Raw genomic sequence first — 225433 nt, forward strand, 5'->3', positions numbered from 1 at the left:
GTTCATACCCCGCGGTCGCGTAGACGGCCGAGTCGATCTCCTCCGGGAGCGCCATCTGTGAGGTCTTCACGATCGGACCGGACGTGACGGCGCTGTCGACATCGTCGTAGACCTCGAAGTGGATGTGCGGCCACCGGCCGGAGTAGCACGCGGGATAGATGCTGGTGAAGGTCACCAGCCCGTTGGCGTCGGTCTGCTGCACCCCTCTCAGATAGTTCTCGTTCTCGACGCCCGAGCTGTACAGCGAGTAGTTGCCGTCGCGATCGCAATGCCACACGTAGACGCCTTTGCCGGCGAGCGCGGCACCGGTCGCGGCGTCGCGGACCGTCAGCGCGATGACGAGGGGAATGCCCGGCGCGACGGTCGTGGAAGAGCCGAAGCTCGCGCGGATGTCGCTGCGGACGATTCCCGAGTCGTCGAGCACGTTCACCCCGTTCGAGCCGTCACCCGGGTACGGACCGGCTGTCTCATCGGGGACCTCATCGAGCGGGTCGGATGCGTCGGCCGTCGCGGTGGCCGACGCGGTCGGCGTCGACGATGCGCGCGTGGCGCTCGCGGTCGCCGTGGCGGAGGCGTCCGCCGCTGCGGTGACACCGCACGCGGTGAGCAGGGAGGTCAGCGTGAGTCCCCCGAAGATCCCAAGCGCGCGGCGGCGGTTGACGAGCGTCTGCACGTCGTACACCAGACCACGGTGGTCTTCATCGATGGGGACGCCGTTCTCGTCCTCCCACACGCGGGTGCCGTGGGCGTCGGGGGCATCGTCGGACGGGCGGTCGTGGAAGCGCGATGTCATGTCTCCACGCAACCGCACGGCGATATGAGCGTCCTATGCGCTCCCTACGTCACCCGCATGACAACGCACGCCGGGTCACGTGATCGTGGGAACCGGCTCGGTGTCGGGAATCGGACTGGCATCACGGCCGCGCAGGTCGGGGAAGCCGCGCACGAACGCCGCCGAGACGAGTACGCCGACCAGTGCGAACGCCGTCGCCGCCGCGTATGCACCCCACGGGCCCACCCCGTCGATGAGGAAGCCGGCGACCGCAGAACCGGCGGCCGCACCGATGAGCTGTCCGGTGCCGACCCAGCCGAACGCCTCGGCGGTGTCGCTGAATTTCACGCTCGCGGAGGTGATCGCGAAGATGAGCGCCAGTGCCGGTGCGATGCCGACTCCGGCGAGGACGAGGGTGATGCCCAGCCACCACACGTTCGGCTGCGCCGCGGCGAACATCACCGGAAGGGTGAGGGCGAGGCCGATCGTGACGATGGTCAGTCGTCGCGCCATCGACCAGGAGCTCATCGGGATGCGTCCCGACAGGAGTCCGCCGGCGAGGCTGCCCACCGAGAAGACGGCGAGGACGAGCCCGGCCTCGAGGCCGCCGTGTCCGAAGGTGGCGACCACGCCCGCCTCGACGGCGCTGCACGCGCCGATCAGCAGGAAGCCGACGACCGTGGCCAGCAGCACGGGTGCTTTCGTGAGGACGACGCCCAGCTTCCGCCGGCTGCGGGGGATGCGCACGCGCCCGAGCTCGGGGGAGAGGATGAACCACGCCCCGCCGCCGATGAGGATGACGACGATGAGAAGGATGGCGGGCACGGTGCCGGCCTGAGTGGCGACGAGCGTGATGACGACGGGCGCGAGGATCCAGATGATCTCCTGCAGCGAGGCGTCGAGGGAGAACAGTGCGGTCAGCTGTCGGGAGTTCACCATCTTCGGATAGATGGTGCGGACCGCCGACTGCACGGGCGGGGTGGAGAGCCCGGCGAGCAGCCCCAAGGCCATGTAGGCCGGCAAGGGCATCTCGACCAGCCCGATGGTGGTCAGCGAGATGGCGCAGATCACGAGGGTGATGCTGAGCACCTTGCGCATGCCCCAGATGCCCATCCATCGACTGGTGACGGGGCCGGCGAGCGCCTGGCCGATCGACGTCGCCGCCAGGACGAGGCCGGCGGCGCCGTACGAGCCCGTCACGTGCTCGATGTGCAGAAGGATGGCCAGGCTGGTCATGCCGTTCGGGAAGCGAGCCGTGAGTTGCGCGGCGATGATGCGCCCCACTCCGCGCGTGCGCAGCAGCTCTCGATACCCGGCCATGGTCACCCACGCTACCGATCCGCGCCGCGGCCCGCGACACGCCGGAACCGCCCGACGGCATCGAATCCGCTGCGTCTAGCGGCCGACGCAGGAGCACCTGTGGATGGATAGCCGGGCGGGCAGCGAGATCGGCGGGATTCGGGGCTTTCCGAGCTTCGAAACCCGACCCGCGCCTGTGGATGAATCGGTGGACAACGTGTGTTGTACCTGGGGAGAGGTGTGGATAATCACACCGATGTAACTACTAGCCCTTGTGGTGCTTTCCAATGTCGGTACCCATATGTAGTATTGGTCATCCCGGTGGGGTCTACCGGGAGAAGCAGACGAACTGAGGGGAGAAACGGGTCAACATGGCAATCACGGTCTACACCAAGCCCTCGTGCGTTCAGTGCACGGCGACCTATCGCGCGCTGGATTCGAAGGGGATCGAATACGAGGTCCTCGATCTCTCCCAGGACGCCGGTGCGCTCGAGCAGGTCAAGGCGCTCGGCTACCTCCAGGCGCCGGTCGTCATCACCGATGAAGACCACTGGTCGGGATTCCGTCCCGACAAGATCGACGAACTCGCCAGCCGCCTGGCCTGACACCCCGGCGGCGCTCATGCAGACAGCGACAGAAGCGCCGCTGCTGGTCTACTTCTCCAGCGTGTCCGGCAACACGGCGCGATTCATCGAGAAGTTGGGCATGCCGGCGATGCGGATTCCGCTCACCGGCGGCGAGCCCCTGCTCCACGTCGACGAACCTTTCGTCCTGGTCACGCCCACGTACGGCGGGGGACAGGGTAGAGGAGAGGAACGCGGGGCCGTACCCAAACAGGTCATCCGGTTCCTCAACGACGAGGGCAATCGGAGCCTGATCCGCGGAGTCATCTCCGCGGGCAACACGAACTTCGGCGACGCGTTCTGCGCCGCCGGTGACATCATCAGCCGCAAGTGCCGAGTACCGCACTTGTATCGGCTGGAAGTCTTCGGCACGCCCGAAGACGTGGATCGCGTGAGCGACGGATTGGAACGATGGTGGAAACTGCGCTGACTGAGGCCGAATTCAAGGTGAACGCGCGCTTCGAGGGGCTCGATTATCACGCCCTGAACGCGATGCTCAACCTCTATGACGAGGACGGGAAGATCCAGTTCGACGCTGACAAGCGGGCGGCGCGCGAGTACTTCCTGCAGCACGTCAACCAGAACACGGTGTTCTTCCACTCCCTGCAGGAGCGCTTGGACTACCTGGTCGAGAAGGAGTATTACGAGCCGGCCGTGCTGGCGAAGTACACCCCCGAGTTCATCCAGGAGCTCAACGACCTGGCGTACGCGAAGAAGTTCCGTTTCGACACGTTCCTCGGAGCCTTCAAGTACTACACGAGCTACACGCTCAAGACGTTCGACGGCAAGCGGTACCTCGAGCGGTTCGAGGATCGCGTCGTGATGACGGCCCTCGGCCTCGCCGACGGCGATCAGAAGCTCGCCACCGATCTGGTCGAAGAGATCATCGCCGGTCGCTTCCAGCCCGCGACACCGACGTTCCTGAACACCGGCAAGGCGCAGCGCGGCGAACTGGTCTCGTGCTTCCTGCTTCGCATCGAAGACAACATGGAGTCGATCTCGCGGGGCATCAACTCCTCGCTGCAGTTGAGCAAGCGCGGTGGTGGTGTCGCCCTCCTGCTGTCCAACATCCGCGAGTCGGGCGCACCGATCAAGCAGATCGAGAACCAGTCCAGCGGCATCATCCCCGTGATGAAGCTGCTCGAAGACAGCTTCAGCTACGCGAACCAGCTCGGTGCGCGTCAGGGAGCCGGTGCGGTGTACCTCTCGGCCCACCACCCCGACATCCTGCGCTTCCTCGACACGAAGCGTGAGAACGCCGACGAGAAGATCCGCATCAAGACGCTCTCGCTCGGTGTCGTCATCCCCGACATCACGTTCGAGCTCGCCAAGAACGACGAAGACATGTACCTCTTCTCGCCGTACGACGTCGAGCGCGTCTACGGTGTGCCGTTCGGCGACATCTCCGTCACCGACAAGTACCGCGAGATGGTCGACGACGCGCGCATCAAGAAGACGAAGATCAACGCGCGCGAGTTCTTCCAGACCCTCGCCGAGATCCAGTTCGAGTCGGGCTATCCGTACATCATGTTCGAGGACACGGTGAACAAGGCCAACCCGATCAAGGGTCGGATCAACATGTCCAACCTGTGCTCGGAGATCCTCCAGGTCAACACGCCCACGACGTACAACGAAGACCTCTCCTACGCCGAGATCGGCAAGGACATCTCGTGCAACCTCGGGTCGATGAACATTGCCCTGGCGATGGACGGCGGAAACCTCGGTGCCACGGTTGAAACCGCCATCCGCGCGCTCTCCGCGGTCAGCGAGCAGTCGCACATCTCGTCTGTGCGCTCCATCGAGGACGGCAACGACCGCTCCCACGCGATCGGCCTGGGGCAGATGAACCTGCACGGCTACCTCGCCCGTGAGCACGTGCACTACGGGTCGGAGGAGGGGCTGGACTTCACCAACATCTACTTCTACACGGTGCTGTTCCACGCCCTGCGCGCCTCGAACAACCTCGCGATCGAGCGTGGTGTCGCCTTCGACGGCTTCGCCGACTCCACCTACGCCTCGGGAGAGTTCTTCGACAAGTACACGGATGCCGCATGGCAGCCCGAGACCGAGAAGGTCAAGGAGCTCTTCGCCGGCATCCCGATCCCGACGCAGGAGGACTGGGCGGCTCTGAAGGCCAGCATCCAGCAGCACGGCATCTACAACCAGAACCTGCAGGCGGTGCCGCCGACCGGCTCGATCTCGTACATCAACAACTCGACGAGCTCGATCCACCCGATCGCGTCGAAGATCGAGATCCGCAAGGAAGGCAAGCTCGGCCGCGTCTACTACCCGGCGCCGTTCATGACGAACGAGAACCTGGAGTACTACCAGGACGCCTACGAGATCGGCTACGAGAAGGTCATCGACACGTATGCGGTGGCCACGCAGCACGTCGACCAGGGCCTGTCGCTGACGCTGTTCTTCAAAGACACCGCGTCGACGCGCGACATCAACAAGGCGCAGATCTACGCATGGCGCAAGGGCATCAAGACGATCTACTACATCCGCCTCCGGCAGATGGCGCTCGAAGGCACCGACATGACCGAGTGCGTTTCGTGCATGCTGTGACGCTCAATTCATTCGATCACCGAGGACGTTCATGACCCCCGAAAAGCTCAAGCTGCTCACGCAGGTGCAGGCCATCAACTGGAACCGCATCCAGGACGATAAAGACGTCGAGGTGTGGAACCGTCTGGTCAACAACTTCTGGTTGCCGGAGAAGATCCCGCTGTCCAACGACATCCAGTCGTGGAACACGCTGACGCCCGACGAGCAGCTGCTCACGATGCGCGTCTTCACCGGGCTCACGCTGCTCGACACCGTGCAGGCGACGGTCGGCGCGGTCTCGCTCATCCCCGACGCGATCACGCCGCACGAAGAGGCGGTGTACACGAACATCGCCTTCATGGAGTCGGTACACGCGAAGAGCTATTCGTCGATCTTCTCGACGCTGTGCTCGACGAAGGAGATCGACGAGGCGTTCCGGTGGTCGGTCGAGAACCCGAACCTTCAGAAGAAGGCTCAGATCGTCATGGAGTACTACCAGGGTGACAGCCCGCTCAAGCGCAAGGTCGCGTCGACCCTGCTCGAGAGCTTCCTGTTCTACTCGGGCTTCTACCTGCCGATGCACTGGTCGTCGCGTGCGAAGCTCACCAACACGGCCGACCTCATCCGGCTGATCATCCGAGACGAAGCCGTGCACGGCTACTACATCGGCTACAAGTTCCAGAAGGGTCTCGAGAAGGTCACGCAGACCGAACGCGACGATCTGAAGGATTACACGTTCTCTTTGCTGTACGAGCTCTACGACAACGAGATCCAGTACACGCAGGACCTCTACGACGGCGTCGGCCTGACGGAGGACGTCAAGAAGTTCTTGCACTACAACGCCAACAAGGCGCTGATGAACCTCGGGTACGAGGCGATGTTCCCGTCGTCGGTCACGAATGTGAACCCGGCGATCCTCTCCGCTCTGTCGCCGAACGCCGACGAGAACCACGACTTCTTCAGCGGGTCGGGCTCGTCGTATGTGATCGGCAAGGCCGAGGCCACCGAGGACGCGGACTGGGACTTCTGACACCCTGAGCCGCCGCGGCGTGCTCACGACGAGAAGAACGGCCGGCGCCGGTCACCGAACGGTGATCAGCGGCGGCCGTTCTTCTCGGAAGTAATCGGCCGGGCGCGGCGTTTGTCAACCACCCCCACGGATGTGGTCGCTACCGCGCAGATTACGTAGCCTTGAAACAAGCAAGTACGCCTGGGGCTGCGCTTGCGTGGTTGATGCACTCGCCTGGGGCGATGTGCACGCGTGCCCCCTCGGATGCCGGTCGCTCGATCGTGTGTCCGAGGGGGCAGCGCTCTTCCTCCGCCGCGGCGCCTCGGGTGCCGCCGTCGTCGAGGTTCGGCTGCCGACGTCGTCAAGAAGAGGCGGCCGCCGAGTTCGCCGCGTCGCGCATCAGACCGCAACGACGAACGGCGCCTCCGGAGCAGAAATGCTCGGAAGACGCCGTTCGTGCTGTGCACTGTGAAGACCGACCCGACTCAGATGTCGGGACGACGACTTTTGCTGTGTCTGTGCCGCAGACGCGCGCGTCGGTTGGACAACGCGCATCGCCCAACTTAAGATCAACGTGGGTGCTCTGCTTCTCGATCTGATCGATCGGTCTCCCCCAGTGACCGAGCCAATCGACCCATCCCCAGTGGGTCTCGGTGTTGCAGTGTTCCTCGGTCCCCTTCACGCCTGGCCCGCACGGCATTGTGGCGTGGAGGGGATCGCTTCACGCAAGTCTCTCGATTTCCCCAGAAATCGGATGCCCCGTGATGCGCCCACTCGGAGAGCTCCCCAGCTTTTCCCCAGTTCCCCAGTACCCCGGGTGGACTGAGAAAACGATAACACCCTGTCGGCCGTTTGGGGGACAAGAAAGGGTGATTTCGGGTGTACTGAGCCAATCCTGAGGATAAGGTTTTTACCCCCCGCAGACGCCGGGAATCGGTGACTTTCTTACCCGCGCCGGCCTCCGCTGCCGATGACGGCGGTCGCCTTCTCCGTTGCCTGTCAGGTGCGCGGTGGAAGCTGCTGCAGGGTCCAGGTGTTTCCGTCGGGATCGTCGAAGGTCACGAACCGGCCCCATCCTTGATCGTCGACACCACTCGCCACCACGCCCGCCGCCCGCAGCTGCGCGAGGGCTCCGTCGGCATCGGGCACGACCACCTGGATCGTGTTCTGGCGACCGGGTTCGAGGTCTATCCCCAAGCCGACGCCGAAGGCGATCGAGCACGCCGAACCCGGGGGAGTCAGCTGCACGAACCGCAGGTCGTCGCCGACGGTCTGGTCGTGGTCGACGTGGAAGCCGATCTTCACGTAGAAGTCCTTCGCCCGGTCGACGTCCGTCACCGGCACGAATATCAACTCGATCTTCCAGTCCATGGCGTGCTGCTCCTCTGCGGATCGTCCGATGGTTCCTGCCTGCACTCTACGAGGCGCCTCCGACGTAGCATGGGGGATCGGATCGCGGGTACGCAGGGAGTAATCGATGGCGACGGCACGACCTCCTTTCAGTCCCGTGATCGCGCTCCTGACGGTGTCGGCCGTGTGGGACGCGCAGCTCAACGCCCACCTCCGCGAGGTCGGACTCACCACCCGCAAATACGGCCTGCTCGCCCACATCGAGGCGACGCCGGGGATCTCGTTCAGCGAGCTCGCTCGCCGCTCTCAGATCACGGTCCAGACCGCGCACACGGCGGTGAAGTCGCTCGCCGAGAACGAATTCGTGACGGATGCCACGGCCCATGCGGGCGCGGCATCCGATCTTCGTGTCACGGCACTCGGCGAACGCGCCCTGCGGAGCGCCGACCGCCTGCTGGCAGACCTGGACGGGGCCTTCGCCACCGGTGCGCCGACGCTGACGAGCGCGCTCGAAGGCCTGCACGAAGAACCTCCGCAGCCGACATCGATCTAACCTTCAGATATACTGAAGGCATGTTCCGGACGCCCCTCGCCCTCTTCCGCACCGCCGCCGTCGCCGAGGCGGTCTCGTGGACCCTCCTCATCACGGGGTTGATCCTGCGCGCCACGATCGACCTGCCCATCGCCGTCACGATCGGCGGCGGCATCCACGGGTTCGTGTTCCTCGCGTACGGAGCGACGGCCGTGCTCGTGGCGAAGAACCAGCGTTGGGGCGCGTGGCCGACGATCGTCGCGATCGCGAGCGCGGTGATCCCGTACGCCACCATTCCGACCGAATTATGGCTGCACCGCACCCGGCGGCTGAGCGGTGCCTGGCGTCGGGAGCAGACCGCGGATCCACGGGATGCCGCATGGCACGATCGCGCGATGCGCGCTCTTCTGCGCAGGCCCTGGTCGCTGGCCGTCATCCTGGTCGTCGCGATCATCGCCATCTTCGTCATCCTTCTTGTGGCGGGCCCGCCGGGCGGTCGCGACTGACCGTCGTGCCGGGCGGGCATGATGGGGGCGTGGCCACATCTTCCACCGCGACGCAGCGGACCTATCGCTACCTGCGCCTGTCGATCGTCGGAGCCGTGCTCGCGCTTTTCGTCTCCCTCATCGTCGTGGCCTCGCAGGTCGGGGCCTTGCCGCCGTCGATCAGCGCGATGCTCTACACGCCCGGGAGAACGGTCTTCGTCGGGGTTCTCTTCGCGGTCGCCGTCGCGTTCCTCGCGCTGTCCGGACACAGCGTCGCGCAGGCGCTGATCGACATCGCCGCCGTCTTCGCCGTGCTCATCGTCATCATCCCGACACCGGTCGCCTCGGGTGAGGTCCCGGACGTCGAGGTCGTCTGCCCGGAAGGGGCGATCCGGTGCGTCCCCGAGAGCGAGTGGGCGAACATCGCCAACGGCATGCTGACCTTCGCCGGCTTCGGGCTGATCGCGGTCGCCGGCGTGCTCGCCCTGGCGGCTCTCCAGCAGACCCTCAGCGCAGGGGTGTGGGTCACCGCCGCCGCCGCATCCCTCGTGATCCTCGGTGCGACAGGATGGTGGGCGCTCGCGCGGACGTCGTTCCTCGACGTCGGCCACTTCGTCGTCACGACGTGCTTCTTCGCTCTGATCGCCGTCGTCTCCGGGCTGGCCGCACGAGGCGCCGGCCGCGGCTACCGGTTCGGTTATGCAGCGATCGCGATCGGCATCGCGATCGACCTGACGGTGCTGCTGATCGCCGCCGTGACCCGCGCACCGGTCGTCCTCGCGGGGGAAGTCACCGGTCTGCTGCTCTTCGCCGCGTTCTGGATCCTGCAGACCGCGGAGAACTGGACGGACAGCGATCCCGCGATCACTCGGTGAGCGAGGCCGCCGTCGAGCCGACATCGCCTGCGACCAGCTCGCGTGCCAACAGGGTCGATCCGGCGACCGCCGCAGGCATGGTCACCACGGCTCCGAGTGGCACCAGGAAACAGAGCTGGGTGGCCACGCCGAAGCCGAGCGTCGCGCCCCGGTGACGGCGCAGGAGGCGCTTGCGGGCGGCGGGGGAGAGGCCGCGGGCCATCAGCGCGCGCGAAGCGAGCTCGTCGGCGAGCAGCCATCCTGTCAGGCTGACACCCAGCACCGCGCCGATCACGGACCCCACGATCGGTACGAGACCCGCGAGGCCGGCGACGATCGCGACGCCGAGGCCGCGCACGAAGAAGGCGAGGGCATCCACGGTCGATCGGAGGAACCCGTAATCGGCTTCGGGAACCTCGCCACCCTCTCGGCGTTCCACGGCGCGCCAAATGCGGTCGTAGAAGGGCTCCCCGACGATGAGCGTGAGCGTCGTGAATGTGACCGCCGCGAGCACGAGGGCCGATCCGAGAACAGCGGTACCCACCGCCGCGCGGATGAGGGTCGCCCAGATGCCCGGCCAGCCGTCGGCGAACGGCGTCAGCGCGTCCGCCAGGTCGGGGAGCACGAGGGCGAGGCCGACGAGCGCAGCGCTCAGTACCAGACCGACGATCGCGGCGGGGACGAGACCGAGTGCCATCACACCGGGGCGCTTGCGCCACCATCCGAAGCCCGCGATGAGCAACCGCACACCGTGGAAGAACGACCCGAAGAACCCCTGCACCTCACCAGCGTACGAGCACGACCTCGCCGAGCACGACCTCGCTCAGTGCGACGCCGGAATCTCGACGGCGGCGACACCCGGCATCCCGAACCATCGCCGTCCATCCTGCGATTCGACGACCGTCACCAGCACGGCATCGCACGTCGCGCACCGAGCCACGACGCCCATCGGCGAGACGTAGACAAGACATGTTGCGACCACGGCTGTGGTGCCGCAGTGGGCGCACCGCGCGGAGCGGTCGGTGAGGTCGGCTCCGAGCGCGTCGACGAGGGTCCCGGCGAGGGCATTGCCGTCGAGGTGGGTCATCACGTTCCTCCGAACCGCTCTGTGCGTACCCGACCCGGGTGGTGCCCCGCCGCGACGAGCCACTCGGCCACCGTCTCGACGAACGACGTGGGACCGCAGACGTAGACGAGCGGGTCGGATGCCGCGTCCCACGTGAGAGCCGTGAGCTGCTCACGGGTGACGCGGCCGGGGGCGGAGTGATACTCCTGCGGTGCGCGCCGGGTGTAGATGAAGTCGAGCTGGAGCGGATGCGCGGTGGTCGTGAACGACTGCAGTTCGCTCCGGAAGAAGACGTCTGCCGGCGTGCGGACCGAGTACAGCATTCGCAGGCGCGTCTGATCGCCTGAGGCGGCGTGAGCGGAGGCGATCGCGTACAGCGGGACGACCCCCGATCCTCCGGCGATGAGCTGCACGGGCGGCGCCGCCGGGGCGGCGGGGGGCGTCCAGATGAAGAAGGCGCCGAGCGGGCCGTGCACCTCGACGGGGTCGCCGACCTGCAGGTCGTGCACGAGGAAGGGCGACACCTCGCCGGTCGGCACTTCGTCGACGGCCAGGGTGATCCGCGTCCCCTCACCGGACGACGCCAGCGAGTACGAGCGCGTCGCCTGGTAGCCGTCCGGGGCGGTCAGGTGGACGTCGACGTGAGCGCCCGCGTCGTTCCCCGGCCACGTGGGGACGTCGAAGACGAGCCGTCGTGCGTGCGAGGTCTCCGCGGTTGCCGCGACCAGCGTCGCGACGTGCCACGCGGCAGGGCGGCGGATCACCAATAGCGCTCCTCGCGCCAGGGGTCGCCGTGCAGGTGGTAGCCGTTCTGCTCCCAGAAGCCGGGATCGTCGGTCGGCATCGTGACGAGCCCCTTGACCCACTTCGCGCTCTTCCAGAAGTACAGATGCGGCACGAGCAGGCGCGCGGGGCCGCCGTGCTCGGGGTCGAGCGGTTCGCCGTCCGCCTCGAACGCGATCCACGACTTCCCGTCCAGGAGGTCTTCGAGGGGCACGTTCGTCGTGTAGCCGCCGTAGGAGTGCGCCATGACGAACTCGTGGGCGGTCTCGACCTCCGCGAAGATGGCGTCCAGGGGCACTCCGCGCCATGGCATCTGCAGCTTCGTCCAGTGCGTCACGCAGTGGATGTCGGTGGTGATGTCCTCCAGGCCGAGAGCGCGCAGCTCGTCCCACGACCACGTGTTCGTGCCGTTCTCGGTCTGGACGGAGAAGGACCAGTCGGCGGGGGTGACGCGCGGCGTGGGCCCCGCGGAGAGCACCGGCCAGTCCTCGGTCAGCGTCTGTCCGGGAGGAAGGCGGGGGTCGCGATCGCGTGAGCGGCCGGAGAAGCCTCGGGTGATGAACGACATGGTGTCTCCTCGCGTGCGATGGTCACTCGTGTGGTTTCAGAGTAGCCACATCCGTCGTCCGCGAAGAGGGGGTTTCCGGGTCTTCTCGACGCATGTCGTGCCCCCCGGGAATACCGCAGACCGCATTCCGTTGAACTTGATACGTCTTAGCTCAAGTTCCGATTTTCGGCGGTGCTTGATTCATATCCACAGGAGAAAACATGCCTGACGACTTCACTTCCTCCGGCGCCGACGGTGACGCGACGCCCTTCGACGATTTCCTCGCCCGCTACCTCGACGGCGAGCGCGCCCGCGCCGCACGTTCCATCGACCTCAGCCGCTTCCTCAGTGCCCGCACGCAGGGCATCCTCCAGACCGCCGGGCAGTTCGCCTTGGAGCGCGGTCAGCACGAGCTCGACGCCCTGCACGTCCTGCGCGTGATCGTGAACGAGGACCCGGCCAATCTGGCGGTGCGACGCCTCGGCGTCGATCCTCAGGCGATCGCCCGTGCCGCCGAGCAGCGGCTTCCGGCCGCGTCGGGCGCGGCATCCGTCGACGGCGCCGTCATCGCGCCGTCCGTGCAGCGTGCGCTGTTCCACGCGTACCAGGTGGCCCGCGCCTCGGGCTCGACGTATGTCGACCCGGAGCACCTCTTCTTCGCGCTGGTCATCGGCCAGGATGCTCCCGCCGGTCAGGTGCTCGCGCAGGCCGGTGTGACCGCCGAAGCCCTCACGCAGGGAATGCGTGAGACCGTCTCGCCCGAGGGCATGCCCTCGGCGCCCCCGTCGAACGACACCGAGCCCTCGGAGACGCCGATGCTCGACACGTACGGCACCGACCTCACCGCCCAGGCGCGCGAAGGCGCTCTCGATCCGGTGATCGGTCGGAGCGATGAGATCGAGCAGACCATCGAGATCCTGAGTCGGCGTACGAAGAACAACCCTGTTCTCATCGGCGAGGCCGGCGTCGGCAAGACCGCCATCGTGGAGGGACTCGCCCGCGCGATCGTGGCAGGAGCCGTGCCGGAGCAGCTGCGCGACAAGCGGGTCATCAGCCTGGACCTTCCGGCCATGCTCGCCGGAACGCGCTACCGCGGCGATTTCGAGGAGCGTCTCACGCAGACGATGGATGAGATCGCAGCCCGCAAGGGCGAGGTGATCGTGTTCCTCGACGAGGTGCACACCGTCGTGGGTGCCGGCGGGGCCGGCGACGGCGGCATGGACGCCGGCAACATCCTCAAGCCTCGCCTGGCGCGCGGTGACCTCCACCTCGTCGGCGCCACGACACTCGCCGAGTACCGCCGCATCGAGAAGGACCCCGCGCTGGAGCGCCGGTTCCAGCCGGTGCGCGTCGGAGAGCCTTCCGTGAGCGATGCGGTGCTGATCCTTCAGGGTCTGCGCGGCGCGTACGAGGAGCACCACCGCGTGACGTACACGGATGACGCTCTGCGCGCCGCCGTCGAGCTGTCCGACCGCTACGTGAGTGACCGCGTGCTGCCCGACAAGGCGATCGACCTGATCGACCAGGCCGGCGCGCGGCTGCGGCTGCGGTTGGGCGTGCCCGTGGACATCTCGGGAATGATCGAGAAGCTCGCGGTGCTCGAGGCCGACAAGAACGCCGCGGTCTCGGCGGAGCACTACGAAGAGGCTTCGCGCATCCGCGACGACATCACGCAGCTGCAGGCTTCGATCGAGTCTGCGACGGCCAACGGCGCAGGTCATGACGGAGCGACCGTGGTCGACGAGACGCAGATCGCCGCCGTCATCAGCCGAGCCACCGGCATTCCGGTCTCGCGTCTGACCGAGACCGAGCGCGAGCGGCTCGCCCTCCTCGAGGAGGAGCTGCACGGACGGGTGATCGGGCAGGATGCCGCGGTCACCGCGGTCGCGAAGGCCGTGCGTCGCAACCGCACGGGCATGGGCGACGCGCGTCGACCGGTCGGGTCGTTCCTGTTCCTGGGTCCCACGGGCGTGGGCAAGACCGAGCTGGCCAAGTCGCTTTCGCACGCTCTGTTCGACAGCGCGGACGCCGTGATCCGGTTCGACATGAGCGAGTTCGGCGAGCGGCACACGGTCGCGCGCCTCGTCGGTGCCCCTCCGGGATACGTCGGCTACGACGAGGCGGGGCAGCTCACCGAGAAGGTGCGCCGGAACCCGTACGCCGTGATCTTGTTCGACGAGATCGAGAAGGCTCACCCCGACGTGTTCAACCTTCTGCTGCAGGTGCTCGACGACGGCCGTCTCACCGACGGTCAAGGACGTACGGTCGACTTCCGGAACACCGTCATCGTCATGACCTCGAACATCGGCAGCGAGTTCCTGGCGTCGCGTTCCGGAGCGATCGGCTTCATCGCCGATGGTGGCGGCGAGTCCGGATTCGGGTCGGACAAGGACTTGCGCGATCGGGTCATGGGCAAGCTGCGCGAGGCGATGCGACCGGAGTTCCTCAATCGCATCGACGAGATCGTGCTCTTCCGCAAGCTGGATCGCGCGCAGCTCGGCGAGATCGTGAGTCTCATGCTCGCCACCACTGCCGAGCGGCTGGCCGGCCGTGACGTCACGCTCGACGTGACGGACGACGCCGTCGCCTGGCTCGCCGAGCACGGGTACGAGCCCGAGTACGGCGCCCGTCCGCTCCGCCGGCTGATCCAGCGCGAGGTCGACGACCGCGTGGCCGACCTGTTCGTGACGGGCTCGCTCGTCGACGGGGGAGCGGTGACGGTGGATGCCGCGGCCGGCGCCCTCGTCGTCGACGCAGCGCGGATCGCCCTGGCCGCCTGACCGGACCGCTCCGCGGTCGACCGCACCTGATCGGCGAGACGCCCCGCATCGCGGGGTGTCTCGCCGATCGTCGTATCAGCGCCCTGCAGGTCGGACGAATGGGGCATGCTCGGGATATGACACGCGCACACCTCTCACTGGGAGTGGCCGGGTCGCTCGGCCCGGAGACGATCGCAGCGATCGCGGCGAAGGCCGAGGCATCCGGCTACCACGCCCTGTGGGTCAACGACACGCCGACCGGGGATTCGCTGGCCGCGCTCGGTGCAGCCGCGCAGGTGACCGACACGCTCGTCCTCGCGACGGGGGTGCTCCCGGTCGACCGGCGGTCCGCCGGGGAGATCGTCCGCGCCGTCCGAGCGCACGCACTTCCGCAGGAGAGGCTCGTACTCGGCATCGGTGCCGGGCAGCGCAGAGCCGGGGGCCTGGCGCTCGTCGGCGACGCCGTGCGCATGCTCCATGGCGAGACCTCCGCGCGGGTTCTCGTGGGGGCGCTGGGACCCAGGATGCGGCTGCTCGCCGCGGAACAGGCGGATGGCGCTCTGCTCAGCTGGCTCAGTCCGGACGAAGCTGCGGCGCAGGCCAAGACCCTGCGCGATGACGCGGGGATGGCGGGACGAGTCGACGGCGGGTACGCCGCGCTCTACGTGCGGACCGCCGTCGACGAGGCCGCCATGCGGCGTCGCGACGAGGAGGGCGCGCAGTACGCCGGCTATCCCGCCTACGCGGCCAACTTCGCCCGCCTGGGCCTGACACCCGCGGACACGATGCTTCCGCTTCCGGGCGGCGCGGGGATCGGCTCCGGTCTGGCCGCATTCGCGACGGCCGTCGACGAAGTCGTGTTGCGCGCGATCACCGCGGGAGACGACCTGGAGCACTACCTGTCCTTCGTCGACCGTGCGCGGGGCGCGCTGACGATCAGCGACGCCCGGGTGACAGACTGACACGGTGAACCGCCGACGTCGACGACCCTCTTCCGCCTCCGGCATCGCCCGGCTCGCCACGAGACTCGCGCTCGGTGCTCTGCTCATGATCGCGGGCGTCTCCCACCTGACCTGGGGCAGACGCGGGTACCGCATGGTCGTCCCCGACTGGGCGGTGACGCTTCTGCGACTCGACAAGGACGCGATCGTCGTCGGCTCGGGCGTGGTGGAGGTCATGCTCGGCGGTGCGCTGGTCGCCCTGCCGAGGGAGCGGCGCACGATCGGGGCGCTGGTGGCGGCATTCTTCGTCGCCGTGCTTCCGGGCAACGTCCACCAGTGGCGTACCGGGCGGGACGCCCCGATGCTCGACACGGACCGCAAGAGGTTCGCGCGTCTTTTTCTGCAGATCCCCCTGGTGGCCGGAGCGATATGGAGTACCTCTCGATGAGCGTGACCGTAGGAGCCATCTTCATCCCGGACTTCCCGCCCGAAGACCTGCGGGGCGCGGCGCTCGCGGCGGAGGAGGCGGGCGTCGCAGAGTTGTGGCTGTGGGAGGACTGCTTCCGCGAGTCGGCGTTCGCCGCAGCATCCGCCGTCCTGGCGTGGACGAGCACCCTGCGCGTCGGGATCGGCGTGGCGCCGATGCCGCTGCGCAACGTCGCGCTGACGGCGATGGAGATCGCGACGCTCGAGCGCATATTCCCCGGACGATTGATTCCCGGTGTCGGACACGGTGTGCTCCCGTGGATGGCGCAGGTCGGCGCACGTGTCGCGTCTCCGCTGACGCTCATGCGCGAATACGTGCCGGTGCTCCGGGAGCTCCTGGCCGGCGCCGCCGTCAGCACGACCGGCCGATACGTCACGCTCGACGAGGTGACGCTGGACTGGCCGCCCGCCTCGCCCCCCGTCGTGCTCGCCGCCGGTGAGGGTCCGAAGACCGTGCGCCTCACCGGCGAGGTCGCCGACGGCACCATCCTTCCGGCGGGCAGCACCCCCGAGCGCGTCTCCCGTACTCTCGCGCTCGCTCGCGAGGGGCGGGCGGCGGCGGGCCGCGACGGCGATCACGAACTCGTGGTGTTCGTGATCGCCGCATTCGGCCAGGACGACGCGCGGGCGCGGGTGCGCACGGACCTGCAGCGGTGGGAGACCGAGCCGGATCCGTCGCTCGACGTCGCCGGTTCACCCGCACGGGTCGCGGACGCGGTGCTGCGCTTCGCCCGCGCGGGCGCGACGTCGGTGATCCTGCAGCCGACCGGTGACGAGTCCGATCTCGGCGCCTTCTACAGCGGTGTCGGCGAGGTCAGCCGGCTCGTGGCGGCTGGCGAGGAGGCGTGACGGATCCTGCGGGAGTCGGCACGGTCTCGGCGCCGACCGTCGCGATCGCGGGAGCGAGCGGATTCGTCGGGCACGCGCTCGTTCGAGCCTTCCGCGAGGACGGCTACCGGGTGCGGATCATCGGTCGTCGCGGCCCCGACGCACGGTGGGACGATTCCGGCTCGGTGCACCGTGCCGTCGACGGCGCGCAGGTCGTCGTGAACCTCGCCGGCACGTCTGTCAACCGCCGGTACACCGACGACAACCGCGACGAGATCCTCCGTTCGCGGATCGAGACGACCCGGATGCTGCGCCAGGCGATCACCGACGCCGAGGCGCCTCCTGCGCTCTGGATGAACGCCAGTACGGCGACGATCTACCGCCATGCGATGGACCGTCCGCAGATCGAGAGTACGGGAGCGCTGGGCACCGGGTTCTCGGTCGATGTGGCGCGCAACTGGGAGGACGAGCTGTTCCGCGGCGAGCTGCCCGAGACGCGTCGCGTGGCGCTGCGGATGGCGATCGTGCTCGGACGCGGGCCGGCCACCGACATCCTGTTCCTGCTGGCCAGGTTCGGGCTCGGCGGCACCCAGCACGACGGGTGGTGGCCGCACCACCGCCGGTACCGCGGCATCGGCGCACACCCGACGGACTCCGAGTGTCTCTGGCACCGCTCGCGGGGCCGGCAGCGCTTCAGCTGGATCCACATCGACGATGCCGTCGGAGCCGTGCGCTTCATCCGCGACCATTCGCGGATCGAGGGGCCCGTCAACCTGTCCTCGCCCGCGCCCAGCGACAACCGCGAGCTGATGAAGACGCTCCGCGCTGTGGTGCGGATGCCGTTCGGTGTCCCGTCGTGGCGGTTCGTGCTGGAACCCGCGATGTGGGTGCTGCGGACCGAGCCGGAGCTCGTCCTGAAGAGCCGCTGGGTGCTTCCCGACGTCCTGGTCGGTGCGGGCTTCACGTTCTCGTATCCCTCGCTCGAGCCCGCGCTGCGCGCGATCTGGGCGGAGCGCGGGGCTCGCTGAGGAAGGGGATGTGCGCGATGCGCACGCACACGCCCCTGCGGCCGGGCCGTCAGGAGCGACTCCGCGAGGAGCGCATGGCTCGCACGTGCGCGATCTGACCGTCGGCCGCGAGACGCGCGTAGCCGTCGGATTCTCGCGCGTACAGGGCGATCCGCCCCTGCGCGTCGTGATGCACGCCCCACCCGTAGCGCTTGCCCAGGGGTGAAGACCGCAGGCAGGGCTGACCCTTGGCGAAGAATGCCTCGCGGGCGGCAGGCCGGTCGGACTCGGGCACCCCCGCGCGGCGCGCGTATGTCTCGAAGACGACGTCGTCGGAGGTGAGCGCGTAGGGCGCGGCGCTGACGAGCGCGTAGTGCAGCTTGGCGATCGTGGGATCCGCCCTGGCCGGTGGCTCGACGGCGTTGTCGACCGGGCAGTCGTCGGCGACCTCGATGAACGTGTCGACGTAATTCGTCGTGTGCATGGCGCCACGCTAGCGGCTGCACACGACATCTCGCGCCCGTGTCGGTGGTCGATGGAAGACTTCGACCATGCTGTTGGCAGAGTTGGTCTCCACCGCCCGCGCGGTCGCCGCGACCCCCTCGCGTACCGCGAAGATCGCCGCGCTCGCCGATCTGCTCAGCCGACTCGACGAGCACGAGGTCGCGCCTGCCGTCGGACTGCTCATCGCGCGTCCGCGGCAGGGGCGTGTGGGGGTCGGTTGGCGGGGCATGGGGGGCCTCGACGTCGGCCACGCCACCGAACCGGTTCTGACCGTCGATGACGTCGACCTCTTCCTCGACGAGCTCCTCGCCACCTCGGGCGCGGGCTCCGCCGCCGTCCGCTCCGGGACCCTCCGCGCATTCGCCGATCGAGCGACCGCTGAGGAGTGGGAGTTCACGACCAGGGTGATCCTCGGGGAGCTGCGCACGGGTGCGCTGGAGGGCGTTCTGCTCGACGCCATCGCTGCGGCGGCCGATCGTCCCTCCGCCGATGTGCGGCGGGCCGCGATGCTGTCGGGCGATCTCGGCGAGACCGCGCGGCTCGCGCTCGCCGGAACGGCGGCAGACCTCGACGCGGTGGGTCTCGTCGTCGGCCGACCCGTCATGCCCATGCTCGCCTCGACGGCCGCGACGCCGGCGGACGCGCTCGCCGTGACGGGCGCGGCATCCGTCGAGTACAAGCTCGACGGCGCACGCATCCAGGTGCACCGCGACGGGGCAGACGTGAGCGTCTTCACGCGCACTCTCGCCGAGATCACGTCCCGCGTGCCCGAGATCGTCGAGGCCGTGCGGCAGCTGCCGGTGGAACGCGTCATCCTCGACGGCGAGACGCTGTCGCTCGACGAGGACGGCGGCCCCCGACCGTTCCAGGACACGATGGCCCGCTTCGGCTCGGAGGCGTCGTCGTCGGTGGTCCTCCGGCCGTGGTTCTTCGACATCCTGCACGTGGACGGCCGCGACCTCCTTGACGAGCCGCTGTCTGCGCGCCTCGTCGAACTCGAGCGGGTGGTCGGCCTGCTGCGCATGCCGGGAGTCGTCACCGACGACCCGGAGACGGCGGAGCAGCTCTCGCGTGAGGCGCTGTCGGCGCGTCACGAGGGAGTGATGGTGAAGGCGCTCGACTCGACATACGCTGCAGGGCGTCGGGGAAAGAGCTGGGTCAAGGTCAAGCCCGTGCACACGTTCGACCTCGTCGTGCTCGCGGTGGAGTGGGGCTCGGGTCGTCGCACCGGATTGCTGTCGAACCTGCACCTCGGGGCATTCGATCCGACGGGCGAGTTCGGCGAGCCGGGCGGGCTCGTCATGGTCGGTAAGACCTTCAAGGGACTCACCGACCAGCTGCTGCAGTGGCAGACCGCGCACTTCGAGGCGCAGGCGATACGGCGGACCGCCTCGACCGTCTTCGTGGAACCGTCGACAGTCGTCGAGATCGCCATCGACGGCGTACAGCGTTCGACCCGCTATCCCGGGGGAGTGGCGCTGCGATTCGCCCGGGTCAAGCGGTATCGCGACGACAAGTCCGCGGCCGAGGCCGACACGATCGGAACGCTTCGACGGATGCTCGCTCCCTGACGCGAGCATGGGAGTCCCCGCACGATGGGAGTCCCCGCACGGAAGAGGCGTCAAGCCGCCGGAGCAACGGACGCTGTGTCGGGGCGCTCACGCCTGGTCGACACTGTCACGGTGAACTTGGGGGTGCGGGCCACCTGACGCGTCGGACCGACCAGGCGCTCGAGGGTGGGACGGTGGTTGAGCGCCGAATTCCACACGGTCCACAGCTCGCCTCGGGGCGCCAGCACCCGCGCAGCATCGGCGAACAGTCGCAGGGCGACCCCATCGTGCACGACGGCGCCGATGTGGAACGGTGGGTTCAAGGCGATGCAGTGCGAACTCGCGTCGGGCAGCAGAGCGAGACCGTCGTCCTGCACGACGGTGATGCGATCGGCGACCCCGTTCACCTCCGCGGTCGCCGCGGCGGAGGACACCGCCACGGCCGACTGGTCGCACGCGTACACCCGATGGAAGGGATGATGCAGCGCGAGCCAGGTCGCGACCACTCCCGTTCCGCACGCGAGGTCGACCAGCGAGTGCGGCGCGTCCGGATCCGCGCGGGAGGGAAGCGTTTCGGGAAGGTGCTCCAGGAGCAGCCGCGTCCCGATGTCGATCGACGTGCCGGCGAATGCGCCCCCGAACGCACACACGGTCGGCAAGCCGGGGTGGCGCTCCACGCGCGGCGCCGGGTCCGTGCCGTCGTGCGGGCCGCGTGCGATCAGCACCCGCGACTTCTGTCGAGCGTGCGTCACGTCGACCGTCGTGAAGAACTCCCGCAGCACATCATTCATCGCGACCGTCATGTGCTTGATGCGGCCACCGGCGAACACGATGACATCCGGATCGGCGTGCGCGGCGATCATCCCGGCGACATCGCGGAGCGCGTCGAGCGATCGGGGGAGTCGCAGAAGGACGAGCTTCGCGCCGGTCACGGCCGCGGGGACGTCGGCCTCCGAGGTGAACGAGTTCTCGAGACCCCGCTCGCGTGCGTTCGCCGCCAGAGCGCGCTCACCCGTCAGCGCGTCCTGGTGCACGCGGATGCCGCGCCGTCCGTCGAACGCCGCCGCGAGGGTGAGCGCGCCGTAGGCGTCGCCGATCACGCTCACCTCGCCGTCGCCCGCCGATTCACGCGCGGCGGCCGACTCATCGAGCACCAGGCGGTCCGCAGCATCCGACGCCTCCAGCCCGGGCGCTTCGAAGTCGGGACGGCGGCGCAGAGCGGGGAACGGAAAGGACACCCGTCGACGTTACCCGTTCCTTCGCCGGCGATCTCCGTCGGTCGTGTCGACGGTTCGCCGGATCGGTCGACACGCGGTTGACTGGGTACATGAGAGATATCGCTCGCTGGCTGCTGGCAGCCGCACTCGTCTTCGCCGGTGTCAGCCACCTGTTCTGGGCACGCAGAGAGTTCCAGGCACAGGTGCCCGACTGGACGACGGAAGTCTTCCCGATCGACAAGGACGGCGTGGTGGTGGCCTCGGGGGCTGTCGAGATCATGCTCGGCGCGGGCCTCGCGTTGCTGCCGAAGGAGAAGCGACGGATCGGAGCGATCCTCGCCGGATTCTTCGTCGCGGTGTTCCCCGGCAATGTCGAGCAGTACACCAAGAAGCGGGACGGCTTCGGCCTGGACACCGACGCGAAGCGTCTTGTTCGGCTGCCGTTCCAGGCGGTGCTGATCGCCGTGTCGCTGTGGTCCACCCGCGGGGGCGCGCGACGCTGACCCGCAGGAAATGCACGAAGCGCCGGGGACCGAACGGTCCCCGGCGCTTCGTCGGTGCAGGCGGCTAGGTTCGAGAGCCCCCACCCGACCGCAGCCGGGAGAGTGCGTCGACGGTCGCCGCGAGGATCAGAACGCCACCGGTGACCAAGAGGTTGATGCCGGCCGGAAGCCCGAGCAGGCCGAGGCCGTTCGAGATCACCGAGATGACCAGGGCGCCGATGGCCGCGTGGACGAGACGTCCGCGACCGCCGAAGAGGCTGACACCGCCGACGACCGCGGCGGCGACACCGCTCAGGACGATCTCACGTCCGACCGTCGCATCCACCGATCCGACGCGAGCCACGCTGAACAGCGCCGAGACGACGGCCAGTCCGGAGCAGATCACGAAGGCCGACCACTTCACGAGCCGCACCTTGACGCCCGAGCGACGGGCCGCCTCGGCGTTGCCGCCGATCGCATAGATGTAGCGCCCGAACTTCGTGCGGTCCAGCACGAAGGTGCCGATCCACAGGATCGTCAGCACGATCGGGACGATGATCGGCACGCCCTGAACAGCGTTCACGCCCTGCCCGCGGTCGGAGTTCAGTACGAACACCACCACACCGCCGATCACGAGGATTACGGCGAGCTTGATCCAGAGAAGCGAGATCGCACGGTTTGCGACGCCGGCACGAGCGCGGCGTGCGCGGTCCCAGAACGACGTGCCGCCCGAGATCACCAGCATCACCGCGAGCATGACCCATCCACCCCAGACCGGCATGTTGCCGTTCTGGATCGCGAGCAGCTCGGGAACCTCGATGCGGTACAGGCCGCCGGCTCCGATGATGAGCAGCGCCAGACCCTGATAGCCGAGGAACAGGCCCAGGGTCACGACGAACGAGGGGATGCCCACCCTGGCCACGAAGAATCCGATCAGCGCCCCGGTGGCGATGCCGACGAGGAAGCCGATGATCAGCGCGAGAGGCCACGGAAGCCCGAACTGCGAATTGAGGACCACGAACAGCGCCATCGCGACACCGCCGGTGACACCGGCCGAGAGGTCGATCTCACCGAGGAGGAGGACGAACACGAGGGCGATCCCCAGCATCACCAGTGTCGCGGCCTGGTTCAGGAGGTTGGCGAAGTTGCGCTCCGTGAGGAAGAACGGGCTCAGAGCGGAGAACAGCAGGGTGAGCACGACGAGGCCGCCGATGGCGGGGAGGGCGCCCATGTCGCCGCCGCGCACGCGCTGCCACCATGCCTTCATCTGGTCGACGAGTCCGCCTTCCATGCCGCTGCCGATGAGGTCGCTCGACACGGGATCGGGGCCCGCGTTGGTCGTGGTGGTGCTCATGCGGCGCCTCCGGTCGTGATCGTGGTGGTGCCGATGTGCTGGATGCCGTCCATGGTCTTCGTGCCCGTGATGTACCCGACGACGTCGTCGCGCGTGGTGTCCTTCACCTGGATCTGAGCGACCATCTGACCGAGGTAGAGCACGGCGATGTCGTCCGCGACGGCGAAGACGTCCGCGAGGTTGTGGCTGATCAGGACGACGGCGACGCCCTGCGAGGCGAGACGCTCGACCAGGTTCAGCACCTGTTCGGTCTGCGCGACGCCGAGTGCGGCCGTGGGTTCGTCCAGGATCACGACACGCGCCTTCTTGAGCACCGCGCGGGCGATCGCGACGGTCTGGCGCTGCCCGCCAGACAGCGACGACACCTTCTGGCGAACGGATTTCACCGTGCGGACGGAGAGCGACCGCAGCGTGTCGGAGGCGTCCTTCTCCATGCGGCCCTCGTCGAACGTGCCGGCGGACAGTTCCTCGCGGCCGAGGAACATGTTCTGCACGATGTCGAGGTTGTCGCACAGGGCGAGGTCCTGATAGACGACCTCGATGCCGAAGGCAGCGGCATCGCGGGGGGCGTTCAGGTCGCGGTGCGCGCCGTCGATGAGGACTTCACCCTCGTCGTAGGGCTGCACGCCCGCCAGACCTTTGATGAGGGTTGATTTTCCGGCGCCGTTGTCGCCCACCAGGGCGGTCACCTTGCCGGGGTAGACGTTGAGGTTGACGCCCTTGAGGACGTTCACCGGGCCGAAGGACTTCTTGACGCCGATCAACTGGATGATCGGCTCGAGGGCAGTTGCAGTTTCTGACATGCTCGCTTCCTTGCGTGGAGTCGCACTGGGCACAAAGCGAGGGACGCCGCGCCTGAGTGGCGCGGCGCCCCCCGCTGTTGCGGTGGTTACTTTACGCCGTACTCCGTGCACTTGGCGGCGACGTCGCCCGTGCAGATCTCCGCGGCTGACGCGTCGCCGTTGGCGACGACCGTCTTGACGTCATCGGGTCCGACCAGGACGGGCTCGACCGAGATGTAGGGCGTGCCGTCGTCCAGCTTCTGCGAGGCCGTCGGGGTCTCGCCGGCGAGGAGCTTGGTCGCTACGTCGACAGCGGCATCCGCCTCGAGCGAGACCTGCTTGTACACCGTGGCCGTCTGCCATCCGAGGAGGATGTTCTGCAGACCCGCGACGTTCGCGTCCTGACCCGACACGGCGACGCCGGTCAGGTTGTTGTCCTGCAGCACCTTGATGACGCCGGCGGCGTTGGTGTCGTTGGCCACCCACACGCCGTCGACCTTGCCGCCGAGCGAGGTCAGCGCCTGCTCGAAGTTGGTCTGCGACTTGCCCTGGTCCCACACACCGGCGGGCTCGGCCGCCGGCTTGATGCCGGCCTTCTCCATGACGTCGACAGCGCCGTCGTGGAACATCTTCGCGTTGCCGTCGGTCGGGTCGCCGCCCATGTAGACGACGGTCGCCGTCGCCGGGTCCTTGCCCGCCGTGGCGAGCCCGTCGAGCACGGTCTGGCCCTCGAGCTGGCCGACCTTGAAGTTGTCGAACGAGACGTAGTAGTCCGCGCCGGTGAAGGGGCGGTCGTACGCGACGACCGGGATGCCTTCGCCCTTGGCCTTGGTCGCGACGGCCTCGGCCGCACCCTGGTAGTCCACGAGGAGCATGACGCCGCAGCCCTTGGTGAGCTGCTGGTCGGCGATCGTGGAGTACTTCTGCACGTCGCCCTGTGCGTTCTGGATGTCGACTTCGTAGCCGGCAGCCTCGAGCGCCTTCTGCAGGTACGGACGGTCGAAGCCCTCCCAGCGGGGCGAGGAGGCCGCGTCGGGCAGGATCACGCAGGCACGGCCGCCGGTTGCTTCCGCACCGCCGGATGCGTCACCGCTGGCGGTACCGCCGCTCGAACCCGCACAGCCGGCGAGCAGCATGACAGCCGAGCCGGCGAGGGCAGCGGCTGCGAGGAGTGAAGACTTCTTCATCATTCACCTTTCATCGTTGAAGTGAGGCGACGCCCCAGGTCGTCCTGGCACATTTCGCGCTGTGGTCGATCATCATCCGATCTGCCCTTGGCGTCAAGTCTTGAACGTAACGCTTTGGCAACAGGCGATCGAGAAGCGCGATGCTGCACAATCTGCTCAACGCAGATAGCCTCAGCCGTGCAACATGTCTTCCGTTCCTGAACACAACGCGGGCGGGGTCACCGTCGACTTCTCAGCGTGAACTCAGGAACGCGTCATCCACGACCTGAGGCCGTCCGTGACCTCCGCGACACGGAGTCCACGATGACGGCGAGCACGAGGACGACTCCGGTGATCATGAAGCGCACGGACGAGTCGAGGCTGAGCAGGGTCAGACCAGACGATATCGACTGGATCACCACCACGCCGAGCAGTGCGGCGAACGCCGTTCCGCGCCCCCCGAAAAGACTCGCGCCGCCGATCACCGCAGCGGCGATCGCGTTCAGATTGGTGTCTCCCGCTCCTGAGCTCTGGTTCGCGGCGGCGAGACGGGCGGCCGCCAGAATTCCGCCGACGGCGGCGAGCGTCGTGCACATCGCGAACGCCGAGTAGTAGATCCGGTCCACGCGGATGCCGGCGCGTCGCGCGGCCTCGGCGGATCCGCCGACGGCGTAGACCGCGCGTCCCCACCGGGTGCGCGTGAGCGCGTGGTTGACCGCGACGACCAGCACGAGGAAGAACAGGAACATCACGCCCACACCGCGAGAGAGGTTGAGGTACCAGACGGCCAGGCCGAGAACGGTCAGCAACAGCGCGCTGCGGAGCAGGATCGCGCCCGTGCTCTGGCTCTCGAGATCCGCGGCTGCCCGCCGCCTGGCCCGCGTCGTGAGCGACCAGGCGTATCCGGCGACGCCCAGCACCACCACGGCGTACGACGCCCAGCCCGGCAGGTAGAGCTGCTGCGCGAAGAACACGAGCCACGAGTCGTACGGGAGGTTGATCGACCCCGTGTCGCCGAGCACCCAGAGCTGCAGGCCCTGGAACCCGAGCAGCCCTGCGAGGGTGATCACGAAGCTCGGAACCCCGAATCGCGTGAACAGATACCCGTACAGCAGACCGGCCAGGCATCCGACCGCGACGGCGGCCAGAATCGCGGCGACCGGATTCCACTGCCACTGCACGAAGGTCACCGCCAGCACCGCCGCGGCCAGACCTGAGATCGAGCCGACGGACAGGTCGATCTGCCCGACCAGCAGGACGATCACCACCCCGAGCGTGATGGTGCCGATCGCGGCGCACTGCATCGTCAGATCGACGAGGTTCCTGCTCGAGAGGAACGCCGGATTGAGGGTCTGGAACGCGACCCAGATGACGACGAGACCGGCGATGACGGGCAGTGAGCCGAGGTCGCCTCCCCGGATGCGCGTGAGGAACAGATCGAGAGAGCCCCGGATGCCGGTGGCGGGCATCGTCGCCACGCTGTCGGTGAATCCGGTCACGGGATTGCCGCGGGAGTCGAAGCCGGTGCTCATCGGGTATCACCACCGGGGGTGTCGCGTCGACGGCGGGAGCGATGGGAGGGGAGCGAGATGATCGGCGCATCGCCGCCGCCGGCGACGTCTGCGGGCTCAGCGGAGGATGATCCCGCCGCGTCGTCCGTTCGCGGGACGCGGTCGGTGCCGCGCGCCTCCTGCGCGGCACGTCGGGTCACCGCGTTCTCGCTCGCTCCCGTGATGGCGGAGATCAAGATCTCACTCGTGACGTCCGCGACGTTGTAGACGCCGTTGTTGCGTCCGAGGCGCAGCACGACGACGCGGTCGGCGACGGCCATGACATCCGCCATGTTGTGGCTGATCAGGACGACGCCGTGTCCGCGTTCACGCAGCCGTTCGATGAGGTTGAGCACTTCGGCGGTCTGCGCGACCCCGAGCGCGGCGGTGGGCTCGTCGAGGATCACGACGCGGGGTTCGCCGATGAGGGATCGCGCGATCGCGACGGTCTGCCGCTGCCCGCCCGAGAGGGCGGCGACGGGGATGCGCACGGAGGGGATCTTGGCGGAGAGTTCGCGCATGAGGGTCCACGTGCGCTGTTCCATGTCGACCTCGTCGAGCGTCGTCCCGGCGCGCAGCTCGCGGCCCAGCCACAGGTTGGCGACGACGTCGAGGTTGTCGCAGAGCGCCAGATCCTGGAAGACCGTCGCGATCCCGAGCTCCTTGGCATCCACGGGTCCGTTGATCTCGACGAACTCGCCGTCGTACTCGATCGTTCCGCTGTCGGGAGAGTGCACGCCGGACAGCACTTTGACCAGCGTCGATTTGCCGGCGCCGTTGTCGCCGACGAGCGCGACGACCTCGCCCTCGTTCACCCAGAAATCCACGTCGGTGAGGGCGCGCACAGCGCCGAACCGTTTGCCGATACCGGTCATCGTCAGAACACGCGCGCGCGCACGCCCGGTCTTGGGGTGGGTCATCGACATCTCCGTCGCCTACTCGATGCCGGCAGCCGTGCACGCGGCTGCATAATCCGGGGTGCAGATGTCGTCCGCGGTCCAGAAGCCGTCGGCAATGACTGTATCCGAGATGTTGTCGATGGTGACCGCGACCGGCTCGAGGAGAGTGGCGGGGATGCCGTCGACCTGCGTGGCCGCATCGATCTCGCCTCCGCCGAGCAGGGTGACCGCGGCTTCCGCGGCATTCTCGGCCTGCTGCCGGATCGCCTTGTAGACCGTCATGAACTGATCTCCGGTCAGAATGCGCTGGATCGCCGACAGCTCGGCGTCCTGGCCCGTCACGAGCGGCAGCGGGTCGACGTTCGCCGCCTTCAGTGCGGCGATCGCGCCGCCCGCCGTGCCGTCGTTGGCCGCGTAGACCGCGGAGATGCGGTCGCGGTACTGGGCGATCTGACCGGCCACCCATTCCTGCGCCTTGTCGGGACTCCAGTCGGGGGTGCTGAACTCTCCGAGCACCGTGAGTTCCGTGCCGTCGAGCACGGCGCGGGCACCCTCGCTGAAGAGCGCGGCGTTCGCATCGGTGGGCGAGCCGTTCACCATGAGGATCTCGCCGCGCTCCTCGCCGCGCGCCGCGAGGGCCGCGGAGAGCTCTTCCGCCTGCAGCATCCCCACCTTCTCGTTGTCGAACGAGATGTAGTAGGCGATGTCACCCCCGGCGACCAGCCGGTCATACGAGATCACCGGCACTCCGCGCGAGTTCGCCTCGGTCACGATGCTGACGGCGGCCTTGGCGTCGACGGGGTCGAGGACGATCACGCCGGCCCCGTTGGCGAGCGCCGACTCCGCCTGCTGCTGCTGCTTCGCGGCGTCCTGGTCGGCGTTGGAGTACAGGACGTCGTAGTCTCCGAGCTGCTCGACCTTCGCGGTGAAGATCGGCCGATCGAACGTCTCGTAGCGCGCCGTCTTGACGTCGGGCAGCAGCAGGGCGATCTTGCCGTCGGTCGTGCCGGCAGGACTGCACGCGAGGAGACCGGTGGTGAGCGCGCCGGCCATCACGGCGACGGCGACGGTGCGCCGGAGGAAGGAACGCGATCCCGTTCGCTGCGGGATCGTGGTGCGCGGCGTGATCACGCTGAGAACGGGAGCGCCTCGGCGTCCACCGTGACGTGGTCGAGGGCGATGGCGATCGCTCCGCGGGCCTCCGCCCACTCGCCGAACGAAGCGCCGACGATCTCGGGCCGACCGCTTTCGGACGCCAGCGCGCTGCGATCGAGCGAGTGCCGCATCGGAGCCATGAGTATCTCGCCCGCCTGGGCGAGCTCGCCCCCGACGATGATCAACTCGGGGTCGAAGAGGTTGCACAGGCTCGCGGCGGCGATGCCGATGTGCCGACCGGCGTCGGCGATCACGCGGCGTGAGCTGCCGTCGCCCTCGTCGGACGCCTGCAGCAGATCCTTCAGGCGATGCATCCCCTCGGAAGGCGGGAAGAGCGAGAGCAGCGCCGGGCCGGCGGCGAACGTCTCGAGGCAGCCGCGATTGCTGCACCGGCAGATCGGACCGTTCTCGTCGATCGTGACGTGGCCGATCTGACCGGCTTTGCCGTTGACTCCGCGGAACAGGTCTCCGCCGACGATCAGCCCGGCGCTGATGGTGTGGCCCACGCGGATGAAGACCGAGGACGAGACGTCCCGACTGCTGCCCTCGCGTGCTTCGGCGAGACCGCCCAGGTTGGCCTCGCTGTCGACGAACACCGGGCGCTCGATCCGCGCCATCAGGCGTTCCGCGATGTCGACACCTTCCCAGCCTCGGAGCAGGCCGGGGGTGGACACGGCACCCGTGCGGGGGTCGATCGACGCGGGGATCGCGAGTCCCACCGCCAGCAGATCGGCGAGAGAGCCGCCGAGGGATTCCATCATGTCGCTGAGAAGGATGCTGAGACGGTCGAGCTCCGCATCGTGCCGGTGATCCAGCGGCAGGGGGAGGGAGGTCTGACTGATGATCGTCCGCGTGACGTCCGCGATCGCGATGTGCAGCTGCCTCGAGCTGAAATGCACACCTGCGACGAGGCCGAGCTGACGCGCGAGTGAGACGAGCGTCGCACGTCGACCGCTCCGCAGGGTGAACGAGGTGTGCAGAAGCCCCGACGCGGTGAGCTCCTTGACGATGTTCGAGACGGTGGCCGGCGAAAGCCCGGTCGTTCCGGCCAGTTCCACCTGCGTCAAACGCCCATGCCTCTTGAGCGACTCCACGAGACGTGCTCGGTTCGCTTCGCGCAGTGAGGACTGCGATCCGGGTGGGGCGTTGAGGCGGGCCACGAGGGTCACTTTACCCTCCGGCCTCACTCGCGGTCGGAATCGCGCAATCTGACGAGGCGTTCGTGACCGGTCTCCTCGAGCTCGGCCACCGACTCGCGCGCCTTCACGAAGTCGGAGAACGTGCGGTATCCGAGGGCCTTCTCGCTGAAGGAGGGGTCCATCCGGCGCATGTGCGTCTTGACCGCCGAGCTGTGCAGCCACTCGGTGTCGTCCTTGTCGTGTCCGAGTCGCAGAGCCCGCACGAGCAGGGCGGTCGCCGTCTCGTGCCGGTCCTCGACGGGCTCGTCGCCCTGATCGTCCTGCTGCTCCGCGGGATCCTCCGCGGGAGCAGCCGTGGTCGCCGCGGCGACCGACGTCGAGGTCGCCCGGCGATTGGCGCGCTTGCGCGGCGGTGCGGCCTCGGCGCCCTCGGGAGCGTCGTCTGCGGCGATCACCGTGCCCGTCGGGCCGCCGGCCGAGGAGAACGCCGGCAGGTCCACGACAGGGGTCGCACTCGGCTCCTCCGTCGTGGCGGGCCCGTCGCTGACGGGCGCGGGAGGGTTCTTCACGCCCCGGCCCTGCTTCCGAGCGGGACCGGTCTTCGCCTCGGCGGTGTCGGTAGCCTCGGCGTGCACCACATCTGCGGTCGCGGAATCGGAGGGCGCGGCATCCGGAGCCACCGCTTTGGCAGTGGACTTGCCGCGGCGACTGCCCGAGGTGCGGGTCTTGGGAGCGGCCGACAGCTCGGCCTCGGCTGCCGACGCCGCGGGCGCGGTCATCGCCGGACCGCGCACGATGGCGGGGACTCCGGGCAGCGAGTCGTAGGCTTCGAACTCGTCGCAGGCGGCGGCGAGGGACTTCGCGGTCGAGCCCGCGACGCCGACACCGATCACGTAGCGGCCCAGGCGCTTGCAGCGCTGTGCGAGCGGAACATAGTCCGAGTCGCCGGCCACGATCACCACGTGGGTGAGGTCGGGGAGGCGGAACATGTCCTCCACCGTGTCGACCGCGAGGCGGATGTCGGCGCCGTTCTTCGCATAGGCGGCCGCCGGGAACAGCTGCACCAGGTCGACCGCCCGGGCGACGAGCTGCGAGCGGTAGATCGCGTTCACGGGCGAGGACCAGTCGGCGTAGGCCCGCGTCAGCACGAGGGTGCCGAACGAAGCGGCGTAGTCGATGATCGCGCCGACGTCGATCGTGGCGGCCGCCAGGCGCGCCGCGATCTCGGGGTCGTTCGAGTTCTCGATGATGCGCGACCGGTCGCGCGAATAGGAGTTGCGTCCGTGCACGCGGTCGTACCAGGACATCACGATGTTGTCGAAGTCGAGATAGACGGCGACGCGGCCGCCGTTGAGATCAGCCATGGGTGTTCTCCCCGGGATAGGTGACGCCGATCGCGGCGCGGATGTCGTCGAGGGTGCCCATGATCTGCACGCTCTGTGCCAGGGGGAGGATGTCGCTGTCGCGACGGCCCTCGGAGATGATGCGTTCGGCCTCCAGCGCCTGGTACTGCATGCCCCGGCCGTCGACGTGCGACGCGAATTCCTCGAGGACCTCGCCGTCGGGTGTCGTGACGCGGAAGGAGGTGGCGGAGTACCAGACCCGGTCGATGTCGATGCGGGCATCGGTGCCGACGATGTGTGCGGTGTTGGGTCCGGCGCCGCGGGAGGAGGAGATCGTGGTCGAGACCGCGCCCGAGGCGTGCGAAAAGATCGTCGCCACCTCGGTGTCGGCCCCGGTCTCGGCGAGCCGCGCGGTCGCGCCGACCGTCGTCGGAGCGCCGAGGATGTCCCACATGAACGAGACGGGGTAGATGCCGAGGTCGAGCAGGGCGCCCCCGCCCAGCTCGAGGGCGTTCAGGCGGTGCGTGGGATCGGAGGAGATCTTCTGCGTGTGATCGGCGAACACCGTGCGGATCTCACCCAGCGTGCCTGCGGCGATGATCTCCCGGATGCGGCGCATGTGCGGAAGGTAGCGGGTCCACATCGCCTCCATGACGAGCAGTCCCCGCTCCTCGGCCGCGGCACGGATCGACTCCGCCTCGGCGCGGTTGAGCGTGAAGGGCTTCTCGACGAGGACGTGCTTCCCGTGTTCGAGCAGCAGCAGGGCGTTCTCCGCGTGCGAGGGGTGCGGAGTGGCGACGTAGACGATGTCCACGTCGGGGTCGGCGGCGAGCTCCTCGTAGGAGCCGTGCGCGCGAGGGATGCCGAACTCGGCCGCGAAGCCCTCCGCGGCCTCCGCTCGACGCGAGCCCACGGCCACGACGTCGAGTCCCGCGGTCTTCAGGTCGCGTGTGAAGGCGTGGGCGATGCCGCCCGTGGCGAGGATTCCCCAGCGCAGTCCAGTCATCATTCCAGCGTACAGATGACGGGCGGCGGTGGTGGCGGCATCCGACCATCGGTATCCTGCAGATGTGACCGGTAACATTCCAGGCATCGACGCCGCGCGCGAGAACGTCGCCGCTTTGCACGCCGAACTCGTCCGATACGGGCTGATCGTCTGGACGGGGGGAAACGTCTCGGGCCGTGTGCCCGGGGAAGACCTCTTCGTGATCAAACCCTCGGGCGTGTCGTACGACGACCTCACGCCGGAGAACATGATCCTCTGCGACCTCGACGGCAACGTCGTTCCAGGGTCGTCCGGCAGCGAGCGGGCACCGTCGAGCGACACCGCCGCCCACGCGTACGTCTACCGGCACATGCCGGACGTCGGGGGGGTCGTGCACACGCACTCCACCTACGCCGTCGCCTGGGCCGCTCGCGGGGAGGAGATCCCGTGCGTCATCACGGCGATGGCCGATGAGTTCGGCGGACCGATTCCCGTGGGACCGTTCGCGATCATCGGTGACGACTCCATCGGCAAGGGCATCGTCGACACCCTCACCGGACATCGCTCCCGCGGCGTGTTGATGCAGAATCACGGACCGTTCACGATCGGCGCGACCGCGAAGGACGCGGTGAAGGCCGCCGTCATGCTCGAAGACGTCGCCCGCACCGTGCACATCGCCGCGCAGGCGGGCCCGTTGCTGCCCATCCCGCAGTCCGCGATCGACAGCCTCTACCACCGGTACCAGAACGTCTACGGACAGGCATCCGACGAGCGACGCTGACGCTCACGTGGCATCGGGCCGCCATGCGGCGCACCCGATGCGTCAGGTGCCGGTCTTCTCGGCGCGGGCGGCCGCCTTTCGCCGCTGTCGCTCCGCCTCCGCGGCCGCCGCGGCGGCGGGAGTGGGGGCGGCGCCGCCCAGATGCGCGGGTTGCCACCACTTCCCCGTGCCCGACGTCGGATACGCCGCCTGTGCGTCGTCGAGCAGCGCCTGCAGACGAGAGCGCAGTTCTGCCGTCTTCTCGGCGGGGTCATCGGACGAGTCCGCCGGGAGCGGGGCGCCCACAGAGACGTGGATCGGGGCGCGGAAGGCCTCAGCGAACGACGATTTGTGGTTCTTGGTCTTCAGGAGCTGTCCACCCCAGACCACGATCGGGATGACGGGTACGCCGGCGTCGGCGGCCATGCGCACCGCCCCGGTCTTGAGCTCGCGCACGACGAACGAGGCGCTGACACCTGCTTCCGGGAAGACCCCGACAAGCTCTCCCTCCTTCAGCGCCCGCACGGCATCGGCGTACGCGTCCCGCCCTGCCCCGATCTCCACCGGGATGTGCCGCATCTGCTTCAGGAGCCAGCCCACGACCGGTTTGTCGGCAGCCCGCCGGGTCACCATGAACCGGGTCCGGCGCCGGGTACGGAGCCACGTGATCCACTCGACCAGTGCGAAGTCCATGTAGCCGAAATGGGTGATCGCCAGAACCGCGGCGCCCGTGGCGGGAAGCGATTCGGCCCCGCAGACCGTCGGTCGTAACCGGAGGACGCCGCCGAAGAAGACGCGCCCCACACCGACGGCGAGCGAGTAGACCGGTTCGCGGTCGCGTTTCGGCCTGCCGGTGCGGTCCCTGTCCATGGTTCCTTTGTACCCCGAGAGAGAAAGGGCTTCGCGACCCTTCCCGTCCTCGTCGTCATCGGGTATGGGTCCGTGGCGCGCGGGTCGACGGCGGTGAGGGCGGTTGAGCTCCGGCTCCCACGGAGACGGGGACACGGTGGCTGCGGCTCAGCGCAGTTCGCTGTGACGAGGCGCGGCCGAAGCGCCGGGGTGCTCCGCGTAGGCGGCGTCGAGTGACTGCGTGAGGTCGGCGATCACGTCGGCGACATCTTCGAGGCCGATCGACAGACGAATGGTCGTCGGGCTGATGCCCGCTTCGCGCAACTGATCCGCGTCGAGGTGACTGTGGGTCATCGAGGCAGGGTGCGAGACCAGGCTGCGGGCATCGCCGATGTTGGCGACCAGCCGGATGACGCGAAGCCCATCGATCACGTGCTCGACGCGCGACTCGTCGAGCAGGGCGTCACCCGAGGGCGCGAGGTCGAAGGCGAACACCGAGGACGCCCCGCGGGGGAGCACGCGCGCGGCCGTGGCGTGCCAGGGACTCGACTCGAGTCCGGGGTGGTGCACGACAGAGACCGCCGGATGGTCGGCGAGAAAGCGGGCCACCGCGAGCGCGGAGTCGCTGTGGCGTCGCATCCTGAGATCGAGCGTCTCGAGACCCTGAAGGAACTGGAAGGAGTTGAAGGCGGAGAGCGTCGGGCCGAAGTCGTGGACGTACTTCGTCTTCATCCAGACCGCGAGCGCCTGCCCCTCCGCGCCGAACCGCTTCCAGAGCGATGAGCCCCCGATGCGGGCGAACGGCGCGGTGAATTGCGGCCACCGTTCCGGGTCGGCGCCGAAGTCGAAGGATCCGAGGTCGACCACGACCCCTCCCAGCGACGATCCGTGACCGCCGATGTACTTCGTTGCCGAGTGCACGACGATGTCGGCGCCGAACTCGCCGGGGCGGACCAGGTAGGGGGTGGCGACCGTGTTGTCGACGACGAGCGGCACGCCCGCGGCGTGCGCGATGTCGGCGACCGCCCGGATGTCGAGGACCGCGGCGAGCGGGTTGGTGATCGACTCGGCGAAGAAGAGCCTGGTCTCGGGCCGCACGGCCGCCGCCCACGCCGAGAAGTCGTCCTGATCGACGAAGGTGGTGGAGATGCCGAGGTCCGCGAGGGACTCTTGCAGCAGATCGATCGTGCCGCCGTACAGCTGCCGCGCCGCGACGACATGATCGCCTGCCCGGGCGAGCGCGAGGACCGCGCCCGCGGTCGCCGCCTGCCCCGAGGCCACCGCCACGGCGGATGTGCCGCCCTCGAGCTGCGCGATGCGTGCTTCGAAGACGAGCTGCGTCGGATTCGCGTTGCGGCTGTACACGTTGCCCACCGTGCGCACCGCGAAGAGGTCGCGCGCTTCGGCCAGCGACCCGAACTCGTAGGCGTTGGACTGGTAGATCGGCGTGATCGCCGGGTTCTGGGCGATGCCCGCGGAATACCCGGCCTGCACCTGCGTGGTCGCGAACGAGGGCGAGGGCGGGCGCGGGCCGGTCGGATCGGTCATCTCAGCATCGTGGCACGAGCCGTTCCGGGCGGGAAACGCTGTGACACTCTGTGTCGGTCGGTGTGGCGATGCGCCCGCGCCGAGGCGTCCCGCGAGGGGAGCTGCGGGACGCTACGGAACGAGGGTGATCTTGCCGTCCACGCCGTCATGCAGCGCCGTGTGGGCGGCGGATGCCTCGGCCAGAGGGAACGACGGTCCGATCTCGACCGAGAACGCGTCGGCGGCCATGAGTGCGAGTGTCGCGGGGATCGCCTCGGCGCGCCAGACGGCCTGCTGCGGGGTCAGCGGCGTGGGCGCCCCACCGGCGAACGCGCGGATGCCGAAGGATGCGGCATCCGCCCCCCGCACGATCGTGGCGATGCGCGTCTTGTCGGCGAGGAGATCGACGGACGATTGCAAGGCCTCGTCGGTGCCGGCGGCGTCGATCACGACGGTCACCCCCTGCGGTGCCGCCGACCGTACGCGGTCGGCGAGACCTTCGCCGTAGGCGACGGGAACGGCGCCGAGCGCACGGATACGGTCGAAGCGGCGCTCGGACGACGTCGCGAGGACCGTCGCTCCCCAGAGGACGGCGTACTGGATGAGCGCCTGGCCGACGGCGCCCGAGCCGCCGTGCACGAGGAGGGTGTCTCCCGCGCGCACATCGAGGGATCGGGCGGCCTGGTAGGCGGTGCCGACCGGGATGCCGATCGCGGCACCCTCCGCTGCCGACACCTGCGGCGGGCGGGGCCATGCCCGGGAGGCGGAAAGCGCGATGTCCGTCGCGTAGGTGCCCTGGACGCCCGTGAACACGACCGCATCACCGACACGGAACCCGTCGACGCCCGAGCCGACGGCCGTGACGACGCCCGAGCCGTCGCTGCCGACGCGCCGCGGCGTCGTGATCGGGTCGGTGGCCCGCAGGCCACTGCGCAGCTTCGCGTCTATCGGGTTGGCGCCGGCCGCCTCGACGCGGACGGCGATCTCACCGTCGCCGGGCCGGGGGTCGGCGACCTCCTGCAGCGTGAGGACCTCGGGTCCGCCGAACTCGGTGTGGACGATCGCGTGTGCCATGCCGTTCGAAACCGCGTCCCGTCGGGCGGTATTCCCGCGCCCGGGTCGGGTCAGCGATCGGCCAGGGCCTTGGATATGCGCTGCAGCGACACCGGCTCGGCCGTTCCCAGACGCTGGGCGAAGAGGCTGACGCGGTACTCCTCGAGCAGCCACCGGGCGTGCGCGAGCGACGCGGGCGCATCCGAGGGGAGGGGGATCGTGCCGCCGGCCTCGGCGTACAGCGCGCCCGCGCGTTCGAACTCGGTCATCCGCTGGCGGTCGCGCCCGGCGTTGTCGGACAGCGATGCGACGCGATCCAGCACACCCTGCAGATAGCGCGGCAGGTGGCCCAGGCGCTCCAGCCCGGTGCGCGCCACGAAACCCGGGAAGATCAACCCGCCGAGCTGCGCGCGGATGTCGCCCAGCGCGCCCAGGAGGATGAGCGAGTTCTGCGCACGGACGGCGCGATCGGCGTCGCGCGCGAGTGTGAGGATGCGGGCGCTCAGCGACACCGCGCCGAACAGATCGTCGACCATCGCCGCGGACAGCTCGGCGCGCACGTCCTCGAACTCCGCCTTCGTCCGCAGCACTCCGTCGCCGTGGCGCGACAGGACGGCGTCGGCGACCGCCGTGCGGGCATCTTCGATGAGCGCCTTCGCCGACGCATACGGGGAGGTCGCCAGAGCGAGCTTCTCGCTCGAGGTCAAGTGCTCCTGCACGTAGGAGGTGGGGGAGGGTACGGCCAGGAGGAGGAGACGCCGAACCCCCGCACGTGTCTGCCGCGCGGCATCCTGCGCCGTCGTCTCGATGCGGATGGCGACGCTCTGACCCTCGTCGGTGAGCGCGGGGTAGCCGCGGACGATGCCTCCCGCGACACGCGTGTCGACGACCTCGGGGAGGTCGTCGAACGACCATTGCACCAGTCCGGAGCGCTCGCGCAGCGAAGTGGACGGGACGGATGCAGCGGCCGCGGGCGACGAACCGGGAGCGGGGCGACCCGCGTCGGCGCGCTGCAGCGAGCGCGCCACCGTGGTGCGGGCCCTGCCCGCGAGCTGCTCCTGGAGTGCCCGGAGGTCGCGAGCGGAGCCGACGGGACGCCCACGATCGTCGACCGCGCGGAACGAGACCTGCAGGTGGCCGGGGACGCGTTCGCCGTCGAAATCGGCGGCGGTCACCGGCTGGCCGGCGGCCCGCCGGACAAGAAGGGCCAGGGCGTCGCGCAGCGTCGTTTCGGGTATGCCGTCGTGCGCCTCGGGCCCGAGTCCCGCGAGCTCCTCCGAGAACCGGGTCGCCCAGTCCGCCGCCGGTACGACGTGCCGCCGGATCGCCTTCGGCAGCGCGCGCAGCAGCGCCGTCACCAGCTCGTCGCGCATGCCCGGCACCTGCCAGTCGAAGCCGTCGGGGCGCAACTGAGCGAGAAGGGCCAGCGGCACGATGACGGTGACGCCGTCGTCGGGAGCGCCGGGTTCGAAGCGGTAGCTCAGGGTGAGCACCTGGTCGCCCTGACGCCAGCGTGCGGGGAAATCCCGTTCGTCGGTGCGGGCCGCTTCGTCGCGCAGGTCGGCCTCGGTGAGGTCGAGGAGACGCGGCGTCCGCGACGACGCGTCGGTCCACCAGGCCTCGAACGACCGCGCGTCGAAGATGTCGCGCGGGAGGCGGGCGTCGTAGAACGCGAAGACGGCTTCGTCGCCGACGAGGATGTCGCGACGGCGCTCGCGCTCTTCGATCTTCTCCAGACGCCGGCGCTGCTCCAGGTTGCGGCGCAGGAAGGCGGTCAGGCGCTTGTCGAGGTGCGACGGGTCCCAGTCCTCTTCGACGAGGGCGTTGCGGATGAACAGTTCGCGCGCGAGGGGCTGATCGAAGCGCGCCAACTGGACGCGGCGGCGCGGGATGATCTCGACTCCGAACAGCGTGACCTTCTCGGCGGCGACCGCAGCCCCGGCATCTTTCGACCAGTGCGGATCGCCGAGCTGCCGCTTGACGAGGTCGCCCGCGAGGGGCTCGGCCCACTCGGGGTCGATGGCGGCGACCGAGCGTCCGAAAAGCCGAGACGTCTCGACGAGCTCCGCCGCCATCACGGCGGCGGGGCGCTTCTTCTTGAGCCCCGAGCCGGGGAAGATCGCGAAGCGTGCGCCACGGGCCCCCAGGTATTCGCCGGGTGCCGTCCGTCCGCGGTTCTCCCCGCGTGCGGTCGTCGTGCGCGCCGCAGGCGCCGGGCGCTCGTCGAGGATTCCGATGTGCGACAGCAGGCCGGAGAGGATCGCCTTGTGGATCGCGTCGGCATCCGCGCCGCCGTCGGCCGCGCCGATCGACGCGCGCTCGCCTCCGCCGTGGACGAGCGAGCGCAGCTGCCTGTGCACGTCGACCCATTCCCGGACGCGCACGTAATTGAGGTGCTCCGCGCGGCACAGGCGTCGGAAAGCGCTGGAGCCGAGACTCGACTGCTGCTCCTGGAGGTGGTTCCAGAGATTGAGGAGGCTCAGGAAGTCGCTCGTCGGGTCGGTGAACCGCGCGTGCAGCCGGTCGGCCTCCTCCCGCCGATCCTCCGGACGCTCACGGACGTCCTGGATCGACATGCCCGCGACGATCGCCATCACGTCCGACAGGACGCCGGTGCGCCGGGCCTCCAGCAGCATGCGGGCGAACCGGGGGTCGATGGGCAGTCGGGCGATCTCCCGGCCGAGGGCCGTGAGCGTGGGCGTGCGCCCGTCGGCGCGACCCGCCGGCAGCGAGACCGCACCCAGCTCGACGAGCAGGTCGAACGCCGCCTTCACCCCTCGGGAGTCGGGCGGAGTGAGGAACGGGAACGCGGCGATGTCGCCGAAGCCGAGCGACAGCATCTGCAGAATGACCGACGCCAGGCTGGTGCGCAGGATCTCGGGCTCGGTGAACTCGGGGCGCTTGTCGAAGTCGTCCTCCCCGTACAGCCGGATCGCGATGCCCGGTGCGGTTCGACCTGCGCGGCCCGCACGCTGCTGCGCCGAGGCCTGCGAGATCGCCTCGATGGGCAGCTGCTGGATCTTCGTGCGGTTGCTGTACCGCGAGATGCGCGCCGTGCCGGTGTCGATCACGTAGCGGATGCCCGGCACCGTGAGGCTCGTTTCGGCCACGTTGGTGGCGAGGATCACGCGGCGCCGCACGCCGGGGAGGGTAGAACGCTCGAAGACGCGGTGCTGCTCCGCCGCGCTCAGGCGCCCGTACAGCGGCAGCACCTCGGTGGGCGCGGCATCCTTCGCGTACGCGCCCCGCACCGCCTCGGCGGCGTCGCGGATCTCCGCCTCGCCGGGGAGGAAGACCAGCACGTCGCCCGCGGCCTCACGGTCGAGCTCGCGCAGCGCCTCGACGATCGCGTCGACGTCATCGGGGGGATCCTCGCGCAGCGGCCGCCTCGTGGCCTTCGCCGCCGGACGACCGATGCGGGGAGCCCGCGCGGGAGCGGGCGCGTCGTCCGAGTCGTCGTCGTCCGAGTCGTCGTCACCGCCGTCGACACCGCGGTAGCGGACCTCGACCGGATAGGTCCGGCCCGACACCTCGATGATCGGCGCCGGAACACCGGCCCTGTCTGCGAAGTGGGCGGCGAAGCTCTCCGGGTCGATCGTGGCGGAGGTGATGATGACCCGCAGGTCGGGGCGGCGGGGGAGGATGCGGCGCAGGTAGCCGATCAGGAAGTCGACGTTGAGCGACCGCTCGTGAGCCTCGTCCACGATGATCGTGTCGTAGCGCCGGAGGAGCCGGTCGCGGTGGATCTCGTTGAGGAGGATGCCGTCGGTGAGCAGGGCGATCCGGGTGTCTTCCGAGACCTTGTCGGTGAACCGCACCTTGTAGCCGACGGTCGTCCCGAGAGGCACCTCCAGCTCCTCGGCGATGCGCTCGGCGATCGTGCGCGCGGCGATCCGCCGCGGCTGAGTGTGCGCGATGCGGGTGCGTCCGAGCTCGAGGCAGATCTTCGGCAGCTGCGTCGTCTTGCCCGAACCGGTCGCGCCGGCCACGATCACGACCTGGTTGTCGCGGATGGCGCGCGCGATCTCCTCGCGGGCCGCGCTGACAGGCAGCTCCGGCGGGTACGAGATCACAGGTTCCAGCGCAGACATAGCCTTCCATCTTACGTCGCCGGCGCGCCCGAACACGTGACGCCGACGTCGTGATCGGTGGAGAACCGGCAGGAGTGCGGATCGCGGATCTCGCTTTGCTATTTAGCTAGTTTGATTAGATACTTATCGAACTAGCCAAATCGAAAGGCACTCACGATGGGCACACTGCTGTACGGGAACGGTTCTGCGATCCCCGTGGATGACCGCACGCTGGAACACCTCCGCCTGGCGATGGCCGTGCGACTGCGCCGCGGGGAGTCGTTCATGGTGAGCCTGCCGATCGACGACGTCGGCATCGGATCGCGGAGGAACCTCTGGATCTCTCCCGCGGTCCCGCTGCAGTTCATCTCGGTCGGCAGCCGCGTCCCGGCGATGAACAGGCTCTGGGTGCAGGCCATGGGTGAGAGCGAGGACTCGACGGGGACGCTGACCGTCATGCCCGAGAACGACGCCGCCGCCTACCTCGAGCGCAAGCACATGCGGGTGATGAATCAGCTCGCGGGGTCGGAGATGCCGCGCGAAGAGGTCCGCGCCGCGAGCTGAACGTGACCGCCCCGAAGGAACGCGGCTGATGCCGTACGACCCGGATTTCCACGGCGGGTACTGGTTCGACGACACTGAGGACGCTCAGCACCGACGGGCGGTCGACGTCCTGGAGGCGTTCCGCCGGTATCGGTCGGCCGACACGGAGATGCGCCGACGTACCCGCGAAGAGATGTCGATGGGTGAGAATGATCTCCTCGTCGTGCGCTACCTGATGAGGTCGCAGCGTGAGGGCCGTCAAGTGCGGCCGAGCGAACTGTCGAAGTACCTCCGGGTGTCGACCGCGTCGACGACCGCGATCGTCGACCGGCTGGAGAAGCTCGGTCATGTCCAGCGGGTGCAGCACGAGACCGACCGACGCAGCATCTACGTCGAGCCGACCGTGAACGCCGATTCCGCGGTTCGTCAGACCCTGGGCGCCATGCATGAGCGGATGATGGCGGCCGTGCTCGACCTCAGCCCGCAGGAGGCCGACACCGTGATCCAGACGCTCACGCGTCTGCGCGAGGCCGTCGACCTCGTCGCATCGGATCAGAACGCGGACGGTGAGGACGACGATGAGCCCGTCGCTACACCCACGTCTGCATCCAGTTATGCAGACGCCAGAAGTCGTACGGCACCGGCGACGCCGTGAGGATCGGATACCAGAACGCCGAGATCAGCAGGACGAAGCCCAGGAACACCACGACCACCCACTGACCGGACCGGCGCCGGTGCGCGTCCTCTTCGGGGCTCTCCCTCCGTCGTCGGGGGCTGGCGATGTCGCGCAGCACGAACGTGAGTGCGATCACCATGAAGGGCAGCATGGCGATCGTGTAGAACTGGAAGATCGTGCGCTCGGGGTAGAGCAGCCACGGAACGTAGGTCGCCGCGAAGCCGGTCAGCACCAGCGCGTAGCGCCAGTCCCTCGTCCGCACGAAGCGGTAGAGAAGGTAGACGATCGCGGCCGACGCCGCCCACCAGATGAGCGGGTTGGGCATGCCGTACACGTTCTGCACGCAGCCGTTCACCGCTCCGCAGCCCGCCTCGCCGTTCGCGTCCTGGTGGTAGTACATCGAGGTGGGGCGCACCAGCAGCAGCCACTGCCAGGCCGGACTGGCATAGCTGTGCGGCGAGGTCAGCCCGACGTGGAATCCGTACATCGCCTGGTGATAAGCCCACAAGTACTGCAGTGGCAGGGGCAGCCACGACCAGAACCCCGTGGCCAGGGTCACACCCGTGCCGTCGCGGCCGTATCCTCCCGCAGTGACGAGCCAGCCGGTCCAAGACGAGAGGTAGACGACGCACGCGACCGGGACGAAGAGCAGGAACGAGACGGGACCCTGCCGGAACGCGGCATCGGTCGGCCAGTACCCGACCCCGGCCTTCCGCCGGGCGAGCGCGTCGCTGACGACCACGTAGATGCCGACGGCGGCCATGACGTACAGCCCCGACCACTTCACCGCGGTCGCGGCGCCCACGGCCAGCCCCGCTGCGATCAGCCACGGCCGGTTCCAGAGGACCGGACCCCACACCGGCGGTTCGCCCTCGACCGTGCGTGACGCGACGGCCGCTTCCAGGCGTCTTCGGTGCCGTCGATGATCGAGGATCACGAACCAGAAGGTGAGCAGGGTGAAGAAGGCCAGGAAGACATCCAGCAGGGCGACCCGACTCATGACGATGGCCAGGCCGTCGACGGCCATCAGCACGCCCGCGACCGACGCGAAGACGACCGACCGCGTCAGCGATCGCGCGACCAGGTAGACGAGCAGCACCAGTGCCGTGCCGAAGACGGCGGTCGCGAAGCGCCAGCCGAAGGAGGACTCGGCGCCGAACAGCGCCATCCCCGCCCCGATCAGGAGCTTGCCCAGTGGCGGATGCACCACGAAGCTGCCCTCGTCGTTGAAGATGCCGGTCTCGCCGGCCACGAACCGTTCGTTGGCGCCCTCGGTCGGCCATGTCGCCGGATACCCGAGGACCCATTGGCTCCAGGCGTCCTTGACGTAATAGGTCTCGTCGAAGACCAGGGCGTCGGGGTGCCCGAGGTTCCAGAAGCGCAGGATGCCGGCGACCAGGGTGATCACGAGGGGCGCCAGCCAGGCGATCCGCCGCTGCCGCTGCGGATCCGCGGCGAGTCGTGTCGACCAGCGGTCGTAGAAGGACGCGCGCACCTGCTCCGACGGCGCGGACGGCAGCAGAGGCTCGTCGGTCGTCGTCACAGCGAACAGCCTACGGCGGCAGGGCGGTACGGACTGTCAGACTGGGCGCATGCTGATCCTCGCCGCCACCCCGATCGGCAACCTCAAGGACGCGTCGCCGCGGCTGGTCGAGGCCCTCGAGACCGTTCAGGTCGTGGCATCCGAAGACACCCGCACGACGCACCGTCTGCTGCTCGCCCTGGGAATCGCCAACCGGCCCCGGTTGATCGCGCTGCACGATCACAACGAGAAGGAGAAAGCGGGCGAACTCGCCGCGCTCGCCGCCGCACAGGATCTGCTGGTGGTGAGCGACGCCGGCATGCCCACGGTGAGCGATCCCGGTTACGGACTCGTGGCTGCAGCCGCGGCAGCGGGGGTGACCGTCACGGCGATCCCCGGTCCCAGCGCCGTCGTGACCGCGCTGGCGGTCTCGGGCCTGCCGACCGACCGCTTCACCTTCGAGGGGTTCCTGCCGCGGAAGGCGGGGGAGCGGGCATCCACGCTGCGGGCGCTCGCCGCCGAGCAGCGCACGATGGTGTTCTTCGACTCACCGGCCCGCGTCGCCGCGACCCTGACGGCCATGGCGACGGCCTTCGGGGCGGATCGCCGCGCGGCCGTGTGCCGCGAGCTCACGAAGATGTACGAGGAAGTGGCTCGGGGCACCGTCACCGAGCTCGCGGAGTGGGCGGCAGCGGGGGTGCGCGGCGAACTCGTCATCGTCGTCGAGGGGGCCGCGGCCCGCAGCGTCGAATTCCCCGACGCGGTCACCCAGGTACTCGAGCTCGTGCGGTCGGGCATCCGATTGAAGGATGCCTCGTCCGAGGTGTCGGCGCAGACCGGGCACTCGTCCCGAGAGCTATATCAGGCCGCCCTCGCCGTCCGGAACTGACGGGGCGGCCCGACCGGCCTCAGCCCTTGACCGAACCGGCGGTCAGTCCGCCCACGATGTAGCGCTGCAGCGCGAAGAACAGCACCAGCACGGGAATCGACGCGATCACGGCACCGGCGGCGAACAGCCCCCAGTTCGAGGAGAGCTGGTTCGACACCCACTGGAACATGCCCACCGCAAGCGTCCAGTTGTCTTCGCTGACCAGGACGATCTTCGCGATGATGTAGTCGCCGAACGCCGCGATGAAGGCCAGGAGCGCGACGACCGCGAGGATCGGCGTCACCAGCGGCATGATGAGCCGCCAGAAGATCTGCGCGTGGGTGGCACCGTCGATCTTTGCCGACTCGTCGATCTCGATCGGGATCGTGTTGAAGAACCCGTACATGAGGAACGTGTTCACGCCCAGAGCGCCACCGAGATAGACGCAGATCAGGGCGATCTTCGAATTGAGGCCGAGAGCCGGCACCACTTCGCCGAGGCTCAGCAGCATGAGGAAGATCGCGACGAAGGCGAGCGCCTGCGGGAACATCTGGATGATGAGCAGGCCCGTGAGGCTGGCTCGGCGGCCCGAGAAGCGGAAACGTGAGAACGCGTAGGCCGCGCACGCGCCCATCAGGACGGCGCCGATCGACGAGGCCGCGCCGACGATCAGCGTGTTGCCCGCCCAGGTCCAGAAGCTCGTGCCGCTGAGCGCGGCGAAGTTCGAGAAGTCGATCGACGAGAACAGGGCGTTGCTGGCCGCGAGGGTGCCGCGGGGATTGAGGGCCGCGGACACGACGTACACGAGCGGGAACACGGCGTAGAAGATGATGATGAGCGCGAGGACGTACTTCCAGCCCACGTCCCGCAGCCAGCGGCTGCGGCGAGCGCGGGTGCGGTCGGGTGCCGCCGTGTCGGTGTCCGGGCGGCGGGTGCGGGTGGCGTGGGTCGTGGACATCACTGGTACTCCTCGAGCTTGCGGGTCTGTCGGAACGCCAGCGCGGCGATGACGCCGATGACGACGAACACGAGAATCGAGAGGGCACTCGCCAGCCCGTAGTCCGCGGCGCCCCCGGAGACGCCGGAGATGTCGTAGATCGCCGAGATCAGGATGTCGGTGGCACCGAGGGCGAACGGTGCACCGGGTATCGCGGGGCCGCCGTTGTTGAACATGTAGATGATCGTGAAGTTGTTGAAGCTGAACGCGAAGGAGGAGATCAGCAGCGGGGCGGTGGAGACGAGCACGAGCGGCAGGATGATCGAGCGGAGCTTGCGCCAGGCGCCGGCACCATCGATGGATGCTGCTTCCAGCGCATCGGCGGGGAGTGCCTGGATCGCGCCCGTGCACACGAGGAAGTAATACGGGTAGGAGAGCCAGACGTTGACCCAGAGCACCGCCATCCTGGCCAGCCACGGGTCACCGAGCCAGTCGATCTGCGCCCCGAAGAAGAACAGGTCGTTGATCACGCCGAACTCGGAGTTGAACATGCCGCGGAACAGCAGAGCCGACATGAAGGCCGGGAAGGCGTAGGGGAGGATGAACAGCGTCCGGATGATCTTGCGCCCGCGCAGGCGAGGGTCGTTGAAGATCAGGGCGAACAGCAGACCCAGCGCGAAGGGGAGGACCACCGAGAGGATCGCGAACGCGAACGTCCAGGCCGTCACGAGGAACAGCGGCTGTCCGAGTGAAGGATCGGTGAAGAGCTTGATGAAGTTGTCGAAACCGACGTTCACGACCCAGCCGGTGGGCAGCCTCGTGCCGTCCTCCGCGACGAAGTTGCCGCCTGCGGTGGCGGTGTAGACGGTGCCGGTGCTCGTATCGGTGATGGTCTGCGCCGCGGCATCCCACGTCAGCGTCGACAGATACACCGACCCGGTGCTGCCGTCGCGCGTCCGGATGGAGCCGTCGTTGGGGTCGTCCGAGACGGGTACGCGCAGTTCCGTGATCTGCTGCTGGAGTTCGGGATCGCTCAGAAGCTGGGCGCGCGGCACGACATCCCAGCCGGGAACCGCCGAGGGGGCGCCGGTCGAGCCGATGTCGGCGCCGCTGACGTCGCTCAGCGGCTCGTCTTCCGAGCCCGCCCGCACGTCGTCGCCGTCGACGATGGCGAATCCGAGCGCGCCGCCGCGCTGCACCACGGTCAGCGGATAGCTGTCGGATCCTTCGATCCGGCGCTCGCCCTGGCTGAGCGCGGCGTTCACGGCCTGCTCCTGGGTGCCGACGTGCCCCGTGCCGTAGTTGGTGAAGGCGATGTAGGCGGTGTAGCCGAAGATGAAGATCTGGAACACGAACAGGAAGACGAGTCCCGGATACAGGTACTTCAGAGCGATGGCCCGTTTGCTGAAGTACACGACGTCGGCGATGACGACGAGCACGACGGAAGCGCCGACGATGAGCCACGCCTGCTCGTTCCACGCGGCGAGGATCGTCATGACACCGAGGGCGTTGATGCCGGCCATCAGCACGAGTTTGACGAGGAACCCCCACCCCAGGCCGTGCCAGCGGCGCGCGTGCGACTCGCTCCGGGGCGCGAGCGGTGGGTCGTCCGCGGACGGGGGGACCGGCTGACCGGTCGCGATCTGTGGTGCCGACATTCTGTTCTCCTCGTGCCGCGGGCGTCGGGGCGGTGGTGTCCGGGGGCGGGCGGCGGGCCCGCCCCCGGGACGGGGATGCTGCTAGGAGGTCGCGTCCGTGACCTGCTGGACCATCGTGTTCCAGGTGCTGACCGGGTCGGCGCCGCCGATGATCTGCACCTGCGCGGCGTTCCAGAGGTCCCAGACCGAGCCCATCTCGGGGATGCTCGGCATGGGCACGCCGTTCTTGGACGATGCGACGAATCCGCCGATGATCGGGTCGGAGGAGACCTCGGTAGCCAGGTCGGTCCACGCCGGGATGCGGGGGTCGGCGTCGTACAGGGCGCGCTGGGCGTCTTCCGTCGCCATGTAGTTCACGAGGAACTCCTGCGCGAGAAGGGCGTTCTTGCTCTCCGAGCTGAGGTAGAAGCCCTGCACGCCGACGAACGGCGCGGCGGTCTGGCCGCCCGCGGACGGGATCGGGTTGACCTTGACATTGACGTCGGCGAACGAGGCGATCGCCCACGGTCCCTGGATCGTGTACGCCGCCTTGCCGGTGTTGAACAGCTCGTTGTTGGTGTCGTAGTCCACGGTCGTGGAGATGATCCCGGTCCCGGCTGCACCCTGCGAGCCGAGCCACGCCGCGAAGCCGTCTCCGGGCGCACCGCCCATGCCGACGTCGGTGGTGTACGAGCCGGTGTCGTCCTGGACGAAGACGGGAGCGCCGAACGACGTCTGCAGGCCGTACATCGTGTAGGCGTCGCCGGTCTGGCCGGCCGTGTTGATGACGAACGGGCGCTCGGCGCCCGAGGCGGTGCCCTTCGCGATCATGTCGTCCCAGCTGGTGGGCGCATCCTCGCCGACGAGGTCGGTGTTCTGCACCAGGGCGACGGTCTCGAGCGAGTACGGCAGCGCATAGAGCTGGCCGTCGTAGGTCATCGCCTGAAGCGCGACGGGCTCGATCGAGTCGGCCTTGTCGCCGAGGTCGATCGTCGAGACGACACCGGCGGCCACCAGGGCCCCGAGCCAGTCGTGGGCGCCGATCGTCAGGTCGGGGCCTTCGCCGGTCGGAACCTGGTTGATGAAGTCGGTGCGGATGTCGTCGAAGTTCTTCTGGACGATGGTGACGGTCGCGCCGGTCTCCTCCTCGAAGGACTTCGCCGCGGCCTCGATCGCGGGCTTGCGGTTCTCATCGGCCCAGATGGTCAGTTCGGTGCCGCTGGCGTCCCCGCCACCGCCGCCCGAGCTGTCGGGGGCCGAGCTTCCGCTGCAGCCCGCCAGGAGAATGGCAGACGCGATCGTGATCGCGCCGATGGCCAGATGCTTGCGCATGAGTGTTCCTTCCAGGGTGTGGCCGCACCGCGGACTCAGGAGAGTCGCGCCGTTACGACCGGTTTGGTGTGTGGGCCGTCAGGCCCGTTCAGGGATGGTGCAGAGCACGTGATGGTGCGGGGTGTGCGATGCCGGTGCGGGCCTCACACGCGGACGAGTGGATGGGTGGCCGCCTCCTTCCGCGCGCGAGCGGTGCGGATGATCACGACATCGCCGGCTGGCACCGTGATCTCGCCGTCGACCTCGGTGTCGGTGAGGAGCTCGGTTCCCGACGCGTGCAGGCGCTGCTCCCGCTCGCCGTGGTTGATCGCCACGATGTAGTCGGATTCCTCGCCATGGCGCGTCACGATCTCGAGGCCCGCCGGAGCAGCGAACGGCTCCACACCGGCATCGAGGTAGACGGCGCGCATCACGGTGCGCAGGCTCGCAGCATCCAGACGGGTGCTGATGTACCAGCCGATGCCCTCGCCGCTCTCGTTGCGGGTGATGGCCGGTCGACCGGCCGCAGGCCCGTCGACATACGTCGCGAGTACGGCAGCCTCGTGGACCCTGAGGTCTTCCTGCCACGTGTCGGCGGTGAGCGTACCCGAGCCGTCACCTCGGTCTCCGTGCCAGGCCACCGACGCGGTTGCGCTCTCGCGGAGGGGGAGGAACTCCTCCGCGACCACACCGAGCGCGGGCCGGAGCGGCGCGCCGAACCCGCCGGCATGCACGGCGTCGTTCTCGTCGACCACGGCCGAGAAGAACGACACCAGCAGTGTGCCGCCCCGCTCGACATAACGGTTGAGGTTCTCGGCGTCCTCGACGCGGAGGAGGTATTGGGCGGGGGCGATCACCAGGCGGTAGGCGGAGAGATCCTGACCCGGCAGGGCGAAGTCGACGGTGATGTTGTCGCGCCACAGCTGCTCGTAGAACGCGCGGACGCGCTCCTGGTGCGTCAGATCGATGGACGGACGCCACTCGAGGTCCTGCGCCCAGAACGACTCGAAGTCCCACAGGATCGCGACATCCGCCACGACGCGCGAACCCCGCACTTCGCCCAGTCGTCGCAGGTGCGATCCGAGCTCCACGACCTCGCGCCACACGCGGGAGTCCGTCCCCGCGTGCGGGATCATCGCGGAGTGGAACTTCTCGGCGCCCGAGCGGGAGGCGCGCCACTGGAAGAACAGCACCGCGTCTGCGCCGCGGGCGACGTGGCTGAGGGAGTTGCGCGACATCTCGCCGGGACGCTTGGCGATGTTGCGGGGCTGCCAGTTCACCGCGGAGGTCGAGTGCTCCATCAGCATCCACGGCCTGCCGCCCCCTACGGAGCGCGACAGATCGGCGGCGATGGCCAGTCCGATCTCGCCCTCTTCGTCGGCGGCCCAGAGGTAGTGGTCGTCCGAGACCACGTCGACCTCGCGGCCCCAGGCCCAGAGGTCGGTCGTCCAGCTCTGGTTCGCCATGAAGTTCGTGGTGATCGGCTGCGTCGCACGGGCGCGGATCGCATCGCGCTCGGCGATGAAGCACGCGCGCAGCTGGTGATCGGTGAAGCGGGCGAAGTCGAGGCGCTGCGCGGGGTTGACGACCGACGGCGCGGTGCGCGGGGCGTCGACGTGCTCCCATGCGGTGTAGCTCTGGCCCCAGAACGCGGTGCCCCAGGCGGTATTGAGTGTGTCGAGCGTCTCGTACTTCTCGATCAGCCAGTCGCGGAACGCGAGGACGGATGCCGGGGAGTAGTCCTCGCCGACGGGCACGCCGTACTCGTTGTGGACGTGCCAGAGGACGATGGCCGGATGCTGGGCGTAGCGTTCCGCGAGGGCGGAGGAGATGCGCACGATCGCATCGCGGTAGGCGGGTGAGGACGGGGATGCGCTGCCGCGGGAACCGCCGCCCATGACGACGCCGTCGCGCGACACCGGACGCGCGTCGGGGTGATCGGCGAAGAACCACGCCGGCGGAGCCGCCGTGGGGGTGCCCAGGTCGACGCTGATGCCGTTCGCGTGCAGGAGGTCGAGGAGCTCGTCGAGCCAGCCGAAGTCGAAGACGCCCTCGCTGGTCTCCAGGAGCGCCCACGAGAAGATGCCGACGCTGACGAGGTTGACACCCGCCTCCCGCATCAGCACGACGTCCTCGTCCCAGACCTCACGCGGCCACTGCTCCGGCGTGTAGTCACCGCCGTAGGCGAGTCCGCTGAGTGCGGGCCAAGGGGTGCTCTGATTCATGACGCTCCGTCGGGTCTCATCGATCTGTGCTGCGGCGGTGCAGTGTCGCGCCGAGATCGAGGTCGAGGTCGACGTCGACGGCACTGGGACCGGTCACAGTATGACCCGCACGGGCGGGTCGGCGCACGCAGCCCGCGGCATCCGTTATCGAACCGTGACCGGTCACACCGGCCTGTCCGACCGAGCGTTCGCGTGTCGGTCGGGCCGGTAGAGTCACTCTCCGTGGAAGAGTCCAGTTCGGCGCGTCGTCGCCCGACGATCCGCGATGTCGCCGCCGAGGCGGGGGTGTCGCGCGGCACCGTGTCGCGCGTCATCAACGGGGGTCACTGGGTCTCACCCGATGCGCGCGTGGCGGTCGAGGAGGCCATCCATCGCACGGGATACACCGCAAACCATCACGCCCGGAGCCTCGCCACGGGTCGCGCCGGATCTCTTGCGTTCCTCCTCACCGAGCCGCAGCACCTGCTCTTCAACGACCCCACCTTCGCCCTCCTCCTGCGCGGAGCGAGCGAGGCCCTGGCGCAGCGCTCGATGACGCTCGTGCTCCTGGTGGCCGACACCGCGGCCGAGCGGGCGAACATCGAGCACTACGTGCGCGCCGGCCACGTCGACGGGGTCCTCCTGATCTCGTCGCACGAGTCCAACCCCCTGCTGGACTCGCTCATCGACGCGCACATCCCGACCGTCTGCACGGGCAAGCCGCTGGGCCATCGGGCCGACGTCCCCACCGTCTCGGTCGATGAGGAGGGATCGGCACGCGTCATGACCCGATACCTGCGCGACCGCGGCCACCGGCGCATCGCCGTCATCACCGGCCCCAACGACACCCCGGGCGGACGCTTCCGTCTCGTCGGATTCCGCGAGGAGATGGGCGAGGACTTCGATCCCGAGCTCGTGGAGCAGGGGAGCTACGAGCGGGCGACGGGCTACGACGCCATGACCCGGCTGCTCGACCGCGCCCCCGAGATCGACGCCGTGTTCGCGGCATCCGACGTCCTGGCCGTCGGGGCCGCCGCCGCCATCCGCGCATCGGGCCGGCGCGTCCCCGAGGACGTCGCGGTGGCCGGCTTCGACGACTCGGGGCTCGCGGCCACGCACGAGCCGCCGCTGACCACGATGCGGCAGCCGTGGGCGGAGATCAGCGCGTCGATGGTCGAGATGCTGCTGGACATCATCAACGGCAGGGTGCGCGAGTCCGTCGTGCTCCCGACGACGCTCGTCGTCCGCGACAGCGCCTGAGCGGAGCGACGGATGCCGGGAGCCGACGTCACACGGCGGGCCGCGGCATCCGGCCAAACTAGAATCGTGGCGTGAGCACCGGCAGTTCTTCCTCGTTCTACATCACGACGCCGATCTATTACCCGAGCGACGTGCCCCACATCGGACACGGCTACACGACCGTGGCCGTGGACGCGCTCGCGCGCTGGCACCGTCAGGCGGGGGATGACACCTGGATGCTGACCGGCACCGACGAGCACGGGCAGAAGATGCTGCGCGCGGCCGCCGCGAACGGCGCGACCCCGCAGCAGTGGGTCGACCGTCTCGTGTCGGAGGCCTGGTATCCGCTTCTGGAGACGCTGGATGTCGCGAACGACGACTTCATCCGCACGACTCAGCCTCGTCACGAGGAGCGTGTGAAGAAGTTCGTGCAGGCGATCTACGATCGCGGCTACATCTACGCCGGCGAGTTCGAGGCGCTGTACTGCGTGGGCTGCGAGGAGTTCAAGACCGACTCCGAGATCGTCGACGGCACGGGCCCGTTCGAGGGTCTGAAGGTGTGCGCGATCCACTCGAAGCCCCTGGAGCTGCTGCAGGAGAAGAACTACTTCTTCAAGCTCAGCGAGTTCCAGGACAAGCTGCTCGAGCTCTACAAGGGCGACTTCGTCCGGCCGGAGTCGGCCCGCAACGAGGTGGTGTCCTTCGTCCGCAACGGTCTGAAGGACCTGTCGATCTCGCGGTCGACGTTCGACTGGGGCATCCAGGTTCCCTGGGACGAATCCCACGTCATCTACGTGTGGGTCGACGCTCTGCTGAACTACGCCACCGCGGTCGGCTACAGCGCAGACCCCGAGGAGTTCGCCCGCCGGTGGCCGGCCTACCACGTCGTCGGCAAGGACATCCTCCGGTTCCATGCGGTCATCTGGCCGGCGATGCTGATGGCTGCGGGCCTGGAGGTGCCGCGGGGGGTCTTCGCGCACGGGTGGCTCCTGGTGGGCGGTGAGAAGATGTCGAAGTCGAAGTTGACGGGTATCGCACCGACGGAGATCACCGACGTGTTCGGCTCCGACGCGTACCGCTTCTACTTCCTCTCGGCGATCGCCTTCGGTCAGGACGGTTCGTTCTCGTGGGAAGACCTGTCGGCGCGCTACCAAGCGGAACTCGCCAACGGCTTCGGCAACCTGGCTTCGCGCACGATCGCGATGATCGAGCGCTACTACGAGGGGACCGTGCCTCCGCCCGGAGAATATGCCGAGGGCGACATGTACATCCAGCGCGTGGTGGCTGATGCGGTGACCACCGCGGATGCCGCGATCGAACGCTTCCGCATCGATGAAGCGATCGCCGCCACCTGGACCATCGTCGACGCGCTGAACCTGTACATCACCGAGAACGAGCCGTGGGCGCTGTCGAAGGACGAGGCCCAGCGCGAACGTCTCGGAACCGTCCTCTACACCGCGGCCGAAGGGCTCCGCGCTCTCGCGGTGCTGCTGTCGCCCGTGATGCCCGTCGCGACCGAGAAGCTCTGGATCGCCCTGGGCGCGGCCGAGACCGTCGGGCGCCTGCACGATCAGCCCATCCGCGAGGCGGGTGGCTGGGGCGTGCTGAAGCCGGGGTCGAGCGTGAACGGCCTCGCGCCGCTGTTCCCCCGCGTCGAGCAGTCGCCGTGAGTGCCCTCCCCATCGCGAACGGTCACGACGCGCCGTGGGCTGCGTGGCGATCACGGCGTGTCGAGGCCGATCGTGAGGGCCGCGGCGTGGTCTCGGTCGCAGGGGACGGCAGCGAGGAGCACGCGTGACCGACCCGAGCGCGTATGTGCGGGAGCGTCACAAGGAAGGCCGTGACGTGCGGTGGCCCGTGGCTCCCGAACCCCTCGCCGTCGCCGTGTACGACAACCACTGCCATCTCGAGATCGCCGACGGCGAGCAGTCGCGCTCCCTGGTCGAGCAGCTCGATCTCGCCGCCGAGGTCGGGGTGGTCGGTGTCGTGCAGGCGGGGGGCGACATCGAGTCGAGCCGATGGTCGGCGGATGCCGCGGCATCCGATCCTCGTGTTCTGGCCGCCGTCGCGATCCACCCGAACGAAGCTCCCGCCTACGCCGAGGCGGGCAGGCTCGACGAGGCGATCGCCGTCATCGACGAGCTCGCCGTGCAGCCGCGGGTACGCGCGATCGGCGAGACGGGCCTGGACTTCTTCCGCACCGACGAAGCGGGCCTCCCCGCCCAGTTCACGAGCTTCGAGGCGCACATCGCGCTGGCGAAGAAGCACGGAATCGCCATGCAGATCCACGACCGGGACGCGCACGACGCCGTGCTCGAGACGCTCGCACGCGTGGGGGCGCCCGAGCGCACGGTGTTCCACTGCTTCTCGGGCGACGCCGCCATGGCCCGCATCGCCGCCGATCGCGGATACCACCTCAGCTTCGCCGGCAACGTGACCTTCAAGAACGCGCAGAACCTGCGCGATGCGCTGGCCGTGACGCCACTCGACCGCATCCTGGTCGAAACGGATGCCCCATTCCTCACACCCTCGCCGCATCGCGGTCGACCGAATGCGCCGTACCTGATCCCGGTCACCGTGCGCTTCATGGCCGCCGAGCTCGCGCTCGACCTCGACGAGCTGTGCGCGCAGCTCGCCGCGAACACCCTGGCCGTCTACGGCTCGTTCGTCGACTGATCCCCGGATCCGTCCACGTCGGACGACGACGGGGTGGCGGCGGTGATCAGAGAGATCCACCGCCAGAAGACGGCGAGGGTGAGAGCAGACCCGCCGAACGCGAACCACCACGGTGCGGTGAGACCCCAGGCCTGCGCGATCAGCCCGCCCAGCAGCTGACCGATCACGAGCCCCGCGAAGATGCCGACCATGTTCACGGAGGCGATGCGGCCCTGCAGCTGCATCGGCACCAGTTGCTGTCGAACGGTCGTGGAGATCGTGCCCCAGACGAACGCGTACGCGCCGAACCCGAACATGATCGCGAACGCGACCGCCGGCACCGTGGTGAGAGCGAACGCGAGATGCATCAGCACCTCGAGCGACAGGCACACCCGCATCAGGGTGGCGAACGAGACGTGGCGCTCCAGCCAGCCGAACGACGCGGTTCCCGCCAGGCCGCCGAGAGCTGACGCCGTCGTGAGGATTCCGAACCCGACGGCGCCCATCTGCAGGTGCTCGGTCGCGTAGAGCACGAGGATGCTCCAGGGCGCCGCCCACGTCACGTTGAAGACGAGGATGATCAGCACGAGCGTGCGCACCGGCGCGTTGCCGCGCAGCCACTGGAGTCCCTCGCGGATCGGGTGCGGTGTGCCGCCGTCACGAGCGGGCGTCGCGCCGTCGGTGCCCTCGGCTGCCGCTTGTTTCGGGGGAACAGCGGTAGACGCGATTCGCGAGATCAGGACGACCGCGAGGCTCACGCAGAGGATCTGCACGAGGAACGGCCAGAAGGATCCGATCGCGAAGAGGAAGGCTCCGAGCGGCGGTCCGGCGAGCTGGTTTCCTACCAGGTAACCGGCCTGCAGACGCGCGTTGCCGATGCCGAGGTCGCCTGGTCGCACGAGCATCGGCAGCAGCGTGCTGCCCGCGGTGTCGGCGAAGACCTCCGCGGTGCCGTACAGGAACGCCGTGACGAGGACGACCCCCACGGTGACGTGCCCCGTGGCCAGGAAGAGGACCAGAGCGAGTACGACCACCGCGCGCGACCCGTTGGCGATCATCACGAGGCGTCGTCGATCGCGGTGGTCGGCGACGGATCCCGCGAAGAGGCCGAACAGCAGCCACGGAAGGAACTGCATCATCGCCCCTGCGGCGACGAGGAGGGGCGACGATGTCAGCGACGCGATGAGCAGCGGAGCCGCCGAGAGCGCGATGCCGTCGCCGATATTGCTCGTCCACGACGAGGCGAGGAGCCAGCGGAACGATTCGCCGAGGCGCCGCGGAGCGATCAGATCCCCGAGCGACGGCATCCCGCCATCCTAGGAGTCCTCGCGAGCAGACGCTGCCCCCGGGGGGACTCCCGGAGGCGCTACTCGGGGCTGTCCTGGTCGTCGAGGCGCTTCTCCTCGGCGGCCTCCAGCCGCTCCTTGTCCTTCTCGGCGTTCTCGCGCTCTTCGCGGATCTTCTCGTGAGCCTTGGAGTTGTTCGTCATGACTCGACGATAAACCCCCACTGCCTACTTCGCTGCGGTCTTCTTCGGCGGCCGGATGAACAGCGTCTCGGTCTTCTCGAGCTCCATGCCCTTCGTCTCGGGGATGCGGAGCCAGACGTAGAAGAACGACAGCGCCGCGAAGGCGGCGTACATCCCGTAGGTCAACGGCAGCGACAGCGCCGACATCGCGGGGAAGCTCACCGTGATGAGGAAGTTGGCGATCCACTGCGCCGCTGCAGCCACTCCCAGTGCCTTGCCGCGGATGCGGCTGGGGAAGATCTCGCCGAGAAGCACCCAGACCAGCGGTCCCCACGAGGCTCCGAACCCGATCACGAACACGTTGGCCGCGACGAGGGCGATGGGTCCCCACGGAGCGGGCAGTGAGACGTCGTCGCCGCTGCCGGTCGAGAACAGGAAGCAGACGGCCATGGTCGCGAGCGAGACCGCCATCATGACCGAACCCGTCAGCAGGATGGGCTTACGACCGACCCGGTCGACCAGGAAGATCGCGATCAGAGTCACCAGCACGTTCGTGATCGAGGTCACGACGCTGATCGCGAGGGATGAGTCTTCCGAGAACCCGACCGACTTCCAGAGGGAGGTCGAGTAGTAGAAGATCACGTTGATGCCGACGAACTGCTGGAAGACCGACAGGATGATGCCGGTCCAGACGATTCCCTGCATACCGAGGACGGGGCCGCGCAAGGAGACCCCCTTGTTCTTCCGGTCGTCCTCGATGCCCTTCTCGAGCTCGCGCACGGTCTGGTCGAGGTCGGCGGCGGGAACGAGCCGTGCGAAGATCTCCTTCGCCTCGGCGCTGCGGCCCTTGGCGATCAGGTAGCGCGGCGACTCCGGCATCGTGAACGACAGGATGCCGTACACGGCGGCCGGCACCACGCCGATGAGGAACATCCAGCGCCACGCGGCCAGACCCCACCAGAACGGTTCGGCAGCCCCACCGGCGCCCCACGCGAACACCGCGTCGCTCAGCAGGGCGGCGAAGATGCCGAGGGTGATCGCGAGCTGCTGCAGGGATGCGAGCCCGCCGCGGATCTGCCGAGGCGCGATCTCGGCGATGTAGGCCGGAGCGACCACCGAGGCGATGCCGATGCCGATGCCGCCGATCACCCGCCACAGGATCAGGTCGGGCACGCTGAAGGTGAGTGCCGATCCGATGGAGCTGACGAGGAACATCACTGCCCCGAGGCGCATCACCGCCAGGCGTCCCCACCGGTCGGAGAGATTGCCGGCGATGATCGCGCCCACCGCGCAGCCGAGGAGCGCGACGGCCACGACGAATCCCGTGAGGACGGCGTTGATCTCGAAGGTGCCCTGCACCGCGTCGACCGCGCCGTTGATCACCGAGGAATCGAAACCGAAGAGGAAACCGCCGACCGCGGCGGCGACCGACAGGCCGATCGCTCGGCGTCCGAACGGACTCCGGACGGAGAACGCGTTGGTGGGGATGGAACCGGAATCGCTCATGCGAGCACCCTACTCGCGTGTCGGCGGAGAGTGGCGGACGCGCTCGCGAGTGGTACGGGACGCCCCGGATAGGGTGATCGCATGCCCGTGACCCTCCTCGGCGCGACGGAGATCCGCGCGCTGGCCACCGAACTCGATGTCACCCCGACGAAGAAGCTGGGGCAGAATTTCGTCGTCGACGCCAACACGGTGCGCAAGATCGTGCACGTCGCCCGGGTGACGGCGGGGGAGCGCGTGGTCGAGGTCGGGCCCGGGCTGGGGTCGCTGACCCTCGCGATCCTCGAGGCCGGGGCATCCGTCACCGCCGTCGAGATCGACCATCGCCTGGCACGGCGTCTGCCGCAGACCGCGCAGGCGCACGGAGTCCCGGAAGACCGACTCACCGTCGTCGATGCCGACGCCCTGCAGATCGCCGAGCTGCCGGGCGACCCGACGATCCTGGTGGCCAATCTTCCCTACAACGTGTCGGTGCCGGTGCTGCTGCACTTCCTCGAGACCTTCCCGAACCTGCAGCGCGGCGTCGTGATGGTGCAGGCCGAAGTGGGCGAGCGGATGGCGGCGCCCCCCGGGTCGAAGGTGTACGGCGCGCCGAGCGTGAAGGCCGCGTGGTACGGCGCGTGGCGACTGGCCGGAACCGTGTCGCGGCACGTGTTCTGGCCGGTCCCCAACGTCGACAGCGTTCTCGTGGCTTTCGAGCGGGACGCCGTGTCGCGCGGCTCCGAGCAACTGAGACGTCGCACGTTCCGGATCGTGGACGCCGCCTTCCAGCAGCGTCGCAAGATGCTGCGCCAGGCGCTGTCGGCCGTGCTGGGCGGAACGTCGGCCGAAGCATCCGCCATCCTCGAATCGGCCGGCGTGGCGCCGACCGCGCGGGGTGAAGAGCTCTCGGTGGAGGACTTCGTCCGGATCGCCGAGATGACACCCGTTGCCGGGAGCGACACGGGTGACTCCGAGACCCGCCCCGACGCGCCCGATGACGTTCAATGACCGTTCATCCCCAGTTCCCGGAAACACGCCTGTAACATGGGGACCGTCCTGTGAGAGTGGCAGGGGAGCGCCGCACCCGTGGCGCACAGGGAGAGCGATCGTCATGCGCACAGCGGAATACGCCGCACCGGATCGCGTCCTGCTGCACATCAGCGACACGCACCTGCGCGACCACGGATCCAAGCTCTTCGACGTCATCGACTCGGGTGACCGCCTGGACCGCGCGCTCGCGGCGATCGAAGCGTCCGCCGTCCGCCCGCACGCCGTGGTCTTCACCGGCGACCTGACCGACTTCGGCGAGCTCGGCGCCTACACGGCGCTGCGCGAGCTCGTCGAGCCGTTCGCGCATCGGCTCGGTGCGCGCCTCTTCTGGGTCATGGGAAACCACGACGATCGCGGCGCGTTCCGTGAGGCTCTCCTCGACGGCGATGCGAGCGACATCACGCCGATCGACCGCGTGGACGAACTCGACGGACTGCGGCTGATCACGCTCGACACGAGCGTTCCGGGGGCCCATCACGGGGAGCTGCGCGAAGAGCAGCTGCGCTGGCTCGCCGACGTGCTGGCCACGCCCGCTCCGCTCGGCACGATCCTGGCGATGCATCATCCGCCGGTCCCGAGCGTGCTCGCGCTCGCGGCGAGCGTCGAGCTTCACGACCAGCGCCGGCTCGCCCACGTGCTGCGCGGTTCCGACGTCCGGTCCATCATCGCCGGGCACCTGCACTACTCGACCTTCGCGATGTTCGCGGGCATCCCCGTCTCGGTGGCCTCCGCCACCTGCTACACGCAGGATCTGACGGTCCCCGTGGGAGGCACCCGCCCACAGGACGGTGCGCAGTCGTTCAACCTGGTGCACGTCTACGACGAGACGGTCGTGCACGCGATCGTGCCGGTCGACGTCCCCGCGGCGCTGGAGTACATCGACCCCGACGAAGCGCAGCGCCGACTCTCCCGCGCGGGGGTGGCTCCGCGTCAGGTCAGCGTGCCCTCCCGGAACGCTCCGCCGACGGCGCCGCTGACCGTGCTGACGTGACGTCGACGACTTCCCAGGGTGCGGCGATCGGATAGAGCCGTCCGAGCAGCGACTGCACGGCGCGCACCCGGACCGGCTCGGGCACTTCCGACCATCCGCCGTCGTTGAGGCAGAACATGTCGATGTCGCTGCGCTCGGCCAGCCGCTCCATGCGGGTCAGCCCGCTGGACATCGTCGTCTGCAGGTAGCGCGTGCGCGGCCGCGTGGTGGCCACCGCGCGGCCTGTGAACTGCGCGTAGTAGTGGTAGAGGCAGTTCGTGATCGACACGTCGGTGGCCGACCGGAACCTCGACGCCGCCGTGCGCGCGAAGTCCTCGGGGAAGACCTCCTCCATCTCGGCGACGACGCTGCGTCGGAGCGGTGTGGCACAGTGCTCGAGGTCGTGCGTGATGACGCGCCCGAAGCGCTCCTTCAGAAGTGCGCGGTTCACGCGGAGCGCGTTGTCGTGGCCGCTGCGCTCGGTGTCGGGCGCACCGATGCCGATGCGCAGATCGCACTCGACGAAGTGCGACACGCCTCCCGCGGAGAAGAAGAGCTCCGGCTGGACCGGACGCCCGAAGAACATGTCGTCGTTCGAGTACAGGAAGTGCTCCGACAGGCCGTCGATGCGATGCAGCTGCGACTCGACAGCGTGCGAGTTGTGCGTCGGGAGGACCGACGGGTCGGCGAAGAACTCCTCGCTGCGCACCACGGTGACCTTAGGATGCTCGGCCAACCACGCCGGACGCGGCGAGTCGGTCGCGACATAGATGTGCCGCACCCACGGCGCGTACATGTGGACGCTGCGTAGGGCATAGCGGAGCTCGTCGACGTGACGGTAGCGCGCCGGCCCGTCATCGCCGTCGCCGACGACGTATTCCTCCAGCTGCGCCGCCCGCTGACGCTGGAAGTCGCTCGACGAACCGTCGACCCACGAGAAGACCATGTCGATCTCGCCGGTGAACTCGCCCGGGTGCGGGTCGAACATGCCGTCGATCGTCGACCACGTGCGGCCGAACGCCTCCACGGTGGACAGCTGCAGGTCCGATGCCGGGAACACGCGCCTCGTCAGCGCGTTCTCGCGGGGCGCCTCGATGATGTCCTCGCCGAACCGCCAGAACTCCAGGTGGACGGCCGTGGCGACGCCGTAGCGGAGCCCCGACGCGGTGACGCGCGGACGGAAGACGCGCAGCGCGCTCGGCCCCCGGGGCGGCACGGGGAGGTCGGGAAGAGGCAGCACGGAGGATCCGCGGAACTTGCCGTACAGCGGCTCGCGGTCGCAGACCGCCGCGATCGCGTCGAGCGCTCGGTCGCGCTCGGAGACGTCCATGACGAGTGCATAGCCGTGCAGTTCCCGGCGGATGAGCATCGGCGCGAGGTCGGCAGCTGCCAGCAGGTCGGCGATCAGTGTCAGATCGGCGTCGTGAGCTTCGAGGGGTGTCGTGTCATCGTGAACCAGATGGAGCATCCCGTGGTCCAGAACCACGTCGTCGCGATCGGCAAGTGCGGCCCAGGGACGTCGTTCGCGGGGCAGGGGTGTCAGGGTCGTCATCAGCTCACCTTCTCTGGCAGGGCGACCGTGTCGGCGGACGCAGGGTAAGGCGTAAGCGTAGATGGCGTTCGTTTCCGGCACGTTGCGCGGGTGGGGGATTGCGCTGGAGGCGCAATCGTGCCGCACGCGCGGCGACGCGGCAGGATCACCCGTGCCGGACGTGCGCGGGGGCCGGAAACGCGCCGCCACGTGGGGCGCGCTAGGTTCGAAGGGTGACTGACGAGCCCCGCTTCCGCACCGGTATCCCCGAGATCCACCGTCCCTATGTCGCCGCCGACGATCGGTACGACCTCACGCAGTATCGGCAGGTCGGCACGTCCGGTCTGTACCTGCCCCCGATCTCCCTCGGTCTGTGGTGGAACTTCGGCGACAACGTCGCGTTCGACCAGCAGCGCAGCGTGCTGCGTCACGCGTTCGACTCGGGCATCAGCCACTTCGACCTCGCGAACAACTACGGGCCGCCGTACGGCTCTGCCGAGACCAACTTCGGCCGCATGATGCGGGAGGACTTCGCGCCGTACCGCGACGAGCTCCTGATCTCGTCCAAGGCCGGTTACGACTTCTGGCCCGGTCCCTACGGCAACTGGGGCTCGCGCAAGTACCTCATCGCCAGCGCGGAGTCGTCGCTGAAGCGCATGAGCCTGGACTACGTCGACATCTTCTACTCCCACCGCGTCGACCCCGTGACACCGATCGAGGAGACCATCGGCGCCCTCGACACGCTCGTCCGCCAGGGGAAGGCGCTCTACGTCGGCATCTCGTCCTACAGTGCGGAGCGCACGGCCGAGGCATCCGCCGTCGCCCGCTCACTCGGCACCCCGCTCGTCATCCACCAGCCGGCGTACTCCATCCTCAACCGCTGGGTCGAGGACGGCCTGACCGGCGTGCTCGCGCAGGAGGGGATGGGCGCCATCGCCTTCACGCCGCTCGCGCAGGGCCTGCTCACGGACAAGTACCTCGACGGAGGACGCGGAGACCGCTCGCAGCAGCGCGCGTCACTGCCGTCGTCGACGCTCTCGGAGAAGGGGCTGGCGACGATCCGCGGTCTGAACGACATCGCGAAGGAACGCGGCCAGTCCCTGGCCCAGATGGCGATCCAGTGGATCCTCCGCGACCCGGTGGTCACGTCGGCCCTGATCGGCGCTTCGCGCACCTCGCAGCTCGACGAGAACATCGCCGCGCTGAACGGTCCCGCCTTCGACACCGAAGAGCTCGAGGAGATCGACGCGCTCGCCGGCACGATCGACGTCGACCTGTGGGCCGAGTCGGCCGGACGGTGAGACACCGTCCCGTGAACGGCGCACGATGAGCGGACCGGCGTCGATCGAACCCGGTCGGGTGCACGTCCGCGCGCCGGGAAAGCTCAACGTCTTCTTCGAGGTGGGGGAGGTGCAGCCCGACGGCTATCACGATGTCGCGTCCGCTTACCAGGCGGTCTCGCTGTACGAGGACCTCTGGGCCGAGGACTCCGACGATTTCACGATCGCGGTGACCGGCACCGTCGACGTGACCGGCGTGCCGCAGGACGACCGCAACCTGGCGCTTCGCGCCGCGCGGCTGATCGCGAAAGAGATCGGACACGTCGGCGGCGTGCATCTCGAGATCGCGAAGCACGTGCCGGTGGCGGGCGGCATGGGCGGAGGATCGGCGGATGCTGCGGCGGCGCTGATCGCGTGCGATGCGCTGTGGGGGGCCGACCTCGGGACCGCTCAGCTGCACCGACTGGCCTCGCGCCTGGGCGCGGACGTGCCCTTCGCGCTGATGGGCGGCACGGCCATCGGGACGGGGCGCGGCGATCAGCTGAGTCCTGCCCTCGCGAAGGGCCGCATCGACTGGGTCGTCGTGACGGCCGACGGCGGCCTGTCGACACCCGAGGTGTACGGGCGGCTGGACGACCTGCGGCGCGATCGCGGACTCGACATCGCCCCGGCGCCGCGGGCTCCGCGGGTGTCGCCGATCGTGCTCCAGGCGCTGCGGGCCGGCGACGCCACGGCGTTGGCCGAAGAAGTGCGCAACGATCTGCAGATCGCCGCCCTGTCGTTGCGTCCCGATCTGCGCGACGTCCTCGAACTCGGTGAGAGCGCGGGCGCGCTGGCCGGAATGGTCTCGGGGTCAGGTCCGACCCTGGCCTTCCTGACTGCGGGACCCGAGGCCGCGCTCGACCTGCAAGTGACCCTGACCGCGGCCGGGCGGGTCGCGATCCACGTGCACGGGCCGGTACCCGGCGCCCGCGTGCGCTGACTCCTACACCAGGGCGACATCCAAGGCAATCATCCCCACGCTGTCGGTGGGCGACGGTAGCGTGGGAACGGTTCGTAGAGAATCAGCTCTTTCCGGCTGATCACGACCCCTTGGGGAGGACCCGATGCAGGCACTACTCGAAGGCAAAGTCGTAGCCGAGGCTGACGCCGCAGATCTCGTGAAGATCGAGGGCAACTGGTACTTCCCGCCGGCGAGCGTCACGCCGGGCGTGCTCACAGACAGCCCCACGCCGTACACCTGCCCGTGGAAGGGCGAGTGCCAGTACTACTCGCTGACCGCGGCCGACGGCACGGTGCTGACCGATCGGGCCTGGTCGTACCCGACCCCCTACCCCACCGCCATCGAGCGTGTCGGCACGGATTTCTCGGGCTACGTCGCGTTCTGGAAAGAGGTCCAGGTCGTCGATTGACGACTGGACCGTCCCGAGATGAATATCCCGAGATGAACAGGATGCCGGTGTGATCGAGTTCACTCGTGTGACCAAAGAATTCGCTGACGGTACGCGGGCGGTCGACGACTTCAGCCTCGTGCTGCCGTCGCGCAAGACCACCGTGTTCGTGGGATCGTCCGGCTGCGGCAAGACGACGCTGCTGCGGATGATCAACAGGATGGTCGAGCCGAGCGGCGGCGTGATCGCCATCGACGGCGAGGACATCGCGGGGCGTGAGCCGGTGCAGCTGCGTCGGAGCATCGGCTACGTCATGCAGAACTCTGGTCTGATGCCTCACTTCACCGTGATCGACAACGTCGCCACGGTGCCGGTCCTGCGCGGCGTGCCGAAGAAGAAGGCGCGCGAGGACGCCCTCGAGCTGCTCGACACCGTGGGCTTGGACCGATCGCTCGCGAAACGCTACCCGAGCCAGCTGTCGGGCGGTCAGCAGCAGCGCGTCGGCGTGGCTCGCGGCCTCGCGGCCGACCCCAACATCCTCCTCATGGACGAGCCGTTCGGGGCCGTGGACCCCATCGTGCGCGCCGACCTCCAGCAGGAGCTCATCCGGCTGCAGCGCGAGCTCGACAAGACCGTCGTGTTCGTCACCCACGACATCGACGAGGCATTCCTCCTGGGGGACCAGGTCGTGATCCTGGAGAAGGGCGCGCAGATCGCGCAGCAGGGCACGCCGAACGAGATCATCGAGAACCCCGCATCGGAGTTCGTGGCCAGTTTCATCGGGTCCGATCGGGGCCGTCGCGCACTGCGCCTGAAGAAGACGGACCGCGGCACGGTCGTGGTGGATGCCTCCGGTCGCACCCAGGGCGAGCTCCTCGACGAGGACACTCCCGCGTGAACTGGCTGATCGCGAACTTCGATCTCGTGGTGTCGCTCAGCATCAACCACATCCGGCTGAGCATCATCCCGATCGTGCTCGGATTCATCATCGCGATTCCGCTGGGTCAGCTGACCCTCGCGGGCCGGGTGACGCGGGGCACGATCATCACGGTGACGAGCCTCCTGTACACGATCCCCTCGCTGCCTCTGTTCGTGATCCTGCCGGCGATCCTCGGCACGAAGGTGCTGAGCGACGTCAACCTCATCGTCGCGCTGACCATCTACGCGGTCGCGATCATGGTGCGGGCGTCGAGCGACGCCTTCGGCTCGGTGTCGGCCGACACGAAGCAGGCCGCCACCGCGATGGGCTTCTCCCGCTGGAGTCGGTTCTGGCGCATCGAATTCCCGCTCGCCGGGCCCGTGCTGCTCGCGGGGCTGCGCGTCGTCTCGGTGTCGACGATCGCGCTCGTGTCGGTCGGCGTGCTGATCGGCTCCGAGAACCTGGGCTATCTGTTCACCAACGGGAAGGCGCGCAACAACCTCGAGGAGGTGGCGATCGGCATCATCGCGAGCCTGCTGATCGCACTCGTGTTCGACGTCATCCTCGTTCTCATCGGTCGGGCGCTGCTGCCCTGGAGCAGGACGGACCGCGCATCCCGTCGGCGTCGCCAGATCACGACGATGAGCGCCCCGATCACGGCGGGGAGCCCGACGTGAACCTCTTCGTCGATGCCATCCTGTGGATCTTCAGCCCGGCCAACTGGCAGCCGGGCGCACAATCGCCTCTGCCTCTTCAGGACCGGATCACCGAGCACCTCTTCTTCACGGTGATCGCGGTGCTCATCGCCGCTGCCATCGCTCTGCCCGCCGGCTTCTACATCGGACATACGGGTCGCGGCCGCCAGTTCGTGATCGGCTTCACCGGTGCCATGCGGGCGCTGCCCACGCTCGGCGTGCTCTTCTTCCTCACGATGCTGATCGGCTCGGCCGTGCGCGGCAACAGCGGGGTCTTCTGGGGGGCGATGATCGCTCTGACGATCCTCGCGATCCCGTCCATCCTCGCCGGAGCGTACGCCGGTCTCGAGTCCGTGTCGCGCCAGACCATCGACGCCGCGCGTGCCAACGGGATGACCGAGATGCAGATCCTGCTGCGGGTCGAGATCCCGCTCGCGCTCCCGCTCATCATCGGCGGCATCCGCGCGGGGGTGCTGCAGGTCATCGCCACCGCCGTGATCGCCTCGTACGCCGGCCTCGGCGGTCTGGGCCGGGTGATCTCGAGCGGCATCGGCCTGAACGACTACGACCGCATCCTCGGCGGCGCCATCCTCGTGACCGTACTCGCTCTGGTCGTCGACGGGATCTTCGCACTTGTTCAGCGGCTCACCCGCGTCCCCGGCGACGACGCCGGACGGGCCGGGAACCCACAGCTCCGCCGACGGGCGTCCCGCCCGGCGGCGGTGGTGGAAACACCAAACCAAGAGAGGAATGTCACAGCATGACCATTTCACAGAAAGGCCGGGTCGCCGCAGGCGTCATCGCGGTCGGAGCCGTTCTGGCTCTGGCAGGGTGCGCACAAGGAGATCCCACCGCACCGGAGACCAACGATTCGGGCGCCGCCGCGGGCTCCGACACGATCATCGTCGGCTCATTCGCGTTCCCCGAGAGCGAGATCCTTGGTGAGATCTACGCGCAGGCACTCGAGGCGAACGGTTTCGACGTCCAGACGAAGTTCAACATCGGGCCCCGTCAGCAGACGATCCCCGCCCTCCAGGACGGCTCGATCAACCTGATCCCCGAGTACAACGGCAACCTGCTGGCCTTCTACGACACGGAGTTCACGCAGCGCACGACCGAGGACGTGGACGCGGCGCTCGTCGACGCGGTCGCGGCCGACGATCTCGTGGTCTACGACTCCGCCGAGGCGGAGGACAAGGACGCCTACGTCGTCACGAGCGAGTTCGCGACCGCGAACAACCTCACCTCGATCGGCGACCTGAAGAACGTCCAGCCGTTCGCCCTCGGCGCCAACCCGCAGTTCGCCGAACTGGGATACGGCATCCCGGGTCTCGCGTCGGTCTACGGCGTGAGCGACGTCACGTTCCAGCCCTACGAGGACTTCGGAGGACCCGACACGGTCAAGGCGCTCGTGGATGACACCGTGCAGGTCGCGGACATCTACACCACCTCGCCCGCGCTCGTCGCCGAGAACCTGGTGGTGCTCGAGGACCCCGAGAACCTGATCGCGGCGCAGAACGTCATCCCGCTCGTCAGTTCCACCGTCGCGTCGGACGAGCTGGAAGAAGCGCTCAACGCGGTGTCTGCCAAGCTCACCACGGACGACCTGATCGCTCTCCGCGATCGAGTCGAGGGTGACGAGCAGGCGTCGGCGGCCACCGCCGCGAAAGACTGGCTGACCGAAGCCGGGCTCCTGTAGTCCGACCGGCGACCACGACCGACGAAGGCCGTCCCACCCCTCGGTGGGGCGGCCTTCGTCGCGTGCACGGGCGAGTGCTCGGCGCGGGCGTCACCGCACGACCGCGTAGCGGGCGACGAGGAAGTCCCGGTTCCGCCCCGCCTCCTCGAGGCGCAGCTCGGTGCGGCGGGGAAGCAGTGGTGCCCCCGCGCCGAGCATCACCGGGGCGTACTGCACCCAGATCTCGTCGAGCAGTCCCTCGTCGAGGAACTGCCCGGCCAGGTCGCCGCCACCGATGACCCACACGTCGCGGCCGGCCGCGGCATCCGTCATCTCGGCGTGGACGGCGCGGACGGCGTCCGACGTGAGGGTGACGCCCAGCGCGGGGATCAGCGCGCGGTGCGTGAACACCCAGGACGGGAGCGTCGCGTCCCACCCGTCGGGGTCGTTCGACTGCACCCACAGGTACGTCGTCGCGCCCATCGCCGCCGCGCCGATCGTCGCGCGGAATCCGGCGAAGTTCATCAGCCCGTCCTCGTCGATATCGCGGCTCAGCAGCCATGCCAGTGAGTCGTCGGGATCGGCGATGAACCCGTCGAGCGAGGAGGCGGTGTAGTAGATCGTCTTCGGCATGCCGCCAGTGTCGCGCCCCCCGCCGACATCCGACCGGTGCAGCGCCCCACCCGTCGTCGCCTAGCCTGGAAGGGACATGGCACATCTTCTCGGGGCCGAAACCCTGCACCTCGAATTCCCCACCCGCATCATCTTCGACTCGATCTCGCTCGGCGTCGACGAGGGCGACCGCATCGGAGTCGTCGGCCGCAACGGTGACGGCAAGTCCAGCCTGCTCGCAATGCTCGCCGGACGGCTCGAGCCGGACTCCGGCCGCGTGACGGTGCGCCGTGGCGTGGACATCGGCGTGCTCGATCAGGGCGACACGCTCGACGAGAGCGCCACCGTCGCCACGGCCGTCATCGGCGACATCCCCGAGCACGTGTGGGCGGGCGACCCGCGGATACGCGACGTGATGGCGGGTCTCCTCGCCGAAATCGACCGCGACACCCCGATCGCCGACCTCTCGGGCGGCCAGCGACGGCGCGTGTCGCTGGCGCGGCTGCTGGTGGGCGATCACGACGTGCTGATGCTCGACGAGCCCACCAACCACCTCGACGTCGAGGCGATCGCCTGGCTGGCCGAGCATCTCAAGCGCCGGTGGGCGCCGGGATCCGGGGCGCTGCTGGTCGTGACCCACGATCGCTGGTTCCTCGATGAGGTCTCGACGCGCACGTGGGAGGTGCACGACCAGGTGGTCGACCCGTTCGACGGCGGGTACGCGGCCTACATCCTGCAGCGCGTCGAGCGCGACCGTCAGGCGGCTTCCTCGGAGGCCCGCCGCCAGAACCTGGCGCGCAAGGAGCTCGCGTGGCTGCGCCGTGGAGCACCGGCACGCACGTCGAAGCCGCAGTTCCGCATCGATGCCGCCAACGAGCTGATCGCGGACGTCCCCGAGATCCGCGACCCCGTCGCGCTGCGCTCGCTCGCCGTCTCGCGCCTCGGCAAGGACGTGGTGGATCTGCTGGACGCCTCGGTCGCGTACGGCGACCGTCCGGTGCTGACCGACGTCGAGTGGCGCATCGCCCCCGGCGAGCGCACCGGCATCCTCGGGGTGAACGGCGCGGGCAAGTCGACACTGCTCGGGCTGGTCTCGGGTGCCGTCGAACCGACCGGGGGACGCGTCAAGCGCGGCAAGACGGTGAAGGTCGCGACCTTGACCCAGCGCCTGGACGAACTCGAGGCCCATCTGCAGGATCCGGTCCGCGTCGTCCTCGAGCGTCTGCGCACCACCTACTCCTTCGGCAGCGGATCGAAGACCCAGGAACTGACACCCGGCCAGCTGCTGGAGCGGATGGGCTTCACGAGCGCGCAGCTCTCCACGCCGGTCAAAGACCTCTCCGGCGGGCAGAAGCGACGACTGCAGCTGCTGCTCGTGCTGCTGGACCAGCCGAATGTGCTCATCCTCGACGAGCCCACGAACGACCTCGACACCGACATGCTCGCCGCGATCGAGGACCTTCTGGATTCCTGGCCGGGCACGCTCCTGGTCGTCTCCCACGATCGCTACTTCATCGAGCGGGTGACCGACCAGCAGTTCGCGATCCTCGGCGGGCGCCTGCGTCACCTCCCCGGCGGCGTGGAGGAGTACCTGCGACTGCGACAGCGTCAGCAGCGCGACCAGACGGACGCCGCGTCCTCCGCCTCCGTGGCGTCCGGGACACCCGCTCGGGGTACCCTGCAGGCCGGACTCGCGGGCGCGGAGCTGCGCGCTGCCGAGAAGGAGATCGCGGCGATCGAGCGCCGCATCCGCAAGCTCACCGCCCAGGTCGATGCCGCCCGGACGGCGCTCGCCGAGCACGACCAGTCCGACTTCCAGGGCCTCGCCGCCGAGATGGCGCGGGTCGGCGCGCTTCAGGCCGAGACGGAAGAGCTCGAGAACCGCTGGTTCGAACTCACGGAAGCCGTCACCCCGGAGTAAGTCGCGGCCGCACCGTCCCCTCCTTCTGCACGAGCGCGGGACGCGCCGCGCCCGGTGGCCGGATGGCGGCGTGTCGCACCACCGTGCAGTCGGGCGGGACGCTCGAGTGCTCGCTCTGCCCCTCCGCCGGCCCCTGCGCCGGCCCCTGCGCCGGCGCGGTCGAGCTACGCGTCGAAGGCGATGCTGAGCTTGCGCAGCAGGGCGGCCAGCCGGTCGCGGTCGCCTTTGGAGAGCTCGCTCAGCAGGACGGCCTCGGCGTCGACAAGCCTCGTGATCGCGGCATCCACACGGGTGCGCCCGTCGATCGTCAGTGTGACCAGGATGCTGCGCCCGTCGTCAGGGTCCGCTTCGCGCCGTACGAGCCGGCGTCCGACGAGCCGGTCGATGCGGTTGGTCATGGTGCCGCTGGAGACCAGCGTCTGAAGCAGGAGCTGCTTGGGGCTGAGCTGGAACGGGTCGCCCGCCCGGCGGAGCGCAGAGAGCACGTCCCATTCCCACGGCTCGAGCTCGCTGCGGCGGAAGGCGTCCTTGCGGGCGCGATCGAGGTGCCGTGACAGACGGTCGACGCGCGAGAGCACTTCGAGGGGGGAGAAGTCCAGATCGGGACGCTGGGCGACCCACGCCTCGACGATGCGGTCGACTTCGTCGCTCTCGTGTCCCATCCATCCATTATCGACTGGCAGACTTGTCGAGCGATCCTGCCCACGGCGGTCTCGCGGTCCGCCGTGGTGTAACGGCAGCACGACAGCCTTTGGAGCTGTTAAGTCCAGGTTCGAATCCTGGCGGCGGAGCATGACGGAGCACAACGAAGGTCCCCTAGTCGACACCGGTCTCGCGGTCATCATCCTCGCCGCAGGGCAGGGGACGCGGATGAAATCCAAGACGCCGAAAGTGCTGCACCGCATCGGCGGGCGGACCCTCGTCGGGCACGTGCTCGATTCGGCGCATGCTCTCGCCCCGGAGCGCGTGATCGTCGTCGTGCGGCACGAGCGCGACCTCGTCGCCGACGCCGTCACCGACTCCTCCGCCGAGGTCGAGGTCGTCGACCAGGACGAGATCCCGGGCACGGGCCGCGCCGTCGAGGTCGCCCTCGAGCGCCTGACAGCGTTCCAGGGAGACGTGCTCGTGCTCAGCGGCGACGTACCGCTTCTCGATGCCGAGACCCTGGCAGCGCTCGTGCGATCCCATCGGGAGAGCAACGCCGCCGTGACCCTCCTCAGCGCTCGACTACCCGACGCGACGGGCTACGGTCGCATCATCCGCGACGGCAGCGGGGCGGTCCGACGCATCGTCGAGCAGAAGGACGCCACGGAGGACGAGGCATCCGTCCAGGAGATCAACGCGGGCGTCTACGTCTTCCAGGCGGAACCGCTGAGGTCGCATCTGGCGCTCGTCGGCACCGGTAACGCGCAGGGGGAGAAGTACCTCACCGACGTGATCGCGCTGCTGCGCGATTCGCGTCTGGGCGTGGCCGCGGCGACCGCCCCGGATGCCACGGCGGCGCTGGGCGTGAACGACCGTGTGCAGCTGGCCGAAGCGGGCCGCCTCTTGAACGCGCGCACCGTGCGCCGGTGGCAGCTCGACGGCGTGACCGTGGTCGACCCCGCCACGACGTGGATCGACGTGCGGGCGACGCTCGCACCGGACGTGACCGTGCTGCCCGGCAGTCGCATCCTGGGGGCGACGACGATCGCGGCGGGGGCCACCATCGGTCCCGACACATCACTGATGGACTGCGAGGTCGCCGAGGATGCCGTCATCACCCGTGCGGACGCCACGCTGGCCGTGATCGGCGAGGGCGCGACGGTCGGACCGTTCGCGTACCTGCGCCCGGGCACGTACCTCGGCCGGGACGGCAAGATCGGCACGTTCGTCGAGACGAAGAACTCCACGATCGGCGAGGGCAGCAAGGTCCCCCACCTGTCCTACGTCGGCGACACGACGATCGGCGTGGGCGTCAACCTCGGGGCGGGTGCCATCACGGCGAATTACGACGACATCGCCAAGCACCGCACCGAGATCGGCGACCACGTGCATTCGGGCTCGCATAACGTCTTCGTCGCTCCCGTTAGGATCGGAGCAGGCGCGAAGACCGGTGCCGGGGCTGTGATCCGAAAAGACGTCCCGCCGGGAGCGCTGGCCCTTTCGGTGGCGCCGCAGCGCAACATCGAGGGCTGGGTGCAGAAGAACCGAGAAGGCACCTCGGCCGCGGAAGCGGCCCGGGCTGAGACAGACGAAGAGGCAGCCCATGGCGCGTAAGAAGAAGATCGAGGCCGATCTCGATCGTGACATCGCCCCCGGGCTCGTCGCGAAGACGAAGAAGCGTCTCGTCGTGGTGGCCGGCAGCTCGCACCCGGAACTCGCCATGGAGGTCGCACGCAACCTCGGCAGCGAATTGGCACCCACCGAGCACCGGACGTTCGCGTCCGGCGAGCTGTACACGCGCTTCGAAGTGAGCGTCCGCGGGTGCGACGTCTTCGTCGTGCAGTCCTTCGGACGCGCGCTGAATGAATCGCTCATGGAGCTGCTGATCATGCTGGACGCGCTCAAGCGCGCCTCCGCCAAGCGGGTGACCGTCGTCGCGCCGTACTACCCGTATTCACGCCAGGACAAGAAGGGCCGTGGCCGCGAGCCCATCAGCGCCCGTCTCGTCAGCGACCTGATGATGACGGCCGGGGCCGACCGCATCATGAGCGTCGACCTGCACGCCGCGCAGATCCAGGGATTCTTCGACGGTCCCGTCGATCACCTCTTCGCGCAGCCGGTGCTGCTGGAATACTTCCGCGACTCCCTCAGCGTAGATGACCGCGAGAAGCTCACCGTCGTCTCGCCCGACATGGGACGCGTGCGCGTCGCCGACAACTGGTCGGACAAGCTCGGCGCTCCACTGGCCATCATCCACAAGCGCCGCGACCCGAAGGTGGCGAACAAGGTCACCGTGCACGAGATCGTCGGCGAGGTGAGCGGTCGTGTCTGCCTCCTCGTCGACGACATGATCGACACCGGCGGCACCATCGTCAAGGCCGCTCAGGCACTGAAGGCGAGCGGCGCCGAACGCGTCATCGTCGCCGCCACGCACGCGATCTTCAGCGATCCTGCGCCGACGGTGCTGCAGGATGCCGCGATCGACGAGGTCGTCGTGACCGACACGGTGCCGCTGCCCGCGGACCGCCGGTTCCCGGGGCTCACCGTCCTCCCGATCGCGCCGCTGCTGGCTCGGGCGATCCACGAGGTGTTCGAGGACGGGTCCGTCACGAGCATGTTCGACGGCGCCGCGTAAAACGGCGCCGTGCGTCCGGCACCTCATAGGGTGCTCACAGCCAGGGCACCGACTTTTGGGACGAGCATTCCATACGCTCGAATGAAACGTCGGTCACCCGCATCGACGGTGGCAACCCAGAAAGAGGACCTCATGATCCGATTCCAGGAAGTACCCCGCCCGGCCCGTGTCGGCGCCGCCCTCGTCGGAGTGGCGGGAATGCTCGCCCTTGCCGGCTGCAGCACGACACCGGCCGCCGAGGCCGAGTCCACCACCGACACGTCCGCGAGCGCAGCCCCGTCGGCGTCGGCATCCTCGACCGGTTCGGCGACGACGGATGCCGCGGCATCCGGTTCGGCGTACGTCGACGGTTCCTACACCGCCGAGGGGTCGTATTCGACTCCCGAGTCGGTCGAGCAGATCAGCGTGACGGTCACGCTGGCCGATGACGTCATCACGGCCGTCGAGGTGACCGGGGATCCTCAGAAGTCGGAGTCCAAGGAATACCAGTCGAAGTTCATCGGCGGCATCTCCGATGTCGTCGTCGGCAAGTCGATCGACGAGATCTCCGTCGACCGGGTCGCAGGCTCATCGCTCACGAGCGGCGGATTCAACCAGGCCATCGAAGAGATCAAGACCGAAGCGGCCGCGTGATGGCAGCCGGAGCGCTCTGGCGCTTCGAAGCCATCGGCACCGTGTGGGAGATCGCGACCTCGACTCCTCTCGAGCCGTCGGCACGCGGTGAGGTCGAGCGGTGCATCGCGACGTTCGATGCCGTGTGGTCTCGGTTCCGCGCCGACTCGGTCGTGACCGCGCTCGCGCCGGACGGGGGCGACGCTTCGGTTCCCGTGGATGCCGCGCTGATGCTCGGGGCGTTCGCAGAGCTTTCGGACGCGACGGCCGGCGCCGTGAACCCCCTGGTCGGAGACGCGCTCGCCCACCGCGGGTACGACGCCGGCTATTCCCTCGTGGACCGCGGGCCGGTCGCCGCGCCCGCGCACTGGCAGGAGCTGTTGCAGTGGGACGATGAGCGGATGGTTCTTCGGGGCCACGCGACGATCGACGTGGGCGCGCTCGGCAAGGGGCGGTTGGTCGATCTCGTTCTGGGCGTGGTGGCCGCGCACGTCAGCGGCGACATCGTCGTGGACGCCGGCGGCGACCTGGCGACCCGGGGCGCCCCGGTGCGCGTCGGGCTGGAGCATCCCTACGACCCCGGTCGCGCGATCGGGGTCTGGGACGTCACGGATGCCGCGCTGTGCGCCTCCGCCGTCAATCGTCGGGCGTGGGGAGACGGCCTCCACCATGTGCTCGATGCGCGGACCGGCGCGCCCGTCCGGACCATCGCCGCAACCTGGGCCGTGGCATCCGGGACATCGTCCGATGCGATGCGCGCCGATGCGATCGCGACGGCACTCTTCTTCGATGGGGGTGCCGAGGTGGCCGCTCGCTGGAACGTGTCGTGGGTGCGGATGTACACGGACGGCCGGGTCGAATGGTCGCCCGGCTGCCGGGCCGAGCTGTTCAGCCGGACGGCTAACGTGGAGGGATGACCGTCATGACCCCCGCATCTTCCCTCGAGCGTGATCGGACGGTCCGATCGTGATGGCGACGCTGACCGCCGCCTGGAGCCGCGTCTTCGCGGTGCTCGGGCGGGTGTCGATGTACCGGTTGGTGTCGATGGCGCTCGCCGCCCTCGCCGTCATCGCCCTGTTCTTCTCCCTGCTCGGGGTGGTGTCCCCGACTCCGCTCGAGCTCGTGGTCACCCTGCTGCTGCTCGCGGTCGTCTGCGCGGTGGTGGATGCCGCCGCCCAGCGCACCATTCACCTGCCCTGGCGCATCGAGTCCTCCCTCATCACCGCCCTCATTCTGCTGTTCGTGCTGCGCCCCACGCTCGAGCCGCTCCCGCTCCTGGGTATCGCCATCGCCGGGGCAGTGGCATCCCTCTCGAAGTACGTCCTCGCCTGGCGTGGCCGCCACATCTTCAACCCGGCGGCCACGGGCGCGGCGACGCTCGCGATCTTGTCGATCTGGCTTCCCGAGCTCGGCAGCCCTGCGTGGTGGGTGGGCACGCCCGCGATGGCCGCGCCCGTGATCATCGCGGGACTGGCGGTCCTGTGGCGCACCGAGAAGGTGCGCATGATCGGCCTGTTCCTCGTCGTCGCGATCGTCTTCGCGTTCGCACGGAACATCGTTCAGTACGCGCAGGCCGGGCTCTCCCTCGACGCCGGCACGATCTTCTGGCAGATCCTGTGGTCGTCCCCGTTCCTCTTCCTCGGCGCCTTCATGCTGTCGGAGCCGCTGACGATGCCACCACGCCGCTGGCAGCAGCTGACGGTCGCCGCCGTCGTCGGCGTGCTGGCGGGCTGGCCCATCGATCTCGGCGCCATCAGCCTCGGCTTCGACCGGGCCCTCCTGATCGGCAATCTGGTCGCCTTCGCCTTCGCGCTGCGCACGGCGGTGCGCTTGAGCCTCGAGCGGCGCACAGCGCTCACCCGGACGGTGCAGGAGCTCACCTTCCGCGTGCAGGATCGCCTGTCGTTCCTCCCAGGGCAGTACGTCGAGCTCGAGGTGCCGCATCACCGGCCGGACGCCCGCGGGACGCGCCGGGAGTTCAGCATCGTCTCCGCCCCGGAGGAATTGCCGACCTTGCGCATCGCGTTCCGTGAGGCGCCCGCGAGTCCGGGTGCGCCGGCGAAGCAGCAGAGCACCTACAAGAAGGCGCTGGCCGAGGTTCCCGATGGCGGCGCGCTCGCGGTGACGGGCGTCTGGGGCGATTTCCTCCTGCCCAAGAAGCCCGACAGCCCCGTGCTGATGGTCGCGGCCGGCATCGGCGTAACGCCCTTCGTGTCGCAGCTGCGTCACCTCCACCTGTCGGAGGCGTCGCGCGACGTGGTGCTCGTCTACGTGGCATCCGATTCCTCCGAGCTGTCGTTCCGCGACGAGCTCGAGGAGACGGGCATCCCGGTGCGCGTGTTCACGCGCGATGAGCCGCGCGACCTGCCCGCGCACTGGGAGTGGTCGGGGGGAGCTCGGCTCGATGCCGATGTGCTGCAGCGGGTCGTACCCGACCTGCCCGCGCGGCATGCCTACGTGTCGGGGCCTCCTGGATTGATCGCCGACCTCGCGCCGGCGCTGGAGAAGGCCCGGTCGATCACGACGGACGCGTTCAGCGGGTACTGAGCGGGGTCGCCGTTCGTCGGCGACTCACGTGCCGGATGCCGCGGCCGCGGTGCGACTTTCGCGTCGTCGCCGGATGGCCGAAGTGTGCCGCGGGGACTCCGCGGAGTCGACAGACTCCGGCCGCTGAAGGGCTGCGGGATGCCGGATGTCGGAGTCGGGCTGCGGTCGGGTGCCGGATGGCCAGAGTCTGCCGCTGGGCCAGCGCCTGAGCGGCCGGCTTCGGCCACCGAACCTCGAGCGGGCCGGTTCCGGTGCTAGAGAGGAGGTACCGGCGGCGGGCCTTCCGCCGAAGCTCCCCGCGCGGTCCCCGCGGAAGCCGACGCCCCCGCTACCGCAGCAGCCCCAGCATCGGCGGAGGGTGCCGCCGGCGCAGCGGGAAGACGCACCTCGAAGGTCGTGTCGCCGGGAACGCTCCGCACCGAGACCGTGCCGTGGTGGGCTTCGACGATCGCCCGGGCGATGGACAGACCCAGGCCCGTCCCGCCGGTCTTGCGTGCGCGGGAGCGGTCGGCGCGCGCGAAGCGCTCGAAGAGATCCTCGGCGATCGACGGGTCGATGCCCGGTCCGTCGTCGTGCACGCGGAGGACCGCGCGGTCACCATCGAGCGCGACGCCGACGGTCACCTCGGTACCGGCCGGCGTGTGCGTCCGGGCATTCGCGAGCAGGTTCGCCATCACCTGGTGCAGGCGAGCGGTGTCACCCGCGATCACGACCGGCGTCTCGGCGAGGTCGAGGATCCAGCGGTGGTCGGGTCCGGCGGGACGCGCATCGCCGACGGCCTCGAGGGCGAGCCGGGTGAGATCGACGGATCCGTAGACGAGCTCCTGGCCCTCGTCCAGGCGCGCGAGGAGCAGGAGGTCTTCGACCAGCGTCGTCATGCGCAGGGATTGCGCCTGGATGCGCTGCAGGGCCGACTCGGATGTCTCGCTGAGCGTCGTGTCCCGCAGCGAGAGCTCCGAGTACCCCCGGATGGAGGCCAGCGGCGTCCGCAGCTCGTGACTGGCGTCGGCGACGAACGTGCGCATCCGCTCCTCGTTCGCCTGGCGCGCATCCAGCGACGTGTCGACGTGGTCGAGCAGGGTGTTCAGCGCGGCGCCCACCCGACCGATCTCGGTGCGGTCGTCGGCCTCCGCGGCCGGGACCCGCTCCGCGATCGACACCCGTCCCTGGTCGAGGGGGAGGGCTGCCACCCGGGTCGCGGTGTCGGCGACGGCGCGGAGGGGGCGGAGGCCGGCGCGGATCACGAGGGCGATCACCGCGGCGAGCACGAGCAGGCCGCCGGCGGTCACGAGGGCGACGGTGATCAGCATCTGCTCGATCGTGGAATTCACATCGCTCAGCGGAAGGCCGGCGATCCCGGCGTCGCCGCCGGCGCGGAACGTGGTGATGCGGTATTCGCCGAGCCCTTCGATCGCGACCGTTCCCGTCGCGGGCCCCGTGGTGGCGGCGATGACCTGCGTCACCTGTTCGTTCGTCAGACGCTGCACCTCGCCGTCGGCGTCGATGTACGCACCCGTCGTGTTGGAAGCCGTCAGCGAATTCGTCTGCGTGACGAGCAGGATCCCGGCGCTCGTCGGTCGCTGCTGCAGGATGTCATAGGCGGTCACGTCGGCCGCATTGCCGGGGTACTGCGCGTTGAGCAGAGCCCCGCCGAGCTGCTGGGCGGACGTCACGACCCGCGCACTGAGGTTGTCCTGCAGCACTCCGCCGAGCAGGGTCGCCGTCGCGATGGCGATGATCGTGAGGATCAGCGCCACGAAGCCGATGATCGCGATCATCAACCGCGCCTGCAGGCTGATCGGCTTCCGGCTGCGCGTCGGCGCGGGATCAGGCGTGTCGAAAGTGATCTCAGGGGCACTCACTGCGGGGCTTTGATCATGTACCCCACGCCGCGGACGGTGTGGATGAGGGGCTCCCGACCGTGGTCGATCTTCTTGCGCAGGTAGGAGATGTACAGCTCGACGACACTGGAGCGCCCGCCGAAGTCGTAGTTCCACACCCGGTCCAGGATCTGCGCCTTCGACACCACGCGGCGCTGATTGCGCATGAGGTAGCGCAGCAGCTCGAACTCCGTCGCGGTCAGCTCGATCTCGTCACCCGAGCGGATCACCTCATGACTGTCCTCGTTGAGCGACAGATCGCCCACGTGCAGGATCGGCTCGCCGTCGTCGGCGAGAGCCGTACCCGCCCGGCGCATGAGTCCGCGCAGCCGCGCCACGACCTCCTCGAGGCTGAACGGCTTCGTGACGTAGTCATCGCCTCCGGCCGTCAGTCCCGCGACACGGTCGCTGACCGAGTCCTTCGCCGTGAGGAAGAGCACGGGGACGTCGTTTCCCGACTGACGCAGACGCTGAAGCACGCCCATGCCGTCGAGGTCGGGCATCATGACGTCGAGCACCATGGCGTCGGGCGCGAAGTCCCGCGCCGCCTGCAAGGCCTGGAATCCGGATGCCGCGCTGCGCACGTCCCACCCCTCCATACGCAGTGCCATCGACAGGAGGTCGGTGAGCATCTGCTCGTCGTCGACGACCAGCACCCGGAGGGCGGAGCCGTCAGGGCGGTGCAGGGCGGGAGAGGGGGCGATCGCGGTCATGCCCTCATTGTCCACCTGCTCCTATGCGGTTCCTATGGAGCGCGCTATGTGCTTCCTGTGAACATCATCGCCGGATGCTGCGAGCCCGGTCCGCGCTCCCAGCCGAGCTCGTCGCTGCGCAGGCTTCCGTAGGGGTGGAACGGGAGTGCCGCCGATCGCATAGGCCGTCCATACGCACGACCTAGAGGCCGCATCAGGGGGCTCCCTACGTTCGGACCGTGCCCGGCGAGCGGCGTCGCGGCGGGAGGAGAGACATGTACTGGACGTACCTCCGGCGAGAGCTCGCCGGACGGAAGAAGCAGACCGCGATCGTCGCGGCCGGTCTCGCGGTCGCGATCGCGCTGGTGATCATCGTCAACTCGCTGGCCACCGGCGTGCGCGACGCGCAGACCCAAGCGCTGGCGTCGGTGTACGGCGTCGGCACGGATCTCACGGTCACCGGCGCGGCGGCGGAGCCGGGTCAGGCCGGCGGCGACCGCTTCCAGTTCGGCGACGGGGAGGGCGAGACCGCGGACGGCACCACGAGCGTGAGTCAGTCGCGCCTGATGACGGACCGGATGCGGGGGACTCTCGAGGCATCGACGGTCGACACCGTCGCCGCCGTCGACGGCGTCGCGGCAGCATCCGGCGCTCTGAGTCTGACCAACACGACCTTCTCGGGTCAGATGCCCGACTTCTCGCAGACCCAGGAGGGCACGGCGCCGGACGGACAGGCCCCGCAGGACGGGGCGCTCCCGCAGGGCGGCCCCGACGGCGCGGGCGGAAGCTCGTTCGATCTGGACTCCTTCACCGTGCTGGGCATCGACGCCGGCAACACCGCCGTCGGCCCGCTGTCGGATGTCACCGTGACCGAGGGGCGCGCACTGACGGGCGACGACGAGGGTACCGACGTCGCGGTGATCGACGCGACCTATGCCTCCACCAACAGCCTGGCCGTGGGAGGCACGATCGACGTCGGTGGCACGGCCATGCAGATCGTCGGCATCATCGCATCGGGCTCGGACACGGCGGACACCGCCGCGAACGTCTACATTCCTCTCGACGTCGCACAGAGCATCGCGGGCGCCGGCGACGTGGTCTCGACGGTCTATGTGCAGGCGTCGTCGTCCGACGCGATCTCGGCGGTGCAGACGACGATCGAGTCGGCGTTGCCGGAGGCGACGGTCAGTTCGCAGTCCGACCTCGCGTCGACCGTGTCGGGCTCCCTGTCGAGCGCGTCGTCGCTCATCTCGAACCTCGGCACGTGGCTGTCGATCCTGGTCCTGGCGGTGGCGCTGCTGCTGGCCGTGCTCTTCACGATCTCGGGCGTCTCGCGGCGCACTCGGGAATTCGGGACGTTGAAGGCGATCGGCTGGTCGGACCGCAGGGTCGTCGGCCAGGTCGCCGGCGAGTCGATGGTGCAGGGAGTGATCGGCGGTGTCGTCGGCCTGGCGCTGGGACTCGCGGGGATCGCCGTGATCAATCTCATCGCCCCGACGATCTCGACCTCGAGCACGACGGCCACGACCGGTGGCCCCGGGGGCGGCGGTCCGGGCGCCTTCGGCCCCGCGGCGGCCCAGACCGCGACCGACGTCGTCCTGCATGCCCCGCTCACCCTCTGGGTGATCGTCGCCGCGATCGGACTCGCGGTGGGGGGAGGACTCGTCGCGGGCGTGTTCGGCGGCTGGCGGGCCGCGCGACTGAGCCCCGCAGAAGCGCTGCGTTCGGTGGCATGAGGACGACGGCGACCATACGTGTCGACAGACGAGACCACACAGGAGGACAGGAAATGACCATGACGACGGATGCCTCGACCGACCCGGCAGGGACGACCCCGCCGACCGGACCGATCTATCGCCTCACGGCGATCACGAAGACCTACAGCCAGAAGGGCCGCAGCATCGTCGCCTTGAAGGGTGTCGACCTGGACTTGCAAGCGGGCGACTTCGTCGCCGTCCAGGGGCCGACGGGCGGTGGCAAATCGACGTTCCTGCAGCTGCTCGGAGCGCTCGATCGGCCGACGTCGGGGTCGATCGCCCTCGGCGGCACGGAGCTCTCGAACGCGTCCGACGCCGCGCTCGGGAGGCTCCGTGCGACCGAGATCGGATTCGTGTTCCAGGGCTTCAACCTGATCCCGACGCTGACGGCGATCGAGAACGTCGAGATGGCCCTCGAGCCGCTCCACGTTCCGGCGGCGGATCGGCGTCGTCGTGCAGCCGAAGCCCTCGCGCAGGTGCAGCTCGCCGACCGGCAGGACCACCTGCCCGGTGAGCTGTCGGGTGGCCAGCAGCAGCGTGTCGCGATCGCCCGGGCGATCGTGAAGGATCCGCGCGTCCTGCTGGCGGACGAGCCGACCGGCAACCTCGACGAGCAGACCCGAGACGAGATCATGGCGGTGCTCACCGCTCTCAACGCGACCGGTCTCACGCTGGTCGTCGTGACCCACGACAGCCATGTCGCACGCATGGCGCAGCGGCGTCTGCGGCTCAAGCAGGGCGCGGTGACTGAGCTGGCGACCTGACGTCCGCGCGGCGTGCTCGGCGCTCCGCAGGCGTTCGCGGTCGCGGGGGGGGGGGGGGGGGGGGGGGGGGGGGGGGGGGGGGGGGGGGGGGGGGGGGGGGGGGGGGGGGGGGGGGCCCCCCCCCCCCCCCCCCTCTCCCTCCCCCCCCCCCCCCCCCCCCGCACCCCCCCCCCCCCCCCCCGACCTCGGGGGTGCGGCGGAAGGCGGTACAGCATGCCCCTCGTCGATCTCGCGGTGTACGTGGACGGCGTGCGCGCCCCCGAACTCGGGTCGCTGACCGAGACGTTCTCGGTGATGCGTGCTCTGCACGGCATGGCGTGGATCGGACTGTACCGGCCGTCCGAGAGTGAGATCCGCGACATCGCCGGGGAGTACGGGCTGCATCCGCTGGCGGTCGAGGACACCCTGCTCGGTCACCAGCGCGCCAAACTCGAGCGCTACGGTGACACGCAGTTCATCGTGCTGCGACCGGCGCGCTACATCGACAAGACCGAGACGGTCGAGTTCGGCGAGGTGCACGTGTTCGTCGGCCCCGACTTCGTGGTGACGGTTCGCCATGCGGAATCGCCGGATCTCGGGAAGGTGCGCCGACGCATGGAGGCGCACCCCGAATTGCTCACTCTCGGGCCGCAGGCGGTGCTTTACGCGATCCTGGACGAGGTCGTCGACGAGTACGCGCCCGTCATCGCGGGGCTCGAGAACGACATCGACGAGATCGAGGATCAGCTGTTCGACGGCGACCCGGACGTCTCCAAACGCATCTTCGGCCTGTCGCGCGAGGTCATCGAGTTCCAGCGAGCCGTGCAGCCGCTCGTGCCCCTGCTGGAGATCCTCCGCGACGACGACGATCATCCTGTCGACCTCGAATTGCGTCGAGGCCTGCGCGATGTGCTCGACCACGCGGAGCGCGCCGTCGAGCGCGCCGACGCGTTCCGGGCGATCCTCGAGAGCGCGCTGATCGTGCACTCCACCCTGGTCGCGCAGATCCAGAACGAAGAGATGCGTCGTATGACCGAGTTCGGTCTCGACCAGGGCGATCAGGTGAAGAAGGTCTCCGGATGGGCGGCCATCCTCTTCGCCCCGACCCTGGTCGGAGCGATCTACGGCATGAACTTCGACATCATGCCCGAGCTGCACTGGACGTTCGGCTACCCGTTCGCCCTGGCGCTCATGCTCGTTTCGAGCGTCACGCTGTACGCGGTGTTCAAGAAGCGCGGCTGGCTGTAGCGCGGACGTCAGAAGCGTGCAGCCGCCGCATCGGGCCCGGCAGCGGCGATGAGCCGGTCGCTGAGCGCGTCGTCCTCTGCGTCGTAGCGCTGCTGGTCGGGGTGGGCGTCGGAGTGCGCGACGAGCCGTCGTGCACCCTCGTCGAAGAGGATCGTCGTGCCGAACTCGGGGACGAGGCTCTTGACCTTGGTGTTGTCGTACACCGCGGCGTAGGCCTTGTCGCCGACCAGGCTGGGTCCTTCCTCGGGGACGAGGCGGGCGATGGTCTCGGACGCGATGTGGACGAACTCCGGATGCTGCACACCGGCCGCGTCCGCCAGCCAGGCGTAGATCTGATTCCAGGTGGGGGCGTGGTCGCCGGTGAGGGTGAAGGCATCGCCGATGGCGAGCGGGTGAGCGAGCAGGCCTGTGAACCCGACGGCGAAGTCGTCGCTGTGGGTGAGGGTCCAGGGAGTGGTCCCGTCGCCGTGCACGACGACGGGTCGGCCGGCACGCAGGCGCACGACATCCGTCCAGCCTCCGCGGTTCGGGAACAGCGTGTGGTCGTACGTGTGGGACGGGCGCACGATCGTGATGGGGACGCTCCGTTCCCGATAGGCCGCCATGAGCAGGTCTTCGCAGGCGATCTTGTCGCGGGAGTACTGCCAGAACGGGTTTCGCAGCGGGGTCGACTCGGTGATCGGGAGCCGCAGCGCCGGTTTCTGGTAGGCCGACGCCGAGCTGATGAAGACGTACTGGCCCACGCGTCCCTCGAACAGATCGAGATCGCTCTGCACGTGTGCGGGGGTGAACGCGGTGAATTCGGCGACGGCGTCGAACGCGCGGTCACCGAGCGCGTCGCGCACCGAGGCGGCGTCGCGGATGTCGGCGACGACACTCTCTGCTCCGTCGGGGATCGGGCGCGCGCTCGTGCCGCGGTTGAGCACGGTCACCTCGTCGCCGCGCGCCAGCGATCTGCGCACGCACGCCGTGCTGATCACTCCGGTGCCGCCGATGTACAGGATGCGTCGAGCTGTCATCCTCCGACCCTAGCCTCGGGGTCGGACGGTCAGGCCGACGCGCTCAATGGGTGTCTTCGGCCTCGATCTCGGTGCGGTCGCCCGACCACAGTGTGTGGAAGGTGCCGGGCTTGTCGATCCGCTTGTAGGTGTGCGCTCCGAAGAAGTCGCGCTGCCCCTGAATGAGGGCCGCGGGGAGTCGTTCGGCGCGCAGTCCGTCGTAGTACGCCAGCGACGACGAGAAGGCGGGGGCCGGGATGCCGGCGGCCGCCGCCAGGGCGACGATGCTGCGCCACCCGTCCTGGGCGCGGCCGAGCGCTTCGACGAAATACGGCGCCGTGAGGAGCACGGGCAGATCGGGCGTCTCGCCGTAGGCGTCGGCGATGCGGTTGAGGAACTGGGCGCGGATGATGCATCCGCCCCGCCAGATCTTGGAAACCGCACCCAGGTCGATCGACCAGTCGTACTCGGCGGCGCCGGCGCGGATCTCGTCGAACCCCTGCGAATAGGCCACGATCTTGGACGCGTACAGGGCGAGCCGCACCTGTTCGATGAACGACTCGGCGTCTTCGCCCTGCAGCACTTCGCCGAAGGCCGCCTCGGGACCGGGGAGATCGCGTGAGACCCCGCGCTGTTCCGGGTGGGAGGACAGGGAACGGGCGAAGACCGCTTCGGCGATGCCCGACACCGGAACACCCAGGTTGAGGGCCGTCTGCACCGTCCACGCCCCCGTGCCCTTGGCGCCGGCCTGGTCGAGGATGACGTCCACGAGCGGTTCGCCGGTCGCCGCGTCGACCTGTCGCAGCACTTCGGCGGTGATCTCGATGAGGTACGACTCCAGCTCGCCGCCGTTCCATTCGGCGAAGACGTCGGCGATCTCCGCCGGGCTCTTGCCGGTGCCGCGACGGATCAGGTCGTACGCCTCGGCGATGAGCTGCATGTCGGCGTACTCGATGCCGTTGTGCACCATCTTCACGAAGTGACCGGCCCCGTCGTGGCCGATGTGGGTCACGCAGGGTTCTCCTTCGGCCACGGCGGCGATGGACTTGAGGATCGGGCCGAGCGTGACCCACGACTCGTCCGAGCCACCCGGCATGATCGACGGTCCGAGGAGCGCGCCCTCCTCGCCACCCGAGATACCCGCGCCGACGAAGTTGATGCCGGTCTCGCGCACGGCCTTCTCGCGACGGATCGTATCGGTGAAGAGGGCGTTGCCTCCGTCGACGATGATGTCTCCGGGCTCGAAGACCTCGACGAGCGCGTCGATCACGGCGTCCGTGCCGGCGCCTGCTTTGACCATGATGATCGCCGCGCGGGGCTTCTGGAGCGAGGCGGCGAACTCCTCGTAGGTGGAGGTCGCGACGAATCCCGCCTCCGGGTGCTGCGAGACGAGGTGCTCGGTCTTGTCATGGCTGCGGTTGAAGATCGCGACCGTGTTGCCCTCGCGGGAGGCGAGGTTGCGAGCGAGGTTCGACCCCATCACGGCAAGGCCGACCACACCGATGTTGGCGGCGCCGGAGCCGGTGCCCCTACTCGGATCGGGAGTCACGCGCTCGACGGTCTCGGGGGCCGGAGCGCCCTCGTGGGCCGCCGCCGACGCGGGATGGTCCGTCCGGTCGTTGGACACGTTCGTGGCGGGGGAATCGTTCGTGGACACACGGGCTCCTAATGATCTGAGATGAGGATGCAAGCGGAACGGCGCGCGTTCGGGGGAGCGCCGCAGCGGGCGCCGAGCGTCACGCGTGCGCGGGGGAGTCAGTCGCCCCGATACCCCGAACGACCCATCGACCAGAAGGCGAGAACGAGCCCGACGCCGCCGACGGCCGTGATCGCCGCGACCACGGCGAGCACGAGATGCGATCCAGTAATGGCGTCCATGAGTCCTCCGGTGGGGTGATCGAGGTGCGTCTTCATCGTAGCGGGGGCGCTGGTAGACTCAGTGACTGAACTTCGGCGAGGGATGCCACGCACCACCGGCAGCGGTGGGATGAGGCATCCGTGATCGACGCGGTGATGCAGGCTCATGGCTTTCCTCACGCGCTCGCGTTCGAGTCGAACCCCCAGACCACAGATCAGGGCCTGCCAGCCCGCAAGGAGAAATCATCATGTCGGAAGACAACAAGGTCAGCGCCGAGCTGCGCGAGAACTTCGGCAAGGGTTACGCCCGTCGCCTTCGCGCGCAGGGCAAGATCCCCGCGGTCATCTACGGCCACGGCGCGGAACCGCAGCACGTGGCGCTTCCGGGTCACCAGGTCGCGCTGCTCATCCGCCGCGCGAACGCGGTGCTCGAGCTCGATGTCGCCGGTACACAGCAGCTCACCCTCGTGAAGGACGTGCAGAAGGACCCCGTGCGCCAGGTCATCGAGCACATCGATCTGCTCGTGGTGAAGAAGGGCGAGAAGATCCAGGTCGACGTCCCGATCATCGTCATCGGCGAGCCGTTCCCGGGCACGATCGCCAACCTCGACAACACGTCGGTGGCGCTCGAGGTCGAGGCCACGCACATCCCCGAGACCATCGAGGTCGACGTCGAGGGTCTTGAGGACGGCGTGCGCATCACGGCTGCCGACCTGACGCTCCCCACCGGATCCGTGCTCGTCACCGATCCCGAGACGCTGATCATCGCCGTCGCCGTGCCGGTGGACGCCCTGGCCGCCGAGGACGAGATCGCCGAGGTCGACGCCGCTGTCGCGGCCGCCCAGGCGATCGAGGCCGAGGGGTCTGAGGAATCGGCCGAGTAGAACTCCAGACACGAACCGGGGGCGCGATCCGCGAGGGTCGCGCCCTTCGGCGTCTCGTGCCGTCGAATAGGCAGGATGAGGACATGGCTGAGGTGTGGCTGGTCGCGGGACTCGGCAACCCGGGTGCGCGCTACGAATCGACGCGGCACAACGTCGGGCAGATGGTGATCGACGAGCTCGCCCGTCGGCGGAGCGAGAGCTTCCGTGCGCACAAGGCCGGCGCTCGTGTCGTGGAGACCTGGGTGCGGCCCGGAGGGGCCAAGATCGTCCTGGCGAAACCGAATTCCTTCATGAACGTCTCGGGCGGGCCCGTCGCCGGCCTGGCACAGTTCTACGGCATCGACCCCGATCACGTGATCGTCGTGCACGACGAGCTCGACATCCCGTTCGACACGATCAAGCTCAAGACCGGCGGCGGGCACGGCGGGCACAACGGGGTGCGCGATGTCGCGAAGGCGCTGGGGACGCCCGAGTTCCCGCGCATCCGCGTCGGCATCGGCCGCCCGGTCGGCCGTCAGGATCCCGCGGACTGGGTGCTCGACCCGTTCGCCGCCGGCGAGCGCGCGAATCTGCCCATCCTCATCGGTGATGCCGCCGACGCGGTCGAGCAGCTGATCGATGAGGGCCTGCTCGCGGCCCAGCAGAAGCACCACGCGCCGCGCACCTGAGTCCGCTCCCGGTTCGTGTCGAGCGCGCCGTGCGCATAGGTTCGACGTAGGGCCTGTGACCGCGCAGTCCGGAAACCTCATGGGAGAGCTCACATGGATCTGTTCGTCCTCATCGCGATCGCCGTAGCCGTCGGGGTGATCCTCGTGATCGCCCTGATCGGGTTCCTCGTGTTCCGCGCCTGGTACCAGGTGCCGAAAGCCGACGAGGCCATCGTCATCGTCGGAAAGAAGGCGCGCGACAGCACGGAGGGCGAAGCCAACAAGATGACCGTGATCAGCGGTCGCGGTGCGTTCGTGAACAAGCTCACGCAGCGCTCCGACAAGGTGTCGCTGCGTTCGCGGCAGATCAAGTTCGAGCCGACCGCCCAGACGATCAACGGCGTCACGATCGATCTGACCGGCGTCGCACTCGTCAAGATCGGGTCGACACCCGAGCAGGTGCGCCGAGCCGCGGAGCGGTTCGCGTCGCAGGACGAGGCCATCGTGCTCTTCACCACGGAGCAGCTCGAGGGCGCCCTGCGAGGAGTGGTCGCGAAGCTCACGGTGGAACAGGTCATGCAGGACCGGCAGAAGCTCAGCGACGAGATCGCCGAGGGCATCTCGGGCGACCTGCTCTCACAGGGTCTCGTGCTGGATTCCTTCGCCATCCAGGGCATCACCGACAAGAACAACTACATCTCCGCGCTCGGCGCCGTCGAAGTGCAGCGCGTGCGACGTCAGGCGGACGTCGCCGAGATCGACGCCCTCCGCGAAGTGAAGAAGCGGCAGCTCGCCGCCGACGAGGCGAACCTCATCGAGCAGACCGCGCTCGACAAGAACAGCGCCGCCGCGAAGTCCGAGGTCGGTCGCGCCAACGCCCAGGCCGAGCAGGCCGAGAACCTCGCCCGCGCGGAGGCCGAGCAGGGCGTTCTCCTCCAGGAGGCGAACAACACGCAGGCCCGCCTCGACGCCGAGGTGAAGAAGGTCGCCGACGCCGACAAGTACCGCCAGCAGATCGAGGCGGACGCTGGCGCCTACCAGCAGCAGACGGCGGCGGACGCCGAGGCGTACAAGCGCCAGAAGAACGCCGAGGCGGACCGCAAGGTCGCACAGGAGCGCGCGGACGCCGAGGCGTACGCGGTCAACGCCCAGGCACAGGCCCGCGAAGCGTCGGCGTCCGCAGAGGCCGCCGCGGTGCGCGTGCAGGCGGAAGCCGATGCGGCGGCGGTCCGGGTGCGCGCGGACGCGGAATCCGAGTCGGTGCGCCTTCGAGGCACCGCGGCGGCCGATGCCATCGCGGCCGAGGCGGAGGCGCTGCGACAGAATCAGGACGCGATCCTGGCCAGGGAGATCATCGGTCAGCTGCCGCAGCTCATGGCCGAGTTCGCCAAGGGCTACGAGAAGGTCGGCAACATCACGCTGATCGGCGGCGACAGCGCGGCCACCCACCTCGCGCGCGAACAGTCCGCGAGCCTGACGGCGACGTTCGAGAGTGTGAAGGCCGCCAGCGGACTCGACCTGGGCGCCATCATCCAGGGCCAGGCTCTGGGGCGCGGGATCGCCGAAGGCCGGCGTCCTGCTCCCGCAGGGGCCGAGGAGACCCCGGCCGCGAACCGCGGCGGCGACTCCGCGTCCGCCTGAGCGGTCACCCCCGTCTGCTGGCCGGCGGGGCATCCGGCCGCTCTGCCCGCTCCGCTAGGACAGCACGTCGCGCGTCGTGAACCGCAGCACCGCGGCCGCGCCGAAGACCGCGATGTACGCCGCCTGCAATCCGGCGTTGCCGACGAACGAGTCCCAGACCACGGGTGCGCGCAACAGGTCGCCGAAATCGAGCCATCGATCGGTGAACAGGAACGGATGCAGCGCCGAGAGCTGCGGGATCGCCCCGGCGATCTGCGACGCCACGGCGAGGATGGCGGTCGCGGCCATCGCACCGACCGGCACCGTGGTGAGCGTCGAGAGGAAGAGACCGATCGCCGAAAGACCCAGGAGAGATACGGTCACGTACGCGGCGATGCCCAAGAACCGCAGCAGCCCCTCTCCCACCGACACCTCCGTCCCGGAGACGAGCGTCACCGGTCCGATCGGGAACAGGGCCCACCCCACGACCGTGCCGGCGATGACCAGGGTGAGCGATGCGGCGAGGCAGAAGGCCGCGGCGGCGAGGTACTTCACCAGCAGCAGCCGCACACGACCTGCCGGCGCGATCAGCAGATAGCGCAGGGTGCCGTGGCTCGCCTCACCGGCGATCGCGTCTCCCGCGGTCACGCTGATGGTCAGAGGGAGGAACAGCGGGATCGCGACGGTCGTGGCGGCGACGCCGACGAACAGCCCGTTGTTCGTGATCTGGTCGAGGAACGCCGGGCCGCGCCCTGCGCTCGTGCCCCCCGCGATCCGCAGCGCCACGCCGAGGAGGATCGGGATGAGCGCGAGCGCTCCGAGCATGGCCCACGTGCGCGACCTCCGGAAGAGCGTCGCGAGTTCGTTGCCCAGGAGCCTCGTCGTTCCGCCCGATCGCGTGCGGAGAGGTTCAGGCGACGACATCGAAGCCCTCACCGGTGAGTTCCACGAAGCGCTGTTCGAGGCTGACACCCTCGAGCGCGAAGCCGCGCACGCGGACCCCGGCCGACACCAGGGCAGCGACGACCGCCTCCGGCTCGGGGGCCGCGGTCGGGTCCACGATGGTGGCGAGGACCGTATCGAGATCGGATGCCGCGTGCTCGGAGGTCACGTCGAGCCCGAGCCCGACCAGCACGGCATGGGCGGTGGCGAGGTCCGGTGTCTGCACGCGGATGCGCGGTCGTCCCCCTGCCTGTCGGAACTGCTCGAGCGTGCCCTGCGCGACGAGGGAGCCCGCGCTCATGACGGCGAGGTGCGTGCACAGCTGCTCGACTTCGGCCAGGAGATGGCTGGAGACGAACACGGTGGTGCCGTCGGCGGCCAGCGAGCGCACCAGGGCTCGCACCTCTCGCGTGCCCTGCGGGTCGAGTCCGTTGGTGGGCTCGTCCAGGATCAGCAGCTCGCGCGGCGCGAGCAGGGCGTTCGCCAGGCCCAGTCGCTGCTTCATCCCGAGCGAGTACGCATGCGCCTTCTTGTGCGACGCCGAGGTCAGCCCGACCCGGTCGAGGGCATCGGCGACGCGGCGGTCGCGCGTCGAGGCATCCGCATGGCGGTCGGCGGCATCGAGGCGCTTCAGGTTCGCAACGCCCGAGAGGTAGGGCGAGAAGGCGGGGCCCTCCACCAGTGCCCCGACGCGGGGCAGTACGCGATCCAGCGCGCGGGGCATCGCCGACCCGAGGAGTCGAGCTTCTCCGGACGTGGGCCGCACCAGCCCCAGGAGCATCCGGATGGTGGTGGTCTTCCCCGAGCCGTTGGGACCGAGGAAGCCGAACACCGAGCCGCGCGGAACACGAAGATCGATGCCCGCGACGGCGGTCTGGCGGCGGAATCGCTTCGTCAGACCGTCCGTCTCGATCGCGAACTCGTCGAGCACGGACACCCGCGGTCCGTCAGCGGCCGGAGCCGGCGGCGTCCACGAGACGTTCCACGGGCACCGCTCCCGCGAGGATCCGGCCGTCGTCGGTGATCAGCACCGTCAGCAGTGCGGTCTCGAACGCCCGGCCGCCCGTCACCGGGGTGGTCACGGTGTCGACGAGCTGCCGCTGTTCGGCGCTCAGCCGGTCGAGCGCACTGCCGTCTGCCGGAGCTCCGACTTCGATGACGGTCGACCAGTCGTCGCCGATGACGGTGGGTGCCGCGGCATCCGCTGTCCCGCCTTCGGCCTCCGCATCCGCGCGCCATCGCTCGACCTGAACGGCCGTGGGCAGCGTGATCTCCTTCTCCGTCACCGTGAGCTGGGCGCTCGGCGTGAACGAGAGGTCGGCAGGATCCGGTGCCGCGAAGGACACATCGGTGAAGGCCACCTGGAACGCAGGCTGGTCGGCGCCCCGGGCGGTGACGGATGCCGCGAGTGCTGTCCCGTTCTCGCCATCGATCGCGAACCGGACGCTGCCGACCAGGGTGCTGTCGGATCGCGGCGTCAGGACGAGCTCGTACGCATCACGGCCCGCCACCCGCCCGTCGGTTCCCACGGTCACATCGGTGCTCTCATCGAGATCGGCGAGCGCTCGCTCGAGCATCGCCTCCGGGGTCGGCAGTTCCGACCCGGCATCGGCGGGGGGCGCGGGCTTCTCGAGCGCCGCGCGGTCGGGCAGCGACACGCGCGTGGCCGTCTGCGACTCCGAGTCGACGAACCACCCGGTGGCCGCGTCGGCGTCCACGTAGATGTTGCGCTCGGCGAGATCGTCCAGCACCTGCAGACGCGCACGGTCCTGATCGAGGTAGACACGTGCCGAGTACGAACCGGTGGCCAGTGCGAGGAGATCCTCGGTCGTCGTCGCCTCGCTCGTCGGCGCCTCGGACGATCCGCTCCCGCCCAGGAGGGCGGACAGATCGGGGATACCCAGATCGGAGGTCTGCTCGAGGGTGCCGCTGAGCTGGTCGACGTGCTCCGATTGGACGAACGCCAGGAGTTCCTGAGGGGTCTTGTCGGGAAGATCGACGGCGCCGACGGCCTGCATCGGCACCAGGATCACGGCGGCTATGGCGACGGGGACGGCGACAGCAGGAATCGCGATGAAGAGGCGACGACCGGGGCGCCCAGATGTTCGTGGGCTCATCTTCACATCGTACGCTCACGGGGCGATCTCCGGGCGGGAGCCGTGCGCGTCCCGCCCGACGGCTCGCGAGGTCGAGCTCCGTTCGTCAGGTCATCAGGCCGAGCTTCGCGGCCTCGCCGGCGAGGGCCACGAAGAACACGATGTAGAGGGTGACGCTGAAGACGACGGGCGCGATGACACCGACCGCGATCGCGGCGATACCGTACGCGCGTCCGCGGCGCTTGACCGTCGCGAAGATGCCCTGCACGATCCCCCAGATGCCGAGCGCGGTACCCACCCAGAACGCGACCTCGACCAGGAGGACGGAACCGCGAACGGATGACAGGATGCTCCAGTCCCACAAGCTCGATGACATCGTCGACGTGAGCTGCGGTGCGACACCTGCTCCGATGTCGGCGGTGGCGATCGCACCGACGACGGTGCACAGCACGAGGGCCGCCGTCGCCGCGATCAGGGCGACGATGCCCAGCGTGGCGGAACCGGCAGGGGTCGGTTCGGGACGGAAAGCACCGCCGCTCGGTGCGCTGTAGGGCGCGGCGAACGCCGGTGCACCGGGGTTCTGTGCGGCGTAGCCGGGTGCCGCGTAGCCGGGTGCGGCGTAGCCGGGTGCGGCGTAGCCGGGTGCGGCGTAGCCGGGTGCGGCGTAGCCGGGTGCGGCGTAGCCGGGTGCGGCGTAGCCGGGTGCGGCGTAGCCGGGTGCCGAGGGTGCGCTGTACACGGGAGTACCGTGCGGGTGACCTGCGGGCGGGGTCGGCGGGACGGATGGCGCAGCGGGCGGCGTGGGAGGCATTGGCGGTGCGGTCGAGGCCGGCGGAGGGGAGGGGACAGCGGGATCCTGGTCGCTCACTCCGCCATCCTACGAGTCGGGTGTCCCAGACTCGCCGTAGACTCGTCCGGTGACAGTTCCCGGGATCGTCCGCGCCCTCGAGCGTGCGGAATCGTTCGCGGATGCCGCATCCGCAGCTCCCATCGATGCGGAGTTCTCCCTCGCCGAGGGGCTGGACGCCCCGCTCCTGGCTGCTCTCGTGGAACGGCGCCGGTCCGCCGGCCGCGGCGGCGTCCTGCTGGTCGTCACGCCGACGGGTCGTCGCGCCGAGTCCCTCGGCCCGGCGCTGGCGGCCGTGCTGCCGGGCGCGAGCTCGATCCACTTCCCCGCGTGGGAGACCCTCCCGCACGAACGGCTCAGCCCGAGCACCGAGACGGTCGGGCAGCGACTGGACGCCCTTCGGCGCGTCGCCGAGTGGGACGGCGACGCCCCGCTCGTGATCACCGCGTCCGTGCGCGCCGCCCTTCAGCCGCTCGCCGGCGGTCTGCTGGATCTGCCGCCCATCGTCCTGACGATGGGCGGACGGGGCGAAGAGCTCGAGGGCGTCATCGAGCGACTCGTCGAGCTCGCCTACCTGCGCGTCGACATGGTGTCGCGCCGCGGCGAGTTCGCCGTGCGCGGCGGCATCCTCGACGTCTTCCCCGCCGTCGCCGACCACCCCTACCGCATCGAGTTCTTCGGAGACGAGGTCGATCAGATCCGGGCGTTCTCGGTCGCCGATCAGCGCTCGCTGTCCGGCGATGTGCCGACCGTGCACATCTCGCCGAGTCGCGAGCTGCTGCTGACGGCGTCGGTGCGCGAACGCGCGCGCGAGCTGATTCCCCGGTTCCCCGGCATCCGGGGCATGCTCGAGAAGATGAGCGAGGGCATCCCCGTGGAGGGGATGGAGTCGCTGACGCCGGCCGTGGTCGACGAGGTCGTCACCCTGGTGGACTATCTGCCGCGGGGTTCCGCCGTCGCGCTCGTCGATCCTGAGCGATCCGTGACCCGCGCGCGGACGCTCAGCGACACGAACCGCGAATTCCTCGAAGCCGCGTGGAACGCGGCGACGGCGGGAGCGCAGACGCCGGTCGACCTGGGAGCGGGCGACTTCGTGACGCTCCCTCGACTGCGGGAGGCCGCGCATTCCCGCGACGGCGTCTGGTGGACGCTCAGCGCCTTCGACTCCGGCGCCGCCGACAGCCTGGCCGAGGGACTGCTCGATCCCGACATCGACGTCGCCCTCGAAGCCGCGCGCGTGATCCGCGTGCCGGGAACCAGCGTGCCGTCGTTCCAGGGCAACATCGACGGCGCGACCGCGCACGTCGGCGAGCTCCTCGCCGACGGCTGGAGCGTCGTCGTCGCCGCCTCGGGCACCGGCCTCGTGGAGCGAGCGCGCGACGTCCTCGCCGAGCGCGGCATCGCCGCACGGATGGTCGACGCCGTGCTCGTCCCCCCGGAGCCCGGAGTGGCGCACATCGTCGTGAGCGACCTCGAGCGCGGATTCGAGGTGCGCGACGCCAAGCTCGCCGTGCTCACCGAGACGGAGTTCTACGGGCGCACGATCGGCAGCGACTCGCGCGTGGTGAAGAAGCTCGCGTCACGGCGGCGCAACGTCGTGGACCCGCTGCAGCTCAAGCCCGGCGATTTCGTCGTGCACTCCACGCACGGCATCGGTCGGTTCGTCGAGATGACGCAGCGCGAAGTGTCCAGCGGCGGGCGAAACGCCGTGAAGACCGTGCGAGAGTACCTGGCCCTCGAATACGCGCCCTCCAAGCGGGGCTACCCCGGCGACAAGCTCTTCGTCCCCACCGACCAGCTCGACCTCCTCTCGCGCTACGTGGGCGGCGAGGCGCCCGTGCTGTCGAAGATGGGCGGCAGCGATTGGGCGCAGGCGAAGGGCCGGGCGCGCAAGGCCGTCCGCGACATCGCCGTCGAGCTCGTGAAGCTCTACTCCGCACGGATGGCGTCGAAGGGGCACGCCTTCGGACCCGACACCCCCTGGCAGCGCGAGTTGGAGGAGGCCTTCCCGTTCGCCGAGACCCTCGACCAGCTCCAGACGATCGACGAGATCAAGGCCGACATGGAGAAGCCGATCCCGATGGATCGACTGCTGTCGGGGGATGTGGGCTTCGGCAAGACCGAGGTGGCGGTGCGCGCCGCGTTCAAGGCGATCCAGGACGGTAAGCAGGTGGCGATGCTGGTGCCGACGACCCTCCTCGTCAAGCAGCACATCGAGACGTTCACCGAGCGCTTCGCCGGATTCCCGGTGAAGGTCAAGGCCCTCTCGCGCTTCCAGAGTGACAAAGAAGCACGTGAGACGCTCGCCGGCATCACCGACGGCACGGTCGACATGGTCATCGGCACGCACCGCATCCTCACCGAAGGGGTGATCTTCAAGGATCTCGGGCTGATGATCATCGACGAGGAGCAGCGCTTCGGCGTCGAGCACAAGGACAAGCTAAAGAAGCTCAAGACGAACGTCGACATCCTCGCGATGAGCGCCACCCCGATCCCGCGGACGCTCGAGATGGCCGTCACCGGCATCCGGGAGATGTCGACGCTCGCGACGCCGCCCGAAGACCGGCATCCGATTCTGTCGTACGTCGGCCCGCGCAACGAGAAGCAGATCGCCGCAGCCATCCGCCGCGAGCTGCTCCGCGAGGGACAGGTGTTCTACGTGCACAACCGGGTGCAGTCGATCCAGCGGGTCGCCGCCGAGCTCGCCGAGCTCGTGCCCGAAGCCCGTGTGGCGGTCGCCCACGGGCAGATGGGCGAGCACGCCCTCGAGAACGTGGTCGACGACTTCTGGGAGCGCCGGGCCGATGTGCTCGTGTCGACGACCATCATCGAGACCGGCCTCGACATCGCGAACGCGAACACGATCATCATCGATCGCGCGGACAAGTACGGACTGTCGCAGTTGCACCAGCTGCGGGGCCGGGTCGGACGTGCACGCGAGCGCGCGTACGCGTACTTCCTCTACGACGACATGAAGCCGCTCTCCGAGCTCGCCGCCGACCGGCTCGAGACGATCGCGGTGAACAACGAACTGGGCAGCGGGATGCAGGTCGCGCTCAAAGACCTCGAGATCCGCGGGGCGGGCAACCTGCTCGGCGCAGAACAGGCCGGGCACATCGCCGGTGTCGGGTTCGATCTGTATCTGCGCATGATCGGCGAAGCCGTGGCCACGTTCCGCGGCGAGGACACCGATTCCGCGGCGGAGCTGCGCCTCGAACTACCGGTCGACGCCCGCATCCCGGAGTCGTACATCGACAGCGAGCGGCTGCGCCTCGAGGCCTACCAGAAGCTGTCGGCCGCGGCATCCGCCACCGCCAAGCCGGATGCCCTCGATCTCGTCGTCGAAGAGCTGCGAGACCGGTACGGCGACCTTCCGCGCGAAGTCGAAGGCCTCCTCGCCGTGGCCCGCCTCCGCCGGCGTGCGGCTCGCGCGGGTCTCGAGGACGTCGTGGCGATGGGCCCCAACCTGCGTATCGCTCCGGCCAATCTGCCCGACTCGCTCAAGGTGCGGCTGCAGCGACTGCACCCGAAGGCCAAGCTGGTCGCCAGTGGCGAGGCACTCGTCATCCCGCTGCCGACGGCCGGCGGCGAACGTCTGGAGGATGCCGCGCTGATCGCGTGGGTGGCACAGCTCCTGGATCAGTTGTTCCCCGACCCGAAGCCCGAAGGCGGCACGGCCGACCCGTCTTCCGCGCCTGCCACCGCTCCGAGCACGCAGTGAGCGACGTGCCCGGCGATCTGCGTCCGAGGCTGAGCACACGGGCCTTCAACGCCATCGACATCGCGGCCACGGCGCTCTTCGGCATCGAGGGGGCCGCGGCCGCGGCGCATGCCGGTCTCGACCTGCTCGGCGTGGTCGTCGTCGGCTTCATCGTCGCGCTGATGGGCGGCATCATCCGCGACGTGCTCCTCGGAGACCTGCCGCCCGCGGCGCTGCGCACGCCGAGCCGCATCGCGACCGCCTTGGTCGCGGCGGTCGCGACCTTCGTGCTCGTCGGGGTGATCGACGTCATCCCTCCGCTGCTGCTGTCGACGCTGGATGCCGCGGGCCTGGCACTCTTCGCGGTCACCGGGGCGCAGAAGGCCTATGAGCACGGCTCGAATCTGTGGGTGATCTCGATCCTGGGCACCGTCGCGGCGACCGGGGGAGGAGTCGTCCGAGACGTCATCCTCGATCGCACGCCGTACGTGCTGTCCGAGAGCATCTACGGGACCGCGGCGCTCGCAGGTGCCGTCGTCACCGGCGTCCTGCTCGTCGTGACGCGCCGCCCCCGGCTGGCGCTGTGGGTCGGGTTCGGGGTGGCGTTCGCCCTCCGGATGGGGGCGGTGGCGTTCGGGTGGGTGCTTCCTCGGCTCACCTGACCTGCGTGCTATGTTGCCCGGATGACCACGCCACCGAGCGGATCAGTCGACGTCTCCGCGTCGACCGAGCAGGGTCACCGACGGTGGACGAGGGCGGCCGCCCTCCTCGTGCCGGCGATCTGGCTCGCGATGAGCGGTCACTCCAACCCGCCCGGGCACGTGAACGCGGCCTGAGGCTCCGGCACCGCGTGGTGCAGGAATCGCCCGCACGAAAGGATCGGCCATGCTGTACGAGCACCTCGGGGCGACGCCTCGCATCCACGCCGACGCGGTCATCTCCCCGACGGCGGTCATCAGCGGAGATGTGACGATCGGCGCCGACACGCAGGTTCTGCACGGCGCCGTGATCACCGCCGAGGGCGGTGCCATCACGATCGGCGCGAACTCGATCGTGATGGAGAACGCGCTCGTCCGCTCGACGCCGGCGAACTCCGTGCGCGTCGGTGATCACACCCTGGTCGGGCCGATGGCGAGCGTGTCGGGCGCGACGATCGGAGACGAGGTCTTCCTCGCCACCGGAACGCGGGTCTTCAACGGCGCGCGGATCGGCGAGCGGAGCGAGGTGCGCATCAACGCGGTCGTGCACCTGCGCACCCACCTGGCTCCGGAGACCGTGGTGCCGATCGGATGGGTCGCGGTCGGCGACCCCGTGCAGATCCTGCCGCCGGATGCCGCGGACGAGATCTGGAAGGCTCAGCGTGACCTCGACTTCCCCGGCTACGTGTTCGGACTCGATCGCGAGACACCCGACCTCATGGTGCAGTTGACCGAGCGGTACGGCCGCAGCCTGGCGCGCCACGCTGATGACCGTCGCGTGGATTGACCGACCGGGCGCGCGAGCGAAGGCGGAACGCTCAACTCCAGTGCGCCCCGCAGTCGCGGCATCCGAACTCCAGTCCCTCGACATGCGACGCGACGTGCTCATGGAGCTCATCGCGCCTGTCGAATCCGACCGTGAACCACTGCGGCTCGACGGCGCGCACGTCGAGCGACCCGCACTCCGCGCACACTTCGGCCGTGACGGTGTGCCCCGGGTGCGCGACGGCGCTCATCGTCTGTGGCGTGACCTGCTGATCCATGGCGCCCACGGTAGCCTCGCGCCGCCTCGACGGGCCGGAGACGCGCGGGGTCACCCGGTGTTCTGCAGGCCTGCGGCCACTCCGCTCACCGACAGCAGCAGGAGACGCTGCTGCTCCGGGTCGGGCGTCGTCTGCTCGGCGGGGGCGTCACGAAGAGCCTTCAACGCGCGCAGCTGCAGCAGCGACAGCGCGTCGACGTAGGGGCTGCGCATCTTGACGGCACGCTGCAGGATGGCCTTGTTCTGCAGGAGATCGCCGCCGCCCGTGATGCGGATCACCCAGGTGCGGGTCAGCTCCATCTCGTCCATCACCAGGTCCGCGAGGTCGTCCCGGTCGCCGAGGTCCAGGTAGCGGCGCGCGATGCGCGCATCGGCCTTCGCCAGGCTCATGGCGACGTTGTCGATCATCGTACGGAAGAGGGGCCAGTCGCTGTAGGCGCGGGTGAGTCGCTCGACGTCGCCGACGGACTCCAGCGCCGTGCCGAGACCGAACCAGCCGGCGAGGTTGATGCGCGCCTGCGTCCACGCGAAGACCCAGGGGATCGCTCGCAGGTCTTCGAGGGACTCGACCGACAGCCCTCGGCGTGCGGGACGGGACCCGAGCGCCAGCAGGCCGACCTCCTCCATGGGGGTGACGCGGGCGAACCACGAGGCGAAGCCGGGCGCTTTCACGAGGTCGAAGAAGCGCCGGCGGGATGCCTCGTCCATCGTCGAGGCGACGTCGGCGTAGTCGGCGGCCGCCGTGCTGTTGCGCCTCTCGATCGACGGCGCGGACGCCATGAGCACCGCCGCCGCCACCTGATCGATGTGCCGCATCGCGATGGCGGGGTCACCGTAGCGCGCGAAGATGACTTCGCCCTGCTCCGTGAGCTTGAAGCGCCCGTCGACGGAGTGCGGGGGCTGCGCCAGAACGGCGGAGTTCGCGGGACCGCCGCCGCGCCCGAGCGCTCCGCCGCGCCCGTGGAAGAGCGTGAGCTCGATCGCGTTCTCCTCCGCCCAGGCCGAGATCTCCGCCTGCGCGACGTAGAGTGCGAGGTTCGCAGCGACGGGACCGACATCCTTCGACGAGTCCGAATAGCCGAGCATGACCTCGAGGCGCCGGCCGGTGCTTTCCAGGCGCGCGGCGAACTCCGGGTGCTCGACGATCTCGCGGAGGATCGCCGGGGCCGCCTGCAGGTCGGCGAACGTCTCGAAGAGGGGGACGACGTCCAGCACGGGGGGCGTGCCGTCGGCACCCGCGGCGTATGCGGCCAGACGATGCACGTTCGCCAGGTCCTGCGCCGACTGGGTGAACGACACGACGTAGCGTCCGGCCGCGCGTGGACCGAAGCGCTTCTGGATGTATGCGACCGCCCGGAAGACGTCGAGCACCTCCTCGGTGAGCTCGCTGCGTTCTCCGCCGGCATCGAGCTCGGCCAGGACCTTGGCGTGCACGGCGGAGTGCTGCCGCACTTCGAGCTCGGTGAGGTGGAAGCCGAATGTCTGCACCTGCCAGATGAGCTGCTGCAGGTGGCCGTACGCCTGGCGTGCGGCACCCGCCTGCGCGATCGAGGACTGCACGACGGTGAGGTCGGCGAGCAGCTCGTCAGGAACGCCGTAGGCGAGGTCCGCGTCGCGCAGGCGGGTCGCGGCGATCTTGCGTCCGATCAGCAGAAGCACCCGGCGGTGCGGCTCGTTGGGCGACCGCTTGGCGATCTCCGCCGCAGCCTCGTCGTCGGCGGACTTCAGCCGCCGCCAGAGGGCCAGCAGCGCATCGCTCGGGGGAGTGGTGACGGCATCCAGGGTGAGGCCGCGTCCGATGCGGCTCGTCGCCCGCTCCAGGCCCAGCAGCACGTGCTCGCTGGCGATCGCGGCCGCCTTCCGCGTGACGGATGCGGTCACGAAGGGGTTGCCGTCGCGGTCGCCGCCCACCCACGAGCCGATGCGCACGAAGGGCTGCACCACGGGTGGCCGCCAGCCCGCAGCCGGGCCCTGCAGGGCATCGTCGACCCGGCGGTAGACGTGCGGCACCGCGGTGAAGAGGGTCTCGTCGAACACCGCCATGATGGCTCGCACCTCGTCGGTGGGCGAGGGCTTCTCCGAGCGGAGGGGCGCCGTCCGCCAGAGGATGTCGATCTCCTCCAGCATCCTCCGCTCGGCGCGACGTCGATCGGCCCCGCCCTGCAGCGAGCTCTCGTGCTCGTCGAGGAGCTCCGCGAGGCGTCGGATGCTGGAGGACACCGCGCGACGGCGGGCCTCGGTCGGGTGCGCGGTGAAGACCGGGTGGAAGCGCAACCCGCGCAGGCGCTCGAGCGCGGTGTCGTCGCCGACCTCCGCGGCCAGGCGAACGAAGGCGGCGGCGACCGAGTCCGACGCGTTCTCCTTGTCGGGGCGCCCGTCGCGTTCGCGCAGCACGCGGACACGCTGGTGCTCCTCGGTCAGGTTGACGAGGTGGAAGTAGGCGGTGAACGCGCGGGCGACCTCGTCGGCCCGGGCGACCGTGAAGGAGTCGGCGATGTCCGCGGCCCGCTCGAACGCCTCGGAGGTCTCATCGGTGTAGGCGTGGATGGTGGCGGTGCGCAGTCTTTCGACGTCGTCGAACAAGCCGGGGGAGCCGCTCTCGCGCAGCACCTGGCCGAGGAGAGAGCCGAGCATGCGCACGTTGGATCTCATCTGCTCGGGAATCTCTTGACCGGCCTCGAATCGTCCGACGAGATCGATGGCTTCGGTCTGGGTGAGCTCGCGCATCCCGCAAATCTATCGGGACGGTGTTTCCGAGAAGTGACATCGTGACGCTCGGTAACATGGACGGCGGAGTGCCGGGAAGTCTGGTCGGCGTCGGCGATCGTCGCCGTCTGGATCGGGCGTCATGCCCCGCCGGAAAGGTTCCATGTCCCTGCTGCGCTCCGCACGATTCCCCGCGATACTGCTGCTGCTCGCCGCCGTGGTCGGCCTGGCGGTGGCCAACAGTCCGATCGGTGCGGCCGTCATCGATGTCTCCCACGCCCATCTGGGCGTGCCGGGGTCGATCATCGATCTGTCGCTCGCGCACTGGGTGTCGGATGGCCTGCTGGTGATCTTCTTCTTCGTCGTGTCGGTCGAGCTGCAGTTCGAGCTGACGCGGGGAGAGCTGCGCAGCTTCAGCCGCGCCGTGCAGCCGGCCATCGCCGCGGCGGGCGGGGTGATCGTGCCCATCGCGGTGTACCTCGCGTTCACTGCAGGGACCGATGTGGCCGAAGGCTGGCCGATCCCCACCGCGACCGACATCGCGTTCGCCCTCGGAGTGCTCGCGGTCTTCGGCCGCGGCCTCCCCTCTGCGGTGCGCGTGTTCCTCCTCGCGCTCGCGATCCTCGACGACATCGTCGGCATCGTCTTCATCGCGGTGCTCTTCGCCACGGATGTGAACGTGTGGATGCTGGTGGGAGCGCTTGTGGCGGTCATCGCGTTCGCCGTCCTGAGTCGCAATCTCGACACGCGCGGGCGTCCGCTCGTGATCTCGCTCATGGTCGTGCTCGCCGTCCTCACGTGGGTGCTCGTGCTCGGATCGGGGGTGCACGCGACGATCGCGGGTGTCGTCCTGGGCCTCGCGATGTCGCAGAGCCCGGCGCTGCGCGTGCGACACGCCATCGAGCCGTGGGTGAACGCGATCGTGCTGCCGGTCTTCGCCTTCACCGCGGCGCTGGTCGTGATCCCGTCTCTCGGTATCGGCGAGCTCTCGCCCGCCTTCTGGGGGATCCTGATCGCCCTTCCGGTGGGGAAGATCATCGGCATCGCCGGGGCGGGCTGGCTGGCTCAGCGCTTCGGAAGCGGCGGCCACCCGAAGATCGCCTTCGCCGATCTGCTGGCCGCGGGCGCCCTGGGCGGCATCGGATTCACGGTGTCGCTCCTGCTGGCGAATCTCGCGTTCGCAGATAGCGCGGCCGTGCGCGATGAGGCGATTCTGGGCGTGCTCGGCGGATCCCTCATCTCTCTCGCCCTCGCGGCGGTGCTGGTGTCGTGGCGGGCCCGCCACCATCGCCGCAGCACTCAGCCGACGGATGTGCCGGTGCCGGCATGACGCAGGATCACGAGGACGCGCACGCCGACCGGCGACCGGACGCGTTGCGGGAAGCCGCCGAGACGATGCGCGCGGTGCGCGATCGCTGTGTGTGGACGCAGCAGATCGACCATCGCGAGCTCGTCCCCTACCTGATCGAGGAGAGCAGCGAGCTGGTCGACGCGGTCGAGACGGGCGACCGAGCGGAACTGCGCGAAGAACTGGGCGACCTGCTGTGGCAGGTGCTGTTCCACGCCGAGATCGCCTCCCGCGACGGCGACGACCCGTTCGACATCGACGATGTGGCCCGCGGGCTCACCGAGAAGATGATCCGCCGGCATCCGCACGTCTTCGCCGGAGAGATCGCCGAGACGCCTGATCAGGTGCTCGTCCTGTGGAACGCGGCGAAGTCCGCGGAGAAGCATCAGCGCACGAGTGTGCTCGACGGCGTGTCGACGCACATGCCGTCTCTGGCGCTCGCGCAGAAGATGCTCGGCAAGGCGCGCCAGGTCGACGCGCTGCCCGACGGCGCTCCGCCCGACGCCGTCGCGCCGAACGGAGTCGCGCCGCGCGACGAGGCTGAGCTCGGCGATGCGCTCCTCGCCCTCGTGGCGCAGGCGCGCGCTCGCGGGTGGGACGCCGAGCGGGCGCTCCGCGAGCGTCTGCGCACCCTGGACCGGCAGATCCGTGACGCCGAGGTGGGCTGACCTCGCGCCACCTGGAACAATGGGGACGTGGCATCCGTGAACCCGCCGCGCGGCATGCGCGACTTCCTCCCCGCCGAGAAGGCCCGCCGCGAGCGCGTCCTCGCCGTGATCCGTGAGCGCTATCGGGCGCACGGCTTCGACGAGATCGAGACGCCCGTCCTGGAGGATTACGCCCGGCTGCACTCCGGGCTCGGCGGCGACAACGAGAAGCTCGCCTACAACGTCCTCAAGCGCGGTCTCGACGCCGAGGCGATCCGCGCGGCATCCGACGACACCGCGGCGCTCGCCGACCTCGGCCTGCGGTACGACCTGACCGTGCCCCTCGCCCGGTTCTATGCGACCCACCGCAGCGAGCTGCCCACCGTCTTCCGGGCGATCCAGGCGGCACCGGTGTGGCGGGCCGAGCGGCCGCAGAAGGGGCGCTACCGACAGTTCGTCCAGTGCGACATCGACATCATCGGCGATGCGTCCATCCGCGCCGAGGCCGAACTGATCGTCGCCACCCTGGACGCCGTCGATGCGCTCGGGCTTTCGGATGCGACGGTGCGCATCAACGATCGCCGGGCGCTGGACGCCATGCTCGACGCGTTCGGCTTCACGCGAGACGAACGGCCGAGCGTGCTCATCACGATCGACAAGCTCGACAAGATCGGGCCCGACGGCGTGGTGGCCGAACTCGCGGAGCGGGGCGCGACGACAGCGGCGGTCGAGGCCTTCCGTTCGTTTCTGGTGCGGCCTCAGACGCTCGAGTACACCCCCTACGGCGAGCGACAGATCCGCAAGGCGCTGCCCGACGGCGTTCCCGACGAGGTCATCTCCGATCTGGTCGGCATCGGGGAGGCCGTCGCATCCGCGCGTCCGACCGCGTCCCCCGACGGACCGCCGTTGCGGTTCGATCCGTTCCTCGTCCGCGGGATGGGCTACTACACCGGCACGATCTTCGAACTCGCCCACCCCGATGTCACCTACTCCCTCGGTGGCGGTGGTCGGTACGACGGCATGATCGGACGTTTCCTCGGGGCGGACGTACCGGCGGTGGGATTCTCGATCGGTTTCGAACGGGTGGTCGATCTGCTGCAGAGCACCGAGACGGATGCCGCGGCATCCGTCGTCCTCCTCCACGATGCCGACGTCGCCCTGGGCGATCTGCTCGCGCTCAAGGCGGCGCTGGTGGCGGAGGGCACGCGCGTGCGGCTGGAACGCCGCACGAAGAACGTCAAGGCCGTCCTCGATCGAGCGACCGGCGACGGGTTCACCTCGTTCGCCATGGTCGGCCCCACCACGACGAGGGAGACGCTCGACATCAAGGTGCTCGGCTCGTAGCCTCACCGCGGTCGGGCCCGCCGGGGCGGAGCCACTTCTGCCGCTGCCTCTGCCGCGCCTGAGACCGCGCAAACGGCCGGTCTCTCCGGTCGCGTCCACGGCCGCGTCCAAGGCCGCGCGAACGGTCGCGACATGCCGTGAGGCGCCGCGCTCGGTGATGGGCGCGCGGCGTGTCGCGACCGTTCGCCGGGCACGGGGCGCGCGCCGACCCTTGACCGGTGCGACGGCGCACGTGAGGGTGGAGGCATGGGCGAGCCGATTCCGACACCGGAGGCCTGGCGACGCGTCGACGGCTACCTGACGAACCTCCTGATCGGCAGCGACGAGGCGCTCGAGGCGGCGATCGCAGATCAGCACGCGGCGGGGATGCCCGCCATCGAGGTCGCCCCCGTGCACGGGAAGCTCCTGCACCTGCTCGTGCGCATCAGCGGCGCCCGGCGGGTGCTCGAGGTCGGGACGCTCGGCGCCTACTCGACCATCTGGATGGCGCGCGCCCTCCCCGACGGAGGAAAGGTCGTCACCATCGAGGCCGAACCGCAGAACGCGGAGGTCGCCCGTCGCAATCTGGACCGCGCCGGTGTGGGGGACAGGGTGACGATCCTGACCGGGCGTGCTGCCGACGTCCTGCCCACTCTCGACGGCTCCGAGCCGTTCGATTTCGTCTTCATCGACGCCGACAAGGAGTCGAACACCGTGTATCTCGATTGGGCGGCCCGCCTGGGCCGCCCTGGCACCGTCGTCGTCGTCGACAACATCGGCCGGTCCGGCGAGGTCGCCAACCCGGCCTCGACGGCATCAGGGGTGATCGGCACGCAGCGCGGGCTCGAGATGCTCGGCCGCGATCCCCGGTTCGATGCCACCGCTCTGCAGACGCTCGACCTGAAGGGCTGGGACGGCATCGGTCTCGCGGTCGTGACGGGCGCGTCGATAGACTGACCGACGGACCGACGTCGCTCCATCCGCAACACCTCTTCACCAGCAAGGAGCATTCCTGTGGCACTCATCGAGGCAGTAGGCGCACGCGAGATTCTCGATTCGCGCGGCAACCCGACCGTGGAAGTGGAGGTGCTCCTGGACGACGGAATCGTCCAGCGTGCCGCGGTTCCCTCCGGCGCATCCACCGGCGCCTTCGAAGCGTACGAACTGCGCGACGGCGACAAGTCCCGCTACGGCGGAAAAGGCGTCCTGAAGGCGGTCGCGGCCGTCATCGACGAGCTCGGACCCGCCCTCGAGGGTGTCGAGGCCAGCGAGCAGCGCATCGTCGACCAGATCCTGATCGAGACCGACGGCACCGAGAACAAGTCGCGTTCGGGCGCGAACGCCATCCTCGGAGTGAGCCTCGCCGTCGCCAAGGCGGCGGCCGACAGCGCCGACCTCCCCCTCTTCCGCTACCTCGGTGGCCCGAACGCGCACGTCCTGCCCGTCCCGCTCTTCAACGTCATCAACGGCGGATCCCACGCCGACAACGGCATCGACATGCAGGAGTTCTTCCTCGCGCCGATCGGCGCGTCGAGCTTCTCAGAGGCCCTCCAGTGGGGTGCGCAGACCTACCACGTGCTGCACAGCGAGCTGAAGGCCGCGGGCTACGCGACCGGACTGGGCGACGAGGGCGGCTTCGCCCCCGATCTCCCGAGCAACCGCGAGGGTCTCGACTTCCTGGTCAAGGCGATCGAGAAGGCCGGTTTCACCCCCGGCACCCAGATTGCGCTCGGGCTCGACGTCGCCGCCACCGAGTTCTTCGACAACGGCACGTACCGCTTCGAGGGCAAGGACTGGTCGGCGGACGAGCTGACCGACTACTACGTCGACCTCGTCGACGCGTTCCCGATCGTCACGATCGAGGACGCGCTGGCCGAGGATGACTGGGACGCGTGGAAGACGCTCACGGAGAAGCTCGGCACGAAGACGCAGCTGGTCGGGGACGACCTGTTCGTCACCAACCCGGTGCGGCTCAAGAAGGGCATCGAGCTCGGCGTCGCGAACTCCCTGCTCGTCAAGGTCAACCAGATCGGCACGCTCTCCGAGACGCTCGATGCCGTCGACATGGCGACTCGCGCCGGATACACGTCGATGTTCTCGCACCGCTCGGGCGAGACCGAGGACACCACGATCGCCGACCTCGTGGTCGCCACCAACTCGGGTCAGATCAAGAGCGGCGCGCCCGCTCGCAGCGAGCGCGTCGCGAAATACAATCAACTTCTGCGTATCGAGGAAGAGCTGGGCGACGCGGCGGAGTTCATCGGCCGCGCGGCATTCCCGAGGTACAAGGGCTAGGCGCGTAACGCGCGCATCGTAAGGAGGGGGAGCCGTGGCAGCCAAGACGGCTCCCCCTTCTGGCGCCCGCGCCGGCGCGACGTCCCGGCGCACGCGCGACCCGGCGGCCAGGCGCTCGGTGGACGTGCGCGAGTGGCTCGGCGGAATCCGCCTGTCCGGCTTCATGGTGATCATGATGGGCCTCGTGGTGCTCGCCGCCTTCGTGCTCGTGCCCACGATCGGCACCTATGTCGATCAGCGGCAGCAGATCGCCGCGATGGAAGAGGCGGTGACGCTCACGACGGACCAGGTCGCCGACCTCGAGGCGCAACGCGACCGCTCGCGTGACCCCGCGTACATCAACACACAGGCGCGGGAGCGGCTGTACTACACCAAGCCCGGCGAAGTCTTCTACCTCGTGATCGACGATCTCACTGCGGCGCAGGCTCCGCAGGAGCAGGCGGATGTCAGCGCCGACGTGGCGCAGACCCCCACTGATTGGATGACGCAGCTCGTCCGGTCGGTGACCGAGGCGGGCCTCGCCCAGAGCGCGACCACGCCGACGATCGGTGTGCCCGATCCGGCACCCTCGAGCGGGCCGTCACCCTGAGGGGCCGCACCTCCGCAGCCCCGCGTCGATTCACTCGGCCCCGGTAATCTGGAAGGGTGACCACCCCGCCGTTTCCGCCCGTGACCGACGATGACCTCGCCGTGCTGCGCGCTCAACTGGGACGGCCCGCGCGGGGGGTGATCGGCATCGCCGCCCGCTGCGTGTGCGGGAACCCGACGGTGGTGGCGACCTCCCCACGTCTGCCGGACGGCACCCCGTTCCCCACGTTCTACTACCTCACGCACCCGGCCGCGACCTCGGCGATGTCCACTCTCGAAGCCGAGCACGTGATGACCGATCTCACGGCCCTCCTGTCCGACGACGCCGACGTCGCGACCGAGTACCGCAGCGCACATGAGGCGTACCTCCGCGACCGGGCGGCGTACGGCGATGTGGCGGAGATCGCCGGTATCTCGGCGGGCGGCATGCCGACGCGGGTCAAGTGTCTGCATGCCCTCGCCGGCCATGCGCTGGCGGCAGGTCCCGGCGTGAATCCGATCGGTGACCGCGCTCTGGAACTGTCGTCGTGGTCGCCCACCCGGTGCGTCTGCGCCGTCCCCGGGGGACCCGGATGACGCATCGGGTCGCGGCGGCCCTCGTTCTCGCGGCCGTCCTCGGTGTCGCCTCGGTGCCCGGAGCCGCACTCGCATCATGGCCGGGCGCGCCGGCATCGCCGAGCACGCCGTCGCCGACTGCGGCGGCGTCGGATGCGATCGAAGCGGCAGCCGCTCCGCAGCCCACTCCCGCGCCCACACCGCGCGCCGATCCGACCAGGGCCGCCGAGTACTGGCTGGACGACTACGGCATCCGCAAGGCCTGGGAGACGACCAAGGGTGCCGGCATCCGGATCGCCATCATCGACACGGGCATCGGCAAGGGGCCGGTCGAGTTCGCCGGGGCCGTCGTCGACGGCACGGACGTCTCGGGCGCCGGCACACCGGACGGTCGGACACCCGTGGGCGTCATCGACGCCAACCACGGCAGCTGGGTGGGGTCTCTGGCGGCCGCGCGCGGCACCGGGGCGGATACCGGGATGATCGGCGTGGCGCCCGAGGCCGAACTGCTGTCGATCTCCGTCGGCTTCGGCACGTCGGCGAACGTGTCGTTCGTCGACCAGGTCGCCGAGGCCGTGCGGTGGTCGGTCGACAACGGCGCGGACGTGATCAACCTGTCCTTCACCACCAACACGCCCGATTGGGACGAAAGCTGGGACGGCGCATTCGAGTACGCCTTCGACCAGGACGTGGTCATCGTGGTGGCAGCCGGCAACCGCGGCAGCGGCACCACCAAGGTCGGCGCGCCGGCGACCATCCCCGGGGTGCTCACCGTGGCGGGCGTGGATCCGCAGGGGCGAGCCAGCGTCGAGGCGTCCACCCAGGGCATCACGATCGGGGTATCGGCTCCGAGCGAGAATCTGCTGGGGGTGTCCCCGGACGGACAGGTCGTGCAATGGAGCGGCACGAGCGGGGCTGCGCCCATCGTGGCCGGCATCGCCGCGCTGGTGAGGTCGGCGCACCCCGAGCTCAACGCCGCGAGTGTCATCAACCGCATCATCCGCACCGCCCGTCCGGCCGCGCAGGCGGTCTCGGTGCCGGGACCGCTGTACGGGTACGGACTGGTGGATGCCGCGGCCGCCGTCACCTCGAGCATCGCGCCCGTCTCGGTCAATCCGATGGGGAGCCTTGCCGACTGGATCACGCTGTACCGACGGGCGGCGGTGGAACCCGCGCCCGCGCCGACCGCCGAAGTGACGATTCCGCCGTTGCCGCGCGCGGACGAGCCGAGCCGTCAGACGAATCCGCTGCTGCCCACCGGCGATACGCTTCTCTACGGCAGTCTTCCGCTGATCGGCGTGACCCTCAGCGGTATACTGGTGGCGCTCGGCGTCACCGCAGCTGTCCGACGCATCCGATCGTCGCGCGCCTCCCGTGCGTCGAGCAGTTGATCCGCTAGGAGACCCCCCATCGTGAGCAGCACCGTCAGCACATCCGTGCCCAAGATTCTCGTGGTCGGTGGTGGCTACGCCGGTTTCTACACCGCGTGGAAGCTCGAGAAGCAGCTGCGGAAGGGCGAAGCCGAGGTCACGATCGTCGACCCGCTTCCCTACATGACCTACCAGCCCTTCCTGCCCGAGGTCGCCGCCGGTTCGATCGAGGCCCGCCACGCCGTCGTCGCGACCCGTCGTCACCTCAAGCGCACCCGCGTGCTGGCGGCCAAGGTCACCAACATCGACCACGCCCACAAGACCGCGACCATCACGCCCAACGAGGGCGAGCCGTGGCAGGAGCAGTACGACCAGATCGTCGTCACCGCCGGCGCCGTGTCGCGCACCTTCCCGATCCCCGGCATCGCCGACAACGCCATCGGCCTCAAGACCATCGAAGAGGCCGTCGCGATCCGCGACCGCCTCATGTCGAACTTCGATCGCGCCACGACGATCCCCCCGGGGCCGGAGCGCGACCGCCTGCTGACGGTCGTCGTGGTCGGCGGTGGGTTCGCCGGTATCGAGGTGTTCGCCGAGCTGCGCAACTTCGCTTCCGCGCTGTTGAAGAAGTACCCCGAGCTGAGCTTCGATGACACCCACTTCCACCTCATCGAGGCGATGGGCCGCATCATGCCCGAGGTCTCGCTCCCGACGAGCGAATGGGTGCTGAAGGACCTCGCGAAGCGTGGCGCGAACGTGCACCTCGACACCCAGCTCACGAGTGCCGTCGACGGCAACGTCGAGTTGTCCACCGGTGAGAGCATCCCCACCGACCTCATCGTCTGGACCGCGGGTGTCATGGCGAACCCGACGGTCGTTCGCGGCGGCGACCTGCCGGTCGAGGAGCGCGGACGCATCCGCGCTCGCGCCGACCTCCGCGTGGGAACGCCCGAGGAGTTCGTCGAGGGTGCCTGGGCGGCCGGCGACGTCGCCGCGGTGCCCGACCTCACGGGCGGCGGCGTCGGCGGGTTCTGCGTTCCGAACGCGCAGCACGCCGTGCGCCAGGCGAAGCTGATGGCCAAGAACGTCACGGCCGTCCTGCGTGGCGAGGTGCCGAAGGACTACTACCACAAGAACCTCGGCGCGGTCGCCGGCCTGGGCCTGTACAACGGGGTGTTCCAGTCGGGCAAGATCGCCCTCAAGGGATTCATCGCCTGGCTCGCGCACCGCGGGTACCACGGCCTCGCCATGCCGTCGTGGGAGCGCAAGTTCCGCGTGGTGTGGGGCTGGTGGAACAACCTGTGGCTGGGCCGCGACCTGGTGAACCTCGAGACCGTGCAGAACCCCCGCTACGTGTTCGAGGAGTTCGCCGCCCGTCCGCGTCCGCCGCAGCCGGTCGAGGCCGCTCCGGCTGCTCCGGCGTCGCCCAAGGTGCCGTCTCCGGCGGAGACTGCCGAGCAGCCCGAGCCGTCGAAGGCCGCCGCTGCGACGTGACGGCGCGCGGAGTCGGGAAGGGCGTCGCCCCCGTAGCCCAATGGCAGAGGCAGGCGACTTAAAATCGCTTCAGTCCGGGTTCGAGTCCCGGCGGGGGCACCACCGTCCGGCTGCCCGGGCGTCGTGCGTCCAGCACGTAGGCTGATGCGCATGTGTGCTGTCGCACGGTGGGCCCGATGAGCCTCGACCTCCTCTCCTCGTCCGGCACGGGCTCGCTCGAGCCGTGGACGTCGCCGGCTCTCTACTGGGCGGGGATGACCCGGGCGATCGCCGAGGTCTCGGGGCCCGTCGCCGCGGTCAACCTCGACGCGCTGCGATTCAACGCGCTCGACCTGGTGGTGCGCGCGAGCGGTGTGCCGATCCGCGTCGCGAGCAAGTCGGTGCGGGTGCGATCGATCGTCGATGCGACCCTCGCGGTCGCCGGCTACCGAGGCATCCTGGCCTTCACCCTTCCCGAGGCGCTCTGGCTGGCACGCTGGCATCACGACGTCGTGCTCGGGTATCCCACGGCCGACCGCGCCGCCCTCGCGGCTCTGGCCGAAGACGAGCAGGCGGCTGCCCGCGTGACCCTCATGGTCGACGACCTGGCCCAGCTCGACCTGCTCGACGACGTCGTGAGCCCCGCGGCGCGCCCCCGCATCCGTGTGGCGATCGATGCCGACGCGTCGTGGCGGGCCCCGGGCCTCGGACACATCGGGGTGCGCCGATCGCCCGTGCACGACCCGTCCGAGGTGGCCACGCTGGCGCGGGCGATCGTCGCACGACCGGGGTTCACCCTCGTCGGATTGATGATGTACGAAGCTCAGATCGCCGGTCAGGGGGATGCCACGGGTTCGGGTGACGCGATGGTGCGCTGGATGCAGCGGCGGTCGTCTGCAGAGCTCCTCGACCGCCGCGGGGCCATCGTGGCCGCGCTGCGCGGCATCGCGCCGCTCGAATTCGTGAACGGCGGCGGCACGGGATCGCTCGAGTACACCGCGTCGGATCAGTCGGTCACGGAGGTCACGGCGGGGAGCGGCCTCCTCGCCGGGCATCTGTTCAACGGCTATCGGGGTTTCGCGCCCGCGCCGGCGGCGGCGTTCAGCCTCGAAGTGGTGCGCAAGCCCGCCGCCGACATCGCGACGGTGCTCGGCGGGGGGTGGATCGCCTCCGGGCCGCCGGTGGCCTCGCGTCAGCCGTCGCCGGTGTGGCCGCCTGGGCTCAAGACCCTCGCACGCGAGGGCGCCGGTGAGGTGCAGACGCCTCTCCAGGGGGAATCGGCGCGAGGGCTGTCGATCGGGGATCGCGTATGGTTCCGGCATTCCAAGAGCGGCGAACTGGCCGAGCGGGTCGAGAGCTACCAGCTCGTGCGCGGGGAGCGTCACGTCGGCACCGTGCCCACGTATCGCGGCGAGGGGAAGGCGTTCCTGTGACCCGCCCGGGTGGCGAGTGGCGGAACTGGGGGAGGACCGCTCGGGTCCGGCCGCAGCGCGTCGAATTCCCGACGACGCCCGAAGCCGTCCAGCGAGCCGTGCGCGCCGCGATAAGCCGGGGGATGCACGTGAAGGCGGTGGGCGCGGGACACAGTTTCACCGGCATCGCGGTCGCGCCGGGGCTTCTGCTCGACCTGACCGACCTCTCCGGCGTGGTCGCCGTCGATACCGCCCGCTCCCGCGTGCGGCTGCGGGCCGGCACGCGTCTTCATCGCATCCCCGGACTGCTCGCGCCCCACGGTCTCGCGATGGAGAACCTCGGCGACATCGATCGTCAGTCGATCGCGGGCGCCATCTCCACGGGCACGCACGGTACAGGTGCCGCGTTCGGCGGGATCGCGACGCAGATCGTGGGCGCGACACTCGTGACCGGCGACGGCGAGCTGCTCACGGTGGACGAGACCGAGAACGCCGACCTGCTCCCGGCGGTGGCCCTCGGACTCGGCGCTCTGGGCATCCTGGTGGATGTGACCGTGCAGTGCGTTCCGGCATTCATGATGAGCGCGGTCGAGCATCCCGAGCCCGTGGATGAACTGCTGGAAACGCTCGATGCCCGGGTCGCGGCATCCGATCACTTCGAGTTCTACTGGTTCCCGCACACGGACGTCGCTCTCACGAAGACCCACACCCGCCTCGCCGGAGACGCGATGCGACGGCCCCTGCCGAGGGTCGGCAAGTGGGTGGACGAGACACTGCTGTCCAACGGGGTCTACCGCGTGGTGTGCGCGATCGGCACCGCCCTCCCGGCCGTCATCCCGTCGTTCTCCCGCGTCGCCGTCACATTGACGGGAGACCGCGAGTACACGGATGCCTCGACCGCGGTCCTGACGCAGAGCCGCACGGTGCGCTTCCGTGAGATGGAATACGCACTCCCGGCCGAGGATGTGCGGCCCGCATTCGAGGCCGTCCGGGCGCTGATCGCCGAGCGCGGCTGGCGCATCTCGTTTCCGATCGAGGTGCGTTTCGCGCGGGCCGACGACCTCTGGCTGTCCACCGCGCACGGTCGGGCGACGGGCTACATCGCCGTGCACCGATATTGGCGTGAAGACCCGACCGAGTACTTCGAGGCGGTCGAGCAGATCATGCGGGAATACGGCGGGCGCCCGCACTGGGGGAAGATCCATGGTCAGGATGCGGCGAGCCTGCGGGCGCAGTATCCGCGTTTCGATGATTTCCTGGCGGTGCGCGACCGGCTCGACCCCGAGCGCGTCTTCCGGAACCGTTATCTCGACCGGGTGCTCGGTGAGTAACGGCTGAGAGTCGCCGCTGTCACCTCAGCCGCTCCACATGCGTGTGCGAGGATGAAACTTCATCGTGAACGGAGTCGCACCGTATGTGGGAATGGCTGATCCCGGTCCTGATCGTCGTCGCACTCGTCGTGATCGTCGGCATTTATTTGTGGGCTACGTACAACTCGCTCGTCCAGCTGAACGTCCGCGTCGATGAGGCGTGGAGTGACATCACCGTGCAGCTCAAGCGTCGCGCGGATCTTCTTCCGAACCTCATCGAGGCGGTGAAGGGCTATGCCGCGCACGAGAAGGCGGTCTTCGAGAACGTGACCCGAGCGCGCGCCGAGACGCTGTCGGTGTCGAGCCCTGCCGATGCCGGAGTGGCGGAAGGCCACATGCAGCAGGCGCTGAGGTCGATCTTCGCGGTCGCCGAGGCGTACCCGCAGCTGCAGGCGAGCCAGAACTTCCTTCAGCTCCAGCAGTCGATCGTCGACACCGAGGACAAGATCCAGGCGTCCCGCCGCTTCTACAACGGGGGAGTGCGCGAGCTCAACACGAAGATCAAGGTCTTTCCGAACAACCTCTTCGCGCGGAATCTCGGCTTCCACGAGCGCGAGTTCTTCGAGGTGGTCGACGGGGCTGCCATCTCCGAGCCGCCGCGCGTTCAGTTCTGAGCGCGTCCCGCCGCCCCTGATCCGGACCCGCCGTGTACCGCGCCATCGCGCGCAACAAGCGCAACACCTGGTTCATCCTGATCGGCTTCGTCGCGTTCCTCGGTGCGATCGGCGTCGTCGCCGGCTGGTTGGCCGGGAACAACTGGTGGGTCACCGCTGTCATCCTCGTGTTCGCCGGCGGCTACGCGACGGTGCAGTACTTCACCGCGGACCGGCAGGCACTGGCGCTGTCCGGGGCGGTCGCGGTGTCGCAGACCGAAGCCCCGCGCTACCACCGTCTGGTCGAGAACCTCTGCATCGCGACGGGGACACCGATGCCGAGACTCTACGTCGTGGAGGACCCGGCACCGAACGCCTTCGCCACGGGGCGGAGGCCGGAAGAGGCGTCCATCACGGTGACGACGGGCCTGTTCGAGCTGATGACCGACCGAGAGCTCGAAGGTGTGCTCGGCCACGAACTCGGGCACATCCGCAACTATGACATCCGCGTGTCCCTCATCGTCTTCGGTCTCGTCGTCGCCGTCGGCATCCTCGCCGACCTGATGATGCGGATGGCGTTCTTCGGTGGCCTCCGCGGACGCGGAAACAGCGGCAACGGGCAGGCGCAGGTGATCTTCCTCGTCTTCGGACTCGTCGCCGCGGTCATCGCCCCACTGCTCGCCGGTGCCGTCCAGGCGGCGATCTCGCGTCAGCGCGAGTACCTCGCCGATGCCACGAGCGCGATGACGACGCGCGACCCCGACGGCCTGGCGTCCGCGCTCGGCAAGCTCGCCGAATACGGTTCGCCGCTGCAGAAGTCGAACACCTCGATGGCGCATCTGTGGATCGTCGATCCACTGCGCCCGAACGCGCTCGCGCGGATGTTCGCCACGCATCCGCCGCTGCCCGACCGGATCGCCCGACTGGAGAAGATGGGCGGGACGTTCTAGCGATGGTGCACGAGCTGACGCGAGCGCAGGCGAGAAGACTCGCGGTGACGGCGCAGCTGCTGGCGGCGGAGCGTCCGGGTGGGATCGTCGAGACCGTCTACGGCCTCACCGCTCTGCCGATCGACCCCACGGCGGCCATCGCGCCGAGCGCGGACCACATCCTGTGGAGCAGGCTCGGGTGGCCCTATCAGCACGCAGATCTCGTGCGCGCCGCCGAAGTGGATCGCGACATCTTCGAGTGGGGCGGGTTCTACCGGCTCACGTCGGATCTGCCGCTGCTGCGCGCGCAGATGGCGGGCCGTCCGTCGGATGAGAAGTCGCGCGCGTGGCTCGCGGCGAATGAGGGGTTTCGTCGGGACGTGCTGGACCGACTGCGCGCGGACGGCCCGGCCCACGCCGCACAGATCCCCGACACCGCGCAGGTGTCGTGGACGTCTTCGGGGTGGACCGACAACCGCAACGCGCAGCAGATGCTGGAGATCCTGGTCGGCATGGGCGTGGTGGCGGTCTCGGGTCGCGACGGCAAGGGGCGGCTTTTCGACCTCGCCGAGCGCGTGTACCCGCCGGATCAGCCGGACGTGTCGCCTGAAGACGCCGCGCGCGAGCGCAGGGAACGCAGGCTGGGCGCGCTGGGCATCGCGCGGGAGAGGTCGATCGCGCAGCCGTTCGAACCGATCGACGTCGGTCCCACGGGGGAATCGGCGGTGGTCGACGGGGTATCCGGGCTTTGGCGCGTCGACGGGGAGGCGCTCGACGCGCTCGACGGGTTCGTCGGTCGCGCAGCGCTGCTCTCTCCGCTCGACCGTCTCGTGTTCGACCGGGATCGACTCGCCGAGATCTTCGGCTACGAGTACGTGCTCGAGATGTACAAGCCGGCGGTGAAACGGCGCTGGGGCTACTTCGCTCTGCCGATCCTGTACGGCGATCGATTCGTCGGAAAGCTCGACGCGAAAGCCGACCACAAGGCAGGGATGCTGCGGGTGCACGCCATCCACGAAGACGAGACGTTCAGCACGGAGGTGTCCGACGCGGTGCGCGCCCAGGTGCGGGATCTCGCAGAGTGGCTCGGGCTGACCGTGGACGGTCTCAGCTGACGTCGGGCGCGCGCTCGGTGCGCGTGGCCTCGGTGAGCACGCCGGCAAGGTCGGCGGTCGCATCTCCCCACCGCGAGACGGCGATGCTCTCCAGCCCCTGCCAGCGTGCGGCCACACGCAGTTCGTGCGCGACGCGCTCCGCGGCATCCGTCGGACGCCCGTGCTCCCACCAGGCAGACTGCACGCGCAGGGTGGACTGTGCCCGGTCGGCCTTCAGATCGACGCGGCCGACCAGGTCGTCGCCCACCAGCACGGGCAGCGAGTAGTACCCGAACCGACGCTGCGGCGCCGGCGTGTAGATCTCGATGCGGTAGTCGAAATCGAAGAGGCGCTGCGCGCGGTCTCGGAACCAGACGACGGGATCGAAGGGCGTCAGGATGGCCGTTGCACCGATCCGGCGAGGAACGGCGGCGTCGCGGTGCATCCAGGCGCGGGCCGGACGCCCGGCCGACAGCCAGCCTTCGACGGTGACCTCGCGGAGCTCGCCGGCGTCGACGAGATCGCGGATGGACGCCATCACGCGTGGCCGATCCTTGATGCGCCAATAGTCGGCGAGATCGGACGCCGTGGCCACACCGTAGGCGCGAGCGCTGCGCCGGATCAGTTCGCGGATGGCATCGTCGCGCGGCACGGGATTCGCGAGCACATCGGCGGGTATGACGTGCTCCGCGAGCGCGTACCTCCGCTCGAAGCCGTGCCGCCCGGCGATCGCCACGTCGCCGAATCGCCACAGGTACTCGAGGGCCTGCTTCACGACGTCCCAGTCCCACCACGGCCCACGGCGGCCCTGAACGGCGTCGCGCTCGATCTGCGCGGGTCGCAGCGGACCGCGGACCCCGAGCTCGGCACGCACCCAATCCACCGTGTCGGCGTGCTGCGCGAACCATCCGTCGGGATCGGTGCCGTAGGCGGTCCGCGCGTCGTCCATGCGGAAGCGGAACAGTGCCCAGTCGGCAGCCGGGACGAACGCGGCGACGTGCGCCCATGATTCGACATACGGCGCCTTGCGGGCGAACAGCAGCCGGTCGAGCACCGTCGTGTCGTAGCTCCCGAGCCGGGAGAAGAGAGGCATGTAGTGGGAGCGGGAGAACACATTGACGGAGTCGATCTGCAGGGCGCCCATGCGGATGAGCGCGAGGTTGAGCTGCCGCGTGCCGACGACGTCCGGACGCGGCCGCGCGAAGCCCTGGGCGGCCAGCGCCACACGCCGTGCCTGCGCGGCGCTGAGGCTGTCTGTCACGAGCGTCAGCCTAATCAGGGGCGACGACACGGAGTGCCCGCGCGGCCTCCGCCGTTCCGGAGGGGCGCTGCCCGCGCGGCTTAGACTGGCGTGATGAGCGACCAGCGGGACGAGCCCAAGGGCAGTGTCTTCGATGCGCTCCGCGACCGGCGCCGCGTCGTGAGCAGTGACATGTCGGGCTCGATCCCGCGGGGGCTGCGCCTCGCCACCGCGTATTCGTGGCGCATCCTCATCATCGCCGGAGCGATCGCTCTGGCCATCTGGCTGATCATCCAGCTCAAGCTGCTCGTCATCCCCCTGCTCGTCGCCATCCTCATCACGGCGCTGGTGTGGCCCGTGTTCACCTTCATGCTGCGGCACAAGGTGCCGCGGTGGCTCGCCATCGTGATCACCCTCCTCGGTACCTTCGCCATCGTCGGCGGGCTCGTCTCGCTGGTCGTCTGGCAGATCTCCCGAGAGTGGCCGTCGGTGCAGGCGCGGACATCCGAGGGGATCGCGGGGTTCCGCCGGTATCTCATCGACGGGCCCCTCCACCTCACCTCTCCTCAGATCAACGACTACCTCCAGCAGATCGGCCAGTTCGCGCAGCAGCAGATCGACCTGCTCTGGTCGGGGGCACTGGCCATCGGCACCACCGTCGGTCACACGGTGACCGGCGGTGTGCTCGCGTTCTTCATCCTCATCTGCGTCCTGGCCGACGGCGCCGGCATCTGGCGGTGGACGCTCAAGCTCTTCCCACGCGCCGCCCGACCCGCGGCCGACGGTTCGGGACGCGCCGGATGGCTCACGGTCGTCAGGTACGCGCGCACGCAGCTGCTGGTGGCGACGATCGACGCGATCGGCATCGGCTTGGGCGCCTTCTTGCTCGGGGTGCCGCTGGCCATCCCGGTGGCCGTGCTCGTGTTCCTCGGAGCCTTCGTCCCGATCGTGGGCGCCGTGGTGACCGGCACGCTGGCGGTGTTCCTCGCGCTCGTCTACAACGGTCCGTGGACGGCGCTGTGGATGCTCATCGTCGTGCTCGGCGTGCAGCAGCTCGAGGGCCATATCCTGCAACCGATCCTGATGGGCTCCGCCGTCAAGGTGCACCCCCTCGCGGTCGTGCTCGTCGTCGCCGGCGGCGCCATGATCGCCGGCATCCCGGGCGCCCTGTTCGCCGTTCCGCTGGCGGCTTTCGTCAACGTGGTCGCGGTCTCGCTGAGCACCCGCTCCTGGGAACACGGCGGCGCACCGCCCCCCTCCGGCGACCTCATCTGGAACCAAGTGCCCCGCCCGAGGAGAAAACGCACGTGATGATCCCCACCCTCGCCGAGTTCGAGGACGCGCGAGCGACTCTGCAGGGGGTCGTCTCGCATACTCCCCTGGAGGAGTCCCAGCACCTGACCGAGGTGCTCGGCGTGCCGGTCTATCTCAAGCTGGAGAACCTGCAGCGCACCGGCTCGTTCAAGATCCGCGGGGCCACCTACCGGCTCTCGCGCCTCACCGAGGAGGAGCGGGCGCGAGGCGTCGTGGCGGCGTCGGCGGGCAACCACGCCCAGGGGGTCGCACTGGCCGCCCAGAAGCTCGGCATCCCGGCGACGATCTTCATGCCCCTCGGGGTGCCGGTGCCCAAGCTGCTGGCGACCCGGGGATACGGCGCCGACGTGATCCTCGAGGGCGAGACCGTCGAGACGCCGCTGCGGCTCGCCGCCGAGTTCGCCGAGCGGACGGGCGCCGTGCTCATCCATCCCTTCGACCATCGCGACATCGTCGTGGGACAGGGCACCCTCGGTTTGGAGCTGTTCGACGATCTCCCCGAGGTGGAGACGGTCGTGGTGAGCATCGGCGGGGGAGGACTGGCTGCCGGCATCGCCGCCGCGATGCGCGCCCGGGCCGAGGCCACGGGGCGCACGGTGCGCGTCATCGGCGTGCAGGCGTCGAATTCCGCCGCATATCCTGATTCGCTGGCAGCAGGGCACCCGCTGCAGGTCGCCACCCGTCCGACGATCGCAGACGGCATCGCCGTGGCGCGGCCGGGCGTCGTGCCCTTCGAGATCATCCGCGAACTCGTGGACGACGTGGTGACGGTGGGTGAGGACGACATCGCCCGCGCGTTGCTGGTACTGCTCGAGCGGGCGAAGCAGGTCGTCGAACCTGCCGGCGCGGTCGGCGTCGCCGCCATCCTCGCGGGCAAGGTCCCCGCTTCCGGCCCGACGATCGCCCTCCTGTCCGGAGGCAACATCGACCCGCTCCTGCTCCAGCGCGTCGTGGCGCACGGGCTCGCGGCATCCGGTCGCTATATGTCGCTGCGCATTCCGCTGCCCGATCGGCCCGGCCAGCTGGCGCGTGTCTCGGAGCTGCTCGCGGAGGCCGGTGCGAACGTCATCGAGGTGCTGCACACGCGTCATGGTCAGGGGATGCAGATCAGCGAGGTCTCGCTGCAGCTGAGCGTCGAGACTCGTGGCGAAGAGCACCGAGCCCACGTGATCGACACTCTGGAGCGCGCCGGATTCGAGCCCACGGTCGTCGCCGACTGAGGACGGTGCGGCGGCGCAGACGATTCTGCGCCGGCGCGTCGCTACTGGCCCGTATAGGTCTCGACCTTGGTCACCTCGACGCTGATCTCGCGTCCGTTCGGTGCGAGGTACGAGGTCTTCGCGCCCTCTTTCAGGCCGAGGATCGCTGCGCCCAGCGGGGACGCCTCGCTGTACACGTCGAGCTCGGAGTTCGCGGCGATCTCGCGGTTGCCGAGGAGGAAGACCTCCTCGCCCCCGGCCACGAGCGCCGTGACGACGGTGCCCGGTTCGACGATGCCCCGGCTCGCGGGCGCCTCGCTGACCGTGGCGGTCTTCAGCAGATGCTGCAGGGTGCGGATGCGGGCCTCCTGCTTGCCCTGCTCGTCCTTGGCCGCGTGGTAGCCGCCGTTCTCCTTCAGATCGCCCTCTTCACGCGCCGACTCGATGCGCTTGGCGATCTCCTCGCGGCCGGTGGTCGACAGGTGCTCGAGCTCGGTGGCGAGGCGGTCGTAGGCATCCTGGGTGAGAAACGTCACGGGGGCGTCGTTGGACACGGTCGTCTCCTTCGGTCGGCCGTAGCCGACATATCAAAACGCCCCGGCACCTGCCAGGGCGTCTGTTGACTGCGTGCCGCCCAGATTACGTCACCCAGCAGTTGTTGACAAAACCTGTCGTCGCCGCGGCGACCGTCGGGATCGTCTCCTGATACTCGCGCGTGCGGCGGTCGGAGGCCTCGTACTGCACGATCTTCCAGCCGACGGTTCCGTGGTCTTCATCCTGCGCTTCGAGCGCGCAGGCGATGGCGGCGCCGTCGGGGGCCGAGATCTGGAAGGTGATGCTCGCGGAGTGATCGCCTCGCAGCTCGAACGCCGTGTCTTGGAACCCGACCGAGTTGAACGTCCCCGGCAGGATCAACCACGCGAGTCCGCCGACGACGGCGGCGACGATCACCGAGATCACTCCGATGCGCACGCGGCGCCCGCGCGGAGTCACGCGTCCGTAGCGCTCGTCGAGCATTTCCTGGGTGGTCATGACGCCTGTTCGGGGAGGGGCGGGTGGCCTGAACGGAAAGAATAGGCTGGTGTCTCCAGGCTAAGCGCTTCGGCGCAGAACGAGGACATCACCCATGGACGCAGCGATCATCGCGTTGAGCGCGCTCGCGCAGACCGTCGCACCCCGCACGGGTCTTCTCGGCACGCCCACCCCGGCGCCGTCGAGCGTGGACCCCGATCTCGTCACCCCCGGTACGTGGGGCTTCGTCGCCATCGCGTTCGTCGCGGTCGCGGTGATCCTGCTCGTGTGGGACATGCTGCGCCGCATCCGCCGTGGTCGTTACCGGGCCGAGGTGCGTGAGGAGCTGGACGCCGAGGAGCTGGCGAACGAACAGGCGGACGCGGCGGTGCGCGCCTCCGACACCGACGGCGAGGACATCGACCCCGTCGAGGACGGTACCGGCGACACCGGACGGCCCCGCCGGGACTGACCCCGGGTCAGCCGGGCAGGCCGAGCGACGGGCTGGCCGGGTGCAGCGCGATCAGCAGGCAGGCCGCCCAGTGGCAGAGGAACGCCAGCACGGTGCACGCGTGGAAGATCTCGTGGAAGCCGAAATGGCCCGGCCACGGATTGGGGCGCTTCATCGCGTAGACGATGGCCCCACCGGTGTACAGCAGCCCGCCGACGATGACCAGGAGCATCATGGTCGGGCTGACACGGAACAGATCGACCATGTACATGACCGCCGCCCAGCCGAGCAGCAGGTAGAGCGCCACATACAGCCAACGGGGCGCGTCTATCCAGAACACCCGGAACAGGATGCCGAGCACAGCGCCGCTCCAGACCAGGGTGAGCAGCAGCGCTCCCTGCGACGGGGCCAGCGCGAGCACGGCGATCGGCGTGTAGGTCCCGGCGATGAGCAGCAGGATGTTCGCGTGGTCGATGCGCTTGAGCGTCGCCTTGGTCTTCGGGCCCCAATGGAAGCGGTGATACAGGGCGGAGTTGCCGAACAGCAGCAGGGACGTCACCATGAACACCGCCGCCGCCCATTTCGCCGTCGCGCCCTGTGCCACGGCGATCAGGACGATCCCCGCCACGAGGGCGACCGGGAAGGTCGCGGCGTGCAGCCACCCCCGCCAGGTGGGCTTGACCTCATCCTGTGCCCCCACTGCTCCCGCCTCGAGAAGGGGGAGCTGCGGCATCTCTGCGCCGTCGTCGATCGGGGGGCGTCGGACCATGTTCCGAGCCTACGCGTCGCGCTCGCCCGGAGGTGCGCGTGTGGGGGCCCGGGAGAGGGCGATAGCGTAGAGCGTGTGGCGCAGATGTCGGCGAACGAGGGGAGAGGCCCCCTTTATCGGCTGTACATCAATCGCCTCCGCCGACAGCTGACCCCCGAGACCGTCCCGCATCACGTCGCCATGATGATCGACGGCAACAGGCGGTGGGCGCGCCAGCTCGGCTACGAGTCCGCTGCCCACGGCCACCGCGCGGGCGCGGCCAAGATGCGCGAGTTCCTGCAGTGGTGCGATGACATCGGCATCAAGGTCGTCTCGCTCTACCTCCTGTCCAACGACAATCTGCTCAAGCGCGACTCGCGCGAGCTGACTGATCTCCTCGAGATCATCGCCGAGCTGGCGGACGAGCTCTCGCGGGAGCGCGACTGGCGCGTGCAGCACGTCGGTCGCTCCGACGGCCTTCCGCCGGAGCTCGCGCGTGTCCTCGCGGAGGCCCAGCGTCGCACGCGCGAGCACACCGGGCTGCACGTCAACCTGGCCGTCGGCTACGGCGGGCGCGGTGAGATCGTCGACGCCGTCCGGAGCATCATCGCCCAGCACGACCAGGGTGGCGGCTCACTCGAGGAGCTCGCAGACAGTCTCACGCCCGAGCAGATCGGCGAACACCTGTACACCGGAGGCCAGCGCGACCCCGACCTGGTCATCCGTACGTCGGGTGAACAGCGGCTCAGCGACTTCCTGCTGTGGCAGAGCGCACACAGCGAGTTCTACTTCGTCGAGGCGCTCGGGCCCGACCTGCGTGAGGTCGATTTTCTTCGCGCCATCAGGGATTTCGCGACGCGGGACCGCCGTTACGGCGGCTGAGTCCGCGGTCTGCGCATCGTTCTCCCGCGGGGGATGTCAGGAATTCACACAGTCGTAACGAACACGCCGCGTGTCGAGGATGCGCCGCATCGGCCGCGGACGTACGTTCATGACAGCGGGCAGGGCGCCCGTTCGAGTCGGCCTTCAGGATCGCGACTCGTGGCCCAGGCCGACTCGTGAATACCGGGATTCCACCCGGGTCGGGAGTGGGTTGTGACCACCAGAGCAGCACAGCAGCACAGCCGGATGATCGATGACGAGCAGGCTGAGGATCTGCGCACGTATGTGTTGGACACGTCGGTACTTCTGAGCGATCCGCGGGCGTTCTTCCGCTTCGCGGAGCACTCCGTCGTGATTCCCGTCGTCGTGATCACCGAGCTGGAAGGCAAACGGCACGACCCCGAGATCGGCTACTTCGCCCGTCAAGCCCTCCGCCACCTCGACGAGCTCCGCGTCGAGCACGGGCGCCTCGACTTCCCTGTCCCCGTCGGTGAGGGCGGCACGCTGCGCGTCGAGCTGAACAACACCGACGCCTCGGTACTGCCCTCAGGGATGCGCCTCGGCGACAACGACAGTCGCATCCTCGCCGTCGCGATGAACATCGCACAGGACGGACAGGATGTGACCGTCGTGTCGAAGGACCTGCCGATGCGCGTCAAGGCCGCGTCGCTGGGGATCACCGCCGAGGAGTACCTCGCCGAACAGGCGGTCGACTCCGGCTGGACCGGGATCGCGACGCTCGACGTGTCGGGCGATGAGCTGAGCGACCTCTACGAGAGCGACGTGGCCACGAGTGAGGGTGTTCGCGGGCTGCCGGTCAACACCGGCCTCATCGTGCACTCCGAACGCGGCTCGGCGCTCGGGCGTGTGACCGGCAACGGCTCCTACCGGCTCGTGCGCGGCGACCGCGAGGTCTTCGGAGTGCACGGCCGCTCCGCCGAGCAGCGCATCGCGATCGACCTGCTCACCGACCCCGATGTGGGCATCGTCTCGCTCGGCGGCCGTGCCGGCACGGGCAAGTCCGCGCTCGCCCTGTGCGCGGGCCTCGACGCCGTGCTCGAGCGGCAGCAGCAGAAGAAGATCATCGTCTTCCGTCCGCTGTTCGCTGTCGGCGGCCAGGAGCTCGGTTACCTGCCCGGAGACCAGGGGGAGAAGATGGGGCCGTGGGGTCAGGCGGTCTTCGACACGCTGGGCTCGGTCGTTTCGGGCAACGTGGTCGAAGAGGTCATCGACCGTGGTCTCCTCGAGGTGCTGCCGCTCACGCACATCCGGGGACGATCCCTTCACGACGCGTTCGTGATCGTCGACGAGGCGCAATCGCTCGAGCGCAACGTGCTGCTGACGGTGCTCAGCCGTATGGGGCAGAACTCCCGCGTCGTGCTGACGCATGATGTCGCTCAGCGCGACAACCTGCGGGTCGGCCGTCACGATGGCGTCGCCTCCGTCATCGAGACGCTCAAGGGTCACGACCTGTTCGGGCATGTCACGCTGATGAGGTCGGAGCGCTCCGCGATCGCCGCGCTCGTCACCGAGCTCCTGGAGGCCAGCGAGCTCGCCTGACCGCGAGAGTGTCGAGGGGCCCGGGGAGCGGCATCCCGGGCCTCTCTTCGTGCCCGGTGTGCAGTCTCTATGGATTCACCTGGATGAGAAGAGTCTCATGCGATCTGACAGCCGGACGAGCAGACCTCTGTCACCATAGATACAAGGCGCGAAAGCGCCCACGATTCCCGCTCAGGCGGGTTCCCCGTCCGTCGCAGACGACAGTCACGGCGGATAGAAGAGAAAACAACCGCGCTCCTCCCCAAGACAGTGCGGTTGAATCGGTCGGAGTCCCCCAGCTACCGACCCTTCCCAGCCCCCGACGTCCCCCAGCGTCGGGGGCTTCTTCATTGCGTGGGTGTCGTGGCGGAGCTACTCCCACCGGTAGCCCGCTCCGCGGACCGTCGTGATGTGCTGCGGGCCGAATTTGCCGCGCAGATAGCGCACGTAGACGTCGACAACGTTCGAGCCCGGATCGAAGTCCATGCCCCAGACGCGGCTCAGCAGCTGCTCTCGGCTCAGCACCTGCCCGGGATTGCGGAGGAACTGCTCGGCGAGCGCGAATTCGCGCGACGACAGATCGATCTCGCGGCCGGCGATGCTGGCCCGGCGCGACAGCACGTCGAGGGAGACATCGCCGTGCACGATCGTGATGCTCGCCGCACTGGCCGTCTCGCGCAGCCGTGAGCGGATGCGCGCGAGCAGCTCGTCGAACTTGAAGGGCTTCGCGATGTAATCGCCCGCGCCCGCATCGAGACCCGCCACCGTGTCCCGTGTGCTGGAGCGCGCGGTCAGCATGATCACAGGAACCGTCGACCCCTGACGCCGCAGTCGTCGCAGCACTTCCAGTCCGTCGATCGACGGCAGGCCGATGTCGAGGAGCACGAGGTCGACGTCGCCCGACAGCGCCTGATCGAGCGCCTCGAGGCCGTCTTCGGCGACGACCGTCGTGTAGCCCGAGGCGGCGAGACCGCGGGCGACGAACGCCGAGATACGGGACTCGTCTTCGGCGATCAGGATGTGCGTCATGCGCTGGACTCCCTCTGCAGCACCACGTCGCCGGCTCGCACGGGAGCGGGGAGCTCCGTGGCGCGAGTCCCCAGGGGGACGTGGATCGTGAACGTCGCGCCGCCGCCGATGGTGTCTCCGACCGAGCAGTGTCCGCCGTGCGCTTTCGTGATGGCGTCGACGATCGCGAGCCCGAGGCCCGAACCGCCGACGGAGCGCTTCACGTGCGCGCGGTCGAACCGACGGAAGATGCGGTGGCGAGCGGCCGGAGGAATGCCCGGACCGTGATCGCGCACCCACAGCCGCACCTCCCCGGTGTCGGTCGTGCTGCCGATCTCGATCGGAGAGTCCTCCGGCGTGTATTTGGCGGCGTTGTCGGCGAGCTGCAGCCAGGCCTGGAGCAGCCGGTCGTCGTCGCCGAAGACGGTGCCGTGGGCGCGACCGCGGATGCGCCACGTATGACCGGGAATGACGGCGACCAGCTCGCCGACCCGGTCGGTGAGGGAAGCGACATCCACCTCCTCCATCGTGAACTGGTCGGCTTCCGCTGTCGCCAGCAGATCGATGTCCTCCACCAGCCGCGTCATGCGGTCGAGTTCGGCGATCCCGATCTCGCGGGTGTTCTCGACGTCGGCCGCGTCGTTCGGGTTCATCAGCTCGAGATGCCCGCGGACGATCGTGATCGGCGTCTTGAGCTCGTGGCGCACGTCGTCGAGAAGATTCCTCTGCACGTCGACCGAGCCCTCGAGGCGGTCGAGCATCGAATTGACCGTACGCGTGAGGTCGGAGATGTCGTCGTTGCCCTGCGTGGGCAGGCGTGCGCCGAGGTCGGTGATCGTGATGGAGTCGGCCGTGTCGCGCAGCTGGCGGAGCGGCCCGAGGAGGCGACCGGCCACGAACCAGCAGACGATGCCGATCGCGATGAGCATCACGACGGCCGCGATGGCGTAGATGAGGAAGGACCAGGTGACGGGGGCGAGTTCTGCGTCCAGGTCAACGGCGCGGACGAAGAGCGCCTCCCGGTCGTCGCCCGCCACACTGATCGGCACGGCGATGTAGCGGAGCGTCCCTTCGGGAGTGGTCGCGCTCGCCGGGACACCACCGCCGTCGCGCGTCGCCTCCTGCGCCAGAAACGAGATCACTCCGGTGTCGGCGGAGATGGAGAAGCCCGAGAGCTCGGGGGGCTGAAACCGTGCGACCCCATCGATGATGCCGACGGATGCCTCGTTCCGGGCCAGCACCACCCTGCCCACGACGTCGCCGAGATAGTCCGACACCGAGGTGTATCGGGTCGGGTCGGGGATCTCGGTGACCGTCGTGACGTCCGACGGCGCGGCATCCGTCCCGCCCCCCGACGGTGCACCGTCGCCGGCCGGAGACACACTCGCCACCTGACTGATGAGCCGTGTATCGATGTCGGCCAGCACCCGTTCACGTTGGACGAGGAAAGTGATGGCGCCCACGATCGCCAAACCGACGCACGCCACGGCGAGGATCGCCCCCAGAATCCGTACGCGCGCCGATACGGGTCTCGGCGTGCGAGTCACACCCTGATTATTGCGCGAGAACGCTCCGCGTGGGCATCGATCACCCGGGATGGGTCATCGAGAGCAGATCGAGCTTCTCGTCGAGTTGCGCGAGGGTGAGGTCGCCACGCTCCACGTAGCCCAGATCGATGACCGCTTCGCGCACCGTGATGCCCTGGGCGACGGCGTGCTTGGCGATCTTCGCGGCGGCCTCGTAGCCGATGAGCTTGTTGAGTGGGGTCACGATCGAGGGCGACATCCCCGCGAGCGCGGCGGCGCGCTCGAGGTTCGCCTCGAGGCCGTCGATGGTCTTGTCGGCCAGGACCCGCATGGCGTTGGAGAGCAAGCGGATCGACTCGAGCAGCGCGGTACCCATCACGGGGATCGCGACGTTCAGCTCGAACGAGCCCGACGCGCCGGCCCACGCCACGGTGGCGTCGTTGCCGATCACCCGCGCGCACACCATCAGGGTCGCCTCAGGCACGACCGGGTTGACCTTGCCGGGCATGATGGAAGAACCGGGCTGGAGGTCGGGGATGTGCAGCTCGCCGAGCCCGGTGTTGGGGCCGGAGCCCATCCAGCGGAGGTCGTTGTTGATCTTGGTCAGCGAAACCGCAATGGTGCGCAGGGCGCCGGATGCCTCGACCAGGCCGTCGCGGTTCGCCTGGGCCTCGAAATGGTCCTTGGCCTCGGTGATCGGCAGCTCGGTCTCGGCGGTCAGCAGCTCGATGACCTTCTGGGGGAATCCGATGGGAGTGTTGATCCCGGTGCCGACAGCCGTTCCGCCCAGGGGCACCTCGCCGACGCGGGGGATGACCGCCTGCACGCGCTCGATGCCGAGGCGCACCTGACGGGCGTAGCCGCCGAACTCCTGGCCGAGCGTCACCGGGGTCGCGTCCATCAAGTGGGTGCGGCCCGACTTGACGGCATCCTTCCAGAGCTCCGCCTTCGCTTCGAGCGAGACGGCGAGGTGATCGAGGGCCGGGATGAGGTCGTCGATGAGAGCCTGCGTCACCGCGATGTGCACGGAGGTCGGGAAGACGTCGTTGGAGGACTGCGAGGCGTTGACGTGGTCGTTCGGGTGCACCGGCGCACCGAGCGAGCGCGTCGCGAGGGCCGCGAGCACCTCGTTCATGTTCATGTTCGAGGACGTCCCGCTGCCGGTCTGGTAGGTGTCGACGGGGAACTGATCGTCGTGGACGCCCGTGATGACCTCGTCCGCCGCCGCGGCGATCGCGTCGGCGATGGCGGCGTCGAGCGTGCCCAGTTCTTTGTTGGCGAGCGCTGCGGACTTCTTGATACGCGCGAGCGCAGCGATCTGGGCGCTCTCGAGGCCTTTGCCCGAGATGGGGAAGTTCTCGACCGCGCGCTGCGTCTGCGCGGCGTACAGGGCGTCCTTCGGGACGCGGACCTCTCCCATCGTGTCGCGTTCGATGCGGTATTCGGTGTCAGTCACGTCGTCGTTCCTTCGAGATGGGGCTTGTTCGTGCGGAGATCGTGCAGTTCGCTGCCGTGGCGAGCGGAAAATCAGGCGGACACGTCTGCGCGCTCGTCGCGAGCGGCGCCGACGATGATGTCGGGGATCGCAGTGCCCTCGTCGAGACGGTAATTCGCACCGACGATCGCCAGTCGACCCTCCTCGACCGCATCGCGGATCAGATCCGAGGAGTGCATGAGCTCGGCGACCGTGTCGCGCAGGTGCTCGCGTCCGACGCGCTCGGCGTCGATGTCGTCGACCGGTCGGCCTTCGGCAGCGCCGTCGCGCACGACGCGGCGCACCGCGGGGACGATCGGCGCGATGAGTCGCCAGATGTGCGGGGGCAGCTCGGGGGAGTCGGGCTTGGTGCTGTCGATCGCGGCGCGGACCGCGCCGCAGGCATCGTGGCCCAGGACGATGATGAGCGGCACATCGAGGACGGCCACGGCGTATTCGAGGCTGCCGACGACGGAGTCGGAGATCACCTGCCCGGCGTTGCGGACCACGAATAGGTCGCCGAGGCCCTTGTCGAAGATGATCTCGGCGGCCAGTCGCGAGTCGGCACAGCCGAACAGGGCCGCACGCGGCTTCTGCGCCGCTGCGAGCACGTGACGCCGTTCGACGTCCTGTCGGGGGTGCCGCGGTTCGCCCGCGACGAAACGGGCGTTGCCGCGTCGCATCTCGTCCCACACCGTTCCGGGATCGGGTCGCTCGTCGGTCACTCTGCCTCCTGGCGAAGTTCGCGGATCTGTTCGCTGACGGATGAGGCTGCGGCGTCCAGCGCTTCCTGCGAGGACGTGCCGTAGACCATGACCGTGTCGCGCCCGGCCTGCGTGCTGAGGGCTGCGGAGATGTTGCCGGCCGCCTCGGGGTTCGCGATGCGGTAGCTGGTCCACTCGATCCCGTCGATGGTGACCGTGTCGTCCGCGCCTGCACCGTTGAGCACTCGCGTCGGCCACGCGGCGTCGGCGTCGAACCCCTGCGCGATGCGGAGGAACCCGGATGCCTCGTCGGGGGCATAGACGACCGTCCAGGCCGCGACGGCGTCGCCCTCGACGGCTGCGCCGTTCACCGTCCAGCTTTCGGGGACCGCGGGCACGATGACGGTGCGCTCCAGGTTCGACGAGACGGACTGTGCGACGGCGGACACGTCGAGCGCGGCGCGCGGCGCGGGCTGGCCGCGCGGCACGGCGAAGATGATGACGGCCACCACGGCAAGCGTCACCAGAAGTGCCGCGACGAGGTTACGGGTGGTCTGGCTGGAGCGGTAGACGCGGGACGACTCGGCTTTGCGCGCGGCGGTCTCGCCCGCCGTTTCGGGTCTGCCGAGTTCGGCCACCACGCGGGAGGACGACGAGGCCATCATCGTGCCTCGGTGTCATCGTGTCGAGGGGGGCCGCCACGGCCTGCGTCGTCGCTCGCGCGCGCCGCGTCGAGGCGTCGCTTGGCACCGAGGAGCCACTCCTCGCAGCGGGCGGCCAGGGCCTCGCCGCGTTCCCACAGCGAAAGCGACTGCTCGAGGGTGGGCGCGCCCTGCTCGAGTTCGGCGACGACGCGCATGAGCTCGTCGCGCGCCTGCTCGAACGAGAGTTCGGCGACCTCCGCGACATCCCCGTTCGACAGCGTCATAGCCTCCATCTTAGGCCGATCGGTCCGCATCCACGGCCGGGGCCGACTCGGCGATCTCGCCCTCCGAGCGGGCCGCGAGTGATCCGCGCTCAAGCGTGACGATGACGCGCGAACCTGCCGGCGCCTGAAGGGCGTCGCGCACGATCACCCCGTCGGCGAGGTGGGTGATGGCGTAGCCCCGGGCCAGCGTGGCGGCGGGGGAGAGCGCCCGCAGCGTGGCCCGCAGTTCGGCGGTGCGGCGCGCCTGCGTCTCGATGCGGCGATCGACGATGTCGCGCCCTCGCGACACCTGCATCCACAGTTCCTGCGCCCGGCCGTCGATCATCGACGAGGGCGCGCGCAGCACCGGGCGCGAACGCAGCTGCTCCAGCTGCAGGATGTCGTGCCGCACGCGCTGCGTGAGGCGCGTCGACAGTCGGGCGCGGAGGTCGCGGACGACGGCGCGCTGCTCGGCGACGTCGGGCACGACCCGCTTGGCGGCATCGGTCGGCGTCGAAGCACGGAGGTCCGCGACGTCATCCAGCAGAGGCCGGTCGTTCTCATGTCCGATCGCGCTGACGACGGGTGTGGATGCCGCGGCCACCGCTCGCAGCAGGCGTTCATCGCTGAATCCGAGCAGGGTCTGCGGATCGCCACCGCCGCGCGCGATGATGATGACGTCGACCGCGGGGTCGGCATCGAGCGCCTTCAGGGCGGCCAGCGTCTCGGGAACACAGCGGTCACCCTGCACGGCGGCATATCGGACGCGGAACTGCACGTGCGGCCAGCGCAGCTCGGAGTTGCGCAGGACGTCTTTCTCGGCATCCGATCGCTCGCCGGTGATCAGTCCGATGGTGTGCGGTAGGAACGGAAGCCGCTTCTTGCGGGCGGCGTCGAACAGACCCTCGGAACGCAGCTGCGCGCGCAGGCGCTCGAGGCGTTCCCACTGGTCGCCGAGCCCGACGTGGCGCATCGACGAGACCGCGAAGGTGAAGTCTCCGGTTTTGGGGAAGAAGTCGGCCTTGACGCACGCGATGACGTGATCGCCGGATTTCAGGTCGTCCGGCAGCCGCTGAAGCGTGCTCGACCAGATGCGGAACGAGATCGTCGACCCGCCGGCCAGGTCTTTGAGGCGTCCGAAGACGTTCCCCCCTCGGACGTTCCAGGAGGTGATCTCGCCTTCGACCCAGACCGAGCCCCACTTGTCGATGAAACCGCGGATGGTGTCGTTCAGGCGCGACACCGACGTGGGCGCCGCCTGACTCGACTCTCGCGGGTGCACGGAGTCGGCGGGGGGTGCCTCACCGGGCACGATGGCGGGCTGGAACGAGGTCATCTGGTCCTTCGTGGTCCGGGCGGCGGCGCACTCAGCCAGTGCACCGGTGCCCCCCGTAGAATCAAGGGGTGAGCACATCTGCCGTACGAATGCCCATTCCCCGCATTCCACAGCGGCGCGAGCGCCTCAAGGATATCCCCGTGGTCGGACGCAAGCGTGTGCTGCTGGCCGCGCCCCGTGGCTACTGCGCGGGTGTGGACCGCGCCGTGATCGCTGTGGAGAAGGCGCTGGAGCGCTTCGGCGCCCCCGTCTACGTGCGCAAGCAGATCGTGCACAACATCCACGTCGTGACCGAGCTCGAATCGCAGGGCGCGATCTTCGTCGACGAGGTCGACGAAGTCCCCGAGGGTGCGCACGTCGTCTTCAGTGCGCACGGGGTGTCGCCCGCTGTGGTCGCCGAGGCCGCCGACCGCGGTCTGCAGGCGATCGACGCGACGTGCCCGCTCGTGACGAAGGTCCACCGCGAGGCCGTGCGGTTCGCCCGCGACGACTTCGAGATCCTGCTGATCGGCCACGAAGGTCACGAAGAGGTCGAGGGGACGGCCGGTGAAGCCCCCGAGCATGTCACCGTCGTCAACTCGCCCGATCACGCCGATCTGATCGAGGTGCGCGATCCGTCGCGCGTGGTGTGGCTGTCACAGACCACGCTCTCGGTGGACGAGACGATGGAGACGGTCCGTCGGCTTCGGGTGCGCTTCCCGCAGCTGCAGGATCCGCCCTCGGACGACATCTGCTACGCGACGCAGAACCGTCAGGTGGCGATCAAGAAGGTGGCGAAGAACGCCGACCTCGTGATCGTCGTCGGCTCGGCGAATTCGTCGAACAGCGTGCGTCTGGTGGAGGTCGCACTCGAGTACGGGGCGAAGGCGGCGTACCGCGTCGACTACGCCGACGAGGTCAAGCAGGAATGGCTCGACGGCGTCGAGACGGTCGGCGTCACGAGCGGAGCGTCCGTTCCCGACGTTCTCGTGCAGCAGGTGCTGGAGGAGCTCTCGGGCGCGGGGTACCGCGACGTCGAAGAGGTCAAGACCGCCGAGGAGGACCTGATCTTCTCGCTGCCGAAGGAACTGCGGCAGGACTCGTCGGGCAAGCGCGACGAGCGCGCTCTCGGCGGGAGGCGCGTGTGAGCGCCTCCTCGACCGAGCCGGAATCACGTCCCCGTCCGGAGTACGGCGAATACGCGACCATCGAGGAGCAGCGCGCACGGATCGCTCAGCCCGATGTGACCGCGGCGCTCGATGCAGGGGAGGCGGTTCGCGCGGACCCCGTCTCCGCACCGGTGGCCCCCGCGGGGTCCCCGGTCGCCGAGCCCGCCCCCGGTCGGCCGGTGGGGCCCGCCGGGAAGTCCGCTCGCGCAGGTGCCCGACCGGGCGCGGCCAACCGCATCGCGACGCTGGGTCTGCTCGCGTACGGACTGGTGTCGGTCGTGTCGACCGTGATCTCGCTCGGCGACTTCGGCACGTACTCCTCGACCATGCTTTCGCTGATGGGCATCGACGCGACACTCGCGGATCCGGATGCCGCGAAGGGCTGGGTTTTCGCGGGCATGCTCGTGCTCGGCATCGGCTGGCTGCTCACGGCGGTGGTGTCCTGGCGGGTCATGCGCCGGGGGAGGCTCTCGTGGTGGATTCCGCTCGTCGGTGCGCTCGTGTTCAGCATGGCGTCCGGTGCTCTGATCGCCGTGCCGCTGACGACCGACCCGGGCATCATGAACGCACTGTCGAACCTGGCGGGATGACGTGGGTCGTCTGATCGCCGTCTGCGCTGTGCGCGGACTACGACCGGATGCCGGTTCGGAGGGCGTCACCGGGATCGACAAGGCAGCGCTGCAGGGACCGGTGCGGGTGGGGCCGTACGGAGTGCGCGGTGATGTACAGGTCAGCCGCAAACATCACGGTGGTCTCCTCAAGGCCGTCTACGCCTATGCCCATGAGGATGCCTCGTTCTGGGAGGAGCAGCTCGGTCGAGAGCTCGCACCCGGATGGTTCGGTGAGAACCTGCGTACCGAGGGCATCGAGGTGAATGCGTCGCGCATCGGCGACATCTGGCAGATCGGCGAGCGTCTTCGGCTCGAAGTGACCATGCCGCGGACGCCGTGCGCGACGTTCGCGCGCTGGGTCGGCGGGAGCGAGCAGCGCGGGTGGGTCAAGCGATTCGCCGGCGAGCGGCGTCTGGGCCCGTACCTCCGAGTCGTCCGTGCCGGCGAGGTGCAGGCGGGCGACGAGATCGAGATCGTTCCCGCTCCCGCCGGCGCACCCGGTCTGCTCGACACCTTCTCCTGGCCGGCCTGACGTCTGCGCACTGATGCCGATGGAAGAGCGGATGCCGCGACCCGAGGGCCGCGGCATCCGCTCTTTCACGGGCTGAGACCCTAGGACTGCGACTTGCCCGCAGACCCGAGCTGCTGCGTCGCCTCGACGACGCGCGCGGCCATGGCCGACTCGGCCACCTTGCCCCACGCCCGCGGGTCGTAGGCCTTCTTGTTGCCCACTTCGCCGTCGACCTTCAGCACGCCGTCGTAGTTGCTGAACATGAAGCCCGCGACCGACCGGGTGAACGCGTACTGGGTGTCGGTGTCGATGTTCATCTTGATCACGCCGTTGGCGACGGCCGTCGCGATCTCCTCGGAGGTCGAGCCGCTGCCACCGTGGAAGACGAGGTCGAGCGGCTTCGGGCCGGTACCGAACTTCGCCGCGATGCCCTCTTGGATCTCGCCGAGCAGTTCGGGGCGCAGCTTCACATTGCCGGGCTTGTAGACGCCGTGCACGTTGCCGAACGTCAGAGCCGCGATCCACCGTCCCTGGTCGCCCAGTCCGAGCGCCTCGACGGCCGCGCTCACGTCGGCGACCGTCGTGTAGAGCGCCTCGTTCGAGCCCTCGTGCTTGACGCCGTCCTCCTCGCCGCCGACCACGCCGATCTCGACTTCGAGGATCGCGTTGATCGCCTTCATGCGGGGGAGCAGTTCTTTCGCGATGTCGATGTTCTCGGTGAGGGGCACAGCCGAGCCGTCCCACATGTGCGACTGGAAAATGGGCTGGCCACCGTCGGCGACGACCTTCTCGGATGCGGCGATCAGCGGCAGCACGAAGTCCTCGAGCGCCGGCTTGGGGCAGTGATCGGTGTGCAGGGCGACCGTGATCGGGTAGCTCTTGGCGACCTCGTGCACGAACGCCGCGAACGCGAGCGCGCCGGTCGCCCGGGCCTTCACGGTGTGGCCGGCGAAGTAGTCGGCACCCCCGGTGGTGACCTGGAGGATGCCGTCCGAGCCCGCCTCGGTGAGGCCCTGCAGCACGGCGTTGACCGACTGCGAACTGGCGGCGTTGATCGCGGGGTAGGCGAAGCCACCTGCCTTCGCGCGGTCCAGCATTTCGGCGTACTGCTCGGGGGTGGCGACGGGCATGTGGGGGCTCCTTGCATCAGTCGGGCGTTGACCGTCACTCTATCGAAGCGCGTCGCGCCGGGTACGACGGATGCCGTGACCGCCCAGTTCTTCGCCAGGCTAAAGATCGTCGATTCCTTCGCAGCGAACGCCCGCCCTCGCCCCGTCCGGTCGTGGCCCGATGGCTAGGCTGAGCCTCATGGTGAGCCTTACCGCGGACATGAGTCCCCTGCATCCCGACCGAAATCTGGCACTGGAACTCGTGCGTGCCACGGAGGCGGCGGCCATCCGCGCGGTGCCGTTCATCGGGCGGGGTGACAAGGAGGCGGCCGACGGTGCCGCCGTCGACGCGATGCGCGCCTTCCTCACCACGGTGAGCTTCGACGGCACGATCGTGATCGGCGAGGGGGAGAAGGACAACGCTCCGATGCTGTTCAACGGGGAGCACGTGGGCAACGGGCGCGGCCCGCAGTGCGACATCGCCGTGGACCCCATCGATGGGACGTCGCTCACGGCCACCGGACGCAACAACGCCCTGTCGGTGATCGCCGTCGCCGACCACGACGCGATGCTGGACGCTTCGTCGGTGTTCTACATGGACAAGCTCGTGACGGGTCCCGCGGGCGTCGGCGTCGTCGACATCCGTCTTCCCGTGGCCGAGAACATCCGTCTGCTCGCCAAGGCGCTCGGCAAGCCCGTCGACGAGATGGTGGTCTCGGTACTGCACCGTCCGCGACACGACAAGCTCATCCAGGAGATCCGCGATGCGGGCGCCGGCACCCGTCTGATGTCCGACGGCGACGTCGCCGGTGGCATCAACGCCGCGCGTCACAACGCGCGCACGGACATGTGCATCGGCGTGGGTGGTTCGCCGGAGGGGATCGTGACGGCGTGCGCCATCAAGGCGCTCGGAGGGCACATCCAGGGTGTGCTGTGGCCGCGCGACGACGACGAGAAGCAGAAGGGCATGGATGCCGGACTCAAGCTCGACGGTCACGTCTACGAGGCCGAGGGCCTCGTGAAGGGCAAGAACACGATCTTCGTCGCCACAGGTGTGACCGAAGGCCAGCTCGTCGCAGGCGTGCAGCGTGCCGGCGAGTTCCTCTACACCGAGAGCGTCGTGCTCCGCGGTTCTTCGGGCACGCTCCGTCGCATCACCTCGGAGCACCTCGTCTCGAAGTGGCTCTGACGACCGCCTGACCGGGGCTGGTGCCTCCCGGAGACCACGTCTGCGAGGGACGCAGGTGGGGCGTGCGTGACGGGTGGGGAAGATGTGGCGATCGTGACCGCGTCGTGATGCTCGCGCCGCGGGTTGTCTGGCAGAATCGTACGCAGAGTCAACGGAGACGCTCAGTTTTTCCGATGCCCGAAGGGGATGGTTCATGTCCACGCAGGTGAACGGCTCGATGATCGGCGGATCCGCTCCGCAGACGGGCGCGCAGGCCGTGATCGCGGACGCGATCGATCCGGCCCGTCGTCCCGACGTGTTCTTCCGTGTGCGTCGCGACGAGGGCCACCAGATGAGCGCGTGGTGGATGATCGGCGCCTTCGTCGGCGTGTCGATCACGGTCGTGGCGCTCCTCAGCCTGGTTCCCGGCGGAATCTGATCAGAGGCGGCCCCTGAGGTCGCCCACATCCGCGTGCAGGGGAGCAGACGCGTCGTCATCGCCCGGGTCCAGCGCTTCGAGCATCTCGGGTGCGGTGAACCGCCGAGCGGACTTCTCGATCACCGGAGGCGCGGCAAGCGCGTCGAGCTTCGTCTCGTCCATGCCCGGGAAGCGGCGTGCGCTGACCAGCACGCGACCCTCGAGCGATCCGACGAACCGGTTGTAGCTGTCCACCGTGCGCTCGATCGCCTTCCGCATCTCCTCGGCGTGGCCGGCCAGGCCGCCGATGCGCTCGTACAGCTGCGTGCCGAGATCGAAGAGTGCGCGCGCCTCCTGCGACACCTCCTGCTGCGTCCAGGTGTAGGCGACGGTCTTCAGCACCGCCCACAGATTCACCGGCGACGCGAGCGCGACCCGCTTGCTGAATGCGTAGTCGAGCAGCGACGGATCCTCCTCCAGCGCTGCCGCCAGGAGCGACTCGCTGGGGAGGAAGCAGACCACGAATTCGGGGCTCGAGTCCAGCCCCGCCCAGTACGTCTTCTTCGCGAGCGCATCCACGTGCGCGCGCACGGCTCGCACGTGCTTGGCAAGGAGGCCCTTGCGTCGCGCCTCCTCCTCCCCGACGGCGGTCACCGGTATCGCAGACGCCTCCAGGTAGGCGTCCAGCGGCACCTTGGCGTCGACCGCCAGTGACTTCGCCCCCGGCATGCGGATCACCATGTCGGGCCGGCCGGCTCCGGCATCGGTGCTGATGGAGGATTGCGTATCGAAATCGACGTAGCGCGTGAGGCCGGCGGCCTCGACCACGCGTCGCAGCTGCGTTTCGCCCCAGACGCCGCGAGTCGCTCCCGAGCGCAAGGCGCCGGCCAAGGATTCGGTCGTTGCTCTCAGCGCCTCGCCCGACTCGTGCCCGAGGCGCAGCTGTTCGGCCAGCGCTCCGTACTGGCTGTGCCGGTCGCGCTCGAGCATGTCGACCTTGTCGCGCATGGCCTGCAGCGTCTCCTGCACCGGGGCGAGGGCGCGCAGCACGGCCTGCTCGCGTCGCTCGCGCTCGTCGCGCTGGGCTTGATCGGCGCGCGCCTGGCCCGCCCAGTCCCGTGTGACGGCGATCTGCCGGTCGAGTTCGGCCCGGTGCGCCTGCGCGAGGGCATCGGCGGCTGCCACGCGGGCGGTCAGCTCGACGCGCTCGTGCGCCGCGCGGGTCGTGGCGCGGGCGAGCCCGCAGAACCACCCCGCGAGCGCCCCGAGCACGAGGCACCCGATGACGAGCGCCGAAACGGTGAGGGCATCCATGCGTTCAGCATGCCCTCGGCCTCCGACATGAGCGGGTCGGCGCGCGGCCGACCACGCTGTGCCGGTTCAGGCGACGGCGACGACCGTCCTCGCGCCGAAGACCGGCTCGACGATCGGCTCGGACGGGTGGATGCGGCCCAGCCGCACACCCGTGCGCTCGGCGAGGGTCTCGATGTCGGTCGCGCCCCGTCGCGCTGCGGCATCGATCATGATGTGAGCGCAGGCGAGGGCGTCGGCCACCGCATCGTGGTGAGGGAAGTCGAGGAATCCCGCCTGCGCGGCCACGGAGGGCAACCGGTACGAATCGAGGGTGTAGACCTTGCGCGCGACCTGCAGGCTGCACGCGTAGCGGTACGGCGGGCACAGGTCGCCGGTCGCATCGCAGGCCCGGCGCAGCACGGCCATGTCGAATCCCGCGTTGTGCGCGACGAGGACGTCCGCACCGGCGAAGGCGGCGATGTCGTCGAGCTGGTCGGTCCAGGTCTTGGCGTCGTGCACATCCTCTTCGCGGATGCCGTGGATGCCGATGTTCAGCTCGAAGAAGCGGTCGTGACCGGGGGGCGGCTTGATCAGCCAGCCGCTCTGCGCGACGATCTTCCCGTCCCGCACCCGGACCAGCCCGACCGCGCACGCCGACGCGGTGCTCGAATTCGCCGTCTCGAAGTCGATGGCGGTGAAATCCAGAGGCACTCCCTCAGGGTCACCGTGCGGGGGTGAACCGCGGGGCAGGCGCGCCGGGATCGGTTCGATCGGCACGGCCGGTGGCGCCCCTCCGCCTGCGCGATCTGCGCCGCTCCGGAAAGCTAAAGTCGGTCGCATGGCGACACGCGATGAGATGTCCCGCTCCTTCGGCGCGGCGGCGGGGGTGTACGAGTCAGGACGGCCCGACTACCCGACCGAGGCCGTGCAGTGGCTTCTGGAGCCGATGCGGGAACCCGGCCGGGCACTGCGCGTGGCTGATGTGGGGGCGGGCACAGGCAAACTGACCCGGGTGATCGCCGGTCTCGGCGACGATGTCGTCGCGATCGACCCCGACTCCGAGATGCTCGCCGCCCTCCACGCGGCGGTCCCCGGGGTGCCGACGTTCGTCGGAACCGCCGAGCGGATGCCGCTCCCCGACGCGTCGCTCGATGCGGTCGTACTCGGCCAGGCGTGGCACTGGGTCGACGCGATCCGAGGCTCGCTCGAAGTGGGGCGTGTGCTGCGCTCGGGTGGCATGCTCGGACTCATCTGGAACGTGCGCGACGAGCGCCTCCCGTGGGTGCGACGTATGAGCGAGATCATGCACGGCAGCTCGGCGGAGCAGATGCTGGCCGACGGCCACCCGCCCGTGGCCCCGCCGTTCTCGACCCTCGACGAGCAGGTCTGGGGATGGACGCGTCCGATGTCGCGGGGCGCGCTGCAGGACATGGCGCGCTCGCGCAGCTACGTCATCACCGCCGCACCCGAGGAGAAGGAGCGCATCGAGACCGAACTCGACCTCCTCTTCGACGAGATCGGCGTGGTCGGCGGGTCGACGATCGAGCTGCCGTACGTGACGAAGGCGTATCGGGCGCAGCGCCCCTGACACCGCGCCGCCTGATCGCCGGCATCGGCGTGGTCGACGGCGCGCACCGGCGGCCCGACGCCCGGTGATCTCCGAGTCCACCCACGTAGAATGGACTCCCGTGGCTCTCACTATCGGCATCGTCGGCCTGCCCAACGTCGGCAAGTCCACCCTCTTCAACGCACTGACCAAGAACGACGTGCTCGCGGCGAACTATCCGTTCGCGACGATCGAGCCGAATGTCGGAGTCGTGAACCTCCCCGACCCGCGGCTGGCGAAGCTCGCCGAGGTCTTCCACTCGGAGCGCATCCTGCCCGCGACGGTGTCGTTCGTCGACATCGCCGGCATCGTCCGCGGTGCGAGCGAGGGGGAGGGTCTCGGCAACCAGTTCCTGGCCAACATCCGTGAGGCGGATGCGATCGCCCAGGTCGTGCGCGGTTTCACCGACGACGACGTCGTGCACGTCGACGGAAACGTCGATCCGAAGAACGATCTCGAGACGATCAACGCCGAACTCATGCTCGCCGACCTCCAGACACTCGAGAAGGCGATCCCGCGCCTCGAGAAGGACGTGAAGGGCAAACGCGCGGAGCCCGCAGCGCTCGAGGCGGCCGTGGCGGCGAAGGACGCGCTCGAACGGGGCACGCTGGTCTCGCAGTCGGGCGTCGATCTCGCGCAGATCAGGGACCTGGGCCTCATGACCGCGAAGCCCTACATCTACGTGTTCAACGTCGACGAGAAAGTGCTGACGGATGCTGCGCGCCTGGCCGAGCTCCAGGCGCTGGTCTCGCCCGCGCACGCGGTGTTCCTGGACGCGAAGATCGAGTCGGAGCTCATCGACCTCGATCCCGCGGACGCCGCGGAGCTGCTCGCATCGACGGGGCAGGAGGAGTCGGGCATCGACCAGCTCGCGCGGATCGGCTTCGACACGCTCGGACTGCAGACGTACTTGACCGCCGGGCCCAAGGAATCTCGGGCGTGGACGATACCGAAGGGTTCGAAGGCCCCTCAGGCCGCGGGCGTCATCCACACGGACTTCGAGAAGGGGTTCATCAAGGCGGAGGTCATCTCCTTCGAGGACCTCATCGAGACCGGGTCGGTGCTCGAAGCCCGGTCGAAGGGCAAAGCCCGCCTCGAGGGCAAGGACTACGTCATGAAGGACGGCGACGTGGTCGAGTTCCGCTTCAACAATTGATGTTCCGCCGAGTTCGGCCGCCAAAGACGAGGAGATGACGATGACCGACACGCAGACCTTCGAGCCCGAGGGTCGGGCGATCCCGTTCGCCGTCGAGGGCGCCGGACCGGGCGTGGTCTTGATCGCCGGCGCGGGCCTGAACATCTCCTACCTGAACGCCCTTGCGCATTCGGTCGCGATGGAGGACTTCCGGGTCGTGCGGATCGGGTCGCGGAGGCCTTCGAAGGACGAGGATGCCGCGGACCGCGTGCCCGTGACGATCGAGGATCTCGCTCGGGACGTCGTGGACGTGCTCGACCACCTCGGAATGGATCACGCCTGGGTGGGCGGCCACGGCTTCGGCGGGTCTGTCGCCCGGGTCGTGGCGCTGGGGCACCACGACCGCGTCAACGGCGTGCTGCTGCTCGGCGTCGAATCGGACGGCACCGTCGATGCCCCCGACCTCGCCGAAGTGCCGGAGCGGTTCCGAGACTCCGAGGTGGAGGCTCTCCAGCGCGCCGCCCGAGGGACGGGCGGATCCTCGGCACTGGTCGCGGACGTCCCCGTGCTGATCATCCAGGGCGCCGAGGATCCGATCACCCCGCCGGCCAACGGTGACGCGCTCAAGCAATCCGCGCCGGACCGCGTGAGCGTCGTGCGCGTCGAGGGTGCCGGTCACATGTTCCCTGCCACGCATGTCGGTGCGACATCCTGGGCCATCGAGGACTATCTCGACTGGGATTGACGAGCCGTCTCACAGGACCGCGCAGCTGGAGCTGCTCGCCAGCAGACCGATCCTTCCGTGCGAGACCTTGTACGTCGACCCCCACCCGGTGCCGGCGTCCACGATCCTGATGCCGAGGTAGACGTCCGAGCCCAGGAGGCCGAGGAGCCCGGTTCCGAAGCTGGCGGTGTAGCTCCCGGACGCGGGACCGCTGACCGCCGGGGTCACGGCGCTCGCCCCGGCCATGGTCGCGTTGTTCGCGACCGCGTAGCCCACGGCCGCGACCGCGTAGCCGGTCGGCACCTGGAACGTGACGTTGAAGGAGCCCAAGATGCCGAGCGTGCCGGGAATCACGGTGCAGGCGGTGACCGTCGGCGGGGGCACGGTGAGAGCGGTGAAGCTGCCGGCGGCGGACTCCGGGTCGGCCCAGGACGCCTCGGTGACGGTCGGGAGGAAGCGCGGTACCGCCATCGCGCCGATGACGGCAAGCGCGGCGAGCACCAGACCGAATCGCCGATGAGTGCTCATACCCGGCTCCGGGCCGTCCTGCCCCGCTGCGCGGCGACGAGGCCCGCCCCGAGGACACCTGCGATCACGGCGCACGCGCTCAGCCCGACGGCTTGATCGCCGTTCCCGCCCGTAGCAGCGAGTGCAGAGGCGGATCCGGATGACGACGAGAGATCGTCGCCGAGCCCGTTCGCGGTCACGGTGAGGGCCGCGGAGCCCTGCCCGTCTCCGGGGTCGGCGGGCACCGTCACCTCGAAGCGGACCCACCGCCCCTGTTGCGACGACATCGACAGAAGAGCGCGTGGCGTGCTGTCGACCGGGGCGGGAGCGGCGTCGATGAGGCGCGTGCTCCGGCCGCGGCATCCGTCTCTGGTCCACTGCTCGGTGCAGGCCTCGGCGGAGACGATCAGTCCGAGCTCGGCCGAACCGGTCCACGTGACCGACACGTCGATCGAGCCCGGGCCGGCGGTGGGTTTCGTCGCGATGCCGACCTCCCAGGGCGTCGAGTCGCCCGGACCGAGCGTCGTCATCGCGGACGGATCGCCGATGGTGGTCAGCACGAGCGCCGTCCCCGTGACGACCGACGTCCGCGGTGCGGCGTGCGCCGGGGTGGCGGCGCCGGATACGGCAGCGCCCCCTCCGATCGCGAGAGCGACAGCAGCGACGTGAGCGACGTGCCGCTCGCGGCTCTTCCGTCGCCTGGGAGGTGGCGGTCGCCGACGACGCGAACGCGGCCAGAACGCCCACGTCACGAGTGCCGAGCAGCCGAAGGTGAGTGCCGCAAGGATCCACGGGTGGGAGAGCCAGATCACGACGTGCGCAAGACCTGGGACGGAGGCCCACACGACGCGCACGTGCGAGACCTCGTACGGCGCGGGATCTTCCGTCGTGTTGGCGTCGCCTTTGAGCGTGATGCTGCGCGCGTCGTCCGTCTCGCCGGGGCCCACGGATGTCACGCGGTGCGTCACGGGCAGCTGGCCGGGTCTGTCGACGGTCACGACGTCGCCGACGGCGATGTCGGAAGCCGGGATCTCATGCACCAGCGCGAGCGATCCGGCGGGGATCGTGGGACTCATCGACCCCGTCTTGAACATGATGAGGGTGACGTGGAACCCGTAGGCCAGCACGACGAGCACGATGCAGACGGCACCGGCCAGGGCGGCGACATCGAGCGCGATGCTGCCGGCGACCGATGCCGCCGAGCGCCGGGGCTTCTGGGGTGCCCGGCGGCGCTCAGCGGCATCGATGCGTTCGTCCTCGATGCGGCTCACGAGGATCCGATCAAGAGCTGGAGGTGGACGTGAACTGCCACGTCGCGCCGGCGGTCCCGCCCTGGAACGTTGAGGCCGTGCCCGCCTTCACGCGCACGTCGAAGCAGAACCGCACGGTCGATCCGCCGGCTGCCGCCAGTGCGCCCGAAACGCTCGGTGGCGAGGTCGTCGTCGCGAGCGTGGCGGTGTAGGCGGGGATCGTGGCCGACGTGAACGCCGACGCATTGCACGGGGCGGTGGCCGCCGTCACGGCGACGCGGTACTCGAGCTGAGGCAGCAGGGTGCCGGTGGCGGCCGAGACGGCGGTGAGCGCCGCCGTTCCGCTGATGTTCGTCGCGGCGGTCGTGCGGATGTCGATGTAGGCGTACTGCGAGACGGCCGGTGACATCGCCGAGGCGGCGAATGCCAGGGTCGCCGGGCTGCCGGACTCGTGCGCCGCCCACGTCGAAATCCCCGTCTGCGATTCGACGACGAACGTGCTCGCGGCGAAGGTGCCGGCACCGAACTCGTCGTCGCTCCACGCGGCCAAGGTGACCGACGTGCCGACACCGAGTACGAGCGCCCCCGCGAGGACGGCTCGTACCCGGGTCGACCAGCGTCGTCGGCCGCCAGGCGCGGTGCGACGACGTTCTCGCCGTGTGGCAAGCGTGTGAGGTCCGCTCATGCCGGTGCCTCTCAGGGCAGGTCGGTGGTGGAGGTCGCGAGGAACTGCCACACCACGGTGCCGGACGGAGACGACTGCGGCAGCCCTGCGGCCGGAGTGACTTCGAAGCACAGGAAGACGGGTTCGGTGACCGCGTCGAGCGTGAAGATACCGGGCTCCGTGCTGGCCGTGGTCGCGGCATCCGTCACGAGCGGATCGCCGGCGGCGAAGGTCGTGGCGTCGCATCCGAATGCCGCGGTCTCCACGAGGGAGTAGCTCAACGATGAGGCGATCGCCGCCGCGCTCGACGCCGTGATGTCGAGGCTGGCCGCGCGGGTCGAGTCCGATGTCAACTGCACCGCGAAACCTGCGTACACCGGCTCCTCCGGCGCGAGGTTGTCGGCGTCGAGCTCGAAGTCGAGGATGGCTGCCGAGCCCGCATCCGGGTGCTCCGCGTAGACGTCGCCGTCCGTACTTCCCTCGATGTCGAACGCACCGCCCGCGAACGTGCCGGTCACGAACTCCGAGTCGTTCCAGGCGGCGAGCGTCACAGCCGCTCCGACACCCAGCACCAAACCGCCGACGAGGATCGCGCGGACCCGCTTGCTGCGCACGCCGCGCTCTGGTGAGGTCGTGGTCTCTTCGATGATGTCGTCCGTGGTCATGCGCACGCCCCCGCGTCTGCTCGTGAACGCCGCGGGCCGGTGGCGCGTGGTCGTTTCCGGCAGGCTATGTCTGAGGGCGACGCCCTGTAACCAGTAGTGGGCTACCGATATATCGCGTGGACTACGCGGATCGAGGCATCCTTCCGGCCGTGCTCGTCGGTAGTTCAGGATGCGTGTTCAGCACCTCGGGTTCACGATCCGACGAAGCGACCCAGGTCGCGACGTCGATCCGCTCCCAGCTTCATGCGCGCCTGCAGCACGTGCGACTCGACCGTGCGCACGCTCAGGAAGAGGCGATCGGCGATCTCTTGATTGCTGAGCCGCTGGGCGACGAGGCGCGCGACCTCGAGTTCCCGCCGGGTCAGGGATGTCAGGTCGACGTCGGGGTCGGGCTCCCCGTGCGGGCCCGGTGCATCCTGGACGACATCGGAGGCGGCGGCATCCGTCTCGGTCTCGCGGGCGGACTCGACGGGGGAATCAGGGGCCAGGAGCCGCTCGGCGTGTTCCGCGCATCGGCGGGCGTGGCCGGGACGACCTGCGAGAGTGTGCTGACGCTCCGCGAGCTGGAAGGCGCCCGCTGCATGGTGTGTCACGCCGAGGCGCTCGAGATCACGTGCCGACCTCTCGGTCGCCGACGCGTCGCCGGAGGCGTCCGCATCGAGCAGGCGGAGCATCGCGTCGGGAAGAGGAGCGAGCGGCGTGCCGCGGAGATCGGCGATGAGGCCGACGGCGATGGAGGCCGAGGCGCCCGTCTCGAGACTGACGTGCGCCAGCCACACGCGCGTGAGAGGAGCGCGCCTTCGATCGGCTGCGCGGTCGTGCAGGGTCGTCCGCGCGTGCTGCGGGTCGGCCGTCCGCAGGAGGACCGCGACGTCGAGCGAATCCGCCAGCGACCTGAGCAGGGGCGACGCATCGACGATCTTCCGATTGAGGGCCGCTCGGCGCCGCTCCGCCGCCGCCACATCCCCGTGCGCGACGAGGGCCAGCGCCGTGATCAGGCTCGCCTGGGTGTGCACGTCAGGGGGAAGAGTGGTGTCGAGCAGGCTTTCGACGACCCGCAGGTCGGCCAGCGCACGCTCGTAATCGCGGTCCAGGAGCGCCAGGGTGGCGGTGAGCAATCCGATGACGCTCTGGTCGGCCGCCGAGAGCTGTCCGCCCACCCAGCGCGCGCGTGCGGCGAACTCCTCGATGTCGTGCCGGATGCCGGTCCAGGGGAGCCCCGCATAGATGCGCGTGAGAGTTGCCGTCAGGACGTAGGCGGCTCGCGCGTCGCGTGTCGAGTGCGACAGGGGGTGGTTCGTCGAGTCCGGAATGCCCTGGTAGACGCGGTCACCCTCGGTCAGGACGAGATGCACGCGGTCGATGTCGTGGAAGGGGGCGAGACAGCCGAGCAGTCCGGCCGCAGCCCACAAGCGAGACGCCGTCGTGGCGTGGTCGTCCGCGAGCATCCGAGCGAACATCTCGTCCACCGCGGCGGGATCGGCGGTCTTCGATATCCGCCAGGCGTCGACGAGCGCAGCGCGTTCGGCGACCGTGCGGTGAGTGGCCGACAGGGCCTCCGTCGTGGCTTTCATGGCGGTCTTCAGCGCTTCCGGGCCGTTCCACCGCGACAGCGCCTCCGTCCAGCCCACGCGCTCGGCGAGAGTCTCATCGTCCGTGGTCGTGCTGTCGTCGACGCGCAGCACCTGAAGTGCGCCCACCACGTCCCCCAGCATGGCGAGCGAGCGGGACTGCTGCAGTGCTGCGGCGAGGGAGGGGGCGAAGGAGAAGGCTCGGGAGGCGCACAGCAGACCGTCGCCGGGAAGACCCGACACGTTCGCGACGTAGGCCGCGGTCAGCAGGACGGCCGCCGCGGTGCCGGGAGGGATGCCGGTGAGCACCTCGTCGTCGGGAGCGTTGGTCCAGAAGCGTCCGACGATGAAGCACTCGTGGGGCGCCAGACGGTTCGCCTTCTGCAGGTCGGCGACCAGCAGTCTCTGCACGCGGTCATGGGAGCGGAGCCGCCACGAACGACGCCAATCGGCGAGGGCAGCCCACGCGTGCAGCTCGTCTGCGACGATCCGGTCGAGGGTGGAACCGTCGTTGCGCGCGAGCCCGAAGCGGAGCACCTGATGCAGTGCGTGTTCGCCCAGCAGTTTCGCCGCGCGCGGATAAGGGGTGGCGCCGAGCTGAGCCAGCATCACGAGCGCGTATCTGCCGTCGTCGTCGAGGCGGTCCAGGAGCGGGGTCGTCAGATCACGGACGCGCGGGGAGACCCCGACGTCGCCGAGAGAGAGGATGCTGCGAGGCCGGTAGAAGCCGCTCCCCGTCTCGAGAGCGTCCTTGGTCAGTTCGGAGACGACCAGAGGCGACCCCTGGCTGAGGCGGACGATCATCTCCTGCGCCATGTCATCGAGGACATTGCCGCCGGCGGATGCCACGGCCAGGGCCCGCGCTTCGTCTCGATCCAGTCCGGGCAGATCCACGCGCTGGATGGCGCCCGATCGCCAGACGTCGAGCAACCGGGCGGTACCGCCACGAGAGAGTCCGGCATCGGTGTGCGCACTGTCCATCTCGAGAGCGATCAGCGTGACGCGGTCGGTCGAGCGCGCGAGCTCGATGATGGAGGAGAGGGTCTGGTCAGGCATCGACTCGCCGTCGTCGACGAGAAGCACCGCACCGGAGGGCGATTGCCGCCACTCCGCGATGGCGCGTCCGCCCTCGGCGCCGCGACCTCTCAGGTGGTGCACGGCGCGGCCGCTCGCCTGCAGTCGGGTGCCGATGCGAGCGATCTCGAAGGACTTGCCCCAGCCGTTGGGTCCGACCAGCAGCGCACTCTGGCGACGCTGCAGAAGCTCGGTCGCCCGCGCGAGGGCGGCCTGCCGACTGCTCGGCTTCGACCCGCGCGCGCGGTCGCGCGTGGCGGCGTCGCCCCCGTGCGATCGACCCGAGGTCTGCCTGATGTCGATGGGCCGGCGGGCCTGACCGGAGCGATCAGGCATGGCCACCGCCGTGGTCCGTGTGCAGGCTCGTCATCGCCGCACCGCCCGCGTCGCCTGTTCCGTTCACCGTCGGGACGCCTGACGGTTCCCGGTGCTGAGGTTTCCGGTGCTCGAGTTCCCGCATGACGTCGCCCCCGCTCTGTCTGCCCATGTCCTCGCCGACGATGGGTGCACAGCGTTCGAACTGCCCGGCGAGGTACGTCCATTATGCGTACCCACTCGTCGCGGACGAGAACCCGACACATTCGTCTACGTAGTTCCTACCTGGGTGATCCACGCGGCCAGGTGCTCCGCGGTCGCGCCCGAGCCGCGCGCGACGTCCCGCGGCGTTCCCGTCGCGACGACCTGGCCGCCCACGTCGCCACCGCCCGGGCCGAGATCGATCACCCAGTCACTCGCCACGATCGCCGACTGGTCATGCTCGACGAGCACGACGGTGTTGCCGGCATCCACCAGCTGCTGCAGCTGGTCGAGCAGCAGCTCGACATCGGCGGGATGCAGGCCCGAGGTCGGCTCGTCGAGCAGATAGAGCGCGTGGCCGCGGTGTGCGCGCTGCAACTCGGTCGCCAGCTTGATGCGCTGCGCCTCACCGCCGCTCAGCTCGGTCGCGGGCTGCCCGAGGCGCAGGTATCCGAGCCCCACGTCGCCGAGCGTCCGCAGGCTGCGTGCGGCCGAGGGCACATCCGCAAGGAACTCCGCGGCATCGCCGACGGTCATCGCCAGCACATCGGCGATGGATGACCCTCGGTACGTCACCTCGAGGGTCTCCGCGTTGTAGCGGGCGCCGTGACAGGTGTGGCAGGGCGCGTAGGTGCCGGGCAGGAACATGAGCTCGATCGAGACGAACCCCTCGCCCTGGCAGGTCTCGCACCGGCCGCCGGCGACGTTGAACGAGAACCTCCCCGCGGTGTACCTCCGCTTCTTGGCCTCCGGTGTGGAGGCGAACAGCTTCCGCACGACGTCGAACATGCCGGTGTACGTGGCCAGATTCGACCGGGGCGTGCGTCCGATCGGCTTCTGGTCGACCACGACGAGCCGATCGAAGGACTCCGCCCCCGAGACGCCGTCCACGTCGAGCTCGAGCACCGCATCGTCACCGGCATCCGGTGTCGACCCGACCACGTCGCGCACGACCTGCGCCAGCACCTGTGTGACCAGCGTCGATTTGCCCGACCCCGAAACGCCCGTGACCGCCGTCATCACGCCGAGAGGAACATCGACGGATGCCTCGCGCAGGTTGTGCCGGGTGATCCCGCGCAGACGCAGCCAGCCTGAGGGGGTTCGCGGCTCGTGCCCGGGTGGAGCGGTGGTCGGGAAGAGGTGGCGCCCGGTGACGGACTCCGAGACGGAGCGCAGCCCTTCCACCGGACCGGAATAGACGACGTGTCCGCCGCCCTCGCCGGCACCCGGACCGATGTCGACCACCCAGTCCGCGCGCCGGATCACGTCGAGGTCGTGCTCGACGACGAACAGCGAGTTGCCCGAGGCCTTCAGACGGTCGAGCACCGCCAGGAGCGGCCTGGCGTCGGCCGGATGGAGCCCCGCGGAGGGCTCGTCGAGCACATAGACGACGCCGAAGAGACCCGAGCGGAGCTGCGTCGCGATGCGCAGGCGCTGCGCCTCGCCCGGCGAGAGCGTGGTGGAGTTGCGGCCGAGGCTGAGGTACCCGAGTCCGAGGTCGAGCAGGACTGCGACCCGCCCGATCACGTCGGCGGCGATGCGCTCGGCGGCCTCGCCGCTGTCGCCAGCGGCCGCGACGCCGGCGCGCAGCGACGCCGACAGCTCGGCGAGCGGCACGGCGTTCATCTCGGCGATCGTCCGCCCCGCGAACGTCACGGCGAGCGCGTCGGCGCGCAGGCCGCTGCCCCCGCACACGGGGCACGGCATGCTCTGGACGAAACCGAGCGCGCGCTCCCGCATCCGCTCGCTCTGCGATGCCGCGAGCACGTGCATGATGTGGGCTCGGGCGCTCCAGAACTTGCCGTAGTAGCCGTGGTCGACGCGGCCCTCCTCGGGCTCGATCATCACCGACGGCTGTTCCTCGGTGTACAGGAGCCAGTCACGATCCTTGCGCGGAAGCGCACGCCACGGCTTCTCGATGTCGATGCCGAGCCCACGCACGATGCTCCGCAGGTTCGCACCCTGCCACGCACCGGGCCAGGCGGCGATCGCCCCCTCGCGGATGCTCAGCGCCGCGTCGGGCACGAGCAGCTCTTCGGTGACGTCGTGCACGGTGCCCAGGCCCTGGCAGCGAGGACACGCGCCGGCCGCCGTGTTCGGCGAGAACGCCTCGGCCGACAGGTGCGCCGCGCCTGTCGGGTACGTCCCCGCCCGCGAGTACAGCATGCGCACCAGGTTCGACAGTGTGGTGATCGTGCCGACCGACGAGCGCGAACTCGGCGCCCCGCGCCGCTGCTGCAGCGCCACCGCGGGCGGCAGGCCCGAGATCTCATCGACCTCCGGCGCCCCGACCTGGTTCAGCAGTCGGCGCGCGTAGGGCGCGACCGACTCGAAGTATCGGCGCTGAGCCTCGGCGTACAGCGTGCCGAAGGCGAGGGACGACTTCCCGGAACCCGACACCCCGGTGAACACCACCAGGCTGTCACGGGGGATGTCGATGTCGACATTCTTGAGATTGTGCTCGCGCGCACCGCGCACGTGCACCCATCCGTCGAGTCCGTCGTGCGTCATGGGTCCACCGTGCTCTCTGCTGAAGGCGAGATACAGCGTTCCTGGGCCGCGGGGCCGAGACATCCGCTCGGCGGGCTCTGCGCGCTGCCCACCCGCAACCATACGCGGGCGCATGCCGCGGGCTGGCGGGTCGCGCCGGCGTACCGCTGCGATCGATCGTCGCGCTGCATCCGCCACCGGGGAATACCCGGCCCGAGACCTCCGTTGCCTGTCTGGTCGGGACGCGATCGCGCCCCGGCGTTTCGTCGAAAGGACTCTTCGTGGATCTGTTCTCCCCGCTCACCGTGGGTGCGCTGCACCTTCCCAACCGCGTCGTCATGGCACCGCTCACTCGGATGCGGTCCGGTGCGGAGGGCGTTCCGGGCGACATCGTCGCGGAGCACTACGCGCAGCGGGCGGGCCTGGGCATGATCATCACCGAGGGTGTCTACCCGAGTGCGGAGTCGCGCGCATATCCGGGACAGCCCGGCATCGTGACCGAGGCGCAAGCCGAGGGGTGGCGGGCCGTGGCCGACGCGGTGCACGCCGAAGGCGGCCGCATCGTCATGCAGCTCATGAACGGCGGACGCGTGTCGCACACCGACATCACCGGCACCCCGCGCATCGTCGCGCCGAGTGCCATCGCGATCCAGGGCGAGGTGCACACGCCCGCGGGGAAGACCGCGTTCCCCGTGCCGCACGCCCTCACCACCGACGAACTCGCCGAGGTGCGCGACGAATTCGTGGCCGCCGCGACGCGCGCGATCGACGCGGGCATGGACGGCGTCGAGGTGCACAGCGCGAACGGCTACCTGCTGCACCAGTTCCTCTCCCCGGTCTCGAACCAGCGCACCGACGCCTACGGCGGCTCGCCGGAGGCTCGGGCGAAGTTCGTCATCGAGGTCACGACGGCCGTCGCGGATGCCGTCGGCGCGGGTCGTGTCGGAATCCGCCTGTCGCCCGCGCACAACATCCAGGACGTGGTCGAGACGGACGACGCCGATGTGCGTGCCACGTACGAAGCGCTCGTCCGCGGTATCGCCCCGCTCGGCCTCGCCTACCTCAGCGTGCTCCACGCCGAGCCCGAGGGTGAACTGGTGCAGGCGCTGCGCGCCGACTTCGCCGGCACGTTCATCGCCAACAGCGGCTTCGGCCGCCTGACGACGAAGGACGAGGCCGTCGAGTTCGTCGCGGAAGGACTGGCGGACGCCGTGGCGGTCGGTCGTCTCGCAATCGCCAACCCCGACCTGGTCGAGCGGTGGGAGGGCGGACACCCCGAGAACGAGCCCGATCCGGCCACCTTCTACGGAGCGGGCGCGGAGGGCTACACGGACTACCCGCGGCTGTCGGCGTAGCCCCGCTGCCGTGCCATGACTCCGGCCCCGCTTTCCGGGAGCGCCCGCGCGGCCCCGCCGGGCGGCCCTGGGGGACGGGGTCGCCGGGATCGTGACGCGCGGCGCCGATCATGGCCCCGCGCCGCCGGTGACAGGATTGACGGATGACCGCCACGCTCGTCGCTCAAGCCCTCGCCGGCGGGTACGGCCACCGCACCCTGTTCGACGGACTCGATCTGACGGTCGCGCCGGGAGATGTCATCGGTGTCGTGGGCGCCAACGGCGCAGGAAAGTCCACGTTGCTGCGGGTGCTCGCGGGCATCGACGAGCCGCAGGCCGGAACCGTGTCGCTGTCGCCGGCTGATGCGTTCGTGGGCTGGCTGCCTCAGGAGCACGAACGTGTGCCCGGCGAGACGGTCGCCCAGTACATCGGGCGGCGCACCGGGTGCGCCGAAGCGTCGGAGGACATGGATGCCGCGGCATCCGGTCTCGCGGATCCCGATGACGCTGCGGCCGCCGACGCGTATTCCGCAGCCCTCGATCGCTGGCTGGCGAGTGGTGCGGCCGACCTCGACGAACGGCTTCCCGCCCAACTCGCCGACCTGGGCCTGGACCTCGGCGACCGTGCGGCGGAGAAGCTCATGACCTCGCTCTCCGGTGGCCAGGCCGCCCGCGTCGGGCTCGCAGCCCTCCTCCTCAGCCGCTTCGACATCGTCTTGCTCGACGAGCCGACCAACGACCTCGACCTCGACGGTCTGGAACGTCTCGAGGCCTTCGTCCGGGGCATCCGCGGGGGTGTCGTGCTGGTGAGCCACGACCGCGAGTTCCTCGCGCGCTGCGTCACGCGGGTGCTCGAGCTGGACCTGGCCCAGGGAGCCAATCGGGTCTTCGGCGGCGGGTACGACGCGTATCTCGAGGAGCGCGCGACCGCGCGTCGCCAGGCGCGGGAGAAGTACGACGAGTTCGCCGACAAGAAGGCCGATCTCGTCGCGCGGGCGCGGACGCAGCGCGAGTGGTCGAGTCAGGGCGTGCGCAATGCGATGAAGAAGGCGCCCGACAACGACAAGATCCGTCGGAAGGCGTCGGTCGAGTCGAGCGAGAAGCAGGCGCAGAAGGTGCGCCAGATGGAGAGTCGCATCGCCCGGCTCGACGAGGTCGACGAACCCCGTAAGGAATGGCAGCTCGAGTTCACGATCGGTTCGGCACCGCGGTCGAGCAGCGTGGTCTCGACACTGAGCGACGCGGTGTTCCGTCAGGGCTCCTTCACTCTCGGCCCGGTGTCGTTGCAGGTGAACGCGGGGGAGCGCATCGGGATCACGGGTCCGAACGGAGCCGGCAAGTCGACGCTGCTGCGCGCGCTGCTCGGCGTGCAGCGGCCCGACGAGGGCTCGGCGAGCCTCGGTGTCAACGTCCAGATCGGCGAGATCGACCAGGCCCGTTCCCTGCTGGCCGGTGCGCAACCGCTGGCGACGACGTTCGGAAGCCTGGTGCCGGAGATGGTGTCGGGGGAGGTCCGCACGCTCCTGGCGAAGTTCGGGCTCAAGGCCGACCACGTGGGCCGTCCCGTCGATGATCTGTCTCCGGGGGAGCGCACGCGCGCCGGCCTCGCCCTGCTGCAGGCGCGCGGAGTGAATGTGCTGGTCCTCGACGAACCGACCAACCACCTCGACCTGCCCGCGATCGAGCAGCTCGAACAGGCTCTCGACTCGTATACCGGAACGCTGCTGCTGGTGACGCACGACCGACGCATGCTGTCGACGGTGCAGACCGATCGGCACTGGCAGGTCGAGGCCGGTCGGGTCGCGGAGCGATGACTGACGGATGCTGCTCCGGCGTTCATCCGGGTCATCGAGCGAGAGCGGCGAGCCCGAACGCGCCGCCGCGACTCACCGTCCTTGGCGCTTCTTGAACGGCTTCGGTTCGCCTTTCACCACGGGTGCGCGGCCCTTGCCCTTCGAGGCCTTGGCTTTGCCACCCGCCGGTGCCTTCGGCTTCTGCTCGGGTGCAGGCGCGGCCGCGATCTGGCGATGGGCCTCTTCCAGGAGCAGGGTTCCCGCCGGGGTCAGCGACCAGGGAGCCTTGTCACGGGTGAACAGCGGGTGGCCGACTTCGCCCTCCAGCTTGTCCATCGACGAGTAGAGCGCCGCGAGCGGGATCCCCAGCGACTCGGCCGCGCGGGGGAAGTGGGCGTCCGCGTCGACGACGGCGACGAACCTCTGGAGCAGTCTGATGTTCACCGTGATCCTCCGGGCCTGCGATGCGGTCATCGACCCTCAGGATACGCGGCGCCGTCGGGGACGTGACGCTCACCGGCCGCGGTCGCGGCGTTGCGCGCAGCCAGTACCCGGAACGCATCCTTGAGCTGCGGCGGGCTGACCACCTCGATGTTCGCGTCGAATCGGTTGAGAGAAGCGGCCAGCGCCACCCACGACCACGAGCCCACTGTGAGGCTGCACCGATCAGGGCCGAGGTCCTCCACGATGCCATCACCGACGAACGGCAGCACGGACGACGCCGGCCGGCGGAGGATCACCGTGCCGTAGCAGGCCCACCGGTCGGGCCCCTCCGAACCGGAGAAGCGCGCCGACACGAATTCGGCGACGTCGCCGCCGGGGACCTCGCGCGGCGTGAACCGCGGTCCGGTCGGAGCGCGAGGATGCACGCGGTCGGCCCGGAAGAGGCGCCACCCCTCCCGATCGAGATCCCACGCGACGAGGTACCAGCGACCGCGGGAGGTCACGAGGTGGTGGGGCTCGACTTCTCGGCGCAGCATCCGCTGGTCATCGGGTGTCGACCGGCCGGCGTAGTCGAATCGCAGCACCTGGTGTGCGCGCGCGGCGGCGGAAACAGCGATGAGCACCTCGACGGACACCGTATCGGGTGGCGGCTCGCCGGGGACTGCGGGGATCGCCGTGAAATCCAGCGCGTCCACGCGGTGGCGCAGGCGGGAAGGCATCACCTGCCGGACGGTGGTCAGCGCGCGGACCGCGGCCTCCTGGATTCCGAGGCCGGAGAGAGCCGCGGCCCGCAGCGCGACGGCGAGAGCGATGACCTGATCGTCATCGAACAGGAGAGGTGGCAACTCGGCGCCCGCATCGAGGCGATAACCGCCGTCGGGACCCATCGTCGCCTGGATGCGGTAGCCCATCTCGCGCAGCCGATCGACGTCGCGACGCACGGTGCGGTGGCTGATGCCGAGCCGTTCGGCGAGGAGACCACCCGGCCAGTCGCGACGTGTCTGCAGGAGGGACAGCAGCTGCAGAAGCCGCGCGGTCGTCGTGGTCATTTCTTCAGGGTAACCAGATGTAGGACCGAAACAGTCCTATACGCCCGGAACACTGGACGTAGCCCCGGTACCGACCGGGCTTCGATTCCAGGAGCAGACATGAGCATCGCAACCACCACCCACCTCAACTTCCGCGGCGAGGCCCGGGCGGCGCTGGAGTTCTACCAGTCCGTCTTCGGCGGCGAGATCTCGATCGCCACCTACGGAGACTTCGGGATGCCGCAGGACGCGCCCGGCGCTGCGGATGTCGTCTTCGGCCAGGTCGTGAGCGCCGACGGCTTCCGCATCATGGCCTACGACATCCCCGGGGACCGAACGCCGTCCGCCGGAGGCTTCGCCCGCCGCGAGAACGGTGTGACCCTGACCGATCAGACGTTCTTCTTCTCCGTCCGCGGCGAGACGCTCGAAGAGGTGCAGGGCTACGGGGAGAAGATCTCGGTGGGCGGCACCGTCGTCGAACCCCTCGCCGCGTCGGCATGGAGCCCCGGCTTCGGGATGCTCACCGACCGCTTCGGCGTGACGTGGATCCTCGACGTCGCGACGGATCACCCCGCCTGACACCGACACAGAAGGCGCCACGCGCTCCTCGCACGAGAGGAGCGCGGGGCGCGTTCACCGAGACGGACCGCCGCCCGCGGGTCACATCGGAGGCGATCGCACCCGGGCGCGCCGTCGGACCGCCGATGTTCTGCGCGGAGACGGCGCCGCAGAACAGAGCAGAACTCTCCGCGCCGATCCGCCCGGCCGGGGTTCGTGCGACGACACGGCGACGCCGACGAGCGGAAGCAGGCCCGAGGCGGACAAGATGGCGGCGAACTCCGCCGCCACCCACTCGGGATCGTCGAGTCGAGCCTCGAACGTGTCGCGCTCAAGATCCATGATCACGGGGGACATCGCCATCGTCGTCACCTCCTGCCGATTCGCGGGTCGTCGGCTCAGGCGTCGATGCGCCGGTCCTCGCGCTGCACCAGGTTGTCCTGGGTGCTGACGTTGATCTTGCGCGGCTTGGCCTTCTCGGCGATCGGGACGCGCAGGCGCAGCACACCGGCGGTGTAGTCCGCGTCGACCTTCTCGGTGTCGAGGGCGTCGCCGAGCACGAGCTGGCGGCTGAAGACACCCCACGGTCGCTCGGTGGCGACGGCGTTCGCGGCATCCGGCATCCGATTGAGGCGCTCGGCGCGCACGGTCAGCACATTGCGCTCGACATCGATGTCGATCTTGCCCGGGTCGATGCCCGGCAGATCGAGTTCGACGACGAACTGGTCTCCCTCGCGCCACGCATCCAGCGGCATCGCCGAGGGACGCGCCGACGTGCCGAACACCTGCTGCGTGAACCGGTCGAGGTCACGGAACGGGTCGTGTTGCAACAGCATTTCTTGATCTCCTCCATTCACCTGAGTGTGTCCGAGTCGACAGATCTCTGTCGACTGCAGTAGATTTTCTACCGCAGCTCGTTCAAGAAATCAACGGGTATCGACGAGGAAATTTCGAGGCCGCACATGAGATCCGCCACAGCCGTTCCCGCCGAGCGCTCGCGGGGGGTCTACGGCATCGCCGTCGCCGCGGAGATCGTGGGCGTGGGCGTTCAGACGCTGCGCCTCTACGAATCGAAGGGCCTGTTCGAGCCGCACCGCACACCGGGTGGTACGCGTCGCTACAGCGAAGACGACCTCGACCTGCTGCGTCGTGTCATCGAGCTCGTCGCCGAAGGCGTCAACATCGCCGGCGCGCGGCGCATCCTGCGTCTGGAGGCCGACAACGCCGAACTGAGGTCGCAACTCAGGTCCGGACACGAAGAGGTGCGAGGACGCGGGTAGCGTGTGAACCATGCAGACGACCTCGCGTGACACGCGGACGACCGGCCTCGTGGTCGCGCTCGTTCTCGGGCTCGCCTCGGCGCTCACATTCGCGGTGGGGGACGTCGCGGGTGCTCTGAGTCCTGATCCGGACGCGCTCATCTCGTTCACGTGGATCCTCGGGCTCGCCCTGCTGGTCTGGGCGACGATCGCGTTCGTGGTGGTCATGGCGTTGATCGTCCGCGATTTCGCGTCACGGCGTCGGCCGGCACTCATCGAGGCTCTGCTCGTGATCGCGACGTTGGCGGTCATCGCCGCGACTCTCGCCGCCCATCCGCTGTTCGGCAGCGGCGGCGGCACGGCCTAGAACGCCGAGATGACCATTTTCGTGATCGACGGAGCGGCCGTCCACGACATCGCATCGCTGTACGACGAACTGAACCGCCTGTTCATGAGCGCAGAGGATTGGCGGCTCGGCGCCAGCCTCGACGCTCTCGACGATCTGCTCTCCGGCGGATTCGGTGCACTGCATGGAGTTGCGGACGCGCGTGTCGTCTGGATGGATCACGCACACAGCCGGCGGGTGCTGGGGACGGATGCCACGAGCCGGTACTACCGCGAGAAGCTGAGCCGGCCCGACCTGTACGACGCGCAGTATTTCCGGCCGCTCCTGGACGCGGTGGAGGCGGGAACGGGCGCGACCTACTTCGACATCGTGCTCGCGGTCTTCGCCGGGCATCCGCAGATCGAGCTCGTGTTGGCCTGACCGGGGCGTCGACCGGTTCGGCCGATCACGGAGATTGTCCAGCCCCTGGGCGATGACACCGCACGTGACAGGGTGGGAGGACGCCAACACGAGGAGCAACCATGCAGCAGCGCACACTGGCCGGCCGACAGGTCTCGGCGATCGGACTGGGCGCGATGCCCCTGTCGATGAACAACGACAAGGAGACGCCGTCGCACGACGATGCCGTCGCCACCGTGCACGCCGCGCTGGACGCGGGCGTCACCTTCATCGACACCGCTGACATCTACGCGCCCGCCTGGAACGAGATCGGCCACAACGAGCGCATCGTGGCGGACGCGCTGGCCTCGTGGTCCGGTGACAGCGCGTCCATCTTCGTCGCCACGAAAGGCGGCATCACGCGGAGCGAGGGTGAGGTGTGGGCACGTGACGGCTCTCTCGCGTATCTGCGCACGGCCGTCGAGCGCTCGCTCGACATCCTCGGCGTCGACACGATCGAGCTGTACCAGTACCACCGCCCCGACCGCCGGCTGGTCTACGGAGACGTCATGACGTCGCTCGCGACACTGCAGGCGGAGGGCCTGATCCGGGCGATCGGCATCTCCAATGCGAGCGTCGAAGAGATCGACATCGCGCAGGAAGTTCTCGGTGAAGGCAACCTTGCGAGCGTGCAGAACGAGTTCTCGCCGCGGCATCCGGGCAGTATCGACGAGCTGCGCTACTGCGGAGAGAACGGCATCGCCTTCCTGCCGTGGAGCCCGCTCGGCGGGACGGGCGGGGGCGCGCGCGATGTCGGCGATCGCTTCGCGGCGTTCGGTGAGGTCGCCGAGCACCACGGTGTCAGCCCGCAGCAGGTCGTCCTCGCATGGGAGCTGGCGCTCGACCCGGTGGTCATCCCGATCCCCGGAGCGCGACGAGCCGCCTCGATCACCGACTCGGTGAAGGCGGCGGACCTGGAGCTGAGCATCGATGAGGTCACCGCGCTGTCGCGGTCGGTCGGCATCGACGACTGAGTCGCGCACGGCGGTGGGCGCGCGGCTGGGTTAGCGTGCAGCTATGCGCTCACGTCATCTCGGTCCCTGGGTAGGTCTTCTGCTGGTCGCGGGAGTGCTGGCCGGGTGTGCGACGCCGTCGACAGCGGAAACGACACCGGATGCCTCGGCATCCGGTGTCACCCCGACCCGGACGCCGACACCCGCACCGTCCCCGACCGCGACCGCGGTGTCGGCGGATCCCGCCGAATGGGTGATCTCCTTCGATGGGGTCGGCCCTGTGGTCATCGGCGCAACCCCCGATGCCGAAGCGGCAGCTGCCGCGCCCGTCTACACGGCGGAGCCGCCGGAGAGCTGTCCAAACCCGGCGACCACCATCCTCCACTCCGCGACGAATCCGACGTTCTGGCTGAAGACCACCGCCGATCAGCCCGACGTGGTCTCGCTGATCGCGGTCGGCGGCGACCTCCCGGACGAGACCCGCACAGCCGGGTCGCCTCGGACAGCCGAAGGCGTCGGTATCGGTGCGACGAGGGATGCCGTGGTCGCGGCGTATCCGAACGGAACGACCGATGACTCGTTCCCTGCGCGCGTCACGATCGGCGGGGTGGACTCCACCGGGGTCGACCGGTTCCTCGTGTTCCAGTTCTCCGAAGACATCGTGCAGACGATCCTCGTCCAGAGCGATCCGGCCGCCGTCTTCGAGTTCTGCGGCTGAGGTCGGCGGCGCCCGCGCCCGGCTGCCGGCGCTGCGGAGCATCGACCCGCGGCGTACGGTGAGCTGACGAACGGCCGCCGGAATCGGCGAAGGCCGCCGGCCCCGAGGAACGGGAGCGGCGGCCTTCGTGGCGATCAGCTGCGGCGCGAGGCACCGCGACGACGCGAGACGGCGATGTAGATCACGAGGACGACGATGGCGCCGATGATCGAGCCGATGATGCCGGCCGGCTGGAAGAAGCCGTCCATGGCGTCCTTCTGGAAGATGAGGAATCCGAGGAATCCGCCGACGAACGAGCCCACGATGCCGAGGACGATCGTCATGAGGATGCTCATGCTCTGCTTTCCGGGCACGACGGCGCGTGCGATGAAACCGGCGATGAGGCCGACGACGATGATGCTGATGATAAGACCGAGCATGTTGTGCTCCTTTGTGAGTGCGGGTGCGGGGGTGCGACCCATCTTCGGACGCTCCCGTTGGCGCGCCGGCTGCCCTGAATTTTCCAGGCAACATGATCAGTCAATCACCCCTGCGGGTGTGCCGTCACACCCCTGGGGGTGTAAAGGTTAAGCATGCTATCCTCCCGGCGACCGATCACCGTAGCCCTCGTCGACGACTACGACGTGGTGCTCAAAGGCCTCGCCCACCTGTTCGACGAATACCGCGATCGCGTGATCGTGGCGGAGATCGACGCCCGCACCGCCGTCGACGACCACGTCGACGTCGTCCTGTACGACTCGTTCGCTCAGCCCGAGTCCGACCATCACGAGATCGCGGAGCTGATCCGCAATCCTCGGGCGCACAAGGTGGTCGTCTACACGTGGAACTTCCATCCCGACCTCGTCGAGGCGGCGAAGAGTCAGGGCGTGCACGGGTACCTGTCGAAGACCCTCAGTGCTCGCGAACTCGTCGCCGCCATCGAGGCCGTCCACGCGGGGGAACAGGTCATCAGCCAGCAGGCGCGCCGGGCCCCCAGCGCCCCGGCCTTGGACTGGCCGGGCAAGCTCGAGGGCATCACCGACCGCGAATCCGAGATCCTCGCCTTGATCACCCAAGGCAAGAGCAACTCCGAGGTCGCCCAGCTCACGTACTTGAGCCCTAACACGGTCAAGTCCTATATCCGTTCCGTGTACCGCAAGATCGGCGCCTCCAGCCGGACGCAGGCGGTGCTCTACGGCATCAAGAACGGCTTCGCGCCCGACACCCACCGGATCGACCACTGGATGGGCGGGCCGTAGGCTCCGACCGAGGCCTATCGTGTGGGAATGACGACACACGCCGATGAGCCGCACGGCGCGGGAATCGCCGGCAAGCTGAATTGGCTCCGCGCAGGTGTGCTCGGCGCGAACGACGGCATCGTCTCCGTGGCGGCCATCGCGGTCGGCGTGGCTGCGGCGACGCCGGATACGGCCGCCATCATCCCTGCGACGGTCGCCGCGCTCGTCGGCGGCGCCATCTCGATGGCGCTCGGCGAATACGTCTCGGTGAGCAGTCAGAGCGACAGCGAGAAAGCGCTGATCGCGAAGGAGCGCGAAGAACTGCGCACGATGCCCGAAGTCGAGCTTGCGGAACTGACGGAACTGTACGAAGGGCAAGGGCTCTCACCGGCCACCGCACGACAGGTCGCCGAAGAACTGACCGCCCACGATGCCCTGCGTGCGCACCTCGCAGCGGAACTCAACATCGATCCGGATGACCTCGTCAGTCCGTGGCGCGCGGCGGGAGCATCCGCCCTGGCCTTCATCGTCGGCGGACTGCTGCCGTTCCTGACGATCCTGCTGCCCGCCGACATCCGGGTCGCGGCCACCTTCGGCGTGGTGCTCGTCGCACTGGCGATCACCGGAGCACTCGGTGCCAGGATCGGCGGCAGCCCGGTCGGGCGCGGCACGCTGCGCGTGGTGGTGGGCGGAGCGATCGCGCTGGCGGCCACTTTCGCGATCGGGGCGCTGCTGAGCACCTCGGGCATCGTCGGCTGACGGGACCGCATCGTCGACTGCCGCGTCGGCGTCGCACGCGCCGGCGGGATTCGGTTGCAGACGCACCGGCGGATGTCGTCGGGGCGTGGCATCATGGCGCCATGCCCGAGTCTCCCGAGGTGCAGGCACTTGCCGAGTTCGTCTCCGGCAGAACCGTCGGCCGCGTGATCCGGAGCATCGACATCCGCCTGCCGAAGGCTCTGAAGACCGACGCCACGTCCGTCGAGACGGTCATCGGATGCCGGATCACGGGCGTCGTCCGCCACGGAAAGATGCTCGACGTGGTGCTCGAGAATGAGGACGCCGTGCGGGTGCACCTCGTCGTGCACTGGGGTCACGACGGCTGGCTCCTGTGGCACGACACCGTTCCCGAAGGAGATCGGCGTTCCGGCGAAGCGACGCTGATCGCCCGTGTGCGGCTCGACGACGGATCGGGGTTCGACCTCACCGACGACGGTCAGTGGAAGGGACTGTCCGTCTTCGTCGTCACGAAGGTGGAGGACGTTCCGGCGATTGCCAAAATCGGCCCCGACCCCCTCGACCCGTCATTCACCGTCGAGCGATTGTCGGGTCTGCTCTCCGGTCGACGAAAACAGCTCAAGGCGCTGCTGCAGGATCAGACGACGGCAGCGGGGATCGGCAATGCCTACTCCGACGAGATCCTGCACGCCGCGCGGCTCTCGCCCGTGGTGCACGCCGCCGCGCTGACACCGGACGAGGTGGTCCGACTGCACGCAGCCGCTCGCGCGGTCCTGTCAGAGGCCGCACATGCGCGTCGCGGTCTTCCGCCCGAAGACCTGAAGGACGACAAGCGGGCCACGATGCGGGTGCACCGTCGCGCGGGCGAACCGTGCCCGGTGTGCGGCGACACCATCGTCGAGTTCGCCTTCTCGGGTGCTGCTTCTCAGTGGTGCCCGACCTGCCAGGGAGGGGCGGGGGTTCCGACCCCGTAGCGTCGACGACTGGGCTGTCCGGTCCGGTGGGACCGATCCGTCCGCCGGGAGATCGTCAGGCGTCGGCCTGCTCATCCTCTTCCGGCTCGAAGTGCGTGGGCTCCCCGGTGTGGCCGGCAGCCACGCCGTTCGGGTGCGGGGGAATCGTCCCGTCACCGCCGAGGCCGCCGGGCTTGGGAGTCGCCTTGTCGTCTTCGTGGTCGGACGTGTTGTCGAGATCGCCGTTGGTGTCGCTCATGATCCGACGGTAGTCCGACGAAGAGCGGGGTGCGATGGGGTTGCGTCCTGCCCGACGGCGTACTAACTCCTCCGTCGTCATGGGCGACCGGCGCAGGAAAGGACACACGACGGTCGACAGAACGTGTTCGAGTCGACGCCCGGGCGCGCCGGGCGGTCTAGCCTGGTCTCATGTCGAATACTCAGGCGAACCCCGTGCAGACGCTTCAGCCCCTTCCCCCGGTATCGGAGGAGCAGAATCTCCTCACCCCGGAGGCGTCCGGCTCGTGCTGCGGAGGCGGCGCCTGCTCGATGTGAGCTGAGCGCATCCGGATCCGCCCACAGGGGAGGTCCGGGCCGCTCGCTCCGACCGATCAGTGGGCTATCGGGGCAGCTGCACCGGTGTCCGCTGGCTTCCGGACGAAGAACGACCCGGCGACGGCGAAGAGCGAGAGGATCGCTCCGACCACGAACGCCGAACGGACCCCGGCCGCCTCGGCGGAGACGGCGTCCAATCCGACGGCTGTGCTCGACGCCGAGACCCCGGACATGACGGTGATGAAGATCGCGATGCCCGCCGCCCCGGCGACCTGCTGGACCGTTCCCACGATGGCACTCCCGTACGAGTAGAACCTCGGCTCGAGCGAGCCGAGGGACGCCGTGAACAAGGGCGTGAACGACATCGCGAGCCCCAGTGAAAGCACCACCTGGGCGGCGACGACGACCCACACGGGGGTGCTTTCCCCCACCGTCGTGAAGAACCAGAGCATCGCGCTCGCGAGGATGGCGCCCGGGACGATCAGGATGCGCGTGCCCCGCTGGTCGTAGATGCGCCCGATGACAGGCCCGGTGACGCCCATGATGAGTGCCCCCGGCAGAACGATCAATCCGGTTTCCAGCGGGCTCAACAGCAGAACGCGCTGAAGGTACAGCGGCAGGATCGTGATCGCGCCGAAGAAGGCCGCGGACAGGATGAACATCTGCGCCATCGCGAAGGAGAAGTTCGCCGATCGGAACACCCGCAGATCCAGCAGCGCCTGATCGTCTCGCTGCAGGCGCAGTTGGCGCCAGATGAAGAGCGTGAGCGAGACCAGGCCGACCAGGAGCGCGATCACCAGCGAGACGGTGGCCGTGGATGCCGCCGCAGCCGCTGCGGCGTCGCCGCCGTGTGCGGAGGCGCCACCGATCTGGCTGAGCCCGTAGACGATGCCGCCGAAGCCGAATGCCGAGAGGACGATCGACAGCGGGTCGATCGGTGCGCGGCGGGTCTCGCCCACGTTCGTGACCCACTTCGCGCCGATCAGGAGCATCGCCACCGCGATGGGCAGAACGATGCCGAAAAGCCACCGCCAGTTGAGCGTCTCGAGGACGACACCCGACAGTGTCGGACCGATCGCGGGGGCCACCGAGATGACGACGGAGACGCGCCCCATCATGCGACCGCGCGCGTGGATCGGAACGAGAGTCATGATCGTGGTCATCAGAAGGGGCATCATGATGGCCGTGCCCGACGCCTGAATGACACGACCGACGAGCAGAACCTCGAAACCGGGCGCGAGCGCGGCGGTGAGCGTGCCCAGCGAGAACAGCGTCATGCCGCCGATGAACGCCTGCCGCGTCGTGAAGCGCTGCAGCAGGAACCCGGTGATGGGGATCACGACGGCCATGGTCAGCATGAACGCGGTCGTGAGCCACTGCGCTGCCAGCGCCGTGATCGACAGATCGGTCATCAGGTGCGGGATCGCGACGTTCATGATCGTCTCGTTCAGGATCACCACGAACGCGGCACCCAGCAGCAGCCAGATGACGCGCGAATCCTTCGCGCTGATCGCGGATCGAGTGTTCGCGGCGTTCGCCGTGCGAAGGCTGTCGGTCTCGGCAGTCATCGGAGTCCCATCGGTGCGTCGGCCGGAGTCGGCACTTCCAACGTAACGGCGCGCGCCGACATCTGATTCCCGCGCCGGGTGAAACGATCGGCTCATGGCAATGCTCTCGGGTCCGATCGGGCGGCTCATCGTGGGAACGGTGGGCGGGATCGCGGTGGGATGCGCGATCGGCGGCCGGTGGGGACTCGCCGCGGGCCTGCTCGCGGGGTGGGGGACGGCGGCCACGGTGATCTTCGTATGGATCCTCTGCGTCGTGTGGCCGATGGGGGCCGAGGCGACGCGCACCCACGCCCGCCGCGAAGACCCGGGTCGGCGGTTGGCGCGTCTCATCGCGGTGATCGGGAGCGTGGCCAGCCTCGGGGCGGTGGCGGCGGTGCTGCTGCAGTCGAACGATCTCGGGCGCGGTGATCAGTTCCTGCTCGCGGGCATCGCCCTGGTGAGCGTGGTGTCGTCGTGGGCGCTCATCCAGATCGACTACATGCTGCGCGTGGCCCGGGTGTACTACGCCGAACCGGTGGGAGGCATCAGCTTCAATCAGGACGAGGACCCGATGTACACCGATTTCATCTACTTCGCCGTCGGCCTCGGTCTGACCTACCAGGTGTCCGACACCAACGTGCAGACCAACGCCCTTCGGCGGATCGTGATCGCGCAGAGTCTGCTCGCCTATCTCTTCGGAGCGGTGATCCTCGCGTCGGTGGTCAACCTGGTGGCGGGCCTCAGCTGACCAGCGCCCGCTCTGCGGCGGTCACGACGCGGCGTCGAGCTTCATCTCGGGGCATGTTCCGCCGGGAGCCGTGGCCAGTTCGTAGTGCCACCGTTCGTTGGCGTACGTCTGGCAGATGCCGTAGGCGGGGCCGTGCTCCATGAGCCAGAACTGGGCATCGATCGGCCCCACGTCGACGGCGTCGCCGGTCACGTGGCTCGAGCGCTCCGGAGTGGCGACGTACTGTCGTGCGACCTCTTCACTGGCGTAGAGCTCGACGGCGTCTTCGAACAGCCAGCGCTGGTAGCCGGTGCTCCGCCAGCCGCTCGTCACGTACAACGAGATCCCGTCAGCGGCGGCATCCCTCTCCGCCTGTCTCAGTGCGTCGCGGAGGGATCGGTTCAGACGCGCGACGGCGGGCACATCGTCGTCGTCGATCGTGACGACCATTCCTTCGGCGATGAGCCCGTCGGTCGCGCTCGGCGAGAACGGCGCGGCCACGGCGGCGAAGGCGCCCTGCACCAGCAGCAGTGCGACTCCGGCGAGGCCCGCCGAGATCACGGCGCCGACAACGACGAGGAGGAAGGGCAGGCGACGCCGTGACGGCTGAATGACGGATGTGGGGAGCGAACGCGATGACATGCAGGCCATTTCACGCGGACGGCTGTTGCCTGGACGTACGCGCAAACGCATACGTCGCCGATATGTCGCGCGTCCTACGCTGGGGAGATGCGTGTACTGATCGTCGAGGACGAGGTCTTCCTCGCCGAGGCCATCCGAGACGGGCTCCGCCTCGAGGCGATCGCCGCCGATCTCGCGCATGATGGGGAGGCCGCGCTCGAGCAGCTCGCCGTCAACTCCTACGACGTCGTCGTGCTCGATCGCGACATCCCCCCGCCGAACGGCGACGAGATCGCCCGTCGGCTGGCAAGTGCGCAGCGGAGTCCGCGCGTACTGATGCTCACCGCCGCGGATCGGCTCGACGACAAGGCGCGGGGCTTCGAGAGCGGAGCGGACGACTACCTCACGAAGCCGTTCGCGATGCGTGAGCTCGTCCTGCGGCTGCGTGCCCTCGACCGACGACCTGCAGCGGGAACGCCGCCGATCCTGGAAGTCGCGGGGGTGCGCCTCGATCGATTCCGGCGCGAGGTGTTCCGTGACGATCGGTTCGTGTCGCTCACCCGCAAGCAGTTCGCCGTGCTCGACGTCCTGATGACGGCGGGAGGCGGCGTCGTGAGCGCCGAAGACCTTCTGGAACGCGCGTGGGACGAGAACGCGGACCCGTTCACGAACGCCGTCCGCATCACGATCTCGACGCTGCGCAAACGTCTGGGTGAGCCCTGGGTCATCGAGACGGTGTCGGGCGTCGGATATCGGATGACGACATGAGCGGGCGCCGCCTGGGTGCTCGGCGACCGGGACTCTCGATACGCGTCAAGCTGGCCTCGAGCTACGCGGCCTTCCTCGTGGTGGCCGGGATCGCGCTGTTCATCGTCGGGTTCCTGCTGCTTCGCTTCGTCCCCGACGGCAACCTGTCACTGGACGGCGGCTCATGGGCGCCGAATCGCGGCGACCTCCTCGAGGTGTTCGTGCGCTACGCCTGGTGGGCGATGGCCCTGCTGGCCGCGATCGGGCTCGGCGGCGGCTGGCTGCTCGCCGGGGCCGTCCTACGGCCGCTCGATCGGATGACGGAAGGTGCGGCCCTCGTCCGCGACGGCGATCTCGGTCATCGGATCGACCTGGACGGCCGCCGCGACGAGCTCACCGATCTGGCCGACACCCTCGATGCGATGCTCGACCGCGTGCAGCGAACGGTCGACGCGGAGCGGGTGTTCGCCGCCAATGCCTCGCACGAACTCCGCACTCCCCATGCGATCATCCGCACCCTGGTCGAGGTCGCGCAGGCGGACCCCGGCGGCCGCGACGTCGAGCTGCTCCTGCGGCGTATCGCCGCGACGAACGAACGGGCGATCGCCTCCACCGAGGCGCTTCTCACGATCGCGCGGGTCGAAGGGGGCGGTGCCCTGCGGACGGCGCCCCTGGATCTCGCCGCGGTCGTCTCCGACACGATCGAGGAGTCGAAGGCGGATGCCGCGGCCCGCGGCATCGCGCTGACGGCGTCCATCGAGCCGTCCGTGGTGAACGGTGACTGCGTGCTCCTGCGTCAGCTCGCGTCGAACCTGCTCGGCAACGCCCTCGCACACAACGCCGACGGGGGCTGGGTGCGCGTCGTGCTGTCCACGGCGGGGGTGCTGACCGTGTCCAACGGAGGACCGGTGCTGTCCGGGGACGTGGTCGCGACGCTCACCGATCCGTTCGTCCGTGGCGCCGGACGTGCGCGCACGGCGGGTGGTCACGACGGGGCGGGCCTCGGGCTCACGATCGTCGCCTCGATCGTCCGAGCGCACGCCGGCACGCTGTCCGTCACGGCGCCCGCGTCCGGCGGACTTCACGTGCGGGTCGACCTCACCCGCTGACGACCGCGTGGGAGGGCAGTCGCCATCACGCGCGGAACCGTCACGACGGCCACACCCACGGCCGCACCGACGGTGTTCCAGAGAATGTCGTCGGTGTCGGGCACGCGACCGGGACTGCTCGCTGTGCGATCTCCACGGCCGCCGACAGGGCGAGCCCGGCCGCGATCGGGAGCGGCCACGCTCGCGGGCTCAGCAGCAGTGCGAGCAGCGCACCGAGCGGCACGAACAGGAAGAGGTTCAGGACGATCTCGGCGTCGCCGTAGCCGATGGCGACGCGGAGCGGTGAGGTCGCCGCATCCATCGCGCGCATGACCGCACCGCGGGCGGGACCCACGATCGATCGGGGCGCCAGCGTGAGGACACCGACCACCGCGACGGTCGCCAGTGCGGCCAGCAGGATGGAGCGCGTCGGCCGGGCGCGCGGGGGACGGGGCATGAGCAGACCTCTTCCGCCGGGACGTCGGAGACCGGCAGGTTCAGTTCACGCGCACCGATGTTGCCGGAGCGTATGCGGAAGGAGAGCTCCCGCGCGTCGCCCTATTCCTGGTCGAGGTGTTCCTCGTCGGCGGGCTCGTCCCACTTCTCCGACCCGATCGCGTCGGTGGGATGGGGGACGAGCTCCTCCTGCTCGACGTCTGCCGGCACGGGGCTCAACAGCTCCTCCTGCGGGACCGCCTGAAGCTCGTCGATCTCCTCGCGGAGTGCCTTCAGATCTTCGCCGTCGAGGGGCTGTTCGGGTGTGCTGGCCATGCCGCGAGCCTAGCGGGCGCTGCGCCGTCGGCGCCGGATGTCCGAGTGCGGGGATACGCTGACCGGATGAGCATGGGCATGCGCGGTGGACGCGGCGGTGGTGGGGGCGGCCGCCTGGTCGACCCGAAGGCCCAGAGGGCCGAGAACGCCGCCGCACCCAAGATCCCCGATCTGGGAGCGCGGGTCGTCTCCCTGTTCCGGCCCTACAGCGGCCGGCTCACCGTCACCGGCATCCTGGTCGTCATCAGCGCGGCGCTGGGGGTCATCCCCGCGCTCGTGATCGAGCGCATCTTCGACGACGCCCTGTTCCCTGCGGAGGGGGGACCGCAGCTCGGTCTGCTGATTCAGCTCGTGGCCATGATGGTCGGCCTCTTCGTGGCCTCGTCGGGGATAAACATCGTGCAGACCTGGCTCACGTCGTCCGTGGGCAACCGCATCACCGGCGACCTGCGCCTGCGTCTGTTCTCCCATCTCCAGGAGATGGATCTCGCGTTCTTCACCCGCACGAAGACCGGCGTCATCCAGTCCCGTCTGCAGAACGACGTCGGCGGGGTCGCCGGCGTGCTGACGACGACGATGACCAGCATCCTGGGCAACCTGGTGACGGTGATCGCGTCGCTCGTGGCGATGATCATCATCGATTGGCGCCTCACGATCATCGCGGTCATCACTCTGCCGATCCTCGCGCTCGTGCAGCGGCGCGTGGGCATCGTGCGTGCGCGCATCGCCGCCGAGACGCAGGAATCGCTGTCCGAGCTGACGGCCATCACGCAGGAGACGCTGAGCGTGTCGGGCATCCTGCTGTCGAAGTCATTCAACCGGCAGCGCACGGAAGAACGACGGTATGCCTCGGAGACCGCGAACCAGGTGCGGCTGCAGGTGAGCCAGACGATGAGCGGCCAGTGGTTCTTCGCCGTCGTCGGCGTCCTGATGTCGTCGGTACCCGCTGTGATCTACCTGGTCGCCGGGTTCCTCCTCACCGGCGGGAGCACCGACATCACCGCCGGAATGATCGTCGCCTTCACGACCGTGCAGGCGCGACTGCTGTTCCCGCTGATGGCGCTCATGCGTGTCGCGCTCGATCTGCAGACATCCAAGGCACTGTTCGCGCGCATTTTCGAATACCTCGATCTGAAGCCCGCGATCACCGACGCACCCGACGCCATCGACGTCGCCGATGCACCCGGCGAGCTGGGGACGATCGAGTTCCGTGACGTGATCTTCCGCTACCCCGACGCGTCCCCCGACGCCCGCCCGACGCTGGGCGGGGTGTCGTTCGTCGCCGCGCCCGGTCAGCATGTCGCGTTCGTGGGCCCGTCCGGTGCCGGGAAGACGACCGTGCTCTACCTGACCCCCCGCATGTACGAGGCGTCCGAGGGGCACGTGATGTTCGCCGGGGCCGACGTCCGCACGCTGCGACGGGCAGCGATCATCGACCACGTCGGGATCGTGTCGCAGGAGACCTATCTGTTCCACGCCACCGTCGCCGACAACCTCCGCTACGCGAAACCGGACGCGACGGACGCCGAGCTCGAGGCCGCCTGCCGTGCCGCGAACATCCACCATGTGATCGTCGGTTTCGAGCAGGGCTACGACACCATCGTGGGAGAGCGCGGCTATCGCCTCTCCGGTGGGGAGAAGCAGCGCATCGCGATCGCCCGGGTGCTGCTCAAGGACCCACCGGTCCTTCTGCTGGACGAAGCGACGTCGGCGCTCGACACGGTCTCGGAGCGCGTGGTCCAAGAGGCATTGGATGCCGCGGCCCGCGGCCGCACGACACTGTCGGTCGCGCACCGGCTGTCGACGGTGATCCACGCGGACGTCATCCATGTCGTGGACGGCGGACGGATCGTGGAGTCGGGCACGCACGCCGAGCTCATCCAGGCGGGCGGGCTCTACGCGGAACTCGCCGCCGAGCAGATCGCGGCGACGAAGATCCTGCAGGCCGAGGAGACCCAACCCGCGGCGGATCACCCCGAGCGGCGCGCGGACGCCGCGCCCGACGCCCCCGCCGGACCCCCTGTCCTGGTGCCGGAGACGACCGGTGCGCTCCTGTTCTCCGACGCTCCCGAGGCGCACGGGCCGGGGATGCTGGGGGAGCAGGCCGCGCCCTGGCCGGAGCTGCCGCAGACATCGGGTCGCGAGCGCTGACGGCCCGTCGCCGAGCCGCGCGCTGCAGGCGCAGCGGTCGGTCGGCCCGGCGCCGACCCACGCCGGCGTCTACCAGAGCAGCGCGGCCGATACGTCCTCGGACGTCGGGCGCGGAGCGGGTGACGGGCGATCGTGGAGAGTCCGGACGAAGTCTGCGAGGAGACGGCGGTACGCGGCATCCGGGTGTCCCTGCGCGATGCGCACGAGGGGCGGGACGTCCATCGTGAGAATCAGTTGCACCCGCGACTCCGCGGCGTCCACATAACCGGCCGCATCGAGTACGCCGATACCGCCGGCCATGGCCGAGAGGTAGTCGCGCAGAACGGGGAGCTCATCCTTGCGCTGGGTGATCGACGAGCCGTCGGCGCGTTCCCGCCAGTGGACGAGCACGTCCGGGATGACGTCGAAGGCCCGCGCCTTCACGTACATCTGCTGCGCCACGACCTGGTCCTCGTAGAGCGCGCCCTCGGGGAAGCGCAGTCCGGTGCGCCCCCAGAAGTCGTGTCGCGAGAGCTTCGACCAGGCGACGATGTTGCCGGATGCGTCGGGGTGCGTACGGAGCGTCACGCCGACGCGCTCGGGGTCGGTGGCCGCAGAGACCCACGGCTGCACCGTGCCGGCGGTGTAGCCGCCGCCTCCGTGCGGACGCAGCCGCACGTAGGCGCCGGCGACGAAATCGCTCCCCGTCCGGGCGAGGGTCTCGACCAGGCGGGCGAGGGCGTCGGGTGTGAGGCGATCGTCGGCGTCGAGGAAGCCGACGTAGGTCGTGTCCACGAGGTCCAGGCCCGTGTTCCGCGCCGCGCCGAGGCCCGCGCGTTCCGCGTGGTGCACCACGCGGAATCGGGGGTCTCGGTCCGCTGCTGCGTCGAACACCTCTCCGGTCCCGTCGGTCGACGTGTCGTCGACCAGTACGGCCGTCCACGCACGGAACGTCTGCGCGCGCAATGAGTCGAGCGCTTCCTGCGCGTATTCGGCGACGTCGTGGCCCGGGACGATGACGGTGACCGTCGGTCGGCGCTCCGAAGTCATCGCGACGCGTGCACGCCGGCGACGGACGCCACGGACGCGGCGACGGCGTCCGCGACGCCGTCCAGGGATTCTCGGAGCCCGTGCGGGAAGCTGAACCGCACCGCCGTCTGCGCGACCTCGGCCGGAACGCCCATCGCGAGAAGCACATGGGAGGGATCGTCGCTCCCCGCCGCGCACGCCGATCCGCTGGAGGAGACCACCCCGCGACGCTCCAGCTCGAGCAGCACCGCCTCGCCGCTCGTGCCGGCGAACGTGAAGCTCGCGGTGCCGGCGAGACGGTGCTCGGGGTCGCCGGTGAGCCGGGCGGCCGGCACATCGGCGAGCACGCGCGCGATGAAGCCGTCGCGGAGTGCCTCGATCCGACGGGCGTCCTCCTCGCGTTCGGTCTCGGCGAGTTCCAGCGCCGTCGCGATCCCGACCGCACCGGCGACGTCCTCGGTGCCACTGCGCCGCCCGCCCTCCTGCCCGCCGCCGTGCATCAGGGGCTCGAGCGGCACGCGCCCGCGCACGCCCAGGACACCGCTGCCCTTGGGCGCGCCGACCTTGTGCCCTGCGATCGAGATCGCGTCGTAGTGCAGGAGTCCGGCGGACAGGGGCAGCCACCCTGCGGCCTGCACGGCGTCGACGTGCACCGCGATGCGGCGTGCGCGGGCGGGCGCCGCGATGGCCGCGACGTCCTGCACCGTACCGACCTCGTTGTTCGCGTACCCGAAGGTGATGAGCGCGGTGTCGTCGCGGAGGGCTGCCGCCACAGCATCCGGGTCGATCCGTCCGTGCTCGTCGACGTCGACGTACGACACCTCGAAGCCGTGCACCCGTGCCAGGTAGTCGACCGAGCCGAGCACCGATTCGTGGCCCGTCCGCGTCGTGACGACGTGTCCGGCATCCCGGCCCAGCTGAGCGGCGATCGAGATGCCCTTGATGGCCAGGTTGTTGGACTCCGTGCCGCCGGATGTGAACACGACGTCGCCCTGCCGCATGCCGAGGACCCGCGCGACGCGTGCGCGCGCGTCGGCCAGCGCCTGCGCGGCCGCCTCGCCGACGGTGTGGTGACTCGAGGGGTTGCCGAACCACCGCGTGAGGAAGGGCATCATCGCCTCGAGTACTTCCGGGCGCACGGGCGTGGTCGCGGCGTTGTCGAGGTAGAGCATGCTCATGATGGCTTCCTATTATCCGCCTATGCGTGTGATCCGCAGATCGAGTGCGAGATCGAGGGCGCGCGCCGAATGCGTCAGGGCTCCGACCGAGATGACGTCGACCCCGGTCTCGGCGATCGCCCGCACGGTGTCGAGATCGACGCCGCCGGACGCCTCGACCGTCGCCCGGCCGCGCACCTGTGCGACGCCGGTCCGCAGGTCGTCGAGCGAGAAGTTGTCGAGCATGATCGTCCCGATGCCTGCGGCGAGGACGTCTTCGATCTGATCGAGACGATCCACCTCGACCTCGACGTGCGTGGTGTGCGGGAGGCTCGCGAGGGCTTCGCGCAGCGCCTCCGTCACCGACAGACCGCCTTCGGTCAGGACCGCGAGGTGGTTGTCTTTGGCCATCACGGCGTCCGACAGGCTGTACCGGTGGTTGCGACCCCCGCCGCTCTGTACGGCGTGCCGCTCGAACGCCCGCAGTCCCGGCGTCGTCTTGCGGGTGTCGACGATGCGCGCGCGCGTTCCGGCCACTTCCCGGACGTAGCGCGCCGTCAGCGTCGCGACACCCGACATGCGCTGCGCGAAGTTCAGCCCCACCCGTTCGGCGGTCAGGACCGACCGCGCGGGCCCCGCCACGGTCGCCAGCACGGTGCCGCTCTCGTACTCGGTTCCGTCCGCGACGAGCAGCTGCACCTCGACCCGCGGGTCTGTCAGGCGGAACGCCGCGGCGAACACCTCACCGCCGCTGAACACTCCGCCCTCCCGCCCGATCAGATCAGCGGTGGCGACGGCGTCGGCGGGGATCAGCGACTCGCTGGTCAGGTCACCCCACGGCGCGTCCTCCTCGAGGGCGGCGGCGACGACGCGATCGAGCGTGGCTCGGGTCAGCATCAGACGACCTCCGTCCGGAGCGCCGCGCCCCCGAAGAACGCGGATGCCTCGGCATCCGTGTCGGCCGTCTCCGGCGCGTCGCGGCGGAAGTGCGCACCGACAGACGTCGGCCGCGCCTGCGCCGCGGCGACGAGTCGTTCTGCGACGAGCAGCAGGTTCTCGTCCTCGAACTGGGCTTCGGTCTGCGGGCTGCGCGTCTCGGCCCGCCACCGGGCGATGACGGACGCCGCGTCCGAAAGACCCTGCGCATCGCGGACGAGTCCGGCGTCCTGCCACATCAGCTCCTGCAGCGCCGCGCGGCTGAACGCGGGAGCGTGGCGTCCCGGAGTGGACGCCGCCGGCGCCGCCGAGGCGCTCGCGTGCGGGGACGGGGCGGACCAGGTGCCGGATGCCGCATCCTCCGCGATCACTTCGCCCGCGCGGGCGCCGAAGACGGCTCCTTCGAGGAGGGAATTCGATGCCAGGCGGTTGGCGCCGTGGACGCCCGTCCGCGCCACCTCGCCGACCGCGTAGAGCCCGCGGAGGGTGGTGCGGCCGTACAGGTCGGTTTCCACTCCGCCCATCAGGTAGTGCGCGGCGGGGGTCACGGGGATGGGTGCGACGGCCCAGTCCAGCCCGCGGTCGCGCACCGCACGGTCGATCGTCGGAAAGCGACGGGCCAGGAACTCGGCGCGCTCCGTGACGGTCGCCCGCAGGCCCGTCGCGTCCAGGAGGACGGGAGCACCGCCCTGCGCCTCCATCTGTCGCGCGATCGCCCGCGCGACGACGTCGCGCGGCGCGAGCTCGCCGTCGGGGTGCGCATCGAAGGCGAACCGCCGACCGTGCGCGTCGACCAGGGTCGCGCCCTCGCCCCGCACGGCCTCGGAGACGAGGAACGCCTCATCCGAGCCGGGTGCGGCGTCGATCGCGGCGCCCGGGGTGGGGATCGACCCTTGCAGCACGGTCGGGTGGAACTGGAAGAACTCGAGGTCGCTCACCGCCGCACCCGCCCGCAGTGCGGCGGCGATGCCGTCGCCGGTCGCGACCGGAGGGTTCGTGGTGTGGGCGTAGAGCTGCCCCGCGCCGCCGGTGGCGAGCACGACGGCGTCCGCCCGGACGATCTCCCGGCGGCCCTGTACGCCGGGCGCGTCGCCGATGAGCAGGTCGACCCCGTCGACGCGGCCGCCGGTCGGGTCGATCACCAGGTCCACGAGGAAGGCGTGCTCGATCACGCGCACGTCGCTCGCCCGGAGCCGGGCGACCAGGGCCTTCTCGATCGCGGTACCCGTGGCATCCCCGCCCGAATGCAGGATGCGCGGGTACGAGTGCGCCGCCTCCAGGCCCTTCACGAACGCGCCGTCGCCGTCGCGGTCGAACGCCACCCCGAGGTCGATGAGCTCGCGGATGCGCTCAGGTCCTTCCTCGACCAGCACACGCACGGCGGCGATATCGCTGAGCCCGGCGCCGGCGGCCAGCGTGTCGCGCACGTGGTCTGCCACCCGGTCGTCGTCGAACATCACACCGGCGATGCCGCCCTGTGCATACCGGGTGTTGGCGTGCTCGAGGACGTCCTTCGTCACGAGCGTGACGCGGCATCCGCGCACGACGGCGTGCAGGCCGACCGTCAGCCCGGCGATGCCGCTGCCCACGACGACGACGTGAACGGGTGCGGTGCCGGACGTGCTCACGAGAGCGACTCCGCGGTGATCCTGGGCGCCTCGGGGGGCTTCGCCGCCAGCATGCGCTCGAGAGCGACTCTGGCCGGATCGGCGACGTCCGCCGGCACGACGATGCGGTTGCGTACCTCTCCCGCCACGAGGCCCTCGAGAACCCACGCCAGGTAGCCCGGGTGGATGCGGTACATCGTGGAGCACGGGCACACCACCGGGTCGAGACAGAAGATCGTGTGCTGCGGGTGCTCGGCCGCGAGGCGCTGCACCAGGTTCACCTCCGTGCCGATCGCGAAAGTGGCGGGCTCGGTGGCCGCCTGAATGGCCTTGCGGATGTAGTCGGTGGATCCCGCCTCGTCTGCGGCGTCCACGACCGCCATCGGGCACTCGGGGTGCACGATGACACGGACGTCCGGATGCTCCGCCCGTGCCTTCTCGATCTGTTCGACCGTGAAGCGGCGGTGCACGGAGCAGAATCCGTGCCAGAGGATGACGCGCGCGTCGGCGAGGTCGCTCTCGTCGTTCCCGCCGAAGGGCTTGCGGGGGTTCCACATCGGCATCTGCGCGAGCGGGACGCCCATCGCCTTCGCCGTGTTGCGCCCCAGGTGCTGGTCGGGGAAGAAGAGCACGCGGCGACCGCGCTCGAACGCCCACTCGAGCACCGTACGCGCGTTCGACGAGGTGCAGACGATCCCGCCGTGCCGACCGACGAAGCCCTTGATCGCCGCGGACGAGTTCATGTACGTCACGGGGATGACGGGCACCAGACCGTCGGCATCCGGGGCCTCGAGGTCGCCGTACACCTCCTGGAGCTGCTCCCAGCACTCTTCGACCTGGTCGATGTCGGCCATGTCGGCCATCGAGCAGCCGGCCGCGAGATTCGGGAGGATCACCGCCTGGTCGGGTCCCGAGAGCAGATCGGCGGTCTCGGCCATGAAGTGCACTCCGCAGAACACGATGGCCTCGGCCGTGGTGCGGGCCTTCGCCGCGTTCGCGAGCTGGAACGAGTCGCCGACGTAGTCCGCGTGCGCGATCACCTCTTCGCGCTGGTAGAAGTGCCCGAGCACCACGACCCGCTCGCCCAGCGTCTGCTTCGCGACGCGGATGCGCTCGTGGAGTTCGTCCTCGGATGCTTCGCGGTACGAGGCCGGAAGCTCGCCCTGCCGCGGTGAGCCGGTGGGGATGACGTCGCCCATCGAGGAACCCGGTCCGTAGCCGGGACGGACATCGAAGGTCCACGGCCCGTCGGCAAGATCGGTGTTGCACGTCTCGGCGACGGAGGCGCCGGCGACGATCGCCTGGATCTCGTGGTCGACAGAGGGGTCTCGGGGGAGGGGCTGGAGCGTCAGCGAGGTCAGGGACATGTCAGCACGTTCTTTCGGGAAGAGGACGTCAGTGTGCGGTGGCGACGGGACCGCGATCGGCGAGTTCGACGTCACGGTTGTAGCGGTAGAGGCGAGCGGGCCGGTGGCTGCCGGTGCGGAAGCCGTCGGTGCGGATGAGGGTGTCGGAGTTCTCAGCCTGTCGACGGAAGTTCGCCGGGTCGAGGCGACGATCGAGGATCGACTCGTACACCTCGCGCAGCTCGGCGAGGGTGAACTCGTCGCCCAGGAGCCCGTGCGCGATCCGGCTGTAGCCGACCTTGTTGCGCAGGCGCCAGAGCGCATACTCGATGATCTGGCGGTGGTCGAAAGCGAGCCCGGGAAGGGCCGCCGCATCGAACCATGCGACGTTCTCCTCGGCGTCGGCCGGCCCGTTGTCCGGGCCGCCCGCGGTGTCCTGCACCTCATCGGGCCGCAGCAGCGCCCAGTAGACGATGGACACGACGCGGGTCGGTGAGCGGTCCACGTCGCCGAAGGCGTAGAGCTGCTCGAGGTAGCTCGGGGAGAGTCCCGTCGTCTCGGCGAGTGTGCGGGATGCCGCGGCATCCAGGCTCTCGGCGATGTCGAGCCAGCCGCCCGGCAGTGCCCACAGGCCCTCATGCGGATCGCGCGTGCGGCGCACGAGGGGAAGCGACACCGTGGGGACGTCGTCGGGACGGTCGCGGCGCAGTGTGAAGATCACGGTCGAGACGGCCACGCGCGTGAGATCGTCGGCGGCGGGTTCGACCGCTGCCGAGCCCTGGGGGGCCGTGGGACCGGAGGTTTGTGTCATATTGACCTTTACTGTCGGAAGCGAGCTTAGTGTCTCCGTGACCAGAAGGGCAACTCCATCCACGTGTACAGGCCGAAGCCACAGGAACGGTGCGTACGCTGTGCTGGTCGCGCGCATCCGCTCGCGCGGGGTGGAGAAGGAGCCGGCGTGATCATCGTCGACGTGATCCTCGTCGCAGTGCTGCTGGTCGCCCTGATCGTCGGTCTGCAGCGCGGTCTGGTCGCCAGCCTCGGCGTTCTCGCGGGCCTGGTCGCGGGGGCCTTCGCCGCGTTCTGGCTCGTGCCCGTGGTGAGCGGCATCTGGCCGTGGCCGCAATGGCGGACGGTGGCACTGATCGGGCTCGTCGTCGTGCTGCTGGTCGCGGGCGCATCGCTCGGGGGAGCGATCGGCTCGGCCGTGAGGCGCGGGGTCGACCGCATCAAGCTGCGCGGACTCGATCGCGTGCTCGGCGGAGCGATCAGCGTGGTGGCGACGGCCCTCGTGCTCCTGCTCGTGAGCTCGAGCGTCGCGGTGAGCGGCGCGCCGGTGCTGTCGGCCGCGCTCGCGTCCTCGCGCGTCCTCGATGTCATCGAGGATCTGACCCCCGATCCGGTCGACGCGACGCTGGCGCAGCTGCGCAGCGCCGTGCTCGAGGAGGGCATCCCGCGCCTCGGCGGACTGTTCGAGGGCGAGGCGTCCCCGCAGGCCGAGCCCATCACGCTCGACGAGCCCGGACTGACGCAGGCCGCGGCATCCGTCGCCCGCGTCTCGGGCGTCGCCTACGCGTGCGGGCAGAGCCAGACCGGCACCGGGTTCGTCATCGCCCCCGACCGCGTCGTGACGAACGCCCACGTCCTCGCCGGCATTGAGACGCCGATCGTGGAGCTGCCCGGCCGGGAGGCCCGCGAAGGGACCATCGTCCACTTCGACCCCGTGACCGATCTCGCGGTGATCGCGGTGCCCGACCTCGGAGCGCCCGCGCTGCCGCTTTCGGCCGAGCTCGAGATCGGCACCGCCGGCGCCGTCCAGGGGTACCCGTTCGGCGGCCCGTTCACCTCGATCAACGCCGAGGTCGTGGCGTCGGGGATCGTGCCGGTGCCCGATATCTACTCCGACAGCACCAATCCGCGAGACGTGTATTCGCTCGCTGCCGCCGTGCAGCCGGGCAACTCGGGGGGTCCGCTCCTCACGTCCGGCGGGCAGGTGGCGGGGGTGGTGTTCGCCCGCGGCGACACCGACGCGGGAAAGGGATACGCCATGACCAATGCCGAGCTCGCGCCGGTCGTGGCCGCGGCCACCGGCTGGACGTCCGCGGTCCCGACCGGCCGCTGCATCACGTGATTCCCGCGTCCGGTCCGCGGTCCGTCGTCTTCGCCGTGTGCACTGCTCCCGCCGGGTTCGCCCCGCTATGCTGGCGGGGCAACTGAACATTCGGCCCATGACCCGGGCGGGAGAGCTCCGACACACGCTGTCGGGCACCGAAGGAGCAAGCCTCCCCGCCAATCTCTCAGGTATTCGTACCGCTCGGTTCCGGCCGCTCTGAAAAGCGATGACGAGCTCGTGCGCGAGCGCTGTCGTCCGCCCACGGTGAAAGGCGCGGCATCCGTTCTCGGGTGACGCGACGAAACTCTCAGGCCCATGACAGAGGGGGAGTTCACAGTCGTCGTCCGACGGCTGCCCGCACGAGACCGGGAGAACTCATGACGGAACCCCGCTACACCGCCTTGCGCGAGCGCCACGAGGCGCTCGGTGCCGTTTTCACCGACTTCGGCGGCTGGATGATGCCGGTGCGCTACACCTCCGACCTCGCGGAGCACCACGCCGTGCGCTCAGCCGCGGGCCTGTTCGACATCTCGCACATGGCCGAGTTCTCCGTGTCGGGGGACGGCGCCGGGGAGTACCTCGACCACGCGCTGGCCGGTCGGCTGTCGACGATGGCCGTCGGCAAGGCGAAGTATTCGCTGATCCTCGCCGAAGACGGCGGCGTCGTCGATGACGTCATCGTCTATCGACTCGAGGGCGAGCTGTTCCTGGTGATCGCCAATGCGGGGAACCGCCGCGCCGCGGGTGCCGCGCTGTCCTCGGCGGTCGACGGCCACTCCGTGGAGGTCGTCGATCGGAGCGACGACTACTCGCTCATCGCCGTGCAGGGTCCGGCTGCGCGTCAGGTGCTCGATGCCACACCGGGTGTGGGCGCGTTCGCACACCCGCTGGACGACCTCCCGTACTACGCCTCGATGCAGGCGTCGTTCGACGGGACGCCGCTGCTCATCGCACGCACCGGGTACACGGGCGAGGACGGATACGAGCTGCTGATCCCGCACGCGCGGGCCGTCCCGCTGTGGGACGCCCTCCTCACCGCGGGTGCCCCGCTTGACCTCGTGCCGGCGGGACTGGCCGCACGCGACACCCTGCGCCTCGAGGCGGGGATGCCGCTCTACGGCCACGAACTGTCGCGCGCCATCGTTCCCGCACAGGTCGGCCTCGGCCGCGCCGTGGCGCTCGACAAGGAGTCCTTCATCGGCAAGGAGGGCCTGATCGCGAGGTCCGCGGTCGATTCCCCCGTGCTCGTGGGCCTCGTCTCGGAGGGGCGCCGCGCGGGGCGTGCGGGCTACGGCGTGTACGACGGCGACACCCGCGTGGGAGAGATCACCAGCGGCGCCCTGAGCCCGACACTCGGGCATCCCATCGCCATGGCCCTCGTCGCTCCCTCGACGAGCGACCTCGGCACCCCCCTGACCATCGACGTGCGGGGCACCCGCATCCCCGCCACCGTTTCGACGCTGCCTTTCTACCGGAGGAAGAAATGACCGATCTCACCGCCCTGTCCTACACCGCCGAGCACGAGTGGATCGCCTTCGACGGCGACGTCGCGACCGTCGGCATCACCGACTACGCCGCCGACAAGCTCGGTGACGTCGTCTTCGTCGAACTGCCCGCGGTCGGGGCTGCGCTGACGGCCAACGCGGTCTGCGGCGAGATCGAGTCGACGAAATCCGTCGGCGAGCTCTACGCCCCCCTGGACGGCGAGGTCATCGAGATCAACGACGCGGTCGTCGACGACCCGTCGCTCGTGAACGCCGACGCGTTCGGCGACGGCTGGCTCCTCAGGATGCGCGTGGCCGACGGTGCCGCGGACGGACTGATGGACCGCGACGCCTACGCCGCTCTCACGGGCGGCGAGGCGTGACCGGCGCCTACGGCTCGGGCTCGAGCGAGTTCTCCCGTCGCCACATCGGGACGGATGCCGCCTCTCAGAGGCGCATGCTGGACACGCTCGGGTACGACACGGTCGACGCCCTGATGTACGCCGCGGTACCGGCATCCATCCATGTCCAGACGGTGACGTCTTCGCAGATCCCGCCCGCGGCCACCGAGGCGGAGGCGCTGGATGAACTGCGGGCACTCGCCGCGCAGAACCGCAGTGCGCGGCCGATGATCGGACTGGGCTACTACGACACGTTCACGCCGTCCGTCATCGCGCGCAACGTGCTGGAGAACCCGTCGTGGTACACCGCCTACACGCCGTATCAACCCGAGATCTCCCAGGGCCGCCTCGAGGCGCTCATCAACTTCCAGACGATGGTCACGGATCTGACCGGTCTCGCGACCGCGAACGCGTCGATGCTCGACGAGTCGACCGCGGTGGTCGAGGGGATGCTCGTCGCGCGACGTGCATCGAAGTCGACGTCGAACGTGTTCCTCGTCGACGCCGACGCGCTGCCCCAGACGCGTGCGCTGCTGGAGTCGCGAGCCGACGCGCTCGGCATCGAGCTGCGCGTGATCGACTTCGGCGCACCGGTCGTCGGGCGGGCGCAGCAAGACGGAACGCCCACCCTGCCCGAGGCCTTCGGCGCGTTCGTCCAGTACCCGGGGGCATCCGGCCGCGTCTGGGATCCCTCCGAGGTGATCGCCGCCGTTCAGGCTCAGGGCGGACGCGTGGTGGTCGCCGCCGACCTTCTGGCCCTCACGCTGCTGCGCTCGCCGGGATCGCTCGGCGCCGACGTCGCCGTCGGCACGACGCAGCGCTTCGGCGTGCCGCTGGGCTTCGGCGGACCGCACGCGGGCTACATGGCCGTGCGCGGGGGCCTCGAGCGACAGCTGCCGGGCCGCCTCGTGGGCGTCTCGCAGGACGCGGCGGGCCATCCCGCCTACCGCCTCGCGCTGCAGACGCGCGAGCAGCACATCCGCCGTGAGAAGGCGACCTCGAACATCTGCACCGCGCAGGTGCTGCTCGCGGTCATGGCGGCGATGTACGCCGTCTACCACGGTCCCGACGGTCTGCGCGCGATCGCGACCGACGTCGCCAAAAAGGCTGAGGCGCTCGCCGGACGACTGCGGTCGTATGGACTCGACGTCGTCCACGAGGCGTTCTTCGACACTCTGCGCGTGCACGTCCCCGGCGACGCGCGACGCGTCATCGAGCGTGCCCGCGAGCGCGGTTACCAGCTGTTCTGGGTCGACGATGCCACGGTGGGGCTCTCGGTCGACGAGACCACCACCGCCGCCGATCTGGCCGCGGTGGCCTGGTCGTTCGGCCTCCCCGAGTCCGAGATGCAGGGCGGCGGGTCGGCCGAGCGCGGCGTGCCGTGGGCGGACGCCGATGCCCTCGCCGGCGTGCCGGTCGGACTCTTCCGCGCCGACGAGTACCTGACGCATCCGGTCTTCACCTCGCACCGGTCCGAGACCGCCATGATGCGTTACCTCAAGTCGCTGGCAGACCGCGACTACGCCCTCGACCGCGGAATGATCCCGCTCGGCTCGTGCACGATGAAGCTCAATGCGGCGACAGAGATGGCCGCCGTGTCGTGGCCGGAGTTCTCGCGCGTGCATCCGTTCGCCCCCGAGGACGACGTGCGCGGCTACCTCGCGATGATCGAGCAGCTGGAGTCGTGGCTGGCCGAGGTCACGGGCTACGACGCTGTCTCATTGCAGCCGAACGCCGGGTCGCAGGGGGAGCTCGCCGGACTGCTCGCGATCCGCGGATACCACGTGTCCCGCGGAGACGCCGGCCGCACCGTGTGCCTCATCCCTTCCTCCGCACACGGCACGAACGCGGCATCCGCAGTCCTCGCCGGCATGAAGGTCGTCGTCGTCGCATGCGACGAGGCCGGAAACGTCGACCTCGACGACCTGCACGCCAAGATCGCTCTGCACGCGGAGACCCTGGCCGCGCTGATGATCACCTACCCGTCCACGCACGGCGTGTACGAGCACGAGGTGCTCGCGATCACCGCGGCCGTGCACGACGCCGGGGGACAGGTCTACGTCGACGGCGCGAACCTCAACGCGCTGCTCGGGTTCGCGCGCTTCGGCGACCTCGGGGGCGACGTCTCGCACCTCAACCTGCACAAGACGTTCGCGATCCCGCACGGCGGAGGCGGTCCCGGGGTCGGACCGGTCGCGGCCAAGTCCCATCTGGCACCGTTCCTGCCGGGGCATCCGTTCTCGCAGCGCGCCGATCACGCGGGCGGCTTCGTGTTCGAGGGCGGTGCGGTCTCGGCCGCCCCGAACGGGTCTGCGGGCATCCTCCCGATCTCGTGGGCCTACGTGCGCATGATGGGCGCGGCCGGGCTTCGGGATGCCACGGCCGCCGCGGTGCTCTCGGCGAACTACATCGCCTTCCGGTTGCGTGCGCACTTCCCGGTGCTGTACGCCGGCGAGGCCGGCCTGGTCGCGCACGAGTGCATCCTCGACCTGCGCCCCCTGCGCGAACAGACCGGTGTCACCGTCGACGACGTCGCGAAGCGTCTGATCGACTACGGATTCCACGCGCCGACAATGTCGTTCCCCGTCGCGGGCACGCTCATGGTCGAGCCGACGGAGTCGGAGGACCTGGGTGAGATCGAGCGCTTCATCGAGGCGATGATCGCGATCAAGGCCGAGGCCGACGCCGTGGCGGCGGGGGAGTGGCCCGCGAACGACAACCCCTTGGTGAACGCCCCGCACACCGCCGAGTCGGTCATCGTGGCCGAGTGGGCGCACCCGTACCCGCGTGACCTGGCGGTGTACCCGGTGCACACCCTCGTGCGCGGCAAGTACTGGCCGCCGGTGCGCCGCATCGACAACGCGTGGGGCGATCGCAACCTCGTGTGCGCCTGCCCGCCGATCGAGGCGTTCGCCTGACCGCTGTCGCGTCACCGGCTTTCGCGAACGGTCACGACATGCCGCGCGGCCCCGATGGCGCGCGGCGTATCGCGACCGTTCGCACGGCCCCGAGCCGATCGTGACGGCCGGCCTGCCCCGAGGGCGGGTCAGGGCGTCGCCGACACCGTGGGCGTCGGCGTGGCGGACGCGCCCGGCGTCGGCCCGAACACCCCGGGCACGAGCGCCACGGCGAGCGGATACCCCACGAACGCCACGACGTCGATGAGCGTGTGGGCGATCACGAGCGGCATCACACGGCCCCAGCGGCGGTAGCACCACCCGAACACGACGCCCATGACGAAGTTGCCGATCACCGGGCCGGGGCCCTGGTACGCGTGGTAGGCCCCGCGGAGCGCCGCCGTCGACAGGATGATCGCCCACCAGCCCCACCCCAGCCGCCGCAAGCGGTCGAACAGATACCCGATGAAGATGACCTCCTCGGTGAGCCCCGCCCGCACCGCGGCCAGGAGAAGCAGGGGCACGGTCCACCACGACGGGTCGAGCGGGGCTGCCTCCACCTGCACGGTGATGCCCAGAGCACGGCCGGCGACGTACAACCCGAGCCCGGGGATCCCGATGACGGCAAGGAGCAGGATGCCGCGCCCCACGTCGCCGCCGAACCGTCGGAAGTCCAGCCCGATGCGGGCGAACGCGCTCCTCCCCGGCTCCCACAGCAGCCACACCGCCAGTGCGATGGGTGCGAAGGCGAAGAGCTGCGACAGCAGCTGATAGAGGACGTCCCAGAACTGCTCCGCATCGGCCGTGGGGTTGAGCGCCTGGGACTGACCGCCGAGGGACTCCTCCCGCCCGAGCGCCTGGATGAGCGACAGCACGGAGTAGATGGCCGAGCGCCCCACCGAGAGCGCCAGCACGATCCCGATCTCCCACCAGAGTCGTGCGCGCCACCGTGACGACCGGGCACCCCCGAGGTCATCGGCTGTGCCCTCCGGCCAAGACGAGGGAGGGTTCAGCGGGGGCATCTTGTCAGATTGCCACATCGAACACCGATTGAGTTAAGGGTCTGTAACGTTTTCGCGCGAGGTTTTGACCATCGCTTGTCGTTTACCTAGGGTTTCCCTAACCGCGCCCCAGTATTGGTCTGCCTTGCTGTGGGCGCATCACCCTTGCACAGGAGGAAAAGTTGAAGCGCAACAAGATCGCCCTTTCGGGCGTCGCGCTGCTGGTGGTCGGAGGGCTCGCGCTCGCCGGTTGCTCCGGCGGCGGCAGCAGCACGCCGAGCGCGTCCGGCGGCGGCACCAGCACCGCCGTCATCAAGACGAACGGTTCCGAGCCCGAGAACCCGCTCATCCCGACTAACACGAACGAGGTCGGCGGCGGCAAGATCCTCGACTCGATCTTCGCCGGACTGGTCTATTACGACGCCAAGGGTGAGCCCGTCAACGACATGGCGGAGTCGATCACGGTCGACGACCCGCAGAACTTGACCATCAAGCTCAAGCAGGGTCAGAAGTTCACGGACGGCACCGAGGTGCAGGCCCACAACTTCATCGACGCCTGGAACTACGGCGCGCTGGCGTCCAACGCTCAGTTGAACAGCTACTTCTTCGAAGACATCGAGGGCTTCAGCTACGACGAGGACTCCGAGCTCACCGGCCTGAAGGAGGTGGACGACTACACGTTCACCATCGCGCTGAGCAAGCCCGCCTCCGACTTCGCACTCCGTCTCGGCTACTCGGCATTCGTCCCGCTCCCGGACGCCGCGTTCGAAGACATGGAAGCGTTCGGCGAGAACCCGATCGGCAATGGCCCGTACAAGCTCGCCAGCGACACGGCGTGGGAGCACGACGTGCAGATCTCGCTCGTGAAGAACGACGACTACACCGGCGGCCGCGCACCGCAGAACGCCGGCCTCGACATCGTCTTCTACGCGACGCAGGATGCCGCGTACGCCGACCTCCTCGGCGGCAACGTCGACGTCATCGACGGTGTTCCGCCGTCGGCGCTCGCCACCTTCGAGAGTGACCTGGGTGACCGCGCGGTCAACCAGCCCGCTGCCGTCTTCCAGTCCTTCACCATTCCTGCGCGCCTCGCGCACTTCTCGGGAGAAGAGGGTCAGCTGCGCCGTCAGGCCATCTCGATGGCGATCAACCGGGAAGAGATCACGCAGACGATCTTCCAGGGCACCCGTACCCCGGCCAGCGACTTCACCTCGCCGGTCATCGCGGGCTGGTCCGACTCGCTCGAAGGCGCAGGCGTCCTCGAGTACAACGAGGACGAGGCGAAGAAGCTGTGGGCCGAGGCCGACGCCATCTCGCCGTGGGACGGTACATTCCAGATCGCGTACAACTCCGACGGCGGACACCAGACGTGGGTCGACGCGGTGACCAACTCGATCAAGAACACGCTCGGCATCGAGGCATCCGGTGCTCCGTACGTCGACTTCGCGTCGCTCCGGACGGAGATCACGGGGCGCACGATCTCGACCGCGTTCCGCACCGGCTGGCAGGCGGACTACCCGGGTCTGTACAACTTCCTGGGCCCGCTGTACGCGACCAACGCCGGTTCCAACGACGGTGACTACTCCAACCCGGAGTTCGATGACCTGCTGACCAGCGGCATCTCGGCCACCGACGCGGAGACCGCCAACGCCGACTTCCAGAAGGCACAGGAGATCCTGCTCACGGACCTCCCGGCCACGCCGCTCTGGTACTCGAACGTCACCGGCGGCTACGCCGAGGGCGTGCAGAATGTCGAGTTCGGCTGGAACTCGGTTCCGCTGTACTTCCAGATCACCAAGTAACATCTGATCGAACCCGCGAGGCGGTGACGTCATGTCACCGCCTCGCGGTCTGTCCGCCCGGGCCTCGCAATCGCGTGCATAACGCGGCACGATGCTCTTACCGGATGCCTGCGACGACCCGAACGCGCTGGTCGCAGAGCATCCTTCAGCTGGAGGGAGTGAGGATGCTCGGTTACATCCTCAGACGTGTGGTTCAGGTGATACCCGTGTTCTTCGGGGCCACGCTTCTCATTTATTTCCTGGTCTTCGCCCTGCCCGGCGATCCGATTCTCGCCCTGTTCGGCGATCGCACGCCGAACCCGGCCCTCGTCGAGCAACTGCGCGAGCAGTACCACCTGAACGACCCGTTCCTGGTGCAGTACTTCTACTACATCGTGGGCATCTTCCAAGGCAATCTCGGAGTCACGTTCTCGGGTCAGTCGGTCAACGAGGTCCTCGCCCGCACCCTCCCGGTGACCGCACGACTCGCCATCATGGCCATCCTGATCGAGTTCACCCTCTCGATCATCATCGGCACGGTCTCCGCCCTGCGGAAGGGCAAGATCTTCGACAACACGATGCTCGTCATCGCCCTCATCTTCGTGGCGCTGCCGATCTTCGTGCTCAGCTTCCTGGCCCAGTACTTCCTGGCCATCCAGTTCGGCTGGTTCAAGCCGACGGTCGGCGCCCAGAACGACTGGGGCGACCTCCTGCTCCCTGCGCTCGTCCTGGGATTCAGCCTCTACGCCACGAGCATGCGCCTCATGCGCGGCTCGGTGATCGACACCCTGAACCAGGACTGGGTGCGCACCGCGTACAGCAAAGGACTGTCGCGCCGACGCGTCGTCCCCGTGCACGTGCTGCGCAACTCGCTCATCCCGGTGATCACGAACTCCGCCACCAACTTCGGCGTGCTCCTCGTCGGAGCGACCGTCACGGAGGGCATCTTCAACGTGCCGGGTGTCGGGAACACACTGTTCCAGGCGACGCTCCGTCACGAGGGCCCGACGATCGTCTCCTTCGTGACCGTGTTCGTCATCATCTACGTGCTCGTCAACCTCGTCGTGGACCTGCTCTACGGCCTGCTCGATCCGAGGATCCGCTATGTCAAGTGATCGCACCCCGGCGGCGCACTACGTCGCCCCCGTCAAAGACCAGACGCTCGTCGTCGACGCGGTCCGCGTCGGCGAGAAGCCGAGCAGCATGTGGTCGGATGCCTGGCACGATCTGCGTCGTCGACCCACGTTCTGGATCAGCCTGATCGTCGTGGGCATCGTCCTCGTGATGGCCGTCTTCCCGACGCTGTTCACCACGGTCCCGCCCAACGACGACTGCCAGCTCGCCAACAGCAACGGCGGACCGGCGGACGGGCATCCGCTCGGCTTCACGTTCCAGGGCTGCGACATCTGGTCCCGCATGGTCTGGGGTGCGCGCACCTCGCTCACCGTCGGCCTCATCGCCACCATCATCGGCACGACGATCGGCCTCATCATGGGGGCGTTCGCCGGGTTCTACGGAGGATGGCTCGATTCCCTGCTGTCGCGCATCGGCGACATCTTCTTCTCGATCCCCTACATCCTCGCCGCGATCGTCGTGATGAGCGTCTTCTCGACGAACCGCAACGTGTTCACCCTCGCCTTCGCCATCGGCGGGTTCGCGTGGGCATCCACCGCCCGCGTGGTGCGTGCGGAAGTGCTCCGGGTGCGTCAGGCGGACTTCATCACGGCCTCCCGCGCGCTCGGTCAGTCGCGCTTCACCACGCTCGTCACCCACGTCGTGCCGAACGCCATCGCACCGCTCCTCGTCATCACGACCATCAGCCTCGCGGCGGCCATCGTCGCCGAGGCGACCCTGTCGTTCCTGGGTGTCGGTCTCGGCAGCGGCACGATGTCGTGGGGCAACGACATCAGCCAGGCGCAGCAGTCGCTGCGCGTGGCCCCCATGGCGCTGATCTACCCGTCGATCCTGCTGACGGTGACGGTGCTGGCGTTCATCCTGCTGGGCGAGCTGATCCGCGACGCCCTCGACCCGAGAGCGAGGGCCCGCCGATGAGCGAGACCGCCCGTCAGCCGTTGCTGAGCGTGAAGGACCTGCGTGTCGCCTTTGACTCGCAGTCCGGTGAGCGCGAGGTGCTCCACGGCATCAATTTCGACATCTTCCCCGGCGAGACCATCGCGATCGTGGGCGAGTCCGGCTCGGGCAAGTCCACGACGGCGTCGGCGATCGTGAACCTCCTGCCCGGGACCGGTCATGTCACCTCCGGCAGCATCACGCTCGCCGGCGCCGACCTGACCGAATACTCGCTGTCCGAGATGGAGGCCGTCCGCGGCCGCGACATCGGGTACGTGCCTCAGGACCCGATGTCGAACCTCAACCCGGTGTGGAGCATCGGCTTCCAGGTGAAGGAGGCGGTGCGTGCGAACGGCATCGCGTCCGGTCGCCGTGACATCGAGGCGCGCGCGATCGAGGTCCTGAAGCAGGCCGGCCTCGCAGACGCCGAGAAGCGCATGAACCAGTTCCCGCACCAGTTCTCCGGCGGCATGCGCCAGCGCGCCCTCATCGGCATCGGCCTCGCCGCCGATCCGCAGCTGCTGATCGCGGACGAGCCCACCTCGGCGCTCGACGTCACGGTGCAGCGCGTGATCCTGGACCACATGGCCAAGCTCACGCGGGAGAAGGGCACGTCTGTGCTCCTGATCACGCATGACCTGGGCCTCGCCGCGGAACGTGCCGAGCGCATCATCGTCATGAAGGACGGCGAGATCGTCGAGTCGGGGCCGAGCCGGACCATCCTCGAGAACCCGCTGCACCCGTACACGCAGCGGCTGGTCTCTGCTGCACCCAGCATCGCCTCGCAGCGCATCCAGGCCGTCGTCGAGGACCGCGGTGTGAAGGTGCTGGCGGATGTCGCGAACACCGCTCCGACACTGCGCGTGAAGGAGCTCACGAAGGACTACAAGATCCGCATGGGTGGCTTCCGCAGCGAGCCGTTCCGCGCCGTGGATGCGGTCTCGTTCGAGATCCCGCGCGGCAAGACCCTCGCCCTCGTCGGCGAGTCGGGGTCGGGCAAGTCCACGGTGGCCAAGATGGTGCTCAAGCTGGAGGATCCCACCTCCGGTCTCATCGAGGTCGACGGCATCGATGTCGCCGGGCTGTCGCGCAAAGACACGTTCGACCTGCGACGACGCATGCAACCCGTGTTCCAGGATCCGTACGGCTCGCTCGACCCGATGCGCAACATCGGCAACACGATCTCCGAGCCGCTCGAGATCCACAAGGTCGGCGACACGGCGTCACGGCGCGAGCGGGTGCGCGAGCTTCTCGACCAGGTCTCGCTTCCGCAGGAGCTCGCGTCGCGCTACGCGAACGAGCTCTCCGGCGGTCAGCGTCAGCGCGTGGCCATCGCCCGTGCACTGGCGCTGAAGCCGGACATCGTCATCCTCGACGAGGCGGTCTCCGCACTCGACGTGCTCGTGCAGGACCAGATCCTGCAGTTGCTCGCCGAACTGCAGTCCGAACTCGGTCTGACCTACCTGTTCATCACCCACGACCTCGCCGTCGTGCGTGTGACAGCCGACCTCGTCTGCGTCATGGAACGCGGCAAGGTCGTCGAGCAGGGGACCGTCGACGAGATCTTCGCGAACCCGTCCGAGGAGTACACGAGGCGCCTGCTGGACGCGATCCCCGGCGCATCGATTCCCCTGGGCGGGGGAGCGGGCCTCTGAGCGCGCCCCGCCCGAACCCGCCCGCTCCGGCGCGCCGGGTGTTCCGCGCCACGTCCGGCACGATCGCCCTGATCGTGTCGGGCGTGATCGCGGTGGTGCTGCTCGGCGACGCGCTCCTGCGGGCCGGCATCATCCAGATGCTGCTGCTGGCGCCCTGGGTGCTGCTCGTCCTCTGGTTCATCTACGTCGTGCTGTACGCCTCGCACATCTCGATGAGCAGGGACGATGTCATCGTCCAGAACTATCTGCGCCGCACGACACTCCCGTGGGGTCGGGTCGCCGATATCCGGATGCGCTGGCAGGTGGTGTTCGACCTCCTCGACGGATCCGAGATCAAGGCATACGGCGGGCCGGTGGCGGGCCGGCCGGGCCGCGTCGGTCCGACGGCGGGCGCACGACCCGGGGCGACGGTGCCCCCCGCTCTTCGAGAGCTGGGTATCATCCGTGACGAGTGGGACGGGGCGCGTGAGCGAAGCAGAGCGGATGCCGCGATCCGCCGTGAATGGGATGTCCCCGCGCTGCTGGCTTTGGGAATCATCGTGATCGGCGCGTTGAGCGCTGTGCTCAGCGCATAGGGCCTACGGTCGCCTGACTGCGAACCTATGTGTCTGCTGATAGAACATTTTGCGAAGGAATGACGAAATGTTACGGTCGTGAAAAGACTCGTCAACGTCGACGGCCGCAACGGAGCGCCGGGGTTAGGGTCTATGGGTCGGACAGGTTCCGACATCCCCCCGAAGCCGACACCGCGCATGGTGGCGGTGGCCCCAGGAAAGAACGACGATGATGTGTCTGTCTGAACTACGCCGGACCGCGAGGCCGGCTCGATGACGATCTACGTCATCCGGCGGTTCCTGAACTACGCGATCCTCAGCCTGATCGCGACCTGCATGGCCTACATCCTGGCCAGCACCGTCCTGGATCCGGCTGCCCGGTTCTACGGGATGAATCCGCGACCGCCGCAGGCATCCATCGATGCCTCGCTCGATGCGATGGGCGTCAATCCCGACGTCCCGGTCATCGTGCGCATGTGGACCTGGCTGGTGAACCTCTTCACCCAGTTCTCGCTGGGCACCACGGTGGGCGGAGCCCAGGTCACGAATGAGATCCTCGCCCGGTCGGGGGCGAGCCTGCGCCTCCTCCTTCTCGGGTCGATCATCGGCGCGATCCTCGGCGTGCTGCTCGGAGTGTGGGGCGCCGTCCGGCAGTACCGCACGAGCGACCAGATCGTGACGTACGCGTCGTACGTCGTCTTCGCGACGCCGACGTTCGTCATCGGCGTGCTGCTCATGATCGTGGCCACGCAGTTCAACAATCTGGCCGGCACGCAGCTCATCCAGTTCACCGGCGAGTACACCGCGGGGATCTCGGGCAACTGGTGGGAGCTGGCGTGGGATCGCGCCATCCACCTGCTTCTCCCGACGCTCGCGCTCGTCCTGATCAGCGCCGCCTCCTACTCCCGGTACCAGCGCAGCGTCATGCTCGACGTGCTCGGCGCCGACTACATCCGCACCGCGCGATCGAAGGGCCTGCCGCGCACGCAGGCTCTCTACCGCCACGGCGTGCGGCTCGCCCTCATCCCGATGTCGACGTTCTTCGCCTACAGCTTCGGGACGCTCATCGCGGGATCCGCGATGCTCGAGATCGTCTTCAGCTGGCGGGGGATGGGGCAGTTCCAGATCGAGGCCATTCAGAAGAACGACATCAACGCCGTCGCGGGGAGCACGCTGTTCGTGGCCGTCCTCTACCTGATCGCCTCGACGCTCTCCGAAGTGCTGTACGCCGCGCTCGACCCGAGGGTGAGGAACTGACATGTCGGTGATGCAGGAACAGGCGCTCGAAGCGCCCCTCGAGCCGGGCAACGACGTCACCGGCGCTCGGCGTCCGCTCTCGCGCAACGGCCTGGTGTGGCTGCGCCTGAAGCGGATGCCGCGCTTCTGGATCGGCATCACCGTCGTGGTCATGATCATCCTGTGGGCGTTCCTCGGTCCGTTCCTCTACGCGTACGGCGTGACCGATCGCGACCCGCTGAATATGGGCATGGGCCCCACCAACCTGCACTGGTTCGGAACGAACTCCATCGGTCAGGACATCTACGCCCAGACGCTCTCCGGCCTGCAGAAGTCCCTGGTCATCGGACTGGTCGCGGGCCCGGCGGCCACGATCATCGCCGCGATCGTCGGCTCGACCGCCGGCTACATCGGCGGGTGGGTCGACCGCGTCATCCAGTGGTTCATCCTGCTGCTTCTGGTGATCCCCGCGTTCTTCCTCTTCATCCTCCTCAGCCCGCTCATCAAGGGGCTGTCATGGGTGGTGCTGATGCTCTACATCGCCCTGTTCAGCTGGATGATCATGGCCCAGGTCGTGCGCAGCCAGACGCGATCCCTGCGCAATCGCGATTTCGTGCGCGCGGCGCGCTATATGGGCATGCCGACGCATAAGATCCTCGGGCGCCACATCATCCCGAACATGGCCTCCATCCTCATCATCGACGCCACCCTCGGCGTGGTCTCGGCGATCATGTCCGAGACGGCGCTGAGCTACTTCGGGTTCGGCGTCCAGAAGCCCGAAGTGTCGCTCGGAACCCTGCTCTCGGACGGCACCGCCGCGGCGGTGACCCGTCCCTGGCTGTTCGTGTTCCCCGCCATGGTGCTGATCGCGCTGCTGTTCGCCATCAGCCTCGTCGGCGACGCGCTGCGCGACGCCATCGACCCCACGTCTGGAAACAACCGTGACTGAACCGCGTCCCGTGACCCCGCCGCGCACCGGCACTCCTCTGCTGTCGGTCCGCGATCTCAGCGTCACCTTCCCGCAGCGCGACGGCGCACCCGTGCAGGCGGTCCGCGGCATCTCCTACGACGTGCATCCGGGCGAGTTCCTGGGCATCGTCGGCGAGTCCGGGTCGGGCAAGTCGGTGTCGTCCCTCGCGGTCATGGGCCTGCTTCCCTCGAGCGCGCGGGTGACGGGAGCGATCGAGTTCGAAGGACAGTCGCTCCTCGGTCTCGACGACGCGCGACTGTCGCGCATCCGCGGCAAAGGCCTGGCCATGGTGTTCCAGGACCCGCTGTCCGCCCTGACGCCGGTCTACACGGTGGGCGACCAGATCAGCGAGGCTCTGCGCCTGCACGACGGCAGACTCTCGACCCAGGCGGCCGCATCCCGCGCGGTCGAGCTGCTCAAGGTCGTCGGCATCCCCGACGCCGAGCGCCGCGCCCGAGCGTTCCCGCACGAGTACTCCGGTGGCATGCGTCAGCGCGCCATGATCGCCATGGCGATCGCGAACGACCCGAAGGTCATCCTCGCCGACGAACCCACGACCGCGCTCGACGTGACCATCCAGGCGCAGATCCTGGAGGTGCTCGAGAAGGCGAAGGACATCACGGGCGCCGCCGTCGTCCTGATCACCCACGACCTCGGGGTCGTGGCCGGCCACGCCGATCGCGTCGGCGTGATGTACGCCGGGAAGCTGGTCGAACTCGGCACGACCGACGAGGTGTTCTCCGCCCCGCACATGCCGTACTCGATCGGGCTGCTGCGATCGGTGCCCAACATGATGACGGCAGGAACGCAGCGCCTCGTCCCTCTCGACGGGCGTCCGCCGTCGCTGGCGAACCTGCCTCAGGGTTGCCCGTTCGCTGCCCGCTGCCCGATCGCGATCGACGCGTGCCACGACATCGAGCCGATGCTGGCCGTGCACGATCCGGCGACGCCTCTGCACGTCTCGGCGTGCATCCGGGCGGACGAGATCGCATCGGGTGAGCTCAAGCGTCCGGAGATCTTCCCGCGCCCCGCACCCCTGCCCGAGGAGGAGCGCGCCGAGACCGGTGGTGCCCCGGTCGTCGAGGTCACCGACCTCACGCGACACTTCCCGCTCATGAAGGGCTCGGTCTTCCCCCGACGCATCGGCACCGTCCGCGCCGTGGACGGCGTCTCGTTCACGCTGCGCCCCGGCCGCACCTTGGGCCTGGTCGGTGAATCGGGCTGCGGCAAGACCACGACGATCCTCGAGATCATGGAGATGGCGGCCCCCCAGTCGGGAACGATCCGCATCGAGGGCACGGATGTCGGGACCGCGACGAAGCGCGAGATCAACGCACTCCGCCCGGACGTGCAGATCGTCTTCCAGGACCCGATGGGTGCGATCGATCCGCGCCTTCCGGTCGGCGAGGTCATCACGGAGCCGCTCTGGGTTCAGGGAGCGCCGAAGGCCGAGCGCGATGCGAAGGTGACGGAGCTGCTCGAACTGGTCGGGCTCGACCCGGCGATGGCGGATCGATACCCGCACGAGTTCTCCGGCGGCCAACGGCAGCGACTCGGCATCGCGCGTGCGCTGTCGACCAACCCCGCCGTCCTCATCCTCGACGAGCCCGTGTCGGCGTTGGACGTCTCCATCCAGGCCGGCGTCATCAACCTGCTGGAAGACCTCAAGGACCGCCTGGGGCTGTCGTATCTCTTTGTCGCGCACGACCTCGCCGTCGTCCGTCAGATCGCCGACGATGTCGCCGTGATGTACCTCGGCCGAATCGTCGAGCAGGGTCCGATCGCGGAGATCTTCAACAATCCGAGGCATCCGTACACCAAGGCGCTCATCTCGGCGGCGCCCATCCCCGACCCCGCCATCGAGCGCCAGCGCACCCGCATTCTCCTGAACGGGGATCTGCCGAGCCCCACGCAGGAGATCGAGGGATGCCGTTTCCGCACGCGGTGCCCGCTGTACCTTCTCCTCGACGAGACCGCTCAGGCCCGGTGCCGCGAGTCCGATCCCGAACTCGCCCCGCACGGCCGCGCGCAGGTCGCCTGCCACCACGTGGATCGCTCCGCGCTGGTGGAGGAGGCGGCACTCGCCGAAGCGTCATAGACCCCCGGTGGTGGCACCAAGCCGCCGAGGCCCCACAAGGAATACGAGAGGAACGATCACATGATGAGGACACGGAGTGTGAAAACACTCGGCGCTCTGGCCATGCTCGGCGCAGCCGCGCTGCTGGTCTCGGGCTGCGCAGCCGGTAACACGGCCGCACCCAGCTCCAGCGCGAGTGCTGCCGCCGACCTGCCGACCGTCGACTGGGATTCGGCCACCGCCGATGAGGTTCAGGACGGCGGCACGCTGACGCTCGCCGTCGGCGCCCTGCCGGTCAACTACAACAACCTCGAGATCGACGGCAACGACGTCGACACGAACACGATCCTGGCGGCCACCCAGGGCGGCCCGATCAAGATCACCACCGACGGCGAGCCCGTTCTCAACGAGAACTACGCGTCTTCGGTCGAGCTCGTCAGCGAAGACCCCCAGGTCGTCGAGATGAAGCTCAACCCCGACGCCGTGTGGGAAGACGGAACGCCCATCACCGTCGCGGACTGGCAGGCCACCTGGCAGGCGAACAACGGCACGAACGAGGCCTTCCTTCCCGTCTCGACGACCGGCTGGGATCAGATCTCGTCGATCGAGCAGGGCACGGACGCGTATGACGTGAAGATCACGTTCAGCGCGAAGTACGCCGACTGGCAGGGTCTTCTCGGACTCGTCCTCCCGGCCTCCGTGGCCTCCGACCCGACGGCGTTCAACGAGGGCTACACCGCTCAGGCGATGCCCTCGATGGGCCCGTACGTCATCTCCGACATCGACCAGACCGGTCAGGTCGTCACGCTGACGCCGAACGAGAAGTGGTGGGGTGAGACGCCGAAGCTCGACACCATCCTGTTCAAGGTCGTCAGCCAGGACCAGCAGGGTTCGTCGTTCGCCAACAAGGAGATCGACGCGCTCGAGATCTCGGCCAACGCCGACCTCTACGCGACGGCCAAGTCCCGCGAGGACGCCGAGCTTCAGGCCACCAACGGTCTGACGTGGACGCACGTGACGATGAACGCCAAGGAGGGCCCGCTCTCGGACGTCAACGTCCGCAAGGCGGTCGCCTCGATCGTCAACCGCGAGCAGATCGCCGCTGCGGCGAACACGCCCGTGGGTGTGCCGGCCGTCACGCAGGGTGACTACATCTTCATGAACGGGCAGGAAGGCTACGACGACAAGGCGCTTCCGCTCGACCCGTCGGCCGCGGAGGGCTTCCTCGGCGACGCCGGTTACACGAAGGACGGCGACACGTGGACGAAGGATGGCACGGAGCTCAAGCTCACCATCACGGTTCCCGCTGACACCGCCACCAACATCCAGCGTGCCGAGCAGGTTCAGGCCGACCTCGGCGAGTTCGGGATCCCGGTGGAGCTGACGACGGTTCCCGCCGCGCAGTACTTCAGCGACTACGTGATTCCCGGCAACTTCGAGATGGTGTCGTTCTCCTGGCAGGGTACGGCCTTCCCGATCTCCTCGACGGAGTCGCTGTTCTACCCGCTCGATTCCGGTCAGAACTTCACCGGCACGACGGACGACGCGCTCGGCGACCTGTGGACGCAGGCCAACGAGGAGCTCGACCCGGCGAAGCGCATCACGATCGCCAACGAGATCAACGAGAAGATCTGGTCCTACATGCCGATGTTCCCGATCGCTCCGCTGCCTGAGGTCTGGGCCGTGAAGCAGGGACTCGTCAACTACGGCGCCACGATGTTCGGCGTCTCCGCCACGGTCGACTGGACCGTCGTCGGCTGGAAGAAGTAGCACGGACCGACCTTCGGGCCGGTGGGGACGGGGCGGGATTCTTGGGAATCCCGCCCCGTTCCGCGTGCGGGAGGTGCTCCCGGGTTCCTCTCGGATGCCTGCGGTAAGCTGAAAAGGCCGGATCCCGGCGAAACCCCCAAACTTTGCAAGGAACCCTCATGGCGCGCGCCCACCGTTCAGACCTACGCAACGTCGCGATCGTTGCCCACGTCGACCACGGCAAGACCACCCTCGTCGACGCCATGCTGCGTCAGACCGGCTCGTTCGGAGAGCACGCTCACGTGGACGAACGTGCGATGGACTCGAACGACCTCGAGCGTGAGAAGGGCATCACGATCCTCGCGAAGAACACCGCGATCACGTACAAGGGCGTTCACGCGGGCGACACCCCGGTCACGATCAACGTGATCGACACCCCCGGCCACGCCGACTTCGGCGGCGAGGTCGAGCGCGGCCTGTCGATGGTGGACGGCGTCGTCCTGTTGGTCGACGCGAGCGAGGGCCCGCTCCCGCAGACCCGTTTCGTGCTCCGCAAGGCGCTCGAGGCCAAGCTTCCCGTCATCCTGCTGGTCAACAAGACCGACCGGCCCGATGCCCGCATCGCCGAGGTCGAGGAGGAAGCGCACGACCTCCTCCTGGGTCTCGCATCCGACCTCGTCGACGACGTGCCCGACCTCGACGTCGACGCGCTGCTGGACGTCCCCGTCGTCTACGCGAGCGGTCGCGCGGGCGCCGCGTCGCGCAATCGTCCCGAGAACGGCTCGCTGCCCGACAACGACGACCTCGAGCCGCTGTTCGAGGCGATCCTGCAGCACGTCCCCGCTCCGGCGTACGACGACGAGGCGCCGCTGCAGGCATGGGTCACGAACCTCGACTCCAGCCCGTTCCTCGGGCGTCTCGCCCTTCTGCGCGTCTTCAACGGCACGCTGAAGAAGGGTCAGACGGTCGCATGGGTGCGGGCGGACGGCACCGTCAGCAGTGCTCGCATCACCGAGCTGCTGAAGACCCGCGCGCTCGAGCGCTACCCGGCCGAGAGCGCGGCGCCCGGCGACATCGTCGCCATCGCGGGCTTCCCCGACATCACCATCGGCGAGACCATCGCCGACCCGGAAGACGTCCGTCCGCTGCCGCAGATCCACGTCGACGACCCCGCGATCTCGATGACGATCGGCACCAACACGTCGCCGCTCGCCGGCAAGGTGAAGGGTCACAAGCTGACCGCGCGCCTCGTCAAGGACCGCCTCGACCGCGAACTGATCGGCAACGTCTCGCTGAAGGTCGTCGACATCGGACGCCCCGACGCCTGGGAGGTGCAGGGCCGCGGCGAGCTCGCCCTGGCCATCCTCGTCGAGAACATGCGTCGTGAGGGCTTCGAACTGACGGTGGGCAAGCCCCAGGTGGTCACGAAGAAGGTCGACGGCAAGACGTACGAGCCCTTCGAGCACCTGACGATCGATGCACCCGAGGAGTACCTCGGTGCGATCACCCAGCTGCTGGCCACACGCAAGGGCCGCATGGAGAACATGACCAACCACGGCACCGGCTGGGTGCGCATGGAGTTCGTGGTGCCTTCGCGCGGTCTCATCGGCTTCCGTACGGAGTTCCTCACGACGACCCGCGGCACGGGTATCGCCAACGCGATCTCGCACGGCTACGAGCCGTGGGCCGGTCAGATCGTCACCCGTCAGAACGGATCGATCGTCGCCGACCGCACGGGAGTCGTCACGCCCTTCGCCATCATCGCCCTGCAGGAGCGCATGTCGTTCTTCGTCCAGCCGACCCAGGAGGTCTACGAGGGCATGGTCATCGGCGAGAACTCGCGCAACGACGACATGGACGTGAACATCACGAAGGAGAAGAAGCTGACCAACATGCGTCAGTCCACCTCCGACACGTTCGAGTCGATGACCCCGTCGCGGCAGCTCTCACTCGAGGAGAGCCTCGAGTTCGCCCGCGAGGACGAGTGCGTCGAGGTCACGCCCGAGATCGTCCGCATCCGCAAGGTCGCGCTCGACGCGACCGAGCGCGCGCGCGCAACCGCCCGCCTGAAGCGCCAGGACGCGAACGCGAACGCCTGAGTCTCGAAGACCTGACCGAACGGGGACGGATGCCGCGGCATCCGTCCCCGTTCGCGTTCGCGCCCGTCGTCCCCGTCCGCGTCCCTGTCTGCGTTCGCGGTCTCTCGGCGCGGCTGCCTTCGTCCGGCGAGCGGTCGCGACATGCCGCGTGCCGCGGAGCGTGGTGGTGCGTGACGGCGTGTCGCGACCGTTCGCGCAGCACCACGCGACGCGGCCCGTGCGGGCGCGTCGATAGGCTCGACGACGTGAGCACCACCGCCGACCCCCACGCGCGGCGCGCATGGCGGGAGGCGCTCGGCGTGGCCTTCGCCACGAGCGCCTACGGCATTTCGTTCGGCGCGTTGGGCGTGGCATCCGGGCTCGACATCTGGCAGACCTGCGTGCTCAGCCTGCTGATGTTCACGGGCGGGTCGCAGTTCGCGTTCGTCGGCGTCATCGGGGCGGGCGGGCTGGCCGCGGCACCCGCCGCCATCGCATCGGCGTCGCTTCTCGGCGTTCGCAACGTCGCCTACGGCATGCGGATGTCACCGGTCATCGGCGCCGGAGGTTGGCGACGCGCAGCCGCCGCGCAGTTCACGATCGACGAGTCGGCGGCCGTGTCGCTGGCGCAGCACACCCCGCGAGCCCGCACGATCGGGTTCTGGGTCACCGGGGTGGGCATCTACATCGGGTGGAACGTGTCGACGCTTGCCGGGGCTCTGCTGGGGGATGTGCTCGGCGACCCGCGGGCGTACGGACTGGATGCTGCGGCCGCGGCCGCCTTCCTCGCGCTGCTGTGGCCGCGCCTGCGTCGACGGCAGGCCATCGCCGTCGGAGTCGCTTCTGCGGTCGTCGCGGTGGTGCTGACGCCCGTGCTCATGCCCGGTGTGCCGGTCATCGTCGCAGCCGTCGTCGCGGTCGTCGTCGGCTGGTTCAACTGGCTGGGGCGTTCGAGCACCCAGACGGGCGGCAGCATCGTCGAACCCGGCGACGTGCCCGAACGGGAAGGACTGCCATGACCCTATGGACGGCGGTCCTCGTGGCATCCATCATCTGCGTCGCGCTGAAGACGCTCGGGTACCTGGTGCCGACGAGCGTGCTCGAGGCGCCGAGGCCGGCGCGCATCGCCGACCTGCTGACGGTCGCCCTTCTGGCGGCGCTCGTGGGCGTGCAGGCGCTAGGCGTCGGCCAGACCATCGTCGTCGACGCGCGCGTCCCGGCGCTGCTCGTCGCGGCCGGGCTGCTGCTCGTGCGCGCGCCGTTCCTGGTCGTCGTCGTCGCGGCGGCGGGGACGGCCGCGCTTCTGCGGTTGTGGGGTTGGGCCGCCTGAGGCGACCTGCGAACTCCGCAAGAGATGATCGCTCCCGATTCGGCGCCGCACCAGCCGCACCTAGACTTACCCGGTGTCCTTCTCCTGGTCTCGCGTCGGCTCCTGGGTCATCTCCGCGCTCGTGGGAGCGGTCTACGGCCTCGCCGGCACCATCGCCCAGAGCTACCAGCTCGGCTGGTTCCCCCTCGGGCTGATCCTGGCGATCGTCGGCAGCGCGGCGCTGCTGGCCGCGGTGCGCCTCCTGACGTCGGACCGCTGGACCGCCCTCGGTGCGGGCCTGGGGATGATGATCGCGACCCTCGTGTTCTCGGGACGAGGACCGGGAGGATCCGTCATCGTGCCCCAACCCGCTGAGGGCGAGATCAACACGGGGATCATCTGGACGATCGCCGTGCCCGTCCTCGTCGCCATCGTCGTGGCGTGGCCGGATCTGTCCCGCCACCGCGCCGTCGCGATGCCGCACACGGAGGGCCCGTCCGTTTCGGCGAACTAGACTGTTCTCGTGACGTATGTGATCGCCCTTCCCTGCGTCGATGTCAAGGATCGCGCCTGCATCGACGAGTGCCCTGTCGACTGCATCTACGAGGGCGAACGTTCGCTGTACATCCACCCCGACGAGTGCGTGGACTGCGGTGCATGCGAGCCCGTCTGCCCCGTCGAGGCCATCTACTACGAAGACGACCTACCCGACGAGTGGCGCGATTACTACAAGGCGAACGTCGAGTTCTTCGATGACATCGGATCGCCCGGCGGTGCCGCCAAGACCGGGGTCATCCCGAAGGACCACCCGGTCATCAGCGTGCTCCCGCCCCAGGGCGAGTAGCTGCGGATGGGCGTCTCCGACCTCGCGGACTACCCCTGGGACGCCGTCGCCCCCTACGCGGAGCGCGCGCGGGCACATCCCGACGGCATCGTCGATCTGTCGATCGGGTCACCGGTCGATCCGACGCCCGCGCTGATCGCGCGCGCGCTGGCGGCGGCGACGGACGCCCATGCCTACCCGCAGACGGTCGGTACGCCGGCGCTGCGCGAGGCCATCGTCGCGTGGTACGCCCGCCGCCGAGGGGTGGCGGGGCTGACTGCCGACCACGTCCTGCCCACGATCGGCTCCAAAGAGCTCGTCGCGCTGTTGCCGCTGCTGCTCGACCTCGGCGCGGGCGACACCGTCGTGCACCCGCGAGCGGCTTACCCGACGTACGAGGTGGGCGCCCGGCTCGTCGGGGCGACGTCCCTCGCCTCGGACGACCCCGCCGACTGGCCGGCCGGCACGAAGCTCGTCTGGCTGAATTCGCCTGGTAACCCCGACGGTGCGGTGATGGATGCTGCGGACCTCCGCGCCGCGGTGACCAGGGCGCGGCAGCTCGGCGCGGTGGTGGCCTCGGACGAGTGCTACGCCGAGCTCGGGTGGGACGGCCCGTGGGAGCGGGAACCGGTGCCCAGCGTGCTGGACCCGCGCGTGACCGACGGCGATCTGCGCGGCATCCTGTCGGTGTACTCGCTGAGCAAGCAGTCCAACCTCGCGGGGTACCGGGCGGCTTTCCTCGCGGGAGACCCCGACGTTGTCGCAAGGCTGCTCACCGCTCGCAAGCACCTGGGTCTGATGCCCCCGGCGCCCGTGCAGGCGGCCATGGCCGCGGCCTTGAGCGACGACGATCACGTCGCAGCGCAGAAAGATCGTTACCGTGCGCGCCGCGACGTCCTCAAACCGGCCGTGGAGGCTGCGGGGTTCCGCATCGACCACAGCGAAGCAGGTCTCTACCTCTGGGTGACCGAGGGACGCGATGCCTGGGAGAGCATGGGACGGCTCGCAGACCTCGGCATCCTGGCCGGCCCCGGACACTTCTACGGAGACCACTTCCCGCAGCACATCCGGCTCTCGCTCACCGCGTCGGACGAGCGCATCGCCGCGGCGGGGGCTCGGCTGCGCGGCTGATTCCCCCGCCGGACCGGGAGCGAAGCATCCGTTTCGGAGGTTTCCTCCAGCCGAATCCGCGGAGCGTTGGCGGGTGCGGTAGTGGGTTCGCAGGCCCACTAGGCTGTAGGAAACGCGGCGATGCGGCACCCTCCGTCCTCCGCACGACCCGGTGTGCGGGGGAGTCCACGGCTCGCCCGGACGACGGACGACACCCCGACCGACCAGAAATCGCAAGGAGGCGCCGTGAGCGACGCGGACACCCAGCAGGAGAAGGCCACCCTCACGATCGGCGGTAAGACTGCCGAGTTCCCGGTGCTCGCAGGCACCGACGGGGCTGCGAGCGTCGACATCTCGACCTTCACCCGGCAGACCGGGCACACCACCCTCGATTACGGCTTCGTCAACACATCGGCGACCAAGTCGGGCGTCACATTCATCGACGGCGATCAGGGCATCCTGCGCTACCGCGGCTACCCGATCGAACAACTGGCGCAGAACAGCACCTATCTCGAGGTGGCATGGCTGCTGATCTACGGCGAGCTCCCGACGGCCGATGAGCTGGCCGCGTTCGACGAGCGCATCCGTCACCACACCCTGCTGCACGAAGACCTGAAGCGCTTCTTCTCCTCGCTTCCGAGCACGGCGCACCCGATGTCGGTGCTCTCGTCGGCGACGGCCGCCCTCTCGACGTACTACGAGAGCGAATCCGACCCGAACAACCCCGAGCACGTGGAGCTCAACACCATCCGCATGCTCGCCAAGCTCCCCGTGATCGCGGCATACGCGCACAAGAAGAGCATCGGCCAGGCATTCTTGTACCCCGACAACTCCCTGGGGTTCGTCGACAACTTCCTCAAGCTCAACTTCGGCGTCCTGTCGGAGATCTACGAGATCAATCCGGTGATGTCCCGTGCCCTCGAGCGCCTGCTGATCCTGCACGAGGACCACGAGCAGAACGCCTCGACCTCCACTGTGCGTCTCGTCGGTTCCACCGGCGCGAACCAGTTCTCGTCGATCTCGGCCGGCATCAATGCGCTGTACGGCCCGCTGCACGGCGGCGCCAATGAAGCGGTGCTCGACATGCTCGGCCGTATCCGCGACTCCGGTGAGAGCGTGCAGCGCTTCGTCGAGCGCGTCAAGAACAAGGAAGACGGCGTCAAGCTCATGGGCTTCGGGCACCGCGTCTACAAGAATTACGACCCCCGCGCGAAGCTCGTGAAGGAGTCGGCCGATGAGGTGCTCGAAGCGCTGGGCGTCAGCGATCCGTTACTCGACCTCGCGAAGGAGCTCGAGGAGATCGCGCTCAACGACGATTACTTCAAAGAGCGCCGCCTGTATCCCAATGTCGATTTCTACACCGGCGTGATCTACAAGGCGATGGGCTTCCCGACGCGCATGTTCACGGTGCTGTTCGCCATCGGCCGCCTCCCCGGCTGGCTCGCGCACTGGCGCGAGATGCAGCACGACCCGCAGACCAAGATCGGCAGGCCTCAGCAGCTCTACATCGGCGCCGCGCAGCGCGACTACCCCGGCGCTGTCTGACAAGAACGGTGCGCGTCCGCGACGAGCGGGCGCGCACCGTTGTGTCAGACCTTGCCGTCGCCGTTCTTCACGCCCTTCGCGGCGATCCTCGCGGCGACCTTGTGCTTGCCGCCCTTGGACTTGCCGTCGATCTTGTCGGCCTTCTTGGCCGCCGATCTGCTGTGCTCGAGCTCAGCCGCATAATCGGGCACGGTGGCGTCCTCGTTGTGCGGAGCGCGCTCGTACCCCCCCGACGCAGGCCGCGGTGGAATCTCGATCGGCTCGCGTTCGATGAGCTCGTACGGCACCTTCGAGAGCAGGTGTGCGATCGTGTTGATCCGTCCTCGGCGCTTGTCCTCGTTGTCGACCTCGTACCACGGGGCCTCCGGGATGTCGGTGTGCACCAGCATGGTGTCCTTCGCGCGCGAGTAGTCCTCCCACTTGGTGATCGCGAGCACGTCGTTGGGACTCAGCTTCCACCGGCGCATCGGGTCCTCGTTGCGCGACTGGAAGCGCTTCTCCTGCTCCACGTCCGAGACCGAGAACCAGTACTTCAGCAGGATGATGCCGTCCTCCACCAGCATCCGCTCGAAGATCGGGGTCTGGTGCAGGAAGCGGTGGTACTGCTCGCTCGTGCAGTAGCCCATCACGTGTTCGACGCCGGCGCGGTTGTACCAGGAGCGATCCATCAGGACGATCTCTCCGGCGGCGGGCAGGTGGGGGACGTAGCGCTGGAAGTACCACCGCGTCTTGTCGCGTTCGCTGGGCGTCGGCAGGGCGACGATGCGCGTGACGCGGGCGTTGAGGTACTCCGAGACGCGTTTGATGGTCGAGCCCTTGCCCGCGGCATCCCGGCCCTCGAAGATCACCACGATGCGCGCACCGCTGGCCTGCACCCATGCCTGCATGTCGACGAGCTTCGCCTGCAGGATCATCAGCTCGGATTCGTACAGGTCCTTCTTCATGCGCTTGCCCACGTGCACTCCTTCGGTCGGTGGTGCGACTCTACGCGCGCACCGACGGGCGGGGTGCGCTGCACCGGACGGATGTCGTGGCCCCCTAAACTGCGGCCGTGCGTGATCAAATCGAGCTGGGTGTCCTCGCGATCGTCTGCGGGGTCGTCGCGGGCATCGCGCTGTTCGTGCCGTTCGTGGCCATCAGCTATCGGCGGCGGGGAGGACTGACCTTCTGGCGGGTGGTGGGGTGGGCGGCGTTCCTGGTCTATTTCTTCGCCATCTGGACCTACACACTGCTGCCGCTGCCGGACCCCGACACGATCCGTTGCGCGGGTGTCGAGCTCGACCCGAGGGGGGTGATCCGTGATGTGCAGGCGGGGCTGCGACGACCGGGCAATCCGCTCACGAGTCCCGAGGTCCTGCAGCTGGCGCTGAACATCGTGCTGTTCCTCCCGCTGGGGTTCTTCGTCCGAGCCCTGCTGGGGCGAGGCTTCGTCGTCACCGTGCTCATCGGACTCGGCGTCTCGGCCTTCATCGAGACGACGCAGATCACCGGGGTCTGGGGCATCTATCCCTGCGCGTACCGCGTTTTCGACGTGGGCGATCTGCTGACCAACACGACCGGGGCGATGATCGGCGCGCTGCTGTCCCTGGTCGTGCCCCGGCGGCACCGCGGACTCGCGCGCACCGACGACGCCGACGAGCCCGATCCCGTGAGCAAGCGCCGCCGCATCCTGGTGATGTTCTGTGACTACCTCGGGGCCGTGCTGGTGCAGGCCGCCGTGGCGCTGCTGGTGCAGCTGGTCCTCATCCTCGCCGGACGCACCGACCTCTCCCAGGACGGAACCGTGGCCTCCGCTGCGGGTGGGATCGTGACGGCGGGACTGTGGCTCGCGGTGACACTGGCGAAGGGCCGCACGATCGGCGACCTCGCGGTCGAACTGCGCTACGTCGGCGGACCGCTGCCCGTTCCGCTCGCGCGGCTCCTGCGCTACCTCGGCGGCATCGGGGGAATCGTGCTCGCCGGCATGCTCCCGGCGCCCTTCAACCTGCTCAGCGCCGCCCTCGCCGTGGCCGGTGTCGTCATGCTGTTCACGACGGATCGCGGTCGTGGCCTGCCGGGTGTGCTGTCGGGGCAGCGCCTCGTCGACGCCCGCGAGGACGTCGTCACGCCCACCGCTCCCGTCGAACGCGAGTCGCGCTCGTCCGGGTGACGTCGCGCGTGCGAAGCGGCGCACCGACGAGGGACGGATGCCGCGTCAGGCGTGCAGCGCCTCGTTCAGGGTCACGCCGACCCCCGCGCGGTGGACGGCCTCGATCGCTCCGGTGAGCGAGTTGCGACGGAAGAGGAGGCCGTTCCGACCGGAGAGGTCGGCGCCCTTGGCCACGGGGCGCGACCCGTCATGACGGACCGGTTCGTCGGCGAGAACGATCTTCGAGCCGGCGGTGACGTAAAGACCGGCCTCGACGATGCAGTCGTCGCCCAGCGAGATGCCGACACCGGCATTCGCCCCCAGAAGCGTGCGCGCCCCGATCGACACCCTGTGGGCCCCGCCGCCGGAGAGGGTTCCCATGATCGATGCGCCCCCGCCGATGTCGCTGCCGTCGCCGACGACGACGCCCTGCGAGATTCGTCCCTCGACCATCGAGCTGCCGAGGGTCCCCGCGTTGAAGTTCACGAAACCCTCGTGCATCACGGTGGTGCCGGGCGAGAGGTAGGCGCCGAGTCGCACACGCGAGGCGTCGGCGATGCGCACTCCGGGTGGTATGACGTAGTCGAGCATGCGGGGGAACTTGTCGAGACTCTGCACCTGGATCCCGGCGCGCATGAGGGCGGGGCGGAGCCGGGCGAGGTCGGCGGGATGCACCGGCCCGGCGGTGGTCCAGGCGACGGTGGGGAGGTGGGCGAAGATGCCGTCCAGGTTCAGGTCACCAGGTCGCGTCAGACGATGCGACAGTGCGTGCAGTCGCAGGTAGGCGTCGACCGTCCGACGCGGGGGAGCGCTGAGGTCGATCTCGACGGCGACTGTCTCGACGGTCACCGCGCGCCGCGGATCGGGCGTCGCGAAGGGCTCGAGGTGCTCGGGGAAGCCCTGCAGCTCGTTCGCTGCGGGCAGTCTTCCCGGGCGCGGCTCGGGATACCAGGTGTCCAGCACCGTCCCGTCGCTCGAGATCGTCGCGAGACCGAAGCCCCATACCCACCGTTCTGCACTCATGTCCTCCACGCTAGCGAACGGGCCGGCCGGCCGGATGCGGAGGGCTCCCGTGGCCGCACCGCGGAGGCTCGGTAGAATCGCCGCATGCCCGCGCTCGATCTCTCCTCGTCCGCCGTCGACCTCACCCGGACGATCTGCGACATCCCCAGCGTGTCGGGGGACGAAGCATCCCTCGCCGATGCGATCGAGGCGGCCGTGCGCGACCTCGAGCACCTCGACTTCTACCGCGACGGCGACACGATCGTCGTGCGCACCGCTTTCGGCCGTGCGCAGCGCGTCGTGATCGCGGGACACATCGACACCGTCCCCATCAACGACAACGTCCCGACGCGGGACGTCGAGATCGACGGCGCGCCGTACCTGTGGGGTCGAGGCACGGTGGACATGAAGGCCGGTGTCGCGGTGCAGCTGAAGCTCGCCGCCGAGCTGACCGACGCCCGTGTCGACCTCACATGGATGTGGTACGACCACGAGGAGGTCGACGCCGATCTGAACGGACTCACGCGCCTCGCGAGGACGCGCCCCGATCTGTTCGAGGGCGACTTCGCCATCCTCGGCGAGCCGTCGAACGGCACGGTGGAGGGCGGTTGCAACGGCAACCTCCGCGCGATCGTCCGCACCCGTGGCGTCCGGGCTCACAGCGCCCGCGCGTGGATCGGCGAGAACGCGATCCACGCCGCCGCGCCCGTACTGCAGCGCCTGGCGGACTACCGGCCGCGAGAGGTGCCGGTGGACGGTCTGGTGTATCGCGAGGGTCTGAACGCCGTCCGGGTGAACGGCGGAGTGGCCGGCAACGTCATCCCCGACCTCTGCGAGATCGAGGTCAACTACCGATTCGCGCCCAGCGTGAGCGGTGCCGGAGCGGAGCAGCACGTGCGCGAGGTCTTCGAGGGCTTCGAGGTGGACGTCATCGATGTCGCCGAGGGTGCCCGTCCCGGATTGGACGCCGCCCTGGCCCAGGAGTTCGTCCTCGCCGTCGGAGCGGAACCGCGTCCGAAGTACGGCTGGACGGATGTCGCCCGCTTCTCGGCGCTGGGCGTGCCGGCCGTGAACTACGGCCCCGGCGATCCGATGCTCGCCCACCACGACGAGGAACGCGTGGCGCTCTCGCAGATCGAGGACGTGGAGCGCGGGCTGCGGTCGTGGCTGACGACGCACTGACCGAGGAACGGGCGGCGCCGGCGCGACCGTGGCGCGGCCTGCCGGTCGCCGTCCAGATCGGCGCGTACTACCTCGTGGCGCGTCTCGTCACGACGGGCTTCCTGGTCGTCGCCGCGCAGATGTCGGGCGCGACATCGCGGTTCGGGGAGAACGCGACCATCGCCGACCTCATGGTCGGGTGGGACGCCCAGTGGTACTGGTACACCGCGCTGAACGGCTACCCGACCACCATGCCGCTGACGGAGTCGGGCGGTGTGGCGGAGAACTCCTGGGCGTTCATGCCGATCTACGCATACCTGTCGAACGGCCTCGGCTGGATCATGGGTTCCTGGGGCGCGGCCGCGGTTCTCGTCTCGCTCGTGGCGGGGTACGGCGCGAGCGTCACCCTGTATCGGATGCTGCGCCCGCGGCTCGATCATTCCGCGGCGTTGTGGGCCGTTGTCTTCTTCACGGCGGGACCGTTGGCTGCGATGTTCCAGGTGGGGTACGCGGAGTCGCTCTTCCTCCTCTGGCTGTTCCTTTCGTTACTGATGGTCATCCGCCGTCGATACGTGTGGCTCTACCTGCTGATTCCCCTGATGGCGTTCACCCGGCCCGGTGTGCTCGCGTTCGCGCTGTTCCTCGCCCTTTTCGGCATCTGGCGGTGGATACGGCGCGAGATCGAGCCGTTGCGCACAGCGGAAGTGGTGCACCTCATCGCGCTGGCCGCGCTCGCGACCGTCACCGGTTTCGCCTGGCAGGTGGCAGCCGGGGTCGTGACCGGGGATCCGGGAGCATATCTCGCGACGGAGCTCGCCTGGCGACGCAACTGGCTCCCCGACACCGCGGGCGCCTTCGTCCCGTTCGAAGGCTTCCTCCAGGCCACGGCGTTCTGGTTCACGACGTGGGGTCTCGGCGAGGTCACCGGCTACGTCGCCCTCGCGCTGGGCGTCGCGGCACTCGCCGCGGCCCTGATCCTGCTTCCCGCCGCCCGCCGGGTGGGGGTGGAGGTGCGGCTGTGGTCAGCGAGCTACCTGCTGTACCTGCTCGCCGTCTTCTTTCCGCAGTCGAGCATCTTCCGGCTGCTGCTCCCGCTGTCTCCGCTCTGGGGCGTGGTCGCCGTGCCGAGGTCGCGCGGGTGGCGCGTCGGTGTGCTCCTCCTCTGCCTGCTGGGGCAGTGGTGGTGGATCTACAACATGTACGCGCTCGGGAACACGTATTGGCAGATTCCGTGAGCCGTCCGGTACGCGCTTCCCGCGGATTATCCGCAGCCCCCTGACGCGGGATAAACTTGACGGCAGACCTACGAGGAAAGGGAGCCACGATGGCAGCCATGAAGCCGAGGACCGGGGACGGGCCGATGGAGGCCGTGAAGGAAGGACGCCTGATCATCGTCCGGGTACCGCTGGAGGGTGGCGGACGCCTCGTCGTCTCCGTCAACGACGCAGAAGCCAAGGAACTCTACGGCGTGCTGGGTGCGGTCGTCGCGCCCGTCTGACTCCTTCACGATTCGAACGGCCGGTCCCTCGGGACCGGCCGTTCTCGCGTGCGGCGGCGCCGGCTGCGCGGCCAGTGCCGTCAGCGCGCGGGCGTCTCGGGCACGGTGGTCAGCTGGAGAAGGCCTTCGCCGACGATCGACAGGGCGCCGATGACGGCAGGGGAGGACTGCGTCTCGTGGATGAGCGAGCGGTAGGCGCTCGTCACCGCGTCACGGCGAACGGGGTCGGCGACGGCCCCGCCTGCCAGCACCCGGGGGATGAGCACGGTACCGCCGGCGCGCACGAGGCGCAGACCGTGCTCGACGTACTCGATGACGCCTTCGGGGTCGGCATCGACGAGCACGATGTCGTACGAGGCCTCGTTCATGCGGGGCAGCACTTCTTTCGCGCGCCCGGTGATGAAGCGCGCCCGCGCGGCGGGGATCTTCGCGTCGGCGAAGACGCGTCGCGCCACGCCGAGGTGCTCCGGTTCGTTGTCGATGCTCGTCAGGGTCGCACGCGGCGACCCGTGCAGCAGCCACAGCCCCGAGACCCCGGCGCCCGTGCCGATCTCGACGATGTTCAGCGCCTGGGAGGCGGCGGCGATGACGGCGATCTGCGCGCCGACTTCGGCGCTGATGGGCGCGGCCCCCAATTCGAGCGCGTGCGCCCGTGCTCGCGCGATGTGGTCGGGTTCGACCGTCGCCTCGGCGGCGAACCTGTGATTCGCGTCGTGATCGCCCATGTGGAGCCTCCCAGACGGCAAGCCTATGCGCGCGGGTGGTGCCCGTCCTTCAGGCGCGGCGGTAATCTGAGGTCATGTTCTTCGGGCTCTCCATCGAGAAGCTGCTGCTGATCGGACTGATCGCGGCAGTGCTGATCGGTCCTGAGCGCCTCCCTCGCTACGCCGAGGGTCTCGCGCACTGGACGGCGCGCGCGCGGGACTTCCTCCAGGGCGCGCGGTCTCGCGTCAAGGAGGAGATGGGCGAGGATTTCGACGACGTCGATTGGCGCAAACTCGATCCGCGCCAGTACGACCCCCGCCGCATCATCCGGGAAGCCCTCCTGGACGATCCGCCGGTGCCGACGGTCAAAGCAGTGAGCGCCTCCGCGGCGATTTTGGCCGCCACAGATTCCACGCCGGAGCAGGAGCGGCCGCGTGCCGACGACGAGCCCACGCCCTACGACTCCGAATCGACCTGACGTCGCATCCGGTCAGCGTGGTCGCATCGGCAGCGGACGCCGAGCGAGGCCGCGGGGTTCGGCGGCGAGGGATGCCGCGACCTCGGTGATCGCGGCGGCCGACGGGTCGTCGGGGTGGGCGATGACGACCGGGATGCCGGCATCCGCGTCGATCCGCAGCGCCGGGCTGAGCGGAATCGACGCGAGCAGGGGCACCGCGAAGTCGTCCGTGGACAGCGCCACGGCCACCTCCCCGCCTCCGCCTGATCCGAACAGATCGAGCGTGGTCCCGTCGGGAAGGGTCATCGGCGCCATGTTCTCGACCACTCCCACCACACGTTGCCCCGTCTGGCGGGCCACGAGTCCGCTCCGGACGGCGACGTCGGAGGCGGCGGACTGCGGTGTCGTGACGACGAGGACGTCGGCGTGGGGGAGGAGCTGGCCGACCGAGATCGCCACATCGCCCGTCCCGGGCGGCATGTCCAGCAGCAGCACATCGAGATCGCCGAAGTAGACGTCGGTGAGGAACTGCGAAACGGTGCGGTGGAGCATGGGACCGCGCCATGCGACGGCACCCAATGGTGCGTCCGCGTCGCGGCGCAGGAACATGCCGATCGAGATCGTCTTCACGCCGTACGCGACCGGTGGGAGCATCAGGTCGTCGATGCGCGTCGGAACCGGCGCCAGCCCGTCCGGACCCACGAGTCCGAGCAGTCCGGGGATCGAGAAGCCGTGGACGTCCGCGTCGATGAGTCCGACGGCGAGTCCGCGCCGGGCGAGGGCCACGGCGAGGTTGGCCGTGACCGTCGACTTGCCCACGCCGCCTTTCCCGCTCGTCACCGCGATGACCCGCGTGAGCGAGGTGGGGCCGAACGGCATCTCGCGAGCGGCGCGACCGCCGCGGAGCTTCTCGGTGAGGGCACGTCGCTCGTCGGGCGACATGATCCCGATGGTGAGGTCGACCCGGTCGACGCCGACGACGGACGCCGCGGCCGCGCGCACCTCGGTTTCGATGCGGGACGCTGCGGGGCATCCGACGATCGTGAGGGCGATCCCGACGCGGGCGACGCCGTCCTCCACGACCGCCCCCCGGACCATGTCGAGTTCTGACAGCGGCCGGCGCAGCTCCGGGTCGATGACCGCGCCCACGCTGCGCAGGACGGTGGCGGAGATGTCGAGCGTCATGGACGTCGTTCGACCGGCCGGTCGAACGACGTGTCGCGGGCGTCGGCCCCGTCCCCGCCGTCGTCGGGACTGAGGCGGGTGTCCAGCTGCTCGAGGAGCGCCTTCAGCTCGTGGCGCAGGGTGTCCTTCGTGACGACCTCGGAAGTGACCTCGGTGAGCGCCATCCGCAGTGCGACGATCTCGCGCGCCAGGTATTCGGTGTCGGCGAGGTTGCGTTCCGCGCGCTGACGATCCTGCTCGATCTGCACCCGGTCGCGGTCGTCCTGCCGGTTCTGCGCGAGCAGGATCAGGGGCGCGGCATACGAGGCCTGCAACGACAGGATCAGGGTCAGCAGGGTGAAGTTCGTCGCGCGAGGGTCGAACTGCCACGCGACCGGCATCAGCGAGTTCCACATCAGCCACACGACCACGAAGATCGTCATGCCGATCAGGAACCCGGAGGTCCCCATCCCGCGCGCGAACGACTCCGAGAAGCGCCCGAAGCGATCGCGCGACGGCTGAGGGTTGCGACTGATGATGCCGGAGCGCCCCCGCGGGGCGTCGAGCGACACGGGGCGAGAGCCGCGGGCCATCAGCGCCTCCTCGGAAGGATGGGAGCGGGAGTGACCGCCGGGCCGGCCGCGCGGTCATCGTCGTTGTGCGAGCGCCAGTCGTCCGGCAGCAGATAGTCGAGGACGTCGTCGACGCTGACGGCCCCGACCAGGCGGTGGGCGGGGTCCACGACCGGAAGCGACACGAGGTTGTAGCTGGCGAGGTCGCGTGCCACATCGGCGGCCGACGCGTTCGCGGGGAGCGGGTCGAGCGTGTCGTCGATGATGGCACCCAGACGCTCGTGCGGCGGATAGCGCAGCATCCGCTGGAAGTGCACGGTGCCGAGGAAGCGACCGGTCGGGGTCTCGTAGGGCGGGAGGGTCACGAAGACGGATGCCGCAAGTGCCGGGTGCAGCTCATGGCGACGAATCAGGGCGAGGGCCTCTGCGACGGTCGCGTCGGCCGAGAGGACGATGGGCTCGGGCGTCATCAATCCGCCTGCCGTGTCCGGTCCGTACTTCAGCAGCGCACGCACGTCGTCGGCCTCGTCGGGCTCCATCAGGTCCAGGAGCTGCTCGAGTCGCCCCTCCGGAAGCTGCGCAAGGACGTCGGCCGCGTCATCCGGCTCCATCGCGTCGAGGATGTCGGCCGCGCGCTCGTCGCCGAGCTGTTCGAGGATGTGCACCTGATCGTCCTCGGGCATCTCCTCGAGTGCGTCGGCGAGACGCTCGTCGGACAACTCCTCCGCCACCTCGAGCATGCGCTCTTCGGGCAGGTCGAGGAGGGTGTTGGCGAGGTCGGCGGCCTTGAGCTCCGAATAGCTCGCCACGAGCTGCTCGGCGGACTGCGCCTCACCGGGGAGCTGCTGCTCGCGGACGTCGGACCAGTTGGCGAACGTCGTGGTGCCTTTCGCGAACGGCGATGCGCTGGTCTTCGGTCGGCGGAGGAACAGCTGACCGACATCCCACTCGCCGAGTCGGTTGCGCTCGATGGCGACGTCTTCGATGACCGCGTGTCCCGACCCGTCGGAGAGGTAGACCCGGCGGCCCAGCAGCTCGGCCATGACGCGCACTTCGCCGCCCCGCTGTTCGAAGCGCCGCACGTTGATCAGGCCGGTGCTGATGACCTGTCCGGTCGCGATGGACGAGACGCGATTGATCGACAGGAAGACGCGCCGCCGGCCGGGGATCTCGACGAGCAGACCGATCACGCGCGGAGGATCGTCTCGGCGATAGATGACGACGACGTCACGGACCTTGCCCAGACGGTCGCCGGCCGGGTCGAAGACCGTGCACCCGGTCAGGCGCGCGACGAAAACCCTCTGCGTGCTCATGCGTCCAGCGTAGCCCGCTCGTCCCGTCCGACCGGCGCGTCCGCGTCGTCGCCGCAACCGGCCGGAGCCGCCCCACGACCGGCGTCGAGGGAACGCCGAGGAGCCCATGCGAGAATGCAAGCATGAGCATGATGGGCGGCAGGATCCCTGCGGGACGCGAGGACGTCGGACAGGTCGTGGCCAGTTTCGCGCAGTACGAAGCCGCGCAGAAGGCCGTCTCGACCCTCATCTCGGGAGAGGTGCCCGCCCGCGACATCGCGATCGTCGGTCAGGGTCTGCGCTCCATCGAGCGGGTCACCGGCAAGCTCGGCTACGCCACCGCGGCCCGGTCCGGAGCCATCAACGGGCTTCTCCTCGGGCTCGTCTTCTCGGCGATCTTCGTGCTGGGGTCGCCCTCGGTGCCCATCCAGGCCTTCGTCGGCGTGCTCTTCGTCGGCATCGCGATCGGGATGCTGCTCAGCATCGTGACGTACTCGATCGTGCGCCGCCGTCGGGACTTCGCTTCGGTGATGCAGGTCGTCGCCGACCGCTACGAAGTGACGGTCAGCGACTCGAGCATCCACCGCGCGCGTCAGGTGCTCGGCACGCATCTTCCGACGGCGCCCCCGGCGCCCGCCCCTGCGACGGCGCCGGTACCGGCCGACGACGGCCCCGCGTCCGCCGATCCGCCGCAGTACGGAGAGCGGCTCCCGCCGACGACGCCGACGCCGCCCACGGATGAGCCCGTGGTCTCGCCCGGCGCCCCGGTGGCTCCCGAGCCCCCGAGCTCGGCCACACCTCCGCTGTCGCCCGAGCCTGCGGGGGAGCCCGTTCCGCCGCGGTCGGTCGCACCGCCGGCATCCCCGGAGCCTTCGCCCATCCCCGAGCCGGAGCCTGCGCCCGCGCCGTCCGGCGCTCAGCCGGCGTCGTTCGTCGCGCAGCCGTCGCGTCCCGAGTAGCACCGCCCGTGTCCTCGTCCGAGGGGGAGCAGCGCCTCGTGGTGGCGCTTCCGTCGGGGGCCTCGGTCGACGTGTCGGCGGCCGTCACGGTCGCCGCCGATGCACGAGCCCTGGCGGTCATCGCACCCGGCGCGGGTGCCGCCTACGACCACCCGTTCCTGCGCGGCCTCGCAGACGGGCTGCGGGACGCGCACGTGTCGACGGTGCGGATCAACTTCCCCTATCGAGAGGCCGGGAGACGGATGCCCGGACCGGCCGCTCACGCGATCGCGACGTGGGTGGCCGCCTTCGCGTTCGCCGGAACCGTGACCGACCTGCCGGTGTGGGCGATGGGGAAGTCGTACGGCGGACGGATGGCTTCGATGGCCGCGGCCGAGGGTGCCATCACGCCGGCCGGACTCGTGTACCTCGGCTACCCCCTGCATCCCCCCGGGGATCCGGCGAAGCTGCGTGCCGCCCACCTTCCCTCGATCCCGATGCCTCAGCTGTTCCTGTCGGGTACCAAGGACCCGTTCGTCGATCCGCACGAACAGCTCGAGGTTGCCGTCGCATCGTGCCCATCGGCTCGCATCGAGTGGGTCGAGGGCGGCGGCCATTCGTTCGAGGTGGCGGGTCGCCGGCGGGCGGCCGACGCGATCGGCGCAGACCTGGCGCCGCTCGTCGCGCAGTTCCTGATGCCCTGACCGCTGGACGCTCAGCGGCCGGAGGCGTATCCTTGCGCACCACGCGGGTTTGCGGCCGCCCACAGCGTCCCCCGAACATGATCGATGCCGACAGCCGACAGGCGGCCCAGCATCCACTCGCCCGCCCGCGTGACGACGTGGCCGCGTCGCCGCAGTCCTTCGATGAGGTCGTCGCCGAGGCGGTCCTCGACCACCGCGCCGGCGGGCGCGAACGCCCGCGGCCAGAACGAGTCGATGAGCGCCGTCGAGTGCAGCGCGGGGGCGTCGATCGCCTGCTGGGGCGTGTACCCGCCGGCGAGCATGCGAAGTAAGGCAGCAAGCTGCCACTGCTCCTGCTGATCGCCCCCGGGTGTGCCGATGGCCATCATCGCGCGGCCGTCGCGCAGCACCAGCGTCGGAGTCAGGGTGGTCCGCGGGCGACGACCGGGCATCAGCGCCGAGGGCGATTCTGGATCGAGCCAGGTCATCTGCAGACGGGTGCCGAGGCAGAAGCCCAGCGTCGGGATCGTGGGCGAGGACTGCAACCACCCGCCCGAGGGCGTGACGGCCACGATGTTCCCCCAGCGGTCGACGACGTCGATGTGACAGGTGTCGCCTCGCGTGTCGCCTGTGCGTGCGATGGTCGGCTCGCCCACCGCGCTGAGGTCGGCCTCCCCTGCGCCCTCAGCACGCAGGGGCGGGCGGAACGGCGGCACCCCATCCACGACTCCCGGGCTCCACCCCTCTGACACCCTCTCACCGATCAGACCGCGTCTCTGAGCGGCGTAGGCGGGGGAGAGCAGGTCGTCGATCGGCACGACGGGCCGATGCGGAGAGGGGTCGCCGTAGTAGGCGTCGCGGTCGGCGAGCGCGAGCCCGAGCGCTTCGAGGAGCAGGTGCGCGCCGCGCTCGGTCGACGGGTCGAGCTCGGTGTCGGCGTAGCCCTCCAGGATGCGAAGGGCCTGCAGGAGCGCCGGACCCTGCGTCCACGGACCCGCCTTCGCCACCGTGTGGCCGCGGAACTCGACGGTGACGGCGGATTCGTACGACGCGGCGAACGCCTCGAAATCGCTGGACCGGATGAGTCCGGCGTGATCGGCTCCGTCCGAGTGGCGGTGAGGAGCAGCCAGGAACGCGGAAGCGTCGTGCGCGACGCGGCCGTGACGCCACTCGTGCAGCGCTGCGTCGATGCGTCCGGCGCGGTCATGCGCACCGGCACCGGCCGCGACGAGGTCCCCCAGCACGTCGGCGTAGGCGGGGTTGCGATGGAGTGAACCTGCTGCGGGCAGCTCCCCGTCCGGCATCCACAGCTCGGCGGACGTGGGCCAGTGGTCGGTGAAGAGCGCCGCCACTCGCGCGATCGTCGCGGCCGCTTGCGGAAGCAGAGGGTGCCCGTCCCGGGCGTAGCCGATCGCGTAGCCCAGCACCTCGGCGATCTCCCACGTGCCGTGGTCGCGCAGCAGCGTCAGCCACGCGTCGACCGCGCCCGGCACCGCCGCAGCGAGGCCGCCGGCTCCGGGGACCAGGTCGAGACCCTCGAGCCCGAAGTGCTCGATCGTCGCGGCCGCCGGCGCGGGCCCCTGCCCGACGAGCACCACGGGCACGCCCGGCTCGGAAGCGGTCACGAAGATCCCGACCAGGTCGCCGCCGGGGCCGTTGAGGTGCGGCTCCACGACGTGGAGCACGAAGCCGCCCGCCGCAACGGCATCGAACGCATTGCCTCCTCGTTCCAGCACGGACTGCGCGGTCGCCGTGGCGAGCCAGTGCGTGGAGGCGGCCATCCCGAACGTCCCCGTGAGGGTCGGTCGGGTGGTGAAGGCGGGCGGTGGCGTAAAGGTCGCCACGTCAGCGGGCGTTCAGCCGCCGAACCCACTCCTCGACCTCGTCGGCCGTCCGCGGAATCGATGCCGACAGGTTCACCGGACCGTCGGTGGTCAGCAGGATGTCGTCCTCGATGCGGACGCCGATTCCGCGGAACTCCTCCGGCACCGTCAGGTCGTCGATCTGGAAGTACAGCCCGGGCTCGATGGTGAACACCATGCCGGCTTCGAGGATGCCGTCGTAGTACATCTCGCGGCGCGCCTGCGCACAGTCGTGCACGTCGATTCCGAGGTGGTGGCTGGTCCCGTGCACCATGTAGCGACGATGCTGGCCACCCGCGTCGGCGTCCAGCGCCTCTTCCGCGGTGACCGGGAGCAGGCCCCATTCGGCGACCCTCGTCGCGATGACCCGCATGGCCTCTTCGTGCACGGAACGGAACGTGACACCCGGGCGGGCGACGGCGAAAGCCGCGTCCGCCGCTTCGCGCACCGTCTCGTAGACGCGCCGCTGCGTGGGCGAGAACGTGCCGCTGACAGGGATCGTGCGGGTGATGTCGGCCGTGTACAGGCTGTCGACCTCGACCCCCGCGTCGACCAGGATGAGATCGCCCGGGACGACCGCGCCGTCGTTGCGGGTCCAATGCAGATAGCACGCGTGCGGTCCGGATGCCGCGATCGTGTCGTAGCCCTCCCAATTACCCTCGGAGCGGGCGCGGAGGTGGAACACGCCCTCGACGATGCGCTCCCCGCGTGGGTGCTCGATGATCTTCGGCAGATCGGCGACGATGTCGTCGAATCCGCGAGCCGTGACCTCGACGGCGAGCCGCATCTGCTCGATCTCGTACTCGTCCTTGACGAGTCGCAGCTCCGAGACGGCTCGCGTGAGGTCGTCATCCTCGCCCACGACGAGATCGGTGCTGCGCGACTCGAAGGTGTCCACGTGCGCCGTCGTCAGCGCGAGGTCGGCAGCGACGCCCGCGAGCGATGGACGGGGACCGATCCAGAATTCGCCGACGGATGCATCGGCGTAGAACTCCGCGGTCGTGCGGTCCGCGCGCTCACGGAAGTGCAGGACGACGTCGTGACCGCCATCCGTGGGCTCGAAGACCAGCACCGCGCCGGGCTCGGAATCCGCTGCCCATCCGGTCAGGTGGGCGAACGCCGAGTGCGCCCGGAACGGGTAGTCGGTGTCGTTGCTGCGGACGTGGGCGTCGCCGGCGGGGATCACCAGCCGCATGCCCGGGAACGCCGCGGACAGGATCGCGCGGCGGTCCGCCGCATACGCGGCCTGCGCCCGCGCGGTCGGCGTGGATTCGGGCCGCTCGGCCCATCCCGTCGAGATCGTCTCGAGGAAACCGCGGGGGAAGGGCTGTCGACGGTTGGTCGGTGCACTCTCCTTCGATGCGTCTGCGGCGGAAACGTCCTGCGCGATGGTGTCGCTGTCGGCTGTCGTGCTCATGCCTCCAGTCTCGCAGGTCCTTGCCGCGGCGCGCAGGGCCTCGCGTCAGCCGACGGGCTCGAGCTGCACGATCAGGGGACGGTGATCGCTTCCCGACCCGTCGAGTGATCGCAGCACGACCGATCCGGTGGCCTTCCAGCCGTCCGATGCCATCACGTGGTCGATGGGCGCGCCCAGCAGGGCGGGGACGTCGGTCGACCACGTGCCGACCGCGCCGTTGCCGGTCTCGGCCGCGGCGTCGTGGCAGTGCCCGAGCGTGCCCCCGTCCTCGCCGAATCCCGCCATGTGGTCGAGCGTCGCGTTGAAGTCGCCCGCCATGATGACGTTCGCGTCAGCGCACTGGTCGGCCAGCCACTGCATGTCGTCGCGCCAGTGCTGCATGTAGCTCTGGCGCGGGGCCACGGCATGCGCGGCGACGACGATCGGACCGTCGCCGTCCGTGGGCATCGCGACGGCGCTGGGAACGGTGGAGGTGTTGCTGGTGCCGTCCGCAGAGGACTGGATCACGGCGTAGTCGCCGAGGTCGGGCGAGATGAGGAGGGTCGTGGACCGTGCATCCCACCCATCCGTGCCGTACTCGGCGTGGAACGCCCACATACGGTGACCGAGGTCGCGCATCGCGAGGGCGACCTGCTCCCCGGTCTCGATCGTGGTCTCGGGCAGCGTGACGATGTCGGCATCCATCGCCACCGCGATCTTCGCGACGGCGTCGGGGGATGTCGCCGAGCCCGCGGTGTTCCACGTCATCACGCGCACGCTGGCGTCGGTCTTGGCGGGCAGTGCGTCCGCTCCGAGACCGCGCGTGACGAGGATCGCCGCGTTCGCGCCACCGGCCACCAGCGCGATCAGTGCGAGGGACAGCGCCAGAGCCCGTAGCGGCCGGGCGATCGCGAGCAGCAGCAGGAGGACGAGTGCCGCGGCGAACGCGAGCGCGACGACGGCGCGGAAGGACACGATCTGCGCGATCGGGAACGCGCGCTCGAGGCGGAAGAACTGCGGCCAGGTGAGGATCGCCGCGGCGACGGCGCACAGCACGGTGAAGAGGATCCCCAGCATGCGCAACACGTCGCAAATCTATGTCAGCTGCCTGAGAGATCGCGGCACGCGGAGGATGCCCGGACGCTGCGTTTCGGGCTGATGGTGCCGCGTCCGCGCTACTGTCGAAGCGTGCAGGTGACGCGGCGATTCCATGGACCGAGCGATCTGCACCTGCATTCGGTGCACTCGGACGGCACGGAATCGGCGGCTCTCGTGGTCGCTGCCGCCCACCGCCAAGGCCTCCGGACGCTGGCGCTTACCGATCATGACACGACCTCCGGATGGGCGGAAGCGGCCGACGCCGCCACATCGCTCGGAATGACGTTCCTCCCCGGGATGGAATTGTCGGCGCGGCACGAGTGGCGGAGCGTCCACGTCCTGGCCTATCTGTTCGATCCGGACGAGCCGAAGCTGCGGGCGATGACCGATCGCATCCGGTCGTCGCGCATGGAGCGCGCGCGCGTGATGGTGGACCGCATCTCGCACGACTACGACCTGGACTGGGACGACGTCCTGGCGCAGACCGAGGTCGACGCGACGGTAGGGCGTCCGCACATCGCCGATGCGTTGATCGCGAAAGGCCACGTGCAGGACCGCACGGAGGCGTTCTCCGACATCTTGAGCCCCGGCGGCGACTACTACGTGGCTCTCTACGCCCCCGACCCCGTCGTGGCGGTGAGCCTCGTCGTCGGTGCCGGCGGTGTCCCGATCATCGCCCACCCCGCGGGGCGGGCCGGTCTGCTGCCGATGCCCTTGATGACGCGGTTGCTGGACGCAGGGCTCGCCGGATTCGAGACCGAGCACCGCGAAAATCTGACGGCCGGTGTCCGCACGCTCCGCCGCATCGTCGCCGAGCACGACCTCATCACGACGGGATCGAGCGATTATCACGGCCTGGGAAAACCCAACGTCCCCGGTGAGAACACCACGAGCGACGAGATGGTCGCCCGGATCATCGATCGCGCCACGGGAAACGCCCCCGTCTACCCGTAGGGGACGAGGGCGCTTCCGCGGCGGTCGGGCTCTCAGCTGAGGGCTTTGGCCTTGATCTTGTCGTACTCGGCCGCGGTGATCGTGCCGGCGTCGAGCAGATCCTTGGCCTTGGCGATCTCTTCGGACGGGCTTTTGCTCGTTCCGGCGACCGACTGGATGTAGTCCGCCTGCGCGGCCTGGTAGTGGCGCGCCTGCTCGGCGCTGCGCTCTCCCATGCCCTTGCCGCGGACGATGAGGTAGATCAGCGCCGCAAGCCACGTGAACAGGAGGAGGAAGACGATCCAGAGCGCCTTCGCGCCGCCACCGAGCGTGTGGTCGCGGAACAGGTCGCCGATGATCGAGAACAGCACCATCAGGTAGGAGAAGAAGATGAAGACCGCGAGGAACCACCAGATGATGTCCCCGAGGGAGCCCCAGAAGCCGTTGTACTCAACGGCCGCGTCGATGAATCGCACGTGTGTGCCTTTCGAGAGATGACGAGGTAGACGCCGACGGCGTCGGCATCACTGTATCCCTCGGTCGGCTCCGGTGTCAGGATATCTCCGGCGACGCGCTGACCGTCACGGGGTGCCTGCGGGGGCGCCGCCGGTGCGGGGTGCGCGCCGCCGACGACGACGGCGGGGTGCCGCATTGCCGTCGTGGTGCTCCTTGCCCCCTCCGTCGTGGGTGCCGGTGCCGTCTGCGCCGTCGTTTCCGCCGTGCTCGGTCGGCACTTCGGGAGCCGCAGCGCGCTCCGCAGCCTGCGCGGGCGACGAACCGCCGCCGGAGCGTCCACCACGACGAGAGCGCGACGAACGGTCGGCGGTGGCCGCGGCATCCGTCGTCGTCTTGATCGTCTGCGTGCGCGGTGCGGTCGTGAGGCGACCCTTCGTGCCGGCGGGGATGTCGAGGTCTTCGAAGAGGTGCGGGCTCGAGGAGTACGTCTCGACGGGCTCGGGCTGACCGAACTCGAGGGCACGGTTGATGAGCGCCCACTTGTGCAGGTCGTCCCAGTCCACGAACGTCACCGCGATGCCCGTCTTGCCGGCGCGCCCGGTGCGGCCGGCACGGTGCAGATAGGTCTTCTCGTCATCGGGGATCGTGTGGTTGATCACATGCGTGACGTCGTCGACGTCGATGCCACGCGCCGCGACGTCGGTCGCGATCAGCACGTCCTTCTTGCCGGCCTTGAACGCGGCCATCGAGCGCTCGCGCGCCTCCTGGCTCATGTCACCGTGCACCGAGGCGGTGTTGAATCCGCGGTCGCCGAGCTCGTCCGACAGCCGCTGAGCCGCACGCTTCGTCCGCGTGAAGACCACCGTCTTGCCCCGGCCCTCGGACTGGAGGATGCGTGCGATGACCTCGTCCTTGTCGAGCGAGTGCGCCCGGTAGACGAGGTGCTTGATGTTGGCCTGGGTGAGGCCTTCGTCGGGGTCGGTCGCGCGGATGTGGATCGGGTTGGTCATGAACCGGCGCGCCATCGCGACGATCGGCCCGGGCATCGTCGCCGAGAACAGCTGCGTGTGACGGATCGCGGGGACCTTCTGGAAGATCTTCTCGATGTCGGGGAGGAATCCGAGATCGAGCATCTTGTCGGCCTCGTCCAGGACGACCTCGGTCGCGTGCGACAGATCGAGCAGTCGCTGGTTGCTGAGGTCGATGAGACGACCGGGCGTGCCGACGACGATCTGCGCTCCGGCCTTGAGCTGCTCGATCTGACCCTCGTAGGCCTTGCCACCGTAGATGGCCACCACACTGGTCGATCGCCCGGCGGTGAGCATGTCGATGTCTTCGTAGACCTGGACGCACAGCTCACGGGTCGGCACCACGATGAGGGCCTTCACCCCGTGCTCGGGGTCGGGGCCGAGGCGCTGCACGACGGGGATGCCGAAGCCGAACGTCTTGCCGGTTCCGGTCTTGGCCTGGCCGATGATGTCCTGGCCGGGGAGCCCCAGCGGAATCGTCTGCTCCTGAATCGGGAAGGCATCCACGATGCCCTTCGCTGCGAGGACATCGACGATGTCCTGGTCGACGCCGAGTTCGGCGAAGGTCGTCACGATGTTGTGCCTGTCTGGCGGAGAGATGCCGCCGGGTGGGAGGGAGAGTCCACGCCCTTCACTCATCCGCAGGCGCGGGGCCCCCGATCCGACGCCGGGGACTGCTCAAGGATACCGGAGACCGGGCAGCTGGCCGGTGTCGATGACGGCAGGGCGCGGATGCCGGGGCCGCGGAGCGCCGCCGGATAGGCTGTCGACGTGCAGGAGACGTCGTGGTGAAGTGGTTCTGGCAGCGGCGACCGGAGGGTCGCGTCCTGCACCTGCGGTCCCGCGGCGAGCTCAGCGACGCCACCCGCGTCGATTTCGAGGAGCTCGCGCCCGACGTCGACACGTTCCTCGGTCAGGCCGCCTATCTCCAGCTGGGGTACGTCGAGACGCTGAGCGAGCTGATCGCCTCCACGCCCGAGCTCGGGCAGAAGGAGGCGCTGTCCCGGGCGGCGGGAGCCGCCCTGACGAAGCACGAGGCGCTCGTTGCGCTCATCCGCGCCCGCGGCGACGATCCGACCGCGCTGATGCTGCCCTTCCGTGAACCGTTGGACGCCTTCCGCCGCGCGACGCACGGTGTGCGGCCACAGGAGACGATGCTCTCGGTCCACATCACCGCGGGCATGCTCGACGACTTCTATCTGGCGCTCTCCGCCAGCTACGGCGAGACGGGCGACCGTGTCGCCGGGATCCTCCGCGGCGATGACGACCGCCAGGCGATCGTCGACATCATCGCCGCCACGATCGAGAGCGACGAGGAGTGGCGCTCGCTGCTGGCGCTGTGGGGCCGGCGCCTGGTCGGTGACACCCTGCTCATCGCACGCGCCGCCCTCCGCCCGTCCTCCCTCGGTGCCGCGGAGGAGAAGAAGGTGGAGCCGGTCTTCACCGAGCTCATGGGCGCACACTCCCGTCGGATGGACGGGATGGGCCTCGCCGCCTGATCAGGCGATCTTGAGCCGGATCCGCTCACGTGCGTCATGCGCGACGCGCCGACGGCCGAGCAGTGCGAGCGACGGCCACGTCACGGCGAGGGGTGCGGCGAACGAGACGAGCCAGATCCACGGATCGGCCGTCGTCGCGCCCGCCCACGTGAAGGCGAGCCACACGGCACCGCCCACGAGCGCGCCGACCACCGGGCCGAGGACGGTGCCCCGGGTGGGGCGGTGGGGAGCCAGGTAATGCGCAGCGATCCCGAGGACACCGCCCACGATGAAGGCGAGCAGGATGTCCATGGGTCAGGCGAAGCCGATGCGGCGGGACTCTTCCGTCCCGAGCTCGACGTACGCGAGGCCGGCGGTGGGCACGATGTAGGAGTTGCCCTTCGTGTCGGCGAACGTGACGTGCGTCGCGGCCGCGTCCAGAGCGGCGGCCACCGACTTCTTGACGTCGTCTGCGGACTCGCTCGTCTCGAAGCTGAGCTCGCGGCCGGTGTTCGTGATGCCGATGCGGATCTCCACGGAAGTCACTGCCTTTCTGTGTCGGGGCGCCTCCCCGACGAGCCGGGTCTCCCGGCGCATGGCAACTCTACGACACGGGTGGAACGCACCAGGCCGGAGCGCGCTCGCTCTGGGCGAACGCCCGATCGGGCGTGCGCGCCCGCGGCGGCCGGCGGTGTCGGCGGCGCGGGATAGCGTGGATGACATGAGGGAGGATGCCGCGCAACACGCCGTCGCGCGTCTTCCGGTCGAGGCATCCGGGGTCGTCGTCGGGGCTCCCGGCTCCGGCAAGACGACCGCACTCGTCGCCCGCGTCGCGTCTCTCGTGGCAGCAGGAGTCGACGTCGATACGCTCATGGTGCTCACTCCATCCCGTCAGACCGCCACCGCGCTGCGCGACCGTCTCGCCCTGGCCGTCGGGACGGCGACCAGCGGTCCGCTCGCCCGGTCGGTCGCGTCGTTCGCCTTCCAGCTCGTGCGGGGTGCGGCTGTTCACGCGGGGGAGGAGCCGCCGCAGCTGCTCACGGGCGGCGACGAGGACCAGATCATCGAGGACCTCCTCGCGGGCGATGCCGACGACGAGTCGCGTGGCCTCTCCCGATGGCCGGAATGGCTCGGGTCGGGCATCCGCTCGACGAGAGGGTTCCGCACCGATGTCCGCACCTTTCTGGCGGAATGCACCGACCTGGGCATCTCGCCCGACCGGCTGCGCGCGCTCGGCGAGCGCACGGACGTGCGCGCGTGGACGGCGCTGTCGTCCTTCTTCCGCGAGTACCTCGACGTGCGGGCCGACATGCGCGGGGCTCATCGCGATGCGGCTGGTCTCGTCCGCGAGGCCGTGGGGCTGGTCCGGCTCGCCCCGCCCGGCCCCGCTCCGGCGCTGGGGGCGTTCGCTCGCACCCGCGTGCTCCTCGTGGACGACGCTCAGGAGCTGACGTTGGGCGGGGTCGAGCTCCTCGAGGCATGTGCGGCCCGGGGGGTGGCTGTGCTCGCGTTCGGCGACCCCGACGTGGGTGCGGGGGCGTTCCGTGGGGCGACCCCCGAGAACTTCGCCCGATTGGCGCGGTCGCTCGGCGAGGCGGTCGTGCTGCGTGCGTCGCACCGCGGGACGGTCGCCCAGAACGATGTGCTCCGCGAGGTGACGGCGCGCATCGGAGCGGTGGGGGTGGTCTCGCACCGGCGGGCGCCCTCCGGCGCGGCCACCGACGGCACCGTGCGCGCCTTCACGCTGCGCTCCGCGTCGGAGGAGTACGACGCGGTGGCCCGCCTGCTGCGTGAGCGGCACATCCACGACGGCGTCCCGTGGAGCCGCTGCGCCGTCATCGCGCACGACACCCGCCAGGTCGCGGCGCTCGAGGCGGAGCTGGTCGCCCGGGAGGTGCCGGCGCGGGCGAGCGGACCGGGGCGGTCTCTCGGCGCGCTGCGACCGGCGCGCGACCTGCTGCGGCTGGTCGAACTCGCCACGCGCGACGCCGACACGTGGGCTCCCGACGAACTCACGGACGCGCTCCTGGGCGTCTGTGGAGGGCTCGACCCGATCGAGCTGCGGCGTCTGCGAACCGCCCTCCGCCACACCGAGCTCGCGGCGGGCGGCGAGCGACCGGGTCGCGAGCTGCTGGCCTCCGCGATGCTGCGTCCGCTGGAGTTCGAGCTCATCGACACCCGCGAAGCCCGACGTGCCGCCCGCGTGGCCACGACGCTCGGAATGCTGCGTGCCGAGCATGGGCGCGGGGGCACGGTGCACGAGCTGCTTTGGACGGCGTGGGAGAACAGCCGCCTCGAGAAGGCGTGGGCCGAGACCGCCCGTGGCCATGGCCCACTGGCAGAGCAGGCGAACCGCGACCTCGACGCGGTCGTCGCGCTGTTCGAATCGGCCAAACGCTTCGTTGAGCGGGGCCTGGACGCCGACGTGCGCGTCTTCGTCCGCGGGCTGCTCGGCAGCGATGTCGCCGAGGACCGCCTGGCGGCGGCCCCTCCCGAAGACACCGTCCGCGTCCTGACGCCGGCGGGGGCGCTCGGAACCGAATTCGACACGGTGATCGTCGCCGGCGTACAGGAGGGCGTCTGGCCGAACACCCGCCTGCGCGGCGGTCTGCTCGACACGTGGCGGCTCGCGGACGCGGCGAGCCTCCCGGCCGCAGGGGGTGGGGGGCGAGCGGATGCCGCGGGCCGCGGCATCCTGGACCGTCGACGCGCCGCGATGCACGACGAGCTGAGGCTTTTCGCCCGGGCCGTCTCACGCGCCACCGATCAGCTCGTCGTGACGGCCGTGGACGATGACGACACCGGTCCGAGCGTGTTCTTCGAGTTCCTGCCCACTCCGGAGCCGGCTACGCGGGCGATGGAGCATCCGCTCTCGCTGCGCGGACTCGTGGCGTCGCATCGCCGGGCGCTGACCGATCCGCAGGCTTCGCCGCGGGCCCGACTGCGTGCGCCCGGGCAGCTCGCCCTGCTCGCCGATGCGCGGGTGGAGGGCGCCGCGCCGGAGCAGTGGTACGGCATCGCCGCACCGACCTCGACGGCGCCGCTGCGCGACCTCGCGCGCGAGGACGTGCGCGTGTCGCCGTCACGGCTGCACACCCTCGAGGAGTGCGAGCTGAACTGGGTGATCGGCGATCTCGGCGGTGACCCCGGCGGGACGACCGCCGGGATCGGCACGATCATCCACGCGGCGCTCGAGCACTCCGACGGAGCGAGCGAGGCAGAGCTCTGGGCGCTCGTGCAGGAGCGCTGGGGTGAGCTGTCGTTCGAGGCGGGGTGGCGCGATCGGGCCGAACAGGCACGTGCCCGCGACCTGGTGCGCCGGCTGCATCTGTACCTGCACCGCTTCGAGCGGGACGGCGGGGAGCTCATCGGCGCCGAGCCGCATTTCGAGGTCGCGCTGCCGGTGGGCGACTCCGAGGAGTTCGCGCACGGCGTGATCCTGTCGGGCTACATCGACCGGGTGGAGCTGACTCCGCAGGGCACCGTCGTGATCATGGACCTGAAGACGGGGAAGCACGAGCCGCAGACTGATGCGAAAGTGCTCGACAACCCGCAACTGGCGGCATACCAGCTGGCTTTCGAGTCGGGTGCGATCCCCGAGGCGAGTGGTCGACCGGCCGGCGGCGCCATGCTGCTGGTACTCCGACCGTCCGCGGTCGGCAAGGACTATGTCACTCCCACACAGCCTCCGTTCGACGAGGAGCGGCGCGAGGCGTTCCTCGGTCGCATCGAAGACGCCGTCGGCGTCATGCGCGGCAGCACGTTCCGCGCGCCCTACGAGGAGCACTGTCGCGACGAGCACTCGTACGGACTGTGCCGCATCCACACGATCGCTGCGGTGAGTGCCTCATGAGCACGTCATCCTCCCGCGGCGACGTCGCGACCGTTGCGCCCCCGGCACCGCTGTCGGCCGCCGTCATCGCCGCGGCACTCGGGCAATTCCCCCCCACGAGCGAGCAGACCGCGGTCATCGAAGCTCCTCTCGAACCCGCTCTCGTGGTCGCCGGCGCGGGCAGCGGCAAGACCGAGACGATGGCGGCGCGCGTCGTCTGGCTCATCGCGAACGGCATCGTCCGCCGCGACGAGGTGCTCGGGCTCACATTCACACGGAAAGCCGCGGGCGAGCTCGCCGAGCGCATCCACCGTCGACTCGCGCGACTGTCGGAGTTCGAGCGACGCGGACTGCTGAGCGCTCTACCCGAGCTGCACGCGAAGGGTGCCCTCGAGGTCTT

At 69.2% G+C, this 225433-nt stretch carries 214 protein-coding genes, 2 tRNA genes, 1 pseudogene and 1 riboswitch (2 of these 218 only partly in view); of the genes and pseudogenes, 123 read left to right on the top strand and 94 right to left on the bottom strand.

Annotation, left to right across the window (positions count from 1 at the left end; genetic code table 11):
* On the bottom strand, positions 1-793 hold the 5' portion of the coding sequence (locus ACFXOO_RS03515; RefSeq protein ID WP_394562794.1) for an intradiol ring-cleavage dioxygenase. 137 nt of this gene lie to the left of the window's left edge; the window shows 793 of its 930 coding nt (coding positions 1-793); it begins with the start codon at positions 791-793; its stop codon lies off the left edge, out of view.
* Positions 794-868: 75 nt separating this feature from the next.
* A complete protein-coding gene (locus ACFXOO_RS03520; protein ID WP_394562795.1) occupies positions 869-2092 on the bottom strand; it encodes an MFS transporter in 1224 nt (407 codons plus the stop codon).
* A gap of 350 nt (positions 2093-2442) precedes the next feature.
* On the opposite strand from ACFXOO_RS03520, the gene nrdH reads away from it, so the two are divergent.
* From nrdH to nrdF, 4 genes are read left to right on the top strand one after another with little or no spacing between them, the layout of a single operon-like run.
* Positions 2443-2676 carry a glutaredoxin-like protein NrdH gene (gene nrdH, locus ACFXOO_RS03525; protein WP_378838086.1) on the top strand — a complete coding sequence of 78 codons (234 nt, stop codon included), beginning with the start codon at positions 2443-2445 and terminating at the stop codon, positions 2674-2676.
* A 16-nt stretch (positions 2677-2692) separates the two neighbouring features.
* Positions 2693-3124 (top strand): class Ib ribonucleoside-diphosphate reductase assembly flavoprotein NrdI, encoded by a 432-nt coding sequence (gene nrdI, locus ACFXOO_RS03530; protein WP_378838088.1) that lies wholly within the window; start codon positions 2693-2695, stop codon positions 3122-3124.
* The gene (gene nrdE / locus ACFXOO_RS03535) at positions 3106-5262 is read left to right on the top strand and encodes a class 1b ribonucleoside-diphosphate reductase subunit alpha (RefSeq protein WP_378838091.1); all 2157 of its coding nucleotides are present in this window, start codon (positions 3106-3108) and stop codon (positions 5260-5262) included. The genes nrdI and nrdE overlap by 19 nt, the downstream gene beginning before the upstream one ends.
* Positions 5263-5293: 31 nt before the next feature.
* Positions 5294-6271, top strand: a complete 978-nt coding sequence (gene nrdF, locus ACFXOO_RS03540) for a class 1b ribonucleoside-diphosphate reductase subunit beta (RefSeq protein WP_378851491.1) — start codon at positions 5294-5296, stop codon at positions 6269-6271.
* A gap of 978 nt (positions 6272-7249) precedes the next feature.
* Here the strand turns inward: nrdF and ACFXOO_RS03545 are convergent.
* Positions 7250-7621: a VOC family protein gene (locus tag ACFXOO_RS03545; protein WP_378838096.1), complete on the bottom strand. Its 372-nt coding sequence runs from the start codon at positions 7619-7621 to the stop codon at positions 7250-7252.
* Between the two features lie 106 nt (positions 7622-7727).
* Here ACFXOO_RS03545 and ACFXOO_RS03550 point away from each other — a divergent pair, with 106 nt between their 5' ends.
* Genes ACFXOO_RS03550 through ACFXOO_RS03560 form a run of 3 tightly spaced genes read left to right on the top strand, consistent with a single transcriptional unit; the run spans position 7728 to position 9492 of the window.
* On the top strand, positions 7728-8153 hold the full coding sequence (locus ACFXOO_RS03550; RefSeq protein WP_378838099.1) for a MarR family winged helix-turn-helix transcriptional regulator: 426 nt from the start codon (positions 7728-7730) through the stop codon (positions 8151-8153).
* A 20-nt stretch (positions 8154-8173) separates the two neighbouring features.
* Positions 8174-8638 (top strand): DUF3817 domain-containing protein, encoded by a 465-nt coding sequence (locus tag ACFXOO_RS03555; protein ID WP_378838102.1) that lies wholly within the window; start codon positions 8174-8176, stop codon positions 8636-8638.
* Between the two features lie 29 nt (positions 8639-8667).
* On the top strand, positions 8668-9492 hold the full coding sequence (locus ACFXOO_RS03560) for a hypothetical protein (protein ID WP_394562796.1): 825 nt from the start codon (positions 8668-8670) through the stop codon (positions 9490-9492).
* Here the strand turns inward: ACFXOO_RS03560 and ACFXOO_RS03565 are convergent.
* Genes ACFXOO_RS03565 through ACFXOO_RS03580 form a run of 4 tightly spaced genes read right to left on the bottom strand, consistent with a single transcriptional unit; the run spans position 9482 to position 11888 of the window.
* Entirely contained in the window at positions 9482-10252 is a 771-nt protein-coding gene (locus ACFXOO_RS03565) for an EI24 domain-containing protein (protein ID WP_378838106.1), read from the bottom strand. The genes ACFXOO_RS03560 and ACFXOO_RS03565 overlap by 11 nt on opposite strands.
* A gap of 42 nt (positions 10253-10294) precedes the next feature.
* On the bottom strand, positions 10295-10558 hold the full coding sequence (locus ACFXOO_RS03570; protein ID WP_378838108.1) for a DUF6510 family protein: 264 nt from the start codon (positions 10556-10558) through the stop codon (positions 10295-10297).
* Positions 10558-11301, bottom strand: coding sequence for an FAD-binding oxidoreductase (locus ACFXOO_RS03575; protein ID WP_394562797.1), 744 nt, complete (start codon positions 11299-11301; stop codon positions 10558-10560). The genes ACFXOO_RS03570 and ACFXOO_RS03575 overlap by 1 nt, the downstream gene beginning before the upstream one ends.
* Entirely contained in the window at positions 11298-11888 is a 591-nt protein-coding gene (locus ACFXOO_RS03580) for a molybdopterin-dependent oxidoreductase (RefSeq protein ID WP_378851482.1), read from the bottom strand. The genes ACFXOO_RS03575 and ACFXOO_RS03580 overlap by 4 nt, the downstream gene beginning before the upstream one ends.
* A gap of 200 nt (positions 11889-12088) precedes the next feature.
* Here ACFXOO_RS03580 and ACFXOO_RS03585 point away from each other — a divergent pair, with 200 nt between their 5' ends.
* From ACFXOO_RS03585 to ACFXOO_RS03605, 5 genes are all read left to right on the top strand, one after another.
* Positions 12089-14647 (top strand): ATP-dependent Clp protease ATP-binding subunit, encoded by a 2559-nt coding sequence (locus tag ACFXOO_RS03585; RefSeq protein WP_394562798.1) that lies wholly within the window; start codon positions 12089-12091, stop codon positions 14645-14647.
* Between the two features lie 116 nt (positions 14648-14763).
* The gene (locus tag ACFXOO_RS03590; protein WP_394562799.1) at positions 14764-15588 is read left to right on the top strand and encodes an LLM class flavin-dependent oxidoreductase; all 825 of its coding nucleotides are present in this window, start codon (positions 14764-14766) and stop codon (positions 15586-15588) included.
* Between the two features lie 85 nt (positions 15589-15673).
* Positions 15674-16015 (top strand): hypothetical protein, encoded by a 342-nt coding sequence (locus tag ACFXOO_RS03595; protein WP_378838635.1) that lies wholly within the window; start codon positions 15674-15676, stop codon positions 16013-16015.
* Complete coding sequence (locus ACFXOO_RS03600) at positions 16012-16902, top strand: LLM class flavin-dependent oxidoreductase (protein ID WP_394562800.1); 891 nt, start codon at positions 16012-16014, stop codon at positions 16900-16902. Before ACFXOO_RS03595 ends, ACFXOO_RS03600 begins: the two co-directional genes overlap by 4 nt.
* The gene (locus ACFXOO_RS03605) at positions 16899-17909 is read left to right on the top strand and encodes an epimerase (protein ID WP_394562801.1); all 1011 of its coding nucleotides are present in this window, start codon (positions 16899-16901) and stop codon (positions 17907-17909) included. The genes ACFXOO_RS03600 and ACFXOO_RS03605 overlap by 4 nt, the downstream gene beginning before the upstream one ends.
* 49 nt (positions 17910-17958) lie before the next feature.
* Here ACFXOO_RS03605 and ACFXOO_RS03610 read toward each other — a convergent pair whose 3' ends face one another.
* Positions 17959-18372, bottom strand: coding sequence for a DUF6157 family protein (locus ACFXOO_RS03610; RefSeq protein WP_394562802.1), 414 nt, complete (start codon positions 18370-18372; stop codon positions 17959-17961).
* 67 nt (positions 18373-18439) lie between these two features.
* Between ACFXOO_RS03610 and ACFXOO_RS03615 the strand changes: the two genes are divergently transcribed.
* Complete coding sequence (locus ACFXOO_RS03615; protein WP_394562803.1) at positions 18440-19963, top strand: ATP-dependent DNA ligase; 1524 nt, start codon at positions 18440-18442, stop codon at positions 19961-19963.
* A 50-nt stretch (positions 19964-20013) separates the two neighbouring features.
* Here the strand turns inward: ACFXOO_RS03615 and ACFXOO_RS03620 are convergent, their stop codons facing one another.
* Entirely contained in the window at positions 20014-21180 is a 1167-nt protein-coding gene (locus ACFXOO_RS03620) for a class I SAM-dependent methyltransferase (protein WP_394562804.1), read from the bottom strand.
* An 89-nt stretch (positions 21181-21269) separates the two neighbouring features.
* Here ACFXOO_RS03620 and ACFXOO_RS03625 point away from each other — a divergent pair, with 89 nt between their 5' ends.
* Positions 21270-21662, top strand: coding sequence for a hypothetical protein (locus tag ACFXOO_RS03625; protein ID WP_394562805.1), 393 nt, complete (start codon positions 21270-21272; stop codon positions 21660-21662).
* 64 nt (positions 21663-21726) lie between these two features.
* Here the strand turns inward: ACFXOO_RS03625 and ACFXOO_RS03630 are convergent, their stop codons facing one another.
* The 10 genes and pseudogenes from ACFXOO_RS03630 to ACFXOO_RS03675 form a co-directional block, all read right to left on the bottom strand.
* Entirely contained in the window at positions 21727-22995 is a 1269-nt protein-coding gene (locus ACFXOO_RS03630) for a sugar ABC transporter permease (RefSeq protein ID WP_378838133.1), read from the bottom strand.
* The gene (locus tag ACFXOO_RS03635) at positions 22992-23798 is read right to left on the bottom strand and encodes an ATP-binding cassette domain-containing protein (RefSeq protein ID WP_378851460.1); all 807 of its coding nucleotides are present in this window, start codon (positions 23796-23798) and stop codon (positions 22992-22994) included. The genes ACFXOO_RS03630 and ACFXOO_RS03635 overlap by 4 nt, the downstream gene beginning before the upstream one ends.
* A gap of 86 nt (positions 23799-23884) precedes the next feature.
* Complete coding sequence (locus ACFXOO_RS03640; RefSeq protein ID WP_378851457.1) at positions 23885-24967, bottom strand: sugar ABC transporter substrate-binding protein; 1083 nt, start codon at positions 24965-24967, stop codon at positions 23885-23887.
* A gap of 251 nt (positions 24968-25218) precedes the next feature.
* A complete protein-coding gene (locus ACFXOO_RS03645) occupies positions 25219-26412 on the bottom strand; it encodes a sugar ABC transporter permease (RefSeq protein WP_394563189.1) in 1194 nt (397 codons plus the stop codon).
* Between the two features lie 59 nt (positions 26413-26471).
* Complete coding sequence (locus tag ACFXOO_RS03650) at positions 26472-27413, bottom strand: ATP-binding cassette domain-containing protein (protein WP_378838637.1); 942 nt, start codon at positions 27411-27413, stop codon at positions 26472-26474.
* Between the two features lie 15 nt (positions 27414-27428).
* Positions 27429-28523: a sugar ABC transporter substrate-binding protein gene (locus ACFXOO_RS03655; protein WP_378838142.1), complete on the bottom strand. Its 1095-nt coding sequence runs from the start codon at positions 28521-28523 to the stop codon at positions 27429-27431.
* Entirely contained in the window at positions 28520-29707 is a 1188-nt protein-coding gene (locus ACFXOO_RS03660) for an ROK family transcriptional regulator (RefSeq protein WP_378838145.1), read from the bottom strand. The genes ACFXOO_RS03655 and ACFXOO_RS03660 overlap by 4 nt, the downstream gene beginning before the upstream one ends.
* Positions 29708-29730: 23 nt before the next feature.
* Positions 29731-30465 (bottom strand): OST-HTH/LOTUS domain-containing protein, encoded by a 735-nt coding sequence (locus ACFXOO_RS03665; RefSeq protein WP_378852373.1) that lies wholly within the window; start codon positions 30463-30465, stop codon positions 29731-29733.
* Between the two features lie 24 nt (positions 30466-30489).
* Positions 30490-31050 (bottom strand): annotated as a pseudogene (locus ACFXOO_RS03670) (NYN domain-containing protein); the annotation flags it as partial.
* A complete protein-coding gene (locus tag ACFXOO_RS03675; protein ID WP_378851451.1) occupies positions 31043-32035 on the bottom strand; it encodes a Gfo/Idh/MocA family protein in 993 nt (330 codons plus the stop codon). The pseudogene ACFXOO_RS03670 and the gene ACFXOO_RS03675, both read right to left, overlap by 8 nt.
* A gap of 64 nt (positions 32036-32099) precedes the next feature.
* On the opposite strand from ACFXOO_RS03675, the gene ACFXOO_RS03680 reads away from it, so the two are divergent.
* The gene (locus ACFXOO_RS03680; RefSeq protein ID WP_378851449.1) at positions 32100-32795 is read left to right on the top strand and encodes an L-ribulose-5-phosphate 4-epimerase; all 696 of its coding nucleotides are present in this window, start codon (positions 32100-32102) and stop codon (positions 32793-32795) included.
* Between the two features lie 42 nt (positions 32796-32837).
* On the opposite strand, the gene ACFXOO_RS03685 is transcribed toward ACFXOO_RS03680, so the two are convergent.
* From ACFXOO_RS03685 to hrpA, 4 genes are all read right to left on the bottom strand, one after another.
* Positions 32838-33644, bottom strand: coding sequence for a lysophospholipid acyltransferase family protein (locus tag ACFXOO_RS03685; RefSeq protein ID WP_394562806.1), 807 nt, complete (start codon positions 33642-33644; stop codon positions 32838-32840).
* 147 nt (positions 33645-33791) lie between these two features.
* Positions 33792-35171 (bottom strand): O-acetylhomoserine aminocarboxypropyltransferase/cysteine synthase family protein, encoded by a 1380-nt coding sequence (locus tag ACFXOO_RS03690; protein WP_378851443.1) that lies wholly within the window; start codon positions 35169-35171, stop codon positions 33792-33794.
* A 111-nt stretch (positions 35172-35282) separates the two neighbouring features.
* Positions 35283-36224: a zinc-binding alcohol dehydrogenase family protein gene (locus ACFXOO_RS03695; RefSeq protein WP_394562807.1), complete on the bottom strand. Its 942-nt coding sequence runs from the start codon at positions 36222-36224 to the stop codon at positions 35283-35285.
* Positions 36225-36274: 50 nt separating this feature from the next.
* A complete protein-coding gene (hrpA, locus tag ACFXOO_RS03700; protein ID WP_394562808.1) occupies positions 36275-40294 on the bottom strand; it encodes an ATP-dependent RNA helicase HrpA in 4020 nt (1339 codons plus the stop codon).
* Between the two features lie 156 nt (positions 40295-40450).
* On the opposite strand from hrpA, the gene ACFXOO_RS03705 reads away from it, so the two are divergent.
* Both ACFXOO_RS03705 and ACFXOO_RS03710 read left to right on the top strand, forming a co-directional pair.
* Entirely contained in the window at positions 40451-40837 is a 387-nt protein-coding gene (locus ACFXOO_RS03705) for an ATP-dependent DNA ligase (RefSeq protein ID WP_378851435.1), read from the top strand.
* 28 nt (positions 40838-40865) lie between these two features.
* Positions 40866-41471: a MarR family winged helix-turn-helix transcriptional regulator gene (locus ACFXOO_RS03710; RefSeq protein WP_394562809.1), complete on the top strand. Its 606-nt coding sequence runs from the start codon at positions 40866-40868 to the stop codon at positions 41469-41471.
* Here ACFXOO_RS03710 and ACFXOO_RS03715 read toward each other — a convergent pair.
* On the bottom strand, positions 41407-43035 hold the full coding sequence (locus ACFXOO_RS03715; protein WP_394562810.1) for a dolichyl-phosphate-mannose--protein mannosyltransferase: 1629 nt from the start codon (positions 43033-43035) through the stop codon (positions 41407-41409). The genes ACFXOO_RS03710 and ACFXOO_RS03715 overlap by 65 nt on opposite strands.
* Positions 43036-43084: 49 nt before the next feature.
* Here ACFXOO_RS03715 and rsmI point away from each other — a divergent pair, with 49 nt between their 5' ends.
* A complete protein-coding gene (gene rsmI / locus ACFXOO_RS03720; RefSeq protein ID WP_378838169.1) occupies positions 43085-43903 on the top strand; it encodes a 16S rRNA (cytidine(1402)-2'-O)-methyltransferase in 819 nt (272 codons plus the stop codon).
* Positions 43904-43922: 19 nt separating this feature from the next.
* Here rsmI and ACFXOO_RS03725 read toward each other — a convergent pair whose 3' ends face one another.
* The 4 genes from ACFXOO_RS03725 to ACFXOO_RS03740 all read right to left on the bottom strand — a co-directional run bounded on the left by ACFXOO_RS03725 (position 43923) and on the right by ACFXOO_RS03740 (position 49992).
* On the bottom strand, positions 43923-44840 hold the full coding sequence (locus ACFXOO_RS03725) for a sugar ABC transporter permease (RefSeq protein ID WP_378851430.1): 918 nt from the start codon (positions 44838-44840) through the stop codon (positions 43923-43925).
* Positions 44840-46477, bottom strand: coding sequence for an ABC transporter permease subunit (locus ACFXOO_RS03730; protein WP_378851428.1), 1638 nt, complete (start codon positions 46475-46477; stop codon positions 44840-44842). Before ACFXOO_RS03730 ends, ACFXOO_RS03725 begins: the two co-directional genes overlap by 1 nt.
* An 81-nt stretch (positions 46478-46558) precedes the next feature.
* The gene (locus ACFXOO_RS03735) at positions 46559-47788 is read right to left on the bottom strand and encodes an extracellular solute-binding protein (protein WP_378838176.1); all 1230 of its coding nucleotides are present in this window, start codon (positions 47786-47788) and stop codon (positions 46559-46561) included.
* Between the two features lie 143 nt (positions 47789-47931).
* Positions 47932-49992 (bottom strand): beta-galactosidase, encoded by a 2061-nt coding sequence (locus ACFXOO_RS03740; RefSeq protein ID WP_394562811.1) that lies wholly within the window; start codon positions 49990-49992, stop codon positions 47932-47934.
* A 222-nt stretch (positions 49993-50214) separates the two neighbouring features.
* Here ACFXOO_RS03740 and ACFXOO_RS03745 point away from each other — a divergent pair, with 222 nt between their 5' ends.
* From ACFXOO_RS03745 to ACFXOO_RS03760, 4 genes are all read left to right on the top strand, one after another.
* On the top strand, positions 50215-51231 hold the full coding sequence (locus ACFXOO_RS03745) for a LacI family DNA-binding transcriptional regulator (protein WP_378838181.1): 1017 nt from the start codon (positions 50215-50217) through the stop codon (positions 51229-51231).
* 71 nt (positions 51232-51302) lie between these two features.
* Positions 51303-52880, top strand: a complete 1578-nt coding sequence (gene metG / locus ACFXOO_RS03750) for a methionine--tRNA ligase (RefSeq protein ID WP_378838183.1) — start codon at positions 51303-51305, stop codon at positions 52878-52880.
* A complete protein-coding gene (locus ACFXOO_RS03755; protein ID WP_394562812.1) occupies positions 52877-53008 on the top strand; it encodes a hypothetical protein in 132 nt (43 codons plus the stop codon). The genes metG and ACFXOO_RS03755 overlap by 4 nt, the downstream gene beginning before the upstream one ends.
* Complete coding sequence (locus ACFXOO_RS03760) at positions 53005-53886, top strand: TatD family hydrolase (RefSeq protein ID WP_378838187.1); 882 nt, start codon at positions 53005-53007, stop codon at positions 53884-53886. Before ACFXOO_RS03755 ends, ACFXOO_RS03760 begins: the two co-directional genes overlap by 4 nt.
* On the opposite strand, the gene ACFXOO_RS03765 is transcribed toward ACFXOO_RS03760, so the two are convergent.
* The 3 genes from ACFXOO_RS03765 to ACFXOO_RS03775 are packed head-to-tail and all read right to left on the bottom strand — an operon-like array spanning position 53865 to position 56839.
* Entirely contained in the window at positions 53865-55172 is a 1308-nt protein-coding gene (locus ACFXOO_RS03765; RefSeq protein WP_394562813.1) for an MFS transporter, read from the bottom strand. The two genes, ACFXOO_RS03760 and ACFXOO_RS03765, sit on opposite strands and share 22 nt — an antisense overlap.
* Before the next feature lie 59 nt (positions 55173-55231).
* Positions 55232-55354 (bottom strand): hypothetical protein, encoded by a 123-nt coding sequence (locus ACFXOO_RS03770; protein ID WP_378838193.1) that lies wholly within the window; start codon positions 55352-55354, stop codon positions 55232-55234.
* Between the two features lie 24 nt (positions 55355-55378).
* Positions 55379-56839: a sugar porter family MFS transporter gene (locus ACFXOO_RS03775; protein WP_394562814.1), complete on the bottom strand. Its 1461-nt coding sequence runs from the start codon at positions 56837-56839 to the stop codon at positions 55379-55381.
* A gap of 81 nt (positions 56840-56920) precedes the next feature.
* Here ACFXOO_RS03775 and rsmA point away from each other — a divergent pair, with 81 nt between their 5' ends.
* Complete coding sequence (gene rsmA / locus ACFXOO_RS03780; RefSeq protein ID WP_394562815.1) at positions 56921-57826, top strand: 16S rRNA (adenine(1518)-N(6)/adenine(1519)-N(6))-dimethyltransferase RsmA; 906 nt, start codon at positions 56921-56923, stop codon at positions 57824-57826.
* A 103-nt stretch (positions 57827-57929) separates the two neighbouring features.
* Positions 57930-58859, top strand: coding sequence for a phosphodiesterase (locus ACFXOO_RS03785; RefSeq protein ID WP_394562816.1), 930 nt, complete (start codon positions 57930-57932; stop codon positions 58857-58859).
* On the opposite strand, the gene ACFXOO_RS03790 is transcribed toward ACFXOO_RS03785, so the two are convergent.
* Positions 58804-60390, bottom strand: coding sequence for a stealth conserved region 3 domain-containing protein (locus ACFXOO_RS03790; protein WP_394562817.1), 1587 nt, complete (start codon positions 60388-60390; stop codon positions 58804-58806). The two genes, ACFXOO_RS03785 and ACFXOO_RS03790, sit on opposite strands and share 56 nt — an antisense overlap.
* A gap of 212 nt (positions 60391-60602) precedes the next feature.
* Here ACFXOO_RS03790 and mgrA point away from each other — a divergent pair, with 212 nt between their 5' ends.
* From mgrA to ACFXOO_RS03825, 7 genes are all read left to right on the top strand, one after another.
* Positions 60603-61670, top strand: a complete 1068-nt coding sequence (mgrA, locus tag ACFXOO_RS03795) for an L-glyceraldehyde 3-phosphate reductase (protein WP_378838205.1) — start codon at positions 60603-60605, stop codon at positions 61668-61670.
* Positions 61671-61695: 25 nt separating this feature from the next.
* Complete coding sequence (locus tag ACFXOO_RS03800; RefSeq protein WP_394562818.1) at positions 61696-62631, top strand: 4-(cytidine 5'-diphospho)-2-C-methyl-D-erythritol kinase; 936 nt, start codon at positions 61696-61698, stop codon at positions 62629-62631.
* Between the two features lie 124 nt (positions 62632-62755).
* Entirely contained in the window at positions 62756-63061 is a 306-nt protein-coding gene (locus tag ACFXOO_RS03805) for a DUF427 domain-containing protein (protein ID WP_378838210.1), read from the top strand.
* Positions 63062-63110: 49 nt separating this feature from the next.
* Positions 63111-63938 carry an ABC transporter ATP-binding protein gene (locus ACFXOO_RS03810; RefSeq protein ID WP_378838211.1) on the top strand — a complete coding sequence of 276 codons (828 nt, stop codon included), beginning with the start codon at positions 63111-63113 and terminating at the stop codon, positions 63936-63938.
* On the top strand, positions 63935-64636 hold the full coding sequence (locus ACFXOO_RS03815) for an ABC transporter permease (protein WP_378851397.1): 702 nt from the start codon (positions 63935-63937) through the stop codon (positions 64634-64636). The genes ACFXOO_RS03810 and ACFXOO_RS03815 overlap by 4 nt, the downstream gene beginning before the upstream one ends.
* Complete coding sequence (locus ACFXOO_RS03820) at positions 64633-65418, top strand: ABC transporter permease (protein ID WP_378838216.1); 786 nt, start codon at positions 64633-64635, stop codon at positions 65416-65418. The genes ACFXOO_RS03815 and ACFXOO_RS03820 overlap by 4 nt, the downstream gene beginning before the upstream one ends.
* Positions 65415-66353: an ABC transporter substrate-binding protein gene (locus ACFXOO_RS03825; protein WP_394562819.1), complete on the top strand. Its 939-nt coding sequence runs from the start codon at positions 65415-65417 to the stop codon at positions 66351-66353. Before ACFXOO_RS03820 ends, ACFXOO_RS03825 begins: the two co-directional genes overlap by 4 nt.
* A 90-nt stretch (positions 66354-66443) precedes the next feature.
* Here the strand turns inward: ACFXOO_RS03825 and ACFXOO_RS03830 are convergent, their stop codons facing one another.
* Positions 66444-66965, bottom strand: coding sequence for a dihydrofolate reductase family protein (locus ACFXOO_RS03830; protein WP_394562820.1), 522 nt, complete (start codon positions 66963-66965; stop codon positions 66444-66446).
* A 76-nt stretch (positions 66966-67041) separates the two neighbouring features.
* On the opposite strand from ACFXOO_RS03830, the gene ACFXOO_RS03835 reads away from it, so the two are divergent.
* Positions 67042-68865: an ABC-F family ATP-binding cassette domain-containing protein gene (locus ACFXOO_RS03835; protein WP_394562821.1), complete on the top strand. Its 1824-nt coding sequence runs from the start codon at positions 67042-67044 to the stop codon at positions 68863-68865.
* A gap of 164 nt (positions 68866-69029) precedes the next feature.
* Here ACFXOO_RS03835 and ACFXOO_RS03840 read toward each other — a convergent pair whose 3' ends face one another.
* On the bottom strand, positions 69030-69527 hold the full coding sequence (locus ACFXOO_RS03840) for a MarR family winged helix-turn-helix transcriptional regulator (RefSeq protein WP_378851382.1): 498 nt from the start codon (positions 69525-69527) through the stop codon (positions 69030-69032).
* A gap of 57 nt (positions 69528-69584) precedes the next feature.
* Here ACFXOO_RS03840 and ACFXOO_RS03845 point away from each other — a divergent pair.
* The 6 genes from ACFXOO_RS03845 (at position 69585) to ACFXOO_RS03870 (ending at position 75304) form a co-directional block, all read left to right on the top strand.
* Positions 69585-69656 (top strand) — tRNA-Gln (locus ACFXOO_RS03845).
* A gap of 1 nt (position 69657) precedes the next feature.
* Positions 69658-71124 carry a bifunctional UDP-N-acetylglucosamine diphosphorylase/glucosamine-1-phosphate N-acetyltransferase GlmU gene (gene glmU, locus ACFXOO_RS03850; protein WP_378838227.1) on the top strand — a complete coding sequence of 489 codons (1467 nt, stop codon included), beginning with the start codon at positions 69658-69660 and terminating at the stop codon, positions 71122-71124.
* Positions 71114-72145: a ribose-phosphate diphosphokinase gene (locus tag ACFXOO_RS03855; RefSeq protein WP_378851379.1), complete on the top strand. Its 1032-nt coding sequence runs from the start codon at positions 71114-71116 to the stop codon at positions 72143-72145. Before glmU ends, ACFXOO_RS03855 begins: the two co-directional genes overlap by 11 nt.
* 132 nt (positions 72146-72277) lie before the next feature.
* Positions 72278-72778: an FMN-binding protein gene (locus ACFXOO_RS03860; protein WP_394562822.1), complete on the top strand. Its 501-nt coding sequence runs from the start codon at positions 72278-72280 to the stop codon at positions 72776-72778.
* Positions 72778-73674 (top strand): FAD:protein FMN transferase, encoded by an 897-nt coding sequence (locus ACFXOO_RS03865; RefSeq protein WP_394562823.1) that lies wholly within the window; start codon positions 72778-72780, stop codon positions 73672-73674. The genes ACFXOO_RS03860 and ACFXOO_RS03865 overlap by 1 nt, the downstream gene beginning before the upstream one ends.
* A 52-nt stretch (positions 73675-73726) precedes the next feature.
* Entirely contained in the window at positions 73727-75304 is a 1578-nt protein-coding gene (locus ACFXOO_RS03870; protein WP_394563192.1) for an FAD-dependent oxidoreductase, read from the top strand.
* Between the two features lie 254 nt (positions 75305-75558).
* On the opposite strand, the gene ACFXOO_RS03875 is transcribed toward ACFXOO_RS03870, so the two are convergent.
* Together ACFXOO_RS03875 and ACFXOO_RS03880 are read right to left on the bottom strand one after the other, a co-directional pair.
* On the bottom strand, positions 75559-77166 hold the full coding sequence (locus ACFXOO_RS03875) for an ATP-binding protein (RefSeq protein ID WP_394562824.1): 1608 nt from the start codon (positions 77164-77166) through the stop codon (positions 75559-75561).
* Positions 77163-77897, bottom strand: coding sequence for a response regulator transcription factor (locus ACFXOO_RS03880; protein ID WP_378838241.1), 735 nt, complete (start codon positions 77895-77897; stop codon positions 77163-77165). Before ACFXOO_RS03880 ends, ACFXOO_RS03875 begins: the two co-directional genes overlap by 4 nt.
* 254 nt (positions 77898-78151) lie before the next feature.
* Between ACFXOO_RS03880 and ACFXOO_RS03885 the strand changes: the two genes are divergently transcribed.
* From ACFXOO_RS03885 to ACFXOO_RS03895, 3 genes are all read left to right on the top strand, one after another.
* A complete protein-coding gene (locus tag ACFXOO_RS03885) occupies positions 78152-79612 on the top strand; it encodes an ABC transporter permease (RefSeq protein WP_394562825.1) in 1461 nt (486 codons plus the stop codon).
* Positions 79613-79665: 53 nt separating this feature from the next.
* Positions 79666-80397 (top strand): ABC transporter ATP-binding protein, encoded by a 732-nt coding sequence (locus ACFXOO_RS03890; RefSeq protein WP_394562826.1) that lies wholly within the window; start codon positions 79666-79668, stop codon positions 80395-80397.
* Positions 80398-80610: 213 nt separating this feature from the next.
* On the top strand, positions 80611-81624 hold the full coding sequence (locus ACFXOO_RS03895; RefSeq protein ID WP_394562827.1) for a magnesium and cobalt transport protein CorA: 1014 nt from the start codon (positions 80611-80613) through the stop codon (positions 81622-81624).
* A gap of 8 nt (positions 81625-81632) precedes the next feature.
* Here the strand turns inward: ACFXOO_RS03895 and ACFXOO_RS03900 are convergent, their stop codons facing one another.
* The 3 genes from ACFXOO_RS03900 to ACFXOO_RS03910 all read right to left on the bottom strand — a co-directional run bounded on the left by ACFXOO_RS03900 (position 81633) and on the right by ACFXOO_RS03910 (position 84500).
* Complete coding sequence (locus ACFXOO_RS03900) at positions 81633-82643, bottom strand: SDR family oxidoreductase (protein WP_394562828.1); 1011 nt, start codon at positions 82641-82643, stop codon at positions 81633-81635.
* 43 nt (positions 82644-82686) lie between these two features.
* Complete coding sequence (gene gndA, locus ACFXOO_RS03905) at positions 82687-84171, bottom strand: NADP-dependent phosphogluconate dehydrogenase (RefSeq protein WP_394563194.1); 1485 nt, start codon at positions 84169-84171, stop codon at positions 82687-82689.
* 206 nt (positions 84172-84377) lie between these two features.
* Positions 84378-84500, bottom strand: a complete 123-nt coding sequence (locus ACFXOO_RS03910) for a hypothetical protein (RefSeq protein WP_378851284.1) — start codon at positions 84498-84500, stop codon at positions 84378-84380.
* A gap of 227 nt (positions 84501-84727) precedes the next feature.
* Here ACFXOO_RS03910 and ACFXOO_RS03915 point away from each other — a divergent pair, with 227 nt between their 5' ends.
* The 3 genes from ACFXOO_RS03915 (at position 84728) to ACFXOO_RS03925 (ending at position 87651) form a co-directional block, all read left to right on the top strand.
* Positions 84728-85363: a 50S ribosomal protein L25/general stress protein Ctc gene (locus tag ACFXOO_RS03915; RefSeq protein WP_378838257.1), complete on the top strand. Its 636-nt coding sequence runs from the start codon at positions 84728-84730 to the stop codon at positions 85361-85363.
* Between the two features lie 83 nt (positions 85364-85446).
* Positions 85447-86031, top strand: a complete 585-nt coding sequence (gene pth, locus ACFXOO_RS03920) for an aminoacyl-tRNA hydrolase (protein WP_378838259.1) — start codon at positions 85447-85449, stop codon at positions 86029-86031.
* 93 nt (positions 86032-86124) lie between these two features.
* Complete coding sequence (locus tag ACFXOO_RS03925; RefSeq protein ID WP_378838262.1) at positions 86125-87651, top strand: SPFH domain-containing protein; 1527 nt, start codon at positions 86125-86127, stop codon at positions 87649-87651.
* Positions 87652-87705: 54 nt separating this feature from the next.
* Here the strand turns inward: ACFXOO_RS03925 and ACFXOO_RS03930 are convergent, their stop codons facing one another.
* The 4 genes from ACFXOO_RS03930 to ACFXOO_RS03945 are packed head-to-tail and all read right to left on the bottom strand — an operon-like array spanning position 87706 to position 91663.
* The gene (locus ACFXOO_RS03930; protein WP_378838265.1) at positions 87706-88554 is read right to left on the bottom strand and encodes an ABC transporter permease; all 849 of its coding nucleotides are present in this window, start codon (positions 88552-88554) and stop codon (positions 87706-87708) included.
* Positions 88541-89509: an ABC transporter ATP-binding protein gene (locus ACFXOO_RS03935; protein ID WP_378838267.1), complete on the bottom strand. Its 969-nt coding sequence runs from the start codon at positions 89507-89509 to the stop codon at positions 88541-88543. The genes ACFXOO_RS03930 and ACFXOO_RS03935 overlap by 14 nt, the downstream gene beginning before the upstream one ends.
* A 10-nt stretch (positions 89510-89519) precedes the next feature.
* Entirely contained in the window at positions 89520-90689 is a 1170-nt protein-coding gene (locus ACFXOO_RS03940) for an outer membrane lipoprotein carrier protein LolA (protein WP_394562829.1), read from the bottom strand.
* Positions 90690-90691: 2 nt separating this feature from the next.
* Positions 90692-91663, bottom strand: a complete 972-nt coding sequence (locus tag ACFXOO_RS03945; protein WP_394563195.1) for a pentapeptide repeat-containing protein — start codon at positions 91661-91663, stop codon at positions 90692-90694.
* Between ACFXOO_RS03945 and mfd the strand changes: the two genes are divergently transcribed.
* Genes mfd through ACFXOO_RS03965 form a run of 4 tightly spaced genes read left to right on the top strand, consistent with a single transcriptional unit; the run spans position 91586 to position 96700 of the window.
* A complete protein-coding gene (gene mfd, locus ACFXOO_RS03950) occupies positions 91586-95236 on the top strand; it encodes a transcription-repair coupling factor (RefSeq protein ID WP_378838274.1) in 3651 nt (1216 codons plus the stop codon). The genes ACFXOO_RS03945 and mfd overlap by 78 nt on opposite strands.
* Positions 95233-95877 carry a trimeric intracellular cation channel family protein gene (locus ACFXOO_RS03955; RefSeq protein WP_394562830.1) on the top strand — a complete coding sequence of 215 codons (645 nt, stop codon included), beginning with the start codon at positions 95233-95235 and terminating at the stop codon, positions 95875-95877. Before mfd ends, ACFXOO_RS03955 begins: the two co-directional genes overlap by 4 nt.
* Before the next feature lie 21 nt (positions 95878-95898).
* Positions 95899-96051 (top strand): hypothetical protein, encoded by a 153-nt coding sequence (locus ACFXOO_RS03960; RefSeq protein WP_394562831.1) that lies wholly within the window; start codon positions 95899-95901, stop codon positions 96049-96051.
* Positions 96052-96100: 49 nt separating this feature from the next.
* Positions 96101-96700: a gamma carbonic anhydrase family protein gene (locus ACFXOO_RS03965; RefSeq protein WP_394562832.1), complete on the top strand. Its 600-nt coding sequence runs from the start codon at positions 96101-96103 to the stop codon at positions 96698-96700.
* 31 nt (positions 96701-96731) lie between these two features.
* Here ACFXOO_RS03965 and ACFXOO_RS03970 read toward each other — a convergent pair whose 3' ends face one another.
* Together ACFXOO_RS03970 and ACFXOO_RS03975 are read right to left on the bottom strand one after the other, a co-directional pair.
* Entirely contained in the window at positions 96732-96956 is a 225-nt protein-coding gene (locus ACFXOO_RS03970; RefSeq protein WP_394562833.1) for a hypothetical protein, read from the bottom strand.
* A gap of 50 nt (positions 96957-97006) precedes the next feature.
* The gene (locus tag ACFXOO_RS03975) at positions 97007-99682 is read right to left on the bottom strand and encodes a phosphoenolpyruvate carboxylase (protein ID WP_394562834.1); all 2676 of its coding nucleotides are present in this window, start codon (positions 99680-99682) and stop codon (positions 97007-97009) included.
* Between the two features lie 142 nt (positions 99683-99824).
* Between ACFXOO_RS03975 and nhaA the strand changes: the two genes are divergently transcribed.
* The 15 genes from nhaA to ACFXOO_RS04050 all read left to right on the top strand — a co-directional run bounded on the left by nhaA (position 99825) and on the right by ACFXOO_RS04050 (position 114679).
* Positions 99825-100991, top strand: coding sequence for a Na+/H+ antiporter NhaA (gene nhaA, locus ACFXOO_RS03980; protein ID WP_394562835.1), 1167 nt, complete (start codon positions 99825-99827; stop codon positions 100989-100991).
* The gene (locus ACFXOO_RS03985) at positions 100988-101677 is read left to right on the top strand and encodes a MazG family protein (RefSeq protein WP_378851266.1); all 690 of its coding nucleotides are present in this window, start codon (positions 100988-100990) and stop codon (positions 101675-101677) included. Before nhaA ends, ACFXOO_RS03985 begins: the two co-directional genes overlap by 4 nt.
* Positions 101678-101731: 54 nt before the next feature.
* Positions 101732-103000, top strand: coding sequence for a histidine--tRNA ligase (gene hisS, locus ACFXOO_RS03990; RefSeq protein ID WP_378838645.1), 1269 nt, complete (start codon positions 101732-101734; stop codon positions 102998-103000).
* Between the two features lie 246 nt (positions 103001-103246).
* The gene (locus ACFXOO_RS03995) at positions 103247-103936 is read left to right on the top strand and encodes an O-methyltransferase (protein WP_378838292.1); all 690 of its coding nucleotides are present in this window, start codon (positions 103247-103249) and stop codon (positions 103934-103936) included.
* Between the two features lie 57 nt (positions 103937-103993).
* Complete coding sequence (gene eno / locus ACFXOO_RS04000) at positions 103994-105274, top strand: phosphopyruvate hydratase (RefSeq protein WP_378838295.1); 1281 nt, start codon at positions 103994-103996, stop codon at positions 105272-105274.
* Between the two features lie 34 nt (positions 105275-105308).
* Complete coding sequence (locus ACFXOO_RS04005; RefSeq protein ID WP_394562836.1) at positions 105309-105863, top strand: septum formation initiator family protein; 555 nt, start codon at positions 105309-105311, stop codon at positions 105861-105863.
* Positions 105864-105919: 56 nt separating this feature from the next.
* Positions 105920-106438, top strand: a complete 519-nt coding sequence (locus tag ACFXOO_RS04010; RefSeq protein ID WP_378851261.1) for a DUF501 domain-containing protein — start codon at positions 105920-105922, stop codon at positions 106436-106438.
* A complete protein-coding gene (locus ACFXOO_RS04015; RefSeq protein ID WP_378851258.1) occupies positions 106435-107808 on the top strand; it encodes a S8 family serine peptidase in 1374 nt (457 codons plus the stop codon). The genes ACFXOO_RS04010 and ACFXOO_RS04015 overlap by 4 nt, the downstream gene beginning before the upstream one ends.
* 45 nt (positions 107809-107853) lie before the next feature.
* Complete coding sequence (locus ACFXOO_RS04020) at positions 107854-109281, top strand: NAD(P)/FAD-dependent oxidoreductase (protein ID WP_394563197.1); 1428 nt, start codon at positions 107854-107856, stop codon at positions 109279-109281.
* Between the two features lie 26 nt (positions 109282-109307).
* A tRNA-Leu gene (locus tag ACFXOO_RS04025) sits at positions 109308-109383 on the top strand.
* A gap of 74 nt (positions 109384-109457) precedes the next feature.
* Positions 109458-110693: an alanine racemase gene (locus tag ACFXOO_RS04030; protein ID WP_394562837.1), complete on the top strand. Its 1236-nt coding sequence runs from the start codon at positions 109458-109460 to the stop codon at positions 110691-110693.
* Complete coding sequence (locus ACFXOO_RS04035) at positions 110690-112003, top strand: D-arabinono-1,4-lactone oxidase (RefSeq protein ID WP_394562838.1); 1314 nt, start codon at positions 110690-110692, stop codon at positions 112001-112003. The genes ACFXOO_RS04030 and ACFXOO_RS04035 overlap by 4 nt, the downstream gene beginning before the upstream one ends.
* Positions 112004-112086: 83 nt before the next feature.
* A complete protein-coding gene (locus ACFXOO_RS04040; protein ID WP_378838310.1) occupies positions 112087-112656 on the top strand; it encodes a LemA family protein in 570 nt (189 codons plus the stop codon).
* A 32-nt stretch (positions 112657-112688) separates the two neighbouring features.
* Positions 112689-113585, top strand: a complete 897-nt coding sequence (locus tag ACFXOO_RS04045; RefSeq protein WP_394562839.1) for a M48 family metalloprotease — start codon at positions 112689-112691, stop codon at positions 113583-113585.
* 2 nt (positions 113586-113587) lie between these two features.
* Positions 113588-114679 carry a DNA glycosylase AlkZ-like family protein gene (locus ACFXOO_RS04050; RefSeq protein WP_394562840.1) on the top strand — a complete coding sequence of 364 codons (1092 nt, stop codon included), beginning with the start codon at positions 113588-113590 and terminating at the stop codon, positions 114677-114679.
* Here the strand turns inward: ACFXOO_RS04050 and ACFXOO_RS04055 are convergent.
* Complete coding sequence (locus tag ACFXOO_RS04055; RefSeq protein WP_394562841.1) at positions 114672-115919, bottom strand: winged helix-turn-helix domain-containing protein; 1248 nt, start codon at positions 115917-115919, stop codon at positions 114672-114674. The two genes, ACFXOO_RS04050 and ACFXOO_RS04055, sit on opposite strands and share 8 nt — an antisense overlap.
* Before the next feature lie 93 nt (positions 115920-116012).
* Between ACFXOO_RS04055 and ACFXOO_RS04060 the strand changes: the two genes are divergently transcribed.
* Together ACFXOO_RS04060 and ilvA are read left to right on the top strand one after the other, a co-directional pair.
* On the top strand, positions 116013-117209 hold the full coding sequence (locus ACFXOO_RS04060; protein WP_394562842.1) for an AI-2E family transporter: 1197 nt from the start codon (positions 116013-116015) through the stop codon (positions 117207-117209).
* Positions 117209-118432, top strand: coding sequence for a threonine ammonia-lyase (gene ilvA / locus ACFXOO_RS04065; RefSeq protein ID WP_378851344.1), 1224 nt, complete (start codon positions 117209-117211; stop codon positions 118430-118432). Before ACFXOO_RS04060 ends, ilvA begins: the two co-directional genes overlap by 1 nt.
* Before the next feature lie 41 nt (positions 118433-118473).
* On the opposite strand, the gene greA is transcribed toward ilvA, so the two are convergent.
* Positions 118474-118965 (bottom strand): transcription elongation factor GreA, encoded by a 492-nt coding sequence (greA, locus tag ACFXOO_RS04070; RefSeq protein WP_378851239.1) that lies wholly within the window; start codon positions 118963-118965, stop codon positions 118474-118476.
* Positions 118966-119050: 85 nt separating this feature from the next.
* A complete protein-coding gene (locus ACFXOO_RS04075; protein WP_378838326.1) occupies positions 119051-119443 on the bottom strand; it encodes a DUF4307 domain-containing protein in 393 nt (130 codons plus the stop codon).
* Positions 119444-119537: 94 nt separating this feature from the next.
* On the opposite strand from ACFXOO_RS04075, the gene ACFXOO_RS04080 reads away from it, so the two are divergent.
* On the top strand, positions 119538-119894 hold the full coding sequence (locus tag ACFXOO_RS04080) for a hypothetical protein (RefSeq protein WP_378851234.1): 357 nt from the start codon (positions 119538-119540) through the stop codon (positions 119892-119894).
* Between the two features lie 7 nt (positions 119895-119901).
* Here the strand turns inward: ACFXOO_RS04080 and ACFXOO_RS04085 are convergent, their stop codons facing one another.
* On the bottom strand, positions 119902-120642 hold the full coding sequence (locus ACFXOO_RS04085) for a hemolysin III family protein (RefSeq protein ID WP_378851231.1): 741 nt from the start codon (positions 120640-120642) through the stop codon (positions 119902-119904).
* An 84-nt stretch (positions 120643-120726) separates the two neighbouring features.
* Here ACFXOO_RS04085 and ACFXOO_RS04090 point away from each other — a divergent pair, with 84 nt between their 5' ends.
* Both ACFXOO_RS04090 and ACFXOO_RS04095 read left to right on the top strand, forming a co-directional pair.
* The gene (locus tag ACFXOO_RS04090; protein WP_378838653.1) at positions 120727-121503 is read left to right on the top strand and encodes an isoprenyl transferase; all 777 of its coding nucleotides are present in this window, start codon (positions 120727-120729) and stop codon (positions 121501-121503) included.
* 246 nt (positions 121504-121749) lie between these two features.
* Positions 121750-123063: a PhoH family protein gene (locus ACFXOO_RS04095; RefSeq protein ID WP_378838655.1), complete on the top strand. Its 1314-nt coding sequence runs from the start codon at positions 121750-121752 to the stop codon at positions 123061-123063.
* Between the two features lie 351 nt (positions 123064-123414).
* On the opposite strand, the gene ACFXOO_RS04100 is transcribed toward ACFXOO_RS04095, so the two are convergent.
* The 7 genes from ACFXOO_RS04100 to xseA all read right to left on the bottom strand — a co-directional run bounded on the left by ACFXOO_RS04100 (position 123415) and on the right by xseA (position 129997).
* Complete coding sequence (locus ACFXOO_RS04100) at positions 123415-124071, bottom strand: response regulator transcription factor (protein WP_378838333.1); 657 nt, start codon at positions 124069-124071, stop codon at positions 123415-123417.
* Positions 124068-125597 carry a sensor histidine kinase gene (locus ACFXOO_RS04105; protein WP_378838336.1) on the bottom strand — a complete coding sequence of 510 codons (1530 nt, stop codon included), beginning with the start codon at positions 125595-125597 and terminating at the stop codon, positions 124068-124070. Before ACFXOO_RS04105 ends, ACFXOO_RS04100 begins: the two co-directional genes overlap by 4 nt.
* 40 nt (positions 125598-125637) lie before the next feature.
* Complete coding sequence (locus ACFXOO_RS04110) at positions 125638-127032, bottom strand: class II fumarate hydratase (RefSeq protein WP_378838338.1); 1395 nt, start codon at positions 127030-127032, stop codon at positions 125638-125640.
* A 71-nt stretch (positions 127033-127103) separates the two neighbouring features.
* The gene (locus tag ACFXOO_RS04115) at positions 127104-127733 is read right to left on the bottom strand and encodes a carbonic anhydrase (protein WP_394563199.1); all 630 of its coding nucleotides are present in this window, start codon (positions 127731-127733) and stop codon (positions 127104-127106) included.
* A gap of 38 nt (positions 127734-127771) precedes the next feature.
* On the bottom strand, positions 127772-128416 hold the full coding sequence (locus ACFXOO_RS04120; protein ID WP_394562843.1) for a DUF4245 family protein: 645 nt from the start codon (positions 128414-128416) through the stop codon (positions 127772-127774).
* Positions 128416-128691, bottom strand: coding sequence for an exodeoxyribonuclease VII small subunit (locus tag ACFXOO_RS04125; RefSeq protein ID WP_378838344.1), 276 nt, complete (start codon positions 128689-128691; stop codon positions 128416-128418). The genes ACFXOO_RS04120 and ACFXOO_RS04125 overlap by 1 nt, the downstream gene beginning before the upstream one ends.
* Before the next feature lies 1 nt (position 128692).
* Positions 128693-129997, bottom strand: a complete 1305-nt coding sequence (xseA, locus tag ACFXOO_RS04130) for an exodeoxyribonuclease VII large subunit (RefSeq protein WP_394562844.1) — start codon at positions 129995-129997, stop codon at positions 128693-128695.
* A gap of 89 nt (positions 129998-130086) precedes the next feature.
* Here xseA and ACFXOO_RS04135 point away from each other — a divergent pair, with 89 nt between their 5' ends.
* The 3 genes from ACFXOO_RS04135 to ACFXOO_RS04145 are packed head-to-tail and all read left to right on the top strand — an operon-like array spanning position 130087 to position 132288.
* Positions 130087-131124 (top strand): 4-hydroxy-3-methylbut-2-enyl diphosphate reductase, encoded by a 1038-nt coding sequence (locus ACFXOO_RS04135; protein ID WP_378838660.1) that lies wholly within the window; start codon positions 130087-130089, stop codon positions 131122-131124.
* A complete protein-coding gene (locus tag ACFXOO_RS04140) occupies positions 131121-131735 on the top strand; it encodes a DUF6264 family protein (protein ID WP_378838349.1) in 615 nt (204 codons plus the stop codon). Before ACFXOO_RS04135 ends, ACFXOO_RS04140 begins: the two co-directional genes overlap by 4 nt.
* Before the next feature lies 1 nt (position 131736).
* A complete protein-coding gene (locus ACFXOO_RS04145; protein WP_378838352.1) occupies positions 131737-132288 on the top strand; it encodes an MOSC domain-containing protein in 552 nt (183 codons plus the stop codon).
* Positions 132289-132368: 80 nt separating this feature from the next.
* Here ACFXOO_RS04145 and fbaA read toward each other — a convergent pair whose 3' ends face one another.
* Positions 132369-133397: a class II fructose-bisphosphate aldolase gene (fbaA, locus tag ACFXOO_RS04150; protein ID WP_378838355.1), complete on the bottom strand. Its 1029-nt coding sequence runs from the start codon at positions 133395-133397 to the stop codon at positions 132369-132371.
* Between the two features lie 178 nt (positions 133398-133575).
* Here fbaA and glpX point away from each other — a divergent pair, with 178 nt between their 5' ends.
* Entirely contained in the window at positions 133576-134565 is a 990-nt protein-coding gene (gene glpX, locus ACFXOO_RS04155; RefSeq protein WP_378851219.1) for a class II fructose-bisphosphatase, read from the top strand.
* Positions 134566-134758: 193 nt separating this feature from the next.
* On the top strand, positions 134759-134983 hold the full coding sequence (locus ACFXOO_RS04160) for a UDP-N-acetylmuramyl pentapeptide phosphotransferase (protein WP_378838360.1): 225 nt from the start codon (positions 134759-134761) through the stop codon (positions 134981-134983).
* Here ACFXOO_RS04160 and ACFXOO_RS04165 read toward each other — a convergent pair whose 3' ends face one another.
* Together ACFXOO_RS04165 and ACFXOO_RS04170 are read right to left on the bottom strand one after the other, a co-directional pair.
* Positions 134984-136276 (bottom strand): DNA recombination protein RmuC, encoded by a 1293-nt coding sequence (locus ACFXOO_RS04165; RefSeq protein ID WP_394562845.1) that lies wholly within the window; start codon positions 136274-136276, stop codon positions 134984-134986.
* A gap of 66 nt (positions 136277-136342) precedes the next feature.
* On the bottom strand, positions 136343-136966 hold the full coding sequence (locus tag ACFXOO_RS04170) for a 3'-5' exonuclease (protein ID WP_378838364.1): 624 nt from the start codon (positions 136964-136966) through the stop codon (positions 136343-136345).
* A gap of 127 nt (positions 136967-137093) precedes the next feature.
* Between ACFXOO_RS04170 and ACFXOO_RS04175 the strand changes: the two genes are divergently transcribed.
* The 3 genes from ACFXOO_RS04175 to ACFXOO_RS04185 all read left to right on the top strand — a co-directional run bounded on the left by ACFXOO_RS04175 (position 137094) and on the right by ACFXOO_RS04185 (position 139741).
* The gene (locus tag ACFXOO_RS04175; RefSeq protein ID WP_378838366.1) at positions 137094-137843 is read left to right on the top strand and encodes a class I SAM-dependent methyltransferase; all 750 of its coding nucleotides are present in this window, start codon (positions 137094-137096) and stop codon (positions 137841-137843) included.
* Positions 137844-137943: 100 nt separating this feature from the next.
* Complete coding sequence (gene ychF / locus ACFXOO_RS04180) at positions 137944-139017, top strand: redox-regulated ATPase YchF (protein WP_378838368.1); 1074 nt, start codon at positions 137944-137946, stop codon at positions 139015-139017.
* A 40-nt stretch (positions 139018-139057) separates the two neighbouring features.
* Positions 139058-139741, top strand: coding sequence for an alpha/beta fold hydrolase (locus tag ACFXOO_RS04185; protein ID WP_394562846.1), 684 nt, complete (start codon positions 139058-139060; stop codon positions 139739-139741).
* Positions 139742-139750: 9 nt separating this feature from the next.
* On the opposite strand, the gene ACFXOO_RS04190 is transcribed toward ACFXOO_RS04185, so the two are convergent.
* From ACFXOO_RS04190 to uvrA, 6 genes are all read right to left on the bottom strand, one after another.
* Positions 139751-140248, bottom strand: coding sequence for a hypothetical protein (locus ACFXOO_RS04190; RefSeq protein WP_394562847.1), 498 nt, complete (start codon positions 140246-140248; stop codon positions 139751-139753).
* The gene (locus tag ACFXOO_RS04195) at positions 140245-141498 is read right to left on the bottom strand and encodes a signal peptidase I (RefSeq protein WP_394562848.1); all 1254 of its coding nucleotides are present in this window, start codon (positions 141496-141498) and stop codon (positions 140245-140247) included. The genes ACFXOO_RS04190 and ACFXOO_RS04195 overlap by 4 nt, the downstream gene beginning before the upstream one ends.
* A 10-nt stretch (positions 141499-141508) precedes the next feature.
* Complete coding sequence (locus tag ACFXOO_RS04200) at positions 141509-142162, bottom strand: SipW-dependent-type signal peptide-containing protein (protein ID WP_378838377.1); 654 nt, start codon at positions 142160-142162, stop codon at positions 141509-141511.
* 11 nt (positions 142163-142173) lie between these two features.
* The gene (locus tag ACFXOO_RS04205; protein ID WP_378838379.1) at positions 142174-142806 is read right to left on the bottom strand and encodes a SipW-dependent-type signal peptide-containing protein; all 633 of its coding nucleotides are present in this window, start codon (positions 142804-142806) and stop codon (positions 142174-142176) included.
* Between the two features lie 191 nt (positions 142807-142997).
* The gene (locus ACFXOO_RS04210) at positions 142998-145787 is read right to left on the bottom strand and encodes a LuxR C-terminal-related transcriptional regulator (RefSeq protein ID WP_378851200.1); all 2790 of its coding nucleotides are present in this window, start codon (positions 145785-145787) and stop codon (positions 142998-143000) included.
* Positions 145788-146036: 249 nt separating this feature from the next.
* Positions 146037-148478 carry an excinuclease ABC subunit UvrA gene (uvrA, locus tag ACFXOO_RS04215; protein ID WP_394562849.1) on the bottom strand — a complete coding sequence of 814 codons (2442 nt, stop codon included), beginning with the start codon at positions 148476-148478 and terminating at the stop codon, positions 146037-146039.
* A gap of 260 nt (positions 148479-148738) precedes the next feature.
* On the opposite strand from uvrA, the gene ACFXOO_RS04220 reads away from it, so the two are divergent.
* Together ACFXOO_RS04220 and ACFXOO_RS04225 are read left to right on the top strand one after the other, a co-directional pair.
* Positions 148739-149812, top strand: coding sequence for an alkene reductase (locus ACFXOO_RS04220; RefSeq protein ID WP_394562850.1), 1074 nt, complete (start codon positions 148739-148741; stop codon positions 149810-149812).
* A gap of 143 nt (positions 149813-149955) precedes the next feature.
* Entirely contained in the window at positions 149956-151605 is a 1650-nt protein-coding gene (locus ACFXOO_RS04225) for an ABC-F family ATP-binding cassette domain-containing protein (RefSeq protein WP_394562851.1), read from the top strand.
* 72 nt (positions 151606-151677) lie between these two features.
* Here ACFXOO_RS04225 and ACFXOO_RS04230 read toward each other — a convergent pair whose 3' ends face one another.
* The gene (locus ACFXOO_RS04230; RefSeq protein WP_378838391.1) at positions 151678-152058 is read right to left on the bottom strand and encodes a LysR family transcriptional regulator; all 381 of its coding nucleotides are present in this window, start codon (positions 152056-152058) and stop codon (positions 151678-151680) included.
* Positions 152055-153077 (bottom strand): helix-turn-helix transcriptional regulator, encoded by a 1023-nt coding sequence (locus tag ACFXOO_RS04235; RefSeq protein ID WP_378838393.1) that lies wholly within the window; start codon positions 153075-153077, stop codon positions 152055-152057. Before ACFXOO_RS04235 ends, ACFXOO_RS04230 begins: the two co-directional genes overlap by 4 nt.
* A 99-nt stretch (positions 153078-153176) precedes the next feature.
* On the opposite strand from ACFXOO_RS04235, the gene ACFXOO_RS04240 reads away from it, so the two are divergent.
* Entirely contained in the window at positions 153177-153635 is a 459-nt protein-coding gene (locus tag ACFXOO_RS04240; RefSeq protein WP_394562852.1) for a VOC family protein, read from the top strand.
* Between the two features lie 377 nt (positions 153636-154012).
* On the opposite strand, the gene ACFXOO_RS04245 is transcribed toward ACFXOO_RS04240, so the two are convergent.
* Positions 154013-154450: an Hsp20/alpha crystallin family protein gene (locus tag ACFXOO_RS04245; RefSeq protein ID WP_394562853.1), complete on the bottom strand. Its 438-nt coding sequence runs from the start codon at positions 154448-154450 to the stop codon at positions 154013-154015.
* Positions 154451-154576: 126 nt separating this feature from the next.
* Here ACFXOO_RS04245 and ACFXOO_RS04250 point away from each other — a divergent pair, with 126 nt between their 5' ends.
* The 5 genes from ACFXOO_RS04250 (at position 154577) to ACFXOO_RS04270 (ending at position 157328) form a co-directional block, all read left to right on the top strand.
* Complete coding sequence (locus ACFXOO_RS04250; protein ID WP_378838401.1) at positions 154577-154894, top strand: MerR family transcriptional regulator; 318 nt, start codon at positions 154577-154579, stop codon at positions 154892-154894.
* A gap of 10 nt (positions 154895-154904) precedes the next feature.
* Complete coding sequence (locus ACFXOO_RS04255) at positions 154905-155240, top strand: hypothetical protein (RefSeq protein ID WP_378851173.1); 336 nt, start codon at positions 154905-154907, stop codon at positions 155238-155240.
* Between the two features lie 9 nt (positions 155241-155249).
* Positions 155250-155639, top strand: coding sequence for a ribonuclease inhibitor (locus ACFXOO_RS04260; protein WP_378851170.1), 390 nt, complete (start codon positions 155250-155252; stop codon positions 155637-155639).
* Positions 155640-155740: 101 nt separating this feature from the next.
* The gene (locus ACFXOO_RS04265; protein ID WP_378851167.1) at positions 155741-156631 is read left to right on the top strand and encodes an aldo/keto reductase; all 891 of its coding nucleotides are present in this window, start codon (positions 155741-155743) and stop codon (positions 156629-156631) included.
* 43 nt (positions 156632-156674) lie between these two features.
* Entirely contained in the window at positions 156675-157328 is a 654-nt protein-coding gene (locus ACFXOO_RS04270) for a hypothetical protein (RefSeq protein WP_394562854.1), read from the top strand.
* A 134-nt stretch (positions 157329-157462) separates the two neighbouring features.
* On the opposite strand, the gene ACFXOO_RS04275 is transcribed toward ACFXOO_RS04270, so the two are convergent.
* Positions 157463-157747, bottom strand: coding sequence for a GlsB/YeaQ/YmgE family stress response membrane protein (locus ACFXOO_RS04275; RefSeq protein WP_378838412.1), 285 nt, complete (start codon positions 157745-157747; stop codon positions 157463-157465).
* Between the two features lie 153 nt (positions 157748-157900).
* On the opposite strand from ACFXOO_RS04275, the gene ACFXOO_RS04280 reads away from it, so the two are divergent.
* From ACFXOO_RS04280 to ACFXOO_RS04290, 3 genes are all read left to right on the top strand, one after another.
* Positions 157901-158566, top strand: coding sequence for a DNA-binding response regulator (locus ACFXOO_RS04280; protein ID WP_394562855.1), 666 nt, complete (start codon positions 157901-157903; stop codon positions 158564-158566).
* Positions 158567-158593: 27 nt separating this feature from the next.
* A complete protein-coding gene (locus ACFXOO_RS04285) occupies positions 158594-159304 on the top strand; it encodes a VIT family protein (protein ID WP_378851161.1) in 711 nt (236 codons plus the stop codon).
* Positions 159305-159405: 101 nt separating this feature from the next.
* Positions 159406-160257, top strand: coding sequence for an Fpg/Nei family DNA glycosylase (locus tag ACFXOO_RS04290; RefSeq protein WP_394562856.1), 852 nt, complete (start codon positions 159406-159408; stop codon positions 160255-160257).
* A 55-nt stretch (positions 160258-160312) separates the two neighbouring features.
* On the opposite strand, the gene ACFXOO_RS04295 is transcribed toward ACFXOO_RS04290, so the two are convergent.
* A complete protein-coding gene (locus ACFXOO_RS04295; RefSeq protein WP_378838434.1) occupies positions 160313-160495 on the bottom strand; it encodes a hypothetical protein in 183 nt (60 codons plus the stop codon).
* 170 nt (positions 160496-160665) lie between these two features.
* Between ACFXOO_RS04295 and ACFXOO_RS04300 the strand changes: the two genes are divergently transcribed.
* On the top strand, positions 160666-160791 hold the full coding sequence (locus ACFXOO_RS04300) for a hypothetical protein (protein WP_378838436.1): 126 nt from the start codon (positions 160666-160668) through the stop codon (positions 160789-160791).
* 56 nt (positions 160792-160847) lie between these two features.
* On the opposite strand, the gene ACFXOO_RS04305 is transcribed toward ACFXOO_RS04300, so the two are convergent.
* Positions 160848-162359 carry an MDR family MFS transporter gene (locus tag ACFXOO_RS04305; protein ID WP_378851149.1) on the bottom strand — a complete coding sequence of 504 codons (1512 nt, stop codon included), beginning with the start codon at positions 162357-162359 and terminating at the stop codon, positions 160848-160850.
* A 94-nt stretch (positions 162360-162453) separates the two neighbouring features.
* Between ACFXOO_RS04305 and ACFXOO_RS04310 the strand changes: the two genes are divergently transcribed.
* A complete protein-coding gene (locus ACFXOO_RS04310) occupies positions 162454-163086 on the top strand; it encodes a DUF1345 domain-containing protein (protein ID WP_394562857.1) in 633 nt (210 codons plus the stop codon).
* 21 nt (positions 163087-163107) lie between these two features.
* Here ACFXOO_RS04310 and ACFXOO_RS04315 read toward each other — a convergent pair whose 3' ends face one another.
* Positions 163108-163707, bottom strand: coding sequence for a M15 family metallopeptidase (locus tag ACFXOO_RS04315; protein WP_378851143.1), 600 nt, complete (start codon positions 163705-163707; stop codon positions 163108-163110).
* Positions 163708-163794: 87 nt separating this feature from the next.
* Between ACFXOO_RS04315 and ACFXOO_RS04320 the strand changes: the two genes are divergently transcribed.
* Together ACFXOO_RS04320 and ACFXOO_RS04325 are read left to right on the top strand one after the other, a co-directional pair.
* Positions 163795-164454, top strand: a complete 660-nt coding sequence (locus ACFXOO_RS04320; protein ID WP_378851140.1) for a response regulator transcription factor — start codon at positions 163795-163797, stop codon at positions 164452-164454.
* Positions 164451-165542 carry a sensor histidine kinase gene (locus tag ACFXOO_RS04325; RefSeq protein ID WP_394562858.1) on the top strand — a complete coding sequence of 364 codons (1092 nt, stop codon included), beginning with the start codon at positions 164451-164453 and terminating at the stop codon, positions 165540-165542. The genes ACFXOO_RS04320 and ACFXOO_RS04325 overlap by 4 nt, the downstream gene beginning before the upstream one ends.
* 40 nt (positions 165543-165582) lie before the next feature.
* Here ACFXOO_RS04325 and ACFXOO_RS04330 read toward each other — a convergent pair whose 3' ends face one another.
* Together ACFXOO_RS04330 and ACFXOO_RS04335 are read right to left on the bottom strand one after the other, a co-directional pair.
* On the bottom strand, positions 165583-165978 hold the full coding sequence (locus tag ACFXOO_RS04330; RefSeq protein WP_394562859.1) for a hypothetical protein: 396 nt from the start codon (positions 165976-165978) through the stop codon (positions 165583-165585).
* 101 nt (positions 165979-166079) lie between these two features.
* On the bottom strand, positions 166080-166292 hold the full coding sequence (locus tag ACFXOO_RS04335; RefSeq protein WP_394562860.1) for a hypothetical protein: 213 nt from the start codon (positions 166290-166292) through the stop codon (positions 166080-166082).
* A gap of 72 nt (positions 166293-166364) precedes the next feature.
* Between ACFXOO_RS04335 and ACFXOO_RS04340 the strand changes: the two genes are divergently transcribed.
* Positions 166365-168443, top strand: coding sequence for an ABC transporter ATP-binding protein (locus ACFXOO_RS04340; RefSeq protein ID WP_378838663.1), 2079 nt, complete (start codon positions 166365-166367; stop codon positions 168441-168443).
* Positions 168444-168512: 69 nt separating this feature from the next.
* On the opposite strand, the gene ACFXOO_RS04345 is transcribed toward ACFXOO_RS04340, so the two are convergent.
* From ACFXOO_RS04345 to ACFXOO_RS04370, 6 genes are read right to left on the bottom strand one after another with little or no spacing between them, the layout of a single operon-like run.
* On the bottom strand, positions 168513-169472 hold the full coding sequence (locus ACFXOO_RS04345; protein WP_378851128.1) for a glycosyltransferase family 2 protein: 960 nt from the start codon (positions 169470-169472) through the stop codon (positions 168513-168515).
* Complete coding sequence (locus ACFXOO_RS04350; RefSeq protein WP_394563202.1) at positions 169469-170623, bottom strand: cysteine desulfurase family protein; 1155 nt, start codon at positions 170621-170623, stop codon at positions 169469-169471. Before ACFXOO_RS04350 ends, ACFXOO_RS04345 begins: the two co-directional genes overlap by 4 nt.
* Before the next feature lie 18 nt (positions 170624-170641).
* Positions 170642-171505 (bottom strand): carboxylating nicotinate-nucleotide diphosphorylase, encoded by an 864-nt coding sequence (nadC, locus tag ACFXOO_RS04355; protein ID WP_378838458.1) that lies wholly within the window; start codon positions 171503-171505, stop codon positions 170642-170644.
* Positions 171505-173172 (bottom strand): L-aspartate oxidase, encoded by a 1668-nt coding sequence (gene nadB / locus ACFXOO_RS04360; RefSeq protein WP_394562861.1) that lies wholly within the window; start codon positions 173170-173172, stop codon positions 171505-171507. Before nadB ends, nadC begins: the two co-directional genes overlap by 1 nt.
* Positions 173169-174518, bottom strand: coding sequence for a quinolinate synthase NadA (gene nadA / locus ACFXOO_RS04365; protein WP_378838462.1), 1350 nt, complete (start codon positions 174516-174518; stop codon positions 173169-173171). Before nadA ends, nadB begins: the two co-directional genes overlap by 4 nt.
* Positions 174519-174546: 28 nt before the next feature.
* On the bottom strand, positions 174547-175308 hold the full coding sequence (locus ACFXOO_RS04370; protein ID WP_378851120.1) for an NUDIX domain-containing protein: 762 nt from the start codon (positions 175306-175308) through the stop codon (positions 174547-174549).
* 147 nt (positions 175309-175455) lie between these two features.
* Here ACFXOO_RS04370 and ACFXOO_RS04375 point away from each other — a divergent pair, with 147 nt between their 5' ends.
* From ACFXOO_RS04375 to gcvP, 4 genes are all read left to right on the top strand, one after another.
* Positions 175456-176628 carry a MarP family serine protease gene (locus ACFXOO_RS04375; protein WP_394562862.1) on the top strand — a complete coding sequence of 391 codons (1173 nt, stop codon included), beginning with the start codon at positions 175456-175458 and terminating at the stop codon, positions 176626-176628.
* Positions 176629-176725: 97 nt separating this feature from the next.
* A riboswitch (glycine riboswitch) is annotated at positions 176726-176820 on the top strand.
* Between the two features lie 167 nt (positions 176821-176987).
* A complete protein-coding gene (gene gcvT, locus ACFXOO_RS04380) occupies positions 176988-178097 on the top strand; it encodes a glycine cleavage system aminomethyltransferase GcvT (protein WP_394562863.1) in 1110 nt (369 codons plus the stop codon).
* Entirely contained in the window at positions 178094-178477 is a 384-nt protein-coding gene (gcvH, locus tag ACFXOO_RS04385; RefSeq protein WP_378838472.1) for a glycine cleavage system protein GcvH, read from the top strand. Before gcvT ends, gcvH begins: the two co-directional genes overlap by 4 nt.
* A 74-nt stretch (positions 178478-178551) precedes the next feature.
* Positions 178552-181413 carry an aminomethyl-transferring glycine dehydrogenase gene (gene gcvP / locus ACFXOO_RS04390; protein WP_394563203.1) on the top strand — a complete coding sequence of 954 codons (2862 nt, stop codon included), beginning with the start codon at positions 178552-178554 and terminating at the stop codon, positions 181411-181413.
* 128 nt (positions 181414-181541) lie between these two features.
* On the opposite strand, the gene ACFXOO_RS04395 is transcribed toward gcvP, so the two are convergent.
* Complete coding sequence (locus ACFXOO_RS04395; RefSeq protein WP_394562864.1) at positions 181542-182414, bottom strand: CPBP family intramembrane glutamic endopeptidase; 873 nt, start codon at positions 182412-182414, stop codon at positions 181542-181544.
* 161 nt (positions 182415-182575) lie between these two features.
* On the opposite strand from ACFXOO_RS04395, the gene ACFXOO_RS04400 reads away from it, so the two are divergent.
* From ACFXOO_RS04400 to ACFXOO_RS04475, 16 genes are all read left to right on the top strand, one after another.
* Entirely contained in the window at positions 182576-184195 is a 1620-nt protein-coding gene (locus ACFXOO_RS04400; RefSeq protein ID WP_378838479.1) for an ABC transporter substrate-binding protein, read from the top strand.
* A 164-nt stretch (positions 184196-184359) separates the two neighbouring features.
* Entirely contained in the window at positions 184360-185289 is a 930-nt protein-coding gene (locus ACFXOO_RS04405) for an ABC transporter permease (protein ID WP_378838669.1), read from the top strand.
* Positions 185279-186226, top strand: a complete 948-nt coding sequence (locus ACFXOO_RS04410) for an ABC transporter permease (protein ID WP_394562865.1) — start codon at positions 185279-185281, stop codon at positions 186224-186226. Before ACFXOO_RS04405 ends, ACFXOO_RS04410 begins: the two co-directional genes overlap by 11 nt.
* A complete protein-coding gene (locus ACFXOO_RS04415) occupies positions 186223-187899 on the top strand; it encodes a dipeptide ABC transporter ATP-binding protein (protein ID WP_378838484.1) in 1677 nt (558 codons plus the stop codon). The genes ACFXOO_RS04410 and ACFXOO_RS04415 overlap by 4 nt, the downstream gene beginning before the upstream one ends.
* A gap of 38 nt (positions 187900-187937) precedes the next feature.
* Positions 187938-188474: a PH domain-containing protein gene (locus ACFXOO_RS04420; protein WP_378838487.1), complete on the top strand. Its 537-nt coding sequence runs from the start codon at positions 187938-187940 to the stop codon at positions 188472-188474.
* A gap of 252 nt (positions 188475-188726) precedes the next feature.
* On the top strand, positions 188727-189710 hold the full coding sequence (locus ACFXOO_RS04425) for an ABC transporter permease (protein WP_378838489.1): 984 nt from the start codon (positions 188727-188729) through the stop codon (positions 189708-189710).
* 1 nt (position 189711) lies between these two features.
* Complete coding sequence (locus tag ACFXOO_RS04430; protein WP_378838492.1) at positions 189712-190638, top strand: ABC transporter permease; 927 nt, start codon at positions 189712-189714, stop codon at positions 190636-190638.
* Positions 190631-192757: a dipeptide ABC transporter ATP-binding protein gene (locus ACFXOO_RS04435; protein WP_394562866.1), complete on the top strand. Its 2127-nt coding sequence runs from the start codon at positions 190631-190633 to the stop codon at positions 192755-192757. Before ACFXOO_RS04430 ends, ACFXOO_RS04435 begins: the two co-directional genes overlap by 8 nt.
* A 78-nt stretch (positions 192758-192835) precedes the next feature.
* Positions 192836-194506: an ABC transporter family substrate-binding protein gene (locus ACFXOO_RS04440; protein WP_394562867.1), complete on the top strand. Its 1671-nt coding sequence runs from the start codon at positions 192836-192838 to the stop codon at positions 194504-194506.
* A 158-nt stretch (positions 194507-194664) separates the two neighbouring features.
* On the top strand, positions 194665-196584 hold the full coding sequence (gene typA, locus ACFXOO_RS04445; protein WP_378838499.1) for a translational GTPase TypA: 1920 nt from the start codon (positions 194665-194667) through the stop codon (positions 196582-196584).
* Between the two features lie 245 nt (positions 196585-196829).
* A complete protein-coding gene (locus ACFXOO_RS04450) occupies positions 196830-197582 on the top strand; it encodes an AzlC family ABC transporter permease (protein ID WP_394562868.1) in 753 nt (250 codons plus the stop codon).
* A complete protein-coding gene (locus tag ACFXOO_RS04455; protein ID WP_394562869.1) occupies positions 197579-197893 on the top strand; it encodes an AzlD domain-containing protein in 315 nt (104 codons plus the stop codon). Before ACFXOO_RS04450 ends, ACFXOO_RS04455 begins: the two co-directional genes overlap by 4 nt.
* 73 nt (positions 197894-197966) lie before the next feature.
* On the top strand, positions 197967-198386 hold the full coding sequence (locus tag ACFXOO_RS04460) for a DUF6113 family protein (RefSeq protein WP_378838507.1): 420 nt from the start codon (positions 197967-197969) through the stop codon (positions 198384-198386).
* 9 nt (positions 198387-198395) lie between these two features.
* On the top strand, positions 198396-198716 hold the full coding sequence (fdxA, locus tag ACFXOO_RS04465; RefSeq protein WP_378838509.1) for a ferredoxin: 321 nt from the start codon (positions 198396-198398) through the stop codon (positions 198714-198716).
* A gap of 6 nt (positions 198717-198722) precedes the next feature.
* On the top strand, positions 198723-199826 hold the full coding sequence (dapC, locus tag ACFXOO_RS04470) for a succinyldiaminopimelate transaminase (protein ID WP_394562870.1): 1104 nt from the start codon (positions 198723-198725) through the stop codon (positions 199824-199826).
* Positions 199827-200051: 225 nt separating this feature from the next.
* Positions 200052-201350 carry a citrate synthase gene (locus tag ACFXOO_RS04475; RefSeq protein ID WP_378838515.1) on the top strand — a complete coding sequence of 433 codons (1299 nt, stop codon included), beginning with the start codon at positions 200052-200054 and terminating at the stop codon, positions 201348-201350.
* A gap of 44 nt (positions 201351-201394) precedes the next feature.
* Here the strand turns inward: ACFXOO_RS04475 and ppk2 are convergent, their stop codons facing one another.
* Positions 201395-202294: a polyphosphate kinase 2 gene (gene ppk2 / locus ACFXOO_RS04480; protein WP_394563205.1), complete on the bottom strand. Its 900-nt coding sequence runs from the start codon at positions 202292-202294 to the stop codon at positions 201395-201397.
* A 107-nt stretch (positions 202295-202401) separates the two neighbouring features.
* Here ppk2 and ACFXOO_RS04485 point away from each other — a divergent pair, with 107 nt between their 5' ends.
* Entirely contained in the window at positions 202402-203499 is a 1098-nt protein-coding gene (locus ACFXOO_RS04485; protein ID WP_394562871.1) for a VanZ family protein, read from the top strand.
* Positions 203500-203544: 45 nt separating this feature from the next.
* Here ACFXOO_RS04485 and dapD read toward each other — a convergent pair whose 3' ends face one another.
* Positions 203545-204501, bottom strand: coding sequence for a 2,3,4,5-tetrahydropyridine-2,6-dicarboxylate N-succinyltransferase (dapD, locus tag ACFXOO_RS04490; protein ID WP_394562872.1), 957 nt, complete (start codon positions 204499-204501; stop codon positions 203545-203547).
* A gap of 84 nt (positions 204502-204585) precedes the next feature.
* Here dapD and dapE point away from each other — a divergent pair, with 84 nt between their 5' ends.
* The 3 genes from dapE (at position 204586) to ACFXOO_RS04505 (ending at position 207139) form a co-directional block, all read left to right on the top strand.
* Positions 204586-205662 carry a succinyl-diaminopimelate desuccinylase gene (gene dapE / locus ACFXOO_RS04495; RefSeq protein WP_394562873.1) on the top strand — a complete coding sequence of 359 codons (1077 nt, stop codon included), beginning with the start codon at positions 204586-204588 and terminating at the stop codon, positions 205660-205662.
* Positions 205644-206876, top strand: coding sequence for a hypothetical protein (locus tag ACFXOO_RS04500; RefSeq protein ID WP_394562874.1), 1233 nt, complete (start codon positions 205644-205646; stop codon positions 206874-206876). The genes dapE and ACFXOO_RS04500 overlap by 19 nt, the downstream gene beginning before the upstream one ends.
* 89 nt (positions 206877-206965) lie before the next feature.
* On the top strand, positions 206966-207139 hold the full coding sequence (locus ACFXOO_RS04505; RefSeq protein WP_378838528.1) for a DUF3117 domain-containing protein: 174 nt from the start codon (positions 206966-206968) through the stop codon (positions 207137-207139).
* A gap of 80 nt (positions 207140-207219) precedes the next feature.
* Here ACFXOO_RS04505 and ACFXOO_RS04510 read toward each other — a convergent pair whose 3' ends face one another.
* Positions 207220-207864, bottom strand: a complete 645-nt coding sequence (locus ACFXOO_RS04510) for an O-methyltransferase (RefSeq protein ID WP_378851090.1) — start codon at positions 207862-207864, stop codon at positions 207220-207222.
* Positions 207865-207938: 74 nt separating this feature from the next.
* On the opposite strand from ACFXOO_RS04510, the gene ACFXOO_RS04515 reads away from it, so the two are divergent.
* Positions 207939-208322, top strand: coding sequence for a Sec-independent protein translocase TatB (locus tag ACFXOO_RS04515; RefSeq protein WP_394562875.1), 384 nt, complete (start codon positions 207939-207941; stop codon positions 208320-208322).
* Positions 208323-208334: 12 nt separating this feature from the next.
* Here ACFXOO_RS04515 and ACFXOO_RS04520 read toward each other — a convergent pair whose 3' ends face one another.
* Genes ACFXOO_RS04520 through ACFXOO_RS04530 form a run of 3 tightly spaced genes read right to left on the bottom strand, consistent with a single transcriptional unit; the run spans position 208335 to position 211350 of the window.
* Complete coding sequence (locus tag ACFXOO_RS04520) at positions 208335-209486, bottom strand: P-loop NTPase (RefSeq protein WP_394562876.1); 1152 nt, start codon at positions 209484-209486, stop codon at positions 208335-208337.
* Complete coding sequence (locus tag ACFXOO_RS04525) at positions 209483-210058, bottom strand: DUF1003 domain-containing protein (protein ID WP_394562877.1); 576 nt, start codon at positions 210056-210058, stop codon at positions 209483-209485. The genes ACFXOO_RS04520 and ACFXOO_RS04525 overlap by 4 nt, the downstream gene beginning before the upstream one ends.
* Complete coding sequence (locus ACFXOO_RS04530; RefSeq protein ID WP_378838540.1) at positions 210058-211350, bottom strand: magnesium transporter MgtE N-terminal domain-containing protein; 1293 nt, start codon at positions 211348-211350, stop codon at positions 210058-210060. The genes ACFXOO_RS04525 and ACFXOO_RS04530 overlap by 1 nt, the downstream gene beginning before the upstream one ends.
* A gap of 122 nt (positions 211351-211472) precedes the next feature.
* On the opposite strand from ACFXOO_RS04530, the gene ACFXOO_RS04535 reads away from it, so the two are divergent.
* Both ACFXOO_RS04535 and ACFXOO_RS04540 read left to right on the top strand, forming a co-directional pair.
* On the top strand, positions 211473-212288 hold the full coding sequence (locus ACFXOO_RS04535; protein ID WP_394562878.1) for a general stress protein: 816 nt from the start codon (positions 211473-211475) through the stop codon (positions 212286-212288).
* Positions 212289-212296: 8 nt separating this feature from the next.
* Positions 212297-212971 carry an alpha/beta family hydrolase gene (locus tag ACFXOO_RS04540; RefSeq protein WP_378838545.1) on the top strand — a complete coding sequence of 225 codons (675 nt, stop codon included), beginning with the start codon at positions 212297-212299 and terminating at the stop codon, positions 212969-212971.
* Positions 212972-212982: 11 nt separating this feature from the next.
* Here ACFXOO_RS04540 and ACFXOO_RS04545 read toward each other — a convergent pair whose 3' ends face one another.
* The 3 genes from ACFXOO_RS04545 to ACFXOO_RS04555 all read right to left on the bottom strand — a co-directional run bounded on the left by ACFXOO_RS04545 (position 212983) and on the right by ACFXOO_RS04555 (position 217294).
* Complete coding sequence (locus ACFXOO_RS04545) at positions 212983-214731, bottom strand: gamma-glutamyltransferase family protein (RefSeq protein WP_394563207.1); 1749 nt, start codon at positions 214729-214731, stop codon at positions 212983-212985.
* Positions 214732-214795: 64 nt separating this feature from the next.
* Positions 214796-216229, bottom strand: a complete 1434-nt coding sequence (locus tag ACFXOO_RS04550; protein WP_378838549.1) for an aminopeptidase P family protein — start codon at positions 216227-216229, stop codon at positions 214796-214798.
* Positions 216230-216274: 45 nt separating this feature from the next.
* The gene (locus ACFXOO_RS04555; RefSeq protein WP_378851078.1) at positions 216275-217294 is read right to left on the bottom strand and encodes an endonuclease/exonuclease/phosphatase family protein; all 1020 of its coding nucleotides are present in this window, start codon (positions 217292-217294) and stop codon (positions 216275-216277) included.
* A 102-nt stretch (positions 217295-217396) separates the two neighbouring features.
* Between ACFXOO_RS04555 and ACFXOO_RS04560 the strand changes: the two genes are divergently transcribed.
* The gene (locus tag ACFXOO_RS04560) at positions 217397-218260 is read left to right on the top strand and encodes a PHP domain-containing protein (RefSeq protein WP_378851075.1); all 864 of its coding nucleotides are present in this window, start codon (positions 217397-217399) and stop codon (positions 218258-218260) included.
* Between the two features lie 32 nt (positions 218261-218292).
* On the opposite strand, the gene ACFXOO_RS04565 is transcribed toward ACFXOO_RS04560, so the two are convergent.
* Both ACFXOO_RS04565 and ACFXOO_RS04570 read right to left on the bottom strand, forming a co-directional pair.
* Positions 218293-218715 carry an SHOCT domain-containing protein gene (locus ACFXOO_RS04565; RefSeq protein ID WP_378838553.1) on the bottom strand — a complete coding sequence of 141 codons (423 nt, stop codon included), beginning with the start codon at positions 218713-218715 and terminating at the stop codon, positions 218293-218295.
* A gap of 105 nt (positions 218716-218820) precedes the next feature.
* On the bottom strand, positions 218821-220296 hold the full coding sequence (locus tag ACFXOO_RS04570; RefSeq protein ID WP_378838555.1) for a DEAD/DEAH box helicase: 1476 nt from the start codon (positions 220294-220296) through the stop codon (positions 218821-218823).
* 212 nt (positions 220297-220508) lie between these two features.
* On the opposite strand from ACFXOO_RS04570, the gene ACFXOO_RS04575 reads away from it, so the two are divergent.
* Positions 220509-221222, top strand: coding sequence for a ferritin-like fold-containing protein (locus tag ACFXOO_RS04575; protein WP_378838558.1), 714 nt, complete (start codon positions 220509-220511; stop codon positions 221220-221222).
* Here ACFXOO_RS04575 and ACFXOO_RS04580 read toward each other — a convergent pair whose 3' ends face one another.
* Both ACFXOO_RS04580 and ACFXOO_RS04585 read right to left on the bottom strand, forming a co-directional pair.
* Positions 221223-221513, bottom strand: a complete 291-nt coding sequence (locus ACFXOO_RS04580) for a hypothetical protein (protein WP_394562879.1) — start codon at positions 221511-221513, stop codon at positions 221223-221225.
* A gap of 3 nt (positions 221514-221516) precedes the next feature.
* A complete protein-coding gene (locus ACFXOO_RS04585; RefSeq protein ID WP_378838562.1) occupies positions 221517-221738 on the bottom strand; it encodes a DUF3107 domain-containing protein in 222 nt (73 codons plus the stop codon).
* Positions 221739-221922: 184 nt separating this feature from the next.
* Here ACFXOO_RS04585 and ACFXOO_RS04590 point away from each other — a divergent pair, with 184 nt between their 5' ends.
* Together ACFXOO_RS04590 and ACFXOO_RS04595 are read left to right on the top strand one after the other, a co-directional pair.
* Positions 221923-225054, top strand: a complete 3132-nt coding sequence (locus tag ACFXOO_RS04590; RefSeq protein WP_394562880.1) for an ATP-dependent helicase — start codon at positions 221923-221925, stop codon at positions 225052-225054.
* Positions 225051-225433: the start of a UvrD-helicase domain-containing protein gene (locus ACFXOO_RS04595; protein WP_394562881.1), read on the top strand. 2998 nt of this gene lie beyond the right edge of the window; only the first 383 of its 3381 coding nucleotides appear in the window; the start codon lies at positions 225051-225053; the stop codon falls past the right edge of the window. The genes ACFXOO_RS04590 and ACFXOO_RS04595 overlap by 4 nt, the downstream gene beginning before the upstream one ends.

This window comes from Microbacterium sp. P03, from assembly GCF_043556235.1.
In the GTDB taxonomy this organism is placed as follows: Bacteria; Actinomycetota; Actinomycetes; order Actinomycetales; family Microbacteriaceae; genus Microbacterium.

What these genes read in the sequence shown, in the direction of transcription:
- ACFXOO_RS03520 (WP_394562795.1), bottom strand. Translation starts at nt 2,092, where the DNA reads ATGGCCGGGTATCGAGAGCTGCTGCGCACGCGCGGAGTGGGGCGCATC.
- nrdH (WP_378838086.1), top strand. Translation starts at nt 2,443, where the DNA reads ATGGCAATCACGGTCTACACCAAGCCCTCGTGCGTTCAGTGCACGGCG.
- nrdI (WP_378838088.1), top strand. Translation starts at nt 2,693, where the DNA reads ATGCAGACAGCGACAGAAGCGCCGCTGCTGGTCTACTTCTCCAGCGTG.
- nrdE (WP_378838091.1), top strand. Translation starts at nt 3,106, where the DNA reads ATGGTGGAAACTGCGCTGACTGAGGCCGAATTCAAGGTGAACGCGCGC.
- nrdF (WP_378851491.1), top strand. Translation starts at nt 5,294, where the DNA reads ATGACCCCCGAAAAGCTCAAGCTGCTCACGCAGGTGCAGGCCATCAAC.
- ACFXOO_RS03545 (WP_378838096.1), bottom strand. Translation starts at nt 7,621, where the DNA reads ATGGACTGGAAGATCGAGTTGATATTCGTGCCGGTGACGGACGTCGAC.
- ACFXOO_RS03550 (WP_378838099.1), top strand. Translation starts at nt 7,728, where the DNA reads ATGGCGACGGCACGACCTCCTTTCAGTCCCGTGATCGCGCTCCTGACG.
- ACFXOO_RS03555 (WP_378838102.1), top strand. Translation starts at nt 8,174, where the DNA reads ATGTTCCGGACGCCCCTCGCCCTCTTCCGCACCGCCGCCGTCGCCGAG.
- ACFXOO_RS03570 (WP_378838108.1), bottom strand. Translation starts at nt 10,558, where the DNA reads ATGACCCACCTCGACGGCAATGCCCTCGCCGGGACCCTCGTCGACGCG.
- ACFXOO_RS03580 (WP_378851482.1), bottom strand. Translation starts at nt 11,888, where the DNA reads ATGTCGTTCATCACCCGAGGCTTCTCCGGCCGCTCACGCGATCGCGAC.
- ACFXOO_RS03585 (WP_394562798.1), top strand. Translation starts at nt 12,089, where the DNA reads ATGCCTGACGACTTCACTTCCTCCGGCGCCGACGGTGACGCGACGCCC.
- ACFXOO_RS03590 (WP_394562799.1), top strand. Translation starts at nt 14,764, where the DNA reads ATGACACGCGCACACCTCTCACTGGGAGTGGCCGGGTCGCTCGGCCCG.
- ACFXOO_RS03595 (WP_378838635.1), top strand. Translation starts at nt 15,674, where the DNA reads ATGATCGCGGGCGTCTCCCACCTGACCTGGGGCAGACGCGGGTACCGC.
- ACFXOO_RS03600 (WP_394562800.1), top strand. Translation starts at nt 16,012, where the DNA reads ATGAGCGTGACCGTAGGAGCCATCTTCATCCCGGACTTCCCGCCCGAA.
- ACFXOO_RS03610 (WP_394562802.1), bottom strand. Translation starts at nt 18,372, where the DNA reads ATGCACACGACGAATTACGTCGACACGTTCATCGAGGTCGCCGACGAC.
- ACFXOO_RS03615 (WP_394562803.1), top strand. Translation starts at nt 18,440, where the DNA reads ATGCTGTTGGCAGAGTTGGTCTCCACCGCCCGCGCGGTCGCCGCGACC.
- ACFXOO_RS03625 (WP_394562805.1), top strand. Translation starts at nt 21,270, where the DNA reads ATGAGAGATATCGCTCGCTGGCTGCTGGCAGCCGCACTCGTCTTCGCC.
- ACFXOO_RS03630 (WP_378838133.1), bottom strand. Translation starts at nt 22,995, where the DNA reads ATGAGCACCACCACGACCAACGCGGGCCCCGATCCCGTGTCGAGCGAC.
- ACFXOO_RS03635 (WP_378851460.1), bottom strand. Translation starts at nt 23,798, where the DNA reads ATGTCAGAAACTGCAACTGCCCTCGAGCCGATCATCCAGTTGATCGGC.
- ACFXOO_RS03640 (WP_378851457.1), bottom strand. Translation starts at nt 24,967, where the DNA reads ATGATGAAGAAGTCTTCACTCCTCGCAGCCGCTGCCCTCGCCGGCTCG.
- ACFXOO_RS03645 (WP_394563189.1), bottom strand. Translation starts at nt 26,412, where the DNA reads ATGCCCGCCACCGGCATCCGGGGCTCTCTCGATCTGTTCCTCACGCGC.
- ACFXOO_RS03650 (WP_378838637.1), bottom strand. Translation starts at nt 27,413, where the DNA reads ATGACCCACCCCAAGACCGGGCGTGCGCGCGCGCGTGTTCTGACGATG.
- ACFXOO_RS03665 (WP_378852373.1), bottom strand. Translation starts at nt 30,465, where the DNA reads ATGACCGCGCCCGCGGCGTCGGCAGCCGAGGCCGAGCTGTCGGCCGCT.
- ACFXOO_RS03675 (WP_378851451.1), bottom strand. Translation starts at nt 32,035, where the DNA reads ATGACTGGACTGCGCTGGGGAATCCTCGCCACGGGCGGCATCGCCCAC.
- ACFXOO_RS03685 (WP_394562806.1), bottom strand. Translation starts at nt 33,644, where the DNA reads ATGGACAGGGACCGCACCGGCAGGCCGAAACGCGACCGCGAACCGGTC.
- ACFXOO_RS03690 (WP_378851443.1), bottom strand. Translation starts at nt 35,171, where the DNA reads ATGACCGATCCGACCGGCCCGCGCCCGCCCTCGCCCTCGTTCGCGACC.
- ACFXOO_RS03695 (WP_394562807.1), bottom strand. Translation starts at nt 36,224, where the DNA reads ATGGCACACGCGATCGTCCACACCGAGTTCGGCGGACCCGAGGTCCTC.
- hrpA (WP_394562808.1), bottom strand. Translation starts at nt 40,294, where the DNA reads ATGTCTGCGCTGGAACCTGTGATCTCGTACCCGCCGGAGCTGCCTGTC.
- ACFXOO_RS03705 (WP_378851435.1), top strand. Translation starts at nt 40,451, where the DNA reads ATGGGCACACTGCTGTACGGGAACGGTTCTGCGATCCCCGTGGATGAC.
- ACFXOO_RS03710 (WP_394562809.1), top strand. Translation starts at nt 40,866, where the DNA reads ATGCCGTACGACCCGGATTTCCACGGCGGGTACTGGTTCGACGACACT.
- rsmI (WP_378838169.1), top strand. Translation starts at nt 43,085, where the DNA reads ATGCTGATCCTCGCCGCCACCCCGATCGGCAACCTCAAGGACGCGTCG.
- ACFXOO_RS03725 (WP_378851430.1), bottom strand. Translation starts at nt 44,840, where the DNA reads ATGTCCACGACCCACGCCACCCGCACCCGCCGCCCGGACACCGACACG.
- ACFXOO_RS03730 (WP_378851428.1), bottom strand. Translation starts at nt 46,477, where the DNA reads ATGTCGGCACCACAGATCGCGACCGGTCAGCCGGTCCCCCCGTCCGCG.
- ACFXOO_RS03735 (WP_378838176.1), bottom strand. Translation starts at nt 47,788, where the DNA reads ATGCGCAAGCATCTGGCCATCGGCGCGATCACGATCGCGTCTGCCATT.
- ACFXOO_RS03740 (WP_394562811.1), bottom strand. Translation starts at nt 49,992, where the DNA reads ATGAATCAGAGCACCCCTTGGCCCGCACTCAGCGGACTCGCCTACGGC.
- ACFXOO_RS03765 (WP_394562813.1), bottom strand. Translation starts at nt 55,172, where the DNA reads ATGCCGTCGCTCGGGGATCTGATCGCTCCGCGGCGCCTCGGCGAATCG.
- ACFXOO_RS03770 (WP_378838193.1), bottom strand. Translation starts at nt 55,354, where the DNA reads ATGACGAACAACTCCAAGGCTCACGAGAAGATCCGCGAAGAGCGCGAG.
- ACFXOO_RS03775 (WP_394562814.1), bottom strand. Translation starts at nt 56,839, where the DNA reads ATGAGCGATTCCGGTTCCATCCCCACCAACGCGTTCTCCGTCCGGAGT.
- rsmA (WP_394562815.1), top strand. Translation starts at nt 56,921, where the DNA reads ATGCCCGTGACCCTCCTCGGCGCGACGGAGATCCGCGCGCTGGCCACC.
- ACFXOO_RS03785 (WP_394562816.1), top strand. Translation starts at nt 57,930, where the DNA reads ATGCGCACAGCGGAATACGCCGCACCGGATCGCGTCCTGCTGCACATC.
- ACFXOO_RS03790 (WP_394562817.1), bottom strand. Translation starts at nt 60,390, where the DNA reads ATGACGACCCTGACACCCCTGCCCCGCGAACGACGTCCCTGGGCCGCA.
- ACFXOO_RS03800 (WP_394562818.1), top strand. Translation starts at nt 61,696, where the DNA reads ATGAGCGGACCGGCGTCGATCGAACCCGGTCGGGTGCACGTCCGCGCG.
- ACFXOO_RS03805 (WP_378838210.1), top strand. Translation starts at nt 62,756, where the DNA reads ATGCAGGCACTACTCGAAGGCAAAGTCGTAGCCGAGGCTGACGCCGCA.
- ACFXOO_RS03825 (WP_394562819.1), top strand. Translation starts at nt 65,415, where the DNA reads ATGACCATTTCACAGAAAGGCCGGGTCGCCGCAGGCGTCATCGCGGTC.
- ACFXOO_RS03830 (WP_394562820.1), bottom strand. Translation starts at nt 66,965, where the DNA reads ATGCCGAAGACGATCTACTACACCGCCTCCTCGCTCGACGGGTTCATC.
- ACFXOO_RS03835 (WP_394562821.1), top strand. Translation starts at nt 67,042, where the DNA reads ATGGCACATCTTCTCGGGGCCGAAACCCTGCACCTCGAATTCCCCACC.
- ACFXOO_RS03840 (WP_378851382.1), bottom strand. Translation starts at nt 69,527, where the DNA reads ATGGGACACGAGAGCGACGAAGTCGACCGCATCGTCGAGGCGTGGGTC.
- glmU (WP_378838227.1), top strand. Translation starts at nt 69,658, where the DNA reads ATGACGGAGCACAACGAAGGTCCCCTAGTCGACACCGGTCTCGCGGTC.
- ACFXOO_RS03855 (WP_378851379.1), top strand. Translation starts at nt 71,114, where the DNA reads ATGGCGCGTAAGAAGAAGATCGAGGCCGATCTCGATCGTGACATCGCC.
- ACFXOO_RS03860 (WP_394562822.1), top strand. Translation starts at nt 72,278, where the DNA reads ATGATCCGATTCCAGGAAGTACCCCGCCCGGCCCGTGTCGGCGCCGCC.
- ACFXOO_RS03865 (WP_394562823.1), top strand. Translation starts at nt 72,778, where the DNA reads ATGGCAGCCGGAGCGCTCTGGCGCTTCGAAGCCATCGGCACCGTGTGG.
- ACFXOO_RS03870 (WP_394563192.1), top strand. Translation starts at nt 73,727, where the DNA reads ATGGCGACGCTGACCGCCGCCTGGAGCCGCGTCTTCGCGGTGCTCGGG.
- ACFXOO_RS03880 (WP_378838241.1), bottom strand. Translation starts at nt 77,897, where the DNA reads ATGACCGCGATCGCCCCCTCTCCCGCCCTGCACCGCCCTGACGGCTCC.
- ACFXOO_RS03885 (WP_394562825.1), top strand. Translation starts at nt 78,152, where the DNA reads ATGTACTGGACGTACCTCCGGCGAGAGCTCGCCGGACGGAAGAAGCAG.
- ACFXOO_RS03890 (WP_394562826.1), top strand. Translation starts at nt 79,666, where the DNA reads ATGACCATGACGACGGATGCCTCGACCGACCCGGCAGGGACGACCCCG.
- ACFXOO_RS03895 (WP_394562827.1), top strand. Translation starts at nt 80,611, where the DNA reads ATGCCCCTCGTCGATCTCGCGGTGTACGTGGACGGCGTGCGCGCCCCC.
- ACFXOO_RS03900 (WP_394562828.1), bottom strand. Translation starts at nt 82,643, where the DNA reads ATGACAGCTCGACGCATCCTGTACATCGGCGGCACCGGAGTGATCAGC.
- ACFXOO_RS03910 (WP_378851284.1), bottom strand. Translation starts at nt 84,500, where the DNA reads ATGGACGCCATTACTGGATCGCATCTCGTGCTCGCCGTGGTCGCGGCG.
- ACFXOO_RS03915 (WP_378838257.1), top strand. Translation starts at nt 84,728, where the DNA reads ATGTCGGAAGACAACAAGGTCAGCGCCGAGCTGCGCGAGAACTTCGGC.
- pth (WP_378838259.1), top strand. Translation starts at nt 85,447, where the DNA reads ATGGCTGAGGTGTGGCTGGTCGCGGGACTCGGCAACCCGGGTGCGCGC.
- ACFXOO_RS03925 (WP_378838262.1), top strand. Translation starts at nt 86,125, where the DNA reads ATGGATCTGTTCGTCCTCATCGCGATCGCCGTAGCCGTCGGGGTGATC.
- ACFXOO_RS03930 (WP_378838265.1), bottom strand. Translation starts at nt 88,554, where the DNA reads ATGTCGTCGCCTGAACCTCTCCGCACGCGATCGGGCGGAACGACGAGG.
- ACFXOO_RS03940 (WP_394562829.1), bottom strand. Translation starts at nt 90,689, where the DNA reads ATGAGCCCACGAACATCTGGGCGCCCCGGTCGTCGCCTCTTCATCGCG.
- ACFXOO_RS03960 (WP_394562831.1), top strand. Translation starts at nt 95,899, where the DNA reads ATGACCACGCCACCGAGCGGATCAGTCGACGTCTCCGCGTCGACCGAG.
- ACFXOO_RS03965 (WP_394562832.1), top strand. Translation starts at nt 96,101, where the DNA reads ATGCTGTACGAGCACCTCGGGGCGACGCCTCGCATCCACGCCGACGCG.
- ACFXOO_RS03970 (WP_394562833.1), bottom strand. Translation starts at nt 96,956, where the DNA reads ATGGATCAGCAGGTCACGCCACAGACGATGAGCGCCGTCGCGCACCCG.
- ACFXOO_RS03975 (WP_394562834.1), bottom strand. Translation starts at nt 99,682, where the DNA reads ATGCGCGAGCTCACCCAGACCGAAGCCATCGATCTCGTCGGACGATTC.
- nhaA (WP_394562835.1), top strand. Translation starts at nt 99,825, where the DNA reads ATGTCCCTGCTGCGCTCCGCACGATTCCCCGCGATACTGCTGCTGCTC.
- ACFXOO_RS03985 (WP_378851266.1), top strand. Translation starts at nt 100,988, where the DNA reads ATGACGCAGGATCACGAGGACGCGCACGCCGACCGGCGACCGGACGCG.
- hisS (WP_378838645.1), top strand. Translation starts at nt 101,732, where the DNA reads ATGCGCGACTTCCTCCCCGCCGAGAAGGCCCGCCGCGAGCGCGTCCTC.
- ACFXOO_RS03995 (WP_378838292.1), top strand. Translation starts at nt 103,247, where the DNA reads ATGGGCGAGCCGATTCCGACACCGGAGGCCTGGCGACGCGTCGACGGC.
- ACFXOO_RS04015 (WP_378851258.1), top strand. Translation starts at nt 106,435, where the DNA reads ATGACGCATCGGGTCGCGGCGGCCCTCGTTCTCGCGGCCGTCCTCGGT.
- ACFXOO_RS04030 (WP_394562837.1), top strand. Translation starts at nt 109,458, where the DNA reads ATGAGCCTCGACCTCCTCTCCTCGTCCGGCACGGGCTCGCTCGAGCCG.
- ACFXOO_RS04040 (WP_378838310.1), top strand. Translation starts at nt 112,087, where the DNA reads ATGTGGGAATGGCTGATCCCGGTCCTGATCGTCGTCGCACTCGTCGTG.
- ACFXOO_RS04050 (WP_394562840.1), top strand. Translation starts at nt 113,588, where the DNA reads ATGGTGCACGAGCTGACGCGAGCGCAGGCGAGAAGACTCGCGGTGACG.
- ACFXOO_RS04060 (WP_394562842.1), top strand. Translation starts at nt 116,013, where the DNA reads ATGAGCGACCAGCGGGACGAGCCCAAGGGCAGTGTCTTCGATGCGCTC.
- ilvA (WP_378851344.1), top strand. Translation starts at nt 117,209, where the DNA reads ATGATCCCCACCCTCGCCGAGTTCGAGGACGCGCGAGCGACTCTGCAG.
- ACFXOO_RS04075 (WP_378838326.1), bottom strand. Translation starts at nt 119,443, where the DNA reads ATGACCACCCAGGAAATGCTCGACGAGCGCTACGGACGCGTGACTCCG.
- ACFXOO_RS04080 (WP_378851234.1), top strand. Translation starts at nt 119,538, where the DNA reads ATGGACGCAGCGATCATCGCGTTGAGCGCGCTCGCGCAGACCGTCGCA.
- ACFXOO_RS04085 (WP_378851231.1), bottom strand. Translation starts at nt 120,642, where the DNA reads ATGGTCCGACGCCCCCCGATCGACGACGGCGCAGAGATGCCGCAGCTC.
- ACFXOO_RS04090 (WP_378838653.1), top strand. Translation starts at nt 120,727, where the DNA reads ATGTCGGCGAACGAGGGGAGAGGCCCCCTTTATCGGCTGTACATCAAT.
- ACFXOO_RS04095 (WP_378838655.1), top strand. Translation starts at nt 121,750, where the DNA reads ATGATCGATGACGAGCAGGCTGAGGATCTGCGCACGTATGTGTTGGAC.
- ACFXOO_RS04100 (WP_378838333.1), bottom strand. Translation starts at nt 124,071, where the DNA reads ATGACGCACATCCTGATCGCCGAAGACGAGTCCCGTATCTCGGCGTTC.
- ACFXOO_RS04115 (WP_394563199.1), bottom strand. Translation starts at nt 127,733, where the DNA reads ATGCGACGCGGCAACGCCCGTTTCGTCGCGGGCGAACCGCGGCACCCC.
- ACFXOO_RS04120 (WP_394562843.1), bottom strand. Translation starts at nt 128,416, where the DNA reads ATGGCCTCGTCGTCCTCCCGCGTGGTGGCCGAACTCGGCAGACCCGAA.
- ACFXOO_RS04125 (WP_378838344.1), bottom strand. Translation starts at nt 128,691, where the DNA reads ATGGAGGCTATGACGCTGTCGAACGGGGATGTCGCGGAGGTCGCCGAA.
- xseA (WP_394562844.1), bottom strand. Translation starts at nt 129,997, where the DNA reads ATGACCTCGTTCCAGCCCGCCATCGTGCCCGGTGAGGCACCCCCCGCC.
- ACFXOO_RS04135 (WP_378838660.1), top strand. Translation starts at nt 130,087, where the DNA reads ATGCCCATTCCCCGCATTCCACAGCGGCGCGAGCGCCTCAAGGATATC.
- fbaA (WP_378838355.1), bottom strand. Translation starts at nt 133,397, where the DNA reads ATGCCCGTCGCCACCCCCGAGCAGTACGCCGAAATGCTGGACCGCGCG.
- glpX (WP_378851219.1), top strand. Translation starts at nt 133,576, where the DNA reads ATGGTGAGCCTTACCGCGGACATGAGTCCCCTGCATCCCGACCGAAAT.
- ACFXOO_RS04160 (WP_378838360.1), top strand. Translation starts at nt 134,759, where the DNA reads ATGTCCACGCAGGTGAACGGCTCGATGATCGGCGGATCCGCTCCGCAG.
- ACFXOO_RS04165 (WP_394562845.1), bottom strand. Translation starts at nt 136,276, where the DNA reads ATGGATGCCCTCACCGTTTCGGCGCTCGTCATCGGGTGCCTCGTGCTC.
- ACFXOO_RS04175 (WP_378838366.1), top strand. Translation starts at nt 137,094, where the DNA reads ATGGCGACACGCGATGAGATGTCCCGCTCCTTCGGCGCGGCGGCGGGG.
- ACFXOO_RS04185 (WP_394562846.1), top strand. Translation starts at nt 139,058, where the DNA reads ATGACCGACACGCAGACCTTCGAGCCCGAGGGTCGGGCGATCCCGTTC.
- ACFXOO_RS04190 (WP_394562847.1), bottom strand. Translation starts at nt 140,248, where the DNA reads ATGAGCACTCATCGGCGATTCGGTCTGGTGCTCGCCGCGCTTGCCGTC.
- ACFXOO_RS04200 (WP_378838377.1), bottom strand. Translation starts at nt 142,162, where the DNA reads ATGAGCGGACCTCACACGCTTGCCACACGGCGAGAACGTCGTCGCACC.
- ACFXOO_RS04205 (WP_378838379.1), bottom strand. Translation starts at nt 142,806, where the DNA reads ATGACCACGGACGACATCATCGAAGAGACCACGACCTCACCAGAGCGC.
- ACFXOO_RS04210 (WP_378851200.1), bottom strand. Translation starts at nt 145,787, where the DNA reads ATGCCTGATCGCTCCGGTCAGGCCCGCCGGCCCATCGACATCAGGCAG.
- uvrA (WP_394562849.1), bottom strand. Translation starts at nt 148,478, where the DNA reads ATGACGCACGACGGACTCGACGGATGGGTGCACGTGCGCGGTGCGCGC.
- ACFXOO_RS04225 (WP_394562851.1), top strand. Translation starts at nt 149,956, where the DNA reads ATGACCGCCACGCTCGTCGCTCAAGCCCTCGCCGGCGGGTACGGCCAC.
- ACFXOO_RS04230 (WP_378838391.1), bottom strand. Translation starts at nt 152,058, where the DNA reads ATGACCGCATCGCAGGCCCGGAGGATCACGGTGAACATCAGACTGCTC.
- ACFXOO_RS04235 (WP_378838393.1), bottom strand. Translation starts at nt 153,077, where the DNA reads ATGACCACGACGACCGCGCGGCTTCTGCAGCTGCTGTCCCTCCTGCAG.
- ACFXOO_RS04240 (WP_394562852.1), top strand. Translation starts at nt 153,177, where the DNA reads ATGAGCATCGCAACCACCACCCACCTCAACTTCCGCGGCGAGGCCCGG.
- ACFXOO_RS04245 (WP_394562853.1), bottom strand. Translation starts at nt 154,450, where the DNA reads ATGCTGTTGCAACACGACCCGTTCCGTGACCTCGACCGGTTCACGCAG.
- ACFXOO_RS04250 (WP_378838401.1), top strand. Translation starts at nt 154,577, where the DNA reads ATGAGATCCGCCACAGCCGTTCCCGCCGAGCGCTCGCGGGGGGTCTAC.
- ACFXOO_RS04255 (WP_378851173.1), top strand. Translation starts at nt 154,905, where the DNA reads ATGCAGACGACCTCGCGTGACACGCGGACGACCGGCCTCGTGGTCGCG.
- ACFXOO_RS04260 (WP_378851170.1), top strand. Translation starts at nt 155,250, where the DNA reads ATGACCATTTTCGTGATCGACGGAGCGGCCGTCCACGACATCGCATCG.
- ACFXOO_RS04265 (WP_378851167.1), top strand. Translation starts at nt 155,741, where the DNA reads ATGCAGCAGCGCACACTGGCCGGCCGACAGGTCTCGGCGATCGGACTG.
- ACFXOO_RS04270 (WP_394562854.1), top strand. Translation starts at nt 156,675, where the DNA reads ATGCGCTCACGTCATCTCGGTCCCTGGGTAGGTCTTCTGCTGGTCGCG.
- ACFXOO_RS04275 (WP_378838412.1), bottom strand. Translation starts at nt 157,747, where the DNA reads ATGCTCGGTCTTATCATCAGCATCATCGTCGTCGGCCTCATCGCCGGT.
- ACFXOO_RS04280 (WP_394562855.1), top strand. Translation starts at nt 157,901, where the DNA reads ATGCTATCCTCCCGGCGACCGATCACCGTAGCCCTCGTCGACGACTAC.
- ACFXOO_RS04285 (WP_378851161.1), top strand. Translation starts at nt 158,594, where the DNA reads ATGACGACACACGCCGATGAGCCGCACGGCGCGGGAATCGCCGGCAAG.
- ACFXOO_RS04290 (WP_394562856.1), top strand. Translation starts at nt 159,406, where the DNA reads ATGCCCGAGTCTCCCGAGGTGCAGGCACTTGCCGAGTTCGTCTCCGGC.
- ACFXOO_RS04295 (WP_378838434.1), bottom strand. Translation starts at nt 160,495, where the DNA reads ATGAGCGACACCAACGGCGATCTCGACAACACGTCCGACCACGAAGAC.
- ACFXOO_RS04300 (WP_378838436.1), top strand. Translation starts at nt 160,666, where the DNA reads ATGTCGAATACTCAGGCGAACCCCGTGCAGACGCTTCAGCCCCTTCCC.
- ACFXOO_RS04305 (WP_378851149.1), bottom strand. Translation starts at nt 162,359, where the DNA reads ATGACTGCCGAGACCGACAGCCTTCGCACGGCGAACGCCGCGAACACT.
- ACFXOO_RS04310 (WP_394562857.1), top strand. Translation starts at nt 162,454, where the DNA reads ATGGCAATGCTCTCGGGTCCGATCGGGCGGCTCATCGTGGGAACGGTG.
- ACFXOO_RS04315 (WP_378851143.1), bottom strand. Translation starts at nt 163,707, where the DNA reads ATGTCATCGCGTTCGCTCCCCACATCCGTCATTCAGCCGTCACGGCGT.
- ACFXOO_RS04320 (WP_378851140.1), top strand. Translation starts at nt 163,795, where the DNA reads ATGCGTGTACTGATCGTCGAGGACGAGGTCTTCCTCGCCGAGGCCATC.
- ACFXOO_RS04325 (WP_394562858.1), top strand. Translation starts at nt 164,451, where the DNA reads ATGAGCGGGCGCCGCCTGGGTGCTCGGCGACCGGGACTCTCGATACGC.
- ACFXOO_RS04330 (WP_394562859.1), bottom strand. Translation starts at nt 165,978, where the DNA reads ATGCCCCGTCCCCCGCGCGCCCGGCCGACGCGCTCCATCCTGCTGGCC.
- ACFXOO_RS04335 (WP_394562860.1), bottom strand. Translation starts at nt 166,292, where the DNA reads ATGGCCAGCACACCCGAACAGCCCCTCGACGGCGAAGATCTGAAGGCA.
- ACFXOO_RS04340 (WP_378838663.1), top strand. Translation starts at nt 166,365, where the DNA reads ATGGGCATGCGCGGTGGACGCGGCGGTGGTGGGGGCGGCCGCCTGGTC.
- ACFXOO_RS04345 (WP_378851128.1), bottom strand. Translation starts at nt 169,472, where the DNA reads ATGACTTCGGAGCGCCGACCGACGGTCACCGTCATCGTCCCGGGCCAC.
- ACFXOO_RS04350 (WP_394563202.1), bottom strand. Translation starts at nt 170,623, where the DNA reads ATGCTCTACCTCGACAACGCCGCGACCACGCCCGTGCGCCCGGAAGTA.
- nadC (WP_378838458.1), bottom strand. Translation starts at nt 171,505, where the DNA reads ATGCTGACCCGAGCCACGCTCGATCGCGTCGTCGCCGCCGCCCTCGAG.
- nadA (WP_378838462.1), bottom strand. Translation starts at nt 174,518, where the DNA reads ATGTCCCTGACCTCGCTGACGCTCCAGCCCCTCCCCCGAGACCCCTCT.
- ACFXOO_RS04370 (WP_378851120.1), bottom strand. Translation starts at nt 175,308, where the DNA reads ATGACACAAACCTCCGGTCCCACGGCCCCCCAGGGCTCGGCAGCGGTC.
- gcvT (WP_394562863.1), top strand. Translation starts at nt 176,988, where the DNA reads ATGACGGAACCCCGCTACACCGCCTTGCGCGAGCGCCACGAGGCGCTC.
- gcvH (WP_378838472.1), top strand. Translation starts at nt 178,094, where the DNA reads ATGACCGATCTCACCGCCCTGTCCTACACCGCCGAGCACGAGTGGATC.
- gcvP (WP_394563203.1), top strand. Translation starts at nt 178,552, where the DNA reads ATGCTGGACACGCTCGGGTACGACACGGTCGACGCCCTGATGTACGCC.
- ACFXOO_RS04395 (WP_394562864.1), bottom strand. Translation starts at nt 182,414, where the DNA reads ATGCCCCCGCTGAACCCTCCCTCGTCTTGGCCGGAGGGCACAGCCGAT.
- ACFXOO_RS04405 (WP_378838669.1), top strand. Translation starts at nt 184,360, where the DNA reads ATGCTCGGTTACATCCTCAGACGTGTGGTTCAGGTGATACCCGTGTTC.
- ACFXOO_RS04410 (WP_394562865.1), top strand. Translation starts at nt 185,279, where the DNA reads ATGTCAAGTGATCGCACCCCGGCGGCGCACTACGTCGCCCCCGTCAAA.
- ACFXOO_RS04415 (WP_378838484.1), top strand. Translation starts at nt 186,223, where the DNA reads ATGAGCGAGACCGCCCGTCAGCCGTTGCTGAGCGTGAAGGACCTGCGT.
- ACFXOO_RS04425 (WP_378838489.1), top strand. Translation starts at nt 188,727, where the DNA reads ATGACGATCTACGTCATCCGGCGGTTCCTGAACTACGCGATCCTCAGC.
- ACFXOO_RS04430 (WP_378838492.1), top strand. Translation starts at nt 189,712, where the DNA reads ATGTCGGTGATGCAGGAACAGGCGCTCGAAGCGCCCCTCGAGCCGGGC.
- typA (WP_378838499.1), top strand. Translation starts at nt 194,665, where the DNA reads ATGGCGCGCGCCCACCGTTCAGACCTACGCAACGTCGCGATCGTTGCC.
- ACFXOO_RS04455 (WP_394562869.1), top strand. Translation starts at nt 197,579, where the DNA reads ATGACCCTATGGACGGCGGTCCTCGTGGCATCCATCATCTGCGTCGCG.
- dapC (WP_394562870.1), top strand. Translation starts at nt 198,723, where the DNA reads ATGGGCGTCTCCGACCTCGCGGACTACCCCTGGGACGCCGTCGCCCCC.
- ppk2 (WP_394563205.1), bottom strand. Translation starts at nt 202,294, where the DNA reads ATGAAGAAGGACCTGTACGAATCCGAGCTGATGATCCTGCAGGCGAAG.
- dapD (WP_394562872.1), bottom strand. Translation starts at nt 204,501, where the DNA reads ATGAGTGCAGAACGGTGGGTATGGGGCTTCGGTCTCGCGACGATCTCG.
- dapE (WP_394562873.1), top strand. Translation starts at nt 204,586, where the DNA reads ATGCCCGCGCTCGATCTCTCCTCGTCCGCCGTCGACCTCACCCGGACG.
- ACFXOO_RS04505 (WP_378838528.1), top strand. Translation starts at nt 206,966, where the DNA reads ATGGCAGCCATGAAGCCGAGGACCGGGGACGGGCCGATGGAGGCCGTG.
- ACFXOO_RS04510 (WP_378851090.1), bottom strand. Translation starts at nt 207,864, where the DNA reads ATGGGCGATCACGACGCGAATCACAGGTTCGCCGCCGAGGCGACGGTC.
- ACFXOO_RS04515 (WP_394562875.1), top strand. Translation starts at nt 207,939, where the DNA reads ATGTTCTTCGGGCTCTCCATCGAGAAGCTGCTGCTGATCGGACTGATC.
- ACFXOO_RS04520 (WP_394562876.1), bottom strand. Translation starts at nt 209,486, where the DNA reads ATGACGCTCGACATCTCCGCCACCGTCCTGCGCAGCGTGGGCGCGGTC.
- ACFXOO_RS04525 (WP_394562877.1), bottom strand. Translation starts at nt 210,058, where the DNA reads ATGGCCCGCGGCTCTCGCCCCGTGTCGCTCGACGCCCCGCGGGGGCGC.
- ACFXOO_RS04530 (WP_378838540.1), bottom strand. Translation starts at nt 211,350, where the DNA reads ATGAGCACGCAGAGGGTTTTCGTCGCGCGCCTGACCGGGTGCACGGTC.
- ACFXOO_RS04535 (WP_394562878.1), top strand. Translation starts at nt 211,473, where the DNA reads ATGAGCATGATGGGCGGCAGGATCCCTGCGGGACGCGAGGACGTCGGA.
- ACFXOO_RS04545 (WP_394563207.1), bottom strand. Translation starts at nt 214,731, where the DNA reads ATGGCCGCCTCCACGCACTGGCTCGCCACGGCGACCGCGCAGTCCGTG.
- ACFXOO_RS04550 (WP_378838549.1), bottom strand. Translation starts at nt 216,229, where the DNA reads ATGAGCACGACAGCCGACAGCGACACCATCGCGCAGGACGTTTCCGCC.
- ACFXOO_RS04580 (WP_394562879.1), bottom strand. Translation starts at nt 221,513, where the DNA reads ATGGACATCCTGCTCGCCTTCATCGTGGGCGGTGTCCTCGGGATCGCT.
- ACFXOO_RS04590 (WP_394562880.1), top strand. Translation starts at nt 221,923, where the DNA reads ATGAGGGAGGATGCCGCGCAACACGCCGTCGCGCGTCTTCCGGTCGAG.